This window comes from Pantoea sp. WMus005, assembly GCF_013415305.1.
GTDB lineage: Bacteria > Pseudomonadota > Gammaproteobacteria > Enterobacterales > Enterobacteriaceae > Pantoea > Pantoea rara.
Genome location: NZ_JACBXU010000001.1, coordinates 1,034,153 through 1,262,098, shown reverse-complemented (window position 1 = coordinate 1,262,098; position 227,946 = coordinate 1,034,153). Strand labels below are relative to the sequence as shown.

The window sequence follows — 227,946 nt, the reverse complement described above, 5'->3', positions numbered from 1 at the left end:
CCAGTGAGGCGGCCATATGGTTCGGCACGATGTCGAGGATCAGCCCCAGCCCGGCTGCTTTCAGCGCGGCAGCCATGCGATCAAAGCCTTCACGGCCGCCAATCGACGGCTCGATCTGGTTAACGTCGGTCACGTCATAGCCGTGGGTCGACTCCGCGGTCGCGCTGAAGATCGGCGAGGCGTAAAGATGGCTGATACCCAGCTGTTTCAGGTAGGGCACCAGCGCTGCCGCACGGTCAAAGGTCATGCCGTTGCGGAACTGGATGCGGTACGTTGCGGTAGGAATATTCATTCTGCTTCTCTCTTTTCCAGACGCACCACGATAGCGTTGGGAATCAGTTCGGTAGCGGTCTGCGGCCAGGCAAACAGGGTTTCACCCGGCAAGTCCGGGATCGGCTGCGTGCTGTCGCCGACGTTCAGCGCCAGTGACAGTGTGCCCAGCGGGAAGTCCCAGCGTACTGCCAGGAAACCTTCTGCTGTTTTCACTATCTGACCGGCATCCCCTCCGGCGGTCTGCAACAGCGGCACGATATGTTCCTGACGCAGCGCCAGCAGATGACGGGTCAGCGCCAGCCACTGCTGACCTTCCGGCGTTTCTGTGCGCTGCCAGTTAAGCTTCGACTGTTCAAAGGTGGTGACATCGTTGGGATCCGGCACCGTTTCACCGTGACCGGCATGGCCTTCGAACTCGCGGGCGCGACCTTCACGCACCGCTTTGGCCAGATCGCCATGGAAATCGGTGAAGAACAGGAACGGCCGGGTTTCGCCATACTCTTCGCCCATAAACAGCAGCGGAATGTGCGGCGAGACCAGTAACATGGCCAGCAGCACCTGCGTCCGTTCTGCGCCTGCCAGCGAGACCAGCCTTTCGCCCTGCGCGCGGTTGCCCGTCTGGTCATGGTTCTGGATAAAGTCGACAAACGCGACCGGCGGCTGGCTGCTGCTTTTCACCCCGCGCGGCTCGCCCGACTGCGACGAGACTTCACCCTGATAGACAAAGCCTTCTGCCAGCGCACGTGCTACCCGCTGTTCCGGCTGGTCGGCGAAATCCTGGTAATAAGCGTGCGTTTCACCGGTGGCCAGCACATGCACGGCGTTGTGGAAGTCATCGTTCCATTCGCCGGTGAACAGCGGAGCCTCTCCGTTTTCATCACGCGGATGCAGGAAGGTGACGTTACGGCAATCTTCGGTAGTGAGATGAACAGGACGGTCGGTAATCGTGGCGCGGATGCGCTCAGCAATTTCAATCAGCACATGCTTTTCGCTGGGGTCATCAATCTGATCGATGGCGTCAAAGCGCAGGCCATCCAGATTAAACTCCTGCAGCCAGTAGAGCGGCGCTTCCACGATGTAGCGGCGCACTGCATCAACGTCATAGGCGATACCCGCGCCCCACGGCGTCTGGCGCTCTTTGTGGAAGAAGTCTGGCGCGAGCAGCGGCAGATAGTTGCCCTCAGGACCGAAGTGGTTCAGCACGATATCCAGCACCACCGACAGACCGTGACCGTGTGCCGCATCGATAAAGGCTTTAAAATCATCGGGTGACCCGTAGGCAGCATGGGGTGCATAGAGCAGCACGCCATCGTAACCCCAGCCACGATGGCCGCCAAACTGCGACACCGGCAGCACTTCAATCATGGTGATGCCGGTTTCAGCCAGCATGGGCAGCTTCTCAATCGCCGCCCGGAAGGTGCCTTCAGGCGTAAAGGTGCCGATGTGCAGTTCATACACCACCGACTCCTGCCACGGACGACCCTTCCAGCCTGTGTTCTGCCACTGATACGCATCAGGGTCGATCACCAGCGACGGGCCGTTAACCTCCGCTTTCTGGGCGCGGGCGGCGGGATCGGGCACGGCCGTACCATCCGCCAGCACAAAATCATATTCGGCGTTCGCCGCTACACCGGCGACCTGGGCTTCAAACCAGCCATCCGCCTGCGGTGTCATTTCAATGTCTTTGCCGGAGAGACGCAGCGTCACGCGTTGCTGACCGGTTGCCCAGAGGCGGAAACGTACCTCATCACTGGCAACCCGTTCAACGCCCCAACTTTTAAAAAAAGATTTGGATTCCATTCAGTTGCCTCATTTAGCCTGGAAATACGCGATGGCGGCCACCGCGAGAAAAGGATGTCGATGACGTAAGCGTCAAAAATCATAAACCTTGCAGCGAGACCAGGATGCCAGGTGGGCTGGCGCGTCTCTTCAGCCAGGATGCTGGACTGATATTCAGCGTAATGCGGCGGGAAGAAAGGAGTGAGACCGCTTCCACGCGGCATACAGAGAGTAATCATAGACTAAGATGTTGCAATCGCAGGGCTGCAGGGCGTCTGGCGGCATAAATTTGCGTTAATTGCCGTGAATCGGACTCTGCCTGGGGACAGGAGACGGTGCAGGCGCAGAAAACCCTGCCGGATGGTGCGGATTCGCTATAAGCTTAAACGCGATCGCGCTCGATGACCTGCGGCGCTGAATACTTCATAAGGATGTTACGTGACGAAACGAATTCTGTTAGCCGCGCTGTTGTTGCTGCTCGGCGCCTGTTCCAGCCAGGTCGGGCACCGGCTGGACAGCAGTAATCTGCAGCACATTCATGCCGGTCAGACCACCAAAGCTCAGTTGATTGCGCTGTTTGGTCAGCCTGACAGTGAAACGCCTTACCCGGACGGGCAGCGGCTGCTGAAGTGGACCTACAGCGAGGCGCGCACCCTGAACACCACCGAGGGGCAGACGCTGACCGTGCAGATGAAAAATGACAAAGTGCTGAACTATGCGCTCAGCAAGAGTTAGTGCTTAGCAACCTTTACTCCGGCGGTGGCAGAAGCTTGCCACCGCGCGTCATTGTACGCCGTTCTGCTGCGCATCCCGGCTGTCGGGCCGCGGCTGAGCCAGCCGGGCAAAATCCGATCCTGCCGGGTGCTGGTAAATCTGCAGTTCAAAGAGTCGGGCCATCGCATAGATATACTCAAAAATCGCCGCCTGGGTATTTTCATAATCAGCCCAGAAAATCGAGGAGGTGAAGCAGTAGATCTCCACCGGCAGCCCATCCGGCGACGGCTTCAGCGGCCGCACCACGATATACATCTCTTTCATAATGTCATCGCGCTGGGCCAGCCAGCCAGTCAGGTATTTACGGAACACCATCAGATTGGTGATGCCGTTTTCCATAAACCAGCGGTCGCCAACGGCATTGATATCGCGTCCATCCAGTAGCTCAGTGATCGTTTCGCCTGCGAGACGGATCTGGCTCATCGACTGCAGCATCTCCTGATTCACAAAGGTGATCGACTTCTGATCAAGATAAAAGCTGCGCATGATGCGGCGCGCGCCCGACGAGAACATCGCCTGCCAGTTGGTGTAGGTCTCGGTCAGGAAGTTCTTGGTCGGAATACGCGAAATGGTGTTATCCCAGTTGCGGATGGTGATGGTATGCAGCGCAATGTCGATCACTTCGCCGCTGATATTTCTGTCCGGCATCTCAATCCAGTCGCCCAGTTGCAGGACATCGTTGGAGGAGAGCTGAATGTTCGCCACCAGCGACAGCAGTGTATGCTGGAAAATCAGCATCAGCACTGCGGCAACCGCACCCAGCGAGGAGATAATAATTGCCGGTGATTTGTTGGACATTATCGCCAGAATCATGATCGCGGCGATGATATGCACCAGGATTTTGCCAATCTGGATATAGCCCTTGATCGAATGATTCTTGCGCTTGGATTTGCGCGTATAGGAGTTGTTAACAATCTCCAGCACTTCGTTGAAGAAGATCGACAGATAGACAAAAAACAGGATGCCGCAAATGGTCTGAATCGCGACTTTCAGATTTTCAGGCAGGCCCGGCATGAATTGCAGGAAATTGTAGACCACAATCACCGGCACAAAATTTGACAGCTTTTGAGAGAGGCGAATGTCCTTATCCAGTGGCACACCCTTTTTATGCCCGCTGAAAAAGACCCGCCTGATGACTTTGACGATGAAAAATTTGCAGATCAGGTGAGTGACCATCCCGGCCACGATCAGCAGCAGCAGGCTGAAGCTGATCGATAGCACCCTGTTCCCCTCAATAAAACTCATCAGACTCTGAATGTAATGCATGTTAACCACGAGCGAAAAAGTAAGGGGCGAATTCAACCACAGCATGGGGTCGGTTGTTAAGCGCCGAATGCGTTCAGACAGAGTCGTAACTTTTTTCTGCCCTGAGCGGCGCGCTGGCTGCGCCCGGCGGGGGCGGATTGCTAACTTCTTTGCCGGTATACTCAGATAAATCCCAGGCTGGCCGATAACCACTCTAACTTCTCTGACATGAGCCTGCGGACATGCTTAAAAATCTTAAAATAACTCACGGTATTCTGGCGGTGCTTGCCGTCTTTATTACGTTACTGACCCTGACCGGATTTCTGTTCTACAACGGCGTCGCAAAAGCCGATAAAAACTTTGTGGCCGCCGAACAGCTGACACTGCAGCAGCAGCATCTGAGCGATGCGGTGAAAACCCTGATTAAAACCCGCGTTACCATCAACCGCGTGGCGATCCGTTTCCTGAAAAACCAGCAGGATCCTAAATCACTGGCGGCCATCGCCACGCTGCTGGAGCAGGCGGGACAGTCTGCGGACAAAGCCGATGCCGACTTTAAAGCGTGGCAGGCGATGCCGCGCAAAGAGGGGCAGAGCGAAGCCCAGTCGACGCAGGTGCAGAACGCCTATCAGCAGATGCATGACACCATGCTGGCCTCCATTACGTTTCTGAAGCAGGGTAACTACGCGGGCTACGGCAACCTTGAAGCGCAGGCGGCACAGGACCAGCTTGATTCGGCCTATGAAGCCTGGCGTGCGGTGAACATCCAGCTGATGAGAGATACCTCTGAACATAACCAGCGCAGCCTGACGGATGCGCTCTGGGCGCTGCTGACTATCTGCCTGATTACTGCCGTGATTGGCGTGGCGGTCTGGATGGGACTGCAGAAGCTGCTGATTAGCCCGCTGGGCCGACTGACCGGCTATATGCGTGCGATTTCGGCAGGTGATTTAACCTCCGATATTCAGCACGAAGGCCGCAATGAGATGGGCCTGCTGATTCAGGAGCTGCAGCAGATGCGCGATGCGCTGGTGGTGACCATTACCTCGGTGGATGACGCGACCCGCTCTATCTTTACCGGAGCAGCAGAAATTTCCGCTGGCAGCACCGATCTCTCCTCCCGTACCGAACAGCAGGCTGCCGCGCTGGAGCAGACCGCCGCCAGCATGGAGCAGCTCACCTCGACGGTGAAACTCAACGCAGACAATGCGCAGCAGGCGACCACCGTGTCGAAAGAGGCGTCTGCCACCGCCCTGCAGGGCGGCGAAACCGTTGCCCGCGTTATCGCCAACATGGATCAGATCAGCGAAAGCTCGAATCAGATCGCCGGTATTATCGCCATTATTGACAGCATCGCCTTCCAGACCAATATTCTGGCGCTGAACGCCGCGGTTGAAGCCGCGCGTGCCGGTGAGCAGGGGCGTGGATTTGCCGTTGTCGCGGGTGAAGTGCGTTCGCTGGCCGGACGCAGCGCCAGCGCCGCGCAGGAGATTCGCGGTCTGATTGACCGCTCAGCCGAGCGCATCAAAACCGGTGCCGGTCACGCTTCTCAGGCAGGCATTGCGATGGAGAGTATCGTGAAGTCGGTAAGCCGGGTGACACAACTGATCGAAGAGATCGCCGCCTCCTCGACCGAACAGACCCGTGGCATTGAGCAGGTCTGCATTGCGGTTTCTGAGATGGATGGCGTGACGCAGCAGAACGCCGCGCTGGTGGAGGAGTCAGCCAGTGCCGCCGCCTCACTGGAAGAGCAGGCGAGCTATCTGCGTAAAACGGTATCGGTATTCAAAACCGGCAGTCTGCACGCCGCGTTCTCCGCCGCACCGGTTGCGAAGGCGATTGCCGTGCCAAAACGTCAGCCTGCCGCCGTGACGGACAATGAGAACTGGCAGACTTTCTGATAACGGAATGTCTGACGGAGCACTGCGCACGCAGCCGTGCGACAGTTTCAGCATAAAAAAACCGCCCCCGGGGGCGGTTTTTTATTCACTCAACGCATCAGGCCGGAACGGACTGTGCCTTCTGGCTGCGTGACCAGACGCGGTGCGCCTTCATCGCCTGAGTAAACTCAGACATCAGTGCGCGCTCTGCCGAGTCGCCCTGCACAATGCCTTCTTCCTGATCGGCCTCTTCCAGACCGAACTGCGCTTTAAAGCGACGCGCATCGCCCACCAGACCAATCACCTTGAGGTGCTTGTAGGCTTCCAGCAGGAAGTAACGGGCATCGCCGCTTAACAGCAGGGCATCGATATTGCCATTCGGTACCATCACCGCATCAAAGGTCAGCGAAGGCAGACCGGCAAAGGTCGCGTCGACCGGCAGCACCGAACCATCGTCGGCACGCACCTGGCCCATATGCGGCGCCAGCAGTTTGGCGTGCACGCCTTCCGCTTTCAGATCCTGCAGAATCGCCAGCACATCCGCCGCTTTCACACCATCGCTCAGCAGCAGCGCGACCTGACGGCCTTTGATCTCACCATCCGGAATGGCATAGAGGCTCAGACTGTCATCTTTCGTCAGGCCGTTCACCGCTGCAGGTGGCTGGATGTTGAGCTGTTCATCGGTCAGCGCGATGCCCAGATTATCCGCCACGCCTTGCGCCAGCTTAATATCGATGCGTGCGAGATGATCCACCACGCGCTCACGAATATAGGCGCGACCCACTTTACTCAGTTCAAACGAGTAGGCACCAATGATGTGCTGCTGCTCAACCTCAGTCTGACTGTTCCAGAACAGGCGCGGCTGGGAATAATATTCACCAAATGACGGGCTGCGCTCGCGTACTTTGTGGCCCTCAACCCGCTCCTGATAGCTCTCGAAGCCACCGCCTTTGGCAGCCGGTGGGGTTTCGCGTGGCCAGTTGTCGTTGATGGAGTTTGGCTCGTAGTTCGCCGGATTGGTGTCGATATCCTGACGATGCATGCCCTGACGCTGGAAGTTATGGTACGGGCAGGTCGGACGGTTAATCGGGATCTCATGGAAGTTCGGTCCGCCCAGACGACTGATCTGCGTGTCGGTATAGGAGAACAGACGGCCCTGCAGCAGTGGATCGTTGGAGAAATCCAGGCCCGGCACGATATGGCCGGGGTGGAATGCCACCTGCTCGGTTTCAGCAAAGAAGTTATCCGGGTTACGGTTCAGCACCATCTTGCCGACAATCTCTACCGGCACCAGCGCTTCCGGGATCAGCTTGGTGGCATCCAGAATATCGAAGTCGAATTTGAACTCATCCTCTTCCGGGATCAGCTGCAGACCCAGTTCATATTCCGGGAAATCACCGGCTTCAATCGCTTCCCACAGATCGCGGCGGTGGAAATCGGGATCGCGACCAGTCAGTTTCTGCGATTCATCCCACAACAGCGAGGCTTTACCGGCCACCGGCTTCCAGTGGAAACGGACAAAGGTCGCTTTGCCTTCGGCGTTGATCAGGCGGAAGGTGTGAATGCCGAAGCCTTCCATGGTGCGATAGCTGCGCGGAATACCGCGATCAGACATCGCCCAGATGACGTTGTGCATGGTTTCCGGCTGCAGTGAGACGTAATCCCAGAAGGTGTCATGGGCACTCTGACCCTGCGGGATTTCGTTGTGCGGCTCAGGTTTAACGGCATGCACAAAGTCAGGGAATTTATGCGCATCCTGAATAAAGAACACCGGCGTGTTGTTGCCGACCAGGTCAAAGACACCCTCTTCGGTGTAGAACTTGGCGGCGAAACCGCGGATATCACGCACGGTATCCGCAGAGCCAGCGCCACCCTGAACCGTGGAGAAACGTACGAATACCGGCGTGGTCTGCGCCGGGTCGCTGAGGAACTGCGCTTTGGTCAGATCTGTCAGTGAACGGTAAGGCTGAAAATAGCCGTGTGCGGCAGAGCCTCGGGCGTGAACGATACGCTCCGGGATACGTTCATGGTCAAAATGCGTGATTTTCTCACGCAGGATAAAGTCTTCCAGCAGCGTCGGACCTCGCGAACCCGCGAGCAGTGAGCTTTGATCATTGGCGATGCGCGTGCCCTGATTCGTGGTGAGCGCCTGATGAGTGCCGTTTTTACGGCTGGCTTCAAGCTGGTCAAGTTTGGCGCTGTGTGTCTGGGGCGCTTTCAGGCTGCCCGGGGCAGTGGGCTGTTTGCCTGGCGGAGTCGGTTCGGCTGGGGGCTGATGTGAACCATCTTTTGGTGCCAGCGATCCCAGACCCGGTTCTGATGATTCCGGACCGGTGGTGGGGGCGCGTTCGCTCAGGGGTTTCTTCTCTGTTTCTTTCGACATTAATTCGTGCTCCAGCTGTTATTTTACTTTCGACGACACTAAATATAGAACAACCTGAACAATGCTGAGGGTAAACCAGCCATTTAACTGCGGTGACTGCGTCTTTTTCATCCGGCAGAAAATCGGGCTTACTTCTGAATGCTCCCTGTCGCTTCGCTTATCCATGCCCTGTACCGTCTGGCTTAGCGGCTTATCCGTCCGCGTCTGCTTTGCGGGCAACCCGCTTTAATACACCGTCCGACTCGTCATCCGCCGGGCAGTGTCATGTTGTGGTGAGTGAGACAATCAATAAATAAAATTAATAGGCAGAGAGCCTATTCGGGGTTGAGTTATATTATGTTATATCATAACATTTCATTTTGTAACCTTGACTGAGGATCAGGCGTTGAGAAATCATGCAGGTAAATGGATGGGGCTACTGGGTGCGCTGTTAATCAGCCAGCAGGGGCTGGCACACGGCACGCATGCTCATGGAAAACCGTTGTCAGCGACGGAGCAGAAGGCGGCTGAAGGCGTCTTTGCTGACAGCGACGTAAAAGATCGGCCGCTCTCTGACTGGGATGGGCTGTGGCAATCGGTCTATCCGTTATTGCAAAGCGGCGAGCTGGATCCGGTCTGGCAGAAGAAAGCGCAACAGGATCACCGTAAAACGGCAGAGGACGTCAAAGCTTATTATCGTAAAGGCTACGCCACCGACGTCGATACCATCGGTATCGAAAATGGGGTGATGGAGTTCCATGTCGGCGATCGGGTCAGTGCCTGCCACTATCGTTACGCGGGCCATAAAATCCTGACCTACAGTTCCGGCAAAAAAGGGGTGCGCTATCTGTTTGAATGTCAGGACGCCAGCAGTAACGCCCCGAAATATGTGCAGTTCAGCGATCACACTATCGGGCCGCGCAAGTCTGCCCATTTCCACATTTTTATGGGCAACCAGTCTCAGCAGGCACTGCTGGCTGAAATGGATAACTGGCCAACTTATTATCCCTACCAGATGACAAACTCACAGGTTGTGGAAGAGATGCTGCACCACTAAGAAAAGGACTGCAATCGGATGACCCGCTGGCCACGGCGGGTTTTACCATGTGATCTGTCACCGCCCTCATCCCACCCAAACAGGACGGCGTGAGGCGGGGATGCCGCGCACCACCCGCTGATAGGACTCCTCAACCAGTTGCTGAATCAGGCCGGGCGAGAGGCCATCGCCGGGATACACCGTGATCCAGTGGCGCTTGTTCATATGATAACCGGCGGTGATCGAGGGATAGATTACCCGGTGCAGCTCCGCCTGCTGCGGCTCGCATTTCAGGGTGATAATCGGCACACCCCGCAATTCAGTCAGCAGTAAAAACACCTTTCCACACACTTTATAAACCTGATGTTCCGGCCCGAATGGATAGCTTGATTCGGCGGCGGGCAGCCGTTCAGCCGCGTCGATAGCGATGCGCTGAATCTCGTGACCCTGCATAGTCATTCTCCCTGTCATTATTAAGCCTGATCTCTGTGGCCCGCGACTGGCTGGTCACCCGAGGCCTGTTACACTTCGGGTAAGCATAAATCAGGAGCAGACATGAAATTAGGCTTTGCATGTAAGTATCTCAATAGCGACGGTAAACAGTTTTTCCCGTTTCGCGCAACCACCCGCAAACGATTTCTGAGTTTACCGCACGCTGAACGTCATCAGCTGGTCCATGAGATCACCGTTACCAACCTTAATCATCTCTACCTGACGCTTGAGCATCTGGCCACATTACCGGAGCCACTCAGGATGATGCGCATCGGCAGCGATCTGCTGCCACTCTACACGGTACCCGAAGCAGCGCCGCTGTTTGCGGCGTTCCTGCCTGCGCTCTATCCGCTGTTTGCCCGCTGTGGCGAACTGGCGCGGGCGCATCAGATCCGGCTCTCCTTCCATCCGGGGCAATATACGGTGCTGGCCTCCGATAATCCTGATGTGGTAGCGCGCGCGATCGAGGATGTGGAGTATCACACACTCTGCGCTTGTCTGATGGGCTACGGCAAGACCTTCCAGGATTTCAAAATCAACATTCATATGAACGGCAGGGCGGGATTCGACGGCTTTAAACGATCATTTAATCAGCTCAGCCCGGAAGCGCGACTGATGCTGACAGTAGAGAATGATGAGATCTCCTGCTCGCTGGATGATGTGCTGCAGGCGGCACCGCTCTGTCCGGTTGTGCTGGATATTCACCATCACTGGGTCAAAGAGAGTGAGTTTATTCAGCCGGATGACGGACGTGTTGCCAGCGTTATCGACTCATGGCGCGGCGTGCGGCCGGTGTTGCACTATTCGATTTCGCAGGAGGGCATTATTCCGCAGGAGGGCTGGCCCGATCAGCAGCAGCTGGGCGTGAGCAAAAGCAAACTGCGGGCGCATTCCGACTACTTCTTTAATCCGACGCTGAATGCGTGGGCGCTGTCGTTCCAGAATTTCGACATCATGTGCGAAGTGAAAATGAAAAATCTGGCGAGGGATCCGCTCTATCAATGGGGGATAACGCAGAAGCTGATAAGTCATCCCCTGGCCGAAGAGACCAGGGAATCGGCGAACGTTAAATAATCGCCACGCCGCCCGTGACGGCGATGGTTGCCCCTGAAATGTAGCTGGCTTCATCACTGGCCAGCATTACGTAGGTGGGTGCCAGCTCAGCAGGCTGACCGGCACGCTGCAGCGGCACTTCACTGCCAAAGTTCTTCACCTGTTCAACCGGCATGGTCGAAGGGATCAGCGGCGTCCAGATCGGGCCGGGTGCAACCGCATTGGCACGGATGCCTTTCTCCGCCAGCAGGGCGGCCAGGCCGCCAGAAAAGTTAATGATGGCGGCTTTGGTGGCAGAGTAGGCGAGCAGCCTGGGTTTCGGCTGGTCAGCATTGATCGAGGCGGTATTAATGATCGATCCGCCCGCCGGCATATGCTTCGTGGCCGCTTTAGTGATGTAAAACATCGCGTAAAGGTTGGTCTTCATGGTCCGGTCAAACTCGTCGTCGCTGATTTCATCCAGCGACTCGCGGGTCATCTGATACGCCGCGTTATTGACCACAATGTTAATCTCACCAAAGGCTTCGACGGCTTTATCGACCAGGGCGTTGCAGTGTGACGCCTCGGTGATGTCGCCAGGCACCAGAAGTGCGGTCGATCCGGCAGCCTCAACCAGTCGGGCGGTATCCTGCGCATCCTCATGCTCATCAAGATAAGAGATCAGCACATCGGCACCTTCCCGGGCAAAGGCAATGGCGACGGCCCGGCCAATGCCGGAATCCCCGCCGGTAATAATCGCTTTTTTACCCGCCAGACGACCTGAACCCTGATAGCTCTCTTCACCATGATCGGGCTGCGGCTGCATCGCGGCGGTGCTGCCAGGCCACGTCTGCGGCTGCTCTGCAAAAGGGGGGTGTGGACGCTGAATGGATGACATGACTTTTCCTCCGTAAAAAGGGGACAACCCTGTCAGGGCATCGGACCCTGACAGGTGAGGGATTAAGGTTTTGGTGGGGTGACGCCGTCGATCTGTTCTGACTGCGCACCGGACCCGGGACGGGCATTGCCCAGCACCGGCTCATCGCCCAGAATATCGGGCTGCTGTTTCGCGCTGAACTGACCGTGACCATCGTAAGCCGGGCCACTGCTCCAGCGACCTTCCGGCAGCGGTTTATCCAGCGAGGTATTCAGACAGTAGTAAGAATGCTCCTGCGCCTCATGTTCCTGCGGGAAGCTGTTCGGGATTGGCAGCGATGCATTCAGTCCGCCCATCTCTTCGATCACTGCCAGCCACTGCTGCTGATGCATGGTGTCACGGGCAATCAGGAAGGAGAGGAAATCCTTCATGCCTTTGTCTTCGGTCATGTTGTAGAGGCGGGTAGCCAGCACACGGCCCGTGGCTTCTGCGGTGACGTTAGCCAGCATATCGGCCGCCACGTTGCCAGATGCGTAGATATGGCTCATGTCGAAAGGCATGCCGTTGGCGTTAACCGGCATCGCCGCCAGACCGGAAGAGAGGATATGGCGTGGGTTCATGCCGCCCAGAATGGCATTGACCACCGGGTCTTTCGCTGAGGCTTCCTGGTAAGAGAGCGGAGCGCCTTCAAGGTTAAGCGCCACGGCGTAGCCCAGCATTTCGATATGGCTCAGTTCTTCGGTGGCGGTTGAGATCAGCAGATCGCGAATCCGCACATCACCCCGTGCGCCCATCGCCTGGAAAAAGTATTGCATCGCTACACGAATCTCACCTTCGACGCCGCCGATGGCCTGCTGTAACAGCATGGCAAACTCTGGATCGGGTTTATCTACACGAACCGGGAATTGAAGTTTTGATGAATGATGAAACATGGTTATTTTCCTCGTCTGTGTTTGCAGTAGATGCAGGAAAAAGCCTGGACACAGATATCGGATAAATAAAGCGAAACGAGAGCAATTAACCAGAATTTGCGGTTAAATAAGAGGAAAAAACGGTGTTTTCCGGATCTAAATCTGGCCTGGCAGAGCAGGGAATATCAGCGATAAAAAGGGGACTCGCTATTCAGTGCAGGAGAAACAAAAAAGCCCCTTAAAAGGGGCTGATTCCGGACGGGAAAAGCATCCATGCTCAATCGCGTTCCCACTTAACCATTTAGCTTTCGCTGGTGGCCGAAGCACGCTGCAGAACATGTTCCAGAGCCTGACGGTAAATATCCTGCTTAACCACGTCACGCTCGCTCTCCAGACGATTAATCAGGCCCAGCACGACGTCTTTATGTGAGACATGCGCTTTCGAACGGGCGAGTTCGGCATGAACGGCGGTGACCACCTGTTGTTCAGTAGTCAGCGCTGCGCCAGAGTTCATGAAGTAATCAGAAATCTGAGACTCTGTATTCATCGTTGTTTGCATGTCAGGCCTCATAAGAAAAGGGGGAGAATGCGTCGTTTCAGATCCGGTTGCCGGCTGACGCAAAAAAAATTGCATCTGAAGGTGGAAATCCACAACACCTTCAGATGCGGTGCAAAGCACCCTCGTTACAAGTGATTTAACATCACGGGACAAAGTTATACAGGAATTGCAAACTTGTACAACAAAATTTGACAAAATTATACTGGTCGGTGGTGTATGTTAAATGCGTGTTTAAATCGGCAAAATGGTTTTTTGCTTATTACTGTTTAAAATACAGCAAGTTGCCTCTATTTTCTGGGCCGGGAAGATTTTCAGGGGAAAAATGCGGGAAGTACCTGATGGCACCTTAACGCGTTAAAACGGTTTCTTTTGGCGGATCTTAAAAAAAGCTGTACAGGTTTTAGCGCAGTAAAAAGGCGCAGGGCAATGCGACTGCTGCAATCCTGGCCGTCTGACCTGCCACGCTGCATAATTCACTTCCCACGCCTGATGCAGAAGGCTAAGGTTGAGCCCTTATTCATCACAAGGAAATGATCATGGTTCACGACTATTTCGCGATTCCGCCTGCGGGCGTAACTCAGGAACAACATAAACGTGCAGTGGCTGTGGCGGCTGCGCTTTCAGTGGCAAAGGAGTCGGTCAGCGCCTCCACGTCGGCAACCGGCTCAAAAACCTCCTGGGACCTGCAGGCCGTGGCGAATGAAATTGGTAATCTGGCCGATGCGATTCAGGATGCGCTGGAGAGTGACAGTCAGGCTTAACGACTGAACGGCAACGTCAGGCATTTGCCGGGGCAGGTCAGGAGGATGGCAGCGTTCGGGAGCCGGTCATGTCCGGTAATCCGACGCTGCCAGAACGCGGTTATTCCACTGCAGGCGGCTCATATTTAATATATTCACGCAGGGCATCATGAATGGCCTGATTATTGCCTTCTTCCAGACCACGCCCGGCATATTCTTTCGCCAGCGCCGCCAGCACATCGTCAAACTTCCCTTTGTAATTAAGATTATTCAGCGCTATTTGCTGACCGAGTATCGCTTTTAATACCGTGGTCTCAACCCTTAACTGCGCGACTGCCTCTTCCAGATGTTTGATTCGATCGTCGTCTGTCATAATCCCTCCATGCTTAAAAAAGGCAGAATAACCAGCCCGCTCGTAATATTCAAACCTCCGCCCGCGCCAGAGAGGCGTTGTCAGATTTTCCTTAAGTCAGAATAACCAGCGGCTGAATGTATAAGGTGCGTTACTGTAAAAAAAATTGCTGATATTCCCGCAGTGCGGCGAAAGTAACCCATTTCTGCTTACTCTGACGGCAATGCGAAAAAACGGTTAAAAAAAAGTGCATTACCATCAACCCCTTCGCTTAAAAATCTTTTCTGTTACTTGATTAAAAGGGGGATTAGCCATTACTGTATTTATATACAGTAATTTGAAAAAGGAGTGATATGATGGAATTCATTAAACCTGCGGACATTCGCGCCGTTATGCCTTTACCGCTTTATATTGAACGCGTGCCGTGTGGATTTCCTTCTCCGGCGCAGGATTATGTCGAACAACGTATCGATCTTAATGCACTGATGGTTCAGCACCCCAGCGCCACCTATTTTGTCCGGGTCAGCGGCGAGTCGATGATTGAGGCGGGCATTAACGATGGCGACATGCTGGTAGTCGACAGCTCACTCACTGCCTCACACGGCGATATCGTGGTCGCCGCGGTCGACGGTGAATTCACCGTTAAGCGTCTCCAGCTTCATCCCTGCCTGCAACTGATGCCGATGAACACTAAATTTAAACCGATTGCTATCCGGACGGAAGATGCGCTGGAGGTATTTGGCGTGGTGACGTTTGTGATTAAAGCGACGCACTGATCGTGTTCGCGCTGGTCGACGTCAACAGCTTTTACGCATCATGTGAGACCGTTTTCCGGCCCGATCTCAGAGGCAAGCCGGTGGTGGTGTTGTCCAACAACGACGGCTGCGTGATTGCACGCAGTGCCGAGGCAAAGAAAGCCGGCATCAAAATGGGCGCACCCTATTTCAAAATGCGTGAAGAGCTGACGCGTCACGCGGTGCACGTCTTCAGCTCAAATTACGCCCTCTACGCCGACATGAGCCACCGGGTGATGACGATACTGGAAGAGATGGCGCCGTCGGTGGAGATCTACTCGATCGACGAGGCCTTTATGGATCTCACAGGCGTGCATAACTGTATGGCGCTGGAGACCTTTGGCCGCCAGGTCAGAGAGCGGGTACGCAAAGAGACCCATCTGACCGTCGGGGTCGGCATTGCCCAGACCAAGACGCTGGCCAAACTGGCGAATTTTGCGGCCAAAAAGTGGAGCAAAACGGGCGGCATTGTCGATCTCTCAGATCCCGGGCGGCAAAGAAAGCTGCTGCCGCTGATTGATGTGGCTGAGGTCTGGGGCGTGGGCCACCGGATCGGCAAACGGCTCAACGCCATGGGCGTCATGACGGCGAAAGATCTGGCCGATCAAAGTACAGAAGCCATTCGCAAACAGTTCAGCGTGGTAATGGAGCGCACCGTCAGAGAGTTGCGCGGCGAATCCTGCCTGGAACTGGAGTCGATGACGCCGGTAAAACAGCAAATCATGTGTTCGCGATCGTTTGGCAGCCGTATCTCAGACTACGATCAGATGCGTGAGGCCGTCTGCGCCTATGCTGAGCGCGCGGCAGAAAAACTGCGTCGTGAGAATCAATATTGTCGCCAGATAGGGGTGTTTGTGCGTACCAGCCCGCATGCGACTGACGAACCCTTTTATGGCAATCAGTCCACTGGCCAGCTGTTGATCCCGACGCAGGACACGCGCGACATTATCAGCGTCGCGATAGCGTGTCTGGATAACATCTGGATTGAAGGACACCGCTACATGAAGGCAGGCATCGTGCTGGGGGATTTTTTCAGTCAGGGCGTGGCTCAGCTTGATCTGTTTGACGAACATCAACCCCGCCGCAATAGCGAAGAGCTGATGAAGCTGATCGACACAGTCAACAAACTCGGCAGTGGGAAGCTGTGGTTTGCCGGACAGGGGATTAACAAAGCCTGGTCGATGAAGCGCGAAATGCTGTCGCCAGCCTATACCACCCGGATCACGGATCTGCCTGTGGTTGCGCTGAAGTAGACGCTGGTATTAAAAGTGTCGGGATAACTGTTTTGAGGCAGGGCCGCTTAATCAATAAGCAGGCTCAGTAAGCAGGCACTTCGCAGCCCCGCACATTCAGGACCGAGAAATTCTGCACTTTCCTTTCCCCACCTCTGATTCTGTGCCAGGCTTTCACGCTTTATTCTATAGCGTGGAAAATTAAGGCCTGTTTCGTGAAAACTTCAATCTTACTGACACTCGTAGCAGCGATTAGCTGCTCTGTTTTTGCCGCCCGTGGTGGGTTTGAAACCCAGACAGCGAAACATCCACAGACTCAGCGGGTAACGGAAAGCGGGGAGCCGCTGACGCGCTGACAGGGATTGCATTAACGCCCAAATAACAGGCTGATGAGCGCACGGTAATGGCGCTCTTCTTCCTCAGTGGATGCCGTTTCAAGGCGACGCAACAGTTTGGTGCAGATTGATTTGCGATTCACATTCCCGCCCGCATTAAGAATGTCCACCACCACCTGTCCCAGCGTCTCCTGCTGCGAAGGCAGGCTTGCCGCATTGAAATAACGGGCAATGTCGTCTGCCGTTTGTGGCAGTCTCTGGGTCGGGTACATGGGGGGATTTCCTGGGTGTGAGATAAAAACGATCGTATTGCGCGAAGTTATACAAAAGCAGTGCATCTGTACAGCAATTTCAGCCATGAGGGTAAATGCGTTTATTATCCCGGGAACCAGGTCAACGCGAGGCGGTTTAAAGTAAGACGCCGGGGACGTCCATCAGGCTGATTGGCCCCGGACAGGCGTCCGGCGCCATGAAAAATGAACAGCAACGACCTGTACATGATTAACGATAATCTTTAAGGGAAATCGGCGCCTGTCCGGTCTCTACCAGCCAGTTCAGTTCGGCGCGATCGCGGGTTGTGGGATCAATGAAACCTTTGAGCCAGTTTCGCGCGTCTGCAATCTGCTCTACCCGATCATCGCTGCGCTCATTCTCTGCCATTTCACCTAACTGCCGAATCAGTGATATCAGTGTGATTTCCTGCTCTTCAAACGCCAGATTAATGGCTGCTTCACCAAGAATCATATGACCGGTTGTTTTATCGTGATAAACCATCTCTACCCTCCTGATTAAATAGCGATATAAATAGTCTAGTTAAAGGTGCTCCGGACTAAAAGGCCGAAAACGCCGGACAGAGACGGTGCAAATTACCGAAAATATATGGAACCTTTAAGGCAGGATGTAACCCCATGATTATAAATGATAAAAAAGGGCATGTTGATTCGGCAGAAAATCACTGATTTATTATGCTGGTCAAAAAAGAGCGGGGTTGCCTGAAATTCAGATAAGCAGAACGTGTGTATCTCATATTTTTCAATACTTCTGGCACAAGATCCGACCGGGCTTAGCAATATTATTGCCACGCTATACTAGCTATTTCTGGTTTATAAAATATCGATAATAAAAGAAGGGCAGCGCCAGGCAGTGCTCTGCTTACAGGCAAAAATAAAGCCGCCCTCAGGCGGCTTTATTAATTGGCTAACAGCACATGCATTATTTGTGCGGAACTTCAGAGACGGCTTTAACGTCTGCTTTATTAATCTGTTGCTTCACGCCATTTGCGTCAGTATACGCCAGCAGGCCGGCATCCGATTCAGAAGGCTTGCCATCACTAATAATGGTGCGTCCATCGTTAGTCTGAATCGCATAACTGGTACGGGTGCAGCCGGTTAATACGGTCATACCAATCAATGCGGCGAGAGGTAAAATCAGCGCTTTTTTCATCGTTTTCACCTTATATTAGTTGTCGAGTTCACTCATATTACTGATCTCATTACGATTGATCTGCTCAGTTTTTCCTGTCTGAGCATCACGGTAAGAAACCAGACCAGTATCTGAATCAATCTGCGGTTTGCCGTCAGTCACAATGGTGCGGCCATCAGTGGTCTTAATCGACTGATTGGAGGCGCAACCTGCCAGCGTACCTAAAGAGAGGGCCAGCAACGCGATAGCTGACAGGGATTTCATTTTCATTTTTTTTTACTCCATGAAGTATATCCAGACGTTTACAGCATAGACCGCTTTATAGAGTTTGCTGACCCTGCCGCGTCTCGCTGCTTGTTTTTTAGACAAAAACAGAGTGCAGGGCGGTAATTAGCAGGCATGACGCCGGGAAACAGCATTTATTGCAAACGGGCGACGCCATTTATGCGTTTGATCGGATCACTCCCCGCATCGAAATAAGAACGAAGCCAGCGCGGGAAATAAAACCGGTGGCGATTCCTCAAAAGCCAGAATAACCGTACGGTAATACGCGACAACGACGTAATGACCCGGCGGGATGCACGGGGCCGATTCCTGGACGGTTATCGGACCCGTGGAGAAGGGGGGATCAGAGGATGGAGTCTTCGCCCGCTTTGGCGGCCGCTTTTTCTGCTTTCATGGCGCTGACCGGATCAGATGCACTCAGCCAGCGGTCAAATTTCTGGTAGGTGTCGATAAAGGTTTTAAAGTAGCTGCTGGCGATGGTGGCATTCTCTTTATGGTTCATAAACGCGACTGCCAGCTTAAATGCATCTTCATTGTCAAATTTCATGTTTGTCTTCCTCGCTTAAGAATCTATAGAGCGTAGCCTGAGAACGCGGCCTGCGCATTCAGACAACCGCCTGAAAAACCGCAATAATTCAGTTTGCCAGACAGCATCTACCAGATTGACGCGGATTCCCACTTACTTCGTGCTAAATCCTTCTTATAATGCCAGCTTCACTCGTGTAGGAGACCCGCTTATGTTGAAAGGATTAACCGTTGCCGCGGTGCTGCTGCTCTCGGGCTGTAGCCTGATGCACAAACAGCCGCCGTCGCCACAGACCCTGCATTATCGCTGCGGAACGCTGCCACTGACCGTTACGCTGGACGAGACGAAGGAACAGGTGAGCTTCATTATGGACGGCAAGCCTCTGACGCTGAAGCAGACCGTCTCCGCTTCCGGCGCACGCTACAGCGATGACAACTATGTTTTCTGGTCCAAAGGAAACGGCGCATTTATCGAACGTAACGATAAAATTGTCGTGAATGATTGTGAGCTGCAACCCGCCAGCTGACGTGTTATCTGAATAGGCGAGCATTATGAGCGACAGCGAAACGCTACACACCATTGCCCATCTGCGGCGTGAATATACCCGCGGTGGATTGCGTCGTAAGGATCTGCCGGACAATCCGATTGCGTTGTTTGAACAGTGGCTGAGTCAGGCCTGTGAGGCAAAACTGCCCGATCCTACCGCCATGACCGTGGCCACCGTGGATGAGCAGGGTCAGCCGTGGCAGCGTATCGTGCTGCTGAAACACTTTGATGCACAGGGCATGGTGTTTTATACCAACCTTGGCAGCCGTAAGGCGTTGCAGCTGGCGCACAATCCGCGCATTTGCCTGCACTTCCCATGGCACTTTCTGGAACGTCAGGTGATGGTGCTGGGCGAAGTGGAAAAACTGTCGCCACTGGAAGTGCTGAAATATTTCCACAGCCGTCCGCGCGACAGTCAGATTGGTGCATGGGTGTCGAAGCAGTCGAGCCGGATTTCGGCTCGCGGCATTCTGGAAGGGAAGTTCCTTGAGCTTAAGCAGAAGTTCCAGCAGGGCGACGTGCCGCTGCCCAGCTTCTGGGGGGGGTATCGGGTGAAATTTCACACGGTGGAGTTCTGGCAGGGAGGCGAACATCGTCTGCACGATCGTTTCATCTATCAGCGCGATCAGGATGGCTGGAAAATCGACCGTCTGGCACCCTGAATCTGCACGATTTTCCCCTATCAGCGCTGGCACAGAAGGCGTCAGCGCTTTATGCTATAGCCCTGATTTTTTTCGATTCCGCAAGTCAGCGGAAAGCTGTGTACCAGCATAGGTGCAGTCTGATCAATTTGGAGTCAGTAATGACCAGCAGTAACCTGATACAACAATTGCAGGAGAGGGGCCTTATCGCCCAGGTGACGGATGAAGACGCGTTAACAGAGAAACTGGCGCAGGGGCCAATTTCGCTCTATTGCGGCTTCGACCCCACTGCTGACAGCTTGCATTTGGGCCATCTGGTACCGCTGCTCTGCCTGAAGCGTTTTCAGGATGCCGGCCACAAGCCGGTGGCACTGGTCGGCGGCGCCACCGGCCTGATTGGCGACCCGAGCTTTAAAGCCGCAGAGCGTAAACTTAATACCAGCGAAACCGTCAATGAATGGGTTGAAAAGATCCGCCAGCAAGTGGCGCCATTCCTCGACTTCGATTGCGGCAGCAACAGCGCCATCGCCGCCAACAACTACGACTGGTTTGGTGGCATGAACGTGCTGACTTTCCTGCGTGATATCGGCAAGCACTTCTCTGTTAATCAGATGATTAATAAAGAAGCGGTGAAGCAGCGTCTGAACCGTGACGATCAGGGCATCTCCTTTACCGAGTTCTCCTACAATCTGCTGCAGGGTTATGACTTCGCCTGCCTGAACGAATTGCACGGCGTGTCGCTACAGATTGGCGGCTCCGATCAGTGGGGTAACATCACTTCTGGGATCGATCTGACCCGTCGTCTGCATCAGAACCAGGTCTTTGGCCTGACCGTTCCATTGATCACTAAGTCTGACGGCACCAAGTTCGGTAAAACCGAAGGCGGCGCAGTCTGGCTGGATGCGAAGAAAACCAGTCCGTATAAATTCTATCAGTTCTGGATTAACACTGCGGATGCTGACGTCTATCGCTTCCTGAAGTTCTTCACCTTCCTGAGCATTGAAGAGATCAACGCGCTGGAAGAAGAGGACAAAAACAGCGGCACCGCACCACGCGCGCAGTATGTGCTGGCTGAGCAGGTTACGCGTCTGGTGCATGGCGAAGCGGGTCTGTCAGCGGCGAAACGCATCACCGCCAGCCTCTTCTCCGGCTCTGTGAGCGAGATGACCGAAGCTGACTTTGAGCAGCTGGCGCAGGATGGTATGCCAACCATCGTACTGGGCGCTGACGATGATCTGCAACAGGCGCTGGTAAAAGCCGGGCTGGTACCGTCACGCGGCCAGGCACGTACCATGATCGGCTCCAATGCCGTCTCGCTGAACGGTGAAAAGCAGTCTGATGCGGAATACCGCTTCAGCGACAGCGATAAACTGTTTAACCGCTATACGCTGCTGCGTCGCGGCAAGAAACATTACTGCCTGATTAACTGGCAGTAAGATTTCAGGGCCGGTCTCCGGCCCTTTTTTTATGGCAAGGCAGGACAGGGCAAACAAGTGAAAAATATTTTAGCGATTCAGTCGCACGTTGTTTTTGGTCACGCCGGTAACGCCGCGGCTGAGTTTCCGATGCGCCGCCTGGGTGCAAACGTCTGGCCGCTGAATACCGTGCAATTTTCCAACCATACGCAGTATGGCCACTGGACCGGTACGGTAATGCCTGCGACCCATTTAACCGATATCGTTAAAGGGATTGCGGACATCGACCGTCTGAAGACCTGTGACGCGGTACTGAGCGGTTATCTCGGCTCGGCGGAGCAGGGTGAGCAGATTCTGCAGATTGTTCGTCAGGTTAAAGCGGCCAACCCGAATGCCTGGTATTTCTGCGACCCGGTGATGGGTCATCCGGAGAAAGGCTGCATTGTGGCGCCGGGTGTGGCGGAGTTTCACTGCAAAATGGCGATGCCTGCCAGCGATATTATTGCCCCGAATCTGCTTGAGCTGGAGATGCTGAGCGAGCGCACCGTCACGGACGTCGACGCGGCGGTGGACGCTGCGCGGGCTCTGATTGCTCAGGGACCGCGTGTGGTACTGGTGAAGCATCTGGCGCGGGCGGGTCGCCGCAGCGATCGTTTTGAGATGCTGCTGGTGACGGCGGAAGACGCCTGGCACATCAGCCGTCCGCTGGTCGATTTCGGTGTCCGTCAGCCGGTCGGCGTGGGCGATCTGACCAGCGGTCTGCTGCTGGTCAATCTGCTGCACGGCAAATCACTGCAGGATGCGCTGGAGCACGTCACTGCGGCGGTGTATGAGGTGATGCTGAAAACTCATGAGATGGGTGAGTATGAACTGCAGCTGGTGGCGGCACAGGATGCCATCGCCAGTCCGACGCAGCACTTCGCGGCAGAAAAACTGTAACGCATCAGGGCCGGTTAACCGGCCCTGCACACTCAGGCTAAGCCTTCCGCTTTAAGCGCTGCCTGCACTGCAGGACGTTCCGCAACACGATCAAACCATGCCCCCAGCGCCGCGTAGCCGGACAAATCCAGTCCCAGCGCTTTTGCCCAGCGCGTCACCACAAACAGATAAGCATCCGCCACGCTGAAATGCATCCCCATCAGCCACTGTTTGTCACGCAATGACTCATCGACATAGCGGAATTTCGCTTCCAGCTGGCTGCGGGTCTGCGCTTTCACCTCATCGGAGTAGCCTGGGCGAAACAGGGGGCCAAAGCTTTTGTGCAGCTCGCTGCCGATGTAACTGAGCCACTCCACGGTGTGATAACGTGTCAGGCTGCCAACCGGCGCCAGCAGATGACGATCGGGTTTGAGATCCGCCAGATACTGTACAATCGCGATGCCTTCCGTCAGCACAGTGCCGTCGCTGAGCAGCAGCGCAGGCACCTGGCCTTTAGGATTAACCTGGCGGAAGTCGTCACCGCGTTCAGTGAGTTTTGTTGCCAGATCAACATTCACCTGAGTGAAGTCCAGCCCGCATTCGCGCATAACAATGTGAGGAGAGAGCGAGCAGGCGCCTGCTTTGCAAAACAGTTTCATGACCATGTACTCCTTGTTGCAATGGGATCACAGCATAGTAAAGACTCAGAGTAGGATTACCAGTGATAAGGATCAGGTATCTGCTAAGGGCGTTACTGTGGGACATAAAAAAAGCCGGGCAGAGCCCGGCTTAGCTAAAACGCGGTGGCGGTTACGCCTTCACGTCTTTTAATGTTGCGTCGCTGTCCTGTGCCTGAGTCATACGGTTCAGCAACGGCGCCGTAATCAGCATCAGCAGGGCAATTACCGCCGTCACGATACCAATTTCCTGGAATACACGGCTGTAGGTCGCCAGCGAAACCAGGGGATCATTCACGTTTTCAGGCACGGCCATCAGGTTTGCCACTTTACCGGCAATCACTGCTGCACCCGCGGTGGTCAGGAACCAGGAACCCATGATGAAGCCCATCAGGCGCTGAGGCACCAGCTGCGCCACCATCGCCAGGCCAAGGCCGGAGATCATCAGCTCACCGATACTCTGAAGCGCATAGCTCAGAATCAGCCAGTTAACAGAAACGATACCGGCATCGCTGGCGAACTTCGCGCCCATCGGCAGCACCAGGAACGCCGCAGAGCAGAGCACCATACCAAAGGCAAACTTGTGCGGCATCGGTAATTTATCGCCCAGCTTGTTATACAACGCCGCCAGCAACGGACTGGCCAGCATGATCCAGAACGGGTTCAGCGCCTGGAACTGCTCCGGCGCAAAGGTGATGCCGAAAATGGTGTGCTCAACGTTGCGGATAGCAAAGAAGTTAAGTGATGTTGGCATCTGCATATAAAGCACGAAGAACAGAATCGCTTCGACCATCAGCAGGAAGGCAACAATCATCTTACGACGCGCCGCGCCCTGCAGCGCAAAGGCCTCTTTGGCAAACACCAGTACGATACCGAGCGCAATCACCGCCAGTACCAGTCGTGCGATAACCTGGTGATGCAGCATCCAGTCAGCCAGTGCGATCAACACCACCACGCCAACCAGCGTCATCAGTAGTTTGCCGACCTGCAGCGGTGCAAAGTCCGGCTTCGAGCCGTAATCCCTGACCATGCGTTTGCAGAACAGGAAGTTAAACAGAGTAATAATCAGACCGATAACGCACAGTGAGAAAGCCACGCTGTAACCATATTTCGCCGCTAACCACGGTGTCAGCATCATCGAGAAGAGTGAACCGATGTTGATCGACATATAGAACATGGTGAACGCACCGTCTAAACGCGGATCATCTTTGTCGTAGCAGGTTGAGAGCAGTGAAGAAGGGTTAGCCTTGAACAGGCCGCTGCCCACCGCGATGGTGGCCATACCGACGTAGACAATGCTGACGTTATGACCGGAGAACGCCACCAGGGCATAGCCCAGGGCCAGCACCAGGACGCCCAGCACGATGACGCGTTTAGTGCCCAGCACTTTATCACCGAGCCAGCCGCCAATCGCGACCAGACCATAAACCAGCGCACTGAATGAAGAGAACAGGGTAATGGAGTCTGATTCAGACAATCCCAGTTGCTTCACCAGGTAAACCGCCATAATGGCCTGCAGGCCATAGAAGCCAAAACGTTCCCATAACTCAATCGAGAAGATTAAGTAGAACGCCTTCGGCTGTTTAAACGCATTGAGACTGACAGCCTCATCAGTGTGTTTGTTTGCAGTTGACACATGTACCTCAGTTTTTTCATACCCTGTTTCGGGACAGGAATTAAGTCCGCGTCATGTGAATTTTCCATGCGCAAGATTGTTATTAGAAGGGAAAAGCGGCGACTAATTTGGCTGATAACGGGCGACAGGGCAAGAATTTTCTGACAACCCGTCAGGTTCAGAAATGTTGGGTTAAAAAACTTATAATAAACTGTTAATTGGTTTTAAATGTTGAGCCGAACAAAAATATCAGTTCAGATACTCTGTATAATCACCGCACGCTGGAGAGTATTAACATTAACTGCTAATACGGGGTTAACCAGATAAATCGGTTGTTGAATAATAAACAGGCAGCATTAATAGCAGGCCACTGGCTAATTCACAGCCAATGTGACGAATTATCAGACATTACCCGCCCGTGATTGCCGGAAAAACAGTCAAACAGCGATCCTGCGCACAAAGAGATGATTTAATTCAGAAAGGAAAAAAAGAAATCGATTGCGTCGCGCGGCCTGGCACGGGAGCAAAGGGGGGATCACAACAGGCAGGAAGAGAAAACAGACACCGCCTGCCGGTGAAAACCGGCGCAGTCGTGTTAAAAAACTTATCAATACGCCGCCACGAAATCTCTCGCTCGACAGGAAATTAACATTCCGGTAACCTCTCAATTTCCCCCAGAAGGATCAGTTCATGTCGTCTCCCCTGCGTTTATCTCTCGTTGGTGACTACCGCGCCGATGCGGTTGCCCATCAGGCCATTCCCCTTGCTATTGAACGTGCTGCCCGCTGGCTGAACATCCCCGTTGAGGCGGACTGGATAGCCACCGACCAACTGAATGAAACAGACCTTACGCGCAGTGATGCGGTCTGGGTCGTGCCTGGCAGTCCTTATCGTAACGATGAAGGTGTCTTTGACACCCTTCGCTGGGCGCGGGAGACCGGGAAACCTTTGCTGGGTTCCTGTGGGGGATTCCAGTATGCGGTGATCGAGTATGCACGCAACGTACTGGGCTGGCACGATGCCAGTCATGCTGAAACCGACACCGGGGGACGGAAGGTCATTGCCCCGCTGAGTTGCTCGCTGGTGGAGCAGCGCGGCAGGGTAAGATTTGAAGCGGGTTCCCGTATCGCTCAGGCTTACGGGACGCTGGAAAGCGATGAGGGTTACCACTGTAACTTTGGCGTTAACCCGGAATTCAGTGACGCGCTGGGCGATAACACGCTGCGCATTACCGCCTGGGATGAAGCCGGTGACGTACGCGGCGTGGAGCTACCTGCTCATCCTTTCTATGTGGCCACGCTGTTCCAGTCTGAGCGCGCGGCACTGCAGGAAAAGGACTCTCCGCTAGTGATTGCCTGGATGCAGGCTGCGCTGGCGCAACAATAAACGCTGCCATCCTGTGACAGTGTCACAGGATGGCATTGATCAGCGTAACAGGGCCGGGCGTTTTGCGTTAAATGACCAGTTATCAATCAGAAACTGCATGCCCAGCGCGTCGTTTCGGTTTTTATCGGGCAGCGAATTGTAGAGTTCATGAGCAGCTTCGACCCGCGCCATATTCAGGGTAATACCCAGCCCGGGCCCCTCAGGCAGTTCCAGAAAGCCATTCCGAATCTGCGGCGCATGCTGCGTCAGCTGCTGGCCATCCTGCCAGATCCAGTGGGTATCAAACGCAGTCAGTCGATCGCCCGGTGCCGCAGCCCCCAGATGCGCCACCATTGCCAGTGACACATCAAAATGGTTGTTTGAGTGGCAGCCAGTTGTCAGGCCCCATTCATGACACAACTGCGCCACGGTATGTGCGTTACGCATCGTCCAGAAATGCGGGTCGGCCAGCGGGATGTCGATGGCATTAAGCTGTAAGGCATGCTGCAGCTGTCGCCAGTCATTGGCGATCATATTGGTGGCGACCGGAATACCCGTGGCTCGCTTAAACTCCGCCAGCGTTTCCCTGCCGGAATAGCCCTGCTCCGCGCCGCAGGGGTCTTCCAGATAGGGAATACGGCCCGCCAGCTGTTTGCCATAATAAATAGCCTCATCCAGCGACCAGCTGGCATTGGGATCAACCGTTACCCGCGCCTGAGGAAAACGTGTCAGCAGGGCGTTAACCGTCTCCACTTCCACTTCGGCATGATGTACGCCGCCCTTCAGTTTAAAATCCCGGAAGCCATAGCGATCGGCTGCCGCCTCCGCCAGCCGTACCACGCCGTCCGCATCCATCGCTTTCTCATGACGCAGTTGCAGCCAGGCATCACCGCCAGCGTGGCCCGCCTGATAGTTCATGCTGGTCAGGTTACAGTCGGCGATATAGAACAGATAGCCGAGGACGGGCACCCGATCGCGCTGTTTACCGCTGGCGAGCAATTCGGCAACCGGCAGATTCAGGTGCTGACCCAACAGGTCAAGCAGCGCGGCTTCAATGGCCGCGGTAGCGTTGTAAAACTTCTCCGGATTCATCTGCGGAATATGTATGTCGTCGGTATGCGCGGTCTGCTGGTGTCGTGCGTCGCTGGCAAATAGCGTGGCGACGGTGGCATTCAGCCGGAGCAGGTCGCTGCCCTCAATCTGCGGACGAAAGCGCGCCAGCAGCGCCAGCGTTGAAGCGTGGCAGGGACTTTCACCGACGCCGGTACGGCCTGCGGAATCGGTCAGGATCACCAGGATGCGGGTAAAGTAGCAGTTATGCGCACCGCCAATGTTCAGCAGCATGCTGTCATATCCGGCGACGGGCACGACCCGCATTGTTTTAATGACTGGACTGTCTGACATGTTGATTCTCCATAGGATCAAGGGAAGGCGGTGACGGCTTGCGGCGCAGCAGCAGCCAGAGTCCGGTCAGCAGCGAGACGCTGGTCAGGGCATAGAGGCCGCCGGTGGTGGAGCCGGTCTTCATCTCCAGATAGCCAAACACTGTCGGTGCGAAGAAGCCGCCAAGGTTGCCAACAGAGTTCACCAGCGCAATCCCAGGCGCAACAATCGAGGCGGGCAGTTCTCCCTGCGGCATCGGCCAGAAAAAGGTGGCGCTGACTTTCGAGCCGATACAGGCCACGATCATCGCCAGGAAGCCAAACCATGGGGAACCCAGCGTAGCCATAAAGGTGCCGCAGGCCGCGACCAGCATCGCGACGCCCAGCGCTTTATCGAGTTTGTCGCGGTGGCGGTCTGAAAAGCGACTCAGCAGGTTGATGGCAATAATGGCGCAAAGCCAGGGCACGGCGGTGAGAATGCCGATGCCAAAACTGCTGAAGCCCTGAATACGCTGAATAATCTGCGGCAGCCAGAACACCAGCGTATAGCCTGTCATGGTCATGGTGAAGAAGATGGCGCAGAAGAACAGCAGGCTGCGACTGCGTAACAGCGACATTTTACCAGGCGCGCGGTTAAGCTCGTCACGCTGTGCCTCTTCATTATTCAGCTGCTGTACCAGTGCCTGTTTCTCCGCATCGCTCAGCCAGCGAGCGTCGCCGGGGCGTGACACCAGTACCCATGCGGCGAGAATACCGACCAGCACGGAGGCACCGCCTTCGAGAAACATCACCCATTTCCAGCCGGCAATGCCTAAAAAATCGTGCATCATCAGAATGGCACCAGTGATCGGCCCGGAAAAGAGGAAGGCGCCCGCGGTGGCACTCAGCACCATCGCAGTGGCCCGGCCACGCCAGGCATTCGGGACCCACTGGCGGAAATAGAACAGTACGCCGGGAAAGAAGCCTGCTTCCGCCACGCCCAGTAAAAAACGCAGCAGGTAAAACTGGATGGGTGAGGTGACGAAACCCGTCATGACCACCACTAATCCCCAGGTAATCATGATGCGTGTCAGCCAGACGCGGGCGCCGAAGCGCTTCATCATCAGGTTACTGGGGACCTCAAACAGCGCATAGCCGATAAAAAACAGGCCCGCACCCAGACCAAAGGCCGCCGCGCTGATCCCGGCATCGGTGCGCAGTTCCGCCTTGATAAAGCCTATATTCGCGCGGTCGATCTGGTTAATGATCAGCATCACCACCAGCATGGGGATGATATGGGTGAAGAACTTTTTGATGGCGGAGGCGATCAGCTCATCGTGCTGCGGGGACAAAGCGCTATCCATCGGTCTTCCTCGTAAGAAACGTAAAGAAGAGCAAAGTGTAGGGCGCGCAAAAGGGCAGCTCTATGGGCATTCGCCCAGGACCCGATGGGCGTCCGGCCTGGACGATTGTGTTATCAATATGTTACGAGGTGGAGTGGGCGAAGCGGCTGAGCAAAAGTGTGGCAGCGATCAACGTCGTCAGCCCGCTGACGTCAGGAGAAGAGCGGAGTACCGACAGTCACAGCAGACAGGCTTCAGCCGCTAACCTGACGGCGCTGGGCAATCTCTTCCGCACGCAGCAGCAGTGCCTGCAAATCATCCTCATCAATATCCAGCAGTTCACCGTCCTGTAAAGCCTGATGCAAATCAGCACGCGTCAACGGGACCGGCATGGCGACCGGATCAGGTTTAACTTCCTGAGGCGCCAGCGGGTGGGGATAGCGGCGACCGGCCAGATTATTAAGCAGCAGAGCCAGGAGTGCCAGAGTCAGCGAGTTAAGCAGGATCGGCGTAAGGACAAACTGATAACCCAGTTGCTGCACTGAAGGCCCGCCCAGAATAGCGGTCAGTGCCACGGCGCCGCCGGGCGGATGCAGACAGCGTAGCTGGAACATCAACAGGATCGCCACGCAGGCCGCGACGCCGCAGGCAATCGCCGGATCGGGGATGAGCTGGCTGACGGTGACGCCCGCCAGTGCGGACAGCGTGTTGCCGCCGACTATCGCCCACGGCTGCGCCAGCGGACTGGCGGGCAGACCAAAGAGTAAAACCGCCGAAGCACCTACGGGCGCGACAAACCACAGATTCAGCTCCCCCAACATCCAGTGACTCAGCAGACTGGTCAGCACCAGGCCAATGCCCGCACCCAGTCCGGCAATCACCACATGCTTTTTGCTTACTGTCAGCGGATGTGGCCAGAATCGTGCCAGAAACAGGTGCAGCGGATGCCTCTCTGCAGTAGAACCTTTGATCATTACTTTACTCACCGTGTCATAACATTTTCTTATCGTCAGGGGCGGCGATTTTCCATCATCAACATCAATGTAACAACCCGACAAACTGTAGAGGTATTCAGGCGAGCCAGCGCGCGCAGCGAAAAGGGGCGTCAGGCTGGAAAGAGGGGTGCAGAGGGTTTAACCAGACAATAAAAAACCCGCCGCAGCGGGTCAGTCAGGCGAATCACTCGACTTTGTCGGGATACTCGCAAAGATCTTCAATCAGGCAGGCGCCGCAGCGCGGCTTACGCGCCACGCAGGTGTAGCGGCCATGCAGAATCAGCCAGTGGTGGCAGTCAACCTTATAGGCGGCCGGAACCACCTTCAGCAGCTTCTGCTCCACCTCTTCCACATTCTTACCCGGCGCAAATTTTGTCCGGTTGCTGACGCGGAAGATGTGAGTATCAACAGCAATTGTCGGCCAGCCAAAGGCGGTATTCAGCACCACATTGGCAGTTTTACGCCCCACACCGGGCAGAGCTTCCAGCGCCGCACGATCTTCCGGCACTTCGCCGTTGTGCTGCTCAAGCAGAATGCGACAAGTCTTAATCACATTTTCCGCTTTGCTGTTAAACAGGCCGATAGTTTTGATGTATTCCTTTACGCCATCCACGCCCAGCGCCAGCATCGCGGCAGGCGTATTTGCCACCGGATAAAGCTTTGCGGTGGCTTTGTTGACGCTGACATCGGTCGCCTGCGCCGAGAGCAGTACTGCAATCAGCAGCTCAAACGGCGAGCTGAAGTTCAGCTCGGTGGTGGGATGCGGATTGTTCTGCTGCAGGCGATGAAGAATCTCGGTGCGTTTAGTCTGGTTCACACCGGCTTCCCGACGGCGTTCTGAGGTGCCGCGTTTTCAGCAGCCTGAGCACGCAGGGCTGCCCGCTGTTTCATCTTCTGATCGATCAGGTATTTACCCGCCAGCATCATGCCCAGGCCAATAAACGCGCCAGGCGGCAGCATCGCCAGCAGCATGGGTGAATCGAAATGCACCACTTCGATACGCAGCGATTTCGCCCACGGGCCAAGCAACTGATCGGCACCGTTAAACAGTGTGCCACTGCCGATGATTTCACGCAGCGAACCCAGCACCACCATGGCGCAGGTCGCGCCCATACCGATGGCGAAGCCATCAAGCGCGGCAAGCGGGATACTGCTTTTAGAGGCGACCGCTTCCGCACGGCCCACCACGATGCAGTTGGTCACGATCAGCGGGATAAAAATCCCCAGCGACTGATAGAGACCGTAGGCATAGGCGTTGATCAGCATCTGCACGCAGCTCACCACCGAGGCGATGATCATCACATAAATCGGGATACGGATTTCTGACGGCACCCAGCGGCGCGAGGCCGAAATAAAACTGTTGGTCAGGGTCAGCACCAGCGTGGTAGCCAGACCTAAACCCAGCGCATTGGTTGCCGTCGCCGTGACCGCCAGCAGCGGGCAGAGGCCCAGCAGCTGCACCAGTGCCGAGTTGTTCTTCCACAGTCCACCCACCAGCAGACTTTTAGCTTCACTCATTTGCGTCTCCACATGCCGGTAACGAAGAGAGTCTCTCCGGAAGCGTTTTCATCAACAGCGCGGTGCGTTTGGTCGCATTGACCACCGCGCGTGGGGTAATGGTGGCGCCGGTGAATTGATCAAAGTCGCCGCCATCTTTCTTAACCGCAAACGCTTTATCCGCCGGACCATGAACCACTTTGCCATTGAAGCTGTTGATCCAGTCAGAGATGCGTAATTCGATCTTATCGCCCAGGCCAGGCGTCTCATGGTGTTCGACCACCCGCACGCCCAGTACTTTACCCTGGAAATCAGCACCGACCAGCATCTGTATCGCACCAGAATAGCCGTCAGGCGCAGTTGTCTCCAGTGCGGCAGCGACAGGCTGGCCGCCTTTACGCGCCAGAAAGAGATGGTGCGGTGCATTATTGCCCAGCGCAGCATCTGTGACAATGTAACAATCCTGCTGGATGTTATTGTCATAAAGGTCGGTGGGGACTACCTGATCCAGCAGGTTTTTCTGCTGCAGCAGGGTCTGATGTTCCACCGTCGGCCTGGTGACGGTGTTGACTACCGCCGTCGCTGCCGTAGTAATCGCAGCGAAAATCGCCAGCGTAACCCCATTTTTGCGAATCGTCTCCAGCATCGCTTACTCCTTCTGATGGCCGTAAACGCGCGGCTGGGTGTAGTAATCGATGAGCGGCACACAGATGTTTGCCAGCAGCACAGCAAATGCTACGCCATCGGGATAACCGCCAAAGCTGCGGATCAGCCAGACCAGCAGTCCAATCAGCGCACCATAGATCAGGCGACCCCGGTTGGTGGTGGAGGCAGTCACCGGGTCGGTGGCAATAAAGAACGCGCCCAGCATGGTGGCACCGGAGAAAAGATGAATCAGCGGGCTGTTCAGCGATTCCGGTGAGAAGAACGCGCCCAGCGTGGCGCAGAACGCCAGTGACAGCAGCATGGCAGCAGGAATGTGCCAGCGAATCGCACTTTTCCACAGCAGGAACAGGCCACCCGCCAGATAACCGACGTTAACCCACTGCCAGCCAAGGCCCGCCAGCACGCCGCTGTAGATCGGCTGGGCCAGCAGCTGTCCGGCGCTGTGCCCGGCACGTAAACCGGTTTTAAAGGTATCAAGCGGTGTCGCCTGGCTGATGCCATCCACACCCATCTGCAACTGCTGCATCGTTTCGCCCGCCAGCGTGTGGCCGTGGAATACCATGCTCAGACTGTCCATCAGTCCGGGTTTGATCGCCTGAAGGGTGTCAGGCGGCAACCAGCTGGTCATCTGTACCGGGAAGGAGATCAGCAACACCACATAGCCGACCATCGCCGGGTTAAACGGGTTCTGGCCCAGCCCGCCATAAAGCTGTTTAGCAATGACAACTGCAAACAATGTACCGATCACCACCAGCCACCAGGGTGCCAGCGGTGGCAGGCTGATACCGATCAGGACGGCTGTCAGCAACGCGGAGTTATCCGCCAGCGTGCTGGCGACCGGCGCTTTGCGCAGCCGTAAAATTGCCGCTTCTGTCAGCCAGGCAGTCAGCGTTGCCAGTAAAACCTGCAAAAAGGTGCCGTAGCCAAAGAAATAACACTGTGCAGCAAAACCCGGCACCGCGGCCAGCACCACCAGCAGCATGATGTTGCCAGTGCTGCGGCGATTATGGGTGTAGGGAGAACTTGCGATACGAAAAGCCATTTAATCCTCAAGCGTCGTAGACGACTGCGCTTTACGCGCTTTGGCACGGGCGATGGCGGCAGCAATAGCGGCTTTGCGCGCATCATCGGGTTGATTCAGTTCAGGTGCCTGTTCAGGTTCAGCATTAGCGTTATTGGCCTGTTCCTGAGCCTGCTCCGCATTCTCTACTGCAAAGTGTGCGGCAGTGGCCAGTGCCGCAGCGTCGCGTGAAGCAGCATCCGCGTCACTTTCAGCCTGCGCCGCTTTCTTCGCTTTGGCGCGGGCGATGGCGGCCTGAATCGCGGCTTTACGCGGGTCGGTCTCCGCGGCGGCGTCTGAAACAACTTCTGGAACGCTATCCGGTGCAGCCGGAGGCGTCGCCTCATTGCCTTCAGCCTGTGCCGCTTTCTTCGCTTTGGCGCGGGCGATGGCGGCCTGAATCGCGGCTTTACGCGGGTCGGTCTCCGCGGCGGCGTCTGAAGCAACTTCTGGAACGCTATCCGGTGCAGCCGGAGGCGTCGCCTCGTTGCCTTCAGCCTGCGCGGCCTTCTTCGCTTTGGCACGGGCGATAGCGGCCTGAACGGCGGCTTTACGCGGGTCGGTCTCCGCAGCGGCGTCTGGCGCGGCTTCATTCATACTCACGGATGCAACCGGAGGCGTGGCCTCATTGCCTTCAGCCTGTGCCGCTTTCTTCGCTTTGGCGCGGGCGATGGCGGCCTGAACGGCGGCTTTACGCGGGTCGGTCTCCGCAGCGGCGTCTGGCGCGGCTTCTGGAACGCTATCCGGTGCAGCCGGAGGCATCGCCTCATTGCCTTCAGCCTGCGCGGCCTTCTTCGCTTTGGCGCGGGCAACGGCAGCTTCGACAGCGGCTTTGCGCGGATCGACGCTGGCTTCAGCCCCGTTCTCTACTGCATCAACCGGCGTGACTTTCTTCGCTTTCGCCCGGGCAATGGCTGCTTCAACCGCCGCTTTACGGGGATCGATGGACTGACGCGTTACCGGCTGGGTTTCAGCCTGGGCCTCGGCCTGACGCAGACGCGCCTGCGCATGGCGGGCTTCACGCTGAGCGTCAAGGGTTGCCTCATCCGGCTCAGGGGTCTGGCGGGCTTTCACTCGCGCTTTTGCAGCCGCCAGTTCACGGGTATCGGTGCGGGCCACACGCTGTTTCGCCTCTTCATGACGCGCTTCGCGGGCCTGCTTCTCACGCTCCAGTCGCGCCTGACGCGCTTCAAAGCGTGCTTTGGCTTCCAGCGTGCGTTTCGCTTCCAGATCGATGGCGCGCAGTTCCGCTTTTTCCTGACGGTAATATTGTACCAGCGGAATGTTACTCGGGCAGACATAGGCGCAGGCGCCACATTCGATGCAATCATCAATGTGGTGTGAACGCGCTTTATCGTGATCGCCGCCCTGGCTGAACCAGTAAAGCTGCTGTGGCAGCAGTTTAGCCGGACAGGCATCGGCACAGGCGGAGCAGCGAATGCACGACTGCTCTTCGTCGTTGTTGCCCATTTCACTGGCAGAGGGGGCAAGAATACAGTTGGTGATCTTCACCACCGGCACATCCAGCGAAGGCAGAGTAAAGCCCATCAGCGGACCGCCCATAATCACCATCTGACGCGGTGCAGGTGTAAATCCGACGTGGTGCAGCAGATGGCTGATTGGGGTGCCGAGACGACTCCAGACGTTACGCGGCTGTGCAATTGCCTCGCCGGTCAGTGTCACCACGCGCTCAGTAATCGGCTCACCATTGATAATGGCCCGTTTAACTGCCCAGGCGGTGCCGACGTTCTGCATCAGCACACCGATATCAGTGGAGCGTCCGCCGTGCGGCACTTCCATGCCGGTCAGAATGCGGGTCAGCTGCTTGGCACCGCCGGAAGGGTATTTGGTCGGAATCACCCGGATTTGCAGGTCGCGCTCGCTACCCAGCGCCTGTTTCAGCGCAGCGATCGCTTCAGGTTTATTATCTTCAATGCCAATCATCACCTGCTCGGCCTGGAGCACCCAGGCAAGAATGCGGCTGCCTTCCAGCACTTCGGCGGCGTAGTCCTGCATCAGGCGATCGTCAGCGGTGATATAAGGCTCGCACTCGGCCGCATTGATAATCAGGGTTTTAACGCCGCGCAGGCCGCCTTTCAGTTTGGTGGCAGTAGGGAATCCCGCACCGCCCAGGCCCGCGATGCCCGCGTCGTGAATACGCTGTACAACATCCGTGCGCGGATGCTGACGGTAGTCAGGCAGCGGATCGAGCGGCATCCAGCGGTCATCGCCATCGGGCGTCAGGAAAATACAAAGCTCGGACAGCCCCGATGGATGCGCGGTCATATGCTGACCAATATCTTCAATCACGCCGGAGGTGGGCGCATGGACCGGCAGCATACGGCCCGTGCCAAACGTCAGAGGCTGACCGCGCAGCACATGGTCGCCAGGCGCAACGCAGATCTCACCTTCGTGTCCGATATGCTGTTTCAGCGGAATAATAAAACGGTGCGGCAACGGCAGTTCGCTGAGCGGCGTGCCGTTGGACTGGGTTTTCATTTCCGGCGGATGAATACCACCCTGAAAATCCCAGACCTTCTCTTTTTTCAGGAAGTTAAACAGATTAAGCATGAGTTTTTACCGGGATCACCCGTACAGGAATGGTATTCAAATCCCACTTCCAGTTAGCTGGTGTGGTTTCAACCGGACGCATCTCAATACAGTCAGTCGGGCAGGGTGCCACACAGAGATCGCAGCCGGTGCAGACATCGCTCAGCACGGTGTGCATGGCGCGGGTTGCCCCGACAATCGCATCCACCGGACAGGCCTGAATACATTTGGTGCAGCCAATGCAGTTGGCCTCATCAATAAAGGCGACGGTACGTACCGGCTCTTTCGCCGTTTCATCACCATCAATCGGCTGCGGTTCCACGTTGAGCAGCGCAGCCAGCTTGAGCATGGTCTGCTCACCGCCTGGCGCGCATTTATTGATCGCTTCACCGTTGTTGCCGACCGCATCCGCATAAGGACGGCAGCCAGGATAGCCGCACTGGCCACACTGGCTCTGTGGCAGAATGGCATCAATCTGCTCAACGATAGGATCTTCTTCCACTTCAAAGCGGCGCGAGGCGTAACCCAGCAGGGCACCGAACACCAGGCTCAGCGCACTGAGTACCGCAACAGCAATCCAGATCGCGGTCATCAGAATTTCACCAGGCCGGTGAAGCCCATAAATGCCAGCGCCATCAGGCCCGCAGTAATCAGGGCGATGGAGTTGCCTTTAAACGGGGCAGGAACATTCGCCAGCACCAGGCGCTCACGCATACCGGCGAACAGCACCATCACCAGCGAGAAGCCGATTGAGGCGCTGAAACCATACAGCGCGGCCTGCATAAAGGTGTGGTTAAGGTTGACGCTCAGCAGAGGCACACCCAGTACCGCACAGTTGGTGGTAATCAGCGGCAGAAAGATACCCAGCAGGCGATAGAGCGACGGGCTGGTTTTACGCACTACCATCTCGGTGAACTGCACCACAACAGCGATGACCAGGATATACGCCATGGTCCGCAGATAGACCAGGTCCAGTGGCAGCAGGATCAGATGGTTGACCAGCCAGGCGCAGATCGAGGCCAGGGTGATCACGAATGTCGTGGCGAGGCCCATGCCAATCGCCGTTTCCAGTTTTTTGGAAACGCCCATAAAGGGACAAAGGCCGAGAAACTTCACTAATACGAAGTTATTCACCAGCACGGTGCCAACAAAGAGAAGCAGATAATCGGTCATTTTTTCGCCTGGGAGCCAGAAAGCGGCTTATTATCATTGATAGCGCGACGTATCTCAACACCCGCGCCACCCGCAAGGCGGCAGACCGCACTCAGAATTAAATTCCTGACACAACTCACCACATCAGGGCGCGATAAAGGTCTTTTTTACCCGTTCTGAGCGTTTAAAATAGGGCACAAACACCGCAGCGGCCAGCAGTGACAGCAGTAATGTCTGGAGGGCCCGGCTATCAGCGACTGGCGTGAAAGCAAAAGTTTTCAGCGCCAGTAGCACGGTAATAAGCAGCCAGAGCAGATAATGGCGCGGCAGGCGGCGGGAGCGCTTCAGGAACAGCCAGCTGATCCAGAGACTATAGGCCCAGACCGCCACAGCGGTGAGCAGAGAAATGGCCCAGTAAGAGAAGAGTGTGCTGCCGTGAGAAAACAGCGCGACACGCCATTCCGGATTAAACAGGGGTGTCAGATACATCGCCAGCACCAGAACGGTGGTTAACAGGGTCATTATCAGCCAGGCCAGCGGCAGCAAAAGCCAGCCACCAATACGCGGCGCAGCAGCCTGTTCATTCATCGTGGTTATTCCTGTCTCGGGGAGTCGAAGCGCAGCAGAATAACATGTCCAGAGGGGCGCGCCCATCCGGACAAGGTCAGCGGTAAAAGAGGTGATGAATCAGTCTGAGATCAGACTACGTAGCGCCACACCGTTTTAGGAACACAGCCCAGATCATATAACCGACCGCCAGAGGCCAGTTCAGCGCGCCGATGGTCGGCAGCCCGGTACATATTGATGATTTCCAGATCATTCGTCAGGGAATAATTCAGATGATCGAAAAGCTTTTCCAGACTGTCTGTATTATTTACTTTGCGGAATTTAAGCAGGTAATCGTGCGCAGTCATCATTGCCATAAGAGATAGAAGTAACAAAGGAGTGCTCAGTATAGGGGGCAGGCTTAAGCTGTCCAGATCATGCAGATGAAAAAAGCCGAAAATCAGACAAAAGCACCTTATTCGTCACTAAAAGTCCATATCTGGCTTTTTTACTGTTATTTGGGTCGTTAACTCAGGGGCTTTGCCTTAAATACCCGACTGGCACCGGGAGCAGAGCACGCGAATAAATCGTTTACTGTAGAGATAAAACATTATTTTTATTTCATTCGGCCTGGACAGGGAGTCAGCGTCTTCTTTCTGACGTTTTTACCGCGGGAAATTTGACCGTTCGGGAACCCCTGCTATAGAAACGTTTCGCTCCTGCCCTGAAGCCACTGACGACTGTGCGGGCAATCACAAATCCCATTTTTTGTTCATCGTAAGCCGGATAACCCGTTTTGTACGCCTGGCTGTAATCGTTTCCAGTGGCGATAAACATAAGCGATTCTGTTTATTACAATTATTTAACGGGCATTGTCATTTTAATCAGCCGTTTTATCCATAATACCCCAGCCAGCGAACCCGCGACTCTGCACGTAACTCCTTTAAATTGCTCTATTTTGTGAAGTATGTCGCCATTATGCACCCTTTTTTAGTCCAGTCTAAGCAGGCTCTCTACCCTAAACAGCAAACGCCTTTCAGAGGATTAAAAACTATGTGGAAACGTTTACTTCTGACCACGCTGGTCAGCGCCGCGTTAACCGGCCCGGTACTTGCCGCAGATATGACGGTCGGCTTCTCGCAGGTCGGTTCGGAATCTGGCTGGCGCTCAGCGGAAACCAACGTAGCGAAAAGCGAAGCCAAAAAACGCGGGATCACCCTGAAAATCGCCGATGGACAGCAGAAACAAGAGAACCAGATCAAAGCCGTACGCTCATTCATCGCGCAGGGCGTTGATGCCATCTTTATTGCGCCTGTTGTACAGACTGGCTGGGAGCCGGTCCTGGAAGAAGCCAAAGATGCCAAAATCCCGGTTTACCTGCTGGACCGCGCCATCGTGGTGAAAGACAAATCGTTGTATCAGGCGGTGGTGACGGCGGACAACGTGCTGGAAGGCAAACTGATTGGCGACTGGCTGGTGAAAACCGTGGGCGACAAGCAGTGTAACGTGGTGGAACTGCAGGGCACAGTGGGTGCCAGCGTGGCGATCGACCGTAAGAAAGGCTTTGCCGAGGCGATCAGCAACCATCCAAATATTAAAGTGATTCGCTCGCAGTCCGGTGACTTTACCCGCAGTAAAGGTAAAGAGGTGATGGAGAGCTTTATCAAGGCAGAGAACAACGGCAAAAACATCTGCATGGTTTACGCGCATAACGATGACATGGCGATCGGTGCCATCCAGGCGATTAAAGAAGCGGGGCTGAAACCAGGCAAAGATATTCTTACCGGCTCAATTGATGGTGTACCGGATATCTATAAAGCGATGCTGGCGGGTGAGGCTAACGCCAACGTCGAGCTGACGCCAGATATGGCTGGCCCGGCGTTTGATGCGCTGGAAAAATTCAAGAAAGATGGCACGCTGCCGCCAAAAGTGATCAAGACCGAGTCGAAGCTGTTCCTGCCTGCTGATGCGCAGAAGGAGCTGGATAAGAAAAATGGTATGGGTTACTGATTCACAGACCCGCCACAGACCAGCCGCAGACCGCCCTACGGGGCGGTTTTTCATGACGTAAGGCGGAGTGAGCAGAATGACCACGCAAAATGAAACACCGCTGTTATCTATCAGCGGCGTCAGCAAAGGGTTTCCCGGCGTCAAAGCGCTGAGCAATGTTTCCTTTGATATCCGTAAAGGGGAGATCATGGCGCTGCTGGGCGAGAACGGCGCAGGCAAATCCACCCTGATTAAAGTGCTGACCGGGGTTTACACGCGCGACGCGGGCACGATCACCCTGAATGGGGAGCCCATTACGCCGCATAATACGGCGCAGGCGCAGGAGATGGGCATCGGCACCGTCTATCAGGAAGTGAATATGCTGCCGAACATGTCGGTGGCGGATAACCTCTATATTGGCCGTGAGCCGCGCCGCTTTGGCATGATCGACCGTCGGAAGATGGTGCGCGATGCCGATGCGCTGATGCGGAACTACGGTTTTTCCCTTGATGTGACGCGCCCGCTTGGCCACTACTCGGTGGCGATGCAGCAAATTATCGCCATCTGCCGCGCGGTGGATCTGTCGGCCCAGGTGCTGATCCTCGATGAGCCGACAGCCAGTCTGGATGCCAGCGAAGTTGAGATGCTGTTTACCCTGATGGCGCAGTTAAAAGCCAGGGGGATGAGCCTGATTTTTGTGACCCACTTCCTCGACCAGGTGTACCGCATTACTGACCGGATTACCGTACTGCGCAACGGGCAGTTTATCGCCACCCGCGATACTGCCACGCTGCCGCAGATTGAACTGATTAAGCTGATGCTGGGTCGCGAACTGCTGGAGACGGCGTTACAGCGTCAGGGCAGTACGCTGCGCAGCAATCAGCCGGTCGTGTCGTTTGAAGATTACGGCAGGAAGGGCACCATTGAACCCTTTAACCTGTCGGTACGTCCCGGTGAGGTCGTCGGCCTGGCCGGTCTGCTGGGTTCAGGCCGTACCGAAACTGCCGAGGTATTATTTGGTATTCGTCGTGCCGATCGCGGAACCGCGAAGATCAAAGGCAAAGTGCAGCGCATTACCAACCCGGCGAAAGCGTCACAACTTGGCATGGGTTTTTGCCCGGAGGATCGTAAGACTGACGGGATTATTGGCGCGGCCTCCGTGCGCGAAAATATTATTCTGGCACTGCAGGCGCAACGCGGCTGGTTACGGCCGATTAAGAAGCGTGAACAGCAGGCGATTGCCGATCGTTTTATCAAAAGTCTGGGCATTCGCACGCCGCATGCAGAGCAGCCGGTGGAGCTGTTATCGGGCGGCAATCAGCAGAAGGTGTTGCTGTCGCGCTGGCTGGTCACTAAACCCCAGTTTTTAATCCTCGACGAACCGACGCGCGGTATTGATGTAGGCGCGCACGCCGAAATTATCCGTTTAATTGAATCCCTGTGCGCCGATGGTCTGGCGCTGCTGGTGATCTCCTCTGAACTCGAAGAGCTGGTCGGTTATGCCGATCGGGTGTTGATCATGCGCGATCTGAAGCAGGTGGCTGAAATTCCGCTGGAGCAGCTATCCGTGGCGTCGATCGTCAATGCTATCGCAGACGGAGGGGCAAAACATGCTTGAGTCTCCTATGACATCTGAAAAAACGCCACGTCGTAAGCTGAAACTCCCGCCAGGGATGCCGCAAATCGCCGCGCTGCTGCTGGTGCTGTTGATCGACAGTCTGGTGGCCAGTAACTTTTTTGCGGTGCATCTGCAGGATGGCCGCCTGTTCGGCAGTCCAATCGATATTCTTAACCGTGCGGCACCGGTTGCCCTGCTGGCTATTGGGATGACGCTGGTGATCGCGACTGGCGGCATCGATCTTTCCGTGGGGGCGGTGATGGCGATAGCGGGCGCGACGGCCGCCACACTCACCGTGGCCGGGCACGGTGTGCCGTTTATTATTCTCTGCACGCTGGGCACCGGTTTAGCCTGTGGTTTGTGGAATGGGGTGCTGGTGGCGCTGCTGCGGATTCAGCCGTTTGTTGCCACGCTGATTCTGATGGTGGCCGGACGCGGTATCGCTCAGTTGATTACTCAGGGACAGATTGTGACGTTCGATAGCGACAGTCTTGGCTGGTTTGGTAATGGCTCACTATGGATGTTGCCGGTGCCGGTCTGGATTACGCTGGTGGTGGCGCTGGCCGTATGGCTGCTGACGCGCAAAACCGCGCTGGGTCTGTTTATCGAAGCCGTGGGGATTAACCTGCGCGCTGCACGCAATGCGGGTGTGACGGGCTGGCTGGTCGTGATGTCTACTTATGCGATCAGTGGCGTCTGTGCCGCCGTCGCGGGTCTGATCGTCACAGCAGATATTCGCGGTGCGGATGCCAATAACGCGGGTTTATGGCTGGAGCTGGATGCAATTCTCGCTGTGGTCATTGGTGGGGCATCTTTGATGGGGGGGCGCTTTAATCTGGTGTTGTCGCTGATTGGCGCACTGATTATTCAGTCGATGAATACCGGGATTTTGCTTTCTGGCTTCCCGCCTGAGCTGAATCAGGTCGTGAAAGCGGTGGTGGTGATGTGCGTGCTGTTGCTGCAGTCACCGCGGTTTATTGCGATGTTGAAACGGAGACGCCCGACATGATCAAACGTCATCTTCCGCTGATGATCACCTTGCTGGTGTTTGTCGCAGGTTACCTTTTTTGTCTGAGTCAGTTTCCGGGCTTTGCCTCCACCCGGGTCATCTGCAATATCCTGACCGATAACGCCTTCCTTGGCATTATCGCCGTCGGCATGACCTTTGTGATTTTATCCGGTGGTATCGACCTGTCGGTCGGCGCAGTCATTGCGTTTACCGGTGTGTTTCTGGCGCGAGCAATTGGTGATTTCCATGTCGATCCGCTGCTCGCGTTTGCGCTGATTCTGTCACTGGGTGCGCTGTTCGGTGCCATGATGGGCTGGCTGATTGATGCACTGAAGATCCCGGCCTTTATCATTACGCTGGCGGGGATGTTTTTCCTGCGCGGCTGCAGCTATCTGGTGTCCGAGAACTCGATTCCAATCGATCATCCGTTCTATACCCTGCTTTCAAGTCTGGCGTGGAAAGTGCCGGGCGGAGGGCGTCTTAGCCTGCTGGCCGTGATTATGCTGGTTGTGGTGTTTGGCGGGATTATTCTGGCGCATCGCACACGCTTCGGTAACCGGGTTTACGCTATCGGCGGCAATATGACGTCCGCTCAGTTGATGGGTGTTTCAACCCGTGCGACGACCATTAAGATTTATATGCTTTCCACCACGCTGGCAACGCTGGCGGGCATTGTGTTCTCTATCTATACCTCGGCAGGTTATGCACTGGCCGGTCTGGGTGTGGAGCTGGATGCGATTGCGTCAGTGGTGATTGGCGGCACGTTGTTGTCGGGTGGCGTCGGAACTGTGCTGGGCACGCTGTTTGGCGTGTTAATTCAGGGACTGATTCAGACCTGGATTAACTTCGACGGCACGCTGAGTTCGTGGTGGACCAAGATCGCCATCGGGATTCTGCTGTTTGCGTTTATCGCGCTGCAGCGGTTACTGACGGTGATCTGGGATCGTCAGCAGAACGCACCCGTCAAACGCATCCCTGGCTGAGTATTGCGTATTCTGGTTAATGGCGGCTCTCAGGAGCCGCCTTTTACTGCGCCAGATGCAGCACCATCACCGTGACTTCTTCACCCGCGATGTGCCGCTGTTCCACCGCCAGCCAGCCTGAACGCTGATAGTACGCCTGTTGATCGGGCGTATAGAGCCAGAGTTCGCCAATTTGCTGTTGTCTGGCTCGCGCAATCGCCTGCTGAATCAAGGCCTTTGCCACGCCCTGGCCCCGAAATTTTTTGTCCGTCACCACTTCACCTATCCAGTATTCCCTTGCCGGAATGTCGTCCAGTTCAAAACGGATGATGCTACAGGTCGCGATCACTGTTTCGCCATCCGGTGTGGCGATGAGGGTTAATTCCGACGAGCCGGTCTGATTCCGTTTTGTTAAACGCGCAAGGATGGTGGGCTGATGCGACCATGCAGGAAGATGTGACCATTCGGTGTGCAGCAGTTGTGCGGTTTGTCCGGCGAAGCCGGGATGCTGGTTCAGATCGGCAATTTGCATGGCGTTGGCACCTTGTTTTATCAGGTATGTAGCAATACAGGCTGGTGGGAGAAAGTGCAAGATGATGAAAGAGTTGAGTTTTAGCAAAGAGACCGGTGCTCTTATGTATTATCGGGAAAACAATCGCTATGGGATTCAGGTGTAAGGTCAGGAAAGGTATGCCTGATCGCAAAGGATTCCCGCATCCATGCGGATCGGCCGCGCCATCCCTGGCGCGGACGCTTTGCCCTTCAGGCATGCCATTCCTTCCCGGTTGGGCTTAATCATTGCTGTAAAGGGCAGTGCGAAATTGAAATAATGGAGTGCACAGTTGCAGCGAAATGGGACTTTCCCAGTAAGGGCTTTTATTACATGCTGATTATGCTGAGTTTTTGAATATTCGCAAAAATGCAAAATTAAGGAGGGGATGGCGGGCAGTGGAGTAAAGCGTCCGCCGCATGGATGCGGCGGCAGAGCCTACAGGGATGTATTTACGGCGTCTTTACGCAACGCCCGCCATTTCCGACTGAATTGCACTAATTTTCTACCAAACGGCGCCTTACCTTCCCTGAAACTATCTTTTAAAGAATCCTAAGGCGCCAATGATCGCTAATTAACGTTTCAGACGGTAATACGCTTCGTTCCAGCGCAGCGCGTCTTTAAACGCAGGCAAACGCGTGTGCTCATCAATCACCAGCACTTCAATGTCGTTCATCTCACCGTACAGATACATATCCTCCAGCGTCAGCGCCTGACTGAACACCGTATGGTGCGCGCCGCCGCCCAGAATCCACGCTTCGGAGGCGGTCGCCAGTGATGGCTGCGCTTTCCACAGTGCGCGCGCAACCGGCAACTTCGGCAGCGGTTTCGGCTGTTCGATAGCATCCACCACGTTAACCAGCAGACGGAAACGATCACCCATATCAATCACGCTGGCGTTAACCGCACGACCGGCTGGGGTGGAGAAAATCATACGTGCCGGATCGGCTTTATCACCAATGCCCAGGAACTGCACATCGATTAAGGGTTTCTCTTCAATGGCAATCGACGGGCAGACTTCCAGCATGTGCGAGCCAAGCACTAAATCGTTGCCCGGTGAGAAGTGATAGGTGTAATCCTCCATAAATGAGGTGCCACCTTTACGATCGCCGGCCAGCACTTTGAAAATGCGCAGCAGGGCAGCGGTTTTCCAGTCTCCTTCGCCTGCGAAGCCATAACCCTGACCCATCAGGCGCTGAACGGCCAGACCAGGTAACTGCGTCATGCCGTGCAGCGTCTGGAAGTTAGTGGTGAAGGCGTGGCAGCCCTCTGCTTCCAGAAAACGTTTCAGACCGAGTTCGATACGCGCAGCATCCAGCACGTTCTGACGCTTTTCACCGCCAGACGCGGCGACATCGGTAAAGCGATAAAGGCTTTCATATTCGTCGATCAGCGCGTTCACGTCGCCATCGCTGACGCCGTTGATCACCTCAACCAAATCGCCAACGCCCCAGCCATTCACTGAATAACCGAACTGAATCTGTGCGGCGACTTTATCGCCTTCGGTCACGGCCACTTCACGCATGTTGTCGCCAAAACGGGCGACTTTCAGCTGCTGGCTGGCCTGTTTAGCCAGAGCCGCCCGCATCCAGTTGCCCAGACGCTGCTGGCTGGCGCTGTCTTGCCAGTGACCGGTCACCACGCTGTGCTGCAGGCCCATGCGCGCGCCGATGAAACCGAACTCACGGCCGCCGTGCGCGGTCTGGTTCAGGTTCATAAAGTCCATGTCCATGCTGTCCCACGGGATCTCGGCATTGAACTGGGTATGGAATTGCAGCAGCGGCTTATTCAGTACGCTCAGGCCGCCGATCCACATTTTGGCCGGGGAGAAAGTATGCAGCCAGGTAATGATCCCGACGCACTGCTTGTCGTAGTTTGCGTCGCGGCACAGGGCCAGCGCTTCATCCGGTGATTTCACCAGCGGTTTCAGCTCCAGACGTAGTGGTAAACCCGCCTGATTTAAACCGTCGACAACCTGACGGGCATTCTGTTCAACCTGGCGTAACGTCTCCGCCCCATAGAGGTGCTGCGTGCCGATGACAAACCACACGCTGTAGCTGTTTGACTGTTCCATAAACCACTCCTTTACTTTGAGCCTACCCTAATAGGCTATTTTATTTGTCATTCTGAACCTGGACAGGGCTCACAATCCTCACGTACGCCGTGTACACCTGGTTGCTCCGCGCTGTCCGTGTCCAGACTGCCTGCAACAATTACGCCTGTTGGGCCAGGCTCGTCGCGGAAGCGGGGCGAGCGGCGTATTGCGGTTCAGCCGTCACGCACCATTGTTGATAGCGTTGATAAAGTTGTTGATAGCGGGCGACGCGCGCCGGATCGGGCTGCAGCGTCACGGCAATCGGACTGGCCATGACCTGCTGAGCATCCGGGACGCTGGCGTGAACACCGGCGGCAACGGCGGCGAAAATGGCCGCACCCAGTGCACAGCACTCGTCAGAGGCGACGATATCCAGTGGCCGGTTCATCACATCGCAGCAGGCCTGCATAATCGCCGGAGATTTTCGCGCGATGCCGCCAAGGGTCAGAATGCTCTCGACCGGGATCTGCTGCTGCTCGAAGCACTCCATAATGGCGCGGGCGCCAAACGCGGTTGCCGCGACCAGACCACCAAACAGTGCAGGGGCATCGGTGCCCAGATTCAGGTCGGTAATCACCCCTTTCAGACGCTGATTCGCATTCGGTGTGCGGCGACCGTTAAACCAGTCCAGCACCACCGGCAGATGGTCGAGCTGCGGATTGGCAGCCCAGGCCTCGGTGAGATCCTTAATCAGATTCTTTTGCATCTCAGCCAGCTGAGGTTTCAGCGCCGGATGCTGCTGGGCCGCCAGCTGCAATGGCCAGCCCAGTAAGCGGCTGAACCAGGCATAGATATCACCAAAGGCAGACTGACCTGCTTCCAGCCCGATAGCGCCAGGTACGACGCTGCCATCGACCTGACCACAGATACCCTTGATATCGCGGTCGCCGACCTTTTCCGCATCAGCAATCAGGATGTCGCAGGTTGAGGTGCCAATCACTTTCACCAGCGTATAAGGTTTGGCACCGCCACCCACGGCGCCCATATGACAGTCAAATGCGCCACCGGAGAGGGTAACGGTTTGGGTCAGGCCAAGACGCTTCGCCCATTCCGGACTGAGCGTGCCGACCGGCACATCAGCGGTCCAGGTATCCGTAAACAAAGGGGAGTCGAGCTGCTGGGTTAACAGCGGGTCGAGCGCATCAAGGAAATCGACATCGGGCAGGCCGTTCCAGTCGTCATGCCACAGCGCTTTATGCCCGGCGGCACAACGCCCACGACGCAGCTTCTCTGGCGCGGTGGTGCCGCTTAACAGGGCAGGCACCCAGTCGCACAGCTCCACCCAGGAGACGGCGGCTTCACGCACGGCCGCATCTTCACGCGACACGTGCAGAATCTTCGCCCAGAACCACTCAGAGGAGTAAATGCCGCCGATGTAGCGGCTGTAATCCTCGAAGCGGCCGCTGTGGCAAAGCTGATTAATCTCTTCCGCTTCTTCTATAGCAGTATGATCTTTCCACAACACGAACATCGCGTTGGGGTTCTCAGCGAACTCCGGACGCAGCGCCAGCACATTGCCGTCGCGGTCGATAGGCGCCGGCGTTGAGCCGGTACTGTCAACGCCAATGCCGACCACGGCATTGCGCTGATCTTCGCTCAGTGCATTCAGCACGCCGAGCAGCGCCTGCTCCATAGCGTCGATGTAATCCTGTGGATGGTGACGAAAACGGTTAGTGTGCGGATCGCTGTATAAGCCCTGTTGCCAGCGTGGATAGCTGAACACCGCACTCTGCAGCTCTTTGCCGCTATGACAATCCACGGCCAGCGCACGCACCGAATCACTACCAAAGTCCAGCCCAAGGGTGATGGCTCCAGCACGCATCGGAATCTCCTGTAGTTAGTTAACTCCTGTATCCTGGGTTCGGCGCGCCAAATCAGTTAGTCATCGCTGGCTGACAATATGCACTTTTCTGTCATCGGCAGTGATTTTGTGATCCATTGCAAAAGTTAAGGTCCGGTTAAATTTGCTGAATATATGGATCATTTTGTCGTGATTTTAATGTGTGATACCGCTCTACATTTTTCTTCGCTAATACCGCTAAAACTAGCCCAGCGTCTGGACAGTCTGTCAGCACATGCCAGCCTAACGCACTGATTTATGGCTGTACCCACAAAACAAAACAAACTGGTAGCGTTTACACCGATTCGTTATTAGCAGCGAAAAATAACCTGGTACCGGAGAGCATCATGCATAAATTCACTAAAGCATTCGCGGCCATCGGCCTGGCAGCGGTTATGTCACAATCCGCTATCGCCGAGACCATGAAGCTGGGTTTTTTAGTCAAGCAACCAGAAGAACCCTGGTTCCAGACTGAATGGAAATTCGCCGATAAAGCGGGCAAAGATCTTGGCTTTGATGTCATTAAAATTGCCGTGCCGGATGGTGAAAAAACCCTGAATGCCATCGACAGCCTGGCGGCGAACGGCGCAAAAGGTTTTGTCATCTGTACCCCCGATCCGAAACTGGGCTCCGCCATCATGGCAAAAGCGCGTGGCTACGGTCTGAAAGTCATCGCGGTAGATGACCAGTTCGTGACCGCCAAAGGCAAGCCAATGGACACCGTACCGCTGGTGATGATGGCGGCCACCAAAATTGGTGAGCGTCAGGGTCAGGAACTCTATAAAGAGATGCAGAAGCGCGGCTGGGATGTGAAAACCACCGGCGTGATGGCGATTACCGCGAACGAACTCGACACCGCACGTCGTCGTACCGGCGGCTCAATGGACGCGATCAAAGCCGCTGGTTTCCCGGCAGCTCAGATCTATCAGGTCCCAACCAAATCCAATGATATCCCTGGCGCGTTTGACGCCGGTAACTCCCTGCTGGTGCAGCATCCTGAAGTCAAACACTGGCTGATTGTCGGCATGAACGACAACACCGTGCTGGGCGGCGTGCGTGCGACTGAAGGTCAGGGCTTTAAAGCGGCTGACGTCATCGGTATCGGCATTAACGGCGTCGATGCCATCAGTGAACTGTCTAAAGACAAGGCGACCGGCTTCTACGGTTCGCTGCTGCCAAGCCCGGATATCCACGGCTACAAAAGCAGCCAGATGCTCTACAACTGGGTCAGCAAAGGTGAAGAGCCACCGAAATTCACCGAAGTTACAGATGTGGTGCTGATCACCCGTGACAACTTCAAAACCGAACTGGCGAAAAAAGGACTGATGTAACTCTGAGCCTGTCGGGCTGTTCGCAGCCCGGCATCCTTAATAGCCCATTTCGCGTCGCCCGCCCTGACAGGCCGGTGGCGCGAAAGAGTGAGGATTAACATGAACACTGATTCAGCATTTCTGTCGTTTCATGGCATCAGTAAAACTTTCCCTGGCGTGAAAGCGTTGCAGGATATCTCCTTCGACTGCCGTGGCGGTGAAGTTCACGCGCTGATGGGCGAGAACGGCGCAGGCAAATCGACACTGTTAAAAATACTCAGCGGCAGTTATCAGCCGAGCGGCGGTGAGATTCGCATTAAAGGCAAGCCGATGAGTTTTCAGCGCACAACGGATGCGCTGGACGCGGGCGTCGCCATTATTTACCAGGAACTGCATCTGGTGCCGGAAATGAGCGTGGCAGAGAACATCTATCTCGGTCAGATCCCGCACAAACATGGTCTGGTTAACCGTAAGCTGATGCGCTTTGAGGCGGGCGTGCAGCTGAAAAACCTCGGCATGGATATCGACCCCGATATGCCGCTGAAGTACCTGTCGCTGGGGCAGTGGCAGATGGTGGAGATTGCCAAAGCGCTGGCGCGCAATGCGCGCATTATCGCCTTTGATGAGCCAACCAGTTCCCTCTCGGCACGCGAAATCGACAACCTGTTCCGCGTCATCCGCCAGCTCCGCGAGGAGGGCCGGGTGGTGCTCTACGTGTCACACCGCATGGAAGAGATCTTCGCCCTCAGCGATGCCATCACCGTCTTTAAAGATGGCCGCTACGTGCGGACGTTTACTGACATGGCTAACACCCATCATGACGATCTGGTGCAGGCGATGGTGGGACGTAACCTGGGGGATATCTATGGCTACTCACCGCGTCCTAAAGGGGAAGTGCGTCTCGAACTGGACAAGGTCGAAGCCAAGGGCGTGCGTACGCCTATTTCGCTGAAAGTCCATGCCGGTGAAATCGTGGGACTGTTTGGCCTGGTCGGTGCCGGACGCAGTGAACTGCTGAAAGGCCTGTTTGGCGGCACGCGTCTGCGCGGTGGTCAGGTGATTCTGGACGGCAAGCCTTTGCCGCTGAGGGAGCCTATCGACGCCATCCGCGCCGGCATTATGCTCTGCCCGGAAGACCGCAAAGCTGAGGGCATTATTCCCGTGCACTCGGTGCGCGACAACATCAATATCAGCGCCCGTCGGCACAATCTCACTGCCGGTTGCCTGATTAAAAACGGCTGGGAAAACAAGAATGCTGACAGCCATATCCGCTCACTGAACATTAAAACGCCCAGCGCCGATCAGCTGATCATGAATCTCTCTGGCGGTAACCAGCAGAAGGCGATTCTGGGTCGCTGGCTCTCTGAGGATATGAAAGTGATCCTGCTGGATGAGCCAACGCGCGGCATCGACGTCGGTGCCAAACATGAAATTTATAACCTGATTTATCAGCTGGCGAACCGGGGCATTGCGGTGCTGTTCGCCTCAAGCGATTTACCGGAAGTGATGGGCCTCGCCGATCGCATCGTTGTGATGCGTGAAGGTGCCATTGCCGGTGAACTGCTGCACGACGACGCCACGGAGCAGCAGACGCTGAGCCTGGCGATGCCCAAAACCACTCAAGCGGCCGCCGTGGCCTGACAGGAGATCATCATGGCTTCATCCACGACCTCAAATACGCCGCAGCCCGCTTCACGCGGTGGCCTGCGGTTAGGTCGCATCTGGGACAACTTCGGCATGCTGGTAGTATTTGCACTGCTGTTTATTGTCTGTGCGATTTTTGTGCCGAACTTTGGCTCGTTTATCAATATGAAAGGCCTGGGACTGGCGATGTCGATGTCCGGCATGGTCGCCTGCGGCATGCTGTTCTGTCTGGCCTCCGGTGATTTTGACCTGTCGGTCGCTTCTGTTATCGCCTGTGCGGGGGTTGTCACCGCCGTGGTGATCAACATGACCGAGAGCCTGTGGATTGGTGTCGGCGCCGGTCTGGTGCTCGGCATGATCACCGGTTTTATCAACGGCTTTGTGATCGCCCGTCTCAAAATCAACGCGCTGATCACCACGCTGGCGACGATGCAGATCGTGCGCGGCCTGGCGTATATCTTCTCTGACGGTAAAGCGGTTGGTATTGAAGATGAGCGCTTCTTTGAACTGGGCTTCGCTAACTGGTTTGGCGTGCCTGCGCCAATCTGGCTGACGCTGGCCACCATGCTGATCTTCGGCTTCCTGCTCAACAAAACCACCTTTGGCCGTAATACGCTGGCGATTGGCGGTAATGAAGAGGCAGCGCGCCTGGCCGGTGTGCCGGTGGTACGTACCCGCATCATCATCTTTATTCTTTCCGGTCTGGTTTCAGCAGCAGCGGGCATCATCCTGGCATCACGTATGACCAGTGGTCAGCCTATGACGTCCATCGGCTATGAGCTGGTGGTGATTTCTGCCTGCGTACTGGGTGGCGTGTCACTGAAGGGCGGTATCGGTAAGATTTCCTACGTGGTGGCAGGGGTATTAATTCTCGGCACCGTCGAGAATGCGATGAATTTATTGAATATCTCGCCGTTCTCACAGTATGTGGTGCGCGGTCTGATACTGTTAGCAGCGGTGATTTTTGACCGTTACAAACAGAAAAAAGCCTGATTGAGCGAGCCGTTGGTCCGCAGAGGCAGACGCCTTTGCGGACTATCCGAACAATAACAGACTGAGTGAGGACGCTATGTATCACCGCGAATTACCGGCCGAGCAGCAAAACCCCCTGTTGCCTGGCTATTCATTCAATGCCTGGCTGGTGGCGGGGCTGACGCCCATCACCGCTGAGGGCCCGCTCGATTTCTTTATCGATCGCCCGCACGGCATGAAAGGTTACATTCTGAATCTCACCATTAAAGGCAAAGGACGGGTATTCGACGGCGAGCGGGCGTTTGACTGCGAACCGGGCGAAATGCTGCTGTTTCAGCCGAAAACTGCCCACTATTATGGTCGCGCGCCGGACAGTCCGCAGTGGTTCCACCGCTGGGTCTATTTCCGCCCGCGCGCCTACTGGCACGACTGGCTGCGCTGGCAGGATGAGCAGGAGGGTGTGGGACGCCTGCTGCTGCCTGAATCGCTGCGTGGCGAATTTGACCGCTTGTTTGCCAGCATCGAACAGACCCATAACTCGGGCCGTCGTTTTGCGGAAGAGCTGGCGATGAACCTGCTGGAGCGACTGCTGCTGCGTGCTGTCGAAGAAGATCCGCGCAGTCATCAGTTAATCCGCGATCCGCGCGTGATTGAAGCCTGCCAGTATGTGACCAACCACCTCGCCAGCGAGGTCAAGATCGAAGAGGTGGCGCGCCACGTCTGCCTGTCACCGTCGCGGCTGGCACACCTGTTCCGCGAGCAGATGGGTGTGAACCTGCTGCGCTGGCGTGAGGATCAGCGGGTCATCCGCGCCAAACTGCTGCTGCAGACCACTCAGGAACCGATCGCCTCGGTAGGGCGTGAAGTGGGTTACGACGACCAGCTCTACTTCTCACGCGTGTTTCGCAAGCGTGTTGGTGTCAGTCCCAGCGATTTCCGCCGCCGCAATCAGGACGCACACGACAGCCTGGCGGCGCAGACGGCCTGGCCCCTGGCGCGGAGTGCTATCTCTTAGTTTTTTCGGGAGATTCCGCCTTGTCCTCACCTGGTTAATAGTCTTAAATCAATCAGGTTAGCGACAAAGAGGAATCAAAATGAGCGATAAATTACGTGTTGGTCTGATCGGCTACGGTTTTGCCAGTAAAACGTTTCACGCCCCGCTGATTGCCGGGACACCGGACGTCGAGCTGGCAGCCATTTCCAGTAGCGACGCCAGCAAAGTCCATGCCGACTGGCCTGCCGTTAAGGTGGTGGCCGATCCTCAGGCGCTGCTGGACGACCCTACGCTGCAACTGATTGTTATTCCTACCCCCAACGACACCCACTTCCCGCTGGCAAAAGCGGCGCTGAACGCCGGTAAGCATGTGGTGGTTGATAAGCCGTTCACCGTGACGCTGTCACAGGCGCGCGAACTGGATGCCCTGGCGAAAGCCAAAGGTCTGCTGCTTTCAGTGTTCCACAACCGCCGCTGGGACAGTGATTTTCTGACGCTGAAATCCCTGCTTGAGGCGGGCTCGCTGGGTGAAGTGCGCTATTTCGAATCGCATTTTGACCGCTTCCGTCTGGAAGTGCGTAATCGCTGGCGCGAAATGAAGGGCGCAGGCAGCGGAATCTGGTATGACCTTGGGCCACATCTGCTGGACCAGGCGCTGCAACTGTTTGGCCCGCCGGTCGCCATTAATGTCGATCTGGCCGAGATGCGTCCGGGCGCGCAGACCACAGACTACTTCCACGCCACGCTGACCTATCCGCAGCGCCGTGTCGTGCTTCACGCCAGCATGCTGGTGGCGGCGGAATCCGCGCGTTATACCGTCCACGGCACGCGCGGCAGTTACGTCAAATATGGTCTGGACCCGCAGGAAGATCGCCTCAAGTCGGGAGATTTCCCGCCGCAGGCAGACTGGGGTTATGACATGCGCGACGGCACGCTGACGCTGGTTGATGATGATTCACTGACGGAAACCACGCAGCTGACTCAGCCTGGCAACTACCCGGCTTATTATGCGGGCATTCGCGATGCGATTGCCGGACGCGGGAACAATCCGGTGACGGCAGAAGAGGCGATTCAGGTGATGGAGCTGATCGAACTGGGTCTGCAATCCGCCGAGAAACGCCAGACAATGTCGCTGAAGCGCGTCTGATCGCTGAGTACTCAGCGAAGAAAGCAGAACGGGCCGGTTATCCGGCCCGTTTTTTTATGGCTGACGCGAGCAGATTACTGCACGCGGGCGCGAACAGCCGCTTTCTCAGCGTCACTCAGGAAGGCAATCGTCAGACCGTTTTCCTGCGCCTGACGCATCTGCGCCATGCTCAGGCCAGCAGCCGGTGCGGCATGCTGATACTCATGCGCCAGCTCAATGCCCTGAACCGCCGGATCATCGGTGTTAATCGTTGCCAGAATGCCATGCTCAAGGAAGATCTTCAGTGGATGCTGCGCCAGCGAGGGCACTGTGCTGGTCTGGATATTAGATGTCAGGCAGGATTCAATACCAATACGGTGCTCCGCCAGGAAATCCATCAGCGCGCGATCTTCAATCGCTTTCACACCGTGACCAATACGTTCAGCGCCCAGCTCCCGGATTGCCTGCCAGATGCTCTCGGGTCCGGCGGCTTCACCCGCATGTACGGTAACGCGGAAACCGGCATCGCGTGCCTGGGTGAAGTGGCTCAGGAACTCACTGCCCGGGAAGCCCAGCTCATCGCCCGCCAGATCGACCGCAGTGATGTGGTCGCGATGGGCAAGCAAACCTTCCAGTTCGCTGAGGCAGGCATCTTCACCAAAGGTACGGCTCATAATACCAATCAGACGTACGTCGATATTGTGCTGCTGAGAGCCAGCGCGCACGCCATCGATTACTGCTTCAACCACACCGGCAATGGGCAGGTTGTGGGTCATCGCCATGTAGCCAGGGGAAAAACGCAGTTCGGCATAGTGAATGCCCGCGCGCGCGGCATCTTCGACATTCTCCTGCGCAATCCGGCGGCAGGCATCCAGATCGCCCAGCACTTTCACGCCCCAGTCGAGCTTCTGCAGGAAGCTTACCAGGTCAGGTTCATTCTCGCCGACCTGCACATGGGGAAGCAGCGTCTCAAGCGTGGTGGCGGGCATGGCAAGGTTAAACTGGCGACCTAAATCAAGAATGGTTTGTGCACGGATGTTGCCATCAAGATGGCGGTGAATATCAGTCAGAGGAATTTTAGAATCGATCATGGCGCACTCGCTCAGTTGTCGTTGAAGTGCAGAGCATTATAAAAATATCTTGCGCAACAGCGCCAGCGATTTGCGCAACAGTCGCGCCGGATGCTGCTTAATTACCCATAACTAGCGGGAAAAGGGCAGTTTGCGGCGGGCAGACATGAAAAAAGCGACCCGAAGGTCGCTTTAATGGACGCCAGCTAAATTACTGTGGCATGCCTTCGCTGGTCGGCATACCCAGCATATAGCGGGACAGGAACTGCTCCAGCGTCATTTTATCGCCGTTCATGTTCACCTGTCCGTTGGCGTACTGCAGGCTGGTCACGATGTTGTTATCCTGCTGCTGAGTCAGGCGGAACATTTGCCCCATTGCCGCCAGACCTTTCACCTGTTGATCCGCCAGTTTCTGCGCATCATCGGCCTGATAGCCCTCGGCCAGACCCACTTTATGCATGGTTTCTGTCGCCATCGGCATATTGATGACCAGCTTGCTGTCCAGGTTCTTCAGAACCCGGTCAACCATCGCGCTGAGGGTCTGGGCTTCACCGGTTACGGCAGAAGGGTCGTTGAAGCTGGCGGTCAGGTTAAAGGTACTTTCCCCTTTATCATTCTTCCAGCTCAGCGGCGCGATGCTGATGGATGGCGAGCCTTTCAGCAGCATTGGCAGATTGCTCATCAGAATCTGATGCACGCCCGCCTGATAGCGGATAGGGTCTTCCGCGACGCCAGGCTGGCTCAGTAATTCCTGCATCTGCGCATTATAACGATCGGAGAAGGCTTTTACCGCCTGTGCATCAAACTGGGACAGTTTCATTTTCAGCGCCGCCTGACCAAAGTCCTGCTTCTGCAACTGTATGCCTTCAACCTTGTAGTCGATATCGCCGCCAATCTTTCCGGCACTGTTATCGAAAGAGGAGGTGCCTTTCATTTTGTTCAGCGTCAGGGCATCCTGACCATTGATGCTGGCATTGACCTTCTCAATATTCACTGACTGGTCGCCGATACGTACACCTTCGGGGCTGAGGTGTGTGTTACCACTCAGCTTCAGTCCATTGATGGTGAAGAGGACTGGCTGACCCATCTCATTTTTACTGGTCAGCGCGAGGCTATCAACGTCACTGTCCAGCGACACTTTATCGCCTTTATTATCTGCGCTGATGTTGAAGGTGCCGCCATTGGTGGCCAGACGCTCGCCGGTTTGCGCATTCTGATAATCAACCGGCAGGACGCGCAGCGCCGTGTCGGTAGCACCGCTGTAGCCGATGCGGGTATCTGCGTTAATCAGGGACTTATTGCCGGTCAGCTCAAATAGCTTCTTCACCGCATCGGTGTTAGCCAGTTCGGTATGCACCGACGCCATGCTCGGGATCAGATTGAAATGCTTCAGTTGAGCAAACGGGAAAGGCCCGTGATCGATGGTCTCATTCAGGATGATGCTCTGACCCGGCTTCAGCAGCGGATTATCTTCCGTCTGCGAGTTAGCCTGAACAACCAGATTCACTTTGCTGCTGAACACGCCGCGCTGATAGTCCTGATAGCTGATCTTCAGTCGGCTATTAGGGGCATAAGCATTCAGCTGGGTATTGGCATTTTGCACCAGCTGGTCCCTGTGGCTTTCAATCTGCTTGCCGGTGAACCATGCCGCGCCAGTCCAGACTACGCCCAGTGCGATAATCACACCTACGGCAACATTGGTCTTTTTCATTGCTGATTCGTCCTTATCCATGAGTCCGCTTATGCCGCAGGTTTGCCCCAGCGACCGAAGAAAAACGCCCGCAGGCGTTTAAAAGCTAATAGGTTGAAATAATAGCAGTTAACAGGCATTCCGTCAGCCGCTTCACCCTAAGTCATTAAATACCCGCGCCAGTCGGCCCGTACCGGCTGCCGTAACCGGTGATTCGCTGGCGGCGATGAAGCAGGATTCGCCGGGTTTCAGCGTCAGTTGCTCTTCGCCTTTAGCGATCACCGCCTGGCCTTCGATACAGAACAGCAGGGCGGCGCTTTGCTGCGTCAGCGATTGCGGCTCCGCGTTCAGGGCATGAATAGCGAAGGCAAAATCCTCGACCGGAATCGGGAAGCGCAACGCGTTTTCCTGTTGCACAGGCGTGGTCAGCAGGGCACTGGCGGGTTTCTCGTCAAACTTCAGGTTAGCCATCAGCTCGGCGATATCGATATATTTTGGCGTCAGACCGGCCCGCAACACGTTATCGGAGTTTGCCATCACCTCCAGCGCCACCCCTTTCAGATAGGCGTGCGGCGTTTCCGCGTAGAGGAACATCGCCTCACCCGGTTGCAGGGTGATCACGTTCAGCAGCAGCGGTGAAAACAGGCCGCTGTCGTCAGGATACTCTGCCGCAATCATGCGGATGGTTTCCCACGGCTCGCCCTGTTGCGCATTAAGCGCGGATTTCAGCACGCCCAGCGCCAGCGATTTCGCCTCATCTTCCAGTGACAGCAGGGTAGAGAACAGCGCGGCCAGCGTATTCTGATCGGGATGCTGCAGAAAATGCGCAATCTGCGGATGTGCGCCCGCGACGGGCTCCAGCAGTGAAACCATCTGCGTCAGCGTGCGAAAGCCATTCATCGCCTGGAAGGGGGTCAGCGCATAGACCAGTTCCGGCTTGTGGTTGGCATCTTTATAGTTACGCTCTGCCGCACTCAGTGGGATACCCGCCGCATTCTCACGGGCAAAACCCACCTCAGCCGCGTGTTTGCTGGGATGCACCTGAATCGACAGCGGCTGATCGGCACACAACACTTTGAACAGGAAAGGCAGTTCACCAAACCGCTGCGCCACCGCCTCGCCGAGCATCGTGACAGGCGCGGCATCAATTACGTCACGCAGGGAACGCTCGCTACCCTGATAGATCACGGTGGAGGGGCTTTTCGGATGCGCGCCCATCCAGAGTTCCGCCATCGGCTGGCCCTGAGGATTTGCGATACCGTAAAGCTCAGTTAATGCCGTTTTGCTGCCCCACGCGTAATTTTGCAGCGAATTGTTCATTTTTTGCATCGTATAACCCTTTATCACGGGAAATTATTGCCGCTATTAAAGCAGAAACTGCCGGTAAAAATACATATCCAGCGCAAAAGGACGCTAAGCTCTGATAATGTTAAATTATTGTGTATTACCATCCGGACCGCCCGACAGCTGATTGTAACGACCCCGGCGGTCATTCTTTTAAAAACAAGGTGAAGGAGACGTATTCATGGCAGCCAACCGCATTGAGAAAGATTCAATGGGCCCCATCGATGTACCTACAGACAAATTATGGGGCGCGCAGACGCAGCGCTCACTGGAACATTTCCGCATCTCAACCGAAAAAATGCCCACCGCGCTGGTGCACGCACTGGCGCTGACCAAGCGCGCCGCAGCCAGCGTGAACCGCGATCTGGGACTGCTGCCCGCCGAACGAGCCGATGCGATTGTCAGCGCGGCAGATGAAGTACTGGCTGATAAGCATGCGGATGAATTTCCGCTGGCGATCTGGCAAACCGGCTCCGGCACCCAGACCAATATGAACATGAATGAAGTGCTGGCGAACCGCGCGAGTGAAATCCTCGGCGGAGAGCGCGGCATGTCACGCCTGGTCCATCCCAACGACGATGTGAACAAGAGCCAGAGCTCCAACGATGTCTTCCCGACGGCGATGCATGTTGCCGCTGTGATCGCCCTGCGTGAACAGCTGATCCCACAGATTCAGGTGCTTAAGAAAACGCTGAGCCAGAAATCCGACGCCTTTAAAGATATCGTCAAGATTGGCCGTACTCACCTGCAGGATGCGACGCCGCTGACCCTGGGCCAGGAAATCTCTGGCTGGGTAGCGATGCTGGAGCACAACCTGAAGCATATCGAACAGAGCATTCCGCATGTGGCAGAGCTGGCGCTGGGCGGAACCGCCGTGGGCACCGGCCTCAACACCCACCCGGAATATGCGGTGCGCGTGGCGAAGGCGCTGGCCGATCTCACGCAGCAGCCGTTCGTCACCGCGCCTAACAAGTTTGAGGCACTGGCCACCTGCGATGCGCTGGTGCATGCTCATGGCGCACTGAAAGGTCTGGCCGCCTCACTAATGAAGATCGCCAACGACGTGCGCTGGCTCTCTTCCGGTCCGCGCTGCGGCATCGGCGAAATCGCGATTCCCGAAAATGAACCTGGCAGCTCCATCATGCCAGGCAAAGTCAATCCGACCCAGTGCGAGGCGATGACCATGCTTTGCTGTCAGGTGATGGGAAATGACGTGGCGATCAACATGGGCGGCGCGTCCGGTAACTTTGAGCTTAATGTCTTCCGTCCGATGGTCATTCATAACTTCCTGCAATCGATTCGCCTGCTGGCAGATGGTATGGACAGTTTTAATCATCACTGTGCTGTCGGCATTGAGCCGGTGCGTGAGCGTATCGATCAACTGCTGAATGAGTCACTGATGCTGGTGACGGCGCTGAATACCCATATTGGTTATGACAAAGCGGCAGAAATTGCCAAGAAAGCACACAAAGAAGGGCTGACGCTGAAAGGCTCGGCGCTGAAGCTGGGTTATCTCACTGAAGAAGAGTTTGATGCCTGGGTCCGGCCGGAAGAGATGGTCGGCAGCATGAAGTCGTAAGGTTTAAGCGAGAACAGAGGCCAGCGGATGCTGGCCTTTTTTTATTCAGATGGGGCAATCGACCCACAGATGCAGCCGGGGTATCAACAGATTCAGCGGTTCAGCGGCAGGTTTATGACGATGCGTAATGTTATCAGCGTCGTAGTTAAGCAACTCGCCCAGCACCGGCACCTGAGTGCGATCGCGACAGATCACCAGAATTGGCGAAGGACAGGCCAGCTGGGTCTGCTTTTGTTCATCCGCGCGCCAGACGCGCGCCACCGGCTGGACCTTCACCGGGCGCTTGATTTTCAGCCGTGCTGAGGCGGGAAGGGCACGCACGCTAGCCAGCTCCTCCTGTACTTTTTCCGCCCACTGTTCCCGTGACCAGGGCGCTTTCGCGCGTCCCGACTTCAGGCTTTTTTCCAGCTGGGCGATCACCTCTTCACGCTTGAGATTCTTGATAATGTGCTTATTGGCCCAGCCGAAACGCAGGCTATCTGGGGCGCTGAGAAGGGTGATTGAGCGATAGGCATTCAGGGTAATCAGACCGCGTAAATGCTGGTGGACGAACTCAAAACGTGCTTCGCTCGGCAGACCCGAGTCCACCGTAATCAGCTGCTCCAGCCGCGCTTTCAGCTGGTTGATGAGATCGACCAGCGCGCCAATTTCTGCTTCCCGTTCCGCGTCGCATTCAATACAGAGTGCACCGGGTAAGCGAACAGCTGCCTTGGTGCTCAGCTGTTCGGACTGATGCTGCATGAACAGGCGGCAGTAGTGGTCGAGCGCCATCTTCAGTGCGCTCTCGCCTAGATGCTGCTCAACGGCAATCTGAGTGATCGCTTCATGCTCACGGCCTTTCACCACCGGCGGCAGGCTGAAGACGCGGGCAATCAGCAGAGGCTGCGCTTCAATCTGCTGACGCAGCTCCCCCAGCGCCTGTTCCAGGTCTTTTACACACTGATGCATATCAGCCACTAAGTCGTAGCGCGTCATGTTGTGCCTCCATAGTTACAACGTCCACAATGTGGCAGAAGCCTTGCGAGAATGCAATTCCCTAATAGTTACAACATACAGTTAATATTTCCTTTAAAAACCGTGCGATCTGCCCGGCGATAAAGCGAAAAGAGCGTCACGCATTTTGGCTTATCGCAGAACATGTTATAAAAACGGTTCGCCTGCTAACGAAGAGATTACCTGTGAATCAGAACATCAAACCCGGCATTGCCGCCATTATCACTCTGGGCTGGGTGCAGATACTCTCATGGGGCGGGTCGTTCTACCTGATGGCCGTGATGGCGAATCCGATTGCAGCTGAGATGGGCTGGTCTCAACAGTGGATTTACGGCGCGCTCTCGACCGGCATTCTGGTGTCAGGCCTCCTGTCACCGATGGCGGGCAGGATTATCGCGCGAACCGGTGGCCGCCTGCTGCTGGCGTTGAGCGGGGTGGTGATGGCGGTGGGGCTGGTGACGATGGCGTATAGCGGCTCGCTGCCGCTGTTTCTGTTCGCCTGGGTGATTATTGGCATCGGTATGGCGATGGGCCTCTATGATGCGCTGTTTGCCACGCTCGGCACCTGCTATGGCGGTCAGGCACGTTCAGCCATCACCAGTATTACGCTGATATCGGGCTTCTGCACCACGCTGGTCTGGCCGGGCACGGCATTGTTAATCCATGGATTTGGCTGGCGGAATGCGTCACTGATTATTGCGGCCATGATGGTGGTCTGCGTGCTGCCTGCCTATCTGTTTGCGTTACCCGCGAGTCACACTAAGCGGCCAGTTAAACGCAGGATTAAGCAGCCTGCCACGGCGGAGATTGAACCCACGTTATTCTGGCTCCTTTGCGCCATCTTTACTCTGGCATCCGTGATTATGACGGCGATTTCCGTGCAGCTCATCGCCCTGTTGCAGGCCACAGGCCATACGCTGACGTCGGCGCTGGCGATCAGCGCCGTACTGGGTCCGTGCCAGGTGGGTGCCCGTATTGTCGATATCGCCTTTAAGCGCAGTCATCCGATCAGTACCACCTTTTTCTCTGTTGGGCTGGTCGCGCTGGGTCTTCTGCTGCTGGCACTCTTTCCGCAGATGGCGCTGCTGAGCATGGTGCTGTATGGCGCAGGGAATGGCTTACGTGCCATCGTGCGCGGAACTTTACCGCTGGCGATGGTCAAACCAGAGTCTTACGCAATTGTGGTGGGTAAAATGGCCCGCCCGGCATTAATGGGCCAGGCACTGACGCCGCTTATTGGTGGATATGTGTTTGAAAGGATGGGAGCCCCGGCAACGCTGTGGTTGCTTTGCGCCTTAGCAATCTTTAACGTGGTACTGGTCATGGCGCTGAAACAGCGCTTACCGGCAATATCAGCCCCCAGCGTATGACAATGCTGTTAAGCCTGTTCGGCAAAGAGTGGGCCGTTAGCAGGCTAAGCACCTTGTGCTATCGGGCCTCCGCCTTTGGTGAATACGTGCCTTGTCGCTGCCGGTTTGCTTCAAAAAAGCAACAGTGTTTGTTATATTTATTGCTCATTGATTGTTCACTTATGCGGCAATAAAACAATAAGATCCACCGCAACTCAGGATAAAGAAATGCTTGATTATCGCTTCCCGACAGCTTTGCAAATGGTTCTGAGCGTAGCGATGGCGGAGCAAATGGGTAAACGCTCTACCAGCGCGATTCTGGCCTATGGGCTGGAAGCGAATCCCAGTTTCATTCGAAAATTAATGGTCCCGCTGACCCGAGACGGCATCATCGTCTCTACGCTGGGCCGAACCGGTTCGATTCATCTGGGCCGTCCTGCAGCAGACATTACTCTGCGGGATATCTATGTCTCAGTGATCGAAGACAAAAAGATCTGGGCCGCACGTCCTGATGTCGCCCCGCGCTGTCTGGTCAGTGCCAACCTCTGCTGGTACTTCAAGTCGATAGCCGATGAAGCCGAGCAGGCATCGCTGGATGTGCTGGCAAAACGCACCGTGGCAGACGCACTGAACGAGCTGAAGAAACGCGACACCAGTAACTGCACCGCCGTACCGGAACCTGAACCCGAAGAGAGTGAAGAACTCTGCAAAAAAGGCCGCTGATGAGCGGCTTTTTTTATGTCTGCTGAACGTCCATTTCCTGAGCCTTTTCTTTCCCAAACCTGCAACGCAGGCCTTCTCTCCGTAAATTTCATCTTGACCTCCTACAGCATCGTCTTAAAATGACTTCATTGGATGAAGTCGCGGAGGTCAGGATGAACACCGTTGTCAGGGACTTACGGAAAAAACAGCGTGAAACGCTGGAGCAGGTTTTTCAAATGCCGCCGCCGTCCGGACTGAAATGGCAGGCAGTTGAGTCATTAATCAGGGCTTTGGGTGGTGAGATTAAAGAAGGTAGTGGTTCACGGGTGCGTTTTCTTCTCAGAGGAAGAATAGCGCGTTTTCACCGGCCACATCCTTCGCCAGACACCGACAGAGCTGCTGTTGTTAATCTGCGTGAATGGCTGGAAAGTATTGGAGTCGATCCCTATGAATAATCGTTCAAATTCATCAATCACCGTCGCCGGGCAATCCGCCGTGATCTCCTATGTCCCTGAACTCAACATGTTCCGTGGGCGCTTTACTGGCCTGTCAGGCTACTGTGATTTTGTCTCTGACAGCGTACAGGGCCTGTACAAAGAGGGCGAGATTTCGCTGCGCGAATACCTGGAAGATTGTGCAGCCTCCGGCATTAATCCCTATGCTGAGCAGGAAAAAATTAAGACCTTTACGCTGCGCTATCCTGAATCGCTGGGAGAGCGTCTTTCTCAGGCTGCCGCGCAAAATGAAACCTCGCTGAATGCGTTTATCATTGAAACGCTAAATGAAAGATTGAAGCAGCGCTAACCTGCAAGGCCAGGTTTGCTGGAATGGGTGCGTCATAAAAAAAGGGGCGATCATCCGATCGCCCCTGTTAACTTTTACGGTTTATGCCGTCACTGACTCCGTATTCCCTGACCGGTGCGTCACCAGCTTGCGCAGGGCAACATAAAACACCGGTGTCAGGAACAGGCCGAACAGCGTTACGCCGAGCATACCGGAGAAGACCGTTATACCGGTTACGCCGCGCACTTCTGCACCCGCTCCTTCACCCAGAATCAGCGGTATCGTACCGGCGATAAAGGCGATGGAGGTCATCACAATCGGACGCAGACGCAGGCGACACGCTTCCAGCGCCGCTTCCACAATTCCTTTACCCTGAATCTCCAGCTCACGTGCGAACTCGACGATCAAAATCGCGTTCTTACAGGCCAGTCCCATCAGCACCACCAGTCCGACCTGCACGAAGACGTTGTTGTCCCCGCCGGTCAGCCAGACGCCAAACAGCGCGGAGAGCATCGTCATGGGCACAATCAGGATCACCGCCAGCGGCAGCGTCCAGCTCTCATACAGCGCCGCCAGCACAAGGAACGCCAGCAACACGGCCATCGGGAAAACAATCAGTGCGGTGTTGCCCTGAGTGGACTGTTGATAACTCAGATCCGTCCACTCAATGTTCATGCCGTTAGGCAACAGCTGACCGGACATCGCTTCCAGCTGACTCATTGCCTGCGCGGAAGAGAGCACGCGTGGGTCGGCATCGCCAATCAAATCCGCTGCCGGATAGCCGTTATAGCGAATCACCGGGTCGGGACCGTAGGTGGTGGTGATGTTAACCATGCTGCCAATCGGCACCATCTCACCGCGATCGTTACGGGTACGCAGGTTAGCAATATCTTCCACGCTGTCGCGGAAATCGCCATCTGCCTGCGCCATCACTCGCCAGGTGCGGCCAAAGCGGTTGAAGTCATTCACGTACGACGAGCCAAGATAGGTCTGCAGCGTGCTGAACAGTGCAGTCAGCGAGACGCCCTGCGCCTTGGCTTTATCCCGGTCAACCTTCACATCAAGCTGTGGAACGTTGGCCTGATAGGAGGAGATAGGGAAGTGCATCCCTGGCGTCTGCATGATGCTGCCCGACAGCGTATTAATTGCCGTCTGCAATGCACCATAACCCAGACCCGCACGGTCCTGCACATACAGCGAATAACCCGAACCCTGGCCCAGCCCCAGAATCGGGGGTGGCATTATCGAGAAGCCAAAACCCTGCTGGATTTGCGAGATCTTCGCATTGATCTCCGCGTTAATCTCGGCCGCCGTATGTTTGCGCTCATTAAACGGCTTCAGGCCGAAGAAGACCGTTCCGCTGTTTGGCGTATTGGTAAACTGCAGCGCATTCAGGCCGGGGAACGCCACCGCATAGGCGACGCCTTCGGTCTGCATACCAATTTCGCTCATTCTGCGAATCACTTCATCGGTACGCGCCAGTGAGGAGCCTTCCGGCATCTTCACGCCGCCAATCAGATAGAGCTTATCCTGAGTCGGGATAAAGCCGCCCGGCACGGTGTGGAACATAAATCCGGCACCGGCCAGCAACAATATATAGACGCCAAACACCGCGCCACGGCGACGCAGCGTGCGACCGACCAGCGATTCATAGCCATGCGCACTTCGCTGGAAGAAGCGGTTAAACGGACGGAACAGCCAGCCAAACAGCGCATCAATAATCCGCGTCAGCCGGTCTTTCGGCGCGTTATGATCTTTCAGCAGCATCGCCGCCAGGGCGGGCGAGAGCGTCAGCGAGTTAATGGCCGAGATCACGGTGGAGATCGCGATGGTCGTGGCGAACTGCTTGTAGAACTGTCCGGTAACGCCCGAGAGAAACGCCATCGGCACAAACACCGCGCACAGCACCAGCGCAATCGCAATGATCGGCCCGGAGACCTCTCTCATCGCCTGATGTGCAGCGGCGCGTGGTGAGAGTCCCATTTCGATATTACGTTCGACGTTCTCTACCACCACAATGGCGTCATCCACCACGATACCGATCGCCAGTACCAGCCCGAACAGGCTGAGGGTGTTCAGCGAGAAGCCAAGCAGATAGAGCACGCTAAAAGTACCCACGATAGAAACGGGCACCGCCAGCAACGGAATGATCGAGGCGCGCCAGGTCTGCAGGAACAGAATCACGACCAGCACCACCAGGATCACCGCTTCCAGCAGAGTCTGAACCACTGCCTTAATCGAGTCGCGGACAAACACCGTCGGGTCATAAGGCGCGGCCCATTTCACATCGTTGGGGAAGCGGGTTGCCAGCTCATCCATTTTGGCGCGAACCGCATTGGAGAGATCGATGGCGTTGGCGCCCGGTGCCTGGAAGATGCCGATACCGACCGCATCTTTGTTATTGAGCTGCGAGCGCAGGGCATAGCTGCCTGAACCCATCTCAATCCGCGCGACATCACGCAGGCGCACCAGTGAACCATCTTCTGAGGTTTTCAGGATGATATCGCCGAACTCCTGCTCGCTCTCCAGTCGTCCCTGCGTGTTAATCGACAGCAGGAAGTCGCTCTGCTTCTTAAGCGGCTCGGCACCCAGCTGACCGGCAGAGACCTGCACGTTCTGCTCCTGCATCGCCGTCACCACGTCAGAAGCAGTCAGGCCTCGCGCCGCGACTTTGTTAGGATCCAGCCAGACGCGCATTGCATATTCACCTGCGCCGAAAATCTGGATCTGACCGACGCCCGGCAAACGCGCCAGCTCATCTTTCACCTTCAGCGTGGCGTAGTTACGCAGGTAGAGCGAATCGTAGGTATTATTGGGTGAGAACATGTGGACGACCAGCGTCAGGGTCGGCGACATCTTCTGGGTTGTTACCCCCAGCCGACGCACATCTTCCGGCAGACGCGCTTCCGCCTGCGCCACGCGGTTCTGCACCTGAACCTGCGCCTGATCGGGATCGGTGCCTGGACGGAAGGTGACGGTAGTCACCAGCACGCCGTCCGAACCCGCCACTGACTTCATGTACATCATGTTTTCGACGCCGTTGATCGCCTCTTCCAGTGGCGTCGCCACGGAGTCCGCAATCACTTTCGGGTTAGCGCCCGGATACTCAGCGCGCACCTGCACGCTGGGTGGCACAACGTCGGGATATTCACTGATCGGCAACAGCGGAATGGAAATCACGCCAGTGACAAAAATCAGGATCGACAGCACCGCAGCAAAAATCGGCCGGTCGATAAAAAAGCGGGAAAAGTCCATAGCGGCCTCGGATTATTGAGCGGCTGCCGCACGCATGGCGACCTGCTGAGCAGTGACCGGCATGCCGGGCATAAATACTTTTTGCAGACCGGCGATGATCACCCTGTCACCCGATTTCAGACCGGATTTAACGATACGCAGGCCATCTATCATCGCGCCGGGCTGGATATCGCGCCGCTGCGCTTTTCCCTCGCCATCCACCACGTAGACATATTTGCGATCCTGGTCGGTTAATACCGCTTTATCATCTATCAGCACCGCTTCGAACTGCGCGCTGCCTGGCAGACGCACGCGGGCAAACAGGCCGGGCGTGAACTGCCGCTGTTGATTGTCGAGCAGGGCGCGCATGCGAATGGTGCCGGTGCTGGCGGTCAGCTGGTTATCCATGAAGTCGATTTTGCCCTGATGCGGGAAACCCTGTTCACCGACCAGCGCAATCTCTACCGGCAGCGCATGACGCTGCTGGCCCTGACGCGCCATCGCCTGATAATTCAGGAAGGTGTTCTCATCGACATCGAAATAGACATACATCTGCTGCTGAGAGACCAGCGTGGTCAGCACGCTGGCACTGTCGCCAGCGGTTACCAGGTTACCGGTGGTGATCTGCGCGCGACTGGCGCGACCATCAATCGGCGCGGTGACGCGGGTAAAGTCCAGGTTGAGCTGCGCCATGTCTACTGCAGCTTCTGCGGCCAGCACATCCGCCTGCGCCTGACTGGCAGCGGAGCGACGCTGTTCCCATGCCTCGCGGGAAATCGCCTGTGTGCCGATCAGCTTCTCGCTGCGGCCCGATTCGCTGCGGGCCAGACTCGCCTGACTGCGCGCGCGGGCCAGTTCCGCTTTGGCCTGTTCCAGCGCCGCGCGGTAACTCCGGTCATCAATGGTAAACAGCACCTGACCTTTTTTTACCTCATCGCCTTCGCGATAGTTAACGGAGTCGATGTAGCCCGAGACGCGCGGGCGCAGTTGCACGCTCTGCACCGCTTCAACCCGGCCATTGAAATTGTCCCACTGGCTGACGGGCTTGATCAGCACGGGGGCGGCACTCACCTCAGGCGGCGGTGGCGGGGCGTTTTGCGCCACACCCTTGTCGCAGCCGACGAGTTGAGTGATGAGCAGTACCATCCCTAAGAGGGTTAAACCCTGACGAACCCGGTTCGTAATCATTGTTGTTATTCCGCGATAGATATAAACAGGCGGCCTGCAGGCCAATATTTGCAACTTTTAAGATTGCAATTAATCGCAGTGAGTGTAGGCTTGCGTGGCTGGCAACTGCAAGAATAAGAGATACACTTTATGTGCGGTTTAGGGCAGGGCGATGAAGACCTGAACAGATCAGCAAAAACCCCACAAAGAGTGCGGCATTTAATGTACTAATAAAACTTGCATTAAATGGCATAGTCAGCCACCCTTAAGTGTAACTGCAACTGATACTAATACTTTTCGCCACGGCGACAGGAGAGACTGGAATGATGAGTGACGCCTTTATTCACGATTTAATCGACTGGATTGATAACAACATCGAAGCACGTCTGGATCTGGATACCGTTTCAGAGCGCGCGGGTTACTCCAAGTGGCACCTGCAGCGTATGTTTAAAGAGCACACCGGCTATCCACTGGGTGAATATATCCGCGTTAAGAAGCTGAAGAAATCAGCCGATCGCCTGACCACAACCGATGAGCCGATTCTCAATGTGGCGATCTCGTTAGGGTTTGACTCCCAGCAATCCTTTAATCGCAGCTTCAAACGCCAGTATGGTGTCGCGCCCGGTGCATGGCGTCGTCACAGCGGGGAATCGCACGCAGCTTAACCTCGCCAGGGCCAGCTTGTCTGGCCCGCGCTTTTCTCTGTGCATAAAACTGGTATCATCTGCGTCCTGTTGTCTCGGATGCCATCATGTCAAAAAAACTCTGGATTGGACTTTTCCTCCTCCTCGCGGCCTGCTTTTACGGCCTGAAACCCTGGCTGAACACGGATTCAGCGCCTGCTCAGGCGGATATCGCCTCCCTGACCGATGCCCATACCGTGGCGCGCTGGGTACTGCAGCATCAGCAATTGCCGGACTACTACCTCACCAAAAACGATGCGCGTAAGCGTGGCTGGAATCCGGCCAATGGCAACCTGTGTGACGTTCTGCCTGGCAAAGCCATCGGCGGCGATCGTTTTACCAACCGTGAAAAACGTCTGCCATCGCGGGCGGGCCGTCAGTGGTATGAAGCGGATGTGAATTATCGCTGTGGTCATCGTGACGCCGATCGTCTGGTTTACTCCTCTGACGGGCTGGTGTTTCTCTCCACCGATCACTACCGCAGCTTCAGACAGGTGCCCTGATCATGCTGAATCTGACATTCGACCTCCGTCAGCTCACTACGCGTGCGGACTTTTATCAGCAGTTTGCTGAGCAGAGCGGTTGCCCGCAGAGCTTCGGACATAATCTGGATGCGTTATGGGACTGGCTGACAGGTGGGATGGCGCTGCCTGCTACAGTAGGGTTGCAGCATTATGCGGCGCATCAGGCTGATTTAGCGCCGGTGCTGGCGCTGCTGGAAGAGGCGGCGCAGTCGCTGGAGGGCGAACTGCGCCTGATCATCGATTAAGCGCGCAGTGGCTTGAGCAGTGCAACCAGCGCTTCGCGGGCCGCCAGCGACAAATCGCCGCCGCCGGTGTAACCATTGTTCTCAATGATCACCTGATTCAGACCTACCAGCCAGTCATAGATATAGTAGGCGGTGTGGTTAGCCGGCGCTGCAGAGAGTTTGGTCAGACGCTGACCGGTACTGAAGCTGACGCTGGGCGCCGGAGGGCGTGAGAAAATCACCTGACCGCGATTAACGCGGCTGGCAGGACGTTCAGACTCAGGACGCTGTAAAAAACCGAGCCAGGCCACAAAATCCCCCAGCACCGTCATCGCCCGCGTTACCTGACGATCGGCGCGTGATTCATGACTGACGCTCTGCGTATCCGGCTCATGCAGTGCCAGCTGCAATTTCTGGGCGATATCGGTGCGGAAACCGGCCGTGATCAACTCCTCAACCAGCCACTCCATCGTTGCCTTGTCCACGTTCAGCAACGCCAGCAGGCTGCGGTTTTCCGGCAACTGACGCAGATGATCCAGCCACAGCAGCAGCACCTGACGCGGGAACTGCTGGGCACTCTGCAGGCTCTGACGCGGCTGAACCGGCGCTTCAGCCGGGCTCTCACTGAACAGGTCAAATTCAAACCCGATGCCGAACTGATTTTCCGGTGCCTGAATAGTGGCCGGTTTGCTGCCCTGCAGGGCCGACTGATTGAGCCATAGCTGTCGCAGTGCTTCACGCGGCGGCTGCAGACGTTCCAGCAGCTCGCCATGCAGGCCGGTGCGATGCTGTAAACACTTCAGCAGCGTGTCGGCGATATTCTGTTTGCGTGCCGCCTGTTCCGGGCTGGCACCCGCTTCGGTCCAGGGCAGCAGACGCCGCTCCACGACGGTGTGCTGAATCTGCGCCAGCTGAGCCAGCAGCATGTCGCGGCGGGCTTCCGGCTGCATCTCTTCCAGTAACCAGCTCGCCATGCGGTCGACGCCCGCGCGATCCAGCGCCAGCATCGATCCCCAGTGCTGGCCGGGTTGTCCCATCTGACGCTGCACTGCTTCATCCACGTTGACCTGCTGATGGCGGGCATCGAACGGGGTAATTGCCCAGATCAGGCGCGGTTTCTCTGCTGATTCCTGGGCGGGCTGCTGACGCTGCCATTCGCGCAGCGTTTCGCTGGCGAGGTCAGCATCCTGACGGTGGCTGGCTGCGGTGCAGACCAGCAGCAGATCAATCGCCTGACGGGCGGCGTAAAAGCCGGGCAGCAGGGCGCGTTTCTGTTCCAGCAGCTGCGCTCGCAGCGGATCCTGCTGCTGCAGGCGCTGACGATCTTCCTGAGTCGCCACGTCGGCAGACTTACCCGGCGCGGGCAGCTCCAGCATATCGGCATCATCATAGAGCGCGGTACGCGGTGTGGAGCTCAGCGGCACCAGCACTTCCAGCGTCAGCAGCGCCAGTAATCCCAGCGGGACATTTTGCGCCTTGCCGATGCGGTTGCCGTTCAGCGGGCAGACTTCGACCAGCTGCTGCTGATCCTGCTCACTGGCTGGCACAATCAGCTGCTCGGCCGGCAGCAGTGAGGCGTCGGTCAGCAGGCTCAGCGGGGCGAGTATCCGGCTGCTGTTACGCAACTGGTGGCGCAGATGCAGCAGGCTGCGCAGCATCTCATTCAGTCCGGACTGACCAGACCACAACAGTGAAAAGAGCTCCACCCGGTCGTCAACGCTGAGCCAGGGCGCCAGCTCAACGGCCTGTGGCCAGAAGTGACGATCGAGACGCACATCATGGTGCGGACGGCGACGGCTCCAGGACCAGAGCGTGACCATCGCATCACCTTCCAGACCGGCCAGCGGTGTCGCGAGACGATGACGCTGCAGACGCTGCAGTGCGCTGTCAATCTGCGCGGTATCGGGCGTGATCGCGCCGGCACAGGCGACCATCAGCCGTACGATCTCCGCTTCGCTCAGCAGCGTCAGTTCAACCGGCCATTCACCTGACAGCGGTTCGCGCTGATGGCTGAAGCGGGTAGCGGTAGCAAAGTCGAGGTTGCCGGGATTGATATGCTGGAACCAGCTCAGCTGTTTCTCGCCCATGCGGGTCACTAACTGGCCCTGGGCATCAGCCACCATCTCGTTCAGCAGCCAGGCTTTGCCTGCCTGCGACTGACCAAACAGCGCCAGCGTCACCGGACGCGCCACCTGCTGCGCCAGCGCCTGAGCCTGCACGCGCGCCTGCCGCAGTTGCAGCGTCAGGGTTTCGGCTTCCAGCGCCAGACGCGGCGACTGCTCGCGCGTGGTCTCAATCCACGCCAGGCTGTTATTCAGTGCGTCCTGTAACAGGCTAAGACGCTTTGCCAGCGTTTGCGGCTGACGGGGTTTCAGAGCTTTCATCGTTTACACACGCTCCCGCTGTCAATCCAGTATTGCGCATTGGCATTGCCGGTCGCCGACAGGGTATTCAGCTTCAGACTTAATTGTTCCAGTGGCACGCGGGTGCCATCGTCCAGACGCGCATCGCTCAGCACCAGGGTTTCCGGGCCGGATGCGTCAGGGCCCGCTTTTACGGCCAGGCGGATGCGCAGCACGCTCTCACCGGCCACTTTGCGCGCCAGCGTGGCGTCGTTCAGTGTCAGGCTGTAAAGCGGTGAGGCGGGCCAGCGATCGTTATCGAGCTGCCGGAAGCCCAGACAGACGTTGCCGCGAATACGGAAACTGCCTTTTTTATCCAGCACATAACCGGGATCGTCGAGGTCAATTTCGCTGTAGCAGAGGTTCTCGTCCGTCAGCGCCTGGTTTTCATCGAGCACGCCAAGGTAGCGAATCGTCGAGTAGGGTTCAAAGTCGCCCGCGCGGAACCAGAAGCTGCTAAGGCGAAGATCCAGCGCCAGCAGGCAGAGCATCGCGCCGACCGCCGCCGTGGATTTCGGGTTATCGATGCGACCATGTTTGTTAAACGGATACCAGTCGCTGGTGTGATAGCCTTCCAGTGACAGAATACGGCTGCCCGGCAAAGGTTGCAGATGGCGCACCAGTGCCTGGATGCCAGGGAAGCGCGACGGACGACCGGTCAGCAGCAGTACGTCGCACTGATAGAGCGACACCACTTCACACATTGAACGCAGCGCCGGAATGATCGCCATCCGGTGCTGCATAAATTCACCATGCAGTTGTGCCAGGCTGACGACCAGCGGCACCTGCAGCAGGTCAAAACGGCTATTACCGCCCAGTTCGCGCTGAATCTCGCCGTTAACAAACGCCAGCACTGCGTCGCCTGGTGGCTGTTCGACCAGCTCGCCAAACAGGGCATTAATTTCTGCGTGGCTCTCCAGCGGATCCCAGTTTTCATAGCGCTCCAGCACCGCCTGCGCCAGCGGAATAAACAATTGCAGGGTGACCTGCTGACGCAGTGTCGCCTGACCGTCCATGCGGCTGTCGTGACCAAACAGCTTGTTCATCAGCGGTTCTGCCAGCGTCAGTCCCGCTTTCTGCAGATGCTGCTGCAGGGCCGGTAGAATCCACAGCTGGATCACATCCAGCAGGATATCGTCGCCCGCCACTTTAAACCCTTCGCGGAACAGCAGGCGTGGCGTGATTTTAACGTTGTTGCCCTGACCATCGTCCAGACGATACTGGGTGATGGCGAGATCGGTGGTGCCGCCGCCAATATCGATCGAGGCGATACGCAGGCTCTTGCCTGGCAGTTCGTCGGCATCGCGCGGGCGATCCGGCCGGGCCATGCTGCTGAAAAAGTCTTCGGCGCGACCGGCAAAGTTGACCTGGGTTTCATTGAACAGCCAGACCATCTGACCACAGGTCGCTTCATCCCACTCCATCTGCACATCCGGCAGCGGTTTCGGATTCTGACGCGGCAGCGAGGGTGTGAATTCATCTTCGTCCGCCAGCCAGCCTTCCGCTTTCCAGACCAGCGCCAGCGCTTCCTGCATCCGGCGGCGGAAAATTTCACGCTCCGGTTTTGGCATCGCTGACGGCAACGTCAGGATCACATGGCGCAGCTGACGCGGCGCGTGGCTCTGCGGCATCCGCTGACGCTGTGCCGCGCTGTTCATCTGCATCAGCGCCTGAGCCAGCAGTTCACACAGCATAAAGGTCATCAGCGAACTGCGGCTGTAGTGCGGTGAAAAGACCGGCAGACGATCGTCCGGTGCCAGCGTAGAGAGCGGCTGACCTTCGTCGTTCAGCAGGGTCGTAAAAGGTGCGGCATAAGCCAGGGGTTCAGCCTGATCGCCGGGCGTGTTAAAACGCCAGCCTGGCTGATAGCGCGCTTCATCCCACAGATAACGACGCGGGCTGGAGAGGCCGGTGCTGCCTTCCAGTCCCACACGCTGCAGGGCCAGACGGCTCGCTTCGCGTCCGACGCGCGTCAGAGAGGGCCACATAAAGGCCTGTTCACGACCACTTTCCAGCGAGAAATTGGCTTTGCCAAAACGGGTTTCGGCAAATTCCAGGCGGCTGTCGAACAGCTCGTTGTAAACCTGATGCGGCTCGGAGAGATCGCGCAGCTGCAACTCATAGGTTTGCTTCAGGCCGTTGCTTTCTTCCGGATGATCTTCCACCAGAACGCCGCAGGTGTGGGAGTTGCCGACATCCAGAATGATATCGACATTGACCGCCGGGGTCTGCAGCGTGGCAGCCTGAATGTGGATCTCGCTGAGGTCGAGCTGTTCGCCCAGCAGTTCCAGCAGATTAAGGTAGTGCGCCTGATACTCAAATTCGCGCAGCGCCTGATTAATGGCCTGTTCACGGCGATCGGAGACGCGGTCGGTAAAGGATTCGCGCAGCCAGCCATCAACCCATGTCAGGTCCAGAAACTCACCCAGCTCATAATTGTGCCAGGCGAGCGCAAAGGATACGCCATTCTGCGCATCGGCGACGCTGAGGCCGAGCTGTTCGCCGCCGTCCTGTTCCGCCACGCAGCGGGTATCAAAGGCGAGGCTGACGCGATGGGTATTGCCCGCCGCATCGGGTGCAGGCAGGGCAACCAGACGCATGCGCGCCCAGTTTTCAGGGCCGCCGATAAAACGACGGCCGCTGGCGCAGCGCAGCATCGGCAACGGCAGCCAGCAGGCTGACAGCAAAGTCAGTGAGTCCGCCAGGGCGATATCGGACTCCGGACGCACCACTTCAGCGGCACCCCCATCTTCCGGATAGAGCAGGAACTTCCCACTGTTGCCATCGACCTTGAGGCGCAGCAGCGGGCCGTTGGCGGTCTGGCGCACAAACTGACGGCGCGCCGGGGTATCTGAGAGTTGCAGGCCAAAATCAAGAAACTGCACACCGCTGTTTTCAATCAGCGAAATTTTTTGTTTGTCATCGATCAGGGGAGCCAGCATCGTTATTTACTCTCACGCTTAATCGTCATCGGGAACACCCGGTCATCAGCATACTGTGCTTCACACACGGCGGCGCCCATACTCGCATGGCAGACCAGCAGTGGCATACGGTAGCGCGAATTGTTCTGGCACTTCGCCGTATAGCGGCTCTCAATAACCAGGTTGCCAGCGCTGGTCATGGCGGCACTGACATCGGCTTTACAGGTAGTATTACCCTGGGTGACCTGCACGCTCCCTTTGCCATTTTTAAACTGGAAGCGCATCACTGGCGGCTTACCGGTTGGCGTCTGCATCTGGTCGATAGTGACACGCCAGCGGCCATCAATCACCTGCACCTGACCTTCGCGGACGGCGTCCGGCGTGACGATCAGGTCATCGGCTTTAGCCGGAACCGGCGGGGTCACCACAGTGGCAAGGGTAGCAGATGAGTCGGCAGGTGCGGCTTCGGTCGTGCCAGTGCTTGCTGGTTTCTGCGGCAGCGCCTCGGGTTGTTTCTCAGCCGTTGCTGTCTCCGCAGGTGTCGCAGCAGACGGTGTCGCGGCAGCCGGTGCCTGAGTCGCAGCGGGTGTCGGGGTGGATACAGGTGCAGGGGCGGTTACCGGCTTCGTTGTCGCAACCGGTGTCACCACAGGCTCCGGTTTATGCAGCAGCACGGCCACCATCACGGCAGCCGCAATCGCCACAGGCGGTAACAGATACCAGATGCGGAAAGGACGGCGAGCCGCCACCGGCGTGACCGGCTGAGGTTCAGCGGGCGCCGCAACCGGCAGCGGTTCTGCAACCGCTTCAGGTTCAGGTTCTGGTTCAGATCTGGATTCAGGCTCAGGTTCCGCGATAACAACCGGGTCAGCGACTGCCGGCGCAGCAGGCAGCTCAGGCAGCGGTTCAACCAGTGAAGCCGGCAGGTTCTCTTCCAGGGTGTCACGCAGACAGGCCAGCGCGTCATCGCGACTGCGCGCCTGGGCATCGACAAAGCCCCAGAAAGTGATAACCGGTTTGCCATCAACCAGATAGACATACTGCTGGTCGGGGAATTGCAGGGTTTTGCTCAGAAGGGCACCAAACAGGCGCATCGACGGGTTCTCTGCCGCGCGCGCGCGCGTGCTAAGTTCCTGCATATCCTGCTGACAGGCAGTGAGCTGTTGCAGCGCCGCACGACGTTCATGATCGCTGGCGCCCAGCCAGGATTTCACCCGACCGCTAAAAGGGGCATACCAGTCGAGGCGATCGCCCCGTTCATTGGCCTGAGGAATTGCCAGGCAATCTGCCAGTGCGCCCTGACGGCGCAGGCGCAGGGTTTCACGAATTTGCAGTGCAGAGGCGTAGACCGGCTGGCCATTTTCACCTAATGCCAGAACTGCATCTAAATTACCGCTGCGCAGAATAGTTTTTGCCACCTGTTGGGCCCTTATCGGTCGTTGTCTGAGGCAGAAAATCGCGTGTTATCGACGATTAGGTTGATTTTACGCGGGGCAATGACAAATCAAACGGCAGAAAAGGAGGTAAATCCAGTGTTTTTTTCATCGGCGGGTGGAAAAATAACCGATATTTCAGCAGCTATCACGCAATCAGGCGGTTTTACGCACCAGCAGCAGGTGAGCGAAAACGCCACCCAACAGTCCCCAGAACGCAGGACCAATACCCAATAGAGAAACGCCTGATGCAGTGATCAAAAATGCGATCAGCGCGCTGTCGCGTTCCGCAGGCACATCGAGTGCACGATGCAGGCTGCCGCCCAGCGTGGCAAGCAGTGCCAGACCCGCCATCGCCTCAATCAGCACCGCAGGCAGCGCGCTGAAGAGCACGGCAATCAGCGCACCGGATGCGCCCGCCAGCAAATAGAACACCCCGGCCAGCACCGCCGCCCGCCAGCGCTGATGAGGATCAGGATCGACCTCATCGCTCATGCAGATCGCCGCCGTAATCGCCGCCACGCAGACCGAAAAACCCCCAAAGGGCGAGAGCAACAGGGCAGTGAATCCGGTCCAGCTCATTAGTGACGAGACTGGCGGCCGGTAGCCGTGCGCCTGTAACGTCGCGATGCCGGGCGCATTCTGCGATGCCATCGTCACCAGGAAATAGGGCACGCCAATCCCCAGCAGCGTGGTCAGGGTAAAGTGCGGCATCACCGGCTGCGGCAGCGCCAGCATAATCGACTGCGGCGGAAAGTGGATGGCGTGCTGGCCAAGCGCGACTGCAATACCCACCAGCAGCGTCACCAGAATGGCATAACGGGCCAGCCAGCGACGGGCCAGTAGCCAGGCCAGGCACATGCAGGCGCACAGCACAAAATTGCTCTGCAAATCGGCAAAAGTCTGTAGCCCGAAGCGCAGCAGAATGCCCGCCAGCATCGCCGCCGCCAGCGAGGCGGGAATGTGGTTCATCAGCCGGGCAAACAGACCGGTCACGCCGCATACGACAATCAGCAGGTTGGCGAAAACAAAGACGCCTGCTGCCTCATTCAGCGAAATGCCGTGAAAACTGGTCGCCAGCAGTGCGGCACCCGGCGTTGACCAGGCGGCCAGTACCGGCATGCGGTAGCGTAATGACAGCCCCAGCGAGACGATTCCCTGCGCAAGCCCCAGCACAGACAGCCAGCCGCCAATCTGTTCAGGCGTGGCACCGGCCGCCTGAAACATCTGATAAATAATTGCGCCGCTGCTGCTGTAGCCTACCAGAACTGCAACAAAGCCAGAGACCAGCATTGGCAGGGTAAAACGGGACGGTTCGGCTCTCGTCATGATCAAACTCTCAGTGAGATTGTGCGTTATAGCGCACATGGTCGCATGATGCGCTATAACGCACAAGTGGTACACTATCGCCATAACGTGAAACATCAGGACGGGAATTCAGGAGAAAAAATGGCGGATTTTCAGCAACACCTGAGCGGCGCGCTCAGACAGTTGCGGCAGGCCAATGGCTGGAGCCTGACGCTCACGGCAGAGCGTACCGGCGTCAGCAAAGCGATGCTGGGGCAGATTGAGCGCGGCGAATCGAGTCCCACTGTGGCGACGCTGTGGAAGATTGCCACCGGTTTCAACGTTCCCTTTTCCTTTTTTATCGACGGTAGCGCGCTACCCGTCGGCACAGCATCAGGCTTCAGTCAGCCGAATGCCGAAATGTCGGTACGGTCGCTGCTGCCTTACGATCCACAACTGCGTTTTGATCTGCTGGCGGTGGAGCTGGCAGCGGGCGCACAAAGTCACTCTTCACCGCATGAAGTGGGCTGCGTGGAGCAGGTGGTGGTGATTGAAGGCGAACTGCTGCTGGGGATCGGCGATGTCTGGCGCCGTCTGCTGACCGGCGAAGCGTTTCAGTTCAGGGCCGATGTGCTGCACAGCTACCGTAACCCGCTCAGCACGCCGCTGCGCTTCCACAGCCTGATTCATTACCTGCAACGCCCGGACGTTACAAATTGATACCGGTGCAAACTACACAGTTTGCCTTCGTATCTTTATACTTTCGCTAATCGATGGAGACGAGTAATGAGCGATCTGACGGAATCCGCTGCAATGCTGCGTATGCTGGTGGGCAAGCTGGGTCGCCGGTTACGTGAGTCGGCACCGCCTGGCGAACTCACCTGGTCACAGGTTGCGGTGCTGGGCCATCTGGTGCGCGCCGGAGCAATGACGGTAACGCAGCTGGCATCTGCCGAAGGTGTACGTACCCAGTCAATGGGTGCGACCGTCGCCGGGTTACTGGCGGCAGAATGGGTGAGGGGCGAGGCTGATCCCCATGATGGACGGAAAACCCGCTATCTGCCGACTGAGTCGGGAATGGCGGTGATTAGCTCGAGTCGCGCACTCCGCGATGACTGGCTGACCCGGACCCTGGAAGCACGGCTCAGCCCGGCAGAGCAGCAGCAACTGACAGACGTTCTTCCTCTGTTACAACGACTCACTGACGATTAAACCTGAGGATTCAACATGGCTGTAACCACCCTTGATGCAAAAACTGCGCTGATTGTTATCGACATGCAACACGGTATTGTGGCGCTGCCGCTGGTTCATGAACCGCAACCGGTGATCGAACGCTGTGCCGCACTGGCAGAGGCATTTCGCGCGCACGATCTGCCGGTCGTGCTGGTTAACGTGGCGGGTGGAGCACCGGGCCGCAACGAGCAGACGCCTCACAGCGGCGAATTGCCTGCTGACTGGGCGACACTGGTTCCGGCGATGACCCCGCAGCCCAATGACCTCACCATCACCAAGAAAACCTGGGGCGCGTTTCACGCTACGGCACTGCACGAGGAACTGCAAAAGCGCGGCATTACTCAGGTTGTGATCTGCGGTATTGCAACCAGCATCGGCGTGGAATCAACTGCACGTCAGGCGTATGAGCTGGGTTACAACGTCACGCTGGCCACCGATGCGATGACCGATCTGAACAGGGATACCCATGACAACAGCGTGAAATTGATCTTCCCACGTCTGGGTGAAACCGGGAGCTCTGAGGATATTAAAGCGCAGTTGAAATCGCGCGGCTGATTAGCGTGTAATGGTAAGATTCGGGCCACGGCAAGGGTGGCCCGGATGGTTTTAGCGGAAGGCGTAACCCAGCGTTAAACCGACGCTGTAATTGCGGCCGGGCGCTGACTCGAAGTAGCGTCCATTACTCTCATTCACAATCACTGAACCTACATAGTGCCGGTCAAACAGGTTATCTACCCGACCAAACAGATCCAGCGTCCAGTTCTCAACCAGCCATTTATAGCCACTGTTTACCGCCGCCACGGTGTAGGACGGGGTATTCACGTTGTTCTGATCTTCAGCGGCGATCTGGCTCAGATAGCGTACCTCGCTGCCTGCATAAAAGCCCTGTTCTGGCAGGTAGCCGAGTCCGGCGTACGCCATGTTACGTGCGATGCCAGGGATACGATTGCCGTCACAGCTCTCGCTGCCGCAGGCGTTGCTGCGATAGCGCGCATCCAGCAGCGTGTAAGCCATTTTCAGTCGCCAGTCCCAGGCAAACTGCTGATCCAGGCTTAACTCCAGACCGCGACGGCGCGTCTGACCGGCATTTTTATAGGTGGTGCGGCCGCCACTGCTGGTATCCGCCACAATCTCATCACGGGTATCGGTCTGGAACAGCGCCGCGCTGACCAGGCCATTGCCGATGCGTTTTTTGCTGCCGATCTCCAGCGTGTCGCTGGTGGCCGGTTTCAAACCGAGATTCAGGCCCGTCGCGCCATCTGAACGGTAAGACAGCTCATTAATGGTCGGGGTTTCAAAGCCACGACCGGCAGAAACATAGGCATTCCAGCCTGGGTCAAAGGCATACTTGAGCGCGGCAGCGGGCAGCCATTTGTGATAGCGCGCATCACCGCTGTCGTCGCCGTTACCGGGCCGGACATAGGAATCATTGGCGTCAAAGTTGACGGTGCTGAAGCGCACACCTGCATCCAGCGACAGCTTATCGGTCAGTTGCCAGGCGGTCTGCAGATAGGGATCGAGCGTCCACATCAGATTGCGTTCGTTGCGGCGCAGATTGCCCTGTTCACCCAGCTGCGTCACGCCATTGCTGACGGTGAAGTTTTCATAGCCTTTACGGCGCTCGGTCATGGTTTCGTAGTCGAGGCCACCGGTCACCGCCACCGGAATCGACAGCAGCGTGTCGCGATGGGTCCAGCGGGTATCGACCCCCTGATAGTGGCGTGTCAGGGCGATTACGCCACCAGGGTGAGACGGGTTGCGCTGAACAGCGGCGGGAATTGACTGGAACTGAGTGGTTTCGCGCATCCCCGCATAAAGCATTACGCTGAGGTCGTCATTTTCACTCATCTGGCGCTGATACCGCAGGCCGCCCTGGGTCTGATCCACGGTTTTACGGGTATTGTAGAGCGTAACGTTGCTGACCACCTGGCGCGGATTGTCCCGCCACTGCGCCTCGGTTAAGCCGCCAGGATCCTGCGCGTCGATGTGAACGCTGTTAAACAGCAGCGTCAGGGTGCTGACATCATCGATTCGCACACCCAGCCGGGCGTTGCCGAGGTTCTTCTGTGCATCGCTGTGATCGCGATAGCCGTGGGTGGTGAAGCGGGAAGCGGAGACGGTGTAGTTCACATCCCCGGCGTGGCTGCCATCACCGGTGGCGCCGCTGGCTTTGACGCTGTTGCGCCAGCTGCCGTAACTGCCGTACCAGCTGCTGGCTTCCAGCGTGGTCGGTTGCTGACCCTGCTGGGTAGTAACATTGATCACGCCGCCCGAGGCGTTGCCATACAGCGCAGAAAAAGGGCCGCGCAGCACGTCGACATGATCGATTGAGCCGATATCAATATTGGAGGTCTGCGCCTGACCATCCGGCATGGTGGCCGGGATACCATCCACGTAGATACGCAGACCGCGCACGCCGTAGGTTGAGCGGGAGCCAAAGCCGCGCATCGACAGCTGCAGGTCCTGCGCGTAATTCTGCCGGTTCTGTATCTGGAGACCCGGCACGCTGCTGAGGTTTTCCGACAGGTTTACGCGCGCGGCTGACTGACGCATATCGTCGCCGCTGACCACGCTCAGGGCGGCTGGCGTATCGAGTTCATTGAGTCCCGTTTCCGGCGGCGCGGCCGTCACGACCAGCGTATTATCCGCCGCCAGCATTGGCATCGGCAAAAGGGCAGGCAACATCAACAGCGTCGCCTGACGCAGAGAGATTATTTTCATTATCAGAGGCCTGAAAAAAAGAAGCGTAAATGAACCAGGTGGAACAATTGCTGCATATGGTAAGGGTTTGATGCGACGGGGTACACCGTTTCGGGCTGGATTTTTTTTCTGTTTACCGCCAGGCTGGAATCCATCTTTTGCAGTGACCAGGCATCCGGTACTTCCGGATGCAGACAAAAACTCACGGGAGTCAGCATGAAACAACCTGAAGTGGCGGTTCTGGGATTAGGCGCAATGGGGCACGCATTTGCCGCCAACCTGCTGAAAAAAGGCTTTCGCGTACACGGCTGGAACCGCACCCGCGCACGCGGCGAGGATCTGCTGGAAGCCGGTTTACAGCTGGCTGACTCACCGGAAGACGCGGTGCGTCAGGCGGATGTGGTGATTGCCATGCTCGCCGATGGCGACACGACGGAGCAGGTGCTGCATCAGGCGAAAGAGGCGTTTAAACAGGGCGCAACGCTCTGCCAGATGGGCACCATCGGCGTAGAAAAAACCGACGCGCTGATCGCCTTTTTCACAGAAAAACGCCCCGATCTTTTGCTGATCGACGCGCCAGTCTCCGGCACCAAAGCGCCAGCAGAAAACGCACAGATTCTGGTGCTGGCCAGCGGTGATCAGAGCCGGGCGCAGGCGGCAGAAGCGGTGTTTGCCGCCATCAGTAAAGGCACAAAGTGGCTGGGTGAGGCGGGAAAAAGTACCCGCATGAAGCTGGTCATCAACAGCTGGCTGATCGGCATGATGCAGAGCCTGGCGGAGAGTACCCGGCTGGCGGAGCAGTTCGGCTTTTCCACCGACGATCTCTGGCAGGTGCTGGAAGGCGGTCCGCTGGCCGCGCCTTATGCGAAAATGAAGCTCGGGATGATGGCCAGCGACGACTATACGCCGCAGATGCATCTGGTCTGGGCGCTTAAAGATGCCCGCCTGGCGCTGGATGCGACAGAGACGCCATTACCCGCGCTGAAGAATATCGCGCAGCTCTGGCAGCAGGCGGTAGACGCGGGACACGGAGAAGAGGATCTGGCGGTCATCTACCGCTACCTGAAGGCGCAATGAGTCAGCAGCATTTTGATTTCAGCATGCGCCCGCTGGTGCCGCTGGCGCACGACTACCTGCACGGTGCCAGCGAACCCTGGCATCATCACACCTGCGCCCAGCTGATCCATACCCTGAGCGGCGTAGTGCGGGTCGAGACGGAGTTCGGCAGCTGGATTGTGCCGCCGGGTCGCGGTGTCTGGCTGCCCGCGTTTACCCGCCATGCACTGCGGGTTACCGGCAGCGTCGCGGCGCGCACGTTGTTTATCGATCCGCTGGCGCGCGCCGATCTGCCCGCCAGTTGTCAGGTGGTGCAGATCTCGCCGCTGCTGCGTGAACTGATCGTCACCGCGCTAAGTCTGCCGGAGCAGTACAGCGCCGGGAGCCGTGACGAGCGAGTGATGGAGTTAATTCTGGATGAGATTCGGGGCATGGATGTGCTGCCTTTTGCGCTGCCGACGCCCGACAGCCCCCGGTTACAGGCGCTGTGCGAGCAGATTCAGCAGACGCCCGATGAAAAATGGACGCTGCAGCGTGCCAGCGCGCAGATGAATGTCTCGGGCCGTACGCTGGCCCGTCATTTTATGCGCGAAACCGGACTGCAGTTCAGTGACTGGGTCCGACGTGCCCGCCTGGCAATCGCCCTGACGCGACTGGCGCAGGGCGACTCCGTGTTGCGGGTGGCGCTGGAGCTGGGATATGAGAGCCCCAGCGCGTTTAGTGCGATGTTTCGTCGTCTGCTGGGCGTTGCGCCCACTGACTACTTTCCGCCTGCAGAAACTGGCCTGCCGCGCTGAGCAGCGCCTGCAATGCGGCACGGGCCGTGTCGTTATCGATACTCACCCCCCAGGCCCGCACACCGCGGGCATCCACACAGCTGATATAGGCCACAGAACGGCTGTCACTGCGCCGTCCCAGCGTATGCTCGTGATAGTCCTCAATGGTCAGATGCAGATCAAACGCGCTGCGCAGGGCATTCACCGCCGCAGAGAGCCAGCCGTTGCCGCTGCCGGTCAGTGTCAGGAAGCGGTCCTGAACCCTCACGCTGGCGCTGATCTGCGTCTGCCCGCCGCTGTCACTCTGGCTGTCAGCCCGCTGCAAGGCCACCGCAGGCTGCGTCACGCCATACTGGCGGCAGAAGAGTTGCCACAGCGCGTAGTGCGTCATCTCGCCGCCGTGACGGTCCGTCTCCTGCTGCACACAGCGGCTGAAATCCTGCTGCAGCGCACGCGGCATTTGTAACCCATGATTCTGCTCCAGCAGCCAGGCGGTCCCGCTTTTACCCGACTGACTGTTTACGCGGATTACCGCCTCATAGCTGCAGCCAATGTCGGCCGGATCCAGCGGCAGATAGGGCATCTGCCACACTTTCTCCTGCCGTTCTGCGCGGATGGCGAACCCTTTTTTAATCGCATCCTGATGAGAACCGGAGAAGGCGGTGAAGACCAGTTCGCCCGCATAGGGATGGCGCGGATGAACCGGCAACTGGTTGCAGCGGGTCACGACCTCAATCACCTCATGCATCTGGCTGAAATCGAGCAGGGGTGAAATGCCCTGGGTATAGAGATTCAGCGCCAGCGTTATCAAATCGACATTGCCGGTGCGTTCGCCGTTGCCAAACAGGCAGCCCTCGACCCGATCAGCGCCCGCCAGCAGGGCCAGTTCGGCACAGGCGACGCCGGTGCCGCGATCGTTGTGCGGATGCACGCTGATGCAGACAGCGTCACGACGGCTGAAATGGCGGCAGAAAAACTCAATCTGATCGGCATAGACGTTGGGAGTATTCATCTCCACCGTGGCAGGCAGATTAATGATCATCGGGCGCTGCGCGTCCGGTTGCCAGACATCGGCCACCGCCTCGCAAATCTCCAGCACAAACTCCGGCTCGGTAAAGCAGAAGGTCTCTGGCGAATATTCAAAGGTCCAATGGGTTTCCGGTTGCGCCTGGCATCCGGCACGGATCTGGCGTGCGCCAGCGGTGGCCAGCGCCACGATGTCCGCTTTGCTCTGCTTAAATACCCGCTCGCGAAACAGCGGCGCGGTGGCGTTATAGAGATGCACAATGGCGCGTGGAGCGCCCTGCAGCGCCACAAAGGTGCGGGCAATCAGATCTTCGCGCGCCTGGGTCAGCACCTGTAACGTCACATCCGCCGGGATGCGCTGCTGCTCAATCAGGTCGCGGACGAAATCGAAATCCGTCTGCGACGCCGAGGGAAAAGCGACTTCAATCTCCCGGAACCCGCAGCCCAGCAGCAGATCCCAGAACGCCATTTTCCGCGCCCGATCCATCGGTTCTGCCAGCGCCTGATTGCCGTCACGCAAATCGGTAGAGAGCCAGCGTGGGGCCTGGGTGAGCTGGCGCGAAGGCCACTGGCGGTCGGGCAGAGACACTACCGGGGAGGGTCGATATTTATCAGCAGGTCGGGTCAGCATAGGATTCTCCTTTTGTTTTTTATCAGTCTGCCAACACGCCTCCAGGTCCGCGCGCGCAATGCTGACAACCTGACGCGCAAAAGTGACAACACCCGGCGTGCGCCTGTTTGGTAAAACCGCCGGGCAGGGTTAGCATGGTCGCCTGTTTATTCGGGTGGACACTTATGCTGATTTTTGACGGTCACAACGATCTGTTGCTTAACCTCTGGCTGCATCATCGTGATGCGCCCGCGCAGGCGTTTTATCAGGGTATTGAACGAGGCCATCTCGACTTTCCGCGCATTCAGCAGGGCGAAATGGGCGGCGGGCTATTTGCGATCTTCGTGCCGCCGCAGGCGTACATTGCCAGTACGGTTCCGGCACGCGCCGTTGAGCCGTATGAACCGCTGCAAATCATGTGGCAACAGCTCGATATCCTGCAGCAGCTGGCCGATGCGTCCGGCGGACGGGCGCGACTCTGCCGCAGCAGTGACGACATTACCGCCTGCCGCACCGATGGTGTGCTGGCGATGGTGGCTCACATCGAAGGTGCCGATGCGCTGGATGAGCAGGGCGAGCAGCTGCACGCCTTCTGGCAGGCAGGTGTGCGCAGCATCGGGCCATTCTGGAATCTGCGCAGTCACTTTGGTGAAGGCGTCAGTGGCACTTTTCCCGGCTCACCTGATACCGGGCCGGGCCTGACCGCCGCCGGTGAAAGGCTGATTCAGCAGGCGGGTGAGCTGAAGATGATGATCGACGTGTCGCACATGAACAGTAAGACGTTTTGGGAAACTGCCCGGCTCTCCCGTGCGCCGCTGGTGGCCAGCCACTCTAACGCGCATGCTCTCTGTCCGCAGCCGCGTAATCTGACTGATGACCAGCTGATGGCGATCCGCGACAGCGGCGGACTGGTCGGCATTAATTTCGGCAATGCGTTTCTGCGCGCCGACGGTAAACGCGACGCGGATACGCCATTAACAGCAATTGTTAAGCATTGTGATCACCTGATGAAGATAATGGGCAGCGACAATGTGGCCTTTGGCTCTGATTTCGACGGGATTACTACTCCTGCGGCGCTGGGCGATGTCAGCGGAATGCCGCGATTGCTCGCCGCTTTTCAGGAAGCGGGCTATGATCAGACACTGATAGAGAAACTGGCATGGGGAAACTGGCAGCGCGTTTTACAACTGACCGGGCTGTGATAACAATTTCCTTACGTTCCGGACTTGATCCCGACGCGCCATTGGCGCAACATCTGCCTGGAAATTGTGACGGCGGTCTCATTCATTACCGATCACGCTGATTTCAGGCAGCTCATTTATTGTTAACCAAGAGGAAGTAACTCATGTGGAAAAAACCCACTTTCGTTGATATGCGTCTCGGTCTGGAAGTGACTCTTTACATCTCCAACCGTTAATCGTTCTGCCCGCCCTCTGAGCGGGCATTTTTTTTCAACTTCTGGTTTTCCTCTATGTTTATCAAAATCCTCGGTTCAGCTGCGGGTGGCGGGTTTCCGCAGTGGAACTGCAACTGCGCCAACTGCCACGGCGTGCGTAACGGCACAATCCAGGCCCAGGCACGCACGCAATCGTCGATTATCCTCAGCGATAACGGCGAAGACTGGGTGCTATGCAACGCCTCACCCGACATCAGCCAGCAGATCCTGCATACCCCGGAACTGACCCGCAAGGGCGTGTTGCGCGGCACGGCGATCGGGGGGATTATCCTGACCGACAGCCAGATCGATCACACGACCGGGCTCCTGAGCCTGCGTGAGGGCTGTCCACATCAGGTGTGGTGTACGCCGGAAGTGCATGCCGATCTCAGCACCGGCTTCCCGATCTTTCCGATGCTCACCCACTGGAATGGCGGCTTACAGCACCGGCCGATTGCGCCACTGACGCCGTTCAGCGTCGACGTCTGCACTGATCTGCAGTTCACTGCAATTCCTATCATCAGTAATGCACCGCCTTATTCGCCGTACCGTGATCGGCCGCTGCCGGGCCACAACGTGGCACTGTTTATTGAGAACCGGGCGAAGGGTCAGACGCTGCTCTATGCGCCAGGTCTGGGCGAGCCGGATGCGGTGATCCTGCCGTGGCTGCAAAAAGCGGATTGCCTGCTGATTGATGGCACTGTCTGGCAGGATGATGAACTGCTGACCACCGGCGTGGGTCACAACACCGGCAAGGCGATGGGCCATCTGGCGCTGGCGGAAGAGCAGGGATTGATGGCGCTGCTGGCGTCGCTGCCGGCAAAACGCAAAATTCTGATCCACATTAACAACACCAATCCGATCCTTAACGAGCAGTCACCGCAGCGTCAGTTTCTGACGGAGCAGGGAATAGAGGTGAGCTGGGACGGGATGGCGATTCACCTTCAGGGCTAAATCATGCAGATCACTGACACGCTGTCGCCGCAGGCTTTTGAACAGGCCCTGCGCGATAAAGGCGCTTACTACCATATCCATCACCCTTATCACATCGCGATGCACAACGGTCAGGCCACACGCGAGCAGATTCAGGGCTGGGTGGCGAACCGCTTCTATTACCAGACCACCATTCCGCTGAAAGATGCGGCGATCATGGCCAACTGTCCCGATCCGGCCACCCGCCGTAAATGGGTGCAGCGCATCCTCGACCACGACGGCAGCAACGGCGAAGAGGGTGGCATCGAGGCCTGGCTGCGGCTGGGCGAGGCGGTCGGGCTGACGCGTGAAGAATTATTGTCAGAGCAGCATGTGCTGCCGGGCGTGCGGTTCGCGGTCGATGCGTACATTAACTTTGCCCGCCGCGCCAACTGGCAGGAGGCGGCCTGCAGTTCACTGACCGAGCTGTTCGCTCCACAGATCCACCAGTCGCGGCTCGACAGCTGGCCGCAGCACTATCCGTGGATCAAAGAAGAGGGTTATTTCTACTTCCGCAGCCGCCTGGGTCAGGCGAACCGCGATGTGGAACATGGCCTGGCGCTGGCGCTGGAGTATTTCACCACCGCAGAAACGCAGAACCGCATGCTGGAAATTTTGCAGTTTAAGCTTGATATTTTATGGAGCATGCTGGACGCCATGACCATGGCTTACGAGCTGAAACGTCCGCCTTATCACACCGTCACAGACAAGGCGGCGTGGCACACCACCCGACTGGTATAACAGATGAATGAAAACTCGATTGCCGCGTTTCGCCGCGGCTACCGTATGCAGTGGGAAGCCGCCCAGGATACCCATGTGGTGCTCTATCCCGAAGGCATGGCGAAGCTGAACGAAACCGCCGCCGCCATTCTTGAACTGGTAGATGGCAAACAGGATATCGCCGCGATAATCGCGACGCTGGATAGCCGTTTTCCGGAAGCAGGCGGCGTGGGACCGGATGTTTTAGAGTTCCTGCAATCAGCTTATGAACAGAAGTGGATACAGTTCCGTGACCCCGCATAAACCTGGTGTGAACCCACCGCTCTGGCTGCTGGCCGAGCTGACTTATCGCTGTCCGCTGCAGTGTCCTTATTGCTCCAACCCGCTGGATTTCGCGCAGCAGGAGAAGGAGCTGACCACTGAGCAGTGGATTGAGGTCTTTCGCCAGGCGCGTGCCATGGGCAGCGTCCAGCTCGGCTTTTCTGGCGGCGAGCCGCTGGTGCGTAAAGATCTGCCTGAGCTGATTAAAGCGGCGCGCGATCTCGGCTTCTATACCAACCTGATCACCTCCGGTATTGGCCTGACGGAGAAGAAGCTGGATGCGTTCAGCGAGGCCGGTCTGGATCATATCCAGATCAGCTTCCAGGCGAGTGACGAAACCCTGAATGCGGCGCTGGCGGGATCAAAAAAAGCGTTTCAGCAGAAGCTGGAGATGGCGAAAGCGGTGAAAGCGCACGGCTATCCGATGGTGCTGAACTTCGTGCTGCATCGCCATAACATCGATCAGATCGATAAAATCATCGACCTCTGCATTGAGCTTGAGGCGGATGACGTAGAACTGGCGACCTGCCAGTTCTACGGCTGGGCGCAGCTTAACCGCGAAGGTCTGCTGCCGACGCGTGAGCAGATCGCCCGGGCGGAAGCGGTGGTGAAAACCTACCGTGAGCGGATGAGCACCACCGGTAATCTGACCAATCTGTTGTTTGTGACGCCAGACTACTACGAAGAACGCCCTAAACCCTGTATGGGTGGCTGGGGCGCGATCTTCCTCAGCGTCACGCCAGAGGGCACTGCGCTACCGTGTCACAGTGCGCGCCAGCTGCCGATAGAATTTCCGTCGGTTCTGACCCAAAGCCTGGATGATATCTGGTATAACTCGTTCGGCTTTAACCGTTATCGCGGTTTTGACTGGATGCCGGAGCCGTGCCGCTCCTGTGATGAGAAAGAGAAAGATTTTGGCGGCTGTCGCTGTCAGGCTTTCATGCTGACCGGCAATGCTGACAACACCGATCCGGTCTGCAGCAAATCACCGCATCACGGTAAAATCCTTGAAGCCCGGCGTGAGGCGGATTGCAGTGACATTAAAATTGGTCAGCTGCAGTTCCGTAACCGCAGCAACTCGCAACTGATCTACAAAACACGGAACCTCTGATGAAAACGCGCTGCCTGGAGATAAACGGTCTGACGGTTGAACTGGTGCATCAGGCTGATGCCAGCCAGGCCGCCGCCCTGATTCAGGTGGGAGCAGGGAGCCATGACGAGCCAGAACGCTGGCCCGGACTGGCACATCTGCTGGAACATCTGCTGTTTACCGGAAGCAGCGGCTGGCCTGATGAGGGCCGGCTGATGAGCTGGATCCAGACGCAGGGCGGCAAGGTTAACGCCACCACGCTGGCCCATCGCAGCGCGTTCTTCTTTGAGGTGACGCCGCCGTTGCTGGCTGACGGGCTGGCACGACTGCAGGATATGCTCGTCTCTCCGCTGCTGGATAACCAGGCTATCGCGCAGGAAGTGGCAGTGATCGACGCCGAATATCAGCTGTTGCAGCGTCATGAGCCATCCCGCATCGAAGCGGCACTGTTGCATGCCGTTCAGTCACCCGCTGAATTTCAGCGCTTCCATACGGGCAGCCGGGCGAGCTTTGGCGATGAGATGTCTGCGCTGCAACGCGCGCTGCGTCAGTTCCACCAGCGTTACTATTTCGCCAGCAATATGCGGCTCTGGCTGCAGGGACCGCAGTCACTGGATGTGCTGGAGCAGCTGGCACGTCAATTTGCCGCCGCGCTGCCTGCGGGTCAGTGGCAGCAGGATCTGCCACCGCCGCACCTGCTCAGCGATAGCTGCTGGCAACTGGCCGATACCGCCTCACCCGCGTTATGGCGCACCTGGTTGCTGAGTGCCGGTGACGGTGTCACGTTATGGCGTGAGTTTCTTCTGGATGAAGCGCCAGGTTCTTTGCTGGCTATCCTGCGTGAACAGGGGCTGGCAGAGTCGCTGGAGCTGAAATGGATCTATCAGGCGGGTGGCGCGCTCTGGCTGGGCCTGGGTGTCGAAACGCAGCAGCCTGATGTCATCAATGAACTGATCGACCGCTATGTCGATGCGCTAAGCCAGACCAGTGCGGTGCAACATCAGCATTATCATCAGCTGGCGCAGCAGCGATTTGTGACGCTGTCACCGATGGAGCAGCTGCGACAGCGCGCCATCGGCTTTGCACCGGATGAAACCGTGCCTGAACTGCTGCCGCTGCTGAAAAGCCTTAACAGTGCGCCAGGCACGCGGCTGAAATGCACACCGTCACCGGCAACGGAAAACCTCTTCACGCAGGGCTTCAGCCTGCCGCTGACAGCCTGGCAGCCCTTACCGCCTGAGGCGCTGCCCGCTGCGAATTTCACCTTCTATCCGCTCGATACCACCGTCATCACTGAGCCGCTGCCCGCAAAGGCAGTGGCATTGCCGCATCATCCGTCCGATGACCCGCAGGCAACGCTGATCCTGCGACCGGAGTTTTACTCAACGTTTACCGCCGAGGTGGGCGAAGCACTGGGACGGCGATTGCGTCCTCTGTTTGCTGCGCTGCGTCATCTGGGCGGGAACGGCAGCTGGCAGGAAGTGGAGGGCGTGTGGCAACTGACGCTCCAGCTGACAAAGGATGAGGCGGTGACGGATCAGGCGCTTAGCCAGATTGTCATCGCACTGACACTGCCGGTTGCGGCAAACCTGCCATCGCCTGTCGAAAGCATCGCCATCCGCGCGCTGCTGCGGCAGTTGCCTTATCAGATGGCAGCGACCTTTGCGCCAGATTGCTGGCGGGCAGCGCTGAAAGGCGGCAACGCGGCGCTGCATTCGCTGATTGCCCGGCGGCTGAGCGCGCTGTCGCTGCCGGTGAATCCAGCAACGCCCCCGAAACGCATGACTACGCAAACCGGCATGACACGCCAGCCGCACGCCAGCACGGACAACGCGCTGCTGCTGTTTATTCCGCTGCACCGTCCTGAACAGCTGGCTGCATTGCGCGCGCTGGCGCTAATCTATGAGCCACGCTTTTTCCAGCGCTATCGCGTTGAGCAGCCCATTGGTTATGTGGTCAGTAGCCGCTACATGCGCTGTGCTGATGAAGATGGCGTCCTGTTTGCGCTGCAGTCGCCCGATTACAGCGCGCTGTCACTGCTGCGCTACTGCCGCAACTTCCTGCGTTCTCTGAACGAAACGCTGGCGGGTTGTGATCTGGTGGCACTGAAAGCGCGTCTGCTGAGCCAGGAAGTCGCGCAACCTCTGGCGCAGTTGCGCCATGAAAATGGCCTGGCAGAAGTGGACGCAGCACAGGTTGATGCGCTGACTCTCTCTGATCTTCAACAGCTGCACCGCACGCTGATTCAGGATCGCCGCCGCTGGCGGGTGCTGTTTACCGGCGGTGGAAATCTGTAGCGCCCGGCAAAAAGTTGCTGAATTTATTTGAAAATTACCGACAAATCTCTTCACTGTCTATTCCGGGCAAACTGGACCACACTCAGTTCACTTTTGTCCGCATAAGGAATTGACCGTGAAGAACTTCAAACGTATCGCACTGCCCCTGTTAGCCGCTGCTACCCTCTACGCTCCGTTATCGCAGGCTGAGGCGATGCACTACCAGCTGAACCCTGAGCATACGTCGGTAATTGTTGCCTGGAACCATTTTGGCTTCTCAAACCCTACCGCAGATATTCCTGATGCATCCGGTACGCTGGTATTTGATAAAGATCATCCAGAAGCATCGCGTGTTGATGTGACCCTCCCAGTCAGCAAAATCGACAGCCACGTTGCCGCGCTGACCAAAGAGTTTAAAGGCGCGGAGTACTTCGACACGGCCAAATACCCGACGGCGACCTTCCACAGCACCAAAGTGGTTGCGAAGGGCGACAACAAATTTGACGTTGAAGGCAACCTGACGCTGAAAGGCATCACTAAGCCTGTTACGCTGCACGCGACGCTGAACAAGCAGGGCGAGCATCCGATGGTGAAGAAGCAGGCGATTGGTTTTGATGCCACCGGCACCATCAAGCGTTCTGACTTCAAGCTGGACAAATATGTCCCAGCGGTAAGCGACGACGTCACCCTGACGCTGTCTACCGAAGCTTACGCGAAGTAAGTTTTTCGGGGCGTAGCGGCTCACTGCTGCGCCCCGATTCATTTTTTACCTCTCCTGCGTCCCCTGAAATATGCCTGCCAGATTTGCCCTGAAATAATCCCGCCACACCGCTTAAAACTATTTCTTTAACGTCTTATCCGGGCCCGATCCGGTAAAAATGAGGCGAAAGTCACAAATTTGCAACAGCAAGAAATAACGAAATCGGCACCCGCGTTTGGCGAAATCGAATTTTGATGCCTGTTTAACTAACCTGCTGATTTATATCATTTCGCTGTGAACGTTACGTTCGCTAATAATGTGACCTGATTCACAAATAGTGCTGATGAACTGCCGCTGTCAACATACCCGCCTAAAAAATACCGTGCATAACTGTGATCCCCTCTGCAAATAGCAACCCCACGAACCGGAAGAATGTTCCTCAGCAGAGTAAGTCAGTGGGGTGAGGGAAATGCGCATTGGAATGGTAATCAGTGGCGGGGATGTCACCGGCATTAATAATTTTGTCTTCCAGATAGGGCGTCTGGCGCAGGCTGAGATGGTGATATTTGACGGCGGCATTCCCGGCCTGCTGGAAAATAACCATCGTGATATCAGCCAGCGCGATCTGCTCGACTTTTCGATCGCCCCGATTCCCGTTATGCAATCGGGTCGCACGCAAAAGAAACTGGTTCGCAGCGAATATGAGTTAATTGCGCGCCAGCTGAAAAGCGCCCGCATTGACGTATTAATCATGGCGGGTGGTGACGGTTCGCTGCAATTTCTCCACATTCTGTCGGAGTCTGGGGTTAATTGTTTCGGTGTCGGCATGACCATCGATAACGATGTATTTGGCAGTGATTACACGCTGGGTTTTTCCACCGCCTGCGAGCAGGTATTAAAAGAGGTCGCGAAACTGCGCAATACCGGCCGCGCCTTACCCGGCCGGGTTTTTATGCTGGAACTACTCGGCGGCTATTGCGGTGAATTAACGCTGCAGTCGGCGATTAAATCCAACGCGGACATTGCGTTAATCCCGGAGTGCCAGATCCCGCTGCCACAACTGGCGCAGCGCATTACCGGGCGACTGGCAGAGCAGAACAGCGTGGTCATCCTCTGTTCTGAAGGTTACACCCGTGAATATTCGCCCGGCTTTCAGGGGGCGATCGACACCTTAATCAAACAGCTTGAGCCGCTTATTGGCGTACGCATCCGTAAAACCATTCTCGGTTACGGGTTGCGAAATGGTGACCCTACCTGCGAAGAAATTTATCAGGGCACCATTATGGCCAGTGAAGTGGTGCGTTGTATTCAGTCAGGCATGCGGAATAAAGCCGTCATTATTAATGGCAGCAATAAACCGATCCCGATTGATTTAATAAGCATGCAAAAACGCCTGGTCGATATTGACGGGCACCATTACAAACTCGCTAAACAACTCAATATAGTGTGAGGAAAAAACCATGCTGAAAATATTATGTGTCTGTGGTTGTGGATTAGGCTCCAGTTTTGCGATTGAGATGAGCGCAAAAGCGGTATTAAAAAAACTGGAAATTGAGGCCGATATCGATCACACCACCATTTCAGAAGCGAATGCATTTAAGTCAGATATGATCCTGACACAAAAAGCCTTTGCCGACGTATTAAACGCCGACGCCAGTCCGGAACAGATTAAACGGGTCATTATTCTTAACCGGCTCACCGATAAAGCGGAAATAGAGCAGAAGATTCTGGCCTTTTTAAAAGAACGCAACGAGAAGGTCGCCGCCCATGAATAGTGTGATCGACTTCCTGGTCAAAGATCTGCTGGGGCAGGCGTCGATTCTGATTGCCTTTATTGCCCTGATTGGTCTGCTGCTGCAAAAAAAATCGGCAGGCAAGGTGGTGGAAGGCACCTTCAAAACCCTGCTCGGCTTTTTAATTATGATGGCGGGTATCAATATTATTGTGGGCACCCTGACGTTCCTCAATACCATTTTTACCCACGGCTTTGGTATGCGCGGCTATATCACCGATGTGGCCGCCATTGCCGGCCTGGCTAACCGCGAGCTAGGCTCGGAGGTGGCGCTGACGCTGCTGGTGATCTTTATCGTCAATATCATCATCGCGCGACTGACACCGTTTAAGTACATCTTCCTGACCGGCCAGGCCCTGCTGTGGATGGCGACGATTGGCGCGGTGATCGGTTACAAAGCGGGGCTGACCGGCCTGCCGCTGATCCTGACCGGCGGTATCTTTGGCGGGATCATGGCGGTGGTAATGCCGGCGCTGGCGCAGCCGGTGGTAAGGCGGATTACTGACTCGGACGACGTGGCGTTAGGTCATTTCTGCACTATCGGCTATCTGGTCACGGCGGCGGTTGCCAAAGTGGTCGGCAAAGGATCGCGCTCTACCGAAGATCTGAAACTGCCCGATAACTTCAAGTTTCTGCAGGATACCTATCTGTCGATGGCGCTGGTGATGGTGCCCATGTACCTGATCCCCGCTGTGGCGGCCGGTCCGGCGTTCATTGCCCAGTACAGCAATGGCATGAACTACCTGATGTACGCCTTTATGCAGTCGATTCAGTTCGTCGCCGGGGTCTTCGTGCTCTACAGCGGTGTCCGTCTGCTGCTCAACGAGCTGGTGCCTGCTTTCCGGGGTATCGCCATGCGTGTGGTACCGGATGCCAAACCAGCGCTGGACTGCCCCGTGATGTTTCCTTACGCCCCGAACGCGGTGATCGTGGGCTTCCTCGCCACCACGCTGGGCTCCATCGTCGGCATGCTGGTCTTCCCGATGTTTGGACTGGCGATGATCCTGCCTGGCCTGTTGACCAACTTCTTCGCCGGTGGCACCGCCGGCGTATTTGGTAATGCCATGGGCGGACGGCGCGGCGCGATGATCGGCGGCTTCGTCCACGGACTCTTTATCACCATTCTGCCCGCCATTCTGGTGCCGATGCTGGAGAGCTATGGCTTCACCGGTGTGACCTTCAGTGACTCAGACGTCATCAGTACCGGCCTGGTGCTCGGCCACGCCTTCCAGAATAACTGGCTGTTTGTCGCCCTGTTTATTGCCTTTGTTACCGCACTTGCCTGGTTTGTTAATGGCAAATCCACCAAACCTCAAGAGGAAAAAATCCATGAAACTTTATAACTTCGCCGATCTGTTAAAGCTGGCTAAACAGCGTGACTTTAAAGCGGTGGGTTCTTTTAATCTTCACTGCCTGGAAATGCTGCCCGCCTATTTTAAAGCAGCAGAGAAGACTAATAGTCCCTTAATGATTCAGATCTCTACCGGCACGGCAAAATATCTCGGCCATAAGCTGCTGGTCGATGCGATTAAATCGCTGTCAGAGAGTATGAATGTTCCGACCTGTCTGCATCTCGATCACTGTTCTGATTTAGCCGCGATTCAGACGGCGATAGATGCCGGATTCAGTTCCGTGATGTATGACGGGTCACATCTGTCGATTGAAGAAAATATTGCTAATACCCGCCGGGTGATTGATATGGCGCGTCCGCATAATGTCTCGGTAGAAGCAGAACTGGGTGCCATTGGTGGTTCGGAAGATGGTAAATGTGTGGAGATGGAGGCAATCGCGTTTACGCCGGTGGAAGATGCACGCCGTTTCGTTGAAGAGACCGGCGTCGATATGCTGGCGATCTCGATTGGCACCGTACATGGGCTTTATACGGGTAAGGCGCATATTCAGCATCAGCGTCTGGCGGATATTACGGCGGCAACCCACACGCCACTGGTGCTGCACGGCGGCACCGGCGTCAGCGATGAAGATATGCGGCTGGCAGTGAGCAGCGGGATTGAGAAGGTCAATGTCGGCACCGAAATGAATGTGCAGTGGGTGGCGCAGTGCAAATCGACCTTTGAGAAAGGTAAAGTGAATGACAGCGTGCGTAATTTCCTGGTGCCAGCTAATGATGCGGTGACGAATGTGCTGGTAGAGAAAATGCAATTATTCCGGTAATTGCCCGCGCCGCCATCACCGGTTTATTGCATTAACCGTTTTTATCATCACTATTAATCTTAGCTACCCCGACATGACAGGGGCAGGAGAGCCTATGTTTGGATTCTTAAAAAAGTCTCCGGCTGTGGAACAACCCAGCGAGCAGCAGCAGGATCATCTGGCGGAATTAAGTCGCGAGAAAATAACGCAACTGGAGCAGCAGCTGGCTATTAATCCGCGTGATGGCGAAACGCAAAAACAATTAATGCTGGAATATAATCGGGCATTAAGTTTATTTGCGAAAAGCCGTCGCTACCGCAATGAAATTGATGCGCTGTTTGTCAAAATCGATGAATTACGCAATGTGGTTCGCCAGTCGATTTAAGGAGAGCTGATGACGATTAAGCAGTTATTGCAAGAGGCCAACGCCATTCAGATTGGCATCGACGCCACGGACTGGCGTCAGGTTATCGCGCTGGCCGCCGAACCGCTGGTTAGCGGCGGCTATCTCGCTGCCTCTTATCCCGATGCGGTGATCGCCAACACCCTGGCTCATGGGGCGTATTATGTGTTTGAGGAGGGCATTGCTATCCCCCATGCGCGACCGGAAGCGGGGGTGATCCGCGATTGTTTCAGCATGATTCTGCTGAATGAGCCGATCTCGTTCGAGGGCAGTGATAAAGCGGACATTGTGATTATGTTTGGCGCGCGTGACAGCAATGCGCATATCGAAGAGGGGATCCGCGCAATTGTGTCGCTGCTGGAGGACGAGGAGACGCTGGTCCGGTTACGTCAGGCCAGCAGTGTCGCGGAGGTCATCGATATCTTATGACGCAAAACATCCCCCCCAAACGCGTGGTGCTGGTTAACGGTATTCCGGCATCGGGAAAGAGCACCCTGACGCGCGCGCTGTCACACCATTTTGGCTGGCCGGTGCTGACGCTCGACAGTCTGAAAGAGCCGTTTATGGACGCTTTTGCGCCGGTCGATCGCCAGCGTAACCGGCAACTGGGCTGCGCGGCCTATCAGGCGATCTGGAACATCGTCGAACAGGCACCGGCCAGTCAGGTCTGGCTGATAGACGCCTGGTTTGGTTTTCAGCCGCGCACGCTGCTTGAACAGGGGCTGAAACAGGCGGGCGTCGAAGAGGTGCTGGAGCTGTGGCTGAAGATTGAGCCAGAGGTGGCGGTAGCGCGCTATCAGGCGCGTCTGTCGCAGCGGCTACCGGGACATCCGGGCGCAGAGTATCTTCCGGAACTGCGTCAGCTGGCGCATCAGGCCAGGCCGATGGCCCTTGGAGCGGTGTATGACGTGGATGCCAGCGCCCAGGATCACGCTGCTGTTATTCACTGGCTGCAACAGCAACTGACCAGAATCCGCTACACTTCAGCTCATCATCAGAGGAGTGAGGAGTTGCAGGATGTCGTCGCCCCCGTATCTGCAAACCGGTGAAAGCGCCGTGCTTTATGACGGCGTCTGTAAGCTGTGTAACGGCTGGGTTCAGTTTCTGCTGCGTCACCACCTGGCGCGGCAGGTCCGTTTTGCTTCGGTGCAGAGCGAGCAGGGCAAAGCGCTGCTGCGCTGGGCGGGTATGCCGGAAGAGAACGTCAGCACCATTGTTTATATTGCCGGTAACCAGCACTGGCTGCGGGCGCAGGCGGTGTTCCGCGTGATGCAGCACCTGCCGGCACCCTGGCGCGGGCTGGCGGTGCTGCGCCACTTCCCTGACGCGATCAGTAATTTTGCCTATGACCGCATCGCGTTAAACCGCTATAAGCTGTTTGGCCGTTACAGTAGCCAGCATGCTCTCACACCTGATTATCCTGACCGTTTTCTGCATCCGATGCCGTCCGGAGGTTAGCGGCAGGTCTGCCCGACAGGCAGGCCCGCGCTGTTCATGCGCCGGGTGACTACAGCGTAAACACCGTCCGACAGCGGCTGTCATCTTCATCCCATGCTGTCTCCACCTCAGAAAGAGGACGTGGTTTAAAAGGCACCGAAAAGGCGTGCTGTCCGGCAGCCTGCAGTAGTTCAGCCAGCGAGCCAATCAGGTCTGCGTTGGATACACTGCCCAGTCCACTCCCCATCAGTGTCAACCCGGATGCACGCAGCAAATGACTGTGCAGAGGGATCTCCTGTGCGCTGAGTGAGCCAATCTGAACGAAGCGGACGACGTGGTCACCGCCCCGCACCGCCGCTTCCATGATCGCCAGCGCGCTCTCTCCCCAGAGATAATCCAGCACCACATCAATGCCGTCTGCCATCAGGGCAGGGAGTTCAGCGGGCAGAGCGTCAAGTGTCATGACGCTGTCTGCGCCCTCATTAAGCAGTTGCTGCAGGATCTCTGGGTTCCGGCCGGTCGCAATAATTTTGCCTGCGCCGAGACTGCGGGCGATGCGAATCGCCAGACGGCCGGAGGTGCCGGTTGCGCCGTTGATCAACACGGTTTCGCCTTTGCGCAGTTCAGCCCGGCGGGTGAGTGCGGCCCATGAAGACATGCCCGGATTGGCAAGCGCGGCGGCGACCACGGGATCAAGCGACGCAGGAAGCGGAATAACGCAGCGGGCATTGACCACCACGCTTTCCGCCATGCTGCCTGACGCGGTACCAAAGGTCAGAAAGTAAACCGGATCGCCGTTTTCGAGGTAACCCGTACCGTCAATGCCCGGCACCACGGGATAGAGCGCAGCGGCACTGTAATGCGTACCTGAGGCCCGTGCTTTGACCAGCTGGCTCATGGCGGCGGCTTTCACGTGAACCAGCCGTTGGTTTTCAGCGGGCTGAGGAGTGGGTAAATCACCATAGTGTGGTTTCTGACCGGCCTGATTAATGATGGCTGCTTTCATAGGGTGTTGTCCTTCTAATAATAAGTAATTAAGTGTAAAGTACACACATTATTCCTGCCGCAGGATGGCGTCAATGAAAAGTGTGCAAAATACACATAAATACGATGCGCTGCATGATTGTTTGTTGATGATTGCAGGCGCGCTTAACCGGCCCCAGCGCGATATGGCGATGATTAAAGCGGCAGGTATTGATCTGGATCGGGCGCTGTTTCCGCTGCTGGTACAGGTCAGCCGGTTCGGCCCGATCGGCGTAGGCGAACTGGCCGATCGGGTGGGGCGTGATTACAGTACGGTCAGCCGTCAGGTGGCGAAGTTAGAGGAAACCGGGCTGGTCATGCGGCAAAAAAATCGCCAGGACAAAAGGATTAACGAGGCGGTAATCACCCCGGATGGCAGGGCGATGACCGATAAAATCGATGCCCAACGCGTGCAGGTTTATCAGCGTGTTTTCCAGCACTGGCCGGAGATTGATCGCGAAACGCTGGAGCAACTGCTCGGCAGATTTGTGACCGATTTTAGTCAGACGGAAGGCGATGAAAATAATGACCAGGGGTCTGATGCGATTTAAGGGAAGAAGTAACCATGCCGGTTAATGTCGATCTCAACGATCTTTACGCGTTTCGCGCGCTGGTGGAGTTTGGTAATTTTCGCCTGGCGGCGGAATCGATCTGCCTCTCTCAGTCGGCACTAAGCCGCCGCATTGATAAGCTCGAAACCACGCTGGGGATTAAACTGTTTGAGCGGACCACGCGCCGCGTCACGCTGACGCTGAAAGGGCATGCGTTTGCGCAGCGATCGGAAAAGCTGCTGGCCGATTTTGAAGAGGTCATGGCCGATCTCAGTGAGGTGAGCTTAGCCCGCACCGGCCTGATCACTGTGGCCTGCGTGCCGTCAGCCGCCTACTATTTTATGCCCAATATCATCCGGCTGTTTCAGGCGCGCTATCCAAAGGTGCGGGTCAAAATGATCGACAGCAGTGCGGCCAACGTCTATGACGCGGTGATTGGCGGGCAGGCCGACTTCGGCATTAGTTTTTCCAGCCGCTCTCAGCCGGATGTGCTTTTTCAGCCGCTGATGGATGACCCCTACGTGGCGGCCTGTCGGCGTGACCATCCTGTCGCCGCAAAAAAGAGTCTGAGCTGGCAGGCGTTTTATCAGTATGAGTGGGTAGGGCTGGATAAAACCTCCGGCAATCGCAACCTGCTGGATCTGGCGTTGCAGGCGGTTATACCGGAGAAACCCTGTATCTGTGAAACCCGGCACGTGACTACCATGCTGGGGATGGTTGAGGCGGGGCTTGGCATCGCTGCCGTCCCCGCCATGGCGATGCCGGGCTACGATCACGCCATGCTGATGGCGGTGCCATTAACTGACCCGGAAGTAAAACGCACCGTGGGCCTGTTGCGTAAAAATGGCCGCACGTTGTCGCACATTGCCAGCGACCTGGAGAACCTGATTATTGAACAGTATCAGCGACTTTGACCGGTTCTGACGCTTTTACGGTGTGCAGTCCGCTGGCGTGGACCGCCTGCTGAGCCTCCGGCGAGGCGAGCCAGTGCAGCAGCTTCGCTGCCTCATCCGGCTGCGCGGATTTGCTTACCACGGCACCGGCAAAACGAGTGGTGTATTGCAGGTTGTCCGGCAGTTCGCCAATAAAGGTTACGCCTGACACCGGCAGCAGCTCGCTGACCTGTTGAAAGCCAATAGTGTATTTACCGGCTGCGACCTCTGACGCCACCGGGATGCGCTCAACCTTCACCGCCTTCGCCTTAACCTGATCCTCAATGCCCAGTCGGCTGAACAGCTGGCGGCTGACATATTGGCCGCTGGCGCTGTCGGAGTAGGCGATGGAAGAGGCGTTCAGCAGGGCAGCACGCAGCGCACGTTCACTGCCGATGTTAACTGGCGTGGCCCCTTTTTTAATGACCGCGCCGATGCGGGAGTCTGCCAGCTCAACCCGTGAACCCGGCCGCGTCTCGCCCTTTTTTTGCAGATCGCTTAACGCATCGCCAACCATAATCACCACATCGGCCGGCTCACCGCGCGCCAGTCGCGCCGGAATCGCCTGCGGCGTCTTGCCCATTGAGGGGCCAGCCACGGTGTTGATGGTGATCCCTTCCTGTTTTGCGAATTGTGGCGATAGCGTATCCCACGCTGTTTTAAACCCGCCGGAGATCATCACCGTCAGTTCCTTTTCCTGTGCCGTGGCGCTGCCCGCCACGCTGAACAGCAGGGCGGCGTACAGCGACATCGTTTTCAGTTTCATCTTCAGTTCCTTAGCTTACGGTTTCATGGGCTGGCGCGACGGCACTGCGGGTACGTCGATAGAGATAAAGTGTCGCCCCCAGGGCGCAGACTGCCGCAAAACTCATCCAGTAGCCGGGTGACGCTTTATCACCGGTCATCTCAATCAGGCCGGTTGACATCACCGGGGTAAAGCCGCCAAACAGCGCGGTTGCCAGGCTGTATGCCAGCGAGAAGCCCGCCACACGGACTTCCGCAGGCATGATTTCGGTCAGCGCCGGGATCATCGCGCCGTTATAAAGACCGTAAATCATCGACAGCCACAGCAGCACGCCCAGCATCATCGGGAAGCCCGGGGCCGCCGCCAGCATGCTCAGGGCCGGGTAGGTGGTGACAATCGCCAGCAGTGTCATGGCGACCAGTACAGGTTTACGGCCAAAGCGGTCGGAGATTGCGCCGCCAATCGGCAGCCAGACAAAGTTAGACACTGCCACCAGCAAGGTCACCAGCAGGCTGTCAGAGGCACTCAGCAGCAGCACTTTCTTGCCAAAGGTCGGGGCATAAACCGTAATCAGGTAAAACGCTGTTGTGGTCATCGCCACCATCAGCATCCCGGCTATCACCACCTGCCAGTTACTCAGCAGGATACGGAACACCTGCTTCACATCAGGATGGCTGCGACGTTTGTTGAATTCCTGGGTCTCTTCCAGCTTGCGACGCAGCACGAAGATAAAGGGCACAATCAGGCAGCCAGCCAGAAATGGAATACGCCAGCCCCATTCACGGATAGCGTTCTCTTCCAGCACCGCGTTGAGGATAAAGCCCATCGCCGCCGCGACCATAATCGCCACCTGCTGACTGCCTGACTGCCAGCTGGTGTAGAAGCCCTTACGGCCTGGTGTGGCGATCTCCGCCAGATAGACCGATACACCGCCCAGTTCTGCACCGGCGGAGAAGCCCTGTAATAACCGACCGATCAGCACCAGCATTGGCGCCCACAGGCCAATGCTCTGGTAGGAGGGGATTAGCACGATCATAAAGGTGCCCGCCGCCATGATGGAGAGCGTGACGATCAGCCCCTTACGACGGCCGACCTTATCGATGTACGCCCCCAGCACGACTGCGCCGATAGGGCGCATCAGGAACCCTGCGCCAAACACGGCAAAGGTCATCATCAGTGAGGCGAACTCACTGCTGGCCGGAAAGAAAGCATGGGCGATATACGTGGCATAAAAACCGAACAGAAAGAAATCGAACTGTTCGAGGAAATTGCCTGAGGTAACACGAAATATGGCGCCAATCCTGGCGCGGTGGGTCATGGGTAAGGTTGTCTGCATCAGTAACTCCAGTAAGGTTTGACGCTTTTTGAAGCGTTTGTTACTGGAGAGTGGATCAGCGCCCCGCGCTAAATAAGTGCAAAAAGGGCATTGATTGATGTGTGCTTCGCATGATTGCCAGATGTTATCATTTAAACGTGTTTTAATTCATTTGCTTATATCGATCAGTGGTTTTTTTGCGGCTGTTATTGGGTCTGAGACGGGTTTACGGAAATGTGACAGAATTCATAAGCGTGTTACGCGCTGCCGGGGGATTCTGGCCTGTCTGAAACTGCTCATGCAGACCCTGACGGCAGAAGGGAACAACATTCAGGTGTGCTCAATCAGCGACGGTGATGGCGAAGACCTGACGTAAATGCCGGATTCCCGCTTCGGAAAACGCGACTTCACGGTAGCCTGGCTGGCGGGTGAGCCAGCCCTGCGCGTTAAAGGCGGTCAGCAGCGCGGCACCTGCATAGCCGCCGAGATGGAACCGGCGTTCACTCCAGTCGAGGCAGCCACAGCACGCTTTGCGGCGTCCGGGCTGAGACAGATCAATCCGCAACGCCGCAAACTGCTGCTGGCCGTAAAGGGTGACCGTGCTGCCCTCCGGCGTGATCCAGCCCTGGGTATCCAGTTGAAGGTAACGCATCTGGTGTTCAGGTCGGGCTTCGGCTTCAAACAGGACGGCAATCATCGCGATCTTCCTTTGGATGTAAAAAAGGGTGTGAGCGAAAAATAGCGGGCGGGGCGACCTGATGCTTCGGCCGGTAACGAAATATGGCTGCAGCCAGCCAGTGCAACCTCATGATGGAGCAGACGATATGTTTAGCGGACTCAGTGCCTTTCCACTTACTCCCTTTGCTGATGGCAAACCCGATGAAGCGGCCTTTTTACGACTAGTGCGCAGGCTGACTGAAGCAAAAGTCGATTCCCTTGGCGTGCTGGGTTCTACCGGCAGCTATGCCTATATGACCCGCGCACAGCGCAGGCGAATCGCAGAACTGGCGGTTGAGCATGCAGATTCGATTCCGGTGATGATTTGCATTGGCGCGGTAAGCACCGATGAGGTGCTGACGCTGGCGGAGGACGCGCAGCAGGCAGGCGCATCTGCTTTACTGCTGCCGCCACTGGGTTATCAGGCATTGAAAGAGGATGAGGTGTTTGGGCTTTTTGAGAGCGTGACACGCCACGCTTCGGTACCGATTTGCATTTATGACAATCCGGGCACTACCCATTTTACATTTTCTGATGCGTTGCTGAGCCGGATCGCCGCACTGCCAGGTGTTGGCTCAGTAAAAATTCCGGGTGTACCCGCGGAGCAATCTGCGGCGAATGACCGCCTCGCTCAGTTGCGCAGCACACTGCCTGATTCCGTGTCGATTGGCGTCAGCGGCGATGCCTTTGCCGCTAATGCATTGATTGCAGGCTGTGATGGCTGGTATTCAGTGTGCGGCGGGCTGTTTCCGCGCGTTGCAAAAGCGATGACTGACGCGGCAGCCGCAGGCGATCATCAGAGCCTCAGGGCGCAGTCCGATCGCCTGCAGCCGTTGTGGGCGCTGTTTCGCCAGCACGGCGGCAGTTTCCGGGTCATAAGTGCCGCAGCAGGGCTGCTGGGATTGACCGAACGCGACTGCCTGCCGCGTCCGCTGTTGCCGCTCTCCTGTGCGGATAACCAGCAGATTGCTGATGTGCTCGCGGCACTCGATCTCACTTAACGTTACAGAAGGCGTTAACCGTGCCGCACGAGGTTAAAGCCTTCCTCCGTCTGCGGCGGTTCAAAATAGCGGGTAATCAGCGTGAACTGCTCGTCCGTTGCGGCAAAAGCGTGTTCGCCGCCCTGATTGCGGGCATGCAGACGTGCTTTACATAGCGCGTCCGGCACATCCAGATAATGCAGGCAATGGTCGGCAGAGGATGCCTGAATAATCGAGCGCATCCAGTCGCGATTCGCCCGGGTGTTTGCCGGAAAATCGAGCACTATCGATACACCTGCATTAAGCAGTGCTACCAGATGAGGCGTCATCGCCTGTCTGAGTTTTGCTGCAACACGCACGTAATCTGCTACCGATTGCATCTCATTTTGCCAGAGCGCGGCCAGCCACTGATCCTCGCTGATCACGACACAACCGGGCGCAGTACCCAGCTCGGTTGCCAGCGTCGATTTCCCGGAAGCAATTTTACCGCACAGCAGATGCAGCGTGGCGGGGGATGAGGTCAGGGCCATATCGCTCCTTTAACAACCGGGTCATAAATGAGTGCGCAAAACGAGCCTCGCCAGCATGAAATTCAGGCTAACAAAAGAGAAGAGAAACAAGCAATAACAGAACTAAAGTGGCAGCTGAGTAAAGCCCGGAATTACTGTGCGTAACAGCATCCGTAGCTGAGAGCAGCACTGCGATGCAAAAAACTGGCGGCCTATACGGGAGAGGTAACACGCCTGAACGGGGAAGTGTGCTCAGGCGGAGTCCGGGATTTGAATGACACTATCAGAGAGCAGCTGCGCTGAACATTGAGCCACAGGTTTCATTTTTTTGCCATCAGCAAAGTCAGTAGTTCACGGCAGCACGCTTCTTCTTCGGTGCTGTCAGCGGAAGCCAGGTGACGCAGCAGTTCCATGCAGCTTTTTTCCTTGCCCGCTTCCATTAACTCTTCAATCAGAAAATTAAGCTTGTCCTGCTCTGATGCAGCAAAAGATGAGGTGAATTCATTTTTGACCGGAAGAGTATGAGTCACCGGCAACGTAAGGGTATTTTGCATTGGCATATTACTGTCCTGTTTCGGGTTAAAAAACGCACTGTCATTGCTATTAAACTTATACAACGATCGCTGTTTTGTACAGAAATATGCCAGATTGATTTTTAAGCCGAAGCTAAGCGTAGCGCGGGTGCGGAGTAAATGCTGGCTAATCATTTAGTTAGCCTGAGAAGGGATTTCAGAAAAATTTTTCGGGTTTTAAGCCCTATTCGGGCAACGGGAAAAAAGTCCTGAACACAGGTATTCAGGGCGGCCCTGTGGACCGCCTGCGCTGTTATATGGCCAGGAAATCTTCGCGTTGTGGTGTAAAGGTATCCAGCAGCACACCCGCCTCAAGACAGACACAGCCATGAACCACATCAGGCGCTTTATAAAGTGTATCGCCCGCACCCACTTCACGTGTTTCACCATCAATGGTGAAGGCAAAGCGTCCGCTCAGGACATAGGTCAGCTGCTCATGGGGATGGTGATGCAGTGGGCCGATGGCGTCTTTTTTAAAACACACCTCAACCGCCATCATTGTGCCGCCATACGCCAGTACGCGGCGGGTCACGCCGTTACCCAAATCTTCCAGTGGTCGCTCTTTATGGTAGATAAACATCGCTATCCTCACGCGGTAGTGGGCGCTGCAGTGGCCGTTTTGTGATGGGTCTCACAGCACCAGGGTCAATTAGTCCATGCACTTTAGTGGTTTTTCTCTAAAATGAAACGGTGTTTCATTTATTTTATAAGGGTAGATCATGAAAATCGCGTTAATGATGGAAAACAGCCAGGCCGCTAAAAACGTTACCGTGTTGAAAGAACTGGAAGGCGTCGCGCAGCCGCTGGGCCATCAGGTCTTCAACGTCGGGATGAGCGATGAGCAGGATCACCATCTGACCTACATTCATCTTGGCATCCAGGCCAGCGTGCTGCTCAACAGCCAGGCGGTGGATTTCGTGGTCGCGGGCTGTGGGACCGGCCAGGGCGCGCTGATGTCGCTTAACATCCATCCGGGTGTGGTCTGCGGCTACTGTATCGATCCGGCAGATGCTTACCTGTTCGCGCAAATCAACAACGGCAATGCCTTATCCCTGCCATTCGCCAAAGGGTTTGGCTGGGGTGCTGAGCTGAACCTGCGCTTTATCTTTGAAAAAGCGTTCACGGGCGAGAAGGGCAATGGCTATCCACCAGAGCGTAAAGAGCCGCAGGTGCGCAATGCCGGCCTGCTGAATCAGGTCAAGGCTGCGGTGATCAAAGAGAACTATCTCGACACCCTGCGCGCCATCGATCCTGAACTGGTACGCACCGCCGTCAGCGGCCCGCGCTTCCAGCAGTGCCTGTTTGAGCATGGCAAAAATCAGGAGATCGTTGCCTTTGTGCGTCAGCTGACTCACTAAGCGCGCCGATTTGACAGGGCCGGTCTGACCGGCCCTTTTTTTATCTTCTCTCAGCGTCCGCGACGATTCAGCTCTGCTGCGCCAGCACCGCATGATTGTGGCGACTCGCTTCCACCAGCATCCGCGTATAGGGCATTGCAGCGCGATCGGCTACCAGCGTCGGCACATCCAGCGTCTCCAGCACGTTGCCCTGTTGCATGACTGCTACGCGATGGCAAAGATGCGCCACCACCCCGAGATCGTGCGTCACCATCAGATAGGTCAGGTTCTCCTGCTGCTGCAGATCGCTGAGCAGATTCAGGATTTCTGCCTGCACTGAAACATCCAGTGCTGAGGTCGGCTCATCCAGCAACAGGACGCGCGGTTCTAAAATCAGCGCCCTTGCAATCGCCACGCGCTGACGCTGCCCCCCGGAAAGCTGATGGGGATAGCGCGTCTGCCAGGCACGGTTCAGCCCGACCTTATCCAGCATCGCCACTACCCGCTGCTGGCGCTGACCGATGCCCTGAATCTGCAACGGCTCTTCAAGGATATCACCCAGCGTGTGACGCGGATGCAGCGAGCCGTAAGGGTCCTGAAACACCATCTGTACCTGCCGACAGCGCGCCCGTTCGATTCGATGCGTCAGCGGCTGATTATCAATCGTCAGCTCTCCCTGCCAGTGAGTAAACAGGCCCGCCAGGCACTTCAGGACCGTCGTTTTGCCTGAGCCTGATTCACCGACCAGCCCGAAGATTTCACCCTGTTTCACCTGCAGATTCACGTCGAACAGCACCTGATTCCGTGCACCCTCATCACCGAAGCTGAGGTTGAGATTTTTCACGTTAATCATCACCACTCCTTAGTCAGTTAGCCAGCTTGCGTGTCGTTGTAGCACTGGCAGGCGCGTACGGCGGCGATCCAGGTCGGGCAGTGCTGCCAGCAGCCCCTGTGTGTAAGGATGCTGCGCGCGGTCGAGTTCACTGGCGGCCAGCGACTCCACCACGCGCCCGGCGTACATCACCAGCACCCGATCGCAGAAACTGCGCACCAGATTGATATCGTGACTGATAAAAATCAGCCCCAGCCCGCGTGCTTTCACCAGATCATCGAGCAGTGCCAGCACCTGCAGGCGCACCGAGACATCCAGCGCAGAGGTCGGCTCATCGGCAATCACCAGCTCCGGTTCGGTAATCAGCATCATGGCAATCATCACACGCTGCCCCTGACCCCCGGAAATCTCATGAGGATAGAGCTGATAGACCCGTTCAGGATCGCGGATCTGCACCTCCTCCAGCATCGCCAGTGCCCGCTGACGCGCCGCTGATTTCTGGTCGCGATGATGACTGCGCCAGGCCTCGGCAATCTGCTCGCCCACCCGAATCACCGGATTCAGCGAATATTTCGGGTCCTGCATAATCATTGAGATGCGTTTGCCACGAATGGCGCGCATCTGCGCCGGGCTGGCGTGCAGCAGGTCGATATCGCCAAACTGCATCCGGCTCGCCTCGATGCGTGCCTTCGCCGGATGCAGCTGCAGCAGGGCGCGGCCCACAGTCGATTTACCGGAGCCGGACTCGCCGACAATCGCCAGCTTCTCCTGACCGAGCTGAAAGGAGACGCCGCGCACCGCCGGGGTTGCCTGGCGTCCGTTAACAAAGTTCACGTGCAAATCGCGCACGTCGAGCAACGGCGAGGCGTTACTCACTGCGGGGATCGAGCAGGTCACGTAGGCCATCTCCTAAGAAGTTAAATGCCAGGCTGTTAATCAGGATCGCCAGACCAGGTACAGTGACCACCCACCAGCACTCCAGCATGTAGGTGCGGCCGCTGGCGATCATCGCGCCCCATTCCGGATCGGGCGGCTGCGCGCCCAGCCCAAGAAAACCCAGACCGGCGGCGGTGAGGATAATGCCCGCCATGTTCATGGTGATGCGGATAATCACCGACGGCAGGCAGAGCGGAATAATGTGCTTCCACAACACCCGCAGCGGCGACGCACCCTGTAAACGGACCGCCGAGATAAAGTCCGCCTGTCGCAGCGACAACGTTTCGGCGCGCGCAAGACGGGCAATGGGCGGCCACGCCGTGAGCGTAATGGCAATCACCACATGCTCCAGACCCGGTCCCAGCGCGGCAACAAACGCCAGCGCCAGTACCAGGCTCGGGAAGGAGATGAAGATGTCGGTAACGCGCATCAGCACGCCGTCGACTTTGCCGCCGAAGTAACCGGCGGTGACGCCCAGCAGCAGGCCGAGCGGCCCCACGGTGACCGACACCAGCAGTACGATGTAGAGCGTGATGCGCGCGCCCCAGACCAGACGGCTGAAGATATCCCGGCCAAACTCGTCGGTGCCGAACCAGTGTGCCGCGCCGGGCGGTGTCAGCGCATTGTTCAGATCCTGAATCAGCGGATGATACGGCGCGATCCAGGGCGCAAAGAGAGCAACAATGCAGAGCAGCAGCACAATGCCGCCGCCAATGGCGGTCAGGGGGTTACAGGCCATGCGCCAGAGGAAATAGCCGCAGCGGGCTGCAAACCGCTGGCAGCGTGCCAGACGCTCGCGGGATTGACTCACAGACGCAGTGTCAAAGGAGATCGTCATACTTTGGTCCTCGGATCGAACACCTGATAGAGCAGGTCGGAGATCAGGTTAAGCAGCACAAAAATCAGGCCCACTACCAGCACACAGCCCATCACCGCATTCATATCGCCCAGCATCAGGCTGCCGGTGAGGTAGGAACCAAAGCCGGGCCAGGAGAAGACCGTTTCGATCAGCACCGCACCCTCCAGCAGCGAGCCATAAGCCAGCGCCACGACGGTCAGCAACTGCACCAGGATGTTGCGGAAGGCGTGCTGCCAGATCACCTGCCATTCGGTCAGGCCCTTGATGCGTGCGGTGAGAATGAACTCCTGCGACAGCTGCGCCAGCATAAAGCTGCGCGTCATGCGGCTGATGTAAGCCATAGAGTGAAAACCCAGCAGCGAGGCGGGCAGCACCAGATGATTCAGCGCGTTCCGGAACACCTGGCTGTTGCCGGCCAGCAGAGCGTCAATCAGCATAAAGCCGGTGCGATGGGGCACGATGCCATCCAGGCTGAAATCCACCCGTCCTGCGCCGCCGACCCAGCCGAGATGGGCATAGAACAGCAGCAGGCCCATCATGCCGACCCAGAAAATTGGCGTGGAGTAACCGGCCAGACTGAGCATCCGCACCACATAGTCGATGACGCTGTTACGGCGCGCCGCCGCCAGCACACCCAGCGGCACGCCGAGGCCCGCGCCAATCACAATCGCCAGCGTGGCCAGCTCTACGGTGGCGGGAAAGACGCGCAGGATGTCTTGTACTACCGGCTGGCCGGTGAGCAGCGCATGACCGAGATCGCCATGCAACAGCGCGTTAAGGTAGATGCCAAACTGTACCCACAAGGGTTTATCAAAGCCGAGCTGGTGGTAGACCTGCTGGTAAGTGGCGTGGTCGGCGTCGGGGCCGACAATCGCCAGCACCGGATCCAGCGGCATTACCCGGCCAATAAAAAAGGTCAGCAGCAGCAGGCCGAGCAGGGTAATCAGCACCTGCACCGCGCGATGGCTGATGCGGCGGCACTGATGTCGGGTCAGAGTGAGGGTCATTGTGTGCCTCCCGCCAGGGCTTCAGGGGTTTTCCAGACGTCGCGCAGGAAGGTGGTCGCGGAGGGATGGGGCTGATACGCCTGCACCCGGTTACTGACCACCACGGAGTCGAGCATTTGTGAAATGGGCATCAGCGCAGGCACCAGCTGGTCATAGCGTTGCTGGATGGCGAAATAGTCCTGCTGCTGACGGGTTTTGTCGCGTTCAACCAATGCCTGATCGATCATGCTGTTGAGCTGTGCGTCGTAGAAACCGGTGCGCCAGCCCTGGAAGTTAGTCAGCCGGGCGCTATCCGCATTGTTCGGGTTGTAGACCAGCGAACGCAGGCTGGAGTGGGGATGCGGCTCCACGCCGCTGCCGCCGCGTCCGACCAGCAGATTAAACTGTCGATCGCGCATTGCGCCATAAATCTGGTTGCCGGTGCCGGTAATGATTTTTGCGCGAATCCCGCCCTGCAGCAGCGTGGACTGCACCGCGATGGCGATATTCAGGAACGGCTGATCGGCCAGCACCCGCAGCGTAGTGTCGAAGCCGTCCGGATAACCCGCTTCAGCCAGCAATGCCCGGGCACGCGGCACATCAAGCCGGTAACCGGGGTCGGGCAGCGTGGCGGGCATCCCGGCCTGAATCGGGCGCTGATGGAGTTCGCCGTAGCCGGTCATCAGGCTCTTATTGATGCCCTGATAATCGACCAGATAGCGGATCGCCTCACGCACTTTGATATTCCCGAAGTGCGGATCTTTCATGCTCATTGCCAGGTAGTAGAGTGTTCCTTTTCTGACGGCGTCGATGGTGAGGTCGGGATCGTGACGCAGGGCGCGCACGTCCGGGATTGCCATGTTGCTGGCGATATCCAGATCGCCTTTTTCCATCATCAGCCGCAGGGTCTGCGACTCCTGCAGGTGACGGAACACGACCCGTGACATTTTTGCTTCGCCGCGCCAGTAGTCTGCCGCGCGGCTCATCCGGAGCACATCTTTTGCCTGCCAGACATCCAGCCGGAACGGGCCGGAGCCCGCTTCATGGGTCGTGAGCCAGCGGTTGCCCCAGTCACCCCCGACCTCATGCTGCTGCACGGTTTTGCTGTCCAGTACCACCATGCTGCCCAGTGCCGCCAGCGAGTAAATCACCAGTTGTGGATCGTTTGGCTTCGGCAGGGTGATCACCAGCGTGCGGTCGTCGGGGGCGGTGATCATCTGGTCAACGTTGTCGCGGCTGAAGCCGTACGATTTCCACACCGACGCCTGCGCCAGGTTCAGATGCAGCACCCGTCGCATCGACCAGACCGCATCGGCGCTGGTGAGGGGATGACCGGAATGAAACCTGACGTTGTTGCGCAGATGAAACGTCAGGGTGCGGTTATCCGGGCTGACTGACCAGCGTTCTGCCAGCGCCGGGCGCACCTCGGTGAGCTGTTGCGGGTTCAGCTCCACCAGGCCGTCATAGAGATTGACGACAATGCCGACCACCTCGTTGCCGGTCATGGCGGCCGGATCCAGGGTGAGCAGGTTGTTCATGTTCATGCCGATGATCAGCTGGTCATCCGGGGTCTTCGCCTGGATTGACGCACTGCCCGTCAGCACCAGCAGCGTGATCAGCCACGCGCCACATCGTTGTGTCAGGGTCATAGGTAAAGTCCAGCAGGTCAGAGGTTTTCCCGTTTACCGCGTTGTCAGAGCAGCGCGGTAACGGCGTTATTATTATTTGCTGTACTTCATTACCAGCGGTTCAGGGTGTGGGTCTCAATCCAGCTGAAGTTGATATCTTCACCCAGGCCGCTGCGGGTGGGCAGGGTGACAAAGCCCTGATCGTCCATCGGATCAATCAGGCTGTTGAGGTAGGCGGGCGGCGTCTCATAATCCAGGAAGGGATGCAGCAGGCCGCGCTCATACCAGCGGCAGTTACGAATTGCCCCGACCACCGCCAGGCTGGCCGCGCCGTTGCCGTGCACTTCACAATCCATGCCAAAGGCTTCAGCCAGACTGGCCACTTTCAGGGTGGCGGAAATGCCACCCACGCCGTTGGCACCGGCGCGCAGAATGTCGCAGGCACCCGCGCGGACCCAGTCTGCGCGGCTGTGATGCTTGCCGCCCAGACTCTCCGGGCCGAGCACGTCGATGGAGAGGTTGTCGGCGAGCCAGGCGTAAGAGGCCATGCTCTCTTCCTCCATGGGCTCCTCGAACCAGGCGAAGTTAAGCTTTTCCAGCGCTTTGCCGATGGTCAGCGCGTCGCTGCGGCTGTACCAGTGGTAGCCATCCAGCATCAGTGCGATATCGGGACCCACTGCTTCGCGCACTGCCGCGCAGGCTTTGATATCCATCGCCGGGCTGGGCGCAAAGGAGACCGGCGGCATCCAGGTGTGCAGCTTGATCGCCTGATACCCGCGCGCCACCAGCTTTTCCGCGAACTGTGCATATTCATCAGGCGTCGATAAACCGCCGTTCAGCTCATCGCCACACATGGTGCTGCCATAAGCCGGGATCTTCTCGCGATAGCCTCCCAGCAGCTTGTGGACCGGCTGTTTCAGTTTGCGCCCAATCAGATCCCACAGTGCCTGCTCCACAGCGGAGAGTGCCCGTTCGGTGAGCTGGTGGGCGCTACCGCGCTGCCAGTGTGCCAGGTCCTGCCACAGACGCTCACGGTCAAAGGCGTTCTGACCGATCAGCACCTTGCGGAAGAAGGCGTTAACCACGTGGGAGCGCACCACTTCCGGCGGCGCAAAGGCATAACCGCAGTCGCCATCCTCACTGGTCAGGGTCAGTAACGCCATCTGCGCATCATTTTCCGGACCGGGATGGGAGTGGCCAGCGCTGTCGGCACAGCGCTGGGTGGGATAGGTGAAAAGGGTGACATCAATGGCGCTGATCTTCACGATTAAGCTCCTGTGGCAGGCTATCCTGACTGATTATTAAAACGCTGTTTCATTTTCAATCTAGCGTTCACAAATCATTAACGCATTAGCCAAAACGATACGATTGATGGCTAATATGTGTGCATCTGCCCAGGATGTTGTGAACATATTCACGAAAGCTGACCGTTTTGTGAGCAGCGACACGCTGCGCTTTTTGTCTCTGGAAGCTGACGTTTCACCCTCCTCGCTGCCCGTTAACCGCCGCCACAAAAAACATGTGCCCGGGACTTCCCCTGACAGCACTTTTAGGTAATAGTAACGCCGCTTTACATTAATAATTCTCATTATCATTTGTGCGGGCTTTTACAATGAAAAAATGGTTTTTAGCACTGGGGCTGCTCACGCTGGCAGGGACGGCTTCGGCCAAAATGATTACCGATGTCGCAGGCCGTCAGGTCGAGGTGCCGCAGGAGGCAAAACGCATCATTCTGGGTGAGGGCCGTCAGATCTATCTTCTGGCGGCGTTTGATACCAACGCGCCGTTTAAACGGGTGATTGGCTGGCGTGATGACCTGCACAAAGCCGACTGGGACGGGTATCAGGCTTATGAGAAACGTTACCCGGAAATCAAAAAATTACCGACCTTTGGTGGCGCCAAAGATGGCACGTTCAACGTTGAGCAGGCATTAACGCTGAAGCCCGATCTGGTGCTGATGAATCTGGAATCCAAAGCCGCTACTGATGAAGGCAAGTTGATCGAAAAACTGCAGGCGGTAGGCGTGCCGGTGGTGTTTATCGATTTTCGTGAAGCACCGATGGTGAACGCGGAGAAAAGCATCCGCATCATGGGCGAACTGGTGAACAAACCGGCACGGGCTCAGGAGATCATCACCTTCCGCCAGCAGCAGATTGACCTTGTGACCTCGCGTCTGAAAAACTTCACCGGCTATCGGCCGAAAGTGATGATTGACCGCGCAGGCGGCTACAGCGACGAGTGCTGCATGTCGTTCGGCAATGAGAATTTTGGTCAGATGGTGGAGATCGCGGGCGGTCGCAACATCGCCAAAGATCTGATTCCTGGCACCTTCGGCACCGTTAACCCTGAGCAGATCATCGCCAGCCAGCCGGATGTGGTGGTGGTAACCGGCGCAAACTGGAAGAACTACAACACCGTGGGCAAATGGGTCGGTGTCGGTCCGGGTGCCAATGTCACCGACGCCACGTCGCGTCTGAAAGCGCTGATGATGCGTGATGCCTTTAAAACCTTACCGGTCGCGCACAACGGCAACGTCCACGCCATCTGGCATCAGTTCTACGACAGCCCGTATCAGTTTGTGGCTATTCAGGCACTGGCGAAATGGCTGCATCCCGATCTGTTTGCCGATGTGGATCCGGACGCCACCTTCCGCACGTTCCACGAGAAGTTCCTGCCGCTGCCTTATCAGCCAGGATACTGGGTGACGTTACCCGCTGATAAGCCCTGACTGACCGGCGATGACAGGGACGTCATCCGCCTGATTTGCAATTCCCTTCGAATAAACCCTCTGTTTCTCTTCAGATTTACTAATCTTTTACAGGCGCGGGGTCGGTTGCTCTGAGCAGCGCGACGTCTGACCCGATCCGCATTCACGTTAAAAATGGAGAGAAACATGCGCAATACCCTGGGAAGATCGGCCTTTGCCGTGACGCTGTATGCTCTGCTGGAGCCTGTGCCGCTGGGCTTTTTTGTGGCGGCCTGGCTGTTCGACATCTTATACATGCAGACCTTTGTGCAGTTCTGGACGGATGCCGCCAGCTGGCTGATTGCGCTGGGACTGATCGTGGCGATTGTGCCAAGACTCATCGCGCTGATTTATCTGTTTCGTGGCAGTGACAGTGCGGAAAAAGGCCATTTCTGGCTCTGGCTGGTGGCGATTGTGATCGCTATCGTCAATGCGTTTATTCACAGCCGTGATGCCGCCGCTGTGATCCCGCTGGGCGTGACGCTTTCGACGCTGGTGGTAGCGCTGCTGCTGCTGGCGAATGTGCAACTTGCGTTACGTCAGCGTAGCGCTTAAGGAGGAGCCACTATGAACATACCGCATAAAACGCTGCTCGCGCTGACCCTGACCGCCTTGCTGGCTGGCTGTGATGAGGGTGCGCTGGTCGATCCGCAAAAGCAGATCGGAGCGAATCCTGAACTGCCGCAGGCGAAGAATTTCTTTATGCCGCCGATGCAGGTGCCGGAAGGCACGCCCTGGAAAGCCGGGGAGATGCCAAAAGTGGCTGACGGGCTGAAAATAGAAAAAATTGCTGAGAATCTGCAGCACCCCCGTCAGGTCTACGTACTGCCGAATAATGATGTGCTGGTGGCAGAATCTAATGGGCCACCGAAACCAACCACCCGGCCTAAACAGCTGATTATGGGTCTCGTGCAAAAAGCCTCGGGTAAAGGTGGCGCAGGTGGCAACCGCATTACGCTGCTGCGTAATGTCAATGGCAAATGGGAGCAGCATCGCTTTATTGAGAATCTGCATTCACCGTTTGGCATGCAACTGATTGGCAATACGCTCTATGTGGCGAATGCTGACAGCCTGGTGAAGTTCCCGTATCGCGAAGGCGACACGGAAATCCGGACTGCGCCAGAAGAGGTGACGGAACTGCCCGGCGGACCGATTAACCACCACTGGACGAAATCGCTGTTAGCCAGCCCCGATGGCAGCAAGCTTTATGTGGGTGTCGGTTCTAACAGTAACGTCACTGAGAACGGTATTGGCGCGGAGTATCGCCGTGCAGCGGTACTGGAAGTGGACGCGGCCAGCGGTGCCAGCCGAATCTACGCCAGCGGACTGCGCAACCCGACCGGATTACAGTGGGAACCGCAGAGCGGCAAGCTGTGGGCTGTGGTCAATGAGCGTGATGAAATTGGCTCCGATCTGGTGCCTGACTACATGACCTCGGTGCAGGATAAAGGCTTTTACGGCTGGCCCTACAGTTACTTTGGTCAGCATGTCGATACCCGTGCCGAACCGCAGCGTCCCGACCTGGTAGAGAAGGCGCTCAAGCCCGATTATGCCCTGAGCTCGCATGTTGCCCCGCTGGGCCTGCTGTTCTACGGTGCCGATAACATGCCGCAATATCGGGGCGGCGCGTTTATCAGTGAACATGGCAGCTGGAACCGGACACCGCTAAATGGCTACAAAGTGGTGTGGGTGAAGTTCGAAAACGGTAAGCCGGTGGGTCAGCCGCAGACGGTGGTTTCGGGCTTCCTGACGGATGATGAAAAGCAGGTGCGTGGTTTGCCGGTGGGTCTGGCCAGCGACAAACAGGGCGGCGTGCTGATTGCGGATGATGCAGGGAATACGGTCTGGCGTATCAGCGCCGCGAAGTAAGTTCTGTGCTGCTTTTTTAAGCAGCAAGCAGGCATAAAAAAAGGATTTGGCATCTCGCCAAATCCTTTATTTTTTTGTTCGCTACCCGGCTGGTAACCGCGCTGCGAACGAGGTGCTCAGCACTCTCCACAAACCAGATTGTAAAATGTGCGGCTAAGGATTTCAAGTTTCGCCAAAATGCTGTATGTTTATACAGGTGTTGGGTGTTGAGCATCGCCTCATTGTCGACTGGCCGCTCCCAGGGGCACGGTTTTAAAATCCCGGCAGGCATCAGGTGGTGCTGGCCTGTGGCTTTAACCATGAGTGCCGCTCAGCCCTCTCCACAAAGATGTGCTTAGGCGCCCGGCGGGTAGAGTCAAAGCCCTGGTTGCCGAACAGCGCGCTCCTGTAAAAGGAGAAGGAAAGTGATGGAACTGACTAAGCTGATTCTGGATCTTATCCGGGTCATCTTGCAGATCATCGTTGCCCTTATGCAACTGACCGGTCACGCAGGTTAACCGGAACTTGAAACAAGGCGGAGCTAACCACTCCGCCTTTTTTCTGTGTCAATTCTCTGTCATCAGGGGCGGGTAAGGTGGTGCGGCAAAGCACGCCGCCGGGGCGCTGCTTATTCAGACCGGGAATTTTATGTCCATTGCCGCCGTTATGCCCGCCCGTTTAGCCCACACCTGGATTGATGAAAGTGTGAAGATGCGGGAGACCACCGTGGGTCAGCAGTGTGAGATCCTGGCACACAGTTCGCTGGAATATAGCGAGCTGGGTGACTTCTCGTATGTCGGCGAACACTGCTGCCTGGCCGACACCCAGGTGGGGCGCTTCTGCGCCATCGCAAATCAGGTGCGGATCGGCGCACCGAATCATCCGATGGATCGCGCTTCCCAGCATCGCTTTACTTACTGCCCGGAGTATTACCATCCCGACGCCCGCCGCGATCAGGGCTTCTTTGCGGCCCGTCGCGCCGATCGGGTGGTGATCGGAAATGATGTCTGGATCGGCCACGGTGTGATTGTGCTGCCCGGCGTCACTATTGATGATGGTGCCGTGCTGGCCGCAGGCGCGGTGGTGACAAAAAACGTTGCGCCCTACAGCGTGGTTGGCGGTGTGCCAGCCAGACCCTTGCGGGTGAGGTTTACGCCATCGATTGCCGCCCGCCTTCAGCGTATTGCCTGGTGGAACTGGCCGCTGGAGAAACTGCTTGCGAATCTGCCCGATTTTCAGCACGGCGACATCGATGCGTTCTGCCAGCGGCACGACAGTTAATGGTCCTCCAGGGCCATTTTCCCGCTGACTGAGGGCGCGTCTGCCTATTTAAAAAAGAGCCAGCCCACCACGCTAAGCAGTCCCAGAGTCAATACGACAAACACTTTGCCGCGGGCAGAAGCATTCTGCCGGTGCTGTTCTTCATTTCGAATATCATGAAAACGCGCCAGTGCGCGGTTTTCATCAAGGGCGGTCACTTCTTCAGACTGCTTTTCGTAGCCGCGCTGTGACAGTTGAGCCGCGCCCGCGCTGTCGTCTCTCTCCAGCACGGTAATCTGGTGACCCTTTTTAAAAAAACAATAGTCAGGCATGTGCTCCTCCTGGAACAGGGTGGCTGTGAGAAATAACCTATATGAACCGGCAGGGCATTGTATACCAAAGTCTTCTGGCAGCAGGTTCAGAAGTGGTCCGCCGGAGGGCGCGGCTATCCTGCATGACGGGACCCGTACCAGCAAAGAAAGGCAGAGGCGCTGACCGCAGCACCGGCATAGCAGACGGCCTGCCATCCCCAGTGGGCGTAAAGCTGGGTAGCGGCAATCGCGCCCAACGCACTGCCCAGCGAGTAAAAGCACATATAGGCACCGACCAGACGACTGGCCGCCTCGGGCCGGGCAGCCACCAGCAGGCTCTGATTAATCACATGTACCGTCTGGATCGCGAAGTCGAGCAGGACCACCCCGACTATCAGCAGCAGTAGCGAGCTTTGCAGCGCGGCTATCGGCAGCCAGGAGAAGGTCAGCAGTACCAGGGCGAAGCCGGTGGCTCGCTGCCCCCGTCCCCGGTCAGCCCATGTGCCCGCTCTGGAGGCCGCCAGCGCCCCGGCCAGACCTGCCAGTCCGAACATTCCAATCGCGGTGTGTGTCAGCGACAGATTCGTCAGCGGCAGCACCATCGAAGACCAGAGCATACTGAAGGCCGCAAAAATCAGCAGCGCGAGAATGCCTCGCCTGCGCAACAGCGGTTCCGTTCGAAACAGCCGGAAAACCGACAGTAACAGCTGAAGGTAAGCGGTGCGCTGCGGCTGGCCGGTTGTGGCAGGCAGCACTTTCACCAGTACCAGCGAGATCAGCAGTAACAGGCAGGCGGCCGTCAGATAGACCGCGCGCCAGCCCGCCAGATCGGCAATCATCCCGGCAATAAAGCGCGCCAGCAGGATGCCGATCACGATGCCACTGGTCACGCTGCCCACCACCTGTCCGCGCTGCGTGGGCGATGCCAGCATGGCGGCCCAGGCCACCATCAGCTGCGTGACTACCGCCATTAATCCCACCAGCAGCATTGCACAGAGCAGCGTCATCAGGTCGGGCGCGAAAGCCGCGGCGGCTAACGCCAGCACGGAAAGCAGCAGCTGGGTGAGCACCAGTTTTTTGCGGTTGATGCAGTCGCCCAGCGGCACCAGAAAGAGTAATCCGAGGGCGTAGCCGGTCTGGGTGACCGTGACCACTGTGCCAATGGTGCCGGGAGAAACCTGCAGGCTGGTGGCTATCGATTCCAGCATCGGTTGCGACGAATAAACATTGGCGACCGCCAGCGCAGAGGTGAGTGAGAACAAAAAGATCATCCGGGGCGAGAGCACCGGCATCGCGGCGGGCGATGGATCGGCTTCCCGAGCCTTGCATGTCGTCGTGGTCATGATTATGCCTTCTGGTTTTTATTTGAAACTGGATTAGCAATATCATTAGCCGGAGTGGTTTTTTTTTGCAACTTCTTTTCAGGGTGGCTAAGCTGGGTTCATCAGACCGGCAGAGTGAGAGAATAAAATGGCTAAGCAGGAATCCCTGAGAACCAGCGAGTGTCCGGTTGCAAGAACCCTGGAGTCGATAGGTGAGCGCTGGTGCATGATGATTGTGCGTGAAGCCTTTGATGACGTTCGCCGATTCAGTGACTTCCAGCGCAACTTAGGGCTGGCGAAAAATATTCTGGCGTCGCGCCTGAAGCAGCTGGTGGAGATTGGGGTGTTTGAGATTGCGCCGGCCTCGGATGGCAGTGCCTACAGCGAATATGTCCTGACCGAAAGAGGCCGTTCACTGTTTCCGGTGGTAGTGGCTATGCGCCAGTGGGGCGAACGCTATCTGTTTGAAAAGGGCGAGACCTACTCGGTGCTGCTGGATAATGCGGAAGGCAAGCCGCTGCCACGTCTTGAAGTTTATTCGTCTCAGGGACAGAAACTGGATCCCACCGACTGCCATCGTCAGCGGGTGATTGCGGAAGAATAACCGTCAGCGTATTGCCTCCTCCCTGCACGCTGCACCTGACAGGCCTGGCATCGCATGCGATCCCGATCAGCGTTGTCGGCCTGTCGATATCATCACATTTTCCAATGACAGGTTGCCTTGTAACTTGCCAATTCGCATGACATCCTCACTAGTTGTATAGACAGGTATCTTCAACCCTGGATAGGGCACGTCACTCTTTCAGCAAACGCGTCTCTCACTGCTTCAGCGAGGAATCTATGTCGGTCAAATCATCTGTATCAGATTATTCAGGCGCAGAGACACCGCGCCTGTCAGAAACCCGTTCCATTGATTACATCCCGTTGCGTGAACGTCACGGCCATCCCTTTAGCCAGTTTACGCTCTGGTTCGGTGGCAACCTGCAAATCACGGCTATTGTCACGGGTGCGCTGGCCGTGGTGCTGGGCGGGGACGTCGTGTGGTCGCTGACAGGCTTACTGGTGGGTCAGGTTCTGGGCGCAGCGATCATGTCGTTGCATGCTATCCAGGGCCCGCGCCTGGGTTTACCGCAGATGATCACCAGCCGTATGCAGTTTGGGGTGTTTGGTGCTGTTATTCCTCTGGTGCTGGTGTGCATGATGTATGTGGGATTTTCAGCCAGCGGGACCGTCCTGGCGGGGCAGGCGCTGGCTAAACTTATCGATGTCAGTCATTCCACCGGGATGATCCTGTTCAGCACCCTGATCGTGATCATTGCGGTGCTGGGCTATCGCGTGATTCATCAACTGGGGAAGGTGGCGAGCGTCATTGGCGTTTTAGCTTTTGCTTATCTGTTTATCACGCTGTTCACTACGCATGATTTATCCGTCGTGTGGCAGAATCAGCACTTTACCCCGGCAAACTTCCTGCTGGCGGTCTCTCTTTCTTCCTCCTGGCAGATTGCCTTCTGTCCTTATGTCTCGGACTATTCGCGCTATCTGCCAGCAGATGTCTCCGCGAGGAAACTCTTCAGTTCGGTCTTTTTGGGCACCGTACTGGGCACCCAGGCGTCAATGACGCTGGGGGTGATCGTTGCTGCCATTGCCGGAAGTGCGTTTGCAGGCAATGAGGTCGGTTACATCGTAAGTATGGGCAGCACGGCAACCATGGCTATGGTGATGTATTTCGCGATTTGCTTTGGGAAAATCACCTTTACCACACTGAATGCGTACGGCAGTTTTATGTCACTGACGACCATTGTCTCTGGCTTCCGGCAGCAAACTACGCTGAGCCGGGGAGCGCGCATTCTGTTTGTGGTTTTGATGGTGGCGCTGGCTTGCGTTATTGCTCTGCTCAGCGAACCGGCCTTCCTGAAATCTTTCACCCACTTCCTGCTCTTTCTGCTGGCTTTCTTTGTACCCTGGAGCGCGATCAGCCTGACCGATTTTTATCTGATCACCAAAGGCAGGGTTGATGTCCCGGCACTGTCGCAGCCGGACGGACGCTATGGACGCTGGAACCTTGCCGGTATTACCGTCTATTTTCTGGGCGTACTGGTGCAACTGCCGTTTATCGATAATCCGCTGCACCACGGATCGCTCACCTGGATCTTTGCCGGTAATGATGTCTCGTGGATCGTCGGCTGGTTTGCGACGGCACTGTTGTGGCTGATCGCCAGCCGCTGGGATCGCCGTGGCACACCTGAACAGTCCATTTATCCTGCGGTGTGACCAGGTTAAGCCGCTGGGCGGCTTAGGTTCAGGGAATGTCACTCTGCGCGGGTGGGTGATCACCCGCGTGTGAGGAAAACTGCGCGTTTGAAATCAGGCCGCTGAAACATCCGCCACGCCGGTCTGCGCCTCGGCCACCAGCGGCTTTTCAGGCTGCAGCAGTGTCATCGCCAGCATGCTGCCGAAGGCGATTACTGCGGTAACGGTAAACATCGCGTTGTAGCCGTAGTATTCCGCCAGCCAGCCGCAGAGCATGGGAGAAATAATCGCTGCCAGATTGGCAATCGCCAGCGTCATGCCGCTGTAGGTGCCGACCGACGCTTTCGGGGTGACATCAATGACCACCGACCAGTAGACATTATTCACCAGCGCATTCAGTGCATTGCCCAGGGTCATCAACGCAATAATTCCGGCGGCCGACTGCACATACGGGATCGCCATAAAGCAGCAGGCGGTGCCGCACAGCGTGACGGCGGCAAACAGATTACGCGCCAGCCGCAGATTACCGAAGCGGGCCAGCAGGGCGTCGGCAATGCGTCCGCCCAGCAGCACGGTGATACAGGCACCGCTCCACGGGATCATCGCCACGTACCACAGCGAATGCAGATCGTAATGGAAATTATCCTGCAGATACTTCGGCATCCAGGTCACCAGGGTAAAGGTGATGTAGAGGAAGGAGAAGTAGCCCAGTGCGTTGCAGACCAGTGTGCGGCTGGTGAAGAAGCGCCACCAGGGCAGTGGCACGCTGTCGCCCGCGCTGCGGCGCTGACCGTTCTGAATCAGCGCGCGCTCTGTCGCACTGGTGTGAGGACTTTGATCCGGGCTATCACTGAAGGTACGGGCAAACAGCGCCATCGCCAGCAGGGAGAACACCCCGAGCAGGATAAACATCATGCGCCAGTCATGGGTCAGCAGCAGCAGGCCAACCGCAATCGGGGCCGTCAGCAGCGCGCCAACCTGTGTCGAGAGCAGACCGATGCCCAGCGCAAAACCACGCTCGTTATCAGGTGCCCAGTGGGCAATTGCCTTGTTCATCAGCGCGTAGGCCGGTCCTTCGGAAAAACCAAACAGGATTCGCAGGGCAGCAAAGCCCATAATGGCGGAGCCGCCAAACAGTGCCATGCCCAGTTCACCCGCCCAGGCGGTAGCGATTTCCAGCAGCGACCAGAGCACGCCGGCCAGCAGCCAGACCTTTTTCGTGCCGATGCGGTCAGCCAGAAAGCCGCCGCACAATGAACCAAACAGATAGCCAAAACCAAAGTAACCCAGCACTGCACCAAGCTGGACTTTGCTGAAGTGATACTCCGCTGCGATAGCGTTGGCCGCAAACGACAGGGCGCCGCGATCGATGTAATTGATCAGGGCGATCAGGAACAGCAGTGAAAATAGGGTGTAACGGTAACGGCTGGATGTCATCTCACTTCTCCTGATTAAGTGTCTCAGGAAAGCTCAAGCAAATTTGATGCCGGAAAGGCATGTATCCGGCAAACAGGGGGCGGAGAGTGGTGGCGGGCCGCCATGCCTGCCCTGAATGGCGTACACTGATCACGCTCATTATTCGCCTGCGCATCAATGCAGTGCAGGCGTTGCCTGTCGATGGTGAGTCCTAGGCGGCGTTATGATGTGTGGTGCTGGCATGTGGCAGCGGGATAAGCACGGCTTCATCAATCGCGACCTCTTCAGCGGTCTTGTTCTGCGGCATTTCGCCAAGGTGCAGCAAAATCTGCTGCTGATAAGTCGCATCGTCCACTGTGGTTTGCTCACTCAGCAGTACGCCCGCTTCATTGACGTTTTTGCCTTCCACTTTTATTTTTGAGGTGGCACTGGCCAGCATCCACTCATATTCGATATCGACATGGCCGCTATCAATACAGCGGATACCGCGCTGACTTAAATCATACGCCAGTACGGTGGCGGTCGGGCCCAATGAAATTAAGACCAGGTCAAAGTTGACGGCATGCTCTGAAACGGTTTCAAACAGGCGATCATAAACAGAAAAGGCATTACGGTTCAGTGTGGTAATACGTTTAACGTCGCTGGCCCCCTCAAGTAAATCATTGCCTAATCCCAGACGTGTACCACTGCCTTCAACAATTAATACCCGGCGCCCCTGATAGAGCTGTTTGAATTTATCAAATATCGTCCGGGATAATTGCTTGCCTTTATAATCGTGATAAGGCCGGGTAACAGAAGTATTGCCATACCGGACCTGTTTATTCAGCAGAGCCTCATAATGTTTAAAGTAAAATGCTTTATGGAAGAACCAGAACAGGGCCGATCCACTTCGCATACTGCGGGTGGTGCGAAAGGCATCCGGCAGGCAGATCAGACAGTCTGGATTGGCTGCTGGCTCCTGCTGCAGCAGGGCTTTGAGCCGGGCAGAGAGTTTCGGATCAAATGGCTGGAAACCGATATTTTTATACCAGGTCATTTCCAGTTCACCGTCGCCATATCGGGCCAGGGATAAATGTGGGTTACGTAACAACAGATCAATTGTTTCTTCAATCGACATCACGGAATAACGTTTTACCTGTGCCTGTGCAGCAGGATAGCGAAGCGCGGCATTGATAAATTTAAACGGAAAACGAAACTTGCGATAAATAGCATGAAGTGCGGACATAATGAACCTGCCTGGGTTATTGCTGCCATAGAAAATCCCGCCTGATGGCCGGATAAATAATAATAAGCGTGATGATATATATCACAGGTAAAATCCGTGTCAGGCTACGGAATATCTGAAATCGTTTTCATCGTAGAAATTCCTTATTTTATTAATCTGTTCTCTGCCTTTAATTTTCCCTGAAATAAGTAAAGTCGCGGCGTTATCGACATTTTAAAAAAATTTTAAAATTCATCACACCGCATCAGCCTTGATGTTCGCGCTGAGAAAAAAAACGGGTCAATGGCTTTTCCAAATTCAGCATTAAGAGTTATTGCAGGGCAGGGTGAATAAATCATTATGACTATTTGACACTGAAAAATGTTCACCGGGCAAACGTACGGCTGCATTACAGAAGCGCGCCTTGTCTGATAATTGTTCGCCTTTGAACAAAAGGTGCGGTAGTTAGCAGCCTATGGTTAACATTTTGTGATGTATATCTCGTTATTCTGCCTTCAGAAAGTAAAAAAAGCGGCCTGAATACCTCTGCAGGTAATATTTATAATAAATATTACTAATGATTTACGCCTGAACACGTTTTTACATATTTCGCGTGTAAGTTAAAATCTCGTTGAATTTATGTTTCCAGCTTAACTTACTTATCGCCGCTAATGACCCGAGGAAGGATCATGATCAATAAAATAACCAGTATAATCATGGTGATATTTGCTATCGCCCTGATTTACATGGGAGGACAACTCCTGCTTGCAGGAGGCAGCGCGTTCTATGCGCTGATGGGCGTGGGCGTTCTGCTCAGCGCGATCCTGCTGATGATGAACAAACGCAGTGCGCTGACGCTTTATGCGCTGTTGATGTGGGTCACGCTGTTCTGGACTATCTGGGAAGTGGGCTTCGACAAATGGCAGTGGATCCCGCGCGGCGACCTGTTTGGTGTGCTGGGCGTCTGGCTGGCTCTGCCGTGGGTGGTTCGTCCGCTCTATCAGGGACAGCGTCGCTTCCATCCTTTCCTCGGCGGTTCAGTGGTGCTGATGGTGCTGCTGGTGGTTGGCCTCTGCTTCTACGATCCGCTGCCGCAACAGGGCACTATCACTACGCCGCGCAACGCCTCTGCGACCGGCGGAGCCGCTGAAGAGTGGAGCGCGTATGGCGGAACGGCCGATGGCCAGCGCTTCTCGGCGCTGAAGCAGATCACTAAAGATAACGTTAAAGACCTGGAAGTTGCCTGGACCTATCACACCGGCGATCTGCGCCAGGGTGATGATGCGACTGAATACACTTTTGAAGCGACGCCGCTGAAAGCCAACGGCATGCTCTACTTCTGTACGCCGCACAACGAAGTCCATGCTCTCGACCCGGAAACGGGTGCGGTAAAATGGAAAACCCTGCCGGATAAAAACCGCTCTTATCTGCAGCAGCACCAGACCTGTCGTGGCGTGAGCTACTTCGATGCCGGCCAACAGGGTCAGCAGCAGACGGGCGCAGCACCGGCGATCTGCCGCAAGCGTATCTTCAACGCGACCACCGATGCCCGCCTGCTGGCGCTGGATGCCGATACCGGCAAGCCCTGCGCGGACTTTGGTGACAACGGCGTGGTGAACCTGCGTGCCAACATGGGCGAGGTGCGTCCACATGCGCTGATGCAGACCGCAGCACCGCTGGTGGCAGGCAATCTGGTGATTGTTGGCGGTTCGGTGATGGATAACGGCTTCAACAGCGGCAACCCATCAGGTGTAATTCGTGCCTATGACGCTGTCAGCGGTCGTCTGGTGTGGAACTTTGATCCGGCTAACCCGGATAACACTGCACCGGTCGCTGCAGGGGCAACCTATCCTCAGGATACCCCGATCGCCTGGGCCACCCTGAGCGCCGATCTGAAAAACGGCCTGGTCTATGTGCCGTTTGGTAACGCCTCGCCGGATGAAGTCGGTATCGAACGCGATCCGGCCAGTAACACCGAAAAATTCCGTGATGCGCTGGTGGCGCTGGATCTGAAAACCGGTGCGTTCAAATGGCGTTATCAGAGTTCAAATCACGACCTGTGGGATCGCGATAACCCGTCACAGCCTTCGCTGGTGGACATCAACTATCAGGGTAAACCGCAGCCCGCGGTCATTCTGCCGACCAAAACCGGCAACCTGTTTGTGCTGAACCGCCTGACCGGCGAGCCGGTTTACCCGGTAGAGCAGGTTAAGGTCTCAACGGATGGCATTAAAGGCGAGCAGTATGCGGCGACCCAGCCGGTCTCGAGCCTGAACTTCATTCCACAGCCGCTGACTGAGAAGTCCATGTGGGGCATCACGCCGTTTGACCAGATGGCCTGCCGCACCACCTTCCGTGAGCTGCGTTATGACGGTAACCCGTGGACGCCGCCTACCGAGAAAGGCTCGCTGATCTTCCCGGGCAACATCGGGGTGTTTAACTGGGGTTCCGTAGCCGTTGATCCCCAGCGTCAGATGCTGATTGCGGCACCGGTACGCCTGGCTTACAAATACAACTTGATTAAGCGCACACCGGAAACCGAAACCCAGCGTACCTTCACCAAAGATGGTACGCCGTACTGGAATGAGAACTTCCACGGCGACTACGCTATTCACATCCAGCAGATGGCGTCGGGACTGGGTATTCCCTGCATCGCGCCACCGTGGGGACGGATGGTGGGTGTGGATCTGACCACCGGCAAAACCGAATGGCTGCGCCGCGTCGGCACCACCAAAAACCTGAAGACCAGCTTCCTGCCTGGCCGCTTCCCGCTCGGTTTCCCGATGGGGATGGTCGCGCACGGCGGACCGCTGCTGACGGCCGGTGATCTGGTGTTCCACGGCGCAACGGCAGATAACTTCTTCCGCGCTTACGACAGCACTACCGGCGAACTGCTGTGGCAGACTGAACTCAGCGCCGGAGCGCAGGCCACGCCATCCACCTTTATGGGTAAAGATGGCAAGCAGTACGTGGTGATTGCCGCAGGCGGCCACGGCTCGCTCGGCACCACGCAGGGCGACAGCGTTGTCGCTTTCCGTCTGAAGTAAAGTTATCTCGTCCCGCTGAGCGCCACCCTGGCGCTCAGCTTTTTTCATTTCTTTCCCTGTCAGACTCCACGCCCGGCTGCTCACTACAACCCGTTGTATTCCAGATAAATTCTCCCGGCACTCCCTGTACTTCATCTGATAACACACCGAAACTATTTCGTGACCGTGCTCGCGGTTTAAGGATTTTCCCGTCCTGACAGACTTGCGCATTGAAGCGCGAGGCGTAGATTAATACATAACTTCACAACTAATCGTGAATATGAAAAGTACTTCACAATACGCACTCTGAAGGATTGATGCTCATGTCGGAACTGAAATTTGCTACCCGTCTCAACTCGTTCGCCTCGGGCGCACATCTCTACTGGCCCGATCAGCAGGGCAAGCCCTCTGTGCTGCAGATGGTTGCCCGCGCAGGCAAGGTAAAAGGCTTAACGCATCTCGACCTCAACTTTCCGCAGCATCTGACCAGCGATATTCCCACTCTTCGACAGGCGATCAGTGATGCGGGGCTTGCTGTCAACGGCATGCAGATGCGCTGGGATGCGCCGCAGTTCAAAATCGGCGCGTTCACTCATCCCGACGCGAAAGTGCGTCGCGAAGCGATCGAGCTGACCAAGCGCGGCATTGACGCGGGGCGGGAATTTGGTTCACAGCTGATGACGCTGTGGATGGGGCAGGACGGTTTCGATTACTGCTTCCAGGCCGACTATAAAAAGATCTGGGAGGATGCGGTCAGCGCCGTGCGTGAAGTGGCGGAGTATGCCCCGGACGTTGACGTCAGCATTGAATACAAACCCAATGAGCCGCGCGCCTACAGCATCTTCCCCAACGCCACTACCTGTCTGCTGGCGGTGGAAGAGGCGGGCTGCGCCAATCTGGGGATCACCCTGGATTTTGCGCACGTGCTGTTTGCCAATGAGATCCCGGCTTACGCTGCTGCGATGGTGGCACGCCGCTCACGACTGCTGGGGCTGGACCTGAATGATGGCTGGGGCAAACGTGACGACGGCCTGATGGTCGCCTCCGTTAATCCGCGCGCCACGCTGGAGTTTCTCTGGCAGATGCAGCGCGACGGCTACCGCGGCGCCTACTACTTCGATACCTTCCCGGATGCCAGCGGGCTTGACCCGATTCGTGAAGCGGAGAGCAACATCGCCACCGTTAAGCGCCTGCTCAGACTTTGTGACCAGTTGCACGGTAACGCGCAGTTACAGGCTGCTATTGAGCGTCAGGATGCGGTCGCCTCACAGCAGATCGTCAACGACATCATGCTGGCCCGCTGACAGCCGATTAATCATAAGAACATCACATCTCTACCCACATGCTGAGACTATAAAAATGAAAAAACGCCTGCTTGCCTTTATCGCTTCTTCACTACTCTGCAGCACGGTTTATGCGGCAGAACTGGCACCCCTGCAATCCGATACTGAACCGGACCGCACCGACTGGACCCAGCTTGACACCAAATATGGTGCACTGCCAAAAGTCGATAAGTCATTGAAGATTGGTGGGGTATCGAAAACCCTGACCAATGAATACTGGCGTCTGCTCGGTCAGGGCTACGAGGTCGCGGCGAAAAAATATGGCGTTACCGTGGCCTATCAGGCGGCGGCTAATGAAGACGATCAGCTCGGTCAGCTCTCCATTGCGGAAACCCTGATCTCGCAGGGCTTTAACGGCCTGCTGGTTTCGCCGCAGACCGACATCAACCTGGAGCCTGCGCTGGAGAGCGCCAACAGTAAAAATATCCCGGTGGTTAATGTTAATGATGCGGTGATGCCGAACGCGCGTTACTACGTCGGCAACGTCCAGAAGGATAATGGCGTGCGGGTGGCGAAATGGTTTATTCAGCATCATCCGCAGGGCGGCAAAGTGGCGGTGATTGAAGGGCAGCCAGGGGTTTATGCCGCCGGACAGCGTACCCGTGGCTTTAAAGAGACGCTGGACAGCGCCGGCAAGTTCACCATCGTGGCCAGCGTGCCCGCTAACTGGAGTCGCGAGCAGGCCTTTAACGCTGCATCGACCATTCTGCAACAGCATCCTGATCTCATCGGCTTCTACGCCAACAACGACACCATGGCGCTGGGCGTGGTAGAGGCGGTTCGCGCGCAGAACAAAGCGTCACAGGTGGCGATCTTTGGCACCGACGGCATTTCCGATGCCTACGCCTCCATTAAGCGCGGCGAGCTTACTGGCACGGTAGACAGTTTCCCGGTGCTGACCGGTGAAGTGGCCATGGACGTGGTGATCCGTCTGATCAATGGACAGAAACTGTCGCGCGTTATCTCCACACCGCAGGCGCTGATCACCAAAGAGAATGTCGGGGCGTTCTCCACTAAAGACAACAGCCGGTTGCGTCAGTTGCTGGCTCAACAATAGGTCAGCGGGAGCGGGTATGGAACAGTTTCGCTTAATGATGCGTGGCATCAGCAAAAGTTACGGTAACGCCGCCGCGCTACAGGATGTCGATTTCTCAGTGCGGCCCGGCGAGGTGCACGCGCTGATTGGGGAAAACGGCGCAGGTAAGTCGACGCTGCTGAATATCCTCTCCGGCGTGCGCGGTGCGGACAGCGGGGAGATTAGCGTCAACGGAAACCGGGTGCAAATCCGCAGTCCGCTCAGCGCCCGTCAGTCAGGGATCGCGATGATCCACCAGGAGTTGCAGCATGTGCCTGAGCTTTCCGTGGCGCAGAACATGTTTCTGGGTCGCCCGCTGACCCGCGCTGGCGGCTGGTGGGTGGATAAGAAAGCCCAGCTGGCACGGGCTACTCTGATTCTGAAGACGCTGGATCCCACTATCGATCCCGATACGCCGATCAGGAACCTTAAGGTGTCGCAGCAGCAGATTGTGGAGATCGCCCGCGCGCTGCTGGATGACGCGAAAATCATCGCCATGGATGAGCCGACCTCCAGCCTGACGCCCCGCGAGTTCGACCGGCTGGCGGAACTGATTGGCGACTTAAAATCGACCGGCGTCTCACTGATCTATGTGTCGCACAAGATGAATGAGATTTTCCGGGTCTGCGACCGCGCCACCATTATGCGTGACGGAAAGCAGGTTGGGGTGGTCAACATCAGTGATGAGGATGAGGAGAGCATCGTCGCCAAAATGGTCGGACGGAAGATCGACAAGCTCGACCATCAGGCATTTGTCACCGATCGCGAAGTGCTGCGGGTAGAGGATCTGACGCGTGGCAATGAGGTGGTGGCGGCAAACTTCAGCGTTCGTGCTGGCGAAGTGCTGGGCATTGCGGGGCTGGTGGGCTCTGGGCGCACGGAACTGCTGAAGCTGATTGCCGGTATCGACAGGCGCACCTGTGGCACGGTGAGCGTCAACGGCACCGCAGTGCAGAACCACAACGTGCGTGCGGCGATTAAAGCGGGCATTGGTCTGGTACCGGAAGACCGCAAAAAAGAGGGCATTATCAAAGAGCGGGCGGTGAAGATGAATATGGCACTGCCGTCGATGCACCGCTTCACGTCGGTGGGTCTGATCAGTCAGGCCAGACTGGACCGCGAGGCGCTGACGGTCATGGGCGACCTGAAGCTGCGCCCGCTCGACATTGAGAAAACCATTGGCACGCTGAGCGGCGGCAATCAGCAGAAAGTGATCATCGGCCGCTGGGTGGCAGCAGATGCCAATGTGTTTCTGTTTGATGAGCCGACGCGCGGTATCGACATTGGCGCCAAATCTGAAATCTATCATCTGATCGAAAAACTGGCCCAGGCGGGCAAAGCCATTGTGGTGGTGTCGTCAGAGATGACCGAGATCATGCGCATCTCTGACCGGGTGCTGGTGATGCGTGAGGGACGGATTACCAAAGAGCTCACCGGCAGCGCGATCACCGAAGAGAACATCGCCCGTTATGCCATTAAAGATATCGACCAGACCGCCTGACCGCTTACCTGACACTATTTAAGGTTATAACTATGACGACTCAGACATCTACCGGGCCGGGTACCCGACCCGCGTTGCGGCTTAAATTTAACGTACGCGATGCCGGTACCTTAATTGGCTTACTGATTATCGTGGTGACATTTTCGTTTCTGTCGCCGGTCTTTTTCACGGTGCCCAATCTGCTGAATATTCTGCAGCAGTCTTCGATCAACGCCCTGATTGCCCTGGGCATGACGCTGGTGATTATCTCCGGCGGGATTGACCTCTCGGTCGGTCCCACCGCGGCGCTCTCCGCGGTGCTGGGTGCCACGCTGATGACCTCGGGTGTGCCGGTACCGCTGGCGATCCTCGCGACGCTGGGTGTGGGCGCGATGTGCGGGCTGTTCAGCGGTTCACTGATCGCCTATGCCGGGCTGCAGCCGTTTATCGTTACGCTGGGCGGCCTGTCGCTGTTCCGGGCCATCGCGCTGATCTATACCGGCGGCAATCCGGTCTTCGGTATTCCGCTGGAGTTCCGCACGCTGATTAACAGCATGCTGTTGGGTATTCCGACGCCGATTGTGATTGTCGCGGTGATTGCGCTGGTGCTCTGGACGGTGATGAATAAGACCCCGCTGGGGGAATATATTCTGGCGATTGGCGGTAATGAAGAGGCGGCGCGGGTCGCCGGTGTGCCGGTGAAGCGCACCAAGGTCACGGTTTACATCTTCTCCGGTCTGCTGGCCTCACTGGCCTCGCTGATTCTGATTGGTCGTCTGGGTGCTGCGGAGCCGACAATCGGCAACCTGTGGGAACTGGACGCTATTGCGGCGGCGGCCATTGGTGGTGCATCACTGATGGGCGGCAAGGGCAGTATCTTCGGCACGCTGATTGGCGTGGTGATCCTCGGGGTGCTACGTAATGGCTTGACCTTACTGAACATTCAGGCCTTTTACCAATTGCTCGCTACCGGCCTTATTATTATCATAGCGATGTTGATTGACCGGGCGACCCGAGGCAAGTAATGAAGCAAGATCCGCGAGCCATTGGCGCTCAGATTCGTATGCGTTTGCCCCAGCTGACGCCGTTAGAACGACGTGTGGCGGAGGCAATCATTGCCCGAACCGACATTACCGAGCAGTCCTCTCTCAAGGAGATTGCGCAGGAGAATAATGTCTCTGAAGCGATGATCGTTAAGATTACTAAAAAACTTAACTTCACTGGCTTCAGGCATTTCAGAAGTGGCCTGATCTATTACAACCAGTCTGAAGTGGCGGGACTGCATGCGGAAATTGAGCCGGATGATTCGTCGGAGCAGTTGCTGGCCAAAGTGTTCAGAACCTCTATCCAGGCAATTGAAGAAACTTTATCGATTCTGGATGTCTCTGAATTTAATCGTGCGGCGGACATCATCTTTAAAGCGCGTCATATCGATCTCTATGCCGTGGGCGGTTCTGCCGCCGTGGCACGGGACCTGTCACACAAGATGCTGAAGATTGGCATCAAGTCGACCGCCTATGACGACGCCCACATCATGCTGATGTCAGCTGCCGTGTTATCTGATGACGATGTGGTTATCGCCATCAGCCATTCGGGTGCGACACGTGCGGTGAACGATCCGGTCAAACTGGCGGGGAAGAATGGCGCGAAGGTGATCGCCATTACCAACTACGCTGAATCCCCGATCGCGCAGAGTGCGCATGTGGTCCTCAATTCAACCTCTCAGGGATCGCATCTGCTGGGTGAAAACGCCGCGTCACGCATCGCCCAGCTCAATATTCTGGATGCGCTGTTTGTCGCTATCGCAAAGAAAGACCTGAAGCGGGCGGAGAAAAACCTGATGAAAACCCAGCATGCGGTTCAGGATCTGCGGGAATTCTAGTTATGAGCAAAATTGCAGTCACCGGCAGTCTTCATTACGACATTATGCTGGACGCGCATCATCGTCCGGAGAAAGGCGAAACGGTGATGGGCAGCGCCTGTCACTATAAGTTTGGCGGAAAGGGCGGTAATCAGGCGGTAGCGGCGGCCCGTGCGGGCGCAGCGGTGCGCTTTGCCGGTTCGGTGGGTCGCGATCAGCAGGGGCAATTTCTGCTGGATCATCTGCAGCAGGCCGGTGTTGATTGCACGCAGGTGAGCGTGATCGATGAGCTTCCCTCCGGAATGAGCGTGGCGATTACCGATGCCGAAGGGGATTACGGTGCGGTCGTGGTCTCCAATGCCAATCAGCAGATCCCGCTGGCGACCTTTGAACAGCCCGGCTTCTGGCAGGATGTCTCTCTGCTGGTGCTGCAAAATGAAGTTCCTGAAGCGGTCAATCTCTGTGCGGCCCAGGCGGCACAGCAGCGGGGGATTACGGTCTGTGTTAATGCCGCGCCCGCCCGCGCATTGTCGGCAGCGTTTGAGGGCTGTATCGATCTGCTGGTGGTGAACGCCATCGAGGCACGTGATATGTGCGGGATCAGCGTGCAGGATCTGAACTCAGCGCACACAGCCGCGGAATCGCTGGCGGGACGCTTTGCCAGAGTGGTGGTGACAGCGGGTGAATACGGTGTGGCTTACAGCGAGGCGGGACAAACCCATACACTGGCGGCGCAGAAAGTAAAACTGGTCAGCACGCACGGTGCCGGGGATTGTTTTGTCGGGGTGTTGTGTCAGCGCCTGAGCGTCGGCGCAACGCTGGGAGAGGCGGTCAGTGAAGCTAACTGTGCGGCTGCCGAACACGTTTCCCGGCAGCCGCACTGATTAATGGCGTGCCACGTCAGTGACGCGGCACGCTAACGCAATTATGCGCCGACGTTCACCACGGTTTTACCGAAGTTCTTGCCATTCAGCATATCGATAAACGCCTGTGGCGCGTTCTCTAATCCTTCAATCATGTGCTCGCGATAGTGGATTTTTTTATTCTCCACCAGCGGACGCATCGCCTCCAGGAACTCAGGGTAACGGTCACCATAATCCTGGAAGATGATAAAGCCCTGCATACGAATACGGCGTTTCAGAATCCCCGCCATGATCAGCGAGGTTCTGTCCGGGCCTTGAGGCAGTTCACGCTGGCTGTAAGCCGAGACCAGACCACAGACCGGCACGCGCGCCGCGGTGTTCAGCAGCGGGAACACGGCATCAAACACTTTGCCACCGACGTTTTCGAAGTAGATATCGATGCCATCCGGGCAGGCGTTTTTCAGCTGCTCTTCAAAGTCGGCGCTGTGGTGATCAAGGCAGGCATCAAAGCCCAGCGTATCGACCGCATAACGGCACTTCTCTTCACCGCCCGCCACACCCACGACACGGCAGCCTTTTTGTTTACCCAACTGGCCGACCGTTGCGCCCACCGGACCGGTTGCGGCGGCAACGACCAGCGTTTCACCCGCTTTTGGCTGACCGATATCCATCAGACCCATGTAGGCAGTAAAGCCTGGCATGCCGAGAATACCCAGCGCCCATGAGGGATGGGGCAGATCGTTGCCCAGCTTCGCAATCTCTTTGCCATCAGAGACGGCATATTCCTGCCAGCCACTCTGCGCCAGCACCCAGTCACCGGTATTAAAGTCACTGTTTTTCGATTCGGCGACCTGACAGACGGTGCCGCCCACCATTGGCTGATCCAGCTCTGCCGGCGCGGCGTAGGATTTACCTTCGTCCATCCGGCCACGCATGTAGGGGTCAAGCGAGAGGTAGATGGTCTTCAGCAGCACTTCACCCTCTTTGATTTCCGGGACGGGCTGAGCCACATGACGGAAATTCTCTTTGGTCGGCTCACCGTGTGGGCGTGAAGCCAGTAACCAGGCGTGGTTCTGGGTTGCTTGTTCAGTCATATTGTCTTCCTTTTATAGCCGGGCAATGCACAGGGCATTACCGTATGAATACCGGGAAAGTGTAGATGACTGCAGCGGGAACGCATTTAGCGCTCTGAGCGGTAAAGTGACTTATCAGATAACCGGAACTGCATGCTAACCGCAGCGGCACGCCGACTGCAGGGCGATTTCCGGCCCCGGACTACGCAGAAGGATATTCACATCTTCTTGCAAAAAACGGCGCTTTGATGGAAGTGCCAGGGAAGTGGTTACGCATCCAGCGTCACAGGAAGCTCTGAACATTGTGATAAATATCAGTGAACTCAACAGGGAGAAAACCATGGCTATTCAGCATCTGCGTATTGCCCGACCGGTGACTGACCTGACGCAAAGCAGTCAGATCTATTGCCAGGGGCTGGGGTTGCGAGAAATGGGTAACTTTACTGACCATCAGGGGTTTAGTGGTGTGATGCTGGGGGCTGAAGGGCTGGGCTGGCATCTTGAATTCACGCTCTGTCATACGCATCCCATCCGGCCATCAACAACCGATGACGATCTGCTGGTGCTCTACATGCCGCAACAGCCTGACTGGCTGGCCCGATGTGCCTGTATGGATGATGCAGGATTCCAGCGGGTGCCTTCATTTAATCCCTACTGGGATCTACGGGGCGTGACATTTATGGATGTGGATGGTTATCGTGTCGTTATCCAGCGTGCCTCATGGCCACCTGCACGCTGACCTTCTGAAAAACCGGAGCTTATCCTGAATATTCTTTGCTTCCATACCGCCGCCAGTAATATTGCGATATTTGATAATACCGCCAGCGCATTGTCGCGTAACAATCCGCCATTAAATCATCTGGTGATGCCTGCGCTGCTGGCAGAGGCGGAACGCAGCAGCGGGATGACGGCGGAGTTACGCTGCCGTATCGCAAACCTGATTAACGCGCTGCTGCCGCAGTTTGATGCCGTATTGATCACCTGCTCAACGCTGGGGCCGGTTGCCGATGATTTCTCCGTGCAGGATCGGGTTATGCGAACCGATGGGATGTTAGCGAAGGCGCTGCAGCGTCAGTCGGGTCCGACAGTGGCGCTCTGTGCGGCAGAATCAACGCTGGCGGCGACGCGGGCACTGTTCTGTCAGCCCGATAGCCAGGTAGAGGTCGCGCTGGTGGAGGGTGCCTGGGCGGCATTTAAAGCCGGGGACACAACGCGCTATTTTGCATTGATTGCGGCTGCGGCAGAGCAGGCTTATCAGCAGGGAGCCGTTGCCGTAGCTCTGGCGCAAAGCTCAATGACACCCGCTGCACAGCAGTTTCCCGAGACACAGCGACCACTGACCGGCCCGCATCTTGCGTTGCAGGCCTGCTACGATCTCAGATGATCGTCACATTATGCTGGCTGAGCGCCTGTTGCAGCGCCTTGTCCGGCTGTGTTTCGACGACCAGCGTACTCGCCAGCGACAGATCGCCAATGGCAAACGCCGACGCCGAATTCAGCTTTTCGGCGGACGCCAGCACCACGGTTTCTGCTGCGCGTCCTGCCAGCGCTCGCTTCACCGTCGCCTCTTCAAAATTCCCGGTGGTCAGCCCCGCAGCCGGATGCACACCGGTGACGCCCATAAAAAAGAGATCGGCGTTGATGCGGTTGATCGACTCCAGCATTGCTGCACCCACCGTCACCACGGAATGCTTATAGAGCTGCCCGCCAATCAGGATGATCTCCACGAGTGGATGATCGGCTAACGCCAGCGCCACGCTGGGACTGTGCGTGATGGCGGTAAAGTTCAGTGTCGCAGGTAACCGTCGCACCAGTTCCGCGCTGGTGGTCCCGCCGTCGATCAATACAATCTGTCCCGGCTGGATCAGCGAGACTGCTTTCTGCGCGATAATCTGTTTAGACGCCGTCTGCACGTTTTTGCGTGTTTCAAACGTGCCCAGCGCAGCGGAAACCGGCAGTGCGCCGCCATGCACCCGTTGTAACAATCCTTCGGCCGCCAGTTCACGCAGGTCACGGCGAATAGAGTCTTCAGAGAGCCCAAAGCGCTGGCTCAGGTCGCGCGACTGCACCTGCTTTTCCTGGGCGAGCAGGGCGAGTATTTTCTGTTTTCGTTGGCTGGATAGCATGATTCTGTTCTGCATGTTTTTTCTTGAAGTTGCACGATTGTGCATGATAGCGTGAAGGCTGTCTACTTATCCCGGAGCGCATCATGCAACAGAACCATCCCCGCGTACGCATCATCAACGAGCAGTTGCTGTCAGATAACTGGTATACCCTGAAGAAATACACTTTCTCGCTGCTGCGCCGTGATGGTCGCTGGCAGGAGCAGAGCCGCGAAGCCTATGACCGGGGCAACGGCGCGGTGATCCTGCTCTATCACCGTGAAAAACGCGCGGTCGTGCTGACCCGGCAGTTTCGCTTTCCGGTTTTCCTGAACGGGCATGATGGTTTTCTGATTGAAGCGGCCGCCGGTCTGCTGGATGACGCCTCGCCGGAAGCGCGTATTGTTGCCGAAGCGGAAGAGGAGACGGGCTTTCGAGTCAGCCAGGTGGAGAAGGTGTTTGAAGCCTTTATGAGCCCAGGTTCGGTGACTGAGAAGCTCTACTTCTTCATTGCTGAATATGGTGACCAGCAGCGCAGCGGGGAAGGCGGCGGAATAGCAGAGGAGGGTGAGGATATCGAGGTACTGGAGATCGGTTTCGACCAGGCACTACAGGCAATTGATCAGGGTGAGATTGTGGATGCCAAAACCATCATGCTGCTCCAGCATCTGCGGCTGAAAGGTATTTTATAAGAGAGCGGGCAGACCGCCACTAAGATGGTCTGCCCGTAAACATTTACTGATCCTGCGTCAGGATACCTTTTACATCGTGCGGTTCAGAACGCAGATACTGCGGCGGAACCTGCACTTTGCCGTCCAGCGCCGCCGCAGCGTGCCATGGCCAGCGTGGGTCATAGAGAATGCCGCGCGCCAGCGCCACCAGGTCAGCTTCGCCTTGTTGCAGAAGATCTTCTGCCTGCTGGGGTTCAGTTATCAGGCCAACTGCAATGACCGGAATTGACACCTGCTCACGAATATCGTGTGCGAACGGCACCTGATAATTCGGACCAACGCTGATTTTCTGTTTTTCTGACAGGCCACCGCTTGAGACGTGAATATAGGCGCAGTTCAGCGCTTCCAGCTCACGGGAGAAGGCAATTGACTGTTTAATTTCCCAGCCGCCTTCGACCCAGTCAGTCGCGGAAATGCGCACGCCGACCGGCACGGTAGCGGGTACGGCTTCACGAACAGCTTTGAAGACTTCAAGCGGGAAGCGCAGTCGGTTTTCCAGCGAACCGCCATACTCATCACTGCGCTGATTCGACAGCGGCGAAAGGAACTGATGCAGCAGATAGCCGTGCGCGGCATGCACCTCAATCAGCTCAATACCCAGGCGCACCGCGCGACGGGCGCTATCGACAAAGGCCTGTTTCACTCGCTGCAGATCGTCAATACTCATGGCCAGCGGTTTAACTTCATCCTCGCTGTAACTTATTGCTGACGGGCCCACGGTTTGCCAGCCACCGGCATCAGGCGCAATCTGCTTACCGCCTTCCCAGGGAACGGCACACGACGCTTTCCGTCCCGCATGGCCCAGCTGCATACCGATCGGAATGGAGGAATAGCGGCGCACATCGTCCAGAACCGTTTTCAGCGCGGCTTCATTATCATCATTCCATAACCCGAGGTCGCCGGGAGAGATACGGCCGATGTCCTCGACGGCGGTGGCTTCAATAATCATCAGGCCAGCGCCGGAAAAGGCCAGCTGACCAAGATGGATTCGGTGCCAGGCGGTCGCATTGCCTGCTTCAGCGGAGTACTGGCACATTGGCGCAATCACAATGCGGTTATCCAGCGTAAGTTCGCCCAGCGAGACAGTGGAAAAAAGTTGGCTCATATTATCTCCATGGTGTTATGACGGACGTGACAGGCAATAACTATAGCGGGAGATTTACCAGGCGGGATGACTGCAACGTGACTTTTTGTGAATGCGGCTGGGCTTAACCGAGTAAACCGCTGCGCTAAGACAGCGAGGTGAGGACCCCGCTGCCGTTAAAACCGGGTCTGTTATCCGCACTCAGACCTGCGCCATTCCGCCATCAACAAACAGTTCTGTCGCGTTGATAAAGCTGGCAGCATCAGATGCGAGAAATGCCACAGTTCGGGCAACCTCCTGCGGTTCACCCAGGCGGCCAAGCGGTATCTGTGCGGCCAGCGCATCAAACAAGCCCTGACGCTGATCTTCACTTACCAGATCGCCCAGTCCTGGCGTGCGGACCGGACCTGGACTGACGACATTAACCCGGATGCCGCGACCTTTCAGATCCAGCGCCCACGAACGGGCAAAGTTACGCACCGCCGCTTTACTGGCGCTGTAGACACTAAACGCTTCTGTACCCTGTATCCCTGCGGTTGAACCAGTCAGTATCACCGACGCACCATCAACCAGCAGAGGCAGGGCTTTCTGGACAGTAAAAAGCACGCCGCGCACGCTGATGCCAAAGATCCGGTCAACGTGCTCTTCAGTAATCGCGCCCAGTGGCAGCATGTCGCCGCCTCCGGCGTTGGCGAACAGAATATCCAGCCGTCCGGCCTGCGCCGCGATGCGGGAGTAAACGTCGTCGAGATCGTGCAGTTGTGAGGCGTCAGCCCGGATGCCGCTGATGGATCCGCCGATGTCAGCGACTGCGGCATCCAGCTCCGCCTGGCGTCGGCCGGTGATAAAAACCTGCGCACCCTGTGCCGCCAGTTCCCGTGCGGTGGCCAGGCCAATGCCGCTTGTTCCGCCTGTAACCAGTGCAATTTTTCCTGCGAGTGATGCGTTCATATGTTCTTCTCCGAATGGTCTCTTTGACTGATTTAGCTTTTCCCGGTCAGCCTGGCTGCCGGATAAATCCGCTAAAATGAAAATGACTATCCATGTGGGTGGATAATAGGGGAAAGGAATGGATCAGCTGCTGGCGATTAAAGCTTTTTCACGGGTAGTAGAAAGCGGCAGTTTTACCCGTGCGTCAGACTCGCTAAATATGCCAAAAGCGACGCTGAGCAAACTGGTTCAGGAGCTGGAAGCGCATCTCTCCGTTCGGCTACTTCAGCGCACCACACGGCGCGTGACCGTCACTGCGGAAGGGCAGGAATACTATGAAAAGGCGCTGCGTGTTCTGCACAATCTTGAGGATATTGATGCCTGTTTTAATGCACGGCGCAGTAAGCCGCGCGGGCAGTTGCGTGTAGATATCGGCGGGTCTACCGCACGTGATATTCTCATTCCGTTGCTGCCCGATTTCTTTGCCCGCTATCCGGACATTACGCTCGACCTTGGCGTCTCCGATCGTCCGGCCAACCTGATTAGCGATAACATTGATTGTGTAATCCGGGGTGGCCCGCTGGGCGACTCCTCGCTGATTGCCCGTCTGATTGGGCACGCCACACTGATGACCTGCGCGACACCCGCTTATCTGAAAGCATTTGGCGTTCCTGCTTATCCTGATGAACTGCGCAACGGACACCGGCTGGTGAGTTATCTCTCGCCGCAAACTGGTAAGCCATTTCCGTTACGATTTGAACGTCAGGGCGAGAAAATTGAGATTACCAGCGCGCATCGCATTGGCGTAAATGAAAGTAATGCACATCTGGCGGCGGGACTGGCCGGGCTGGGGATTATTCAGACGTTCAGTTATTCGCTGTCGTCGATTCTGCGGCAGGGCGAAATGGTAGAGATCCTGCGAGACTGGCGTCCTGCGGGTTATCCGTTTCATGTGGTGTATCCGCAAAACCGGCACGTGACACAACGGCTACGGGTGTTTATTGACTGGCTGGTGGAGTGCTTTCCGGCGCGGGTAGCGGGGGAATCCGGCACCTGAGTGCCGGACCGGGCAGATTAGTTGCCGCGATAGGTTGAGTAACCAAACGGGCTCAGCAGTAACGGGATATGGTAGTGCTCGCCACTGGCTTCCATGTTGAATTCAACCGGGATCTGCGGGAAGAAGGTTTTCTGGTTGGTCTTTTTATAGAAGTCACCGGTTTTAAACACGACACGGTAACTGCCTGCGCTGGCAGTTTTATCCTGCGGGAACAGGGCGCTGATGCGACCGTTATTGTCGGTAACGCCTGACGCCAGTTTCACCCAGTTATCCTGCTGCTTTTGATCCAGTTCAACCTCAATGCCTGCCGTAGGCTGACCGGTTTGCAGATTAAGAACGTGCACGCTCAGCGGGTTTTTAGCCGCAGCAGGCTGGGCTGCGATAGCGGATGCGCCAGAGGTCATGAGTAATGTTGCGATCAAAGCATATGAAGTTTTCATCAACGTTTCCTTTATTGATTGTCTGAAGTCGGGTGACAGTGCACAGAGAGTAAAGCGCATGAAGCCAAAGAGGTAATTAGTGGCCGGAAATGTGAAATTTCCGAGAAAGAGAGCTGCATTTAGTTACATCATACATTTGCTCTATTAATCCAGAGTCAGGCATCGGTGCAACAATCACTCAACAGGAAAAAATCGGCAGGTTAAATCTTCTTTAAATTCAGTAGCAAAAAGCAGGGCGGCGACAGGCTTAAATCGGTTTTATATGACAGGTGCATTGGAATTGATGCGATCAATAAGGCTCTGAGGCAGGCAGCCCATCAAAGCCGGCACACCGGACATCAGATTAAGGCTATATTTGAATACATCTTAAAACTTGTCATATAACAGCAACGAAGCGCAGGATCAGCAAATTCGTGCTCATCACCAGAGTAAAATACGTGGGGTCAGATGAATAAAATAAACGTAATTCAGGGCGATATCACCAGAATCGCTACAGAAGCGATTGTTAATGCCGCCAATTCTTCGTTACTGGGGGGCGGTGGCGTGGATGGGGCAATCCATCGCGCTGGCGGGCCAGTGATTCTGGCTGAGTGCCAGGCAATCCGCAATTGTCAGGGTGGATGCAAAGTCGGTGAAGCCGTGATTACTGGCGCAGGGAATTTGCCAGCGAATTATGTCATCCATACGGTTGGTCCGCGCTGGAGCGATGGACGACATAATGAAGATACACTGTTAAAAAGTGCCTACCTGAGCTGTTTTAAACTCGTTGGACACCACGGCATCAAAACGGTCTCGTTTCCCAACATCAGCACAGGGATTTATGGTTTCCCTAAAGAACGCGCCGCAGCGATTGCTTTAGACGTCATCAAACACAGTCTGAATGAGAACCCCACAATCGGGAAGGTTAACTTAGTCTGTTTTGATGCGGAAAATTATGATCTGTATCTTAAGTTACTGGCCTGAGGATTTGCACAGGTAAGGGGAGGCGTTTGTCAGTCCAGAGCACCCAGGTTTGTCAGAGGAAAAGCGGGCTGACAGCGGAGATAGTGAAAACACATCCCTTATTTAACATAATATACATTATGCGACCTTTAATGCGTACTCTGATTATGATGTCCGTACATCGCTGAAAACCCCGATTCTGACTGTGTCGGTCAGCTTATCACACCCGTCAGACTGCGCAATTTTCGCAGGCTTAATGACTGCCATCCGCCTTCCTTTCACAGCCAGTCCCGCGCTGTCATTTTTAGGTGTTCGTTATTCTCAGGAACCTTTCCAGGCTGAGCGCACTGTTCTCATGACTTTGTATTGTGCTGATTGTCATCCTGCAGCTCATCGTCACGCAATCAGATTTGATAACGAAAATACCGCACTGCCCATCCCATCAGGAATCTCCGGCTTCACTGAGGTTCCAATGCTCAACCAAAATGGCAACGCTACGTGAATTCTGAGATGTCAGCGTGGCCCTTTGACCGCAGGATTTGTCACAGCGCGTCATGTCGACCCATGTTCCTGGCCCGCTTATCCCTTCATTCCAGAAAATCCGCACAGCCACATGACATCAGATTTCAGGCACGTTAAAGTTGCTGGCTTCGACGGATTCCATGATGAGAGAAAATGAAACGTTTGTTTGTCTACGGCACGCTCTGCCCGGGCCGCGAGAATGCCCATATCCTGGAAAACATTGGCGGAGAATGGCTGGCTGGCTCGGTGAATGGCACTTTCTATGAGCGTGGCTGGGGCGCGGCGGCCGATTTTCCTGGCATTATTCTGGATGAACATGGCCCCGAAGTGCCGGGATATCTGTTTGTCTCCGATCAGCTGGACGCTCACTGGCCAATGCTGGATGCGTTTGAGGATGGTTATGATCGCGTCGAAGTTCGCGTTTATGTCGGGGAGAATCAGCATTACACTGCGTGGATTTATCAGCTTCAGTCACCGGTAAACAGCTGAAAATATTCAGGCTGCATCCTGTTACGCGCGCCCTGCTCTTTTTGCTGACGTCAGACGCCACTTTCATTACCAGACCCGATAAACGTGCACGATGCCTGACCTTACTTTAAAGAAAAGTATAATGTATGATGTAACTAAAAGGCCTTCTTTTATCGCTCATGCTCTGTTAGCGCCACCAGCTCCCCCTTTGCACCTTTACTCCGGCCAGCGCTGATGCGGAAACAGTGACACCCTGATATTGAACAGATGGATTAAGGGTGCGACAGCGGCACTTTCCTGTCGGGCAATCGGCTCCAGCCGCAGCAGCAACAGATCCAGCTCTTCCAGCAGATCCTGATGCGGCGCTAACTGCAGCGACTTCATCTTGCGCTTCAGATAGAGCGCCAGCTCGTGAAACATCTGCCCGCTATCAATCCGGTGACTCTCCAGCACGTCGCGATAGCGTGCATAGAAGTCGTAACAGTTAGCACCCAGCCAGGTTTCCGTAATCAGATACCCTCCCACCACGATATCCGGCACCGGATCGAGCCGTTTACGCGGCAGAATAATGTTCACCCGGTCGAGCATGCGGGCAATAAATTGCTGACGTGACAACAACGTAGCGGAGTTGCGCTCCACCATTTTGACAAACCCTAACAGGTCGCGCAGCCCACGCTGTACTGCTCTTCTGGCAATCCATGACGGTCGCTTGTTGCGGATCAGTGCTGTCAGTACCACTGCAAACATAATCCCCACCATCGACGAGATGGCGGCATTCAGGGTGACGATCAGGTTCGGCACAAAGTGATGGCTTAAGCCGATAAAACCCGGGATCTGAATGGCGACACTCAGTCCAATCAGATTGGTCGCCGGATTGGCGATCACCAGACTGAGCAGCATCAGACCGGGCAGCAGGCAGATCATCAGCGCCTGTAAGGTATTCGCCTGTGGGATCAGGAAAGCGATGTAGAACAGACTGACCACCAGCGCAATCGCCACCCCTTTCACGAACAACTTCATCGGCGCCACCGGGGAATCAACACTGGCAAAAAATGAGCTGATGATCGCCGCCATTAAAGGCGCATTGGCGCCGTCAGCCCAGCCGCTGCCAATCCAGAACAGGCTGGAAAGAAAGGTCGCCAGAAAAGCGGTCAGCGCAGACAGTCTCAGCAGACCTTTATCAATATGACGATGTTCCCGGATAGTGCGGATCGCCGCCCCATCCCCGTGGCTGTAAAGATCCCCAGCGCGCGCGCTGACATTCTCATAGGCATCGGCAATACGCACAAAGTTAGCCATACGCTCCAGCAGACCAATCAGCAGCAGACTCTCTTCAGTTGCCAGCTGCCCTGCCCGCCATTGATCTTCCAGCGACGCCTGACTGACGGCAATCGCCTCTCGCAGCCCGGCGATATCATTAATGCTGTCGTGATGCAGCCACAACAGAAATTCCTGAAACACGTCGGTGACGCACGGCGGAAAACGAATGTTCAGTTCCGCCAGCACGCCCAGCCGTGACTCAATCGCAGTCAGAGTCGGCAGCAGATAAGTCAGATGCTGATACTGCACGCTGACCAGACGGATGACATTACGCGCCGCTTCGCCCTCATAGACACAGTGCGTCAGCAACGTTTCAACATTCAGCGGATAGCCCGCCATCTGGATCAGGATATCTTCCCGCTCCAGCGATTTATTTTTTGCCATCCCGCTGATCAGTTCATCGCAGAGTTTGCGCGCGTTCTGAAACCAGAGATTGACGCTCTGCCCCAGCAGATGATGCATCGACACCGGAAACACCAGCCGGTGAACCAGCGTGCTGCACAGGATGCCCAGCGTAATCTCCTCAATACGTGAAATGACCGTATTGATAATCGCCGATGGCGTATCGACATCAGGAAAGCCCATAATCGCCGCGCTGTAGCCGGCCAGCATAAAGATATAACTCTTCGGCGTGCGGTCATGCAGAGAAAGATAAAGGCAAACCGTCACCCATAGCGACACACAGAGGCTAAACAGCACCGGCGACTGCACGGTTTCAGGATAGATGAGCAGAATAAAGATGCCGCCCAGCAGCGTGCCCAACAGCCGAAACAACGATTTCGAGACGGTTGATGCCGCATAGAGTTGCGAAGTGACAAACACGGTGGTCAGCGCCCAGGCGGGTTTTTCGAAGTTAAGAATGAGCGCCACAGAGAGTGCGATAAACGCGGCCAGAGAGGTTTTGCAGGCAAACAAAACCGCGTTTTTGGTAAACCATTTCATCTGATGAGAGCAACCAGGAACTTTCTGAGGCGCGTATCCTGACAGATGCGCCTGCGTTTTACTCTCAGTTAAATTTTACAAATTATTACCGGCCGAATCCGGCCGGTTAATCCTTTACTGGCGTACCAGCGCACGGCGCTTATCCAGTAAAAAAGGGCGCAGATACCCTACCGTGTTAGAGAGCAAAATCACCTCATCCGGCAACCGGATCTTCAGCACCTCTGTCAGGTACGCTTTGCGCTGCGTCATACGCTGCCAGACCTCCGGATAAGTGCGCGCCAGCGCATGACGCAATGCTGTATCGGCCAGCCCGACCGTATCTTCGATACTGCAGCCGCCATAACCTGGCACCGACGGAATGATATCGATCTGCAGCAGCATACCGCTCTTCAGTGTAATGGCTGAATCGGGATAAATGGGCGAACTCAGCCACTCTTCGTCAGCCACCAGATGCCCCGGATTAAGATGCCAGCCGTACTGCGTTTTAGGCAGGACCGTTTCGATAAGCGAATAGAGTTCACCGCCAGTAATCCCGATGCGCAACTGCTCAAGCCAACTGACAACCGCATGATAGTAGGGGATCGCCAGCCGGGTTAACCAGTCAGAAACGTGACATTGTAACCCGGAAGCGCTGCTGACGACATACGCAGTACGGCTGGTCAGCCCGCCTTTATAGCCGGTGGTCAGCGAGAGTTTGTCGCCTTCTGCAATCCGTTTATCAGAGGGATAAAGCCGGGCATGCGCGAAACGATCGCCGGTTGCGGCAATGGTGACTACCGTGTCTGGCTGCCCTTCTGCGTTCAGCTTTGCCCCTAACGCCTTCTCCGTGACGCCCGGCTCAACGCTATCCAGCGCAGCCAGCATCGCGGTTGACGCAAGATTAGCGCCAGCTTCATAAAACGCCACTTCATCGGCGCAGTTTACGCAGCGCGCCCCGTTGTCAGGTGAAATAAACAGTCCGGTCGCGTTTACCAGCTGCGCGTCGCCACCCGCCGCCTGAGCCGCTGCTTCACAGATGAAATGCGGCAGATCGAATAGTCTGCCGGTAAGCAATTTCCAGCCCACCAGCCCGGTACGTTTTCCCGCGACAATCCCGGCCTCGGTTAACAGCTGCTCCAGCGGCTGCTCCCCGTGCATGGGCTGATTGGGCAGAGAAAAGACCGGCGCATGCAGACAGTGACCGGGATTGCGTGCAAAAGGCACCAGCTTGAGGTTCTCATTACCCATGATATAGGTAAGCTCGCCCTGCTGATTCACCACCAGCAATGCCTCCTCGAAGCGCGGAATAAATCCCGCCAGATATTCAAAATTGCTGCCATGCTCTTTGTCGGCATAAATAATCAGCTGCGCAATCTGCTGCTGCTGCATCCGTTGAATAATCGCGGCCAGACGACGATGCAGCGTTTCATCAGACATCACCGGGCTGGCGACACCCGAAAACACCGGCGGCGGCGGGATCAAGTCCAGGGCATAGCGATTGGCATCCATAACGTACTCCAGTGGCCAGATTGAGGGTGTGATATTTTCCGTTTCCAGGGTAACCCTGATGTTTCTCCTGTACGGTGCCACCCTCACACAACTTACTCGTTGCGTGTTATCAAAAGATGGCCAATCCCTTGCAACGATTTTGCCTGCCGTGTGCAGGCTTTTTTATGGGTGATTCGCCGCTATACAGGGCAGAACAGGGTAAGGCGGATAAAAGAAAGCCCGCACTCAGCGGGCTCTGGAGGTTATTTGACAGGCACGCCTGCATTCTCAAGCGCTTCCGCCTTTTCGGGATATTGCTCTGCCGTGCCGGCGTTCATGATTACTGCCCCACAGCGGATACAGTGATCGCCCTTCACATCCGGCACAACGTCATCCGGATTCCCCGTATTAAGACTGACGTCGCGCGTGGCGTACACAAACGCCTCTCCTTCACATCCCGGACACTTCATACCTTTACTCCCCCTGTTAAATCGATCAGATAAGCATAGCTGACAGCTGCATAGCGATATAGGGGAACACAGGCTTTTCAGGATATTACCTGCCTTCACTCTGAATGCCGCAACCGCTCCAGCATAATCAGTGAGTGGCTGAAAATGGCGTCAGCAATGTGCTGCGGGAAATCGGTCGGCAACGCATCACGAACCGAGACCACCGCCTGGGGAAACATCTTAATAAAGAAGTCGAAGATCTGCTGCAGGCTGTCACGATCAAAACTCACCTGCTTCGCCGTGGCGATAAAATGGCGCGGGAAGATTTTGTCGATCTCTGTCTTCTTTCCCTTAGTGGCACGCAGCCCCATCGCCAGTTTCAGCGCACGTTTATTCAGTCCGGTGCCGCCCAGTACCGGGTATGCGGAGATCACATCATAAAAAGGGGTCAGTCGATAACTGCCGCCGCGCTCAATAAACAGCGAGAAGTTCTTGGCGTGACCGTCAGTGGCGCCAATCAGCCACTGAAACACCTGAAACATCATAAAGCGATAGCGATCTTCTATGGCGTTGCGCGATCCCATCAGTATCTGCATGATCTCCGCAATGCCCGGTCCGCCGTCAGACTCATATTTGGTCGAGGATGGTAGCCCCAGCGCCTGACAGAAATCTTCCTGCGGCAGGCGAATCAGCCGGGTTTTATCCCGTGACCAGCGGCGGTCAAAGCGCTCTACGGCCAGGGCGCGCATCTTTCCCGCCCGGATAATGCTCGCCTGCGGCACGTCGATACCCAGTGCGCGGGCCAGCGCCAGGCAGAGATACTCATTCTCCACGCTTTCACGCATATCCAGCGTTGCGGCCGGCTGTTTAATCTCACCGATCGGCAGCTTAATAATGTGCGAGGTTGGGGTGGCACCGGCCGGAATGCTCCAGCCTTCTTCCGTCAGCAGCAGCGCGGTTTTCTCCTGCGCCCCCGCGACCGAGATGCGGAAATCGGTCTCTTCACGCAGCATCCCCAGCGGAATATCGGACTGATAAGCTGACAGCACGTTTTCGAGTCGGGCTTCGTCCAGCACCTGATAGCGGGCCTGGAGTGCAGGCAGCGGCATATCGGGCGGCAACAGCATGGTCGCCCCGACGCTGTCACGTCCCACTTCCTGCAGCAGGTCAAAAGGCTGTCGGGATTTGATCTGGTAGCGCGCCACGATTCTGTCGCGAATCAAGGGGCTATCCGGCAGCAGGTTGTCGAAGAAGTTAATCACGGCGTGTGAGGTGATCGCCTTAACCTGTAACGGCATTGAGAGTGACAACGGCCTGGAGAGCGGATTACTCAGCCAGCCGGTATCATACTGAAACTCATGGGCGCCGTTTCGCTGCCGGGTCAGCACGCCCACCCGCTCGCCGTTCATCCACGCAATCAGCCTTTGCATTACCACTCATCCTCATCATGCAACGAAGGTGCTGCGACCTCCTGAACGTCCAGACTCACTTCCAGCGCCTGTAGCAACTTAAACAGCGTGGCCAGCGAAGTGCTGTCCGGCGCATTTTCAAAGTGAGAGATAGTGGCCTGTTTCAGGCCGACCTTTTTCGCCAGCTCACTCTGGGTCCAGCCATTGCGCTGGCGGATAAGCTTCAGCCGGTTTGCCAGCTGTAGCGGGCTGTATATCATGGGTAGCTCCTTCAGGATCACAGGCTGTAAGCATAGCGCAGACACTTTATCCCCGGCAGGGTATAAATCACAAATTATACCCTAAGAGGGATAATTATCAGTTTATACCCCATAGGGGATAGGATGGCAACTATCCTTTATAGAGGATAAAAAACCACAGAGATGAGAGGAACAGGATGAACACATTTACCCTTATCCATCAGGAAAACGACCACGACCGGGAAGCGCTGCTGGCAGGATTAGGGGCTTACAATCGGCAGTTTATCAGCCGTGAGAACTGGGGCCCGTTGTCGGTTTCTCACAAAGATGCAGAAGGCGTGTTGCGCGGAGGATTGATCGCCTCGCGCAAAGGAAACTGGCTCTGCATTGATTTTCTCTGGGTGGACGAAATGCTTCGTGGCAGTGGTCTGGGTCGCGCGCTAATGGAAGCTGCGGAACAGGAAGCAATTAAGAAGGGATGTCTCTTTGCGCTGGTAGATACCTTCAGCTTCCAGGCTCTGCCGTTTTATCAGAAACAGGGTTATCAGCAGCAGATGTCCCTGCCCGATTTTCCACAAACCGGGATGCAGCGTCATTACCTGACGAAAACGCTCAGGTTAAAAGAATAACGCTGACCATAATCCATACAGTCAGCGTTACAGGGTCACAAACCGGCGATGCGCCGCAGGTCCGCTTCGGCACCGGGAGCCACGGCCAGAACCTGCGCCCCTTTGGTTATGCGGTCGCCTTTGATATTAAACGGGTGGTACCAGCCGCCCGCCTCTTTCACCAGGCAGTAACCCGCCAGGCAATCCCAGGCGTGCATATAAGGTTCGTAGTAACCCACGACCCGACCGGCGGCGACCCATGCCAGCATCAGCGCACCGGAGCCAATACGGATGAAGTTACCGCCCGCCGACAGCAGCGCGGCCACAATCTCGCCCACCTGTTGCGGAGAGACATAGCTGTTAGCACCAAAGCCAGTCACGTGATTTTGCAGGGTGCGTGTGGGATCGACCTGCAGGCTACGCCCGTTCAGCGTCGCGCCCTGCCCCAGCGCCGCCACGTAGCACTCCTCATAGGTGGGTGCGAAAATCACCCCGATAACCGGCACATCACCCCGCAGCACCGCCACTGAAACACACCAGCTTGGCATCCCATTAAGAAACGGGCTGGTGCCATCGATCGGATCAACCACCCAGGTATAGTCAGAGTGTCCCGTCTGCAGCCCCGACTCCTCACCCAGAAAGCCATCATCGGGAAACGCATCCCGTATGCGGCGGGCGATCAGCTGCTCCACTTCACGGTCGGCAATCGACACCACATCCTGCAAATCGTACTTGGTCTCCACCACCAGCGTGTCGCGGCGGTTAAAGTATGCTAGCGCGGTCGCGCCACCTTCGCGGGCAACGGCCTCCGCTAAAGCCAGTCGCGCCATTATTTCCTGCAATTCCATGTGAACTCCTTGGGTTAATCAGATTAACGGGCAATCAGGGCAAGACCCTGCGGCTTAAAGTTGACACCGACCGTGGTGGCGAGCGGCAGACGCTGTTCCATTTGCGGATCGATAATAAACAGCGCGCCCAGCTCGGTGGCGACTTCATATTCAATATGGTCGCCCAGCCAGGTGCTGTGAATTACTTCTCCCTGCAAGGCGCCCTGACCATCGCCGGACAGGGTAATAAACTGCGGCCGCACCGCCAGCTGGGCACTGCCGGTTTTTGCACCGGCACCGCACACCCGAAAGCGCTGATTACCCAGGCGGACCAGCGCGTCATCCGCATCCGCCTCTTCAACTTCACAAGGCAGAATATTCGCCTCCCCCATAAAGTCCGCGATAAAGACCGAATTGGGCGAATGGTAAAGCGTCTCCGGTGCGCCCTGCTGAGCAATATCCCCCTCTTTCATGACAATAATTTTATCGGAGACCGCCAGCGCCTCCTCCTGGTCATGAGTCACGTAGACGGCGGTAAACCCGAGCCGCTGCTGCAGATCACGGATATCGGTGCGCACCCGACGGCGCAGACGCTCATCGAGGTTCGACAGCGGCTCATCAAGCAGCAGCACCTGCGGTTCCAGCACCAGCGCACGCGCTACCGCAATACGCTGCTGCTGTCCGCCAGAAAGTTCAGACGGCAGCCTTTGTCCCTGATTCTCCAGCCCCACCAGCTTCAGCCCTTCGCGCGCCCGGTCCTGCGCCTCACGTTTGTTCATACCTGAGGAGAGCAGCCCATAAAGAACATTGTCGATAGCATTCATATGGGGAAACAGCGCATAGGACTGAAACACCATCGCTACGTCGCGCTCGTTAGCGGGGAGATGGGTGACATCTTTGCCGCCAATCAGAATCCGCCCCGAGGTGGGATGTTCCAGACCGGCCAGCAGCCGTAGCGTGGTGGTCTTGCCGCAGCCGGACGGCCCGAGCAGCGTCACCAGGGTGCCCGGCTCTACAGTGAGCGACAGATCCGGCACCGCGGTAAAACCGGCAAAACGCTTCGCGACATGTTCAAACACTACCGATCCGGCGTTAATGGTCGTCATACGGCTCTCTCCTGAGTCAGAGTGGATGCAGAGGGTGCGGCAACAATCACCGACGGTTGGGTTACACGGCGCAGACGGCGTTCGCCCACCAGCAGCTGGAACAGACCAATGATCAGCAGCATCACCACGATCAATACCGAGGAGTAGGCAATCGCGACGCCATACTCACCGTTCTCCACCAGCCCGACAATGTAAGAGGTCGCCATGTTGTACTGGGCGCTGACCAGAAAAATCACCGCGCTGATTGAGGTAATCGCCCGCACAAAGGCGTAAACCAGCGCAGCGCTGATCGCCGGTTTCAGCAGCGGCAGCACCACTTTACGCAGCGTGCGGAAACTGTTTGCGCCCAGGGTCAGTGAGGCTTCATCCAGGCTTTTATCCAGCTGGCTCATCGCCGCGATACCGCCACGCACGCCGACCGGCATATTACGGAAGACAAAGCAGGCGATCAGGATCATCGCGGTGCCGGTGATCTCCAGTGGCGGCAGGTTATAGGCCATCACATAACTCACGCCGATGACCGTGCCGGGAATGGCGAAGCTCAGCATCAGCATGAATTCAAACGTCTGACGGCCGGCAAAATTCTGCCGCACAATCAGCCAGGCCGTCAGCAGCCCTACAATGGCGGTGAGCGGCGCGGCGATCAGGGCAATCTCCAGCGTGGTCCAGAAAGAATTCCAGGCGACGCCGCTCCAGACCAGCTGCCCCTGATTCACGCTGATGCTGAAGGCGCGGATATAGTGATCCAGCGTCAGATTATTATTCAGTCCCCACGACTGCACAAAGCCACCAATCATGATCATGCCGTAGATCACCAGGGTGAAGAGTCCCCACGGGATGACCATGCCATAGACGCTGTAGCGCACCGGACGCGGCAGCATCACGTGACGGCCACCGTCGCCTTTGCCGGTCACGGTGGCGAAGCTTTTTCCGGAGAGCCAGACGCGCTGCACCAGAAACGCGGTCAGCGTAAAGCCCAGCAGGATCATTGCCAGCACCGCCGCGCGACTCGGGTCGTTTTGTGCGCCGACCACGGAGAAGAAGATTTCCGTTGAGAGGACGCCGTGACTGCCGCCCAGCACCATCGGATTACCGAAATCAGCCATGCTTTCGATAAAGCTGATTAAGAAGGCGTTGGCCAGACCTGGCGCCATCAGCGGCAGCGAGATACGGGAGAAGGTGCGCCAGCGGCTGGCACGCAGGGTCTGTGACGCCTCTTCCAGTGACGGACTGACGCCCTCAACCACGCCAATCAGCACCAGGAACGCAATCGGGGTAAACGACAGCACCTGCGCAATCCAGATGCCGGTCATGCCATAGAGCCAGCGGCCCGGTTCGATGCCGAACAGCGTCGCCAGCGATTCTGTCACCACGCCGGAGCGGCCAAACAGCAGGATCAGCGCCAGTCCGATAACAAACGGTGGCGTGATAATCGGCAGAATGGTCAGCATCCGCAGCGCTTTCTTGCACGGCAGCGAGGTGCGCGTGGCCGCCAGCGCAAACGCCAGGCCCAGCAGCACAGAACCACTGGCGGTCATCAGCGCCAGTCCCAGCGTGCGCCAGGCCGTGCCGCAGGTGCCGCCGGTTAAACAGGAGAGGCTCCAGATCGCAGGGTCCTGCATATTGGCAATCAGTCCATCCGGTTTGAAGCTGCCGTCAATATCCTGCACTGAGGCGACAAACAGACTCATCACCGGATAGAGCACAAAGGTGGTAACCAGCGCCACCAGCAGCACAATCGACGCCACCACAAAGGCATCACCCTTCAGCACGCCGCGCTCCGCCAGCGCAAAGGCGAAAATCAGTAAAAAGACGGTCAGCAGCAACAGCGCGCCCGCGCCCATCGCCGGTTGCCCCTGCGCCAGCGGGCCAAAGAGATTTTCCAGCCACAGCCAGCTCCAGCCACTGAACCCGATGGCATGCCCTTCCAGCACCAGAAACAGAATACCGCAGACGCTGAAAAGCAGCAGCAGCGTGCTGCGCGTGCGACCCGGGGGCAGAAAAACGCTGGCCGCAGAGAGCAGCCACAGCGCCACGGCGATGCCCAGCCAGCGATGTAACGCGAGCTGCCCCAGCGCCGGTGCGTTGTTTTCATCACCCCATAAGCTGAACAGCCAGTCTCCACTGAAGAAGCCCTGCTCCAGGCTATACCAGGGCAGCAGCGTCAGCGCGACGGCTCCCGCCAGCAGCGTGCCGGTTAAGCGACGATTGTGCGCATTCATAAATCACCTCGATCAGGAAGCGGACATCAGGCTTACGCCACCGCGGTCTGGCACAGACCCGACTCAGAAAGCCAGGTGAACGCCACCGTTATTGCGCGCTGGCACCAATCTCTTTATCCCAGCGGCCCAGCAGCGCCTTGCGTTTGGCCGAGTCACCGTAGGTTTTGAAGTCATAATCAATCAGCTTGATGTTCTCAAAGCGCGGCGCATATTCAGAGATCTCCGCCGTGCGGTTGGAGGGCAGCTGGAACGATTTGGCCTCTTTCATGTGTGACTGCGCCTCAGCGCTGAGCGCCCAGTCATACCAGACTTTGGCGTTTGCCAGATTACGTGTCCCTTTGATGATCGACATTGAACCAATCTCATAGCCAGTACCTTCACAGGGCGCGACGGGCTTAATCGGGAAGCCATCCACTTCCATCGCCACGGCATCATGCATAAAGACAATGCCGATGGTGGTTTCACCGCGCGCGGCGGCTTTAACCGGTGCCGAGCCGGACTTGGTGTACTGCGAGATGTTGGCGTTGAGCTTCTTCAGGTAATCAAAGGCTTTGTCTTCGCCCATGATCTGCACCAGCGTCGCCAGAGTGTTATAGGCCGTACCGGACGAGTTGGGATTGGCGATCTGAATTTCGCCTTTAAAGCCAGGGTCAAGTAAGTCAGCCCAGCAGGCCGGAACTTTCAGTTTTTTCTCTGCCAGCAGTCTGGTGTTGTAGCCCCATCCCAGCGCACCGGCATAGACGCCCACGGTGCGGTAACCGGAGATCTCTGCCACTTTTTGTGACCAGGGTTGCTGCTGATCGAGCAAGGGGGATTTGTAGGCCTGAGTTAAGCCCTCTTCGGCGGCCTGCATGTGCGGATCACCGGTGCCCGCCCACCAGATATCGGTGCGGGGATTGCGTGCTTCGCTGCGGATACGGGCATAGGCTTCACCCGCAGAGAGTCGCACCATGCTGAGTTTGATATCAGGATGACGCTGACTGAATAGCGTGGTCATCTGTTCGCATACCACTACATCCGCTGAGCAGATCATATTAAGGCCCGCCGCCGAGGCAGCAAAGGGCACCATAGGGCAGACAATGACAGCAGCGAGCAGAGAGGAATAACGCATGATGTTCTCCTGGGGCTGAATGACGCAGGTGCGCCAGCTTTTGCACATGTGTGCAAACGTATGGGCAAAGTAGTACGGCGACCCCGCCACACTGTCAATTCAGTTGTTACGCAATTGTCAGGCGCTGTCACAAATTTGAAACCTTTACACCACTCTTATCTTTTGCACAGCCTTGCAAATTCAGGCAGACTCAGTGCAGACAACGGTGGGACGGGGAAAAAAGATGCAGCAGCTTAAAGCGGTCGTGAGTGCGCAGGATGTCGCTGATCGGGCGGGCGTCTCCCGTTCAGCGGTCTCCCGCACCTTTACGCCAGGTGCCAGTGTGTCGGAGGCCACCCGTCAGCGGGTGATGAAAGCGGCAGAAGAGCTGGGCTATCACGTCAATCATCTGGCGCGCGGCCTGGTGCGCAACCGCAGCGGCATCGTCTGCTTAATTGCTTCCGAGGTGGACACGCCCTACCGTGCCAGCCTGGTGCGCTGGATGACCCAGTACCTTCAGGAAGCAGGAAAAGTGGCGATGCTGATTAACACCGACCGTTCGGATGCCCGCGTTTCCGCCGCGCTGCAGCAGGCGATCAATTTCCGCGCCGACGCCTCGATTATCCTCTCCGGTATGCCGGACAGCGGCATTACCCGGCTCTGCTACAAACATGGTCAGCATCTGGTCCTGATAAACCGGGACGAGTCCCTGCCCGGCACGCTCAATATCAATCTCGACTCCCGCCCTGCTGCCGAAATGGCCGTTAACGCCTTTGTCCGGGCGGGCTGCAGTCGCATCGCGTTTGTGAATTCGCTGGCGGGCACACCGAGCCTGCTGAAGCGTGAAGCGGATTTTCTGGCAGCAGCGCAGAAAGCGGGGGTTACAGTTCAGGTGGAGCGGTTCGGTTCGACCTCCTATGAAAGCGGACAGATTCTGGCCCAGCGTCTGCTGACGCGGAAAGTGCGTCCTGATGCGGTCTACTGCGCCACCGACCTGCTCGCCTGCGGCTTCATGGATGAGGTCCGTCACCGCTTTGCGCTGCGCATTCCGGAGGATCTCTGCATCATAGGCCACGACAATATTCCGCAATCGGGCTGGGCCTCATACAACCTCACGACCTTTGCCCAGCCGGTAGAACAGTTCGCCCGCGATGCCATTGCCTGGCTGGTGGAGACGGAAGCGCAACCGGAGACACTGATGCCCAAAAATGAACAGCAGCAGGAGCGCAGAATATATCCGGTAGATGTGGTCTGGCGGGGTTCAGTACGCGGCGGTTAACCGTCCTGTTTTATTTTCTGCCGATACGCTTTATTCGCGTAAATAATCCCCACCCACCTCCACGCTTCGCTTTAAATATCCTCCTCCTGCGCTGAAAAATAATCGGATGTTGCGTCACAATATTCCAATTTCGTGACTACGCTTTATCTGCATTATTAAGTTTCTCTGGTTTTATCTGCTCAATGAATCAGCAGTCAGATGTGACAAATATCACATTTGTGCCAGGCTTAATGTCTCAGATAACTCTGTTCAAGGAGCATACAATGGCTACACCAACTAACAAGACGCTCGATCTGGATCAATTTCCTAAGCCTCCCTTTGAGGACCAGCCACAACAGGCGCCAGGCCTTGCCAGCAAGATGATCCCGGTTCCCGACCACGGTGAAACCAGCTATCGTGGCACAGGCCGACTCACTGGCCGTAAGGCGCTGATTACCGGCGGTGACTCCGGTATTGGTCGTGCAGTGGCTATCGCTTATGCCCGTGAAGGCGCAGACGTGGTGATTAATTACCTGCCGGAAGAACAGCCCGACGCCGATGAAGTGATTAAATTAATCGAAGCGGAAGGCCGTAAGGTTTTCGCTATTCCTGGCGACATTCGTTCTGAAGCATTCTGTCAGCAGCTGGTTAAAGAAGCTGCCGATAAATTAGGCGGCCTGGATATTCTGGTTAATAACGCCGGTCGTCAGCAATTTAATGAGTCCATTCGTACCCTGAGTACGGAAGATTTTGACGCGACGTTTAAAACCAACGTTTATGCTATGTTCTGGATCACTAAAGCGGCGCTGGAATATCTGCCTCGTGGTGCGTCTATTATTAATACCTCGTCGGTGCAGGCGTTTAAACCCAGCGATATTCTGCTCGATTATGCGCAGACTAAAGCAGCGATTGTTGCCTTTACCAAATCCCTGGCCAAGCAGCTGGGTGGCGACGGCATCCGGGTTAACGCTGTGGCGCCAGGCCCATACTGGACCGTACTACAGTCCAGCGGCGGACAGCCGATGGAGAAAGTGAAGCAGTTTGGTGCCGATACCCCGATGGGCCGTCCGGGCCAGCCGGTGGAGATCGCCCCACTCTACGTCACCCTGGCCTCAACCGAGAGCAGCTACTCCTCCGGTCAGGTCTGGTGTTCTGATGGTGGCACAGGCACGCTGTAACCACACTCTGATGGCCGCATAATGCGGCCATTTTTTTGTCCCGCTTTTGCCCCGTCAACACGCCCCGCGACAGTGAAAAAGTCAAATAAGGAAGCAGACCATGAAAAACCCGATCCTTCATTCGCCGGTCAGAGAAAATGGCTTTGCGGGTCTGGGTGATTATGCCGCCATTGGTGAAGGCCGTTCGGTCGCGCTGATTGCACCGGATGGATCCATTGACTGGTGGTGCGCGCCCAATCTCGACGCGAAACCCCTGTTTGATCGCCTGCTTGATGCCGGACTCGGTGGCTACTTTCAGATCGCCCCGTCCGCACCCTATCAGGTCTCGCGCCGCTATCGTGACAATAGCAACGTGCTGGAGACCCGCTTTGAAACGGAAAGCGGCACCGTGCTGCTGACCGAATCGATTAACAGCACGCTGGCGGGCCGTCTGCCGTGGTGCGAACTGGCACGCCGCATCGAGGGTGTCACCGGTGAAGTAGAAATGGCGATCACCCTGCGCTTCGGCACTGCCGCCGAAACCCGCTCACCGTGGGTGGCCGACAATGAGAAGGGCAAGGTGTTTCATATCGCAGAGATCATGGCGATGTTCCGCACCAGTGATGATATTCAGATTACCCAACTGGATGACGACCAGGTGCGCGCCACGCTGCGCACCACGGCCGGCTCCCGCTCGCTCTGCGCGCTGCTGGTGACCGAGAAAGAGCCGCTGGCGGTGCCGCCGCTGGAGGCTATTGACCAGCGGATTGAAACCAGCCACACCGGCTGGACCAGCTGGGTGGAGAGCCTGAGTTATGAGGGCAGCTACCCGGCGCTGGTAAAGCGCTCTGCCCTGTCGCTGAAGTTTCTCTGGTACTCTCCGACCGGCGCACTGGCCGCTGCCGCGACGACGTCCTTACCGGAGGGGATCGGCGGCGAGAAAAATTATGATTACCGCTACGCCTGGGTGCGCGACGCCTGCCTGATTATTAAAGCGTTCGTCTATATCGGGGCGCTGGAAGATTGTAAGGCGGCGTTTTCATGGCTGTCGCAGACTATCATGCGTCACGGCGTCAGGTTGCGCGCCTGCTATGCCCTGAACGGCGATGAAGTGCCCGCTGAGCGCTATCCTCCGCTGAGCGGCTATCAGAACTCGCAGCCGGTGCGGGTCGGCAATAATGCCCGCGACCAGCTGCAGCTCAGTATGTATGGCGACATGCTGGTCACCGCGCAGCGCTTCATTGAGGCGGGACACGTGCTGGATATCACCACCGCGCGCATGCTGGCCGAACTGGCAAACTGCTGCGCCGATCACTGGCGGCAGAAAGATTGCGGCATCTGGGAGCTGCCAGAGCTGCAACACTATACGCATTCCAAAATGGCCTGCTGGATGGCGCTGGATCGGGCGGTGGCGCTGGCAGAGAGTCAGCATGTCGAACCAACCTGGCTGGGCCGATGGCAGCGGGAACGTGACCGTATCCGTGACTGGATCGAGTCGCACTGCTGGTCAGAACAGAAACAGGCTTACCTCTTTTACGCCGGCAGTGACGAGCGCCTCGACGCGTCTCTGACGCTGGTACACAGCTATGGTAACGCCGTCAATCCGCAGCGGATGCTCGCGACCTACCATACGATTCAGCAGGCGCTGGGCGATGGCAGCGCCATGCTCTATCGCTACAGCGGCGTCAGGCAGGAAGAGAGTACGTTCCTTGCCTGCGCTTTCTGGCTGGTAGAAGCCTGGGCAAAGATGGGCGAAGTAAACCAGGCAGAACAGGCGATGCAGGAGATTCTGGACAGGCTGGATGGCCACGGTAACGTCGATATCTTCAATGAGATGTATGACGTCCGCAGTCAGAGCTGGCGCGGCAATATGCCGCAGGGACTGAGCCATCTGGCGTTGATTTGCGCGGCGCAGGCGCTTTCAGAATCGCAGGCGTGAGCAGAGGTGCTGGGGAAAGCGGCGACTCAGTGCGCTACTGCAGCCGAAAGCGCGGATCGAAGAAAAACGGCTCCACCACCACCTTACTGACGATGCCGGCCGCCGCCGGATGACGGGGATTGAACAGCGCATTCCATTCACCGGTTAGCGTGCTCGGCACCTTCAGCAACAGGCCGTTGTCCGGACTGGCGAGCCAGTCGTCACCGATCTGTCGCGTAGACGCGGGCGCAGGATCGGCCTGCCAGTCATCGGGTAACGCCGCCAGCGACAGTTCGGTAATCAGCGATTCAGGGACACTAATCGCCAGCATTGAGTAGTTGTGCGCCAGATCCTGAATGGTGAGATGCACCAGCGACTCCAGCACACAAAGCGCCCGGCTTGATCCCATATAGACACAGACCGTTCCGACAGAATTCCAGCGCCCGCCATAAGTCCGGGCACCAAAACCATCAAACGCGGTCATCGCATACTCACTCTTCACCAGGCGAAAAAAAGGCACCGCCATCAGGTGATCACGCCATGCTCAAGCTGGCCAATCAGGTTAATCACCGCTTCTGCGCCCGCCACCGTGGTGGTCATCTCCGCCGGTTTTTTACCGCCCAGCGCTTTGGCGGGGGTTTCCAGCCACTGCACCAGACGCTCTCTGTCGTCGCGAAACAGTTTGCTGGCGGCTGAGAGTACGCGGATCAGCATATAGATGCGTCCACTCTGATCGGGCGAAAAAGTCTGCTCAGGATCTTTCACTTTGCGGTTGTAGGTGGTGCGATCGATGCCCGCCAGACGGCATAACCAGCCCTCGTCAAAGGTGGACAATGACGCCGTGCGTTTCAGCACGCTGCTGCTGAACCCCACCGCAATGCGCTGATGCGCATCAGGCAGTGTTTCCGGCAGATTCAGGGCATGCAGCAACGATGTAGCGCGACGGTGCTGAGTGGGTGTATAGATGGCGATGGACATAGCAGCCCTCCTGTTCATTTGATTTTTATTTTAGCGCAAATGAACAGCGGGTGCCAGCGTGCCCCATAACGAGCAGACGTAATGCGGGTTATTCAGGCGCGCCCTGCTGTAATGCCTGAAGAATCTGCCATGCCGCCCTGATGCGCAGCGGGTTGGGGTAATTCTTATTGGCGAGGATGACGATGCCGCTGTTCTGCTCAGGAATAAAGGCGATGTAGGCACCAAATCCGTTGGTGGCGCCGGTTTTATGCACCCAGCTGGCGCTCTGCGACGGCCCGACCGGATTGATCAGGGCCGCCGGACGCGGTTTCAGCGCAACACCATTATCATTGTCGCTGATTATCGTGTCAGCAGTAACAGGCCAGTCGTACATCTCCCATCCCAGTCCCTGATAGAAATTCCCGACTTTAAAATAGCGCGACTGCGCGGTGCGGATAGCATTACGCAGCACGGCATTGCCCGAAGATAAACGGTTGGGATCCACACTGGCCTGCATAAAGGTGAGCATGTCGCGCGCGGTGGATTTAACGCCGTAGGCTTCGGCATCCAGCATACCGGGCGAGACCCGAACCGGCTGGTCATTTTTATAGCCCCAGGCGTAATTCAGCATCATCGACGGTGGCACGGTGATATAGGTACGCGTCAGTCGTAGCGGCTGAAACACATTTCGCGTCATCGCCTGCTCATAATCGCCCTTCACCATCAGCGAACCAAACAGACCAATACTGGCGTTCGAGTACTGACGCAGGGTGCCAGGCGCGGCCTCTGGCTGCCAGTTTTGATAGAAGCTGAGCAGCGAAGCCTGATCGGTGACGTCATCGGGCAGCTGTAAAGGCAGGCCGCCCGCGGTATAGGTCGCCAGATGCAGCATGCGCACCCGTCGCCACTGCTCACCCGTCAGCTGCGGCCAGACCTTCTGCACCGGGTCGTTAAGGCGGATTTCGCCGTTGCGGATCATGACCCCGGCCAGGGTACCGGTAAACGTTTTACTCACCGAGCCCAGCTCGAACAGCGTGTTTTCCGTGACCCGGCGCCCTGATTCAAGATCGGCTACGCCGAAGTTCACAAACTGCGCCCGGCCTTTATAAAGCACCGCCACCGACATGCCGGGGATCGCCTGCTGCTCCATCAGCGGGTCGATCGTGGCTTTAACCAGAGAAGTGACCTGCTGTGAAGAGAGATCGGCGGCAACACAGCTGGCACAGAAAGACAATAACGCAAAGTAAAACAAAGACTTTTTCATTGGCAACAAAAGGATTCTTTACTGAATTAAATTATTTACATTGGCTGGCGCAGGCCTGCACACACATCTGAGCCTGTGAACTGCAGGCACCGCTGTCCCGGGTGTTACAGTGGGATTGCTCTGTGTAGCAGTTGGTCTGGCAGGCCGAGAGATCGCAGCGTGCAGCGACGGGCGTCAGCTGAACCAGGGGTGCGCGGGCCGGAAAAAGCGGTGCGGGCTGAGCGAAGGCGCTGCTGCCCAGTAATCCGGACAGCAGCAGAGTAAGGATAATTTTCATAAGAGTTCTCCAGTGGGACGCTGCACTAAGTATGGCCAGTCTGGCGCGCCCCGTCAGAGAAATCTAATCAAATTGAGACAACAGGGGGATGTTGGGTGACATTTACTACGCCACGGCTGTAGATATCGTTGAGCCGGGCAACATAACGATCGGTATCGTGCTGCTCTTTGATACGCAGAATGGCCGCCTCACCTTTTTCCTGCAGCATTTCGGGACGTTCGATGATGGCCAGGATCGTTGATTTCAGCCCCTCCACCAGCGACTGGCGCAGCTGCGTTTTCAGCTCTGCCGAGGTAATGCTGTATTCACGGTCAGCGTTCAGGGGACTCGCAATCACCCAGCCCGCGCTGGCGGGATTAATTTCGGGCAATGCGCGAACGTTACTGGTGATCACCGGGCAGCCGTTGGCCTGCATTTCCAGCACCGAAAAACCGTAGGTCTCCTGCCAGGTTGGTAACAGTCCGGCATCGCTCTGACGGAATAGCTGCATCAGCGCACTGTTTTCCATCTGAGAATGATGCGTGAAACAGCGATAGCGTTTGATACGGTTCTCAATGCCCGTGTAAAAAGCCTCATCATCCTGGAACTGGCGGTGAGCCACGTTACGACGCTTGGCGAGATCGCCAATCAGCTGCACATCCAGCTGCGACTCGTCTACTTTACGCTCTTCAATCAGCTCGCTGATTGCCAGTACCACTTCAGCCCCGCCTTTGCGATAGAACTCGTTACCGGCAAAAATCAGTTTCAGCACGCCGGATTGTCGCGGCGCTTTATGCTGAACGAATAGCTTCTGTGGCGGATGCAGCACCAGGGTTTTGCGGCGAATTTGCTGAGCGATATCCGGTTTGAACAGCTTCATCTGAATGTTCAGCGTAGCGTCTGAGATAGCAATCAGCCCCAGGCAGTTATCTTTTAACAGATAAGGGATCAGGCGTTTCAGCTCAGGGTTATCCTGCTTGGCAACACCCGCAACCGGCAGCACACGCGGCAGCTCCGTTTCAAAGGATGCGACCCACTTCTGCTGGGTGATCGCGACTTCGTTAAACAGATGCAGGATGTCAGCCCGCGATGCCCCTGAAAAAGGCACAGGCTGAAAGACAAAAGTTTTATTCTTTTTAAGCAAACGGGTTCGTAACGGATTAATAAAGTAAAAAAGATTGCTCTTTTTCAGGTTGATATACTGGTTATCCGGATTAACTAAGATATTACGTTGCTCCGGATACTGGTTATTAGTGATTCCAATTTTCATGGTCATTTTCCAGAGTCCTTTATGTCCAGAGTGATCTATATCACGCGATTGCTGTGGATAGATTTGAGCAATATCCTAAAAGCCCCTCCAGACGCACATTCCACAGTTTTTCTAATGATTTATCCCGGTGATTAAACGACCACAGTTGTCTCTGATTCCCAGGGTTATCTTTTTATTAACAGGTGTATGCAGATATGTCAGGCCAACTCACCCTTGATGAATCGGGGATTATTAAGACAGCATTCGCGCCATTTTTATGTCAAAATTTTATTGTTTATGATGAATGATATTAAGACGAAGCGTCCCTTTAGTTTATAACTTTTAACGTAATATACGGGGGCGGGATCATACAGGTTTGGCGGGCGTCCTCTGACGCCTTACTGACCCTGAGACGTTCCATCCGTAAAGACGACATTGATGAAACAAAGGATGCAGTTTACTCGTCCATGCACCCTTTTAGTCCGTCAATTTGCCACTTCAGCGTGCACTACGTCAGAAACCCAGCGTGCAAAATAACCGGCCTGACTCAATATAAGGTGATGATTTTAAATAATTTAATGGCAATCTGTCGCGCAGGCACCTCTCTGGTACAAAAGTTGCAGGAATAAGGTATGCAGACAGGAGAGCAATATGAAAGCAATCGTGATTGGTGGCGGTATTGGCGGAATGAGCAGCGCCATTGCGCTGGAGAAAGCCGGAATCGACGTGGAAGTTTATGAAGCAGTACAGGAAATGAAGCCCGTCGGCGCGGCGATTTCCATCTGGCCCAACGGGGTTAAATGCCTGAATGCGCTGGGAATGAAAACCGCACTGCGTCAGCTGGGCGGCAATATGGCCTATATGGCTTATCACGACGGCACGACCGGCGCCCCCCTGACCCGCTTCAGCATGGAGCCGATGGTGAAACAGGTGGGCGAGTATCCCTGTCCGGTGGCGCGCGCCGAGCTGCAGGCGATGCTGATTGATACCTTTGGCCGTGAGCGGGTGCAGTTTGGTAAGCGGGTGATCCAGGTTGAAGAGACCACAGACGGCGTGATCGCCACCTTTTCCGACAACAGTCAGGCCCGCGGCGATTTTCTGATTTCCGCAGATGGTACCCATTCGGTGATCCGCGAGTATGTGCTGGAAGAGAAGCTGGAGCGCCGTTATGCCGGTTACGTTAACTGGAATGGGCTGGTCACTATTGACGATCGCATTGCGCCCGCCGACCAGTGGACCACCTTCGTGAATGACGGCAAACGTGTGTCATTGATGCCGGTCAGCGGCAATCGGTTCTACTTCTTCTTTGATGTGCCGCTGCCGAAAGGATTGCCCCAGGATCGCAGCACGGTGAAAGCGGATTTGACCGGCTATTTCCAGGGCTGGGCGGAGCCGGTGCAGCAGCTGATTGCGGCGATTAATCCGGACACCACCAATCGGGTTGAGATCCACGACATCGAACCGTTCAGCCGTTTTGTAAAAGGACGTGTTGCTCTGCTGGGCGATGCGGCCCACAGCACCACGCCCGATATCGGTCAGGGCGGCTGCGCGGCAATGGAAGATGCCGTGGTACTGGCCTCCACGCTGGCCTCGCATTCGCTGGGCATCGAAGATGCACTGCTGCGCTATCAGGCGCGACGCGTTGAACGGGTAAAAGATCTGGTGCTGAAAGCGCGCAAACGCTGTGACGTAACCCATGCGCATGACCCGGCGGTCACGGCGGAGTGGTATCAGTCACTGAAAAGTGAAACCGGTGAGCGGGTGCTGGCCGGAATGTGCGAAACCATTGAAGGCGGCCCGCTGGGTTGACCCAAAAAAGGAGGGCTGTCAGCATGACAGCCCTTTAGGTTATGAATTCGCCAGACCGCGATTTTTCAGCATCGGCTCCAGCTGTGGCGCCGCGCCTCGCCAGCTTTCATAGAGCGTTTTGAGATCGCTGCTGTTACCCCGCGACAGGATCTTCTGTCGGAAGATGTCGCCGTTCTCACGCGTTAGTCCACCCTGCTCCGTAAACCACTGATACCCATCGTCAGCGAGCATCTGCGTCCAGATATAGGCGTAATAACCTGCGGCATAGCCCCCGCCCCAGATGTGCTGGAAATAGCTGGAACGATAACGCGGCGGCACCGCCGTCAGCGCCATATTGTCGCCTTGCAAGGCCTGCTGCTCGAATCCCTCCACGCTTTGTGGTGCGGAATCACGGTTGATGCTGTGCCAGTGAAGATCCAGCAGCGCGGCGGCCAGCAACTCGCTCATCTCATAGCCTTTGTTGAACGTCGCAGCCCGGACGATCTTTTCATGCAGCTCAGCAGGCATCTGCGCCTGAGTCTGATAGTGACGGGCGTAGTTGCGGAACACCGCCGGCTCGCTGGCCCAGTGCTCATTGATCTGCGACGGAAACTCGACGAAATCGCGCGGGGTTTCCGTGCCCGACAGGCTCGGATAGCGCTGGCTGGCAAACAGCCCGTGCAGCGTGTGGCCGAACTCGTGAAACATCGTGATGACGTCGTCCCAGCTCAGCAGCGCCGGTTCACCGGCGGGCGGTCTGGTGTAGTTACAGACGTTGTAGATCACCGGTTTGCTGTCGAGCAGCGTTGACTGGTTGACGAAGTTGCTCATCCAGGCACCGCCGCCTTTACTGTCGCGCTTAAAGAAGTCGGTGTAAAACAGCGCCAGCGGCGTCTCATCGGCATCGAAAATTTCATAGACCTGCACGTCGGGATGATAAACCGGCAGATCCTGGCGCGCAGTAAAACGGATACCATAGAGCTGCGTCGCCGCCCAAAACACCCCATTCTGCAGCACCGAATTCAGCTCAAAGTAGGGCTTAATCTGGTTCTCATCAAGATCGTATCGGGCACGCCTTACCTGTTCGGCATAAAAACGCCAGTCCCAGGCCTGTAGAGTAAAATCACCCTGCTGCTGATCGATAGTCTGCTGGATGTCCGCCGCTTCACGTTCGGCACGTACGCGCGCAGCTGGCACGATGTTGTGCATAAACGCCAGCGCAGCCCTGGGCGTTTTTGCCATCTGATCCTGTAGTTTCCACTCGGCATAGCTGGCAAACCCCAGCAGCCGGGCCTGTTCCGCCCTGACCTGCGCCAGCCGTAACACCAGCTCGCGGGTGTCGTTGTCATCGCCTTTTTCCGTGCGCGTTACGCCCGCCTTAAACAGTGCTTCACGGGTCGCGCGATCGGCGAGGCTCTGCAGCGCGGGTTGCTGCGTGGTGTTCTGCAGCACCAGCAGCCAGCTTTTCTCCAGCCCGCGCGCCTGCGCTTCTGTCTGCGCCACCAGCAGATCGGCCGGTGACAGTCCCGCCAGCTGCTGCACATCATTGACGACAAGTCCGCCTGCTTTAGTGGCGGCCAGCAGTTTATTGGTGAAGCGGGTACTGAGCCGTGCGGCTTCCTGATTCAGCGCTTTGAGCTGCTGCTTCTGCGCCTCCGGCAGATTGGCGCCCGCCAGCTGGAAACGCTGCCAGATCACCTCGACCAGCCGTTTTGATTCGGCATCCAGTTTTGCGCGCTGCAAATAGACCGCGTCGAGCCGTGAAAACAGCGGGCGGTTCAGCATGATGTCATCGTTAAGCGCGGTAAGCTGGGGTGCTATCTCCTCATCCACCTGCTGCAGAAAGGGGCTGGTATGCGCCGAGGTCATGGCACCGAAGACCAGATTCACCCGGTTGAGCAGTTGTCCGCTCTTCTCCAGCGCTTCGAAGGTGTTAAGAAAAGTAGGCGCTTCGCTGTTCTGGGCGATCGCCTCGATCTCCTGACGCTTCTCCTCGATGCCCGCCTGCAGCGCAGGCAGGAAATCCTGCTCCTCAATCTGGTCAAAGGGAGGTGCCTGATAAGGCAGTGTGCTGACGCTAAAGAAGGGATTCTGACGGGCGTTCATGGTTCGCTCCTGATGGGCATCGCAAAGTCTTATCCTGACAGGTTGCCGCGCAGGCCACAACTCAGGCGATTTGCTGTTGATAAACGCTGATAATTTCACCGGCAATCGCCACCGCAATCTCGGCGGGCAGCTTGCCTTTGACGTCCGGCAGGCCAATCGGACAGCGCAGGCGTGCCAGCGGTTCGTCCGCCACACCCTTGCCTGCCAGCCGGTAGCGGAAACGCTGGTTTTTCGTCTCAGAACCGATCAACCCGGCATAGCGGAAATCGCTGCGTTTCAGTACCGCCTCGCACAACTCAAAGTCGAGCGGATGATGATGGGTCATGATGATGAAATAGCTGCCCGCAGGTGCCTGCGCCACGCAGTCGACCGGGTCCTCCGGCTGCCAGGTGACCACGCCCGCGGGAACGTGGCTGAACTGCCCTGGACGGTTGTCGATCCAGTTTATGTGACAGGGTAACGTTGCCAGCAGGTTCACCAGCGCCCGTCCGACGTGGCCCGCGCCAAACAGGTAGATTTCCGGCTGCGCCTGCAGCAGTGGCTCAAACAGCAGTGTGGTTTTACCGCCACAGCACTGTCCGAGCCGCGCGCCAAGACTGAAATCCTCGGTGTGTGGTGCGGTCGCCCCGCTCTGCAGCATTGCCCTTGCCTGAGCGATACACGCAAACTCCAGATGACCCCCTCCGATAGTGAGAAAGCTCTCCTGCCGGGTGACGACCATTTTGCTGCCGCTGTCACGTGGCACCGAACCGTGCTCACTCAGCACAGTGATTAATACACAGCTCTGGCGTTTTTCACGTAACTGATGCAGCACGCCGATCCAGTCATGATAGATCATCAACGGCTCCCGTCAGGCGCTGTACGCCCCAGAAGACACGCTCCGGCGTGGCAGGCGCATCCAGCAACGGATGCTGCCGGTAATCGGCCACACTGGCGACCGCATCCTGCAGTGCGCACCAGGCGGCGATACCCAGCATAAACGGCGGTTCACCGACGGCCTTGGAGTGGAACACCGTGTCTTTCGGGTTTTTGCGGTTCTCTACCAGCGTCACCCGCAGGTCCGCCGGCACGTCGCTGATGGCGGGAATTTTGTAGCTCGCCGGACCATCAGTCAGCAACTGGCCTTTATCACTCCACACCAGCTCTTCGCAGGTGAGCCAGCCAACGCCCTGAACGAAGCCGCCTTCGACCTGGCCAATGTCGATGGCCGGGTTCAGCGAGGCCCCGACGTCATGCAGGATGTCGGCACGCAGCAGGCGGGACTCACCGGTTAAGGTGTCGATCACCACTTCACAGCAGGCCGCGCCATAGGCGTAGTAATAGAATGGCGTGCCACGCCCGGCCACCCGGTCGTAATGAATACCCGGCACGCGATAGTAGCCGGTGGCGGAGAGCGGTACCTGATTCAGCCAGGCCAGTTTCGCCACTTCGGCGAAGGTGTAATGTTTCTCTCCGGCACGTACCACGCCGTTGCGGAAGCTCACCGTCGCCGCGTCGCAGTGATGCAGTTCGCAGAGCATGGCGGTCATGCGGTCGCGCAGGATTTCAGCCGCATTCTGCGCCGCCTTACCGTTAAGATCAGCGCCGCTGGAGGCCGCTGTCGGCGAGGTATTAGGCACTTTACCGGTGTCGGTGGGGGTGATCTGGATTTTATCAGTCTCAATCTGCAGCACTTCGGCGACAATCTGAATCACCTTGGTGTTCAGCCCCTGGCCCATCTCAGTACCGCCATGATTCAGCTGTACCGTGCCATCGGTGTAAATCAGGATCAGCGCACCCGCCTGATTGAGGAAGCTGGAGGTAAAAGAGATGCCAAATTTTACCGGCGTCAGCGCCAGACCACGTTTCAGCAGCGGACTGCGGGCGTTGAACGCCGTGATTTCCGCGCGACGTGCCTGATAGTCGCTGCTCTGCTCCAGCTGTTCGGTGATTTCATCCAGCAGATTGTCCTCGACCTGCTGGTGGTAATGGGTAATGTTGCGATCCTGCTTGCCATAGTAGTTACGCTTGCGCAGCGCCAGCGGGTCCAGTCCACGGTGGCGGGCGATGTGATCCATGATCTGTTCAATCGCCACCATACCCTGCGGTCCGCCAAAGCCGCGATAGGCGGTGTTCGAGGCGGTGTTGGTACGGCAGCGATAGCCCGTAACTAACGCATCACCGAGGTAATAGGCGTTATCGGCGTGAAACATGGCACGATCGACAATGGATCCGCTAAGATCCAGCGAATAACCGCAGTTTCCGGCCAGATCGATTTTGATGCCACACAAACGACCATCCTCTTCAACGCCTGCGTCGTAGCGCACAAAGAACGGATGCCGTTTGCCGGTAACGCGCATATCGTCGCGGCGTGAAAGCCGCATCTTAGCCGCCCGGCCGGTCTGACGCGCCACGATAGCGCAGAGACAGGCCACACCGGCCGCCTGCGTCTCTTTGCCGCCAAATCCACCCCCCATCCGGCGCATATCAATCGTCACCTGATTCAGGCTGATGCCCATTACTTCCGCCACCAGCTTCTGCACTTCAGTAGGGTTCTGGGTTGAGGAGAAAACCTGCAGCTGCTGATCTTCGCCCGGAATGACCATTGCCGTCTGGGTTTCCAGATAGAAATGCTCCTGGCCGCCAATGTTAAACGACCCGCTGACCCGATGCGGCGCGCGCGCCAGCGCTGCTTCCACATCACCGCGCTGATGGACGTGGGGTTCCTGTACAAAGCTGCCCTGCGCCAGCGCCTGCTCCACATCCAGCAGCGGTTCCAGCACGTCGTACTCAATCACCGCCGCGGCTGCGCCCAGACGCGCAGCGTCAGGGGATTCCGCCGCCACCGCGATCACGATTTGCCCCAGATATTCCACTTTGTCATGCGCAAGCAGCGGATCGCCCGGCTCGAGCGGCCCGACATCATTGATACCAGGCACATCCTGCCAGGTTAAAACGCTCACGACGCCAGGAATCGCGTAGCACGGCTGTACGTCTATACCCAGGATGCGCGCATGCGCGTGCTCGCTCAGACGCGGACAGAGATGCAGCAGACCCGGCAGCTCTGGCTTGTCGTCAATAAAACGCGCTTCGCCGGAGACATGTTTTTCCGCACTTTCATGACGGTGACTGCGACCCACGCCACTCTGTAATTCTGCGGCATACTGCGCCTTGATCACGGCTTCGTTGAGTTCAGGACGATTATGAGACATAGCGGGAGACCTCAAGGCAGGTGATTTCGCCGTTGTGGCGATGCCAGTAGCGGCGCAGCAGGTTTCGCGCCACCTGAAGGCGGTAGTCACTGCTGGCGCGGAAATCGGAAAGCGGCTGGAAGTCCTCTGCCAGCGCCGTGGCTGCACGTGACACCGTCACGGAATTCAGCGGTTGACCGATGAGTGCCTGTTCACAGTGACGGGCACGCTGCGGTGTGGCCGCCATGCCACCAAAGGCGATGCGGGCGGTGCTGACCACACCCTGTTCGACCTTCAGGTTAAAGGCGGCGAACACGGCGGAAATATCATCATCCAGCCGTTTAGAGACTTTCCAGGCGATAAAGTCAGGTGACACCGTCACCTTATCGATGCGAATAGCGCGGATAAATTCCCCTTTTGCCAGCTGCGTCTGGCGATAGCCAGTAAAGAACTGGTCCAGCGGCAGGCTGCGCTGCTGCTCACCGCGCTGTAACAACAGGCTGGCATTCAGGGCCAGCAGTACCGGCGAGGCATCCCCTATCGGTGAGGCGTTGCCAATGTTACCGCCGAGTGTGCCCTGCAGGCGGATTTGCAGCGAGGCAAAACGCTGCAGCATCTCGCTGACGCCGGGAATCCGGCTGGCAAGAAACTCGCTGACCTGCTGGAGTGATGCGCCTGCGCCCAGCAGGTAGTGATCGTCAAATTCGCTGCAGACTTTCAGCGCGGCAACCTGCTCCAGCGCAATCAGCAGCGGAATTCGCTTATGCTGCTGAGTAATCTGCAGGCTGAGATCGGTGCCACCGGCAATCAGCTTCGCATCGGGATGTGCCAGATAGATTGCCGCCAGCTGAGCCGGCGTTTTCGGCAGGAAGCAGCGGCGACCTTCGCCGCCTATCTCCTGCATCTCCGGGGTGGCCAGTGCTTCCAGCCGCTGCACAGTGGCAGCCGCGCTGTGATCAAACTGGTCCGTGACCGGCTGCGAGCAAAGCTGTTCGGCGGCAGCCATAATTGGCCGGTAACCGGTGCAGCGGCAGAGGTTGCCTGCCAGTGCAGTCTCCGCCTGTTGACGATCCCAGCCCGCTGTATTTTTTTGCAGGCTGAACAGCGACATCACAAAACCTGGCGTGCAGAATCCGCATTGTGAGCCGTGGCAGTCGACCATCGCCTGCTGCGCAGGATGCAGTGCGCGACCGTGACGCAGATCCTCGACCGTAATCAGCTGTTTGCCCTGCAACGCGGAGACCAGCGTCAGGCAGCTGTTGACCGTTTCATACTGCATTTCTCCCCCGACGACTTTGCCGAGAGTGACGCTGCACGCGCCACAGTCGCCTGAAGCACACCCCTCTTTGGTGCCAGGGCGATGCTGACGGGTGCGCACATAGTTAAGCACAGTGAGATTCGGGTCGAGCGCAGTTTCGCTGACCAGCTGGTTGTTTAACAGAAACTGGATCATGCCGCTTGCTCCTGTGCATCGCGCTGCCAGACCGGACGACCACCGACCCAGGTCTGGGCAATGTTGCGGTCGTCGCCCAGCGTCATTAAGACAAATAATTTTTCCCAGATATCTTTGCTGTTACCGATGCGCAACTGCTGCAGCGCAGACACCGCCGGGTCGAGTACCACAAAATCCGCCTCTTTGCCGATGTTGAAATTCCCGATCGCATGGTCGAGATCCAGCGCGCGCGCCCCGCCCAGCGTGGCGTGATAAAAGGCTTCGGCGGCACTGAGCCGATAGTGCTGCAGCTGACCGACTTTGTAAGCTTCGCCCAGCGTCTGCAGCATGTTAAAAGTGGTGCCTGCACCGACATCGGTGCCTATCCCCACTTTCACGCCCTGCTGCCAGCTGCGCTTAATGTTAAACAGGCCGCTGCCGAGAAACAGGTTTGAAGTGGGACAGAAAGCGATTGAAGAATCGGTATCGTGCAGACACTGCCACTCTTTCTCTTCCAGGTGCAGGCAGTGCGCAAAGACGCTGCGTCGGCCGGTCAGCTGATGATGATGATAAACATCCAGATAGCCCTCGCGCTCCGGGAACAGCGCTTTCACCCAGGCGACCTCCTGCGGGTTTTCGCTGAGATGGGTGTGCAGCCAGGTATCGGGAAACTCCTGACGCAGTTGCTGCACTTTTGCCAGCAGCTGCGGGGATGAGGTCGGCGCAAAGCGCGGCGTCAGGGCGTAGCTCAGCCGTCCACGCTGGTGCCAGCGTTCAATCAGCGCCCGCGTCTGCTGGTAGCTCTGCTCCGGCGTTTCAGTAAGATTATCGGGCGCATTGCGATCCATCATCACTTTACCGGCGATCAGCCGCATGTTCAGGGCTTCCGCCGCGCTGAACAGCGCTTCCACCGATTGCGGATGGACGGTGCCAAACACCAGCGCGCTGGTGGTGCCGTTAGAGAGCAACTGATGCAGGAAAAAGGCGGACATTTTTGCAGCGTGATCGGGGCAGTGATACTGCGCTTCGACCGGGAACGTGTAGTGATTCAGCCACTCCAGCAGCTGTTCGCCAAATGCGCCAATCATCTCTGTCTGCGGATAATGAATGTGGGTATCGACAAAACCTGGCACGATCACTTTGCCGCGCAGGTCAGTCACCGGATGACCCGACAGCATCGCCTCACTGTTCTCCCAGCTCTCCAGCCCTGCCACGTGACCATCACGCAGCAGCAGCACCCCATCCTCCAGATAGCGCGCCTGCCCGACCAGGTCGTCGGGATGATCCACCACGCCAGTGAAGTCAAAGAAGCTGGCGCGTATCGCCGTGTCGGTTGCTGATAGCATGGTTTGTCCTTTCTGAAAGCGCGATTTAATATCTGCAGATGATTCTCTCTTTAACACCTTGCAACCTGCGTGCCAGAACCTCCATCAAAGAAATCCCTTATATTTCAATAAATAAGGACATTCCAGGTGTTGCGCAACGAAATTAGCCCTCTGACAGCTTAGCAACCGTTTGCATAGCACATGCAAACGGTTGCTAATTAAAATGGAGCGCATTGAACATTTTGAGCATGGCCTGCTGCTCGTACAGCTGCCCTTTTAAGGTGCAGGCTGCCCCGAAAAGGCGCAGCAGATAGCAAAGTAAAATCCGTTTACAGGCCGGGTCGCTTTTCCACGCGCAGAAGCGGAAATGAAATGCTATGGTGAAGCCATCGACGTTGAAAATGGCATAAGGAACAGTGAGATGATTATTTTTGTCACCGGCGCGACCGCCGGTTTTGGTGAATGCATCACCCGCCGCTTTATTGAAAATGGTCACAAAGTGATCGCCACCGGACGCCGCGCCGAACGATTGAAAGCGCTGAAGGATGAGCTGGGCGAAAACCTGTATACCGTGCAGCTGGATGTACGTAACCGTGCCGCCATTGAAGAGGCCGTGGCGCAGTTACCGGCGGAATGGCGCAATATCGATGTGCTGGTCAACAACGCCGGTCTGGCGCTGGGCATTGAGCCTGCGCACAAGGCCAACGTTGAAGACTGGGAAAATATGATCGACACCAATACCAAAGGCCTGGTCTACATGACCCGCGCCCTGCTGCCACAGATGGTGGAGCGTGATGTGGGTCATATCATCAATATCGGTTCGATTGCCGGTAGCTGGCCTTATGCCGGTGGCAACGTTTATGGTGCCACCAAAGCGTTTGTGCGACAGTTTAGCCTTAATCTGCGCACCGATTTGCACGGCACCGCCCTGCGCGTGACCGACATCGAGCCGGGTCTGGTGGGCGGCACCGAGTTTTCCAGCGTGCGTTTTAAAGGCGACGATGATAAAGCGGGTCAGGTTTATGAAGGGGCTAAAGCACTGACGCCAGAAGATGTGACAGAGGCGGTCTGGTGGGTCGCCATGCTGCCTAAGCATGTCAACATCAACAGCCTTGAGATGATGCCGGTCAGCCAGACGCTGGCGGGCCTGAAAGTCCACAAGCCGTAACGCTCTGCAGCGCCAGCCCGCCTGGCTGGCGCTATCCGCGTCCCCAGCCCAGAACGATGATCAGCATGCCGCTGAACGCGATCAGTGCTCCACTCCAGTCCCATGCGCTTAATTTTACGCCATCCACTACCCGTAACCAGAGCAGCGCGGTGAGCACATAGACGCCACCATAGGCCGCATAAACCCGTCCGCTGGCGGCAGGATGCAGGGTCAGCAGCCACACAAACAGCCCCAGACTGGCCGCAGCGGGCAATACCAGCCAGACTGAGCCGCCTTTTTTCAGCCACAGCCACGGCAGAAAGCAGCCGATAATCTCCGCCAGTGCTGTAACAAAAAACAACAAGACGGTCTTAATTAGCACCCTTACCTCTCCTGAACGTAAACAAACGACTCACCGCTGGTTGGCAAATAAACACCGATGATATACTAAGAATCTATGCCATCAGGCTATTTTATTTGCCAGTCCAGACCCTGACAGTGCTCACCCTCCTCACGTACCTGACGTATGACATGTACGCTGTGGTTTCTCCACGCTGTCCGCGTCGGGACTGACTGCAACAATGACGCCTGATGGGATAGATAGGCTCGTAAAGTACCCGCTGCAACCGCCATCGCAGATGCCGGTTTTTGCGTTAACTAAAGGATATTGTGATGAAAAAAATGATCCCTGCCGTGCTGTTGGTTCTGCTCTCCTCTGCGGCATTCACTGCCACTGCGAACACGAATCGTCTGATCATTGAAGATGGCAGCACCGCGCTGGGCAACGAAGCGGCGCGCCAGGATAAAGAGCAATGGAATGACACGCGCATGCTGCGTAATAAAGTGAACACTCGCGTCGAAAAAGAGTTTGATAAGACCGATCGTGCCTTTGATACCCGCGACAAATGCGAGCAGAGCCTCAATCTCAACGCTTACTGGGAACCTAACACCCTGCGTTGTCTGGACCGCCGTTCAGGTCGCCCGGTCGCGCCGTAATTTTGAGCTATAGTAATGACGGACGACTAACATAAGGAAGACGTGATGAAGCTACAGAGGGTTTTGTTAAGCGCGGCGTTTTTAGCTCTGCCGCTGATGGCACAGGCATCCTGTGAGTCGGTGAAAGCCGATATCAGCCAGAAAATTATTCAGAACGGTGTGCCTGAATCAGGTTTTAGTCTCGACGTCGTCGCCAACGATCAGGTTGATCAGGCGGGCGGTCAGGTCGTCGGACATTGTGAAAACGACACACAAAAGATTGTTTATAAGCGTACAGGCCGTGACGACGAAGCCAGCGTCCCCGCCAGTGCCGGCAGTTCGCAGGACGCGCCTGCACAATAGTCAGAGTCAAATCAGGGCGACATTCTGTCGCCCTGCCTGCTAGTCCGCCTGTTCCGGCCGCTGACGCGGCATCATCCACGCCACACCTACCGCAAACAGTGCTATTACCAGTGCCACGACGAACACCCAGTGCAGTGATGTCGCAATAGCAGCCACCATCTGCTGCAGGGTTTCCGGTTGCAACTGCTGACGACTGGGTTCGGACATAATCTGCTGTACCGGATCCTGTACCTGTGGCAGTCGCCATTGCAGGTTAAGGTTCAGCACTGCGCCCATAATCGCCGTCCCCACTGCCGAGCCGATCATCCGGCTGAACATGATTGACGCGGTACAGATGCCGCGGATCTGGTAGTCCGCCTGGTTCTGCACAGAGACCAGAAACGTGGTGCTGGTCATCCCCATACCGGTCCCAATCAGAAACGCCGTGAAGCCCGCCTGATAGAGAGAGCTTGCAGGCTGTAAGAACAGCAGCAAGGCACTGCCGGTGACCAGCAACAGCGCACCGAGCTGGGCGGTAAAACGATAAGAGGTGTGCAGCATCAGTCTGCCGCTCAGGGTACTGGCCAGCGGCCAGCCTATCGACATCATCGCCAGCACGCTGCCCGCCTGTAACGGTGAGCCGCCGCGAATCCCCTGGATCCAGGTGGGCAAAAACGCGCTGATGCCCATCATGGCCGCCCCGATAATCAGATTGCCCGCATTACCGGCCACGATAAGCCGGCTGCGCCAGATGATCAGCGGAAACAGCGGTGCCGCTGAACGCTGCTCATGGCGCTTAAGCTGCCAGCCCGCGAACAGTGAGAACATCAGGAACGGTACCAGCCAGATGCCCAGCTGTTCTGCCTGCAATAGCGCCACCAGCAGGGCCGTCACGCAGAGCATAAGCCAGCCGCTGCCTGCCAGGTTCAGCGGCTGCGATTTCTCCTCCTTCTGGTGCGCCGGTAGCCAGCGCGCCAGCATCAGCATGCTGATCAGGCCAATCGGCAGATTGACCCAGAAAATCACCGACCAGCTAAAATGCTGCACCAGCCAGGCACCGGTCAGCGGCCCGACGATCGCTGCCACACCCCATACGCTGGAGAGCCAGCCCTGCACGCTGGCACGTTCGCGCGGCGAATAGATATCCGCCACGATAGTGGAGCTGAGTGGCATGATTGCACCTGCTCCCAGGCCCTGAAATGCCCGGAAAAGAATTAGCCAGGTCATGGTATGGGCAAAGCCACACAGCACCGATCCCGCCAGGAAGATTGCGGTCCCGACAAAAAACATTGTTTTGCGCCCCACCATATCCGCCAGCCGCCCATAAAGCGGTACGCTGACCGCCTGAGTCAGCAGATAAATGGAGAAGACCCAGCCAAACTGTGAGAAACCGCCGAGGTCAGCAATGATGGTGGGCATCGCGGTGGCGACAATGGTGACCTCAATGGCCGCCATAAACATCGCCAGCATGCAGGCAATTAAGATCCAGTGGCGATGTCCGGTCTGGAGTTGTGCGCTTTCAGTCATAGGGTTCCTTTTTTAATCTGCAAGGCTAGCGCAAAAACAGCCAAAGCAGTTTCCCGCGCGTGCGCATCTTCTGCGCCATCTGTGACGGTGTCACCAAAGTCGATGAATTTTTTTTATTGTCGCATTAGCCCAGCGGCTATGCGGCTTTAACACCATTTTAACCTGTTTCTATCTGCCTGATATATGGCTTAAAAGCTGGCTTGTGCAAAAAAGGCCTGTTATAGCATAACCCTATCTTATTCGGTATTCGCTGAAAAAGAGTGGATAAACAGTCATTTTATCTACATTTTATCGCAGTTTCGGTTTTGGGTGCGGTGGCAGTTTTTGTCGCTCTTGTCGGACTGCTTAGGGTTCGTATAACAATTGAGATCGTCATCAGGGAGATTCTCCTATGCAAAATGCTTCACTGGCCCAACGCGCCGGTCTGGCACTGCTTGCAGTGGTCGCGGTGATCGCAGTGCTGATCTGGGGCTTAGGCTGGGATCAGCTGGTCGCACGTAAAGTCGATCTGCTCTATCTCGGGCAGCAACACCTCTTCTTAGTTTTCTGGTCAATGTTGTTCGCTCTGCTGGTCGGTATCCCCAGCGGCATTCTGCTCAGTCGCCCGTTTGCGCGTCGCTGGGCCGAATATGTGATGCAGATTTTCAATGTAGGTAACACCCTGCCACCGCTCGCGGTGCTGGCGCTGGCGATGGTAATAATCGGCATTGGTGATCGTCCGGCGCTGATTGCGCTGTTTCTGGCGTCGTTGCTGCCCATCGTCCGCAACACCTTCTCTGGCCTGAGTGCGGTTCCTCCGTCGCTGATTGAGGCCGCCAACGGCATCGGTATGACCAAATGGCAACGTCTGCGTCAGGTTGAACTGCCCAATGCCATGCCAGTAATCCTCGCCGGCGTGCGCATCGCCACCGCCATCAACGTTGGCACCGCTCCACTGGCCTTCCTGATTGGTGCCAGCAGCTTTGGTGAACTGATCTTCCCGGGTATCTATCTGAATGACTTCCCGACGCTGATTCTGGGCGCTGTTGCCACCGCACTGGTGGCGCTGGTCCTGGATATGATGCTGGCCGCGCTGGGCCGCTTTCTGAGTCCGCATGCTGCGGCCTGACCACAAGGAGCTTTGTAATGCTAACGAAGTGGATTAAGAAAAGCGTTGTCGCGCTGACTGCGACGCTGCTGCTAAGCCAGACGGCGCAGGCTGCCGCCCCGCTGGTGATGGCAACCAAAAGTTTTACCGAGCAGCATATTCTGTCCGCGATGACGGTGCTGTGGCTGCAGAAGAAAGGCTTTGAGGTGGTTCCTAAACGTAATATCGCCACCACCATTGGTCGTAATGCTCTGCTGAATAAGCAGATTGATATGGTCTGGGAATATACCGGTACGTCACTGATCATCTTTAACCATATCAATCAGCCCATGTCTTCACAGCAGGCGTATGAGACGGTGAAAAAGCTGGATGCAAAGCTCGGGCTGGTCTGGCTTAACCCGGCACCGATGAACAATACCTATGCCTTTGCCATGACCCGCGCACGGGCCGAAAAAGAAGGTATCAGCACGATGTCGCAGCTGGTTGCGAAGATTGAGCAGGTGCGTAAATCTGACCCGGATCATAACTGGCGTCTTGGTCTGGACCTGGAGTTCTCTGGTCGTTCCGATGGTATGAAGCCGCTGCAGAAGACCTACAACCTGGCGCTGGATCGTCCGCAGATACGTCAGATGGACCCGGGTCTCGTTTACAACGCCATTCGCGATGGATTCGTCGATGCCGGTCTGATCTACACCACCGATGGACGGGTTAAGGGCTTCGACCTGAAAGTGCTGGAGGATGATAAACACTTCTTCCCAAGCTACAACGTGACGCCGGTCGTGCGTCAGGATGTGCTGGCGAGCCATCCGGGGCTGGATACCGCGCTTAATCAGCTTTCTGCGCAGATCACCGATGAGGCGATCACAGAACTGAACAAGCGGGTCGATATCGATCATGAGTCACCGGAAAACGTGGCGCGTGATTTCCTTCAATCTAAAAACATGCTGTAAGGAGGCACTGTGGATACCCTTCACTACATCATGGATAACTGGAGCACTCTGCTCACCCTGAGCTGGCAGCACAGCTGGCTGGTGCTGGTGGCAGTCGGCCTGGCCATTGTGATTGGTGTGCCGCTTGGCATTCTGATCGTGCGCGTCAGATGGCTGGCAACGCCAATTCTCGGTATCGCCACCGTGGTGCTGACCATTCCTACTATTGCGCTGTTTGGTCTGATGATTCCGGTATTTTCGCTGATCGGTCAGGGCATTGGCGCGCTGCCGGCGATTACCGCCGTGTTCCTCTACTCGCTGCTGCCGATTGTGCGCAATACCCACACCGCGCTGGAGAATCTGCCGGACGGTCTGCGTGAAGCCGGTCGGGGCATCGGCATGACCTTCTGGCAGCGTCTGCGCTGGGTTGAAATCCCGATGGCGCTGCCGGTGATTTTCGGCGGCATCCGTACTGCCGTAGTGATGAACGTTGGCGTGATGGCGATTGCCGCCGTGATTGGCGCGGGCGGCCTGGGCCAGCTGCTGCTGGATGGTATCAGCGGCAGTGATATTCGTATGTTAATTGCCGGGGCATTGATGATTTGTCTGCTGGCTATTTTTCTTGACTGGCTGCTGCACCGTTTACAGCAGGCGCTCACTCCAAAGGGGATTCGATAATGATTACGCTGGAAAACCTGACGAAAACCTTTACTCAGAAAAACGGCACCACGAATAAAGCCGTCGATAACGTCAGCCTGCATGTGCCAGCCGGTGAGATGTGTGTACTGCTGGGGCCATCGGGCTGCGGTAAGACCACCACGCTGAAGATGATTAACCGTCTGATTCCCGCCACCAGTGGCCGGATCCTGATTAATGGCGAAGATACCAGTACCCAGGACACCACCACCCTGCGCCGCAATATTGGCTATGTCATCCAGCAGATTGGTCTGTTTCCCAACATGACCATTGAGGAGAACATTACCGTCGTGCCACGCATGCTGGGCTGGAACAAGAAGCAGTGCCGTGAACGTGCCACCGAGCTGATGAGTATGGTCGCACTGGACCCCACTAAGTTTCTGCATCGCTATCCGCGAGAGATGTCCGGCGGTCAGCAGCAGCGTATCGGCGTGATTCGTGCCCTGGCCGCGGATCCACCGGTGCTGCTGATGGATGAGCCGTTTGGTGCCGTCGACCCGATTAACCGTGAAGTGATCCAGAATGAGTTTCTCGACATGCAGCGTCAGTTAAAGAAGACCGTAATGCTGGTGAGCCATGATATTGATGAGGCGCTGAAGCTGGGCGATCGCATCGCGGTATTTGGCCAGGGTAAGATCGTGCAGTGCGCCAGCCCGGATGAGCTGCTGGCCACGCCGGCCAATGATTTTGTTGGTTCGTTTGTTGGCCAGGACCGCACGCTTAAGCGTCTGTTACTGGTGCAGGCGGGTGACGTGACCGATCAGCAGCCAACTATCACCGTGCGCCGCTCGACGCCACTGTATGAAGCTTTTGGCACCATGGATGAGAACGATATGCGATCGATTACCGTGGTCGATGAGGATGGCAAGCCGCTGGGCTTTGTGAAACGTCGTGAGGCGCGTAACGTGAGTGGCCGTTGTGAAGAGAAGCTGCATACCTTTAAGGTTAGCGGTAAAGCCGAAGAGAACCTTCGCGTGGTGCTGTCAAAACTCTATGAGCACAACACGGTCTGGATGCCGATTGTCGATGAAGACGGTCGCTACAGTGGGGAGATTTCGCAGGATTATATTGCGGATTATCTCAGCTCAGGCCGTACCCGTCGTCGTCTGAATCCCTAGTCCAGTCAGACAAAAGGGCCACTGTGGCCCTTTCAATCGCAGAGAAACCCTCATCAGGCTAAAGCAGACAGCAACACAAAAGATAAATGCGAAGGAAACACGGTCAAAGGAGGAAAGCGTCCCGCGCCAGGACGGCGCGGGACGGGCGAGACCGGATAGTCTGTGATGCTTTGCTGCAGGCCTATGCTCCTATGGCTTTGAGTTTCCGAGTTGTCTGTGAGAGATACATCGGCCCTTCTGCTTTTTAGCTCTCCGTGAGCGTTTCTGCCTCAACCTCTTCCACCGCAGGTGCCTCGTCTGGCAGCACCAGATTGAGCACAATCGCCAGAATTCCGCCAGTCGTCACCGCATGACCAAACAAATTGTTAATCAGCGGCGGGAACTGCTTCAGCACTTCCGGCACCGCTTCCACGCCCAGACCAATCCCGAATGAGATCGCCACAATCAGCATCTCTCGGCGGCCCAGCGGCGTCTGCGTCATCACCCGGATACCCGCCGCGACCACGCTGCCAAACATCACAATGGTTGCCCCGCCCAGCACTGACGGCGGGATCTGCTGCAGCAGCGACCCAATAAACGGAAAGAGTCCCAGCAACCCCAGCATTATTCCCAGCAGCATACCGACATAACGGCTGGCGACCCCGGTCATCTGAATCACGCCATTGTTCTGCGCGAAAGTGGTGTTAGGAAAGGCGGAAAAGACCGCGGCCAGCACGCAACTCAGGCCATCGGCGACAATACCGCCCTGCAGCCGCTGCTGAAAAGGCTGGCCTGTGATCGGCTGCCGGGAAATCAGGCAGTTGGCGGTAAGATCGCCAACCGCTTCAATCACCGCGATGACGGATACCAGCGCAATCGGCAGAAAGATAGTCCAGTCAAAGGCGAAGCCAAACCGGAAGAAGGCAGGCAGCACCAGCCAGTTGCTCTCCGGCGCGACGTGTAGTTGTAAATGGCCGGTTAAGGCCGCCGCAACACATCCCACCGTGATGCCAGCCACTACTGCCACCAGCCGCGCCCAGCGGTTGCGTGAACGGTTCAGGGCCACAATCACCAGCAGCGTCAGCGCACCCAGTGCCAGGTTCTCCGGCGAGCCAAAATCGGTCGCGTTGTGACCGCCAGCCCAGTCGGTGATGCTGACTTTGATCAGGCTGATGCCAATCAGGGTGATCACCGTACCGGTCACTACCGGCGTCAGTACGTTGCGCAGCGAACCGACGCAGCGACTGATCAGTACCGGAATCAGCGCCGCCACCAGGTTGCAGCCAAACAGCATCGCCATAATCTCTTCCGGCGAACCGCCGCGCCCTTTCACCATGAGGCCACCGGACAGGATCACGCCCAGAAAGGCGAAGCTGGTTCCCTGCAGGCAGATCATCCCCGCCCCGACGCCATGAAAGCGTCTGGCCTGCATAAAGGTGCCTAAGCCGGAAACAAAAAGCGACATACTGATCAGATAAGGAAGCCAGGCCTGCAGGCCCAGCACTGAACCAATGATCAGCGGTGGTGTGATGATGCCCACCACACTGGCGAGCAGATGTTGCAGCGCGGCGAAAAATGCCGGGACGGGACCAATGCGGGCTTCGAGCCCATATAACAAACCTTTCTCGTGCGAATGCGACATGGAAGTACTCCGGCTCTGTGTGATAAGCGGAGTTAATGCATTTTCTGCGCCATGACGTCACCTTTTCGTGTGATGCAGGCCAGGTTATTAAATGTTAAGTGGAAATTTTTAAAGAGAGCCAGTGGTCAGCCTGAAACTTTAGACTCACCACCGACCTGGATGACTTGGTTTGTTTCATATTCAGGCGATCTTTGCACTCGCAGCGTGCAGCGTGTCAGGCTCCAGCAGGGAAATATCGATGTAAGGCGTGAGATCGCGCTGCTCTGCACGCGGCAGATAAGGCAATTCACCCAGCAGCGGCGCCCCGATTTTTTCTTGCAGAATTTCAATAATGTCGCTGTATTGTGCCAGGCCCGGATTGATGCGATTCGCTACCCAGCCGACCAGCGGCAGCCCATCCCGTGCTATCGCCTCTACTGTGAGCAGAGCGTGACTGATACAGCCTGACTGGATGCCAACCACCAGCACCACCGGCAGTTGCTGCTCAACAACCCAGCATGAGAGCGGGCGTCCGTCGTTCATCAGGCTGCGCCAGCCACCCGTTCCTTCCACTATCACGCGATCGACCTGTTGCACCAGGCTGGTTAAGCCACGGGTCAGCAAGCCATAATCGATGTTCTGGCCCGGATGGGTGCAGATCTCCTCCTCCTGAAAGACCAGTGGGTTGATCGCCTCATAGGGCAGATCGACAGAGGAAGCGCTTTGCAGAACCTGTGCATCTTTGTTACGCAGGCCATCAGCGGTTTTGACCGCACAGCGCGCAACGGGCTTGTAGCCGGCGGCACTGCATCCGATCTGAATAAAACTTTGTAACAGGGCGCGTGACACCACCGTTTTGCCCACTGCGGTATCGGTGCCGGTAACAAATAGTCTGTTCACTCAACTTCTCCTCTCAAACCGTCGCGGTTAATCGGTGATTAACCTTGCTGCGAACCGGCATTTTAAGGAATGGAGGATGTGAGCGGATTGCGTTAGCGCAAGTTCAGGTCTGCTTAACCTTGCAACAGTTTCACTAACAGATGTCCGTTATACAGCGCGTCTTTGATCAGCGCGGCCCCCCCCAGCGTTCCCGGCTCGCTAAATTCAGTGGGGGCAAGCTGGATACTCGCGCTGTAGGCAGGGAGTGACTGCTGCAGAATGGTATTGCTCACCGCCGGAAAGAGCACATCAGCGGCGGCATTAAGAGGGGAACCGATAAGAATGTGTTGTGGATTAAAGATGTTGACCATCATCGCCAGAATCCGTCCAACGTGATGACCGACGCTGGCGATGGTGTCGCGCGCCAGGCGATCGCCGGACTGCGCGGCCACGCACAGTGACGCCAGCGTCAGGGGCTGATTGTTGAGCAGGCTGTCGGGCTGGGCAGGCAGACGCTGCGCCGCCAGCGCCAGCAGGCTGCCGGTGCTGGCGACCGTCTCCAGACAACCATGATTTCCGCAGTAGCATTGCTGACCATAAGGGTCGATCTGGGTATGGCCGATTTCGACCAGCGCCCTGCCACTTTTATGCAGCAGCTGACCGCCACTGATGACACCAGCGCCCACGGTTTCATCAATGACAATCTGAATCACATCCTGGGCACCGCGTGAGGCACCAAACAGCGACTCCGCCAGCGTCCAGGCTGAAATATCGTGCTGTACAAACACCGGTAAGCCGGTTCGCGCCGCCAGTGTATCGCCCAGCGGCATATCGCGCACTTCATAACCCGGCAAACGATGCACCACGCCGGAGGCGGCGTTAATCAGCCCTGGCAGAGTGATAGCAATCGCCGTGAGGCGTTCCAGCTTCTTTTGATGACGGATAAAAAAGGCATCAACCTGTTCAATCAGTGCAGTGAGTAGCGGCTGCGCAGACTCATCAGGCAGCGGCAGGCTGTCTTCAACCAGCGACCGACTGCTGAGATCGCGCAGCGTAAAGGTCATCGCGCCGCGGTGCAGGCGGATCGCCAGATAGTGCCAGGCGTCGGTATCCAGTATCAGGCCAATCGCCGGACGGCCACGACTGCCGGGATCCTGATATTCAGTCTCCTGTACCAGATGCGCGTCCAGCATTTCACGCACAATTTTGGTGATGCTGGCCGGGGCGAGCTGGGCACGACGGGAAAGTTCGATACGCGAAATGGGACCGTGACGGTCAATTAATCGATAAACGACACCTGCATTGGTCTGCTTGATCTGGTCAATGTGGCCAGGTTGACTGTCCGGATTCACAACCCTGCTCCCGGTTATTTTCGCGCTTCTAAATAAACATGCGCCATGGTGAGGCAGATCAGGCAACAGCGTCAAATATTTGATTAGAAATGTGATTTATCGCACATATTGATGCGCTGAGACGGGCGCTTCAGGGCCGATTTTCCCGCAACAACGCCATCATGTTCTCCATCTGGGCATTCATCTCGCGTCCGGCTGACCAGACCAGCCACAGCTCTGAAATGGCATCCTCTTCCATTAATGGCAACCAGACCAGATCGGCCAGCCGTGCACGCCGAAATGAGGCAGGCAGAATAGAAACGCCCAGACCGGTTGCCACCAGCCCAAGGATGGTCATCGCCTCACCCACTTCCTGGGTGATGTAGGGCTTTATGTGATAGCGGTGCAGCAGCGCCAGAATATCGCTGTAGAGCGCGGTTCCGCCCTGAGGATCGAAAAAGACAAAGGGTTCAGATGCCAGGGCAGTTACAGAGATTTTGTCGGCGTCAGCCAGCGGATGCGCCTTATGCACCACGGCATAGAGCGGCTCGCTCAGTAGCAGTTGATGCCGCAGATCGGCTGGCAGCGGCGTGTTGCGCATTACGCCGAGATCAAGCCGTCCATCGTGCAACGGTGCCAGTTGCTGGCGGGTGTTGATCTCCTGCATATGAATATGCACCTGCGGCCAGCGCTGACGAAAGCGGAACAGCGCATCGGAAACCACGGCGGTAAACGGAGCAGACGAGGTAAAGCCGATCCGCAGCTCCCCCTCTTCGCCCCGGTGCAAACGGGCAGCGCGATCGGCGGCCTGCTCAACCTGCAACAGAATCGCGCGGGAATCGCTCAGCAACTGATGCCCGGCAGCGGTAAGTTGCACGCTGCGGTTGTTGCGATTAAACAGCTTTGCGCCGGTTTCCGCTTCCAGTTGAATAATCTGCTGGCTGAGCGGCGGCTGAGAGATATTCAGGCGCTGGGCTGCCCGCCCGAAATGCAACTCTTCGGCGACCGCCACAAAGTAGCGAAGATGACGCAGCTCGATATTCATATGTTAAACGTCTCATTTGAGATTATTAATATATTAGACATCATAATGCCGCTTTCCTAAGCTGACGACAGGTTTTCTGACAGAGAGGAAGATGTGTGAGTCGCTCAATTCAGGCAACAGTGGATGAGGAAGCAGTGCCTGCTGCGCCAGAGTCCACTGCCGCTTCAGGTTATATCCGCCGGGGAACGCCCAAATTTATGCGTGTGACGCTGGCCCTTTTCTCCGCCGGACTGGCAACCTTTGCCCTGCTCTACTGTGTGCAGCCCATTCTGCCGGTGCTGTCACAGCAGTTTGGTGTCTCTCCGGCGACCAGCAGCCTGTCGCTCTCCATTTCTACCGGCCTGATGGCGCTGGGCCTGCTGGTTACCGGTCCGCTCTCTGATGCCATCGGGCGTAAATCGGTGATGGTGACCGCCCTGATGCTCGCCGCTATCTGTACATTACTCTCGGCTACGATGAGCAGCTGGCACGGCATTCTGATCATGCGTGGGCTGATGGGTCTGTCGCTCAGCGGTGTTGCGGCGGTGGGCATGACCTATCTTAGTGAAGAGATGGATTCGCGAGTCGTCGCCTTTTCGATGGGGCTGTATATCAGCGGTAACTCCATAGGCGGAATGAGCGGGCGTCTGCTGAGCGGCGTCCTGACCGACCTCTTCTCATGGCGGATCGCCGTGGCGGTGATTGGCTGTTTTTCGCTGGCCTCCGCGCTGATGTTCTGGAAGATCCTGCCAGCATCGCGTCATTTCAGGCCCATTACGCTGCGTCCTCGTAATCTGTTGATTAACTTCCGGCTGCACTGGCGCGATCCGGGCCTGCCGTGGCTGTTTGCCGAAGGCTTCCTGTTGATGGGCGCCTTCGTCACCCTGTTCAACTACATTGGCTATCGCTTACTGGACGCGCCCTGGCATCTCAGTCAGGCGGTGGTAGGGTTGTTATCGGTTGTCTACCTGACCGGCTCCTGGAGTTCGCCTAAAGCAGGCGCGCTGACCAGCCGGCTGGGGCGTGGACCGGTAATGCTGGGCGCAACCGCCATCATGCTGCTGGGTTTGCTGGCTACAGCCTTTAACTCCCTCTGGCTGATCCTGCCGGGGATGATGCTGTTCACCGCCGGTTTTTTTGCTGCTCATGCGGTTGCCAGCGGCTGGATTGGTCCGCGTGCTCGCCGTGCTCGCGGACAGGCCTCTTCACTCTATCTGTTCAGCTACTACGTGGGTTCCAGCGTAGCGGGCACACTGGGCGGGGTGTTCTGGCATAACTTTGGCTGGCGCGGGATTACGCTGTTTATCAGCTTCCTGTTGATTCTGGCGCTGGCCGTAGCCTGGCGTCTGCACAGTAAAAAACTCTGACACCCCCCTCTTTCGCCAGGCCTCAGCGGGCCTGGCGGCGCATCATGCTGAACGCTTCATTCAGATCCACAACAAACAAAGCGCCTGTTTCCCGCTATAATTCTTTTTATTGTAATAATTCATCTGCTTTGCCTTTTAACACGGCAACAAGGAACGCCTGTGGCTCTCTACTATTACGTCAATAAACAATCGGGATATAACGATAATCATGTTGTTCATGCGGCGGGTTGCTCCCATCTTCCGGACATAGATAACAGGCTGTTTCTGGGTAGTTTTTACCACGTGAACGCCGCCATTTTGCAGGCGAAAAAATATTATGCGGGTGCAATCGGTTGTGAAAACTGTTGTCCGCTCAATAACACCGAACAGCAGGCCGCTCAGCTCAGTGTGGCCCTGAAGCACACTCCGCCTTCGCGTTAATCCCATCGGACAGCCCAGTGGTAAAACGCTTCCCGCTGCGCTGTCTCAATAGTCTCAATAGTCTCAATAGTCTCAATACTTTCTGCTTAAAGACACATCCCTGCTGCAAATCAATCCTGCACATCATCGCGATCAATAACCTCTGCCTATCGCGCTGTAATCAGGTGATAAAAAAATTCAGCATTAAAAGACGTTTATAAGCTTTCTCTTCCCGGTTTATTTACTACAATAGCGGTTAATTTGTGACGCAGGTCACTTTCGCTGGGTGTTTCTGCCACATCCAAATTCGCTTTTCTGACTGACTTGACTCCTCATGCAATCAACAACTGTTTCACGTAAAACTGCCTGGCTACGCGTGGTATTGCTGGCTATCGCTGCCTTTGTGTTCAATACCACCGAATTTGTGCCGGTTGGCCTGCTATCCGATATCGCGGCGGACTTTTCCATGCCAACGGCGGATGTCGGGATCATGCTGACCATCTACGCCTGGGTGGTCGCACTGCTCTCACTGCCGCTGATGCTGCTGACCCGTAATATTGAGCGACGACTGTTGCTGGGCGTGCTGTTCCTGATCTTTATCGTCAGCCATGTCCTTTCAACCGTAGCCTGGGATTTCCGGTCGCTGATGGTGTCCCGCGTGGGCATCGCCCTGTCTCACGCGGTGTTCTGGTCGATCACCGCCTCCCTGGCGATTCGCGTTGCACCAGCTGGTAAGAAAACGCAGGCACTGAGTATGCTGGCGACGGGTACCGCGCTGGCGATGGTGCTGGGTGTGCCGATTGGTCGAGTAGTCGGTCAGTATCTGGGCTGGCGTACCACCTTCGGCGCGATTGGCCTTTCGGCGCTGGTGCTGATGATTATGCTGGTGCGGATACTGCCGCGTCTGCCGAGTGAGCATACCGGCTCGCTGAGCAGTGTGCCGATGCTGTTTCGCCGTCCGGCGCTGGTCAGCATGTATTTGCTGGTGACGCTGGTGGTGACCGCGCATTACACCGCTTACAGCTATATCGAACCGTTCATGCAGAACGTCGCCCATTCCAGTGGCAACTTCACGACCCTGCTGCTGCTGCTGTTTGGCTCAGCCGGTATTGTGGGCAGCGTGCTGTTCAGTACCCTCGGCAATAAATTCCCCTCCGGGCTGCTGATAGCTGCCATTGCATTGATCACGTTGTGCATGGGATTACTGATTTTTGCTGCCGTCCGACCTGCCGCTATTTCAACGCTGTGCGTTGTCTGGGGCATGGCGATGATGATGATCGGACTGGGGATGCAGGTGCGGGTGTTATCGCTGGCACCGGATGCCACGGATGTGGCGATGTCGCTGATGTCCGGCATTTACAATATCGGTATTGGCGCGGGCGCGCTGCTGGGCAATCAGGTCAGTCTGCATCTGAGCATGGCGGAAGTCGGGAACGTCGGCGGGATGATTGGTCTGGTGGCTTTACTCTGGTGTGTTTACATCTTCCGTCGTTATCCCCAGTTGCGGAGCAACGGATAAGACTGTGACTGAAGAATAAAAAAAGGCTTCAGATAAGTCGGTTTATCTGAAGCCTGTTTATGAATATTTATCGCGCTTTTACTTATACAGAACGGCTGTGCCATGCAGGTTGTTGCTGCCAGAGGTCGAAGTGATGCGGAAAGACTTTGCTCCGACATCGCTGGCCTTTTCTGACAGTTGCTGCTCCAGCGAAGTCAGATTAGTACTGCCCGTTGCGCTGATGACGCCGATTTTTTGCTGATCCAGTGGTGTACTGCTGACCTGCTGTGCCGCCACACTGGCAAATGAGAGGCCGCTAAGTAAAGTAGCAGCCACTATCATGTTGATACGTTTCATAACGAACCCCTTCTCACTTAATCTGTTGAAAAAATACAATTACTGATAAATCACAGCTGTGCCGTGCAGTTTGTTCTGGCCGCTGGTTGAGGTGATGCGGAACGATTTCGCACCGGCTTCATCCGCTTTGGCACTCAGCTGTGATTCAAGGGAGGTCAGGTTGGTGCCGCCCTGTACAGAGATGGTGCCTACTGGCTGCTGATTTGACGGTTCGCTGGTCACGAGGTCAGCGGCATAAGCGCCAAAAGTCAGGGTAGTCAGTGCCAGAGCTGCCAGGGTGGTTTTGATGGTTTTCATAATATTCTCTCTATTCGATAGTTGAATTCGGTTGGACTAAATTGGGTTGTCGTCATTTAATTAACGACCGTTAAACAAATGATAGACTCCTATGTGACCCGCCGTCAATATTTATTTAATGAGCGTTATTTTAATCGCGAAGTGGCGTGATTATGGGCTTCAGCCCCTTTTCTGACTTAACCATAGGGGCGGTAAGATTGCGCTGGCGCACAAAATGGCAACTCCTGCTGGCGACCTTCATAGGGGCCTTGCACATTTTTATAATGATCGGTAATTTAATAGGATGTTTTACTGTCAGTGAGGGTGTATGAGTCAGGTTCAGGATTGCGATGTAAAAAAATGCCGTGGCCGGCCCAAAGTGTTCGATCGCGAAGCTGCGCTCGATAAAGCGCTGACACTGTTCTGGACACACGGATATGAAGGCACGTCTCTGGCCGATCTGGTAGCCGCTACCGGTGCTAAAGCGCCGACCCTTTACTCAGAGTTTGTGAATAAAGAGGGGCTGTTTCGCGCCGCGATGGAGCGCTATGTGGAAAAGTTCAGCGCATGGCGGGAAGCGGCACTAGGCGATGACCAGTTACCGGTGGACCGTGCGATTGAAGGCTATTTCCGCGCCACCGCAGCCTGTTTTACCGAACGCGATTCCCCCGGTGGCTGCTTCTTTATCTGTACCTCAACCACCCTGTCGGCGGCGTCGAAAGAGATTGCCTCTATGCTGCAACAGCAACATCAGTCCCAGGAACATGTGTTAAGCGATTTTCTGCTGGCGCGTCAGCAGCGTGGTGAACTGAGTGCGTCAGTGAACATTCCAGCGCTATCCCGCTATCTGGGCTGTATGCTGCAGGGCATGTCGGTTCGTGCGCGTGAAGGCGTGGATCGTGACGATCTGGAAGGCATTATTAATACGCTGATGGCGATGTGGCCGACGCTGACCGGCTTGTGTCAGGCAAAACGGTAGATATCAGGGCGGCGATGCCGCCCTTTCCCTCTGCTATTCCAGAAAAAACACCGGTTTCAACGGCTGACTCATCGGGCTGTTATCCGCATTCGATGGCATCAGATCTTTCATTGAGGTCCACCAGCGCTGACACACCTCTGTCTTTGCCACCGCGTTCCAGCGCTCCTCAGATTCAATCTCTACGCTGGCAAACAGAAGATGCCGTTCGGCGTCCAGCCAGATAGCATAGTTGTGCGCACCATGTGCTTTCAGGGTTTCAGCCAGTTCCGGCCAGATCGGTGAGTGGCGACGCTCATATTCCGCATGACAGTCTGCATTCACCTGCATCACAAAGGCTTTACGCAACATTAGCTGGCCCCACATCCAATGCGAGTTGCCAGGGCTTAACGCCGAAGCGCTCACCTAGCGCGACCAGCTGTTCTGTGTTGATACTCTGACGAATCCCGCCCATCGACAGCACTTTGACGATCACTTCGGACGATTTCTCCGCTGTGTCTATCAGACCAAAAGTCTCATCGAGCGTCGGACCTGTACCAAAGACGCCGTGGAACGGCCACATCACCAGGGTGTGCGACTGCATCTGACCAGCTGTTGCGGTGCCGATTTCATCGGTGCCAGGCACCATCCATGGCAGTACACCCACGCCATCCGGGAATACCACCAGACATTCGGTGCTGCCTTCCCATAACAGGCGGGTAAAGCGGGCTGAATCCATCTCCACCACATAGCTCAGGGCCATAAAGTTGGTGGCGTGACAGTGCATGATCACCCGATCTACACCCTTGCTGACCGCTTTACGTACCGCGTGAGACTGAAAGTGAGACGCCAGCTCGGAGGTCGGCAAACCGCCATTCGACAGACCCCAGTGAATTTTGTACGAGAGCCCTTTTTCATCAACCTGCAGCAGCGCCAGGCAATCGGCCGGATCGATCTGGACGTTACGCATAAATTTCCCTGACCCGGTCACCAGAAACCAGTCGTTCGCCAGCGCGGGCGCAGGTTGTGTCAGCTCAATGCAGCGTGGTGCTTTGCAGAAATCGGCGATGAAGGGTTTGACCTCCTCCTCCAGCAGACGCAGGCTGACGTTGCCGCCGTTACGCTCGTCCCAGCCCTTCAGCCACATATCGCTGGTCGCTTTGACCATTCCCTTAACAAACCCGGAAGAAAGAATGCTTTGCATAGTGAAATCCTTAACGTTGGCTCAAGATCTGTTGTTCATAATGATGGACATCGCTTAACCAGCTGGCATCAGCCGGGACGTCATGACGCAGGCACCACGCTTCCCATACCGCCTGCCACGGCAGCGATTTTTGCTCTTCCAGTAGGGCCAGACGCGCGGTGTAATCGCCGCTGTTTTCGGCCTGACGCAAACGGTCGGTGGGCTCCAGCAAGGCACGCAGCAGCGCTTTTTTAGTGTTGCGTGTGCCGATAACCCAGGCAGCAATCCGGTTAATGGAAGCGTCGAAGAAGTCGAGTCCGATATGCACTTTGTCGAATAACTGGTGGCGGACGATTTCGCTGGCGATCGCCTGGGTTTCATCATCCAGCAGTACTACATGGTCACTGTCCCAGCGCACCGGACGGCTGACATGCAATAGCAGACGCGGCACATAGAGCATCGCGGCAGAAATTTTGTCGGAGATGACTTCGGTGGGATGGAAATGCCCGGCATCCAGGCACAGCGCTGTCTGACGGCTGGCGGCGTAACCGAGATAAAACTCATTGGAACCTACGGTGTAACTCTCTGCGCCAATGCCAAACAGTTTGCTCTCAACTGCATCGATATGGTGCTGCGGGTTAAGTTTTTCTGAGATGACTTCATCCAGCGCGCTCATCAGACGCTGACGCGGGGCCAGTCGATCCACTGTGATATCTTTCATGCCGTCCGGCACCCAGATATTCATCACTGAGGGCGTGCCCAACTGCTCACCAAAATACGCGGAGATGCGGCGACTGGCTTTGCAGTGATCGATCCAGAACTGACGCACAGTTTTGTCACTGTGCGACAGCGTAAACCCGTCTGCACTCATCGGATGCGAGAAGCAACTGGGATTAAAATCGAGCCCCAGGTTATGCTCTTTAGCCCAGGCAACCCAGTTGGCGAAATGGGCAGGCTCAATGGCGTCCCGATCTACCGGCTTGTCACTTTCCAGATAGATGGCGTGCAGATTAAGGCGTTTAGCGCCGGGGATCAGCGACATCGCTTTGTCGATATCACCGCGTAATTCACTGGCATTCCGTGCCCGCCCTGGATAGTTACCCGTCGCCTGAATACCACCGGTTAATGCGCCCTGTGGATTCTCAAATCCCCGGACATCATCCCCCTGCCAGCAGTGCATCGAGACCGGTATGCGGTCCAGCTGACGGATAGCCTGTTCAACATCAATCCCATTATCGGCGTAGCGTTGTTTAGCCAGTTCAAAAGCCTGTTCAATCTGCTTAGTCATAAGCGGGTTCCTTAGCGGGTTGACTCAGCGTTGCGAAACGTGCCTGACTGGCACTGAAGACGCTGTGAGTTTGAGGTTCGAATTTTTCGAGTGGGAAGTTGTTGATAACGCTGCAGCGGAAATCAGCCACATCAATCAGTTCACCCAGCGCAATCAGCTGGCAACCCACGTTACCCAACGTAGAGGCTTCAACCGGCCCGGCCAGTACCGGAATCTGGCAGGCATCGGCGCAAAGCTGATTAAGAAAGCGGTTCTGACTGCCGCCGCCCACCACATGCAACTGGCTGAATGCCTTACCGCGCAACGCGGCCAGTTCGTGAATGACTTCACGGTAGAGCAGCGCCAGGCTATCAAAAATGCAACGTGCCAGAGAGGCGGCAGACTGCGGCACCGGCATTCCCTGTTCTGCGCAGGCGTTCTGAATCTCGTTCACCATGCTGTCGGGATTGATAAAGCGGGCATCGTTGGGATTGATCAGAGACACACAGGCGGGCTGGCGGGCTGTTTCGTCAATCAGCATGCTGAGATCGTCAATCAGTAATTCGCTGCAGACGCGTTGTAACAGCCATAAGCCCATAATGTTTTTCAATACCCGGTAGCCTTCTGCACCACCCTCATTCGTGATATTGGCGCGCAGCGCGGCGTCACTGGCATAGGGCTGCAGACTTTCAAAGCCCATCAGCGACCAGGTTCCGGAGCTGAGATAGGCGGCATCGTCCTGCATCAGCGGCGTTGCCAGCACCGCGCTGGCGGTGTCGTGGGTGGCGACGGCGATCACCGGAACCGGGATGCCCGCGCTATTGCTCCAGTGACCAACAGTATTGCCCGGCGCCTGTGGCTGACCGAACCACCGCGCATCCACCCCCGCCCAGGCGAGCAAGTCGCGATCCCACTCGCCGCTATGAATATTGAGCATCTGCGTGGTAGTGGCGTTGGTATATTCCCAGTTGAGGTTGCCCGTCAGGCGATAATGCAGATAGTCAGGAATCATCAGCGCATACGCCACGTGTGCCTGCCAGTCGGGCTGTTGCTGATGCAGGGCGCGCATCTGATAGAGCGTGTTGAATGGCAGAAACTGAATGCCGGTTCGGGCGTAGATCGCTCTGCGACTCAGTTCCTGCTGCGCCTGATCCATCAGGCCGTGGGTGCGGGCATCGCGGTAGCTGACCGCCTCACCCACCGGCTCGCCCTGTGCATCCAGCAGCACCATATCCACACCCCAGGTGTCGATGCCAATACTGTCAGGCATGATACCCTCTTCCTCTAACTGAGCCAGTCCGCTGCGGATCTCATGCTCCAGCATCGCCAGATCCCAGCAGTCATAACCGGCACGACGCTGACGCCTGTTTTTAAAACGCCGGACCTCCTGCAGCGCGAGTTTGCGCTGTGTGGCATCCCAGCGAGCGAGCATGACTCGTCCGCTGGATGCGCCGAGATCGATAGCAACAATGTTTCTCCTGGTCATGGCGACGGTTCCCTGTGATTGAGTCGTCACAGAGTAAAAACCTTACTGGTTTAACACCTTCCCCGGAGTGCCAGCGCCGGATAAGCCCTGGCAGACTTGCAAAGAACTTCGTGAGAGAGATCACAGAGGCAACAGTCAGCAGGATGTGACCCCTGCCGCAAATCTGTTAACTGCTGAGGATTTCTTGAAATATCAGCATGATTCCTGCTGAGTCAGGCTGAAAATTCAAGGTAAGGTAGCGGCGTGCTGATTAGACTGCCCTACGGTTTAGTGAAGCAGCGAGAGATGATCATGACCATATTGCACAGTGCGGATTTTTTCCCCGAAGGTGATTACGCCATCGCGATTGAACCCCGGATACCCCAGGCAGCCTTTCCGGAACATCATCATGATTTCCATGAGATTGTGCTGGTTGAGCAAGGTTCTGGCATTCATGTTTTTAATGGTCAGCCGCAAACGCTGTGCGCCGGTTGCGTCTGCTTTGTGCGCGATCACGATCGTCATCTCTATGAACAGACCGATAATCTTTGCCTGACTAACGTGCTCTATCGCAGCCCCGGCGCGTTTCGTTTTCTTTCCGGGCTACAGGCTTTACTGCCCTGCGATCAGGATGGGCAATACAGCTCTCACTGGCGCATCAATCATAAAGTGATGACGCAGGCGCTTAGCGTGGCGGCGCAGATGCAGCAGGATGAGACCTGGTCGCTGGAAAAACAGGCGCGGCAGGAGCAGCTTTTTTTACAGCTGCTGGTGCTGTTGCGTGAAGCCTGTATTGACGGACAGAGTCAGGATCAGGAGGCGCGACTGCATCGCCTGCTCGATTGGCTGGGCGATCATTACAGTGACGAGATCGTCTGGGATGAACTGGCCGATCGCTTTTCACTCTCGCTGCGTACATTGCATCGACAGATGAAGCATCAAACCGGCAGCACGCCGCAGCGTTATCTGAACCGTTTGCGGCTGTTGCAGGCCCGTCATCTGCTGCGTCACAGTGATATGCGTATTACCGACATTGCCTTCCAGTGTGGATTTGGTGACAGTAACCACTTCTCAACCCTGTTCAGGCGCGAATTTGGCTGCGCACCGCGAGCGGAGCGCCAGCATATGATGTAAAGGAGGCAACATGGCGTTGATACTCAGTCGGGATGACTATTTTCCCGCCACGAATTTACCCGTGGCGGTGGCCGAAAGGATGCCACAACCCTCTTTCCCGCCGCACCGACACGAATTCAGTGAAATCGTGATTGTCTGGCGCGGAAATGGCCTGCATGTCCTCAACGATCGCCCCTGGCTGATAACCTGCGGCGACATTTTTTATATTCGCGACAGTGACTGCCACAGCTACGACAGCGTCAATGATTTGGTGCTGGATAATATCCTCTACTGTCGTGATCGCTTTGGGCTTGCCCTTGACTGGAATAAGTTGCTGCCGCACCAGGGGACCGATAAACCGGGCTGCTGGAGGCTGACCACCCGAGGGATGGCGCTGGCCCGGGGCGTGATCAGCCAGCTGGAGCGTGAAAGCCGTAAAAGCGATCCTCTCTCTGTTCAGTTATCAGAGGCGCTGTTTTTACAGCTGGCGCTGATTTTGCGCCGCCACGGCTATGCCGCCGACCGCCCCTGGGCGTTGCCGGAGGGTGAACAGCTGGATCTGCTGATGTCGGCCTTGCAGGGTGCCATTGCCCGGCCCTTCGATCTGGCGGCGTTTTGTCAACAGAATCAGCTCAGCGAACGAGCACTGCGACATCTTTTTCGCCAGCAGACTGGCATGACCATTGGTCATTACCTTCGTCAGCTGCAGCTCTGTCAGGCAAAATATCTGCTGCGCACCCAGGATTGTCTGATTAGTGAGATCGCCGCCCGCTGCGGGTTTGATGACAGTAACTATTTTTCGGTGGTTTTCACCCGTGATACCGGTTTAACGCCCAGCGCCTGGCGTCAGCGATTTATCGCACCCCGGCAGGTGCTTAAGAGTACCGAGTCTGAATAAGATGGGCCTGTGTGAAGCGCACTATGTCACCCCCTTTAGCGAGCAATTTTCCGTAAAAAAACAGCAGGAATAAATCCCCTAAAAAGCGCCCTAAACACAAACTGACCACCATTCTGATCACTCTAAGGGCCTGCTATTCAGGCCCTTACAGCGTAAAGTCAGCATCAGTATTCGCTATCAGGCCGCCATACCCAGACCGACAATATTAGCGGCAATGATAATCACCACACAGCCAATCGATAATACGCTTACCGGGCGACGTCCCGCTGACTTCCACTCTTTCATCAGCAGCCCAACCAGCCCCCCACATAAGACGTACAGGCTCATGTGCAGCATCCAGCTGACATAGTCATACTGCGCAGGAATTCGGGCATGTCCCCAGGCGTAGAAGAAGAACTGCAGATACCACATTGTGCCGCCAAGCACGGCAAACGCGGTATTAGCAATCAGCAGCGACTTCCCGACGGAGAGGTCTTTACGCACTGACAGCTCTGGCTGGGTGGCCAGCCGCCAGAAACAGAAGCCCAGATTGACCAGTGCCCCGCCGCCCATGATGATTACGTAGCTGGGTAAAGCGACATAGAGCGGATCGATGCCGAGATTAGCGGCAGCCTGATGCAGCGGTTTCGCCGCATCCATCGCAAACGACATACCGGCCGAGAAGATGCCGCACATTACCGCCAGCACCAGTCCCTTCCTGAGATTAAACTCTTCTGCGTTAATCCCCAGCGCCCGTTCCTTTAACAGACCGGCGCGTGACACAATCCCGACACCTATCAACGCCACCAGCACGCCCAGCAACGTTAACCGACCACCCGCCGAGGCGAAAAGCTCACCAAACCGCCCCTGCAACAACGGCGTCATCAGCGTACCGACCACCAGAGTAATGCCAATCGCGATACCGATGCCCATCGACATCCCAAGATAGCGCATAGTCAGCCCGTAGTTGATATTGCCTATACCCCACATCGCGCCAAACAGAAATACCGGCGTGAGTTGCGACAGCGTGAAGCTGCTGTAGTAGGCCATGAAGTCCGGCAGCAAAATGGCACTCACCGCCCAGGGCAAAATTAGCCACGACATCAGGCCGCCAATTGACCACATGGTTTCCCATGACCATCTTTTCACCTGTTTAAAAGGCGCGTAGAAACACGCGGCGCTGGCAGCGCCGACAAAATGCCAGAAGATGCCCGCAATAATGGCACTGTTCATTGTTATTCCCCGGTTAGGTTGAGGCCTGTCGGAAACCTGTCTGCTTCCGCTCAGCAGGCAGTCTACGTTTTGCAGGAATTCCTCAGCCTTTGGATAAATGCCGGAAGCTGCAGCGGAGTGGCAATATTTACCCGTTATTCACATCAGGGATCACAATTTCACAGTTGTTATAAAATCGGACCATAAATAAGGTAACTTGCTTATTATCCTATCTTTTTTATAGTTTTGCCGTGTGGTGCAGCACAATTCTGATCTGACTGCCATCTACGCTGGTATGGTGGCAATTCTGCAAAGAAGCCTTTCATTAGCGCAGGCAAGGTCGTATAAACTGGGGAAAAGTGAACGGTACAGGGATTGGAATGACATCAAAGTGGTTAACGCTTTTTCTTTCGCAGTCGGTCAGTCGGGTAATGCTGGATGATCTCCGGGCGATATTACCCTCAGAGGCGATAAAGGTGTTTGTGAACAGCATGGATGAAACCCACTACGCCACCATTGAGTGCCTGCAGGCGGAGAAGCATTGCGCGCTTATCGCCTCAGCAATTGTGGTCTGGCGTCAGCTCGGCCATGTGCATCACATTCTTTACAAAAAAGGGGAGGTCCTGCGCGAGGAGAACGATGCCACGCAGTTCCAGCTTTTTACCCTGCTGAAAACCCACCGCGCAGTCCTCCAGATCTCATGATAAGATCGTGGCCCCTGAAACGCTGTTTGCAGTAGGTTGAATATGAGAATTGGAATTTTGTTTCCGATCGCCATCATCGTGGCGGGCGTGGGCTTTCTGGCCTGGTTTATTGGCAGCGGCCTGGCGATGCCAGGCTCCTGAGAATTAGCGCAGCTGGCTATCTTTACTGCCCCGACGATTATATAAACTGCTGGTCTGCTGCTGTTTATCGATTTTTTCCTGACACGCCACGCAGTAGTGCACGCCTTTCAGCGCCTGACGACGCGCCTCCGGAATCGGTTCGCCGCAGAGTTCACATTCGGTGGCGCTTTCGCCCTGCCCAATCGATTGTCTTACCCGCTCAATGCCGTCATTAACGGTACTATCAATTTGTTCCTGTACTGCGCCTTCTGCTGCCCATCCGCTTGCCATTATTTCCCCCCTGTTTCACAACTTCACTCCTTTAAATCTACAACAGATTGACGTTTTTGCCGCAGAACTCACCGATATCTGTGATTGGTTGCCAGCCGGACTCGCAAGCTGGCAATAAGCTAAAGGTCACGTTCAGCAATCTGTTTCACCCTGCTATCACATTACTGCAACGTATCGATAGCGGAGAGCTAAGCGAATGACAACACATCATCAACATTATATTAATGGCGAGTTCGTCGCCCATCAGGGTGACCAGTGGATTGAGGTGATCAATCCGGCGACGGAGGCGTTGCTGTCGCGTATCCCCGAAGGCACGCGTCAGGATGCCAGCCGTGCCATCAGCGCTGCGGAAGCGGCTCAGCCGGGATGGGAAGCGCTGCCTGCGGTTGAGCGCGGTGCCTGGCTGCACAAAATTGCCAGCGCCATCCGCGACCGCGAGCCCGAACTGGCGGCAACCATTGTGGCCGAGGGCGGCAAAACCCAGGGACTGGCGAAAACTGAAGTGCTGTTTACCGCTGACTATCTCGATTATATGGCTGAGTGGGCGCGGCGCTATGAAGGTGAGATCATAAACAGTGACCGTCCCAACGAAAACATCTTCCTGTTTAAAAAGGCCATTGGCGTCACCACCGGGATTTTGCCCTGGAACTTCCCCTTCTTCCTGATCGCCCGCAAAGCGGCGCCTGCTCTGATCACTGGCAACACTATCGTGATCAAACCCAGTGAACTGACGCCGAACAATGCGGCACTGTTTGCCGACATCATTCAAAAGATCGGCCTGCCTGCGGGCGTGATTAACATTGTTTATGGACTGGGTCCGGAAGTGGGACAGGAGCTGGCGGCAAACCCTAAAGTCGGGCTGGTGAGCCTGACTGGCAGCGTCGGCGCAGGTATCGCTACCATGGAAGCCGCCGCTAAAAATGTCACCAGGGTATCGCTGGAACTGGGCGGCAAAGCGCCGGCTATCGTGATGGATGATGCCGATCTTGAGCTGGCGGTCCAGGCGATTGTCAGTTCGCGGATGATCAACAGCGGTCAGGTCTGTAACTGCGCAGAGCGGGTCTATGTGCAGGAAGGCATTTACGATCGTTTTATCCACGCGCTGACCGCAGCGTTTCAGCAGGTGACATTTGGTGATCCGGCACAACGCAACGATATCGACATGGGCCCGCTGATTACGGCTGCAGCACGGGACCGGGTGGAGCAGAAAGTGGCGGAAGCTGTCGCTGCCGGAGCCAAAGTCGTGCTGGGCGGTAGGCGCGCAGGAGATAGAGGATTTTTCTTTGAACCGACTCTGCTGACCGATGTGCGTCAGGAGATGGCAATTATGCAGGAGGAGATTTTTGGCCCGGTGCTGCCGGTGATGACCTTCAAAACACTGGAGGAGGCGATCGCCCTGGCTAACGACTGCGAGTATGGGCTGACCTCGTCGATTTATACCCGTAATCTCAATACCACCATGACTGCGCTGCGGAAGCTGAAGTTCGGCGAGACCTACGTTAATCGTGAGAATTTCGAAGCAATGCAGGGCTTTCATGCCGGATGGCGCAAGTCGGGTGTCGGCGGTGCCGATGGGAAACATGGTCTGGAGGAGTTTCTGCAGACCCATGTTGCTTACCTGCAGTTCAGTTAAGGCTCGATCTTACCGCCTCCCATTCCTGACTTTGTCAGTCACAAAATGGGCCAGCTAACCGGCCCATTTTGTTATGCCACCCGCTTACTGCAGCGCAGCAGCGCGATGCCACTCAGCACCGCCACGGCCATCAGGTAATAGCCTGGTGCCAGGCTGCTGCCGGTGGCGGCAATCAGCATGCTGCAAATCAGTGGCGCAAACCCGCCAAATACCGTTACGGCCACGTTGTAACTGATCGCCATGCCGCTGGCGCGCGTGGTCGCCGGGAAGAGATCGGCCATCACCGACGGCACTGTCGAGAAATAGACCGCCTTCAGCAGTGCCATCCAGGCCACCAGCAGGATCAACGTGGTCGGCGTGGTGTGATCGACCATCCATTTGAAAGCAGGATAGATGGTAGCCATCAGCAACAGCAACGAACCCCACATCAGCGGCAACCGGCCAATCCGCTCTGCCCACAATCCCATGATGGGCGTCACTACCGTCAGGATAATGCCCGCGATCAGCGTGGCGGTGAAAGCGACCGACCCCGGCAGATGCAGCGTTTTGGTAGCGTAGGTCGGTATGTAGTTAAGCATGTAGTTTACTGCGGTCGAAATCACCATCACGCCAATCGCCAGGGTGATCAGCGCTTTCTGCCGCCCGAACAGCGTTTTCAGCGGCGCGGATTCCTTTTCCTGCGACGCAAAGCTGGCGGGCTCCTGGACATGGCGGCGAATGTAGATCCCCAGCGGCCCAATCAGCAGGCCGAAGGCAAACGGGATGCGCCAGCCCCACGTCTGAATCTCACTTTCGCTCAGCCAGTGCGTCAGCCCCAGCCCGAATGCTGAGGCCATCAGCGTGCTTGCGCCCTGAGTGGCAAACTGCCAGCTGGCGATAAAGGCTTTGCGCTCAGGAAAGTGCTCCACCAGGAAGGCGGTGGAACTGCCAAATTCGCCCCCGGCTGAGAACCCCTGGATCAGACGCGCCAGGATGATCAACAGCGGTGCGGCCAGACCGATAGTGGCGTAGCCCGGCATAAATGTAATGATCGCCCCGCCCAGCATCATCAGATTTATCGACAGCAGCAGCGCCTTTTTGCGGCCATGACGATCGGCATAGTTGCCCAGCACAATGGCACCCAGCGGACGGATTAAGAAGGAGATACCGAAGCTGCCAAAGGTCAGCAGCAGCGACACCGACGGATCGCTGACCGGAAAGAAGACGTGCGCGATGTAGCTGGCGAAAAAGCCATAGACCGCGATGTCGAACCACTCCAGCGCGTTACCGATGCAGGTGGCGAACAGCGTTTTGTGCAGGCTCGGTTTCACCTGCGGGGTGGTCTGCGCGATGCTGCTCATTGTTCACCTCTCCGCCACTGATGGTGGCGCGTCATCAGCTGTTCGCCCTCTTCACCCAGTTGCCAGAAGAGCCGCGTCATAATCGCCAGGCCTTCACGTGCAATGGTGTTGAGCATATGTTCGTTAACGCCGTGCTGGCCGCAGGCGGGATAGGAATGCGGTACCCACAGCGTCGGCAGGCCGAGGATATCGGCGAAGACTTCATTGGGCAGTGAACCGCCAAGATTGGGCAGCAGCGCCGGTTTTTTACCGCTGCTACGCGCCAGCGTATCCAGCGCCCAGGCCACCAGCGGATCCTGCGGATCGAGCCGCGTCGCGGGTGAGCCGCGCAGAAACTCGACGCTGACGTTCTCAAAGCCGTGCTGACGCAGATGACTTTCGACATGCTGCACCAGATTTTCCCAGTCGGTGCCAACAACAAATCGCAGCTGACACACCGCCGTGGCGCTGCCCGGAATGGCGTTCATCGGGCGCGACGGATTGCCGGTTTCAAAGGCCAGCACCTCCAGCGTGTTCCAGCCATAAAGTCGCTCTGCAGGCGTCAGACCCGGCTCACCCCAGCCCTTCGCCAGCGCCGGATCGCCCGGCATGCCGCCCACCTCAATATCACTGAGGATGGCGCGCACCGCGTCGGTTAAGGAGTCCGGCTTCAGCGCAGCGACCTGCAGCGCGCCCTGCGCGTTCACCAGATAGGCGATCGCATTGGCCAGTTGGGTGCCGGGATTACTGAGCAGTCCGCCCCAGTTGCCAGAATGATAGGCGTTGTCGCGCGCCCGAATAGTCAGACGAAAGTTCGCCGCGCCACGCGATCCCAGAAACAGCGTCGGCCGCAATGCGTTGAGTCGGGGGCCATCAGAGGCGATAAAAAGATCGGCCTTAAGCAGCGCCTGCTGCTGCTGGCAGATCGCCGCCAGCCCTGGCGAACTGATCTCTTCGCCCATTTCAAACAGGATTTTGCAGTTGAAGCCCAGCTTTCCACCACGCGCCTGCCACACCTGTTCCAGCGCCGCGAGGTTGATGCAATGCTGCCCTTTATTGTCTGCGCTGCCGCGTCCATACAGGCGATCGTCTTCAGCAGTGAGTTGCCACGGCGATAAGCCTTCGCGCCAGTTTTCATCGTCACCAAATACCACATCGCCGTGGCCATAGCAGAGCAGTGTCGGTTTTAGTGGATCTTCGATGCGGGTGGCGATCAGAAACGGCGGGCTGCCGGGCTGAGGATTGTCAAACGGGTGGAGTTTGAATCCCATCTTCGCCAGTTGCGGGCCAATTTCCTGCTGCAGATAGTGATTCAGCTCTGCCTTTCTGCTGGCGTGCTGGCTTTCGGTCACACAGGCCACGCGCCGTGACAGCAACTGCTGAAACTCACCACTGTCGAAATAATGCATCGCATGGTCCACTGCCTGTTGCTCTGTCATGTTTGCCCTGTCTGTTATTTTTATCGTGCTTTATCTTTGACAAACTTCTCTCTTTGCCACAATTATCAATTTATCGAGTGAGCCTTGCTTTTAAAGCAAAGGCTGACTGCCCTTTTTTGATGCGTTTCGCCGGAGTGATCATGTTAAGCAGCGAGATCCGCTATTTCCTGGCGGTGGTTGAGTGCGGTTCGCTAAGCGCCGCTAGCGAGCAACTGTTTGTCGCGGTGTCGGCGATCAGTCGTCAGATTCAGCGGCTGGAGGCACAGGTCGGGGTGCCGCTGTTTGAACGTCATGCACGCGGTATGGTGTTGAATGAGGCGGGTGAGATTTTTGCGCATCATGTACGCAAAAGTCAGCTCGATATGGAATATGCGCTGGCGGAGATTAAAGGGTTGAAAGCGGTACGCCGCAGCCTGATCCGTATCGCCTGCACGGATGGGATGGCCTTCAGTCTGTTGCCGGGCCTGCTGGCGGAGTTTCGCCTGGCGAATCCCGGCGCGCTGTTTGCGATTAATGTGACGCATTCTCAGGGCGTAGCGGCCTGCGTCAGGGCGGGTGAATGCGATGTGGCGCTGCAGTTTAGTCTGCAGCCGGAACGCAGCGTTGAGGTGCTCGGCTCGTGGTCTGCGCCGGTGTTACTGGCGATGCATGAGTCACATCCGCTGGCGTCACGTGAAGTGACGCTGGGCGATTTGCATCGCTGGCCGCTGGCGCTGCCGGGCCATCACACCACCGTCCGCCAGCTGTTTGATCTCTCCTGTCAGATGAATGACTGCGTGGTGGAGCCGGTGCTGACCTGCGACTATTTCGCTACGCTTTATCACTTTTTGCTACATACGCCGCAGGCGGTGACTATCTGTAGCGCGTTCACTCTGCTGTTTGAGCGCGATGCGCAAAATCTGGTGTTGCGGTCAATGGGGGTAGATCAGTTGAGTCAGCGGACGTTGCAGCTTCAGACGGTGTCGGGACGTCAGCGTAGCGCTGCGCTGACGCTATTTCTGCAGTTTTTACAGCAGCGACTGACAGAGATGGATCAGCAGGTGAGGATGAGATGAAGGGCCCACTGATGCGTGGGCCATTGACGTTAACTGCCACGGCTTACTGCTTAATATCCACCTGATAGAAGATATGCTTGCCGAACGGATCGACCTGATAGCCGCTCACCGATTTGCGTACCGGCTCGAAGATAGTGGAGTGCGCAATCATCACGGCGGGCATCTGGTCATGCATTATCTGCTGCGCCTGCAGATAAAGCGCGGTGCGTTTGCCCTGATCCGGCTCGGCGCGGGCGTCGGTGATTAACTTCTCGAATGGCTGGTAGCACCATTTGGAGGAGTTAGAACCGCCCTGCGCAGAGGTGCAGCTGTAAAGCGGGCCGAAGAAGTTATCCGGATCGCCGGTCGCAGTCGTCCAGCCCATCAGCGCGGCCTGATGCTCGCCACTGCGGACGCGCTTCAGGTATTCGCCCCACTCATAGCTGACGATGTTGGCTTTGATGCCGACTTTGGCCCAGTCTGACTGGATCATCTCCGCCATGCGGCGTGCATTCGGATTATAGGGCCGCTGAACCGGCATCGCCCAGAGCGCAATTTCGGTGCCTGGTTTAACGCCAGCCTGTTGCAACAACGCTTTGGCCTTTTCGGGATCGTAGTCGTAATCCTTCAGATCTTTGTCCGCGCTCCAGACGCCGGGCGGCAAAATATTTTTTGCGACCGTGCCGGTGCCTTTAAATATCGCCTCGATGATCGCCGGTTTATTGATCGCCATCGCCAGCGCCTGCCGCACTTTGACGTTGTCGGTGGGTGCTTTAGTGGTGTTAAACGCCAGGAAGCCGGTGTTCAGACCCGCCTTCTGTTCCAGAGTGATGTCCGGGTTGGCGCGCATTTTGTCCAGATCGGCGGGATTTGGAAATGGCATGACCTGACACTCGTTCTTCTCAAGCTTGGCGTAACGCACGGACGCGTCAGGTGTAATGCTGAAGACCAGCCGATCGAGTTTCGCCTTGCCCTGCCAGTAGTCCGGGAACGTTTTATAGAGGATGCGGGAATCTTTCTGGTACTGCACCAGTTCAAACGGGCCGGTGCCTATCGGGTTCATATCGACCTTTTCCGGCGTCCCCGCCTTTAGCATGGCGTCTGCGTATTCTGCCGAGTGGATAGAGGCGAAATACCAGGCGAGATCGGCAAGAAACGGGGCTTCCGGATGGGCGAGCGTGAAGCGCACGGTGTGGTCATCAACCCGGTCGATACTTTTAATCAGCGTGGAGAGTTCAAGGCTTTCGAAGTTTGAATAGGTACCGCCAGAAACATTGTGGTAGGGATTTTTCGGGTCCATCTGGCGCATAAAGGAAAAGATCACATCATCGGCGTTGAAGTCGCGACTGGGTTTAAACTGTTTGTTGCTCTGGAATTTTACGTTCCTGCGCAGATGGAAGGTGTATGCGGTGCCATCCGGGCTGATCTCCCAACTTTCCGCCAGGCTCGGGACCAGATTGGTGGTGCCGGGCGTGAAATCTACCAGTCGGTTAAAGACCGGTACGGCACTGGCATCAACACTCGTTCCGGAGGTATAGAGCTGAGGGTTAAAATTCTCTGGCGATCCCTCAGAACAGTAGACCAGCGTTTTGGCGTTCACGCTGCCAGCCAGCGCTATCCCAGCCGTAACAAGCGCTAAGGTGGCTATCTTGATTTTCATTATTATCCTCGCTTTGTATTGACTTCCGGTGATCACAATATCTAAATGAATCATTCAGATGCTTCATTGATAGCACGATTCGGCACCATAGCGAACCCTGCCAGTGGCTGACTAATAAGGAATAGTGATGACAGACAAACTTGAGTCGCAACTCACCGAACGTTTTTTCCGTTACCTCGCCGTCAGCAGTCAGAGCGATGCAAAATCGACATCGTTGCCCAGCACACCGAGCCAGCACGCCATGGCGGAACTGCTGGCGGATGAATTGCGCGCTTTAGGGCTGGATGAAGTGGTCATTGATGAACATGCCACGGTGACGGCGGTGAAACACGGCAACCGTCCTGACGCGCCACGCATCGGCTTTATTACGCACATCGATACGGTGGATGTTGGTTTGTCGCCCGATATCCACCCGCAGATCCTCACCTGGCAGGGCGAAGATCTCTGTCTGAACGCAGAGCAGGCTATCTGGCTGCGCCGTGATGAACATCCGGAGATCGCGCCCTATCTGGGTCAGCAGGTAATCTTCAGTGATGGCACCAGCGTGCTGGGCGCAGACAACAAAGCGGCGGTTACCGTCGTGATGACGCTGATGGCGAACCTTAAAGGCGACCATGGCGACATCGTGGTGGCCTTTGTGCCGGACGAAGAGATTGGCCTGCGCGGTGCGAAAGCGCTGGATCTGGAAACGCGTTTTAATGTCGATTTTGCCTGGACCATCGACTGCTGCGAACTGGGCGAAGTCGTGTATGAAAACTTCAATGGTGCCGCTGCAGAGATTGTGTTTACCGGCGTACCGGCACATCCGATGTCGGGCAAAGGCGTGCTGGTCAATCCGCTGCTGATGGCCCATGACTACATCAGCCTGTTTGATCGGCAGCAGACCCCGGAGCACACCGAAGGTCGCGAAGGCTATATCTGGTTCAATGAGATTCAGGCCAATGCCAGCAGGGCGACGCTTAAAGCCTCGATTCGTGATTTTGATCTCGCCAGCTTCGCGGCGCGCAAGCAGCAGTTACAGCAGGCAGCAGAGGAGCTCGCGACGCGTTATCCGACCGGCGAGGTGAACATCACCATTGCTGATATTTACAGCAATATCAGTAATGCACTGGGTGAGGATCGTCGGGCGATTGACCTGATCTTCAACGCCTTTGACGCGCTGGAGATTGAACCGAAGGTAATTCCGATGCGTGGCGGCACGGATGGGGCTGCGCTGTCAGCCAAAGGGTTGCTGACGCCGAACTTCTTTACCGGCGCGCATAACTTCCATTCACGTTTCGAGTTCCTGCCGATTACGTCGTTTGTGAAATCCTATCAGGTGGCGGAAAAACTCTGTTATCTGGCCGCGGGTTAAGCAGGAAAATCGGGCGCAGGACGCGCCCGCTTGCGATTATGGCTTCGCGCTGACATCAATACCCGGGAAGTATTTTTCAGCCAGCTTTTGAAGGGTGCCATCGCCCTGCACTTTGGCGATCGCCGCATCCAGTGACTGCTTCAGCTGCGCGTCATCTTTACGCAGGCCATAACCGATGCCCGAGCCAAGAATCGCGTCATCTTCGACAGGCTTGCCGACAAAGCCAAAGCCTTTGCCCTGTGGCTTATCGAGGAAACCCGACTGACCGGCAGCGGACATCACCAGCGTACCATCAAGGCGTCCCGCGACCATGTCGTTGTAAACCTGGTTCTGATCCTGATACGACGTGACCGTGACGCCCTGCGTCTCCCAATGTTTCTTCGCGTAGGTTTCCTGAATGGAACCCTGCAAGACCCCAATGTTTTTACCTTTCAGACTGTCGGCGGTCGGTGCCAGATTTTCACCGTTTTTCGCCACCAGCATGGTCGGAATACGGTAGATCGGCTGAGTAAACGCGATGCTTTTGGCGCGCGCTTTGGTGATGTTCATCGCCGAGTTAATGGCGTCGAATTTCTTCGCCTGCAGTGCCGGGATCAGCGCATCAAAACTGCTCTCGACCCAGTGGCAGCTGAAGTTGCCTGCCTTGCAGATGGCGTTGCCCAGCTCAATATCAAAACCTTCCAGCTCACCCTTTGCATTGCGGCTTTCAAACGGCGGATATTGTGACTCAACACCGTAACGTAAATCCTGTGCCAGTGCCTGTAACGATGTCATCATGCCCAGAGCGAGAAAAAGCGCGTTCAGTTTCTTCATTATTTACCCCGAAAATTCCTGGTTACCTGTTCCCGGTGCATCACGCGGAGGCGTGATTCAGTGAGAAAAAGCACATAGCGCAGCCGCGCCAGCCTTTAGTGTCGCCTCGTCTTTCGCAAAAGAGAGACGAATCAGTTTGTTGTCTGTGCCATCCATATAAAACGCCGACAGCGGTATGGTTGCCACACCGTGATCGACGATAAGACGTTTTACCATTTCACTGTCTGGTTCGTCACTGAAATGTCCATAGCTGGCGAGCATAAAGAAAGAACCGGCGCACGGCAGCAACCGGAACGGGGAGTCCTGCATCAGGGCGATCAGCCGATCACGCTTCTGCTGATAGAAAGCGTTGAGCGACAGATAGTTTTCCGGCGTCTGCAGATAGTGAGCAAATCCAACCTGCATCGGCGTATCGGCGGCGTACATCATAAACTGATGTACTTTCACCAGTTCGGTCATCAGCTCTGCCGGAGCCAGGCAGTAGCCTACCCGCCAGCCGGTGACGTGGAAGGTTTTGCCAAACGATGAGACGATGACGCTGCGCGCCGCCAGCTCCGGATGGGTCGCCATTCCACAGTGCGGACGACCATCAAACAGAATATGCTCATAAACCTCATCGGAGAGCACCACGATGTTGGTATTGCGAATCAATGCAGCCAGCTGATTCAGGTCCTCGGGAGTCAGTACCTGTGCGCTGGGGTTGTGTGGCGTATTAATGATGATCATGCGGGTGCGCGGCGTGATCGCGGCCCGCAACTGAGCCCAGTCGATGGCAAACGATGGCACCTGCAACTTCAGGCCTATTGGCGTTCCGCCCTGCAGTCGTACCACCGGCGCGTAACTATCAAATGCCGGTTCAAAGAAGATCACCTCATCGCCCTGATGCACCAGCGCAGTAATCGCCATATAGAGCCCCTGGCTGGCGCTGCCGGTGATAAGCACTTCACTGGCAGCATCATATCTCTGCCCATAGAGCGCCTGCACTTTGCTGGCGAGCGCCTCGCGCAAGGCGGGCAGGCCCATCATGGCGGCATATTGATTATGCCCTTCCTGCATCGCACGGCTGACTGAGTCGACCAGCACCGGATCACAGGGGAAATTTGGCGCGCCCTGCGACAGGTTAATCGCCTGATGCTGCGCCGAGAGCTGGCCAATCACGCTAAAAATAGTCGTGCCGACGTCCGGCAATTTTGAGTGGAAAGCGACAGGCGTTTTCAGGGACATATTTTCTCCGTCAGGGGGATAACCGGTCAGATGTGGTAAATAACTATTGAACGGGCTGAGACTTGAGTCGGCAAGCGAAATGTCATCATAATAGCCATGATAAAAATGCATAGCTGAGGTTCACCGTGTCGCGATTATCGCTGCCGCTTAATGCCATTCACGCCTTTCTGGTCACCGCCCGTCATCTCAATCTGACCCATGCTGCCCGCGAATTGTGCCTGACGCAGGGCGCTGTCAGTCGCAGGATTGCCGCGCTGGAGCAGTGGCTGGGCGTAATGCTATTTGACCGCCACGCACGCGGCCTGCGCCTGACGCCACAGGGCGCCGCGCTGCTGCCTGAATTCAGTCAGGGTTTTGAAATGATGGTTCAGGCCAGCGAAAAGGTTCGCCGCAGTCAGGCCAGCATTCGCCTCAAAGCGCCAACCTGTGCAATGCGCTGGCTGGTGCCCCGGCTGATGGCACTTGAACAACAGCGGCCGGAACTGCATGTGGCCCTGACGACAACGCTGGATCATGCTGCGCAGCTTGAGAATTTTGATGCGGCGATTGTCTATGGAAAGCCGCATCCTGAGGGGATCTGCCTGTTCAGTGAGTCGCTGACGCCGGTAATGGCGGCTGAGCAGCCCTGCCCGGACTCGCTGGCTGCGCTGACCGCAATGACCTTTTTGCATCCCACAGCGGATATGCGTGACTGGCAGTGCTGGCTGCAGGCGCAGCAGGTGACGCTGAGCATGAAACGGAATCAACATTTTGCCACGATGGACCTGGCGATCAGTGCAGCCATTCAGGGGTTTGGCGTGGCGATTGCCGACAGCAATCTGGTGGAGAGCGATGTTGCCAGCGGCAGGCTGATTAAGCCGTTCGCTGGCGAGGTTAAAACCGGTGCCGTTTATAGTTTACTGCAACGGCCAGCAAAGGATGCGCCACCGCTCCTGGCGGAACTGGTGGCATGGCTTAGCAGGGATCAGAAAGTCACCCAGTCACCACTGTCAGAAGGTTTGGCCTGAGGCGCACTCAGCACAGGGGCTTTTGGCGCGGCAGGTTTGTTGCTGTTGCTGATAGCCGGTGCGCTCTTGTGGTCGCTGGAGAGGCGGAACTTCGATACAGAGGCTTGTAACGCTTCCGTCTGCAGTGCCAGCGCGCTCGCGGCGGCGGAGACCTCTTCAACCAGTGAGGCGTTCTGCTGTGTCACGCTGTCCATTTCAGTGACGGCTGTTCCCACCTGGGAAATGCCTTTGCTCTGCTCTTCCGAGGCTGACGCGATCTGCTTCATGATCGCATCGACATCCTGTACCGACTTCAGAATATTATTCATGGTGCCGCCGGTGGTGCTCACCAGTTCGGCGCCTTTACCTACACGCTGAACCGACTCTTCAATCAGCGTCGCAATCTCTTTGGCCGCATTGGCACTGCGCTGCGCCAGGCTACGCACTTCAGATGCCACGACTGCAAAGCCCCGGCCCTGTTCACCGGCACGTGCCGCTTCGACGGCGGCATTCAGCGCCAGGATATTGGTCTGGAAGGCGATGCCGTTAATCACGTTAGTGATCTCTGCAATCTTCTTCGAGCTGCCGGAAATGCCATCCATGGTGGTGACCACTTCACTGACCAGCTGGCCGCCACGTTGTGCCGTGGTGGTCGCGGTTTCTGCCAGCAGACTCGCCTGACGGGCGTTGTCGGCGTTGAATTTCACCGTCGCCGTCAGTTGCTCCATGCTGGCTGCAGTCTGCTCCAGCGCAGCGGCCTGCTCTTCGGTACGTGAAGAGAGGTCATTGTTCCCGGCAGAGATTTCTGCCGCACCGCGCGAGATATTCTCTGTGCCGCTGCGAATAGCGCTGACCGCTTCACGCAGACTGTCCTGCATGGCGCTCAGCAACGGGACCAGTTTACCGACGCAGTTGCGACCGAAATCGGATACCGGCTGGCTGAGGTCGCCCGTGGCGATGACCGCAAAGTGGTTGCGAATGCTCTCCAGCGGACGAACCAGCATCGCCACCAGATAACGGTCAGTAAACAGCAGAATAAACAGGCCAATAATCACCGTGATGGTGATAATCGTCTTGGTCATCGCAGTAAGGTGATCCACCTCAACACGCGTGGCATCCAGCTTTTGAGCTGCCCCCTGGCTGAATTTCTCTGCGCTGACGCCAAAGGCGCGGCTGAGAGGCGGTGTAACGTTGTTCGCCTGCTGACGATAGGCATCAGGTGAAGCCTGACGGGCCAGCTGCAGTTGTGGCGTCACTCCCTCATCCAGCAACTTTTGCCAGGTCTGAATCACGCCATCCACCACTTCCGGGGTCATAGCACCGGGGGCCAGCTGTTTAAAGCGCGCCAGTTGCTGGGTCATACCATCCAGCGCCTGCTGCACCGGGGCATAAGACTCATCGGTCAGCGCTTTGCCTGCCGCTTTGACTTCCATCAAGCGGGATAAGCGCGTAACGACACGAAAATATTGATCGTTCCCTTTGCTCAGCACTGTCATTTGCTCAACCAGATGACGGTCAACATCGTTGCCTTCGCTGAGCGCGCCAAGAGAGTGGATGCTATATAGCCCGACGCCGCTCCACAGTAAGCAAAACAGTCCCAGAATCGTGAGCATTACTGCACGAATGGTAAAATTTTTGAGCATTCCCATACCAAAATCCTATACACGTTGACCCGAAGCGTCGGGCATAGGAGGTATATCGGCATGTGATAGTGAAAATGTAACGGTTTTGTTACCTATTAATTTACAGCGTTAAATAGGATTATTTAGAATAAAAATAACTAAATTCATAAAGTTAAAATTAAATAAGTAGATTTATTCCATTCGTGAAACTTAATGGTTAGCAGCCTAATCTTCAGGGCCATTTTTAAAGCCTGACCATTCGCGTCATTAACAGCCGGAAAAGCCGCATACGGGCCCGCATAAAGTTTCGTTTCAAAACCAGCCCGCTCTCGCGATCCGAGCCGAGTGACATCGTCACGTCATTACCGGGGTGCCAGGTTGGCCAGACCACCTCGCCCTCCAGCTGATGCTTATATTCTGTGGCATCCCGGGCAAAGGTAAACCAGTACTTGCTGACCCGCTCGGCAAATTCCCGATCGGCCTCACTGAATGGCCGCGCTTCATTAGGATCGGGCATCAGGCTCAGCGTATTCAGAACATAGGGTACTTCGTTGCCGTGCCAGGTACCGTGCGGATAGAGATCGCGCGCATGCTCAGAGACATAATCAAACCAGTAGCGCCAGCCGGGCATTCCGGCATTGTGCTGCGCCCGCATCACCAGCCACGGCACCAGACTAAAGGCCATGTCGCGCGCCACAGCACGTCCAAGCCGCTGATCGTCATGGATGTCATACATCCATTTAAGCGTCCGGTAAGTAAGACGATTTTTCGCCCGCAGCTGATGCAACACGGCGGTAGCGTCCACGCCAAAATATTCCAGCACGCTGGCTTCATCGCTGTTGCTGCCCGCCATCAGCGGCAGACGGTGCTGTTTGCCAGCCATAAAGGTTTTCAGCATCGGCTCGGGCAGGACGGCATCACCGGCGATCGGAACTGGCGGGATTGCCAGCGCCCCTTCCAGCGACCAGAAGGCATCGGCAGGCAGTGCGCGTAACGCATCGGCGCTGGCATCGGGTGGCAGGCCCAAATGGCGGGCCACTGCCACGCCCTGCTGACGCGCTTTTTTCAGTGGCGTGTCAGGCAGACTATAGGCGCTCTGCACGATCCCTTTATGAAACAACCCTTCGGCCAGCGGTGAACAGCAGAGCGACAGAACGCTCCGTGCGCCAGAGGATTCTCCGAAAAGTGTCACATTACGGCGATCGCCGCCAAAAGCAGGAATGTTGCGCTGCACCCATTGCAGTGCGGCAATCTGATCGAGCAAACCAAAGTTATTCACCGTACCCGCAGCTGGATACTCATTATCCAGGGCCGGATGAGCGAAAAAACCGAGATGGCCGAGCCGGTAGTTGAGCGTAACCACCACCGCGCCGAGTGATGCCAGCGGCTTGCCACTGTAAGGTACCAGCCCGCCCGCGCCGATGGTGTAGCCGCCACCGTGCAGCCAGACCATCACCGGCAGTGGCGTTGACGGCTCAACATCGGGTGTCCAGACATTCAGGTAGAGGCAATCTTCACTGAACTCACCGGGATCGCCGCCGCCCACCGCCTGGCAATAGGTCCGATTTTGCCAGCCAGAGGCCCCAAACGCGGTGGCGTCGCGCACCTGATGCCAGGGCGTGACAGGCTGAGGCGGACGCCAGCGCAATGCGCCAACCGGTGCCGCGGCATAAGGTATACCTTTGAATACGAAAAGGTCATCGTCCATGCATCCACGCAACTCACCCTCAGCAGTCATGATCCTCAGACCTGTTTCGTTTTTCATTCCTGTTTCCCTGTTCAAACGTTCCTCCATTATTTGCAGGCCTGCCAGCATTGTCCAGGTATGGGAGGGATTTGCAGAATATGCCGAAGAGTGAGAGGAAGGCGTAAACAGGCTCATCAACAGGTTGAGAGCGTCATCTGAGAAGATGCTTTAACGTCGTTTATCACTCATGAAAGGGGTGATAGACGGCCAGCACACGTGAGAGCGTCGTTCGGCTATCATCATGGGTGCTTCTGCTGCACTTATTCAGTCAGTAGCCTAACAGATCAAGATACTCACGCGCGTAAACCTGCGCTAACGGGTTAAGCGTTGGGGTTTCAGGTGACGATGACCAAACAGTCGTGGCTGTTCTGCTTCAGTACCATCAATGTTGCGGACAACCGGGGTGTTGCCCGCAAATACACTCAGGCCGTTCGGATGCCGCACTGAGCCAGCGATCGCTGCTGGCGTTCTTCATACAGCGCCATCTCATCCAGCACAGCGGCGCCCAGCGCGGCTTCAAACGCCTGCCGGCTTGACTGGCCTGCCGAGCGGACCTGCACCCGATCGCCGAGGTTGGACTGAAAAATGCCCGCCGCGCTGACGGGCAGGAAATCTTCATAGATGATGGGATCTGCCAGCACACGCCCCTCGTTGAGGAGCGTCTCCAGCGATTCCCCCTGAGCAGGCGGCGTCGCGATGCCTTTTTCACTCAGGCGATAATGGAACCAGGCCAGTCCCTGCTGGCGCAGCGTGGTCTCGTCGTCAGGAAAATCACGGAAAATCGCCGCCAGATGTTGCTGGTGCTGCTGATTATCCTGGCCGCTGCCCGCCTCACTGAGCAGCCGATCGTAGAGCGCACGCCCTGCGGGCGTCAGCGCCACACCACGCTGCTCGATTTCACCGAAGCGTGCTGTATGTGTTCCCTGATGACCATCCTTAAAGATGATCGGCTCTTCCAGTGCTTTGAAGCTGGTCTGACGCAGCAGAATGGGCACCTGACGACGTGGCGGTCCCTCGATCAGGGTTTTCGGATCGATACCACGGGATGGCATCAGTTGCTGGACACGGTCGATATCCAGCGTGCGCGGCGTGAGATGGTTGATGTGACAGCCGGGAAAGCAGACCACATCTGCAATCAGTCGATGCTGCTGGTTCAGCGCCTGATAGGTCTGACTGTCGACGCTGCTGTGGGCATGCCAGCGGAAAGTTTCCAGGGCTTCTATAACAAATTCAGTGGCCTGATCGTCGGTTAATCCGCCCTGCTGCTGATGCTGTTCCAGTAGCTCCCGGCAACGGGGTGTGAAAATGTCGCGTGCAGCAAGAATCTCCGCTGCTTTTTCGCGCAGCGCCTCATCGTCGATCAGTTCAGGGCGTAACAGCGAGGTAAAAACCCGGAAGGGATTGCGCCGCAGCGCCGCATCGCTGACCGGCCGGAACGCCGTAGAATGTACCGGCACCCCGGCCTGAGAGAGATCGTAATAGCCCACGGGATGCATGCCCATTACCGCAAATAGCTGCCGCAGTGTGGCTAATTCCTCTGCCGTGCCCACACGGATCGCACCATGACGTTCCAGGTTAAGTCGGCCGATTTCATCGGCGGCCGTGAGGCGATCTTTCAGCGCGATATCCGCTTCCAGCGCGCGGTCGTTGACGGTCGCTACCAGCTGCATCAGCGTGCCATATTGCGGCACTTCCTGCTGATACATGACTGACATCGCCTGGGAGAAACGGGTGCGGATGAGATCCGCGCTGAGAAAGTTGTCCATCTTATCCACCTGGTACCATGAGCGTTGCTGCTAATGTAATGCAACGCGCTGGAGTCAGCGGAAAAAATCACGAATCTGTGATCGGCTTAAAGCCGTAGCGGTTTTTTAACAGCAGCATCAGGGTGGTGATCACAGCCGGTATCGCCAGCAGCAGAAAGATGAAACTGAAAGACCAGCCGAGCGACAGCATCTCCGCACCCACAAAGGCGCTTAAAATAGCGCCGATACGGCCCACACCATGCATCCAGCTGGAGCCGGTGGCACGGGCGTGAGTCGGATAATAGCTCGCAGATAATGCATTCATGCCAGTATTAGCACCGTTAAAACAGAAGCCACTACAGAAGGCGATGGTGCTCATCATGCCCACTTCCGCAGGCGAAAAGCCGAGTGCGACTATAAACAGTCCGCCGCAGCCGTAGATCGCCGCGAGCGCCAGGTTAGCGTTAAAGCGGTCCATCATCCAGCCTGCAAACAGCGATCCCAGCGTCCCGCCAGCCTGATACATCGCAGTGATAATCGCCGCTTCGGTGACCGACATGCCCAGGGTATTCACCAGCGACGGCAGCCAGCTGCCTATCAGGTAGACCATGAACAACCCCATAAAATAGCCGCCCCACAGCATGGCGCTGCCAAACAGATAGCGGCGTGACAGGACGGTGCCTATCGCGCTGCCTGCAGGCGCCGTTGCCTCCGGCGCGTAGAACGCACAGCCGGGATGGGTTTTGCCCGGCATCATCCTGTCGAGGATAGCGTGAATGCGCTCAGACGGTGCACCACGGCTGATGAGGAATCGCACCGATTCCGGCAGGCCGCGAATCAAAAATGGCAGCAGCAGCAGCGGCAGAATGCCACCAAGCAGTAGCACGGAGTGCCAGTTATAACGCGGTATCAGCCAGGAGGCGGCAAAGCCCCCGCAGGCGGCCCCGAAAGTGAAGCCACAGAAGACAACCGTGATGAGAAAGCCCCGGCGCCGCTCAGGCGAATATTCCGCCACCAGCGTGCCGACGTTGGGCATCGCCGCACCCAGTCCCACTCCGGTAAGGAAGCGGAACAGCATCATCTGTTCGATGTTCTGCGACAGCGCCGTTGCCAGGGTCCAGAGACCGAAAAAGAAGACGCTGAGAATAATCATCATACGACGACCATAGCGGTCAGCCAGCGGCCCCGCTACCATCGCACCCAGCGCGAGTCCGATTAAGGCGGCGCTGATGACAACCCCGAGCTGATGGTTGGTTACGCTCCATGCGGCTTTCAGCGTCGGTGCAATAAACCCCATGATCGCAATGTCCATGCCATCGAGAGCCACCACAATGAAACAGAGGGCAATAAGCCGCTTTTGCCAGTGGCTCAGCGCCTGCTGGTTGATAAGCTGGCGGACATCTACCGCCTCGACACTGGTCAATGAACACTCCCTGAATAACGGAATCTGGCATCAGTTTAAGTAAAAAAAACGGCGTTTATGATAGCCGATCGTTAATGTTAAACGGTCAGAATTTTAGTTGATAGTGAGAATTATTCAGCTTTAAGCTGGTAAGTTGTTGATTCAGAGCCGTCCAGAGAGTAAGCACTTCACGGCCATTTTCTGCTGACTGCTTGTATATCAGTGAGTTATTTAATAAAACGCGCATTCGACGCTGTTTGTTAAAATAAATTTGCAGCAAAGTTAACAGAATTCATTTTAAACAGTTGCCTGAAGGCGGTCATTCTCATTAAGTTTAGGGTATGGAAAAAAATATCCTTTTCAATCAGCGCATTCGCTTGCGCCATTTACATACCTTTGTTGCGGTCGCGCAGCAAGGCACTCTGGGCCGGGCGGCTGAGACGCTTAACCTGAGCCAGCCTGCCCTGTCTAAAACTCTGAATGAACTGGAAGAGTTAACGGGCGTCCGTCTGTTTGAACGTGGCCGGCTGGGCGCGCAGCTGACAACGATGGGGGAGCAGTTTCTGACCCACGCGGTGCGGGTGCTCGACGCGCTGAACCATGCCGGACAGAGTTTTAATGAGCAGCCGGGCGATGCGCCAGTCATTATCCGGCTGGGGGCATTAACCACGGCCGCGATGGGGATGCTGCCTCGCATCCTCGATCGTTTTCATCAATTGCAGCCCAATACCACTATTCAGGTGGCCACGCTGCATAACAATGTACTGCTGGCGGGATTACGCGGCGGGGAGTTTGACATTGGCATTGGCCGGATGGCAGACAGCGACATGATGACCGGGCTAACCTATGAACTGCTGTTTCTTGAGTCGCTGAAGCTTGTGGTCAGGCCAGAACATCCATTACTTAGTGACAACGTCACTCTTTCACGTGCCATGCAGTGGCCGGTTGTCATTTCCCCCGAGGGAACCGCGCCGCGCCGCATTGCGCAGCAGATGCTGGATGAACAGGGCTGCACCCTGCCCCCGCACTGCATTGAGACTTCCTCAACTTCCCTGGCGCGCCAGCTGGCGCTGCGCTACGACTATATCTGGTTCGTTCCCTCCGGGGCGATTAAAGAAGACCTCAGCCACAACGCGGTCTGTGCACTGCCAATCAACTCGTCCGGGCCGGGCGAGCCAGTGGGCATCATTACCCGCACCGGCGCAGAACTGAGTCTGAGTGCCGAAGTGTTAATGTCCACCATTCGTAAGTTTCATAGCTAGCGGCTGCGTTTCGCATGCCGCTCGCGGTTTTCAAGGCGCGCTTTGTCAGTTTTACGCAATCCCACATACAGTGCCCCGCCTCCGCCATGGCGGGTCTGAGCGACGCAAAAAGTCTGTACGTCATCAAACTGCTGTAACCAGCGTGCCAGATAGCTGCGTACAATGTTGGCATGGGATTCGTTATCACGGCCTTTGCCGTGAATAATCAGCAGATTTCGCAAGCCCTGTTTGTGTGCCTGCATCATAAAGCTGAACAGTGCCTGACGGCAGGTTTCCACCGGTTGCCGCAACAGATTCAGGCTGGCATCCAGCTTGTATTCACCCCGACGCAGTTTATCCAGAATCCCCTGCTGGATGCCGTCAGCTTTGTATTCCAGCGGCGTATTAAGCGGCACAATCTCCAGATAACCCCGCGTCAGGAAGTTCTCCTGCTCAGATTCGCCCGGTGGTTTGCGAGGCGCTTTGGTCGACGGCGCTTTCAGCCACAGGGTCGTGGTGGTGTCTTTTAACGGCGTGACATCGCCCATGGCATCCCGAAAGAGATCATTATCATCAAGGTTCATGGTTTTCTCACACCTGGTTAAATTGATCGAGTGGGCAATTCAGGCTTTAACAGTTAGCGTAGCAAATGCTGCAACCCCCGGACCACCCCCACTTTTTCGAACGTAACGGGCAGTGCAGAATCGTTTAGCAAATCATATAAGCGGAAACTTATCGTGACAGTATGGTGTTCCGGCGTTCTGAGAAGCCCGTCACATCAGCGTTTGACGTTGTGTGCTTCACCCATAATGTTTGTGGGTGTAAAACTGCTCGGATGAGTTCCCTTAAGCACAAATAATGTTAAAATTGACCCCAGTCAATAATCGTCGAGCAAACCATTATGATCCCTGAAAAACGCAGCATTCGTCGTATTCAGTCGGGCGGTTGTGCCATTCACTGCCAGGATTGCAGCATCAGTCAACTCTGCATCCCCTTCACGTTAAATGAACATGAGCTGGATCAGCTCGACAATATCATTGAGCGTAAAAAACCCATTCAGAAAGGGCAAACCCTTTTCAAAGCGGGAGATGAACTTAAGTCTCTGTATGCGATTCGCTCCGGCACCATTAAAAGCTACACTATTACCGAACAGGGTGATGAGCAAATCACCGGTTTCCATCTGGCGGGCGATTTAGTCGGCTTTGATGCCATCATGGGCTCCAGCCACCCCAGCTTTGCGCAGGCGCTGGAAACAGCCATGGTCTGTGAGATCCCGTTCGAAACACTGGATGACCTGTCGGGTAAAATGCCGGCCCTGCGTCAGCAGATGATGCGTCTGATGAGCGGTGAAATTAAAGGCGACCAGGATATGATCCTGTTGCTGTCGAAGAAAAATGCAGAAGAGCGCCTGGCGGCGTTTATCTGGAACCTGTCCCGTCGTTTCGGCCAGCGCGGTTTTTCACAGCGTGAATTTCGCCTCACCATGACGCGAGGCGACATTGGTAATTATCTGGGCCTGACGGTTGAAACCATCAGCCGCCTGCTGGGTCGTTTCCAGAAGTCCGGCATGCTGGCGGTGAAAGGCAAATACATCACCATTGAAAACCACGCCCTGCTGGAAGAGCTAGCGGGTCAGAGCCATCAGGCCGCCTGATTTGCAGCCGGATCAATAAATCTTATTTTGTTGATCCGGCAGTAACTTTTTCACTTCTTCCGCTGTTCAACATAGGCTATCTTAATTCCAGTCGCTCTGGTTTAAGGAGAACGCCTCATGTCCCAGTACCAAAATATTCTGGTCGCCATTGATGCCCAGCAAGACGATCAGCCCGCGCTGCGACGTGCGGTCTATCTGAATCAACGCCTTGGCGGAAGAATCAAAGCCTTCCTGCCTATCTATGACTTCTCATATGAAATGACCACCCTGCTTTCGCCGGATGAGCGCGCGTCTATGCGCCAGGGCGTCATCAGCCAGCGTACCGAATGGATCCGCGAGCAGGCCCGCGCTTATCTTGATGCCGGTGTCGAAATCGATATCAAGGTCATCTGGCACAACCGTCCTTTTGAGGCCATTATTCAGGAAGTGCTTGCCCACCAGCATGACCTGGTGCTCAAGATGGCGCATCAGCATGATCGCCTGGAGTCCGTGATTTTTACCCCGACCGACTGGCATCTGCTGCGTAAATGCCCGTGCCCGGTCTGGATGGTCAAAGATCAGCCCTGGCCGGAAGGGGGTAAAGCGATTGTCGCGGTCAATCTTGCCAGTGAAGAACCACATCACGATGGCCTGAATCAGAAACTGATTCGCGAAACGGTGAAGCTGGCGGAAAAAGTCAATCAGACCGAAGTGCATCTGGTCGGTGCCTACCCGATCACCCCTATCAATATTGCTATCGAGCTGCCCGATTTTGATCCCAGCGTTTATAACGACGCCATCCGGGGTCAGCATCTGGTGGCAATGAAAGCCCTGCGCCAGAAATTCTCAATTGGTGAAGAGTTTACCCATGTGGCTAAAGGCCTGCCGGAAGAGGTCATTCCCGATCTGGCGGTGCATCTCGGTGCCGGTGTGGTAGTGCTGGGCACCATCGGGCGCACCGGCCTGTCGGCGGCGTTCCTGGGCAATACGGCGGAACAGGTGATTGACCATCTGCGTTGCGATCTGCTGGCACTTAAGCCTGACGATTTCAAATCGCCGATTGATCTGGATGATGAAGAGGATGAGGAGGAGTAATCCTCCTCTGAAAGAAGACGGGCGGCTGATTGGCCGCCCTTTTTTATTACAGCGCTTTGAGAATCGCTTCCACGCTGGCTTTGGCATCGCCAAACAGCATCTGGCTATTCTCTTTGAAGAACAGCGGATTCTGCACCCCGGCATAGCCGGTATTCATTGAGCGTTTAAAGACCACGACGTTGTGCGCTTTCCAGACTTCCAGCACCGGCATGCCCGCAATCGGACTGCGGGGATCATCCTGCGCCGCCGGGTTGACCGTGTCGTTAGCGCCAATGACCAGCACCGTGTCGGTGTCACTGAAATCGTCGTTGATTTCGTCCATCTCCAGCACCACGTCATAAGGCACTTTGGCCTCGGCCAGCAGCACGTTCATGTGACCCGGCAAACGCCCCGCTACCGGATGGATGCCGAAACGCACGTTGATGCCGAGGGCGCGCAACCGGGCAGTCATCTCCGCAACCGGATACTGCGCCTGGGCCACTGCCATGCCGTAGCCTGGAGTGATAATTACCGAGCTGGAAGCTTTAAGCATCTCAGCAGTCTCTTCAGCCGTGATCTCACGATGCTCGCCCGCTTCCTGCGTTTCATCACCACTGCTGACGTCAGTACCAAATCCACCCGCTATCACGCTGATAAACGAACGGTTCATCGCTTTACACATAATGTAGGAGAGAATCGCACCGGAGGAACCGACCAGCGCACCGGTCACAATCAACAGATCGTTGCTGAGCATGAAACCGGCAGCCGCAGCAGCCCAGCCAGAGTAGGAGTTCAGCATAGACACCACGACCGGCATATCGGCACCGCCAATCGACGCGACCAGATGCCAGCCAAACGCCAGCGCAATCACCGTCATCAGCAGCAGTGCAAAGACCTGTGCAGCGGTGCTGCTGGTATTTACAAACCAAAGCAACAGCAGGAACGAGACCACCAGTGCCAGCAGATTCAGCTTGTGACGATGCGGTAACGCCAGCGGTTTTGAGGAGATCTTGCCGCACAGTTTGCCAAAGGCCACCAGCGAACCGGTGAAGGTGACAGCACCGATAAAGATACCGATAAACACTTCGCTGAGATGGATATTCTCCATCACCGCTGGCAGGCCAGGCGCATGATCGATATAGCTGTTGATGCCTACCAGTACCGCGGCAAGACCGACAAAGCTGTGCAGAATTGCCACCAGCTCCGGCATTTCGGTCATTTCGACTTTCTTCGCCAGACGAATACCGATAGCACCGCCAATCACCATCGCCAGCAGAATCCAGACCACGTTACCGCTGTCCGGGCCAAAGATGGTGGCGACCAGCGCAATCGCCATGCCGCTGATACCGAAAATATTACCCCGCTTAGAAGTCTCGTGACGCGAGAGACCGGCAAGGCTACAGATAAACAGAATCGCAGCCACAATATAGGCTGCAGTGACTAATCCGCCAGACATGTGTTACCCCTTACGAAACATTTTCAGCATGCGCTGGGTGACGGTAAAGCCACCAAAGATATTGATGCTGGCAATCAGCACGGCAATAAAGGAGATAAAGGTGACCCAGCCACCGTGACCCATCTGCAACACCGCACCGATGACGATGATGCCGGATATGGCATTGGTCACAGACATCAGCGGCGTATGCAGCGCATGACTGACGTTCCATACCACGTAATAACCCACCACGCAGGCGAGCGCGAACACGGTAAAGTGGGAGAGGAAATCGGCGGGTGCCACGTTGGCCAGGCAGCCAAACAGTACGATAGCTAGGGCGATCAGCAAAGTGTTGCGCCACGGAGAAACGGGCTTCGCTTCAATTTTTTCTGCTGGCTTCGCGGCTGTCGGTGCAGCTTTTGGCGTTGCCGAAACCTGAATCGGCGGAGCCGGCCAGGTGACTTCACCCTCGCGCACCACGGTGACGCCCCGCACCACCACATCCTCAAAATCGACCTGGATTTCGCCATTTTTCTCTTTACACAGCAGTTTGATCAGGTTGACCAGGTTAGTGCCATAAAGCTGGGAAGATTGCGTCGCCAGACGGCTCGGCAGATCGGTGTAGCCAATGATTTTGACGCCGTTAGGTGTGACGGTGACCTGATCTGCGACGGTCAGTGCACAGTTACCGCCGGTCTGCGCCGCCAGATCAACAATTACGCTGCCCGGCTTCATGCTGGCGACCATCTCTTCGGTGATCAGTTTCGGAGCGGGTTTACCTGGGATCAGCGCCGTAGTGACAATGATGTCCACCTCTTTAGCCTGACTGGCAAACAGCGCCATCTCCGCTTTAATGAATGCCTCGGACATGACTTTGGCATAGCCATCACCGCTGCCCGCATCCTCTTCGAAGTCGAGTTCGAGGAATTCGGCACCCATACTCTGCACCTGTTCTTTGACTTCAGGACGGGTATCAAATGCCCGGACAATTGCACCCAGACTGCCTGCTGCGCCAATCGCTGCCAGCCCGGCAACACCAGCCCCAATCACCATCACTTTTGCCGGTGGCACTTTACCGGCGGCCGTAATCTGGCCGGTAAAGAAGCGTCCAAATTCATGCGCTGCCTCAACAATGGCGCGATAACCGGCAATGTTAGCCATGGAGCTCAGGGCATCCAGCGACTGCGCCCGTGAAATACGCGGCACCGAGTCCATTGCCATGACCGTGACCTGACGTGCAGCCAGCGTTGAAAGCAGGTCGGGATTCTGTGCGGGCCAGATAAAACTGACCAGCGTGCTGCCCGCTCGGGTCAGCGCAATTTCTTCGTCATCCGGTGCATTCACCTTCAGCACAATATCGGACTGCCAGACCTGCTCTCTGTTGCTGAGTGTGGCACCGGCAGCGATATAGCTTTCATCGTCGAAGCTGGCGCGTTTACCTGCGTCATGCTCAAGGGTGACGCTGAAACCCAGCTTGATGAGTTGTTCCACGGTCTTTGGCGTGGCGGCCACGCGTGACTCGTTTGGCAACCTTTCCTTGGGTATTCCAATTAACATAGTGTTTCCTTTCATCGGTGAAAGATGATGGCCCGAATCTGCATTGCCACACCGCAACTGAAACGCTGTTTCAGCTGCTTATAGTTGAAATGCAGGTATTTCAAAGTGTTTATAACCTACTTAAAATGTGACAAGCGATCTATAGCGGTTGCACAGAGTGATGACATTCACCCAATTATTCAGCGTTCTGCTAAAAAACCTGCGTTATCACACTGCAAAACACCATAGCAGGCAGATATTCTGCCGGGGATAATGATGTATGGGCGAATTAACCATCAATAAAAACCTTTAATTAACAATAATTTAACTGTTTAACTGCTAATAGTTATCGCTTTTAGTGGTAACCATGACCAAAACGGGCCGTAACGGCGTTTGATGACAAACAAATGAAAAAATCATGGTTGAATAACGCGATCTGACACAAAAAATCGCTGCGACAGTCTGTTTATATCATGCAATAATCAGCGGCTAATCTGTTATACATCAAGAGTCCAGCACGTTTTCGTACTCATTTTTGCGTAAGGCGAAGGATTATTTTTATGAAGCTGAAGAACACTATTCTGGCGTCCACCTTGTTGTCCCTGCTGGCAGCCAACGCATTCGCTGCGCAGGAGTTAACGCCAGAAAAAGCGGCCGCGTTGAAGCCATTCGAACGTATTAATATCACCGGCCGTTTCAACGCCATCGGCGACGCTGCCGATGCAGTCTCTAAGCGTGCAGATCAGATGGGCGCTGCCTCTTATTACATCCAGGCGATCAACGACAGTAACGGTAACAGCGGTAACTGGCGCGTGACGGCTGACCTCTATAAAGCCGATGCCCCGGCAGCCTCCGAGTCAACGACGTATCGTCGCTTTAATGGCATCAACGAACTGCCAAAAGCAGAAGCGTACAGACTCGAACCGTTCGATACCGTTTCGGTCAGCGGTTTCTTTGCCAGCCAGCCGGACGTAAACGACGCGATTTCAAAAGCCGCAAAACAGAAAGGCGCGGCCTCCTTCTTTATCGTTCGCCAGATCGATGCTAATAGCGGCGGCAACCAGTACGTCACTGCCTATGTCTATAAAGCGGATGCTAAAGAACGCGCCGTGCAGACACCCAATGCCATTCCAGCCGATTCAGAAGCGGGCAAAGCTGCACTGGCAACCGGTGGCGCGGCGGCAGCCAGCGTAGAGATTCCAGGCGTAGCCTCATCTGAAACCCCAAGCAACAAAGTGGGCCGTTTCTTCGAAACACAAAGCTCTACCGGTAAGCGTTACACGGTAAATCTGCCTAACGGTAAATCGGTGCAGGAAGTCAACGCGATTACGGCCGCGCAGATGCAGCCGTTTGATACCGTGACCTTCACCGGCCACTTCGGTACGCCTACTGAGATTTCAGAAGAAGTGGCGAAGCGTGCGGCTGATAAAGGTGCGAAGTTCTATCATGTCACCCGTCAGTGGCAGAACCAGAGCGGCGGTAACCTGACCGTGACTGCTGACCTGTTTAAGTAATCCCCCACAGGGCGGCGTCCGCCGCCCTGCTGTTTGCATAATTGCTGCGCTGTTTTGCATAGTCACGCATTGCGATCCCCTGCCACACTCCGTAAAATCCACCGCCTGTTTTACCGGATATTGTCCCTGAATTGTGCCCCTGGGCTGACATAACCCAGCGATAACTCCGGTTTACCCAGCCATGTATGCTAGCGGGAAGGTTGTTTTGGAGAAAAAATTAGGTCTCGGCGCACTGACGGCGCTGGTACTCAGCTCGATGCTGGGCGCAGGCGTGTTCAGTCTGCCACAAAACATGGCCGCAGTGGCCGGTCCGGCAGCACTGCTGTTGGGCTGGCTGATTACTGGCGTCGGCATTATCTTTCTGTCGCTGGCCATGCTGCTACTGACCCGCCTTAAACCCGACCTGGATGGCGGTATCTTTACCTACGCCCGCGCCGGGTTCGGCGAACTGATGGGCTTCTGTTCCGCCTGGGGCTACTGGCTGTGCGCCGTAATCGCCAACGTCTCTTATCTGGTGATTGTCTTCTCTGCCCTGAGCTTTTTCACCGATACGCCAGATCGCATTATCTTTGGTGATGGCAATACCTGGCAGGCGATGCTGGGTGCATCCGTGCTGCTGTGGCTGGTTCACTGGCTGGTGCTGCGTGGCGTGCAGACCGCCGCCAGCATCAATCTGATGGCGACGCTGGGCAAGCTGGTGCCGCTGCTGCTGTTTATTGTGCTGGCGGTGATGGCGTTTAACTATGATCGCTTTCGCTTCGATTTTTCCGGGGTCACGCTGGGACAACCGCTCTGGGAGCAGATCAAGCAGACCATGCTGATTACTCTGTGGGTCTTTATCGGGGTGGAAGGTGCGGTCGTCGTTTCTGCTCGCGCGCGCCAGAAAAAGGATGTGGGCCGCGCCACACTCTTCGCCGTGCTGGCTGCGCTGCTGGTCTATCTGCTGGTGACACTGCTTTCGCTGGGCGTGGTGCCGCGCGCTGAACTGGCCGGGATGCGTAACCCGTCCATGGCGGGATTGATGACCCGACTGATGGGCAACTGGGGCGATGCGGTGATCGCGGTGGGCCTGATTATCTCGGTCTGTGGTGCCTATCTGAGCTGGACGATTATGGCCGCTGAAGTGCCGCTGATTGCCGCGCAACAGGGTGCGTTTCCGCGCAGTATTGCCCGGCAGAACCGCCATAACGCCCCAGCAGCCTCGCTGTGGCTGACCAACGGCAGTATTCAGCTCTGCCTGATTCTGATTGCTCTGACCGGTGCTAACTACAATAACCTGCTGACCATTGCATCGGAGATGATTCTGGTGCCCTATCTGCTGGTGGGGTTATATCTGATCAAAGTGGTGCACGGACAGCATAAGCCGCTCGCGATGGCGGTTGGCGTGGGTGCCAGCGTCTATGGCATCTGGCTGCTCTACGCCTCGGGCCCCCTGCATCTGATGATGTCAGTGGTGCTCTATACACCGGGCCTGCTGCTGTTTCTGTTTGCCCGACGCGGCGGCCGCGCAGATGTTTCGCTGACTTCGCTGGAGAGGATTGCGATGGGATTGCTGATTGCCGCGACGCTGCCCGCAGTGTGGCAGCTGACAACGTAAAACCTGATGGTAGCGGCTCTTAGTGTGAAAGTGCCGGAATAGAGACACACAGCAGGTCATCCTGCTGTGTGAGATTCAGCGGCTTCGAATATTCATGATGGATCGCGTCCAGCTGCTCCGCTGACAGCGGATAAGGGAGCTGGATATCGAAGCGGCTGATCTGCTGCTGTTCCGCAAGAGTAATCAGGCGCGCAATGTTAATTTCGTCGCTAACCTGAGTAGAAATGATTTGTAATGCTAATTCTTTTAACGGGTCGTCACTGCCCTGTAAACGGTGTGCTGATTTACGTGTCACCATGCCAAAGATCGGCATTACACCATAAATAGCATCGACGAAGCTCCAGCGTTTTTTGCAGGAAGCGGAAAGAAAGTCACTGTAATTGAAGCAGATGCGGTCGGGGTATATGGCTGATGCCAGCTCTTTATCAGACACACTAACGCTCCTCATGGTAATCATCAATATCCCAAACCTGGCGCAAAAAGGCCGCGCTAATGATTGCACATTTTGCCGGTTGTATACCAGCAAGCCACGGATATTTCGTGCGATAACGTAGAGCTCAGGACCAGGAAAAGATATGCTTTCATTCACTCCTGTCTCTGCTCTGTGAACTATGAACAAAATTGTTTATGTAGAAGATGAACCCGAAGTGGGTTCGCTGATTGCGGCTTACCTTGGCCGCCATGATATTGAGGTGATCGTCGAGACGCGTGGTGACCGTGCTGAATCAGTGATAGTTGAACAGCAGCCCGATCTGGTGATGCTGGATATCATGTTACCAGGCAAGGACGGCATGACCATCTGCCGTGACCTGCGGGCCAACTGGCAGGGGCCGATCGTGTTGCTCACCTCACTCGACAGCGACATGAACCATATTCTGGCCCTGGAGATGGGTGCGCAGGATTACATCCTGAAAACCACCCCGCCCGCGGTGCTGCTGGCTCGCCTGCGCCTGCATCTGCGTCAGTCCCATCAGGGACAGCCCGAAGATACACCGAGCGCACCTGCCGCCAACCGCATGCTGCGTTTTGGCTCGCTGACCATTGATGCTCTGAACCGCCAGGTCACGCTGTTTGAGGAGCAGATCGCTCTTTCCACCGCAGATTTCGATCTGCTGTGGGTGCTCGCCAGCCATGCGGGCCAGACACTTAACCGGGATGCGCTGCTGAAAACGTTGCGTGGCGTCAGCTATGACGGCCTGGACCGCAGCATCGACGTGGCAATCTCCCGCCTGCGTAAAAAGCTGCATGACAGCGCCACCGAGCCGTTTCGCATTAAAACTATCCGTAATAAAGGCTATCTGTTTGCGCCTCAGGCCTGGGATACCCGCGGACTATGAGAAAGCTTTTTATTCAGTTTTATCTGCTGCTGTTCGTCTGCTTTCTGGTGATGGCGCTACTGGTGGGTCTGGTCTACAAGTTTACTGCTGAGCGCGCAGGCCGCCAGTCGATGAATGACCTGATGGCCAGTTCGCTCTATCTGATTCGTAGCGAACTGCGCGAGATTCCGCCGCGTGACTGGAATAAAACCATCAAGAGTCTCGATCTCGGCCTGTCATTCGACCTGCATATTGAGCCGATGAACAAATATCAGCTTGATGAGAGCAATATGCGTCGGTTGCGCGCCGGGGAGATTGTCGCGCTCGATGACCAGTACACCTTTTTGCAGCATATCCCGCGCAGCCACTATGTATTATCAGTGGGGCCGATCCCCTATCTCTTCTATCTGCATCAGATGCGCCTGCTGGATATTGCCCTGCTGGTGTTTATAGGCATGTCGCTGGCGTTGCCGGTGTTTATCTGGCTGCGTCCCCACTGGCAGGAGATGCAGCGACTGGAGAAAGCAGCTCAGCGCTTTGGCCGTGGTGAGCTGGATGTGCGCACCCATTTTGACAGCACCTCCAGCCTGTTCCGGCTCGGCA

At 56.4% G+C, this 227,946-nt stretch carries 215 protein-coding genes (2 of these 215 only partly in view); 104 read left to right on the top strand and 111 right to left on the bottom strand.

Annotated elements, in window-relative coordinates; genetic code table 11:
- Both treY and treZ read right to left on the bottom strand, forming a co-directional pair.
- Window positions 1–292: the start of a malto-oligosyltrehalose synthase gene (gene treY, locus HZZ01_RS05650; protein WP_179895861.1), read on the bottom strand. Its footprint begins 2,237 nt before the window's first position; only the first 292 of its 2,529 coding nucleotides appear in the window; it begins with the start codon at window positions 290–292; the stop codon falls past the left edge of the window.
- Window positions 289–2,073 carry a malto-oligosyltrehalose trehalohydrolase gene (gene treZ / locus HZZ01_RS05645; RefSeq protein WP_179895860.1) on the bottom strand — a complete coding sequence of 595 codons (1,785 nt, stop codon included), beginning with the start codon at window positions 2,071–2,073 and terminating at the stop codon, window positions 289–291. Before treZ ends, treY begins: the two co-directional genes overlap by 4 nt.
- Before the next feature lie 417 nt (window positions 2,074–2,490).
- Between treZ and HZZ01_RS05640 the strand changes: the two genes are divergently transcribed.
- Window positions 2,491–2,787 carry a hypothetical protein gene (locus HZZ01_RS05640; protein WP_314983795.1) on the top strand — a complete coding sequence of 99 codons (297 nt, stop codon included), beginning with the start codon at window positions 2,491–2,493 and terminating at the stop codon, window positions 2,785–2,787.
- Between the two features lie 48 nt (window positions 2,788–2,835).
- Here the strand turns inward: HZZ01_RS05640 and HZZ01_RS05635 are convergent, their stop codons facing one another.
- Window positions 2,836–4,092 (bottom strand): mechanosensitive ion channel family protein, encoded by a 1,257-nt coding sequence (locus HZZ01_RS05635; protein ID WP_179895859.1) that lies wholly within the window; start codon window positions 4,090–4,092, stop codon window positions 2,836–2,838.
- 221 nt (window positions 4,093–4,313) lie between these two features.
- On the opposite strand from HZZ01_RS05635, the gene HZZ01_RS05630 reads away from it, so the two are divergent.
- On the top strand, window positions 4,314–5,972 hold the full coding sequence (locus HZZ01_RS05630) for a methyl-accepting chemotaxis protein (protein ID WP_179895858.1): 1,659 nt from the start codon (window positions 4,314–4,316) through the stop codon (window positions 5,970–5,972).
- Window positions 5,973–6,069: 97 nt separating this feature from the next.
- Here the strand turns inward: HZZ01_RS05630 and katE are convergent, their stop codons facing one another.
- On the bottom strand, window positions 6,070–8,334 hold the full coding sequence (gene katE, locus HZZ01_RS05625) for a catalase HPII (protein WP_179895857.1): 2,265 nt from the start codon (window positions 8,332–8,334) through the stop codon (window positions 6,070–6,072).
- A gap of 385 nt (window positions 8,335–8,719) precedes the next feature.
- Here katE and zinT point away from each other — a divergent pair, with 385 nt between their 5' ends.
- Window positions 8,720–9,370: a metal-binding protein ZinT gene (gene zinT, locus HZZ01_RS05620; RefSeq protein WP_370463413.1), complete on the top strand. Its 651-nt coding sequence runs from the start codon at window positions 8,720–8,722 to the stop codon at window positions 9,368–9,370.
- 66 nt (window positions 9,371–9,436) lie between these two features.
- Here the strand turns inward: zinT and HZZ01_RS05615 are convergent, their stop codons facing one another.
- Complete coding sequence (locus tag HZZ01_RS05615) at window positions 9,437–9,802, bottom strand: MmcQ/YjbR family DNA-binding protein (protein ID WP_179895856.1); 366 nt, start codon at window positions 9,800–9,802, stop codon at window positions 9,437–9,439.
- 102 nt (window positions 9,803–9,904) lie between these two features.
- Here HZZ01_RS05615 and HZZ01_RS05610 point away from each other — a divergent pair, with 102 nt between their 5' ends.
- On the top strand, window positions 9,905–10,915 hold the full coding sequence (locus HZZ01_RS05610) for a UV damage endonuclease UvsE (RefSeq protein WP_179895855.1): 1,011 nt from the start codon (window positions 9,905–9,907) through the stop codon (window positions 10,913–10,915).
- On the opposite strand, the gene HZZ01_RS05605 is transcribed toward HZZ01_RS05610, so the two are convergent.
- From HZZ01_RS05605 to HZZ01_RS05595, 3 genes are all read right to left on the bottom strand, one after another.
- On the bottom strand, window positions 10,908–11,771 hold the full coding sequence (locus HZZ01_RS05605) for a glucose 1-dehydrogenase (RefSeq protein WP_179895854.1): 864 nt from the start codon (window positions 11,769–11,771) through the stop codon (window positions 10,908–10,910). The genes HZZ01_RS05610 and HZZ01_RS05605 overlap by 8 nt on opposite strands.
- A 62-nt stretch (window positions 11,772–11,833) precedes the next feature.
- Window positions 11,834–12,682 carry a manganese catalase family protein gene (locus tag HZZ01_RS05600; protein ID WP_179895853.1) on the bottom strand — a complete coding sequence of 283 codons (849 nt, stop codon included), beginning with the start codon at window positions 12,680–12,682 and terminating at the stop codon, window positions 11,834–11,836.
- Between the two features lie 280 nt (window positions 12,683–12,962).
- Window positions 12,963–13,220, bottom strand: a complete 258-nt coding sequence (locus HZZ01_RS05595; RefSeq protein ID WP_179895852.1) for a biofilm development regulator YmgB/AriR family protein — start codon at window positions 13,218–13,220, stop codon at window positions 12,963–12,965.
- A gap of 536 nt (window positions 13,221–13,756) precedes the next feature.
- On the opposite strand from HZZ01_RS05595, the gene HZZ01_RS05590 reads away from it, so the two are divergent.
- A complete protein-coding gene (locus HZZ01_RS05590) occupies window positions 13,757–13,981 on the top strand; it encodes a hypothetical protein (protein ID WP_179895851.1) in 225 nt (74 codons plus the stop codon).
- A gap of 100 nt (window positions 13,982–14,081) precedes the next feature.
- Here the strand turns inward: HZZ01_RS05590 and HZZ01_RS05585 are convergent, their stop codons facing one another.
- The gene (locus HZZ01_RS05585) at window positions 14,082–14,333 is read right to left on the bottom strand and encodes a hypothetical protein (protein ID WP_179895850.1); all 252 of its coding nucleotides are present in this window, start codon (window positions 14,331–14,333) and stop codon (window positions 14,082–14,084) included.
- A gap of 335 nt (window positions 14,334–14,668) precedes the next feature.
- On the opposite strand from HZZ01_RS05585, the gene umuD reads away from it, so the two are divergent.
- Together umuD and umuC are read left to right on the top strand one after the other, a co-directional pair.
- Window positions 14,669–15,088 (top strand): translesion error-prone DNA polymerase V autoproteolytic subunit, encoded by a 420-nt coding sequence (gene umuD / locus HZZ01_RS05580; RefSeq protein ID WP_179897059.1) that lies wholly within the window; start codon window positions 14,669–14,671, stop codon window positions 15,086–15,088.
- Between the two features lie 2 nt (window positions 15,089–15,090).
- Window positions 15,091–16,359 (top strand): translesion error-prone DNA polymerase V subunit UmuC, encoded by a 1,269-nt coding sequence (gene umuC / locus HZZ01_RS05575; protein ID WP_179895849.1) that lies wholly within the window; start codon window positions 15,091–15,093, stop codon window positions 16,357–16,359.
- Window positions 16,360–16,705: 346 nt separating this feature from the next.
- Here umuC and ycgZ read toward each other — a convergent pair whose 3' ends face one another.
- From ycgZ to HZZ01_RS05550, 5 genes are all read right to left on the bottom strand, one after another.
- Window positions 16,706–16,945, bottom strand: coding sequence for a regulatory protein YcgZ (gene ycgZ, locus HZZ01_RS05570; protein ID WP_179895848.1), 240 nt, complete (start codon window positions 16,943–16,945; stop codon window positions 16,706–16,708).
- Window positions 16,946–17,174: 229 nt separating this feature from the next.
- On the bottom strand, window positions 17,175–17,447 hold the full coding sequence (locus HZZ01_RS05565; protein WP_179895847.1) for a hypothetical protein: 273 nt from the start codon (window positions 17,445–17,447) through the stop codon (window positions 17,175–17,177).
- 438 nt (window positions 17,448–17,885) lie between these two features.
- On the bottom strand, window positions 17,886–18,116 hold the full coding sequence (locus HZZ01_RS05560) for a YgdI/YgdR family lipoprotein (RefSeq protein WP_003848985.1): 231 nt from the start codon (window positions 18,114–18,116) through the stop codon (window positions 17,886–17,888).
- Window positions 18,117–18,131: 15 nt separating this feature from the next.
- Entirely contained in the window at window positions 18,132–18,365 is a 234-nt protein-coding gene (locus HZZ01_RS05555; protein WP_010245442.1) for a YgdI/YgdR family lipoprotein, read from the bottom strand.
- A gap of 358 nt (window positions 18,366–18,723) precedes the next feature.
- The gene (locus HZZ01_RS05550) at window positions 18,724–18,927 is read right to left on the bottom strand and encodes a hypothetical protein (protein WP_003848989.1); all 204 of its coding nucleotides are present in this window, start codon (window positions 18,925–18,927) and stop codon (window positions 18,724–18,726) included.
- A gap of 190 nt (window positions 18,928–19,117) precedes the next feature.
- On the opposite strand from HZZ01_RS05550, the gene HZZ01_RS05545 reads away from it, so the two are divergent.
- The 4 genes from HZZ01_RS05545 to pdxY all read left to right on the top strand — a co-directional run bounded on the left by HZZ01_RS05545 (window position 19,118) and on the right by pdxY (window position 22,447).
- A complete protein-coding gene (locus HZZ01_RS05545; RefSeq protein WP_179895846.1) occupies window positions 19,118–19,432 on the top strand; it encodes an MliC family protein in 315 nt (104 codons plus the stop codon).
- 25 nt (window positions 19,433–19,457) lie between these two features.
- Window positions 19,458–20,114 carry a pyridoxamine 5'-phosphate oxidase gene (gene pdxH / locus HZZ01_RS05540; RefSeq protein ID WP_179895845.1) on the top strand — a complete coding sequence of 219 codons (657 nt, stop codon included), beginning with the start codon at window positions 19,458–19,460 and terminating at the stop codon, window positions 20,112–20,114.
- Window positions 20,115–20,254: 140 nt separating this feature from the next.
- Window positions 20,255–21,529, top strand: coding sequence for a tyrosine--tRNA ligase (gene tyrS, locus HZZ01_RS05535; RefSeq protein ID WP_179895844.1), 1,275 nt, complete (start codon window positions 20,255–20,257; stop codon window positions 21,527–21,529).
- A 57-nt stretch (window positions 21,530–21,586) separates the two neighbouring features.
- Window positions 21,587–22,447: a pyridoxal kinase PdxY gene (gene pdxY / locus HZZ01_RS05530; protein ID WP_013357761.1), complete on the top strand. Its 861-nt coding sequence runs from the start codon at window positions 21,587–21,589 to the stop codon at window positions 22,445–22,447.
- A 32-nt stretch (window positions 22,448–22,479) separates the two neighbouring features.
- Here the strand turns inward: pdxY and gstA are convergent, their stop codons facing one another.
- Both gstA and dtpA read right to left on the bottom strand, forming a co-directional pair.
- Entirely contained in the window at window positions 22,480–23,085 is a 606-nt protein-coding gene (gstA, locus tag HZZ01_RS05525; RefSeq protein ID WP_179895843.1) for a glutathione transferase GstA, read from the bottom strand.
- 151 nt (window positions 23,086–23,236) lie between these two features.
- Window positions 23,237–24,739 carry a dipeptide/tripeptide permease DtpA gene (gene dtpA / locus HZZ01_RS05520; protein WP_179895842.1) on the bottom strand — a complete coding sequence of 501 codons (1,503 nt, stop codon included), beginning with the start codon at window positions 24,737–24,739 and terminating at the stop codon, window positions 23,237–23,239.
- A gap of 669 nt (window positions 24,740–25,408) precedes the next feature.
- Here dtpA and HZZ01_RS05515 point away from each other — a divergent pair.
- Window positions 25,409–26,104 (top strand): CTP synthase, encoded by a 696-nt coding sequence (locus HZZ01_RS05515; protein ID WP_179895841.1) that lies wholly within the window; start codon window positions 25,409–25,411, stop codon window positions 26,102–26,104.
- Window positions 26,105–26,143: 39 nt separating this feature from the next.
- On the opposite strand, the gene HZZ01_RS05510 is transcribed toward HZZ01_RS05515, so the two are convergent.
- From HZZ01_RS05510 to ydgT, 12 genes are all read right to left on the bottom strand, one after another.
- Window positions 26,144–27,487 (bottom strand): enolase C-terminal domain-like protein, encoded by a 1,344-nt coding sequence (locus tag HZZ01_RS05510; protein WP_179895840.1) that lies wholly within the window; start codon window positions 27,485–27,487, stop codon window positions 26,144–26,146.
- Window positions 27,465–28,808, bottom strand: a complete 1,344-nt coding sequence (locus HZZ01_RS05505) for an MFS transporter (RefSeq protein WP_179895839.1) — start codon at window positions 28,806–28,808, stop codon at window positions 27,465–27,467. The genes HZZ01_RS05510 and HZZ01_RS05505 overlap by 23 nt, the downstream gene beginning before the upstream one ends.
- A 233-nt stretch (window positions 28,809–29,041) precedes the next feature.
- Window positions 29,042–29,761 carry an HPP family protein gene (locus tag HZZ01_RS05500; RefSeq protein WP_179895838.1) on the bottom strand — a complete coding sequence of 240 codons (720 nt, stop codon included), beginning with the start codon at window positions 29,759–29,761 and terminating at the stop codon, window positions 29,042–29,044.
- 205 nt (window positions 29,762–29,966) lie between these two features.
- Window positions 29,967–30,599: an endonuclease III gene (gene nth / locus HZZ01_RS05495; RefSeq protein ID WP_061062392.1), complete on the bottom strand. Its 633-nt coding sequence runs from the start codon at window positions 30,597–30,599 to the stop codon at window positions 29,967–29,969.
- Window positions 30,596–31,300 carry an electron transport complex subunit E gene (locus HZZ01_RS05490; RefSeq protein WP_003849003.1) on the bottom strand — a complete coding sequence of 235 codons (705 nt, stop codon included), beginning with the start codon at window positions 31,298–31,300 and terminating at the stop codon, window positions 30,596–30,598. The genes nth and HZZ01_RS05490 overlap by 4 nt, the downstream gene beginning before the upstream one ends.
- Window positions 31,293–31,925, bottom strand: coding sequence for an electron transport complex subunit RsxG (gene rsxG / locus HZZ01_RS05485; protein WP_179895837.1), 633 nt, complete (start codon window positions 31,923–31,925; stop codon window positions 31,293–31,295). The genes HZZ01_RS05490 and rsxG overlap by 8 nt, the downstream gene beginning before the upstream one ends.
- Window positions 31,926–31,928: 3 nt before the next feature.
- Window positions 31,929–32,987, bottom strand: a complete 1,059-nt coding sequence (gene rsxD, locus HZZ01_RS05480; RefSeq protein WP_179895836.1) for an electron transport complex subunit RsxD — start codon at window positions 32,985–32,987, stop codon at window positions 31,929–31,931.
- Window positions 32,988–35,576, bottom strand: coding sequence for an electron transport complex subunit RsxC (gene rsxC / locus HZZ01_RS05475; RefSeq protein WP_179895835.1), 2,589 nt, complete (start codon window positions 35,574–35,576; stop codon window positions 32,988–32,990). It abuts the gene before it with no gap.
- Entirely contained in the window at window positions 35,569–36,147 is a 579-nt protein-coding gene (rsxB, locus tag HZZ01_RS05470; protein WP_179895834.1) for an electron transport complex subunit RsxB, read from the bottom strand. Before rsxB ends, rsxC begins: the two co-directional genes overlap by 8 nt.
- Window positions 36,147–36,728, bottom strand: a complete 582-nt coding sequence (gene rsxA / locus HZZ01_RS05465) for an electron transport complex subunit RsxA (RefSeq protein ID WP_136198741.1) — start codon at window positions 36,726–36,728, stop codon at window positions 36,147–36,149. Before rsxA ends, rsxB begins: the two co-directional genes overlap by 1 nt.
- Before the next feature lie 123 nt (window positions 36,729–36,851).
- On the bottom strand, window positions 36,852–37,295 hold the full coding sequence (locus HZZ01_RS05460) for a DUF2569 domain-containing protein (protein ID WP_179895833.1): 444 nt from the start codon (window positions 37,293–37,295) through the stop codon (window positions 36,852–36,854).
- Between the two features lie 110 nt (window positions 37,296–37,405).
- Window positions 37,406–37,621 (bottom strand): transcription modulator YdgT, encoded by a 216-nt coding sequence (gene ydgT, locus HZZ01_RS05455; protein WP_179897057.1) that lies wholly within the window; start codon window positions 37,619–37,621, stop codon window positions 37,406–37,408.
- A gap of 685 nt (window positions 37,622–38,306) precedes the next feature.
- Here ydgT and ytfQ point away from each other — a divergent pair.
- The 4 genes from ytfQ (at window position 38,307) to yjfF (ending at window position 42,852) form a co-directional block, all read left to right on the top strand.
- On the top strand, window positions 38,307–39,263 hold the full coding sequence (gene ytfQ / locus HZZ01_RS05450) for a galactofuranose ABC transporter, galactofuranose-binding protein YtfQ (RefSeq protein ID WP_090961336.1): 957 nt from the start codon (window positions 38,307–38,309) through the stop codon (window positions 39,261–39,263).
- Between the two features lie 76 nt (window positions 39,264–39,339).
- A complete protein-coding gene (locus tag HZZ01_RS05445) occupies window positions 39,340–40,860 on the top strand; it encodes a sugar ABC transporter ATP-binding protein (RefSeq protein WP_179895832.1) in 1,521 nt (506 codons plus the stop codon).
- Window positions 40,853–41,869: a galactofuranose ABC transporter, ATP-binding protein YtfT gene (gene ytfT, locus HZZ01_RS05440; RefSeq protein WP_179895831.1), complete on the top strand. Its 1,017-nt coding sequence runs from the start codon at window positions 40,853–40,855 to the stop codon at window positions 41,867–41,869. The genes HZZ01_RS05445 and ytfT overlap by 8 nt, the downstream gene beginning before the upstream one ends.
- Complete coding sequence (gene yjfF / locus HZZ01_RS05435) at window positions 41,866–42,852, top strand: galactofuranose ABC transporter, permease protein YjfF (protein ID WP_179895830.1); 987 nt, start codon at window positions 41,866–41,868, stop codon at window positions 42,850–42,852. The genes ytfT and yjfF overlap by 4 nt, the downstream gene beginning before the upstream one ends.
- A 43-nt stretch (window positions 42,853–42,895) precedes the next feature.
- Here the strand turns inward: yjfF and HZZ01_RS05430 are convergent, their stop codons facing one another.
- The 3 genes from HZZ01_RS05430 to HZZ01_RS05420 all read right to left on the bottom strand — a co-directional run bounded on the left by HZZ01_RS05430 (window position 42,896) and on the right by HZZ01_RS05420 (window position 47,298).
- Entirely contained in the window at window positions 42,896–43,363 is a 468-nt protein-coding gene (locus tag HZZ01_RS05430; RefSeq protein WP_179895829.1) for a GNAT family N-acetyltransferase, read from the bottom strand.
- 592 nt (window positions 43,364–43,955) lie between these two features.
- Window positions 43,956–45,455, bottom strand: coding sequence for an L-arabinose isomerase (gene araA, locus HZZ01_RS05425; protein WP_179895828.1), 1,500 nt, complete (start codon window positions 45,453–45,455; stop codon window positions 43,956–43,958).
- Window positions 45,456–45,594: 139 nt separating this feature from the next.
- The gene (locus tag HZZ01_RS05420) at window positions 45,595–47,298 is read right to left on the bottom strand and encodes a ribulokinase (RefSeq protein ID WP_179895827.1); all 1,704 of its coding nucleotides are present in this window, start codon (window positions 47,296–47,298) and stop codon (window positions 45,595–45,597) included.
- Between the two features lie 365 nt (window positions 47,299–47,663).
- Here HZZ01_RS05420 and HZZ01_RS05415 point away from each other — a divergent pair, with 365 nt between their 5' ends.
- The 5 genes from HZZ01_RS05415 (at window position 47,664) to HZZ01_RS05395 (ending at window position 53,383) form a co-directional block, all read left to right on the top strand.
- On the top strand, window positions 47,664–48,647 hold the full coding sequence (locus HZZ01_RS05415; RefSeq protein ID WP_003853437.1) for an arabinose ABC transporter substrate-binding protein: 984 nt from the start codon (window positions 47,664–47,666) through the stop codon (window positions 48,645–48,647).
- A 99-nt stretch (window positions 48,648–48,746) separates the two neighbouring features.
- On the top strand, window positions 48,747–50,267 hold the full coding sequence (gene araG, locus HZZ01_RS05410; RefSeq protein ID WP_003853438.1) for an L-arabinose ABC transporter ATP-binding protein AraG: 1,521 nt from the start codon (window positions 48,747–48,749) through the stop codon (window positions 50,265–50,267).
- 12 nt (window positions 50,268–50,279) lie between these two features.
- Window positions 50,280–51,263 (top strand): L-arabinose ABC transporter permease AraH, encoded by a 984-nt coding sequence (gene araH, locus HZZ01_RS05405; RefSeq protein ID WP_179895826.1) that lies wholly within the window; start codon window positions 50,280–50,282, stop codon window positions 51,261–51,263.
- A gap of 76 nt (window positions 51,264–51,339) precedes the next feature.
- Window positions 51,340–52,257 carry an arabinose operon transcriptional regulator AraC gene (gene araC, locus HZZ01_RS05400; protein WP_179895825.1) on the top strand — a complete coding sequence of 306 codons (918 nt, stop codon included), beginning with the start codon at window positions 51,340–51,342 and terminating at the stop codon, window positions 52,255–52,257.
- 79 nt (window positions 52,258–52,336) lie between these two features.
- A complete protein-coding gene (locus HZZ01_RS05395; protein ID WP_179895824.1) occupies window positions 52,337–53,383 on the top strand; it encodes an oxidoreductase in 1,047 nt (348 codons plus the stop codon).
- A gap of 74 nt (window positions 53,384–53,457) precedes the next feature.
- On the opposite strand, the gene add is transcribed toward HZZ01_RS05395, so the two are convergent.
- The 3 genes from add to manA form a co-directional block, all read right to left on the bottom strand.
- Window positions 53,458–54,453, bottom strand: coding sequence for an adenosine deaminase (gene add, locus HZZ01_RS05390; RefSeq protein WP_179895823.1), 996 nt, complete (start codon window positions 54,451–54,453; stop codon window positions 53,458–53,460).
- 190 nt (window positions 54,454–54,643) lie between these two features.
- Complete coding sequence (locus HZZ01_RS05385) at window positions 54,644–56,143, bottom strand: YdgA family protein (protein ID WP_179895822.1); 1,500 nt, start codon at window positions 56,141–56,143, stop codon at window positions 54,644–54,646.
- Between the two features lie 132 nt (window positions 56,144–56,275).
- A complete protein-coding gene (manA, locus tag HZZ01_RS05380) occupies window positions 56,276–57,451 on the bottom strand; it encodes a mannose-6-phosphate isomerase (RefSeq protein ID WP_179895821.1) in 1,176 nt (391 codons plus the stop codon).
- A gap of 196 nt (window positions 57,452–57,647) precedes the next feature.
- Here manA and fumC point away from each other — a divergent pair, with 196 nt between their 5' ends.
- Entirely contained in the window at window positions 57,648–59,045 is a 1,398-nt protein-coding gene (fumC, locus tag HZZ01_RS05375) for a class II fumarate hydratase (RefSeq protein WP_179895820.1), read from the top strand.
- Between the two features lie 45 nt (window positions 59,046–59,090).
- Here fumC and tus read toward each other — a convergent pair whose 3' ends face one another.
- The gene (gene tus, locus HZZ01_RS05370; RefSeq protein ID WP_179895819.1) at window positions 59,091–60,020 is read right to left on the bottom strand and encodes a DNA replication terminus site-binding protein; all 930 of its coding nucleotides are present in this window, start codon (window positions 60,018–60,020) and stop codon (window positions 59,091–59,093) included.
- 203 nt (window positions 60,021–60,223) lie between these two features.
- Between tus and HZZ01_RS05365 the strand changes: the two genes are divergently transcribed.
- The 4 genes from HZZ01_RS05365 to HZZ01_RS05350 all read left to right on the top strand — a co-directional run bounded on the left by HZZ01_RS05365 (window position 60,224) and on the right by HZZ01_RS05350 (window position 62,893).
- Complete coding sequence (locus HZZ01_RS05365) at window positions 60,224–61,408, top strand: MFS transporter (RefSeq protein ID WP_179895818.1); 1,185 nt, start codon at window positions 60,224–60,226, stop codon at window positions 61,406–61,408.
- 207 nt (window positions 61,409–61,615) lie between these two features.
- Entirely contained in the window at window positions 61,616–62,110 is a 495-nt protein-coding gene (locus HZZ01_RS05360; protein WP_179895817.1) for an Rrf2 family transcriptional regulator, read from the top strand.
- A gap of 152 nt (window positions 62,111–62,262) precedes the next feature.
- A complete protein-coding gene (locus tag HZZ01_RS05355) occupies window positions 62,263–62,544 on the top strand; it encodes a type II toxin-antitoxin system HicA family toxin (RefSeq protein WP_179895816.1) in 282 nt (93 codons plus the stop codon).
- Window positions 62,537–62,893 (top strand): type II toxin-antitoxin system HicB family antitoxin, encoded by a 357-nt coding sequence (locus HZZ01_RS05350; protein ID WP_179895815.1) that lies wholly within the window; start codon window positions 62,537–62,539, stop codon window positions 62,891–62,893. Before HZZ01_RS05355 ends, HZZ01_RS05350 begins: the two co-directional genes overlap by 8 nt.
- An 81-nt stretch (window positions 62,894–62,974) precedes the next feature.
- On the opposite strand, the gene oqxB is transcribed toward HZZ01_RS05350, so the two are convergent.
- Window positions 62,975–66,127, bottom strand: a complete 3,153-nt coding sequence (gene oqxB, locus HZZ01_RS05345) for a multidrug efflux RND transporter permease subunit OqxB (protein WP_179895814.1) — start codon at window positions 66,125–66,127, stop codon at window positions 62,975–62,977.
- A gap of 12 nt (window positions 66,128–66,139) precedes the next feature.
- Window positions 66,140–67,294: an efflux RND transporter periplasmic adaptor subunit gene (locus HZZ01_RS05340; protein ID WP_179895813.1), complete on the bottom strand. Its 1,155-nt coding sequence runs from the start codon at window positions 67,292–67,294 to the stop codon at window positions 66,140–66,142.
- A 302-nt stretch (window positions 67,295–67,596) separates the two neighbouring features.
- On the opposite strand from HZZ01_RS05340, the gene HZZ01_RS05335 reads away from it, so the two are divergent.
- From HZZ01_RS05335 to HZZ01_RS05325, 3 genes are all read left to right on the top strand, one after another.
- Window positions 67,597–67,938 carry a helix-turn-helix domain-containing protein gene (locus HZZ01_RS05335; protein ID WP_003853463.1) on the top strand — a complete coding sequence of 114 codons (342 nt, stop codon included), beginning with the start codon at window positions 67,597–67,599 and terminating at the stop codon, window positions 67,936–67,938.
- Between the two features lie 86 nt (window positions 67,939–68,024).
- Complete coding sequence (locus tag HZZ01_RS05330) at window positions 68,025–68,459, top strand: ribonuclease domain-containing protein (protein ID WP_179895812.1); 435 nt, start codon at window positions 68,025–68,027, stop codon at window positions 68,457–68,459.
- A 2-nt stretch (window positions 68,460–68,461) separates the two neighbouring features.
- On the top strand, window positions 68,462–68,725 hold the full coding sequence (locus HZZ01_RS05325; protein ID WP_179895811.1) for a barstar family protein: 264 nt from the start codon (window positions 68,462–68,464) through the stop codon (window positions 68,723–68,725).
- On the opposite strand, the gene HZZ01_RS05320 is transcribed toward HZZ01_RS05325, so the two are convergent.
- The 4 genes from HZZ01_RS05320 to HZZ01_RS05305 all read right to left on the bottom strand — a co-directional run bounded on the left by HZZ01_RS05320 (window position 68,722) and on the right by HZZ01_RS05305 (window position 76,789).
- Entirely contained in the window at window positions 68,722–71,088 is a 2,367-nt protein-coding gene (locus HZZ01_RS05320; RefSeq protein WP_179895810.1) for a virulence factor SrfC family protein, read from the bottom strand. The genes HZZ01_RS05325 and HZZ01_RS05320 overlap by 4 nt on opposite strands.
- Window positions 71,085–74,048: a virulence factor SrfB gene (locus HZZ01_RS05315; protein ID WP_179895809.1), complete on the bottom strand. Its 2,964-nt coding sequence runs from the start codon at window positions 74,046–74,048 to the stop codon at window positions 71,085–71,087. Before HZZ01_RS05315 ends, HZZ01_RS05320 begins: the two co-directional genes overlap by 4 nt.
- A gap of 2 nt (window positions 74,049–74,050) precedes the next feature.
- On the bottom strand, window positions 74,051–75,445 hold the full coding sequence (locus HZZ01_RS05310; protein ID WP_179895808.1) for an SrfA family protein: 1,395 nt from the start codon (window positions 75,443–75,445) through the stop codon (window positions 74,051–74,053).
- Between the two features lie 171 nt (window positions 75,446–75,616).
- The gene (locus HZZ01_RS05305; protein WP_179895807.1) at window positions 75,617–76,789 is read right to left on the bottom strand and encodes a benzoate/H(+) symporter BenE family transporter; all 1,173 of its coding nucleotides are present in this window, start codon (window positions 76,787–76,789) and stop codon (window positions 75,617–75,619) included.
- 120 nt (window positions 76,790–76,909) lie between these two features.
- Here HZZ01_RS05305 and HZZ01_RS05300 point away from each other — a divergent pair, with 120 nt between their 5' ends.
- The 3 genes from HZZ01_RS05300 (at window position 76,910) to HZZ01_RS05290 (ending at window position 78,535) form a co-directional block, all read left to right on the top strand.
- Entirely contained in the window at window positions 76,910–77,467 is a 558-nt protein-coding gene (locus HZZ01_RS05300; protein WP_179895806.1) for a helix-turn-helix domain-containing protein, read from the top strand.
- Window positions 77,468–77,533: 66 nt separating this feature from the next.
- On the top strand, window positions 77,534–77,959 hold the full coding sequence (locus HZZ01_RS05295) for a MarR family winged helix-turn-helix transcriptional regulator (protein ID WP_179895805.1): 426 nt from the start codon (window positions 77,534–77,536) through the stop codon (window positions 77,957–77,959).
- Window positions 77,960–77,974: 15 nt separating this feature from the next.
- Window positions 77,975–78,535 (top strand): isochorismatase family protein, encoded by a 561-nt coding sequence (locus HZZ01_RS05290; protein WP_179895804.1) that lies wholly within the window; start codon window positions 77,975–77,977, stop codon window positions 78,533–78,535.
- A 51-nt stretch (window positions 78,536–78,586) separates the two neighbouring features.
- Here HZZ01_RS05290 and pqqU read toward each other — a convergent pair whose 3' ends face one another.
- Window positions 78,587–80,701 (bottom strand): TonB-dependent receptor PqqU, encoded by a 2,115-nt coding sequence (gene pqqU, locus HZZ01_RS05285; RefSeq protein WP_179895803.1) that lies wholly within the window; start codon window positions 80,699–80,701, stop codon window positions 78,587–78,589.
- 132 nt (window positions 80,702–80,833) lie between these two features.
- Here pqqU and HZZ01_RS05280 point away from each other — a divergent pair, with 132 nt between their 5' ends.
- Both HZZ01_RS05280 and HZZ01_RS05275 read left to right on the top strand, forming a co-directional pair.
- A complete protein-coding gene (locus tag HZZ01_RS05280) occupies window positions 80,834–81,757 on the top strand; it encodes an NAD(P)-dependent oxidoreductase (RefSeq protein WP_314984716.1) in 924 nt (307 codons plus the stop codon).
- On the top strand, window positions 81,754–82,533 hold the full coding sequence (locus HZZ01_RS05275) for a helix-turn-helix domain-containing protein (protein ID WP_179895801.1): 780 nt from the start codon (window positions 81,754–81,756) through the stop codon (window positions 82,531–82,533). Before HZZ01_RS05280 ends, HZZ01_RS05275 begins: the two co-directional genes overlap by 4 nt.
- Here the strand turns inward: HZZ01_RS05275 and leuA are convergent.
- A complete protein-coding gene (gene leuA / locus HZZ01_RS05270) occupies window positions 82,454–84,169 on the bottom strand; it encodes a 2-isopropylmalate synthase (protein ID WP_179895800.1) in 1,716 nt (571 codons plus the stop codon). The two genes, HZZ01_RS05275 and leuA, sit on opposite strands and share 80 nt — an antisense overlap.
- Window positions 84,170–84,333: 164 nt before the next feature.
- On the opposite strand from leuA, the gene HZZ01_RS05265 reads away from it, so the two are divergent.
- The 16 genes from HZZ01_RS05265 to HZZ01_RS05190 all read left to right on the top strand — a co-directional run bounded on the left by HZZ01_RS05265 (window position 84,334) and on the right by HZZ01_RS05190 (window position 97,466).
- The gene (locus tag HZZ01_RS05265) at window positions 84,334–85,350 is read left to right on the top strand and encodes a dipeptidase (protein ID WP_179895799.1); all 1,017 of its coding nucleotides are present in this window, start codon (window positions 84,334–84,336) and stop codon (window positions 85,348–85,350) included.
- Window positions 85,351–85,493: 143 nt separating this feature from the next.
- The gene (pqqA, locus tag HZZ01_RS05260) at window positions 85,494–85,565 is read left to right on the top strand and encodes a pyrroloquinoline quinone precursor peptide PqqA (protein ID WP_010245082.1); all 72 of its coding nucleotides are present in this window, start codon (window positions 85,494–85,496) and stop codon (window positions 85,563–85,565) included.
- 54 nt (window positions 85,566–85,619) lie between these two features.
- Window positions 85,620–86,537: a pyrroloquinoline quinone biosynthesis protein PqqB gene (gene pqqB / locus HZZ01_RS05255; protein WP_179895798.1), complete on the top strand. Its 918-nt coding sequence runs from the start codon at window positions 85,620–85,622 to the stop codon at window positions 86,535–86,537.
- A gap of 3 nt (window positions 86,538–86,540) precedes the next feature.
- Window positions 86,541–87,296, top strand: coding sequence for a pyrroloquinoline-quinone synthase PqqC (gene pqqC / locus HZZ01_RS05250; RefSeq protein ID WP_010245074.1), 756 nt, complete (start codon window positions 86,541–86,543; stop codon window positions 87,294–87,296).
- A gap of 3 nt (window positions 87,297–87,299) precedes the next feature.
- Window positions 87,300–87,578, top strand: a complete 279-nt coding sequence (pqqD, locus tag HZZ01_RS05245; RefSeq protein ID WP_013357814.1) for a pyrroloquinoline quinone biosynthesis peptide chaperone PqqD — start codon at window positions 87,300–87,302, stop codon at window positions 87,576–87,578.
- Complete coding sequence (pqqE, locus tag HZZ01_RS05240) at window positions 87,541–88,707, top strand: pyrroloquinoline quinone biosynthesis protein PqqE (protein ID WP_218928054.1); 1,167 nt, start codon at window positions 87,541–87,543, stop codon at window positions 88,705–88,707. The genes pqqD and pqqE overlap by 38 nt, the downstream gene beginning before the upstream one ends.
- Window positions 88,707–90,983 carry a pyrroloquinoline quinone biosynthesis protein PqqF gene (gene pqqF, locus HZZ01_RS05235; RefSeq protein ID WP_179895796.1) on the top strand — a complete coding sequence of 759 codons (2,277 nt, stop codon included), beginning with the start codon at window positions 88,707–88,709 and terminating at the stop codon, window positions 90,981–90,983. The genes pqqE and pqqF overlap by 1 nt, the downstream gene beginning before the upstream one ends.
- A gap of 115 nt (window positions 90,984–91,098) precedes the next feature.
- On the top strand, window positions 91,099–91,683 hold the full coding sequence (locus HZZ01_RS05230) for a YceI family protein (RefSeq protein WP_179895795.1): 585 nt from the start codon (window positions 91,099–91,101) through the stop codon (window positions 91,681–91,683).
- Window positions 91,684–92,131: 448 nt separating this feature from the next.
- Complete coding sequence (locus HZZ01_RS05225; RefSeq protein WP_179895794.1) at window positions 92,132–93,112, top strand: 6-phosphofructokinase; 981 nt, start codon at window positions 92,132–92,134, stop codon at window positions 93,110–93,112.
- 10 nt (window positions 93,113–93,122) lie between these two features.
- Window positions 93,123–93,437 carry a PTS sugar transporter subunit IIB gene (locus HZZ01_RS05220; protein WP_090961135.1) on the top strand — a complete coding sequence of 105 codons (315 nt, stop codon included), beginning with the start codon at window positions 93,123–93,125 and terminating at the stop codon, window positions 93,435–93,437.
- Window positions 93,430–94,797 carry a PTS sugar transporter subunit IIC gene (locus HZZ01_RS05215; protein ID WP_008925155.1) on the top strand — a complete coding sequence of 456 codons (1,368 nt, stop codon included), beginning with the start codon at window positions 93,430–93,432 and terminating at the stop codon, window positions 94,795–94,797. Before HZZ01_RS05220 ends, HZZ01_RS05215 begins: the two co-directional genes overlap by 8 nt.
- Window positions 94,784–95,626, top strand: a complete 843-nt coding sequence (locus HZZ01_RS05210) for a class II fructose-bisphosphate aldolase (protein ID WP_136198029.1) — start codon at window positions 94,784–94,786, stop codon at window positions 95,624–95,626. Before HZZ01_RS05215 ends, HZZ01_RS05210 begins: the two co-directional genes overlap by 14 nt.
- Window positions 95,627–95,720: 94 nt before the next feature.
- On the top strand, window positions 95,721–95,990 hold the full coding sequence (locus tag HZZ01_RS05205) for a hypothetical protein (protein WP_010245053.1): 270 nt from the start codon (window positions 95,721–95,723) through the stop codon (window positions 95,988–95,990).
- Between the two features lie 9 nt (window positions 95,991–95,999).
- The gene (locus HZZ01_RS05200; protein WP_090961123.1) at window positions 96,000–96,437 is read left to right on the top strand and encodes a PTS sugar transporter subunit IIA; all 438 of its coding nucleotides are present in this window, start codon (window positions 96,000–96,002) and stop codon (window positions 96,435–96,437) included.
- Window positions 96,434–97,057: an AAA family ATPase gene (locus HZZ01_RS05195; RefSeq protein WP_179895793.1), complete on the top strand. Its 624-nt coding sequence runs from the start codon at window positions 96,434–96,436 to the stop codon at window positions 97,055–97,057. Before HZZ01_RS05200 ends, HZZ01_RS05195 begins: the two co-directional genes overlap by 4 nt.
- Entirely contained in the window at window positions 97,026–97,466 is a 441-nt protein-coding gene (locus HZZ01_RS05190; RefSeq protein WP_179895792.1) for a DUF393 domain-containing protein, read from the top strand. Before HZZ01_RS05195 ends, HZZ01_RS05190 begins: the two co-directional genes overlap by 32 nt.
- Window positions 97,467–97,515: 49 nt before the next feature.
- On the opposite strand, the gene HZZ01_RS05185 is transcribed toward HZZ01_RS05190, so the two are convergent.
- Window positions 97,516–98,451 carry a zinc-binding dehydrogenase gene (locus HZZ01_RS05185; protein ID WP_179895791.1) on the bottom strand — a complete coding sequence of 312 codons (936 nt, stop codon included), beginning with the start codon at window positions 98,449–98,451 and terminating at the stop codon, window positions 97,516–97,518.
- A gap of 73 nt (window positions 98,452–98,524) precedes the next feature.
- Here HZZ01_RS05185 and HZZ01_RS05180 point away from each other — a divergent pair, with 73 nt between their 5' ends.
- Together HZZ01_RS05180 and HZZ01_RS05175 are read left to right on the top strand one after the other, a co-directional pair.
- Complete coding sequence (locus tag HZZ01_RS05180; protein ID WP_179895790.1) at window positions 98,525–99,019, top strand: MarR family winged helix-turn-helix transcriptional regulator; 495 nt, start codon at window positions 98,525–98,527, stop codon at window positions 99,017–99,019.
- A gap of 14 nt (window positions 99,020–99,033) precedes the next feature.
- On the top strand, window positions 99,034–99,933 hold the full coding sequence (locus tag HZZ01_RS05175; protein WP_179895789.1) for a LysR family transcriptional regulator: 900 nt from the start codon (window positions 99,034–99,036) through the stop codon (window positions 99,931–99,933).
- Here HZZ01_RS05175 and HZZ01_RS05170 read toward each other — a convergent pair.
- From HZZ01_RS05170 to HZZ01_RS05160, 3 genes are all read right to left on the bottom strand, one after another.
- Complete coding sequence (locus HZZ01_RS05170) at window positions 99,908–100,717, bottom strand: substrate-binding domain-containing protein (protein WP_179895788.1); 810 nt, start codon at window positions 100,715–100,717, stop codon at window positions 99,908–99,910. The genes HZZ01_RS05175 and HZZ01_RS05170 overlap by 26 nt on opposite strands.
- 10 nt (window positions 100,718–100,727) lie before the next feature.
- A complete protein-coding gene (locus tag HZZ01_RS05165) occupies window positions 100,728–102,032 on the bottom strand; it encodes an MFS transporter (RefSeq protein WP_179895787.1) in 1,305 nt (434 codons plus the stop codon).
- 319 nt (window positions 102,033–102,351) lie between these two features.
- Window positions 102,352–102,708, bottom strand: a complete 357-nt coding sequence (locus tag HZZ01_RS05160; RefSeq protein ID WP_255434115.1) for a hypothetical protein — start codon at window positions 102,706–102,708, stop codon at window positions 102,352–102,354.
- A gap of 127 nt (window positions 102,709–102,835) precedes the next feature.
- Here HZZ01_RS05160 and HZZ01_RS05155 point away from each other — a divergent pair, with 127 nt between their 5' ends.
- A complete protein-coding gene (locus HZZ01_RS05155; RefSeq protein ID WP_179895786.1) occupies window positions 102,836–103,729 on the top strand; it encodes a dihydrodipicolinate synthase family protein in 894 nt (297 codons plus the stop codon).
- Between the two features lie 14 nt (window positions 103,730–103,743).
- Here the strand turns inward: HZZ01_RS05155 and HZZ01_RS05150 are convergent, their stop codons facing one another.
- From HZZ01_RS05150 to HZZ01_RS05140, 3 genes are all read right to left on the bottom strand, one after another.
- Window positions 103,744–104,238, bottom strand: a complete 495-nt coding sequence (locus HZZ01_RS05150) for an ATP-binding protein (RefSeq protein ID WP_179895785.1) — start codon at window positions 104,236–104,238, stop codon at window positions 103,744–103,746.
- A 299-nt stretch (window positions 104,239–104,537) separates the two neighbouring features.
- On the bottom strand, window positions 104,538–104,777 hold the full coding sequence (locus HZZ01_RS05145) for a hypothetical protein (RefSeq protein WP_136199271.1): 240 nt from the start codon (window positions 104,775–104,777) through the stop codon (window positions 104,538–104,540).
- Window positions 104,778–105,042: 265 nt separating this feature from the next.
- Window positions 105,043–105,369: a cupin domain-containing protein gene (locus HZZ01_RS05140; protein ID WP_179895784.1), complete on the bottom strand. Its 327-nt coding sequence runs from the start codon at window positions 105,367–105,369 to the stop codon at window positions 105,043–105,045.
- 139 nt (window positions 105,370–105,508) lie between these two features.
- On the opposite strand from HZZ01_RS05140, the gene HZZ01_RS05135 reads away from it, so the two are divergent.
- Window positions 105,509–106,147: an RpiB/LacA/LacB family sugar-phosphate isomerase gene (locus tag HZZ01_RS05135; RefSeq protein WP_003853539.1), complete on the top strand. Its 639-nt coding sequence runs from the start codon at window positions 105,509–105,511 to the stop codon at window positions 106,145–106,147.
- A 67-nt stretch (window positions 106,148–106,214) separates the two neighbouring features.
- Here HZZ01_RS05135 and HZZ01_RS05130 read toward each other — a convergent pair whose 3' ends face one another.
- From HZZ01_RS05130 to HZZ01_RS05105, 6 genes are all read right to left on the bottom strand, one after another.
- Complete coding sequence (locus HZZ01_RS05130; protein ID WP_179895783.1) at window positions 106,215–106,979, bottom strand: ABC transporter ATP-binding protein; 765 nt, start codon at window positions 106,977–106,979, stop codon at window positions 106,215–106,217.
- Between the two features lie 9 nt (window positions 106,980–106,988).
- Window positions 106,989–107,855 (bottom strand): ABC transporter ATP-binding protein, encoded by an 867-nt coding sequence (locus HZZ01_RS05125; protein ID WP_179895782.1) that lies wholly within the window; start codon window positions 107,853–107,855, stop codon window positions 106,989–106,991.
- Complete coding sequence (locus HZZ01_RS05120) at window positions 107,827–108,732, bottom strand: ABC transporter permease (RefSeq protein ID WP_179895781.1); 906 nt, start codon at window positions 108,730–108,732, stop codon at window positions 107,827–107,829. Before HZZ01_RS05120 ends, HZZ01_RS05125 begins: the two co-directional genes overlap by 29 nt.
- Window positions 108,729–109,760 (bottom strand): ABC transporter permease, encoded by a 1,032-nt coding sequence (locus HZZ01_RS05115; RefSeq protein ID WP_179895780.1) that lies wholly within the window; start codon window positions 109,758–109,760, stop codon window positions 108,729–108,731. The genes HZZ01_RS05120 and HZZ01_RS05115 overlap by 4 nt, the downstream gene beginning before the upstream one ends.
- Window positions 109,757–111,283, bottom strand: coding sequence for an ABC transporter substrate-binding protein (locus HZZ01_RS05110; protein WP_370463439.1), 1,527 nt, complete (start codon window positions 111,281–111,283; stop codon window positions 109,757–109,759). The genes HZZ01_RS05115 and HZZ01_RS05110 overlap by 4 nt, the downstream gene beginning before the upstream one ends.
- 194 nt (window positions 111,284–111,477) lie before the next feature.
- Window positions 111,478–112,632: a mandelate racemase family protein gene (locus HZZ01_RS05105; RefSeq protein ID WP_179895778.1), complete on the bottom strand. Its 1,155-nt coding sequence runs from the start codon at window positions 112,630–112,632 to the stop codon at window positions 111,478–111,480.
- A 347-nt stretch (window positions 112,633–112,979) separates the two neighbouring features.
- Between HZZ01_RS05105 and HZZ01_RS05100 the strand changes: the two genes are divergently transcribed.
- The 4 genes from HZZ01_RS05100 (at window position 112,980) to HZZ01_RS05085 (ending at window position 117,242) form a co-directional block, all read left to right on the top strand.
- Window positions 112,980–114,095, top strand: a complete 1,116-nt coding sequence (locus HZZ01_RS05100; protein ID WP_179895777.1) for an ABC transporter substrate-binding protein — start codon at window positions 112,980–112,982, stop codon at window positions 114,093–114,095.
- Window positions 114,096–114,260: 165 nt separating this feature from the next.
- Window positions 114,261–114,668, top strand: coding sequence for a DUF2231 domain-containing protein (locus tag HZZ01_RS05095; protein WP_179895776.1), 408 nt, complete (start codon window positions 114,261–114,263; stop codon window positions 114,666–114,668).
- A 12-nt stretch (window positions 114,669–114,680) separates the two neighbouring features.
- On the top strand, window positions 114,681–115,982 hold the full coding sequence (locus HZZ01_RS05090; protein WP_179895775.1) for a sorbosone dehydrogenase family protein: 1,302 nt from the start codon (window positions 114,681–114,683) through the stop codon (window positions 115,980–115,982).
- A 627-nt stretch (window positions 115,983–116,609) separates the two neighbouring features.
- Complete coding sequence (locus tag HZZ01_RS05085) at window positions 116,610–117,242, top strand: DapH/DapD/GlmU-related protein (RefSeq protein ID WP_179895774.1); 633 nt, start codon at window positions 116,610–116,612, stop codon at window positions 117,240–117,242.
- 44 nt (window positions 117,243–117,286) lie between these two features.
- Here HZZ01_RS05085 and HZZ01_RS05080 read toward each other — a convergent pair whose 3' ends face one another.
- Together HZZ01_RS05080 and HZZ01_RS05075 are read right to left on the bottom strand one after the other, a co-directional pair.
- Window positions 117,287–117,553 (bottom strand): hypothetical protein, encoded by a 267-nt coding sequence (locus HZZ01_RS05080; protein ID WP_179895773.1) that lies wholly within the window; start codon window positions 117,551–117,553, stop codon window positions 117,287–117,289.
- A 113-nt stretch (window positions 117,554–117,666) separates the two neighbouring features.
- The gene (locus HZZ01_RS05075) at window positions 117,667–118,875 is read right to left on the bottom strand and encodes an MFS transporter (RefSeq protein ID WP_179895772.1); all 1,209 of its coding nucleotides are present in this window, start codon (window positions 118,873–118,875) and stop codon (window positions 117,667–117,669) included.
- 127 nt (window positions 118,876–119,002) lie between these two features.
- On the opposite strand from HZZ01_RS05075, the gene HZZ01_RS05070 reads away from it, so the two are divergent.
- Window positions 119,003–119,458 (top strand): helix-turn-helix domain-containing protein, encoded by a 456-nt coding sequence (locus tag HZZ01_RS05070; protein ID WP_179895771.1) that lies wholly within the window; start codon window positions 119,003–119,005, stop codon window positions 119,456–119,458.
- A 236-nt stretch (window positions 119,459–119,694) separates the two neighbouring features.
- On the top strand, window positions 119,695–121,125 hold the full coding sequence (locus HZZ01_RS05065) for a cytosine permease (protein WP_179895770.1): 1,431 nt from the start codon (window positions 119,695–119,697) through the stop codon (window positions 121,123–121,125).
- 93 nt (window positions 121,126–121,218) lie between these two features.
- On the opposite strand, the gene HZZ01_RS05060 is transcribed toward HZZ01_RS05065, so the two are convergent.
- Both HZZ01_RS05060 and HZZ01_RS05055 read right to left on the bottom strand, forming a co-directional pair.
- Window positions 121,219–122,541 carry an MFS transporter gene (locus HZZ01_RS05060; RefSeq protein WP_179895769.1) on the bottom strand — a complete coding sequence of 441 codons (1,323 nt, stop codon included), beginning with the start codon at window positions 122,539–122,541 and terminating at the stop codon, window positions 121,219–121,221.
- Between the two features lie 190 nt (window positions 122,542–122,731).
- Complete coding sequence (locus HZZ01_RS05055; protein WP_179895768.1) at window positions 122,732–123,745, bottom strand: GT-D fold domain-containing glycosyltransferase; 1,014 nt, start codon at window positions 123,743–123,745, stop codon at window positions 122,732–122,734.
- Window positions 123,746–124,413: 668 nt separating this feature from the next.
- On the opposite strand from HZZ01_RS05055, the gene HZZ01_RS05050 reads away from it, so the two are divergent.
- The 7 genes from HZZ01_RS05050 (at window position 124,414) to HZZ01_RS05020 (ending at window position 133,393) form a co-directional block, all read left to right on the top strand.
- Window positions 124,414–126,771 (top strand): membrane-bound PQQ-dependent dehydrogenase, glucose/quinate/shikimate family, encoded by a 2,358-nt coding sequence (locus tag HZZ01_RS05050; RefSeq protein WP_179895767.1) that lies wholly within the window; start codon window positions 124,414–124,416, stop codon window positions 126,769–126,771.
- A 302-nt stretch (window positions 126,772–127,073) separates the two neighbouring features.
- Window positions 127,074–128,054: a TIM barrel protein gene (locus HZZ01_RS05045; RefSeq protein ID WP_179895766.1), complete on the top strand. Its 981-nt coding sequence runs from the start codon at window positions 127,074–127,076 to the stop codon at window positions 128,052–128,054.
- Window positions 128,055–128,109: 55 nt separating this feature from the next.
- A complete protein-coding gene (locus HZZ01_RS05040) occupies window positions 128,110–129,150 on the top strand; it encodes a substrate-binding domain-containing protein (RefSeq protein ID WP_179895765.1) in 1,041 nt (346 codons plus the stop codon).
- A 16-nt stretch (window positions 129,151–129,166) separates the two neighbouring features.
- Window positions 129,167–130,669 carry a sugar ABC transporter ATP-binding protein gene (locus HZZ01_RS05035; protein ID WP_179895764.1) on the top strand — a complete coding sequence of 501 codons (1,503 nt, stop codon included), beginning with the start codon at window positions 129,167–129,169 and terminating at the stop codon, window positions 130,667–130,669.
- Window positions 130,670–130,701: 32 nt separating this feature from the next.
- On the top strand, window positions 130,702–131,673 hold the full coding sequence (locus HZZ01_RS05030) for an ABC transporter permease (protein WP_090961032.1): 972 nt from the start codon (window positions 130,702–130,704) through the stop codon (window positions 131,671–131,673).
- The gene (locus HZZ01_RS05025) at window positions 131,673–132,530 is read left to right on the top strand and encodes a MurR/RpiR family transcriptional regulator (RefSeq protein ID WP_090961029.1); all 858 of its coding nucleotides are present in this window, start codon (window positions 131,673–131,675) and stop codon (window positions 132,528–132,530) included. The genes HZZ01_RS05030 and HZZ01_RS05025 overlap by 1 nt, the downstream gene beginning before the upstream one ends.
- A gap of 2 nt (window positions 132,531–132,532) precedes the next feature.
- Complete coding sequence (locus HZZ01_RS05020) at window positions 132,533–133,393, top strand: PfkB family carbohydrate kinase (protein WP_179895763.1); 861 nt, start codon at window positions 132,533–132,535, stop codon at window positions 133,391–133,393.
- 41 nt (window positions 133,394–133,434) lie between these two features.
- Here HZZ01_RS05020 and HZZ01_RS05015 read toward each other — a convergent pair whose 3' ends face one another.
- Window positions 133,435–134,466: an NADP-dependent oxidoreductase gene (locus HZZ01_RS05015; protein ID WP_134159949.1), complete on the bottom strand. Its 1,032-nt coding sequence runs from the start codon at window positions 134,464–134,466 to the stop codon at window positions 133,435–133,437.
- A gap of 319 nt (window positions 134,467–134,785) precedes the next feature.
- Here HZZ01_RS05015 and HZZ01_RS05010 point away from each other — a divergent pair, with 319 nt between their 5' ends.
- The gene (locus HZZ01_RS05010) at window positions 134,786–135,184 is read left to right on the top strand and encodes a VOC family protein (RefSeq protein ID WP_179895762.1); all 399 of its coding nucleotides are present in this window, start codon (window positions 134,786–134,788) and stop codon (window positions 135,182–135,184) included.
- Window positions 135,185–135,310: 126 nt separating this feature from the next.
- Window positions 135,311–135,829, top strand: a complete 519-nt coding sequence (locus HZZ01_RS05005; protein WP_179897055.1) for a glutamate racemase — start codon at window positions 135,311–135,313, stop codon at window positions 135,827–135,829.
- Here the strand turns inward: HZZ01_RS05005 and HZZ01_RS05000 are convergent.
- Complete coding sequence (locus HZZ01_RS05000; protein ID WP_179895761.1) at window positions 135,822–136,571, bottom strand: DeoR/GlpR family DNA-binding transcription regulator; 750 nt, start codon at window positions 136,569–136,571, stop codon at window positions 135,822–135,824. The genes HZZ01_RS05005 and HZZ01_RS05000 overlap by 8 nt on opposite strands.
- An 83-nt stretch (window positions 136,572–136,654) precedes the next feature.
- On the opposite strand from HZZ01_RS05000, the gene HZZ01_RS04995 reads away from it, so the two are divergent.
- Window positions 136,655–137,239, top strand: coding sequence for an NUDIX domain-containing protein (locus HZZ01_RS04995; RefSeq protein WP_179895760.1), 585 nt, complete (start codon window positions 136,655–136,657; stop codon window positions 137,237–137,239).
- A gap of 43 nt (window positions 137,240–137,282) precedes the next feature.
- Here HZZ01_RS04995 and HZZ01_RS04990 read toward each other — a convergent pair whose 3' ends face one another.
- Together HZZ01_RS04990 and HZZ01_RS04985 are read right to left on the bottom strand one after the other, a co-directional pair.
- The gene (locus HZZ01_RS04990; RefSeq protein WP_179895759.1) at window positions 137,283–138,383 is read right to left on the bottom strand and encodes an NADH:flavin oxidoreductase/NADH oxidase; all 1,101 of its coding nucleotides are present in this window, start codon (window positions 138,381–138,383) and stop codon (window positions 137,283–137,285) included.
- A 180-nt stretch (window positions 138,384–138,563) separates the two neighbouring features.
- Entirely contained in the window at window positions 138,564–139,313 is a 750-nt protein-coding gene (locus HZZ01_RS04985) for an SDR family oxidoreductase (protein ID WP_179895758.1), read from the bottom strand.
- A 118-nt stretch (window positions 139,314–139,431) separates the two neighbouring features.
- On the opposite strand from HZZ01_RS04985, the gene HZZ01_RS04980 reads away from it, so the two are divergent.
- Complete coding sequence (locus tag HZZ01_RS04980; RefSeq protein ID WP_179895757.1) at window positions 139,432–140,349, top strand: LysR family transcriptional regulator; 918 nt, start codon at window positions 139,432–139,434, stop codon at window positions 140,347–140,349.
- A gap of 17 nt (window positions 140,350–140,366) precedes the next feature.
- On the opposite strand, the gene uraH is transcribed toward HZZ01_RS04980, so the two are convergent.
- Window positions 140,367–140,789 carry a hydroxyisourate hydrolase gene (uraH, locus tag HZZ01_RS04975; protein ID WP_179895756.1) on the bottom strand — a complete coding sequence of 141 codons (423 nt, stop codon included), beginning with the start codon at window positions 140,787–140,789 and terminating at the stop codon, window positions 140,367–140,369.
- A 447-nt stretch (window positions 140,790–141,236) separates the two neighbouring features.
- On the opposite strand from uraH, the gene HZZ01_RS04970 reads away from it, so the two are divergent.
- Both HZZ01_RS04970 and HZZ01_RS04965 read left to right on the top strand, forming a co-directional pair.
- On the top strand, window positions 141,237–141,752 hold the full coding sequence (locus HZZ01_RS04970; protein WP_179895755.1) for an O-acetyl-ADP-ribose deacetylase: 516 nt from the start codon (window positions 141,237–141,239) through the stop codon (window positions 141,750–141,752).
- Window positions 141,753–142,406: 654 nt separating this feature from the next.
- The gene (locus HZZ01_RS04965; protein WP_179895754.1) at window positions 142,407–142,742 is read left to right on the top strand and encodes a gamma-glutamylcyclotransferase family protein; all 336 of its coding nucleotides are present in this window, start codon (window positions 142,407–142,409) and stop codon (window positions 142,740–142,742) included.
- 195 nt (window positions 142,743–142,937) lie between these two features.
- Here HZZ01_RS04965 and HZZ01_RS04960 read toward each other — a convergent pair whose 3' ends face one another.
- From HZZ01_RS04960 to hipB, 5 genes are all read right to left on the bottom strand, one after another.
- Window positions 142,938–144,983 carry an FUSC family protein gene (locus tag HZZ01_RS04960; RefSeq protein WP_179895753.1) on the bottom strand — a complete coding sequence of 682 codons (2,046 nt, stop codon included), beginning with the start codon at window positions 144,981–144,983 and terminating at the stop codon, window positions 142,938–142,940.
- Window positions 144,984–145,097: 114 nt separating this feature from the next.
- Window positions 145,098–146,471: a Xaa-Pro peptidase family protein gene (locus HZZ01_RS04955; protein ID WP_179895752.1), complete on the bottom strand. Its 1,374-nt coding sequence runs from the start codon at window positions 146,469–146,471 to the stop codon at window positions 145,098–145,100.
- A gap of 242 nt (window positions 146,472–146,713) precedes the next feature.
- On the bottom strand, window positions 146,714–146,920 hold the full coding sequence (locus tag HZZ01_RS04950; protein WP_136198629.1) for a type II toxin-antitoxin system MqsA family antitoxin: 207 nt from the start codon (window positions 146,918–146,920) through the stop codon (window positions 146,714–146,716).
- Window positions 146,921–147,015: 95 nt separating this feature from the next.
- Window positions 147,016–148,329: a type II toxin-antitoxin system HipA family toxin gene (locus HZZ01_RS04945; RefSeq protein WP_179895751.1), complete on the bottom strand. Its 1,314-nt coding sequence runs from the start codon at window positions 148,327–148,329 to the stop codon at window positions 147,016–147,018.
- Window positions 148,329–148,568, bottom strand: coding sequence for a type II toxin-antitoxin system antitoxin HipB (gene hipB, locus HZZ01_RS04940; RefSeq protein WP_179895750.1), 240 nt, complete (start codon window positions 148,566–148,568; stop codon window positions 148,329–148,331). The genes HZZ01_RS04945 and hipB overlap by 1 nt, the downstream gene beginning before the upstream one ends.
- Window positions 148,569–148,744: 176 nt before the next feature.
- Between hipB and HZZ01_RS04935 the strand changes: the two genes are divergently transcribed.
- Window positions 148,745–149,176 (top strand): N-acetyltransferase, encoded by a 432-nt coding sequence (locus HZZ01_RS04935; protein ID WP_179895749.1) that lies wholly within the window; start codon window positions 148,745–148,747, stop codon window positions 149,174–149,176.
- Window positions 149,177–149,211: 35 nt separating this feature from the next.
- Here HZZ01_RS04935 and HZZ01_RS04930 read toward each other — a convergent pair whose 3' ends face one another.
- The 4 genes from HZZ01_RS04930 to HZZ01_RS04915 all read right to left on the bottom strand — a co-directional run bounded on the left by HZZ01_RS04930 (window position 149,212) and on the right by HZZ01_RS04915 (window position 154,421).
- The gene (locus HZZ01_RS04930) at window positions 149,212–150,003 is read right to left on the bottom strand and encodes an inositol monophosphatase family protein (protein WP_179895748.1); all 792 of its coding nucleotides are present in this window, start codon (window positions 150,001–150,003) and stop codon (window positions 149,212–149,214) included.
- A 23-nt stretch (window positions 150,004–150,026) separates the two neighbouring features.
- The gene (locus HZZ01_RS04925; RefSeq protein ID WP_179895747.1) at window positions 150,027–151,088 is read right to left on the bottom strand and encodes an ABC transporter ATP-binding protein; all 1,062 of its coding nucleotides are present in this window, start codon (window positions 151,086–151,088) and stop codon (window positions 150,027–150,029) included.
- Entirely contained in the window at window positions 151,085–153,310 is a 2,226-nt protein-coding gene (locus HZZ01_RS04920; RefSeq protein WP_179895746.1) for an iron ABC transporter permease, read from the bottom strand. The genes HZZ01_RS04925 and HZZ01_RS04920 overlap by 4 nt, the downstream gene beginning before the upstream one ends.
- A gap of 88 nt (window positions 153,311–153,398) precedes the next feature.
- Window positions 153,399–154,421 carry an ABC transporter substrate-binding protein gene (locus HZZ01_RS04915; protein WP_179895745.1) on the bottom strand — a complete coding sequence of 341 codons (1,023 nt, stop codon included), beginning with the start codon at window positions 154,419–154,421 and terminating at the stop codon, window positions 153,399–153,401.
- Between the two features lie 223 nt (window positions 154,422–154,644).
- Here HZZ01_RS04915 and HZZ01_RS04910 point away from each other — a divergent pair, with 223 nt between their 5' ends.
- From HZZ01_RS04910 to HZZ01_RS04900, 3 genes are all read left to right on the top strand, one after another.
- A complete protein-coding gene (locus HZZ01_RS04910; RefSeq protein ID WP_179895744.1) occupies window positions 154,645–155,679 on the top strand; it encodes a LacI family DNA-binding transcriptional regulator in 1,035 nt (344 codons plus the stop codon).
- Window positions 155,680–155,942: 263 nt separating this feature from the next.
- Window positions 155,943–156,836 carry an SDR family oxidoreductase gene (locus HZZ01_RS04905; protein WP_179895743.1) on the top strand — a complete coding sequence of 298 codons (894 nt, stop codon included), beginning with the start codon at window positions 155,943–155,945 and terminating at the stop codon, window positions 156,834–156,836.
- A 100-nt stretch (window positions 156,837–156,936) separates the two neighbouring features.
- On the top strand, window positions 156,937–158,754 hold the full coding sequence (locus tag HZZ01_RS04900; protein WP_179895742.1) for a glycoside hydrolase family 15 protein: 1,818 nt from the start codon (window positions 156,937–156,939) through the stop codon (window positions 158,752–158,754).
- 34 nt (window positions 158,755–158,788) lie between these two features.
- On the opposite strand, the gene HZZ01_RS04895 is transcribed toward HZZ01_RS04900, so the two are convergent.
- The 5 genes from HZZ01_RS04895 to HZZ01_RS04875 all read right to left on the bottom strand — a co-directional run bounded on the left by HZZ01_RS04895 (window position 158,789) and on the right by HZZ01_RS04875 (window position 162,480).
- A complete protein-coding gene (locus tag HZZ01_RS04895; RefSeq protein ID WP_179895741.1) occupies window positions 158,789–159,259 on the bottom strand; it encodes an RES family NAD+ phosphorylase in 471 nt (156 codons plus the stop codon).
- On the bottom strand, window positions 159,259–159,711 hold the full coding sequence (locus HZZ01_RS04890) for an antitoxin Xre/MbcA/ParS toxin-binding domain-containing protein (protein WP_179895740.1): 453 nt from the start codon (window positions 159,709–159,711) through the stop codon (window positions 159,259–159,261). Before HZZ01_RS04890 ends, HZZ01_RS04895 begins: the two co-directional genes overlap by 1 nt.
- 88 nt (window positions 159,712–159,799) lie before the next feature.
- Entirely contained in the window at window positions 159,800–160,954 is a 1,155-nt protein-coding gene (gene ampC / locus HZZ01_RS04885) for a class C beta-lactamase (RefSeq protein ID WP_179895739.1), read from the bottom strand.
- A gap of 31 nt (window positions 160,955–160,985) precedes the next feature.
- The gene (locus HZZ01_RS04880) at window positions 160,986–161,231 is read right to left on the bottom strand and encodes a hypothetical protein (protein ID WP_179895738.1); all 246 of its coding nucleotides are present in this window, start codon (window positions 161,229–161,231) and stop codon (window positions 160,986–160,988) included.
- Between the two features lie 67 nt (window positions 161,232–161,298).
- On the bottom strand, window positions 161,299–162,480 hold the full coding sequence (locus tag HZZ01_RS04875) for a glycosyltransferase family 4 protein (RefSeq protein WP_179895737.1): 1,182 nt from the start codon (window positions 162,478–162,480) through the stop codon (window positions 161,299–161,301).
- Between the two features lie 630 nt (window positions 162,481–163,110).
- Between HZZ01_RS04875 and hpxO the strand changes: the two genes are divergently transcribed.
- Window positions 163,111–164,268 carry an FAD-dependent urate hydroxylase HpxO gene (hpxO, locus tag HZZ01_RS04870; protein WP_179895736.1) on the top strand — a complete coding sequence of 386 codons (1,158 nt, stop codon included), beginning with the start codon at window positions 163,111–163,113 and terminating at the stop codon, window positions 164,266–164,268.
- A 39-nt stretch (window positions 164,269–164,307) separates the two neighbouring features.
- On the opposite strand, the gene dcp is transcribed toward hpxO, so the two are convergent.
- The 5 genes from dcp to guaD form a co-directional block, all read right to left on the bottom strand.
- Window positions 164,308–166,353, bottom strand: coding sequence for a peptidyl-dipeptidase Dcp (dcp, locus tag HZZ01_RS04865; RefSeq protein ID WP_179895735.1), 2,046 nt, complete (start codon window positions 166,351–166,353; stop codon window positions 164,308–164,310).
- A gap of 61 nt (window positions 166,354–166,414) precedes the next feature.
- Window positions 166,415–167,191: a xanthine dehydrogenase accessory protein XdhC gene (gene xdhC, locus HZZ01_RS04860; RefSeq protein WP_179895734.1), complete on the bottom strand. Its 777-nt coding sequence runs from the start codon at window positions 167,189–167,191 to the stop codon at window positions 166,415–166,417.
- A complete protein-coding gene (gene xdhB, locus HZZ01_RS04855) occupies window positions 167,178–169,544 on the bottom strand; it encodes a xanthine dehydrogenase molybdopterin binding subunit (protein WP_179895733.1) in 2,367 nt (788 codons plus the stop codon). The genes xdhC and xdhB overlap by 14 nt, the downstream gene beginning before the upstream one ends.
- Window positions 169,534–170,976: a xanthine dehydrogenase small subunit gene (gene xdhA / locus HZZ01_RS04850; RefSeq protein WP_179895732.1), complete on the bottom strand. Its 1,443-nt coding sequence runs from the start codon at window positions 170,974–170,976 to the stop codon at window positions 169,534–169,536. Before xdhA ends, xdhB begins: the two co-directional genes overlap by 11 nt.
- The gene (guaD, locus tag HZZ01_RS04845) at window positions 170,973–172,301 is read right to left on the bottom strand and encodes a guanine deaminase (protein WP_179895731.1); all 1,329 of its coding nucleotides are present in this window, start codon (window positions 172,299–172,301) and stop codon (window positions 170,973–170,975) included. The genes xdhA and guaD overlap by 4 nt, the downstream gene beginning before the upstream one ends.
- Before the next feature lie 400 nt (window positions 172,302–172,701).
- Between guaD and ydfG the strand changes: the two genes are divergently transcribed.
- Window positions 172,702–173,448, top strand: coding sequence for a bifunctional NADP-dependent 3-hydroxy acid dehydrogenase/3-hydroxypropionate dehydrogenase YdfG (ydfG, locus tag HZZ01_RS04840; RefSeq protein ID WP_179897053.1), 747 nt, complete (start codon window positions 172,702–172,704; stop codon window positions 173,446–173,448).
- 31 nt (window positions 173,449–173,479) lie between these two features.
- Here ydfG and HZZ01_RS04835 read toward each other — a convergent pair whose 3' ends face one another.
- Window positions 173,480–173,809, bottom strand: coding sequence for a YnfA family protein (locus HZZ01_RS04835; RefSeq protein WP_179895730.1), 330 nt, complete (start codon window positions 173,807–173,809; stop codon window positions 173,480–173,482).
- Between the two features lie 290 nt (window positions 173,810–174,099).
- On the opposite strand from HZZ01_RS04835, the gene HZZ01_RS04830 reads away from it, so the two are divergent.
- Both HZZ01_RS04830 and HZZ01_RS04825 read left to right on the top strand, forming a co-directional pair.
- Window positions 174,100–174,423 (top strand): DUF1283 family protein, encoded by a 324-nt coding sequence (locus HZZ01_RS04830; RefSeq protein ID WP_179895729.1) that lies wholly within the window; start codon window positions 174,100–174,102, stop codon window positions 174,421–174,423.
- Between the two features lie 45 nt (window positions 174,424–174,468).
- Window positions 174,469–174,765: a DUF1161 domain-containing protein gene (locus tag HZZ01_RS04825; protein ID WP_179895728.1), complete on the top strand. Its 297-nt coding sequence runs from the start codon at window positions 174,469–174,471 to the stop codon at window positions 174,763–174,765.
- A gap of 39 nt (window positions 174,766–174,804) precedes the next feature.
- Here HZZ01_RS04825 and HZZ01_RS04820 read toward each other — a convergent pair whose 3' ends face one another.
- Window positions 174,805–176,271, bottom strand: coding sequence for an MDR family MFS transporter (locus HZZ01_RS04820; RefSeq protein WP_179895727.1), 1,467 nt, complete (start codon window positions 176,269–176,271; stop codon window positions 174,805–174,807).
- 391 nt (window positions 176,272–176,662) lie between these two features.
- Between HZZ01_RS04820 and osmY the strand changes: the two genes are divergently transcribed.
- From osmY to osmV, 4 genes are read left to right on the top strand one after another with little or no spacing between them, the layout of a single operon-like run.
- A complete protein-coding gene (gene osmY, locus HZZ01_RS04815; RefSeq protein WP_136197944.1) occupies window positions 176,663–177,379 on the top strand; it encodes an osmoprotectant ABC transporter permease OsmY in 717 nt (238 codons plus the stop codon).
- A gap of 17 nt (window positions 177,380–177,396) precedes the next feature.
- Complete coding sequence (locus HZZ01_RS04810) at window positions 177,397–178,308, top strand: glycine betaine ABC transporter substrate-binding protein (RefSeq protein ID WP_179895726.1); 912 nt, start codon at window positions 177,397–177,399, stop codon at window positions 178,306–178,308.
- Window positions 178,309–178,317: 9 nt separating this feature from the next.
- A complete protein-coding gene (gene osmW, locus HZZ01_RS04805) occupies window positions 178,318–178,965 on the top strand; it encodes an osmoprotectant ABC transporter permease OsmW (protein WP_003853661.1) in 648 nt (215 codons plus the stop codon).
- Window positions 178,965–180,101 (top strand): osmoprotectant ABC transporter ATP-binding protein OsmV, encoded by a 1,137-nt coding sequence (gene osmV, locus HZZ01_RS04800; protein ID WP_179895725.1) that lies wholly within the window; start codon window positions 178,965–178,967, stop codon window positions 180,099–180,101. Before osmW ends, osmV begins: the two co-directional genes overlap by 1 nt.
- A gap of 244 nt (window positions 180,102–180,345) precedes the next feature.
- Here osmV and HZZ01_RS04795 read toward each other — a convergent pair whose 3' ends face one another.
- The 4 genes from HZZ01_RS04795 to HZZ01_RS04780 all read right to left on the bottom strand — a co-directional run bounded on the left by HZZ01_RS04795 (window position 180,346) and on the right by HZZ01_RS04780 (window position 184,956).
- Window positions 180,346–181,722 carry a nucleobase:cation symporter-2 family protein gene (locus HZZ01_RS04795; RefSeq protein WP_179895724.1) on the bottom strand — a complete coding sequence of 459 codons (1,377 nt, stop codon included), beginning with the start codon at window positions 181,720–181,722 and terminating at the stop codon, window positions 180,346–180,348.
- A gap of 180 nt (window positions 181,723–181,902) precedes the next feature.
- A complete protein-coding gene (gene bioD / locus HZZ01_RS04790; RefSeq protein ID WP_179895723.1) occupies window positions 181,903–182,601 on the bottom strand; it encodes a dethiobiotin synthase in 699 nt (232 codons plus the stop codon).
- Window positions 182,602–182,714: 113 nt separating this feature from the next.
- Complete coding sequence (locus HZZ01_RS04785) at window positions 182,715–183,932, bottom strand: ROK family transcriptional regulator (protein ID WP_179895722.1); 1,218 nt, start codon at window positions 183,930–183,932, stop codon at window positions 182,715–182,717.
- A gap of 130 nt (window positions 183,933–184,062) precedes the next feature.
- Window positions 184,063–184,956: a LysR family transcriptional regulator gene (locus HZZ01_RS04780; RefSeq protein WP_179895721.1), complete on the bottom strand. Its 894-nt coding sequence runs from the start codon at window positions 184,954–184,956 to the stop codon at window positions 184,063–184,065.
- Between the two features lie 95 nt (window positions 184,957–185,051).
- On the opposite strand from HZZ01_RS04780, the gene HZZ01_RS04775 reads away from it, so the two are divergent.
- The 3 genes from HZZ01_RS04775 (at window position 185,052) to HZZ01_RS04765 (ending at window position 188,220) form a co-directional block, all read left to right on the top strand.
- A complete protein-coding gene (locus HZZ01_RS04775) occupies window positions 185,052–186,302 on the top strand; it encodes an MFS transporter (RefSeq protein WP_179895720.1) in 1,251 nt (416 codons plus the stop codon).
- 159 nt (window positions 186,303–186,461) lie between these two features.
- Window positions 186,462–186,722 carry a hypothetical protein gene (locus HZZ01_RS04770; RefSeq protein WP_179895719.1) on the top strand — a complete coding sequence of 87 codons (261 nt, stop codon included), beginning with the start codon at window positions 186,462–186,464 and terminating at the stop codon, window positions 186,720–186,722.
- A gap of 313 nt (window positions 186,723–187,035) precedes the next feature.
- On the top strand, window positions 187,036–188,220 hold the full coding sequence (locus HZZ01_RS04765) for a sugar transporter (RefSeq protein WP_179895718.1): 1,185 nt from the start codon (window positions 187,036–187,038) through the stop codon (window positions 188,218–188,220).
- Between the two features lie 78 nt (window positions 188,221–188,298).
- On the opposite strand, the gene HZZ01_RS04760 is transcribed toward HZZ01_RS04765, so the two are convergent.
- Window positions 188,299–188,556: a YdgH/BhsA/McbA-like domain containing protein gene (locus HZZ01_RS04760; protein WP_179895717.1), complete on the bottom strand. Its 258-nt coding sequence runs from the start codon at window positions 188,554–188,556 to the stop codon at window positions 188,299–188,301.
- Window positions 188,557–188,595: 39 nt separating this feature from the next.
- Window positions 188,596–188,853 carry a DUF1471 domain-containing protein gene (locus HZZ01_RS04755; protein WP_003853680.1) on the bottom strand — a complete coding sequence of 86 codons (258 nt, stop codon included), beginning with the start codon at window positions 188,851–188,853 and terminating at the stop codon, window positions 188,596–188,598.
- A gap of 307 nt (window positions 188,854–189,160) precedes the next feature.
- On the opposite strand from HZZ01_RS04755, the gene HZZ01_RS04750 reads away from it, so the two are divergent.
- Window positions 189,161–189,811, top strand: coding sequence for a TetR/AcrR family transcriptional regulator (locus HZZ01_RS04750; RefSeq protein WP_179895716.1), 651 nt, complete (start codon window positions 189,161–189,163; stop codon window positions 189,809–189,811).
- Between the two features lie 33 nt (window positions 189,812–189,844).
- On the opposite strand, the gene rhaM is transcribed toward HZZ01_RS04750, so the two are convergent.
- The 4 genes from rhaM to rhaB are packed head-to-tail and all read right to left on the bottom strand — an operon-like array spanning window position 189,845 to window position 193,723.
- Window positions 189,845–190,159 carry an L-rhamnose mutarotase gene (rhaM, locus tag HZZ01_RS04745; RefSeq protein ID WP_179895715.1) on the bottom strand — a complete coding sequence of 105 codons (315 nt, stop codon included), beginning with the start codon at window positions 190,157–190,159 and terminating at the stop codon, window positions 189,845–189,847.
- Complete coding sequence (gene rhaD, locus HZZ01_RS04740) at window positions 190,149–190,991, bottom strand: rhamnulose-1-phosphate aldolase (protein ID WP_179895714.1); 843 nt, start codon at window positions 190,989–190,991, stop codon at window positions 190,149–190,151. The genes rhaM and rhaD overlap by 11 nt, the downstream gene beginning before the upstream one ends.
- Before the next feature lie 10 nt (window positions 190,992–191,001).
- Window positions 191,002–192,258, bottom strand: a complete 1,257-nt coding sequence (locus tag HZZ01_RS04735; RefSeq protein WP_179895713.1) for an L-rhamnose isomerase — start codon at window positions 192,256–192,258, stop codon at window positions 191,002–191,004.
- Window positions 192,251–193,723: a rhamnulokinase gene (gene rhaB, locus HZZ01_RS04730; RefSeq protein ID WP_179895712.1), complete on the bottom strand. Its 1,473-nt coding sequence runs from the start codon at window positions 193,721–193,723 to the stop codon at window positions 192,251–192,253. The genes HZZ01_RS04735 and rhaB overlap by 8 nt, the downstream gene beginning before the upstream one ends.
- 291 nt (window positions 193,724–194,014) lie before the next feature.
- On the opposite strand from rhaB, the gene rhaS reads away from it, so the two are divergent.
- Entirely contained in the window at window positions 194,015–194,836 is an 822-nt protein-coding gene (gene rhaS, locus HZZ01_RS04725) for an HTH-type transcriptional activator RhaS (RefSeq protein ID WP_179895711.1), read from the top strand.
- Window positions 194,837–194,846: 10 nt separating this feature from the next.
- Window positions 194,847–195,713, top strand: coding sequence for an HTH-type transcriptional activator RhaR (gene rhaR / locus HZZ01_RS04720; RefSeq protein WP_179895710.1), 867 nt, complete (start codon window positions 194,847–194,849; stop codon window positions 195,711–195,713).
- 177 nt (window positions 195,714–195,890) lie between these two features.
- Here rhaR and rhaT read toward each other — a convergent pair whose 3' ends face one another.
- Window positions 195,891–196,925: an L-rhamnose/proton symporter RhaT gene (rhaT, locus tag HZZ01_RS04715; RefSeq protein ID WP_179895709.1), complete on the bottom strand. Its 1,035-nt coding sequence runs from the start codon at window positions 196,923–196,925 to the stop codon at window positions 195,891–195,893.
- A gap of 359 nt (window positions 196,926–197,284) precedes the next feature.
- Here rhaT and HZZ01_RS04710 point away from each other — a divergent pair, with 359 nt between their 5' ends.
- Window positions 197,285–197,608, top strand: coding sequence for a hypothetical protein (locus tag HZZ01_RS04710; RefSeq protein ID WP_179895708.1), 324 nt, complete (start codon window positions 197,285–197,287; stop codon window positions 197,606–197,608).
- A gap of 42 nt (window positions 197,609–197,650) precedes the next feature.
- Complete coding sequence (locus HZZ01_RS04705; RefSeq protein ID WP_008925225.1) at window positions 197,651–197,749, top strand: YoaK family small membrane protein; 99 nt, start codon at window positions 197,651–197,653, stop codon at window positions 197,747–197,749.
- 3 nt (window positions 197,750–197,752) lie between these two features.
- On the opposite strand, the gene HZZ01_RS04700 is transcribed toward HZZ01_RS04705, so the two are convergent.
- Window positions 197,753–198,019, bottom strand: coding sequence for a DksA/TraR family C4-type zinc finger protein (locus HZZ01_RS04700; protein WP_179895707.1), 267 nt, complete (start codon window positions 198,017–198,019; stop codon window positions 197,753–197,755).
- A gap of 196 nt (window positions 198,020–198,215) precedes the next feature.
- Here HZZ01_RS04700 and aldA point away from each other — a divergent pair, with 196 nt between their 5' ends.
- Window positions 198,216–199,652 (top strand): aldehyde dehydrogenase, encoded by a 1,437-nt coding sequence (gene aldA, locus HZZ01_RS04695; RefSeq protein WP_179895706.1) that lies wholly within the window; start codon window positions 198,216–198,218, stop codon window positions 199,650–199,652.
- Between the two features lie 71 nt (window positions 199,653–199,723).
- Here the strand turns inward: aldA and HZZ01_RS04690 are convergent, their stop codons facing one another.
- Together HZZ01_RS04690 and HZZ01_RS04685 are read right to left on the bottom strand one after the other, a co-directional pair.
- Window positions 199,724–200,992 carry an MFS transporter gene (locus tag HZZ01_RS04690; protein WP_179895705.1) on the bottom strand — a complete coding sequence of 423 codons (1,269 nt, stop codon included), beginning with the start codon at window positions 200,990–200,992 and terminating at the stop codon, window positions 199,724–199,726.
- Window positions 200,989–202,410, bottom strand: a complete 1,422-nt coding sequence (locus HZZ01_RS04685) for a M20 family metallopeptidase (RefSeq protein WP_179895704.1) — start codon at window positions 202,408–202,410, stop codon at window positions 200,989–200,991. Before HZZ01_RS04685 ends, HZZ01_RS04690 begins: the two co-directional genes overlap by 4 nt.
- Before the next feature lie 140 nt (window positions 202,411–202,550).
- On the opposite strand from HZZ01_RS04685, the gene HZZ01_RS04680 reads away from it, so the two are divergent.
- On the top strand, window positions 202,551–203,465 hold the full coding sequence (locus tag HZZ01_RS04680; RefSeq protein WP_179895703.1) for a LysR family transcriptional regulator: 915 nt from the start codon (window positions 202,551–202,553) through the stop codon (window positions 203,463–203,465).
- A gap of 43 nt (window positions 203,466–203,508) precedes the next feature.
- Here the strand turns inward: HZZ01_RS04680 and HZZ01_RS04675 are convergent, their stop codons facing one another.
- Window positions 203,509–205,104, bottom strand: coding sequence for an ABC transporter substrate-binding protein (locus HZZ01_RS04675; protein ID WP_179895702.1), 1,596 nt, complete (start codon window positions 205,102–205,104; stop codon window positions 203,509–203,511).
- A 127-nt stretch (window positions 205,105–205,231) separates the two neighbouring features.
- Between HZZ01_RS04675 and pepT the strand changes: the two genes are divergently transcribed.
- The gene (pepT, locus tag HZZ01_RS04670; protein WP_179895701.1) at window positions 205,232–206,458 is read left to right on the top strand and encodes a peptidase T; all 1,227 of its coding nucleotides are present in this window, start codon (window positions 205,232–205,234) and stop codon (window positions 206,456–206,458) included.
- 36 nt (window positions 206,459–206,494) lie between these two features.
- On the opposite strand, the gene HZZ01_RS04665 is transcribed toward pepT, so the two are convergent.
- A complete protein-coding gene (locus HZZ01_RS04665; RefSeq protein ID WP_179895700.1) occupies window positions 206,495–207,271 on the bottom strand; it encodes a transporter substrate-binding domain-containing protein in 777 nt (258 codons plus the stop codon).
- A 57-nt stretch (window positions 207,272–207,328) separates the two neighbouring features.
- Complete coding sequence (locus tag HZZ01_RS04660; RefSeq protein ID WP_179895699.1) at window positions 207,329–208,495, bottom strand: methionine aminotransferase; 1,167 nt, start codon at window positions 208,493–208,495, stop codon at window positions 207,329–207,331.
- 125 nt (window positions 208,496–208,620) lie between these two features.
- Here HZZ01_RS04660 and HZZ01_RS04655 point away from each other — a divergent pair, with 125 nt between their 5' ends.
- Window positions 208,621–209,502: a LysR substrate-binding domain-containing protein gene (locus HZZ01_RS04655; protein ID WP_179895698.1), complete on the top strand. Its 882-nt coding sequence runs from the start codon at window positions 208,621–208,623 to the stop codon at window positions 209,500–209,502.
- Here the strand turns inward: HZZ01_RS04655 and HZZ01_RS04650 are convergent.
- From HZZ01_RS04650 to HZZ01_RS04635, 4 genes are all read right to left on the bottom strand, one after another.
- Window positions 209,460–211,130 carry a methyl-accepting chemotaxis protein gene (locus HZZ01_RS04650; RefSeq protein ID WP_179895697.1) on the bottom strand — a complete coding sequence of 557 codons (1,671 nt, stop codon included), beginning with the start codon at window positions 211,128–211,130 and terminating at the stop codon, window positions 209,460–209,462. The genes HZZ01_RS04655 and HZZ01_RS04650 overlap by 43 nt on opposite strands.
- Window positions 211,131–211,347: 217 nt before the next feature.
- A complete protein-coding gene (locus tag HZZ01_RS04645; protein WP_179895696.1) occupies window positions 211,348–212,868 on the bottom strand; it encodes a carboxylesterase/lipase family protein in 1,521 nt (506 codons plus the stop codon).
- A 404-nt stretch (window positions 212,869–213,272) separates the two neighbouring features.
- Window positions 213,273–214,616, bottom strand: a complete 1,344-nt coding sequence (locus tag HZZ01_RS04640) for a VOC family protein (RefSeq protein ID WP_179895695.1) — start codon at window positions 214,614–214,616, stop codon at window positions 213,273–213,275.
- Between the two features lie 67 nt (window positions 214,617–214,683).
- A complete protein-coding gene (locus HZZ01_RS04635) occupies window positions 214,684–216,018 on the bottom strand; it encodes an aromatic acid/H+ symport family MFS transporter (RefSeq protein ID WP_179895694.1) in 1,335 nt (444 codons plus the stop codon).
- Between the two features lie 320 nt (window positions 216,019–216,338).
- On the opposite strand from HZZ01_RS04635, the gene HZZ01_RS04630 reads away from it, so the two are divergent.
- Window positions 216,339–217,259: a LysR substrate-binding domain-containing protein gene (locus tag HZZ01_RS04630; RefSeq protein ID WP_150010199.1), complete on the top strand. Its 921-nt coding sequence runs from the start codon at window positions 216,339–216,341 to the stop codon at window positions 217,257–217,259.
- On the opposite strand, the gene smrA is transcribed toward HZZ01_RS04630, so the two are convergent.
- Window positions 217,256–217,822, bottom strand: a complete 567-nt coding sequence (smrA, locus tag HZZ01_RS04625) for a DNA endonuclease SmrA (RefSeq protein WP_179895693.1) — start codon at window positions 217,820–217,822, stop codon at window positions 217,256–217,258. The genes HZZ01_RS04630 and smrA overlap by 4 nt on opposite strands.
- A 317-nt stretch (window positions 217,823–218,139) precedes the next feature.
- On the opposite strand from smrA, the gene HZZ01_RS04620 reads away from it, so the two are divergent.
- The gene (locus HZZ01_RS04620) at window positions 218,140–218,892 is read left to right on the top strand and encodes an FNR family transcription factor (RefSeq protein ID WP_010244686.1); all 753 of its coding nucleotides are present in this window, start codon (window positions 218,140–218,142) and stop codon (window positions 218,890–218,892) included.
- Between the two features lie 117 nt (window positions 218,893–219,009).
- Window positions 219,010–219,966: a universal stress protein UspE gene (gene uspE, locus HZZ01_RS04615; protein WP_179895692.1), complete on the top strand. Its 957-nt coding sequence runs from the start codon at window positions 219,010–219,012 to the stop codon at window positions 219,964–219,966.
- Window positions 219,967–220,012: 46 nt separating this feature from the next.
- Here the strand turns inward: uspE and pntB are convergent, their stop codons facing one another.
- Together pntB and pntA are read right to left on the bottom strand one after the other, a co-directional pair.
- Window positions 220,013–221,401 carry a Re/Si-specific NAD(P)(+) transhydrogenase subunit beta gene (gene pntB / locus HZZ01_RS04610; protein WP_179895691.1) on the bottom strand — a complete coding sequence of 463 codons (1,389 nt, stop codon included), beginning with the start codon at window positions 221,399–221,401 and terminating at the stop codon, window positions 220,013–220,015.
- A gap of 3 nt (window positions 221,402–221,404) precedes the next feature.
- Window positions 221,405–222,937 carry a Re/Si-specific NAD(P)(+) transhydrogenase subunit alpha gene (pntA, locus tag HZZ01_RS04605; RefSeq protein WP_179895690.1) on the bottom strand — a complete coding sequence of 511 codons (1,533 nt, stop codon included), beginning with the start codon at window positions 222,935–222,937 and terminating at the stop codon, window positions 221,405–221,407.
- Between the two features lie 539 nt (window positions 222,938–223,476).
- On the opposite strand from pntA, the gene ydgH reads away from it, so the two are divergent.
- Both ydgH and HZZ01_RS04595 read left to right on the top strand, forming a co-directional pair.
- Window positions 223,477–224,430 (top strand): DUF1471 family protein YdgH, encoded by a 954-nt coding sequence (ydgH, locus tag HZZ01_RS04600; RefSeq protein WP_179895689.1) that lies wholly within the window; start codon window positions 223,477–223,479, stop codon window positions 224,428–224,430.
- Between the two features lie 205 nt (window positions 224,431–224,635).
- Window positions 224,636–226,027, top strand: coding sequence for a basic amino acid/polyamine antiporter (locus HZZ01_RS04595; protein ID WP_179895688.1), 1,392 nt, complete (start codon window positions 224,636–224,638; stop codon window positions 226,025–226,027).
- A gap of 19 nt (window positions 226,028–226,046) precedes the next feature.
- On the opposite strand, the gene HZZ01_RS04590 is transcribed toward HZZ01_RS04595, so the two are convergent.
- Window positions 226,047–226,460 (bottom strand): hypothetical protein, encoded by a 414-nt coding sequence (locus tag HZZ01_RS04590; RefSeq protein WP_179895687.1) that lies wholly within the window; start codon window positions 226,458–226,460, stop codon window positions 226,047–226,049.
- A gap of 178 nt (window positions 226,461–226,638) precedes the next feature.
- Here HZZ01_RS04590 and rstA point away from each other — a divergent pair, with 178 nt between their 5' ends.
- Together rstA and rstB are read left to right on the top strand one after the other, a co-directional pair.
- Entirely contained in the window at window positions 226,639–227,364 is a 726-nt protein-coding gene (rstA, locus tag HZZ01_RS04585) for a two-component system response regulator RstA (protein WP_179895686.1), read from the top strand.
- A protein-coding gene (gene rstB, locus HZZ01_RS04580; RefSeq protein ID WP_179895685.1) for a two-component system sensor histidine kinase RstB crosses the window boundary here: on the top strand, window positions 227,361–227,946 show its 5' end (the start). It continues 716 nt past the right edge of the window; the window shows 586 of its 1,302 coding nt (coding positions 1–586); it begins with the start codon at window positions 227,361–227,363; its stop codon lies beyond the right edge, outside the window. Before rstA ends, rstB begins: the two co-directional genes overlap by 4 nt.

Excerpts from the sequence above, each read along its gene's own strand:
- treZ (WP_179895860.1), bottom strand. The coding sequence starts at position 2,073 with ATGGAATCCAAATCTTTTTTTAAAAGTTGGGGCGTTGAACGGGTTGCC.
- HZZ01_RS05635 (WP_179895859.1), bottom strand. The coding sequence starts at position 4,092 with ATGCATTACATTCAGAGTCTGATGAGTTTTATTGAGGGGAACAGGGTG.
- HZZ01_RS05630 (WP_179895858.1), top strand. The coding sequence starts at position 4,314 with ATGCTTAAAAATCTTAAAATAACTCACGGTATTCTGGCGGTGCTTGCC.
- katE (WP_179895857.1), bottom strand. The coding sequence starts at position 8,334 with ATGTCGAAAGAAACAGAGAAGAAACCCCTGAGCGAACGCGCCCCCACC.
- HZZ01_RS05615 (WP_179895856.1), bottom strand. The coding sequence starts at position 9,802 with ATGCAGGGTCACGAGATTCAGCGCATCGCTATCGACGCGGCTGAACGG.
- HZZ01_RS05610 (WP_179895855.1), top strand. The coding sequence starts at position 9,905 with ATGAAATTAGGCTTTGCATGTAAGTATCTCAATAGCGACGGTAAACAG.
- HZZ01_RS05605 (WP_179895854.1), bottom strand. The coding sequence starts at position 11,771 with ATGTCATCCATTCAGCGTCCACACCCCCCTTTTGCAGAGCAGCCGCAG.
- HZZ01_RS05600 (WP_179895853.1), bottom strand. The coding sequence starts at position 12,682 with ATGTTTCATCATTCATCAAAACTTCAATTCCCGGTTCGTGTAGATAAA.
- HZZ01_RS05595 (WP_179895852.1), bottom strand. The coding sequence starts at position 13,220 with ATGCAAACAACGATGAATACAGAGTCTCAGATTTCTGATTACTTCATG.
- HZZ01_RS05590 (WP_179895851.1), top strand. The coding sequence starts at position 13,757 with ATGGTTCACGACTATTTCGCGATTCCGCCTGCGGGCGTAACTCAGGAA.
- HZZ01_RS05585 (WP_179895850.1), bottom strand. The coding sequence starts at position 14,333 with ATGACAGACGACGATCGAATCAAACATCTGGAAGAGGCAGTCGCGCAG.
- umuD (WP_179897059.1), top strand. The coding sequence starts at position 14,669 with ATGGAATTCATTAAACCTGCGGACATTCGCGCCGTTATGCCTTTACCG.
- ycgZ (WP_179895848.1), bottom strand. The coding sequence starts at position 16,945 with ATGTACCCGACCCAGAGACTGCCACAAACGGCAGACGACATTGCCCGT.
- HZZ01_RS05565 (WP_179895847.1), bottom strand. The coding sequence starts at position 17,447 with ATGGTTTATCACGATAAAACAACCGGTCATATGATTCTTGGTGAAGCA.
- HZZ01_RS05560 (WP_003848985.1), bottom strand. The coding sequence starts at position 18,116 with ATGAAAAAAGCGCTGATTTTACCTCTCGCCGCATTGATTGGTATGACC.
- HZZ01_RS05555 (WP_010245442.1), bottom strand. The coding sequence starts at position 18,365 with ATGAAAATGAAATCCCTGTCAGCTATCGCGTTGCTGGCCCTCTCTTTA.
- HZZ01_RS05550 (WP_003848989.1), bottom strand. The coding sequence starts at position 18,927 with ATGAAATTTGACAATGAAGATGCATTTAAGCTGGCAGTCGCGTTTATG.
- HZZ01_RS05545 (WP_179895846.1), top strand. The coding sequence starts at position 19,118 with ATGTTGAAAGGATTAACCGTTGCCGCGGTGCTGCTGCTCTCGGGCTGT.
- pdxH (WP_179895845.1), top strand. The coding sequence starts at position 19,458 with ATGAGCGACAGCGAAACGCTACACACCATTGCCCATCTGCGGCGTGAA.
- tyrS (WP_179895844.1), top strand. The coding sequence starts at position 20,255 with ATGACCAGCAGTAACCTGATACAACAATTGCAGGAGAGGGGCCTTATC.
- gstA (WP_179895843.1), bottom strand. The coding sequence starts at position 23,085 with ATGAAACTGTTTTGCAAAGCAGGCGCCTGCTCGCTCTCTCCTCACATT.
- HZZ01_RS05515 (WP_179895841.1), top strand. The coding sequence starts at position 25,409 with ATGTCGTCTCCCCTGCGTTTATCTCTCGTTGGTGACTACCGCGCCGAT.
- HZZ01_RS05510 (WP_179895840.1), bottom strand. The coding sequence starts at position 27,487 with ATGTCAGACAGTCCAGTCATTAAAACAATGCGGGTCGTGCCCGTCGCC.
- HZZ01_RS05505 (WP_179895839.1), bottom strand. The coding sequence starts at position 28,808 with ATGGATAGCGCTTTGTCCCCGCAGCACGATGAGCTGATCGCCTCCGCC.
- HZZ01_RS05500 (WP_179895838.1), bottom strand. The coding sequence starts at position 29,761 with ATGATCAAAGGTTCTACTGCAGAGAGGCATCCGCTGCACCTGTTTCTG.
- HZZ01_RS05490 (WP_003849003.1), bottom strand. The coding sequence starts at position 31,300 with ATGAGTGAAGCTAAAAGTCTGCTGGTGGGTGGACTGTGGAAGAACAAC.
- rsxG (WP_179895837.1), bottom strand. The coding sequence starts at position 31,925 with ATGCTGGAGACGATTCGCAAAAATGGGGTTACGCTGGCGATTTTCGCT.
- rsxD (WP_179895836.1), bottom strand. The coding sequence starts at position 32,987 with ATGGCTTTTCGTATCGCAAGTTCTCCCTACACCCATAATCGCCGCAGC.
- rsxC (WP_179895835.1), bottom strand. The coding sequence starts at position 35,576 with ATGCTTAATCTGTTTAACTTCCTGAAAAAAGAGAAGGTCTGGGATTTT.
- rsxB (WP_179895834.1), bottom strand. The coding sequence starts at position 36,147 with ATGACCGCGATCTGGATTGCTGTTGCGGTACTCAGTGCGCTGAGCCTG.
- rsxA (WP_136198741.1), bottom strand. The coding sequence starts at position 36,728 with ATGACCGATTATCTGCTTCTCTTTGTTGGCACCGTGCTGGTGAATAAC.
- HZZ01_RS05460 (WP_179895833.1), bottom strand. The coding sequence starts at position 37,295 with ATGAATGAACAGGCTGCTGCGCCGCGTATTGGTGGCTGGCTTTTGCTG.
- ydgT (WP_179897057.1), bottom strand. The coding sequence starts at position 37,621 with ATGACTGCGCACGATTACCTGCTTAAATTCCGCAAAGTAAATAATACA.
- ytfQ (WP_090961336.1), top strand. The coding sequence starts at position 38,307 with ATGTGGAAACGTTTACTTCTGACCACGCTGGTCAGCGCCGCGTTAACC.
- HZZ01_RS05445 (WP_179895832.1), top strand. The coding sequence starts at position 39,340 with ATGACCACGCAAAATGAAACACCGCTGTTATCTATCAGCGGCGTCAGC.
- ytfT (WP_179895831.1), top strand. The coding sequence starts at position 40,853 with ATGCTTGAGTCTCCTATGACATCTGAAAAAACGCCACGTCGTAAGCTG.
- yjfF (WP_179895830.1), top strand. The coding sequence starts at position 41,866 with ATGATCAAACGTCATCTTCCGCTGATGATCACCTTGCTGGTGTTTGTC.
- HZZ01_RS05430 (WP_179895829.1), bottom strand. The coding sequence starts at position 43,363 with ATGCAAATTGCCGATCTGAACCAGCATCCCGGCTTCGCCGGACAAACC.
- araA (WP_179895828.1), bottom strand. The coding sequence starts at position 45,455 with ATGGAACAGTCAAACAGCTACAGCGTGTGGTTTGTCATCGGCACGCAG.
- HZZ01_RS05420 (WP_179895827.1), bottom strand. The coding sequence starts at position 47,298 with ATGCGTGCTGGAGCCATCACCCTTGGGCTGGACTTTGGTAGTGATTCG.
- HZZ01_RS05415 (WP_003853437.1), top strand. The coding sequence starts at position 47,664 with ATGCATAAATTCACTAAAGCATTCGCGGCCATCGGCCTGGCAGCGGTT.
- araG (WP_003853438.1), top strand. The coding sequence starts at position 48,747 with ATGAACACTGATTCAGCATTTCTGTCGTTTCATGGCATCAGTAAAACT.
- araH (WP_179895826.1), top strand. The coding sequence starts at position 50,280 with ATGGCTTCATCCACGACCTCAAATACGCCGCAGCCCGCTTCACGCGGT.
- araC (WP_179895825.1), top strand. The coding sequence starts at position 51,340 with ATGTATCACCGCGAATTACCGGCCGAGCAGCAAAACCCCCTGTTGCCT.
- HZZ01_RS05395 (WP_179895824.1), top strand. The coding sequence starts at position 52,337 with ATGAGCGATAAATTACGTGTTGGTCTGATCGGCTACGGTTTTGCCAGT.
- add (WP_179895823.1), bottom strand. The coding sequence starts at position 54,453 with ATGATCGATTCTAAAATTCCTCTGACTGATATTCACCGCCATCTTGAT.
- HZZ01_RS05385 (WP_179895822.1), bottom strand. The coding sequence starts at position 56,143 with ATGAAAAAGACCAATGTTGCCGTAGGTGTGATTATCGCACTGGGCGTA.
- manA (WP_179895821.1), bottom strand. The coding sequence starts at position 57,451 with ATGCAAAAAATGAACAATTCGCTGCAAAATTACGCGTGGGGCAGCAAA.
- fumC (WP_179895820.1), top strand. The coding sequence starts at position 57,648 with ATGGCAGCCAACCGCATTGAGAAAGATTCAATGGGCCCCATCGATGTA.
- tus (WP_179895819.1), bottom strand. The coding sequence starts at position 60,020 with ATGACGCGCTACGACTTAGTGGCTGATATGCATCAGTGTGTAAAAGAC.
- HZZ01_RS05360 (WP_179895817.1), top strand. The coding sequence starts at position 61,616 with ATGCTTGATTATCGCTTCCCGACAGCTTTGCAAATGGTTCTGAGCGTA.
- HZZ01_RS05355 (WP_179895816.1), top strand. The coding sequence starts at position 62,263 with ATGAACACCGTTGTCAGGGACTTACGGAAAAAACAGCGTGAAACGCTG.
- HZZ01_RS05350 (WP_179895815.1), top strand. The coding sequence starts at position 62,537 with ATGAATAATCGTTCAAATTCATCAATCACCGTCGCCGGGCAATCCGCC.
- oqxB (WP_179895814.1), bottom strand. The coding sequence starts at position 66,127 with ATGGACTTTTCCCGCTTTTTTATCGACCGGCCGATTTTTGCTGCGGTG.
- HZZ01_RS05340 (WP_179895813.1), bottom strand. The coding sequence starts at position 67,294 with ATGATTACGAACCGGGTTCGTCAGGGTTTAACCCTCTTAGGGATGGTA.
- HZZ01_RS05335 (WP_003853463.1), top strand. The coding sequence starts at position 67,597 with ATGATGAGTGACGCCTTTATTCACGATTTAATCGACTGGATTGATAAC.
- HZZ01_RS05330 (WP_179895812.1), top strand. The coding sequence starts at position 68,025 with ATGTCAAAAAAACTCTGGATTGGACTTTTCCTCCTCCTCGCGGCCTGC.
- HZZ01_RS05325 (WP_179895811.1), top strand. The coding sequence starts at position 68,462 with ATGCTGAATCTGACATTCGACCTCCGTCAGCTCACTACGCGTGCGGAC.
- HZZ01_RS05320 (WP_179895810.1), bottom strand. The coding sequence starts at position 71,088 with ATGAAAGCTCTGAAACCCCGTCAGCCGCAAACGCTGGCAAAGCGTCTT.
- HZZ01_RS05315 (WP_179895809.1), bottom strand. The coding sequence starts at position 74,048 with ATGCTGGCTCCCCTGATCGATGACAAACAAAAAATTTCGCTGATTGAA.
- HZZ01_RS05305 (WP_179895807.1), bottom strand. The coding sequence starts at position 76,789 with ATGACGAGAGCCGAACCGTCCCGTTTTACCCTGCCAATGCTGGTCTCT.
- HZZ01_RS05300 (WP_179895806.1), top strand. The coding sequence starts at position 76,910 with ATGGCGGATTTTCAGCAACACCTGAGCGGCGCGCTCAGACAGTTGCGG.
- HZZ01_RS05295 (WP_179895805.1), top strand. The coding sequence starts at position 77,534 with ATGAGCGATCTGACGGAATCCGCTGCAATGCTGCGTATGCTGGTGGGC.
- HZZ01_RS05290 (WP_179895804.1), top strand. The coding sequence starts at position 77,975 with ATGGCTGTAACCACCCTTGATGCAAAAACTGCGCTGATTGTTATCGAC.
- pqqU (WP_179895803.1), bottom strand. The coding sequence starts at position 80,701 with ATGAAAATAATCTCTCTGCGTCAGGCGACGCTGTTGATGTTGCCTGCC.
- HZZ01_RS05275 (WP_179895801.1), top strand. The coding sequence starts at position 81,754 with ATGAGTCAGCAGCATTTTGATTTCAGCATGCGCCCGCTGGTGCCGCTG.
- leuA (WP_179895800.1), bottom strand. The coding sequence starts at position 84,169 with ATGCTGACCCGACCTGCTGATAAATATCGACCCTCCCCGGTAGTGTCT.
- HZZ01_RS05265 (WP_179895799.1), top strand. The coding sequence starts at position 84,334 with ATGCTGATTTTTGACGGTCACAACGATCTGTTGCTTAACCTCTGGCTG.
- pqqB (WP_179895798.1), top strand. The coding sequence starts at position 85,620 with ATGTTTATCAAAATCCTCGGTTCAGCTGCGGGTGGCGGGTTTCCGCAG.
- pqqC (WP_010245074.1), top strand. The coding sequence starts at position 86,541 with ATGCAGATCACTGACACGCTGTCGCCGCAGGCTTTTGAACAGGCCCTG.
- pqqD (WP_013357814.1), top strand. The coding sequence starts at position 87,300 with ATGAATGAAAACTCGATTGCCGCGTTTCGCCGCGGCTACCGTATGCAG.
- pqqE (WP_218928054.1), top strand. The coding sequence starts at position 87,541 with ATGAACAGAAGTGGATACAGTTCCGTGACCCCGCATAAACCTGGTGTG.
- pqqF (WP_179895796.1), top strand. The coding sequence starts at position 88,707 with ATGAAAACGCGCTGCCTGGAGATAAACGGTCTGACGGTTGAACTGGTG.
- HZZ01_RS05225 (WP_179895794.1), top strand. The coding sequence starts at position 92,132 with ATGCGCATTGGAATGGTAATCAGTGGCGGGGATGTCACCGGCATTAAT.
- HZZ01_RS05220 (WP_090961135.1), top strand. The coding sequence starts at position 93,123 with ATGCTGAAAATATTATGTGTCTGTGGTTGTGGATTAGGCTCCAGTTTT.
- HZZ01_RS05215 (WP_008925155.1), top strand. The coding sequence starts at position 93,430 with ATGAATAGTGTGATCGACTTCCTGGTCAAAGATCTGCTGGGGCAGGCG.
- HZZ01_RS05210 (WP_136198029.1), top strand. The coding sequence starts at position 94,784 with ATGAAACTTTATAACTTCGCCGATCTGTTAAAGCTGGCTAAACAGCGT.
- HZZ01_RS05205 (WP_010245053.1), top strand. The coding sequence starts at position 95,721 with ATGTTTGGATTCTTAAAAAAGTCTCCGGCTGTGGAACAACCCAGCGAG.
- HZZ01_RS05200 (WP_090961123.1), top strand. The coding sequence starts at position 96,000 with ATGACGATTAAGCAGTTATTGCAAGAGGCCAACGCCATTCAGATTGGC.
- HZZ01_RS05195 (WP_179895793.1), top strand. The coding sequence starts at position 96,434 with ATGACGCAAAACATCCCCCCCAAACGCGTGGTGCTGGTTAACGGTATT.
- HZZ01_RS05190 (WP_179895792.1), top strand. The coding sequence starts at position 97,026 with ATGTCGTCGCCCCCGTATCTGCAAACCGGTGAAAGCGCCGTGCTTTAT.
- HZZ01_RS05185 (WP_179895791.1), bottom strand. The coding sequence starts at position 98,451 with ATGAAAGCAGCCATCATTAATCAGGCCGGTCAGAAACCACACTATGGT.
- HZZ01_RS05180 (WP_179895790.1), top strand. The coding sequence starts at position 98,525 with ATGAAAAGTGTGCAAAATACACATAAATACGATGCGCTGCATGATTGT.
- HZZ01_RS05175 (WP_179895789.1), top strand. The coding sequence starts at position 99,034 with ATGCCGGTTAATGTCGATCTCAACGATCTTTACGCGTTTCGCGCGCTG.
- HZZ01_RS05170 (WP_179895788.1), bottom strand. The coding sequence starts at position 100,717 with ATGAAACTGAAAACGATGTCGCTGTACGCCGCCCTGCTGTTCAGCGTG.
- HZZ01_RS05165 (WP_179895787.1), bottom strand. The coding sequence starts at position 102,032 with ATGCAGACAACCTTACCCATGACCCACCGCGCCAGGATTGGCGCCATA.
- HZZ01_RS05160 (WP_255434115.1), bottom strand. The coding sequence starts at position 102,708 with ATGATTGCCGTCCTGTTTGAAGCCGAAGCCCGACCTGAACACCAGATG.
- HZZ01_RS05155 (WP_179895786.1), top strand. The coding sequence starts at position 102,836 with ATGTTTAGCGGACTCAGTGCCTTTCCACTTACTCCCTTTGCTGATGGC.
- HZZ01_RS05150 (WP_179895785.1), bottom strand. The coding sequence starts at position 104,238 with ATGGCCCTGACCTCATCCCCCGCCACGCTGCATCTGCTGTGCGGTAAA.
- HZZ01_RS05145 (WP_136199271.1), bottom strand. The coding sequence starts at position 104,777 with ATGCCAATGCAAAATACCCTTACGTTGCCGGTGACTCATACTCTTCCG.
- HZZ01_RS05140 (WP_179895784.1), bottom strand. The coding sequence starts at position 105,369 with ATGTTTATCTACCATAAAGAGCGACCACTGGAAGATTTGGGTAACGGC.
- HZZ01_RS05135 (WP_003853539.1), top strand. The coding sequence starts at position 105,509 with ATGAAAATCGCGTTAATGATGGAAAACAGCCAGGCCGCTAAAAACGTT.
- HZZ01_RS05130 (WP_179895783.1), bottom strand. The coding sequence starts at position 106,979 with ATGATTAACGTGAAAAATCTCAACCTCAGCTTCGGTGATGAGGGTGCA.
- HZZ01_RS05120 (WP_179895781.1), bottom strand. The coding sequence starts at position 108,732 with ATGACGATCTCCTTTGACACTGCGTCTGTGAGTCAATCCCGCGAGCGT.
- HZZ01_RS05115 (WP_179895780.1), bottom strand. The coding sequence starts at position 109,760 with ATGACCCTCACTCTGACCCGACATCAGTGCCGCCGCATCAGCCATCGC.
- HZZ01_RS05110 (WP_370463439.1), bottom strand. The coding sequence starts at position 111,283 with ATGAACATGAACAACCTGCTCACCCTGGATCCGGCCGCCATGACCGGC.
- HZZ01_RS05100 (WP_179895777.1), top strand. The coding sequence starts at position 112,980 with ATGAAAAAATGGTTTTTAGCACTGGGGCTGCTCACGCTGGCAGGGACG.
- HZZ01_RS05095 (WP_179895776.1), top strand. The coding sequence starts at position 114,261 with ATGCGCAATACCCTGGGAAGATCGGCCTTTGCCGTGACGCTGTATGCT.
- HZZ01_RS05090 (WP_179895775.1), top strand. The coding sequence starts at position 114,681 with ATGAACATACCGCATAAAACGCTGCTCGCGCTGACCCTGACCGCCTTG.
- HZZ01_RS05085 (WP_179895774.1), top strand. The coding sequence starts at position 116,610 with ATGTCCATTGCCGCCGTTATGCCCGCCCGTTTAGCCCACACCTGGATT.
- HZZ01_RS05080 (WP_179895773.1), bottom strand. The coding sequence starts at position 117,553 with ATGCCTGACTATTGTTTTTTTAAAAAGGGTCACCAGATTACCGTGCTG.
- HZZ01_RS05075 (WP_179895772.1), bottom strand. The coding sequence starts at position 118,875 with ATGACCACGACGACATGCAAGGCTCGGGAAGCCGATCCATCGCCCGCC.
- HZZ01_RS05070 (WP_179895771.1), top strand. The coding sequence starts at position 119,003 with ATGGCTAAGCAGGAATCCCTGAGAACCAGCGAGTGTCCGGTTGCAAGA.
- HZZ01_RS05065 (WP_179895770.1), top strand. The coding sequence starts at position 119,695 with ATGTCGGTCAAATCATCTGTATCAGATTATTCAGGCGCAGAGACACCG.
- HZZ01_RS05060 (WP_179895769.1), bottom strand. The coding sequence starts at position 122,541 with ATGACATCCAGCCGTTACCGTTACACCCTATTTTCACTGCTGTTCCTG.
- HZZ01_RS05055 (WP_179895768.1), bottom strand. The coding sequence starts at position 123,745 with ATGTCCGCACTTCATGCTATTTATCGCAAGTTTCGTTTTCCGTTTAAA.
- HZZ01_RS05050 (WP_179895767.1), top strand. The coding sequence starts at position 124,414 with ATGATCAATAAAATAACCAGTATAATCATGGTGATATTTGCTATCGCC.
- HZZ01_RS05045 (WP_179895766.1), top strand. The coding sequence starts at position 127,074 with ATGTCGGAACTGAAATTTGCTACCCGTCTCAACTCGTTCGCCTCGGGC.
- HZZ01_RS05040 (WP_179895765.1), top strand. The coding sequence starts at position 128,110 with ATGAAAAAACGCCTGCTTGCCTTTATCGCTTCTTCACTACTCTGCAGC.
- HZZ01_RS05035 (WP_179895764.1), top strand. The coding sequence starts at position 129,167 with ATGGAACAGTTTCGCTTAATGATGCGTGGCATCAGCAAAAGTTACGGT.
- HZZ01_RS05030 (WP_090961032.1), top strand. The coding sequence starts at position 130,702 with ATGACGACTCAGACATCTACCGGGCCGGGTACCCGACCCGCGTTGCGG.
- HZZ01_RS05025 (WP_090961029.1), top strand. The coding sequence starts at position 131,673 with ATGAAGCAAGATCCGCGAGCCATTGGCGCTCAGATTCGTATGCGTTTG.
- HZZ01_RS05020 (WP_179895763.1), top strand. The coding sequence starts at position 132,533 with ATGAGCAAAATTGCAGTCACCGGCAGTCTTCATTACGACATTATGCTG.
- HZZ01_RS05015 (WP_134159949.1), bottom strand. The coding sequence starts at position 134,466 with ATGACTGAACAAGCAACCCAGAACCACGCCTGGTTACTGGCTTCACGC.
- HZZ01_RS05010 (WP_179895762.1), top strand. The coding sequence starts at position 134,786 with ATGGCTATTCAGCATCTGCGTATTGCCCGACCGGTGACTGACCTGACG.
- HZZ01_RS05005 (WP_179897055.1), top strand. The coding sequence starts at position 135,311 with ATGCCTGCGCTGCTGGCAGAGGCGGAACGCAGCAGCGGGATGACGGCG.
- HZZ01_RS05000 (WP_179895761.1), bottom strand. The coding sequence starts at position 136,571 with ATGCTATCCAGCCAACGAAAACAGAAAATACTCGCCCTGCTCGCCCAG.
- HZZ01_RS04995 (WP_179895760.1), top strand. The coding sequence starts at position 136,655 with ATGCAACAGAACCATCCCCGCGTACGCATCATCAACGAGCAGTTGCTG.
- HZZ01_RS04990 (WP_179895759.1), bottom strand. The coding sequence starts at position 138,383 with ATGAGCCAACTTTTTTCCACTGTCTCGCTGGGCGAACTTACGCTGGAT.
- HZZ01_RS04985 (WP_179895758.1), bottom strand. The coding sequence starts at position 139,313 with ATGAACGCATCACTCGCAGGAAAAATTGCACTGGTTACAGGCGGAACA.
- HZZ01_RS04980 (WP_179895757.1), top strand. The coding sequence starts at position 139,432 with ATGGATCAGCTGCTGGCGATTAAAGCTTTTTCACGGGTAGTAGAAAGC.
- uraH (WP_179895756.1), bottom strand. The coding sequence starts at position 140,789 with ATGAAAACTTCATATGCTTTGATCGCAACATTACTCATGACCTCTGGC.
- HZZ01_RS04970 (WP_179895755.1), top strand. The coding sequence starts at position 141,237 with ATGAATAAAATAAACGTAATTCAGGGCGATATCACCAGAATCGCTACA.
- HZZ01_RS04965 (WP_179895754.1), top strand. The coding sequence starts at position 142,407 with ATGAAACGTTTGTTTGTCTACGGCACGCTCTGCCCGGGCCGCGAGAAT.
- HZZ01_RS04960 (WP_179895753.1), bottom strand. The coding sequence starts at position 144,983 with ATGAAATGGTTTACCAAAAACGCGGTTTTGTTTGCCTGCAAAACCTCT.
- HZZ01_RS04955 (WP_179895752.1), bottom strand. The coding sequence starts at position 146,471 with ATGGATGCCAATCGCTATGCCCTGGACTTGATCCCGCCGCCGCCGGTG.
- HZZ01_RS04950 (WP_136198629.1), bottom strand. The coding sequence starts at position 146,920 with ATGAAGTGTCCGGGATGTGAAGGAGAGGCGTTTGTGTACGCCACGCGC.
- HZZ01_RS04945 (WP_179895751.1), bottom strand. The coding sequence starts at position 148,329 with ATGCAAAGGCTGATTGCGTGGATGAACGGCGAGCGGGTGGGCGTGCTG.
- hipB (WP_179895750.1), bottom strand. The coding sequence starts at position 148,568 with ATGATATACAGCCCGCTACAGCTGGCAAACCGGCTGAAGCTTATCCGC.
- HZZ01_RS04935 (WP_179895749.1), top strand. The coding sequence starts at position 148,745 with ATGAACACATTTACCCTTATCCATCAGGAAAACGACCACGACCGGGAA.
- HZZ01_RS04930 (WP_179895748.1), bottom strand. The coding sequence starts at position 150,003 with ATGGAATTGCAGGAAATAATGGCGCGACTGGCTTTAGCGGAGGCCGTT.
- HZZ01_RS04925 (WP_179895747.1), bottom strand. The coding sequence starts at position 151,088 with ATGACGACCATTAACGCCGGATCGGTAGTGTTTGAACATGTCGCGAAG.
- HZZ01_RS04920 (WP_179895746.1), bottom strand. The coding sequence starts at position 153,310 with ATGAATGCGCACAATCGTCGCTTAACCGGCACGCTGCTGGCGGGAGCC.
- HZZ01_RS04915 (WP_179895745.1), bottom strand. The coding sequence starts at position 154,421 with ATGCGTTATTCCTCTCTGCTCGCTGCTGTCATTGTCTGCCCTATGGTG.
- HZZ01_RS04910 (WP_179895744.1), top strand. The coding sequence starts at position 154,645 with ATGCAGCAGCTTAAAGCGGTCGTGAGTGCGCAGGATGTCGCTGATCGG.
- HZZ01_RS04905 (WP_179895743.1), top strand. The coding sequence starts at position 155,943 with ATGGCTACACCAACTAACAAGACGCTCGATCTGGATCAATTTCCTAAG.
- HZZ01_RS04900 (WP_179895742.1), top strand. The coding sequence starts at position 156,937 with ATGAAAAACCCGATCCTTCATTCGCCGGTCAGAGAAAATGGCTTTGCG.
- HZZ01_RS04895 (WP_179895741.1), bottom strand. The coding sequence starts at position 159,259 with ATGGCGGTGCCTTTTTTTCGCCTGGTGAAGAGTGAGTATGCGATGACC.
- HZZ01_RS04890 (WP_179895740.1), bottom strand. The coding sequence starts at position 159,711 with ATGTCCATCGCCATCTATACACCCACTCAGCACCGTCGCGCTACATCG.
- ampC (WP_179895739.1), bottom strand. The coding sequence starts at position 160,954 with ATGAAAAAGTCTTTGTTTTACTTTGCGTTATTGTCTTTCTGTGCCAGC.
- HZZ01_RS04880 (WP_179895738.1), bottom strand. The coding sequence starts at position 161,231 with ATGAAAATTATCCTTACTCTGCTGCTGTCCGGATTACTGGGCAGCAGC.
- HZZ01_RS04875 (WP_179895737.1), bottom strand. The coding sequence starts at position 162,480 with ATGAAAATTGGAATCACTAATAACCAGTATCCGGAGCAACGTAATATC.
- hpxO (WP_179895736.1), top strand. The coding sequence starts at position 163,111 with ATGAAAGCAATCGTGATTGGTGGCGGTATTGGCGGAATGAGCAGCGCC.
- dcp (WP_179895735.1), bottom strand. The coding sequence starts at position 166,353 with ATGAACGCCCGTCAGAATCCCTTCTTTAGCGTCAGCACACTGCCTTAT.
- xdhC (WP_179895734.1), bottom strand. The coding sequence starts at position 167,191 with ATGATCTATCATGACTGGATCGGCGTGCTGCATCAGTTACGTGAAAAA.
- xdhB (WP_179895733.1), bottom strand. The coding sequence starts at position 169,544 with ATGTCTCATAATCGTCCTGAACTCAACGAAGCCGTGATCAAGGCGCAG.
- xdhA (WP_179895732.1), bottom strand. The coding sequence starts at position 170,976 with ATGATCCAGTTTCTGTTAAACAACCAGCTGGTCAGCGAAACTGCGCTC.
- guaD (WP_179895731.1), bottom strand. The coding sequence starts at position 172,301 with ATGCTATCAGCAACCGACACGGCGATACGCGCCAGCTTCTTTGACTTC.
- ydfG (WP_179897053.1), top strand. The coding sequence starts at position 172,702 with ATGATTATTTTTGTCACCGGCGCGACCGCCGGTTTTGGTGAATGCATC.
- HZZ01_RS04830 (WP_179895729.1), top strand. The coding sequence starts at position 174,100 with ATGAAAAAAATGATCCCTGCCGTGCTGTTGGTTCTGCTCTCCTCTGCG.
- HZZ01_RS04825 (WP_179895728.1), top strand. The coding sequence starts at position 174,469 with ATGAAGCTACAGAGGGTTTTGTTAAGCGCGGCGTTTTTAGCTCTGCCG.
- HZZ01_RS04820 (WP_179895727.1), bottom strand. The coding sequence starts at position 176,271 with ATGACTGAAAGCGCACAACTCCAGACCGGACATCGCCACTGGATCTTA.
- osmY (WP_136197944.1), top strand. The coding sequence starts at position 176,663 with ATGCAAAATGCTTCACTGGCCCAACGCGCCGGTCTGGCACTGCTTGCA.
- HZZ01_RS04810 (WP_179895726.1), top strand. The coding sequence starts at position 177,397 with ATGCTAACGAAGTGGATTAAGAAAAGCGTTGTCGCGCTGACTGCGACG.
- osmV (WP_179895725.1), top strand. The coding sequence starts at position 178,965 with ATGATTACGCTGGAAAACCTGACGAAAACCTTTACTCAGAAAAACGGC.
- HZZ01_RS04795 (WP_179895724.1), bottom strand. The coding sequence starts at position 181,722 with ATGTCGCATTCGCACGAGAAAGGTTTGTTATATGGGCTCGAAGCCCGC.
- HZZ01_RS04780 (WP_179895721.1), bottom strand. The coding sequence starts at position 184,956 with ATGAATATCGAGCTGCGTCATCTTCGCTACTTTGTGGCGGTCGCCGAA.
- HZZ01_RS04765 (WP_179895718.1), top strand. The coding sequence starts at position 187,036 with ATGCAATCAACAACTGTTTCACGTAAAACTGCCTGGCTACGCGTGGTA.
- HZZ01_RS04760 (WP_179895717.1), bottom strand. The coding sequence starts at position 188,556 with ATGAAACGTATCAACATGATAGTGGCTGCTACTTTACTTAGCGGCCTC.
- HZZ01_RS04755 (WP_003853680.1), bottom strand. The coding sequence starts at position 188,853 with ATGAAAACCATCAAAACCACCCTGGCAGCTCTGGCACTGACTACCCTG.
- HZZ01_RS04750 (WP_179895716.1), top strand. The coding sequence starts at position 189,161 with ATGAGTCAGGTTCAGGATTGCGATGTAAAAAAATGCCGTGGCCGGCCC.
- rhaM (WP_179895715.1), bottom strand. The coding sequence starts at position 190,159 with ATGTTGCGTAAAGCCTTTGTGATGCAGGTGAATGCAGACTGTCATGCG.
- rhaD (WP_179895714.1), bottom strand. The coding sequence starts at position 190,991 with ATGCAAAGCATTCTTTCTTCCGGGTTTGTTAAGGGAATGGTCAAAGCG.
- HZZ01_RS04735 (WP_179895713.1), bottom strand. The coding sequence starts at position 192,258 with ATGACTAAGCAGATTGAACAGGCTTTTGAACTGGCTAAACAACGCTAC.
- rhaB (WP_179895712.1), bottom strand. The coding sequence starts at position 193,723 with ATGACCAGGAGAAACATTGTTGCTATCGATCTCGGCGCATCCAGCGGA.
- rhaS (WP_179895711.1), top strand. The coding sequence starts at position 194,015 with ATGACCATATTGCACAGTGCGGATTTTTTCCCCGAAGGTGATTACGCC.
- rhaR (WP_179895710.1), top strand. The coding sequence starts at position 194,847 with ATGGCGTTGATACTCAGTCGGGATGACTATTTTCCCGCCACGAATTTA.
- rhaT (WP_179895709.1), bottom strand. The coding sequence starts at position 196,925 with ATGAACAGTGCCATTATTGCGGGCATCTTCTGGCATTTTGTCGGCGCT.
- HZZ01_RS04710 (WP_179895708.1), top strand. The coding sequence starts at position 197,285 with ATGACATCAAAGTGGTTAACGCTTTTTCTTTCGCAGTCGGTCAGTCGG.
- HZZ01_RS04705 (WP_008925225.1), top strand. The coding sequence starts at position 197,651 with ATGAGAATTGGAATTTTGTTTCCGATCGCCATCATCGTGGCGGGCGTG.
- HZZ01_RS04700 (WP_179895707.1), bottom strand. The coding sequence starts at position 198,019 with ATGGCAAGCGGATGGGCAGCAGAAGGCGCAGTACAGGAACAAATTGAT.
- aldA (WP_179895706.1), top strand. The coding sequence starts at position 198,216 with ATGACAACACATCATCAACATTATATTAATGGCGAGTTCGTCGCCCAT.
- HZZ01_RS04690 (WP_179895705.1), bottom strand. The coding sequence starts at position 200,992 with ATGAGCAGCATCGCGCAGACCACCCCGCAGGTGAAACCGAGCCTGCAC.
- HZZ01_RS04685 (WP_179895704.1), bottom strand. The coding sequence starts at position 202,410 with ATGACAGAGCAACAGGCAGTGGACCATGCGATGCATTATTTCGACAGT.
- HZZ01_RS04680 (WP_179895703.1), top strand. The coding sequence starts at position 202,551 with ATGTTAAGCAGCGAGATCCGCTATTTCCTGGCGGTGGTTGAGTGCGGT.
- HZZ01_RS04675 (WP_179895702.1), bottom strand. The coding sequence starts at position 205,104 with ATGAAAATCAAGATAGCCACCTTAGCGCTTGTTACGGCTGGGATAGCG.
- pepT (WP_179895701.1), top strand. The coding sequence starts at position 205,232 with ATGACAGACAAACTTGAGTCGCAACTCACCGAACGTTTTTTCCGTTAC.
- HZZ01_RS04665 (WP_179895700.1), bottom strand. The coding sequence starts at position 207,271 with ATGAAGAAACTGAACGCGCTTTTTCTCGCTCTGGGCATGATGACATCG.
- HZZ01_RS04660 (WP_179895699.1), bottom strand. The coding sequence starts at position 208,495 with ATGTCCCTGAAAACGCCTGTCGCTTTCCACTCAAAATTGCCGGACGTC.
- HZZ01_RS04650 (WP_179895697.1), bottom strand. The coding sequence starts at position 211,130 with ATGGGAATGCTCAAAAATTTTACCATTCGTGCAGTAATGCTCACGATT.
- HZZ01_RS04645 (WP_179895696.1), bottom strand. The coding sequence starts at position 212,868 with ATGAAAAACGAAACAGGTCTGAGGATCATGACTGCTGAGGGTGAGTTG.
- HZZ01_RS04640 (WP_179895695.1), bottom strand. The coding sequence starts at position 214,616 with ATGGACAACTTTCTCAGCGCGGATCTCATCCGCACCCGTTTCTCCCAG.
- HZZ01_RS04630 (WP_150010199.1), top strand. The coding sequence starts at position 216,339 with ATGGAAAAAAATATCCTTTTCAATCAGCGCATTCGCTTGCGCCATTTA.
- smrA (WP_179895693.1), bottom strand. The coding sequence starts at position 217,822 with ATGAACCTTGATGATAATGATCTCTTTCGGGATGCCATGGGCGATGTC.
- HZZ01_RS04620 (WP_010244686.1), top strand. The coding sequence starts at position 218,140 with ATGATCCCTGAAAAACGCAGCATTCGTCGTATTCAGTCGGGCGGTTGT.
- uspE (WP_179895692.1), top strand. The coding sequence starts at position 219,010 with ATGTCCCAGTACCAAAATATTCTGGTCGCCATTGATGCCCAGCAAGAC.
- pntB (WP_179895691.1), bottom strand. The coding sequence starts at position 221,401 with ATGTCTGGCGGATTAGTCACTGCAGCCTATATTGTGGCTGCGATTCTG.
- pntA (WP_179895690.1), bottom strand. The coding sequence starts at position 222,937 with ATGTTAATTGGAATACCCAAGGAAAGGTTGCCAAACGAGTCACGCGTG.
- ydgH (WP_179895689.1), top strand. The coding sequence starts at position 223,477 with ATGAAGCTGAAGAACACTATTCTGGCGTCCACCTTGTTGTCCCTGCTG.
- rstA (WP_179895686.1), top strand. The coding sequence starts at position 226,639 with ATGAACAAAATTGTTTATGTAGAAGATGAACCCGAAGTGGGTTCGCTG.